The organism is Blastopirellula retiformator (genome assembly GCF_007859755.1).
Classification (GTDB): Bacteria; Planctomycetota; Planctomycetia; order Pirellulales; family Pirellulaceae; genus Blastopirellula; species Blastopirellula retiformator.
The window spans coordinates 288,358-519,043 of the sequence record NZ_SJPF01000002.1 but is presented as its reverse complement, the minus strand read 5'-3'; the positions used below and the strand labels follow the sequence as shown (position 1 = coordinate 519,043).

175 protein-coding genes, 14 tRNA genes, 1 pseudogene and 1 riboswitch (2 of these 191 running past the window's edge) are annotated in these 230,686 nt (G+C 59.3%); of the genes and pseudogenes, 97 read left to right on the top strand and 93 right to left on the bottom strand.

Features of this window, described 5'->3' with window-relative positions:
• Positions 1–341 carry the 5' end (the start) of a YdjY domain-containing protein gene (locus Enr8_RS09470; protein WP_146430798.1) on the bottom strand. 490 nt of this gene lie to the left of the window's left edge, so only the first 341 of its 831 coding nucleotides appear in the window; its start codon is at positions 339–341; the stop codon falls past the left edge of the window.
• 129 nt (positions 342–470) lie between these two features.
• Here Enr8_RS09470 and Enr8_RS09465 point away from each other — a divergent pair, with 129 nt between their 5' ends.
• From Enr8_RS09465 to Enr8_RS09455, 3 genes are read left to right on the top strand one after another with little or no spacing between them, the layout of a single operon-like run.
• The gene (locus tag Enr8_RS09465; RefSeq protein WP_146430796.1) at positions 471–2,291 is read left to right on the top strand and encodes a hypothetical protein; all 1,821 of its coding nucleotides are present in this window, start codon (positions 471–473) and stop codon (positions 2,289–2,291) included.
• A 13-nt stretch (positions 2,292–2,304) separates the two neighbouring features.
• Positions 2,305–3,003, top strand: a complete 699-nt coding sequence (locus Enr8_RS09460; RefSeq protein WP_146430793.1) for a YggS family pyridoxal phosphate-dependent enzyme — start codon at positions 2,305–2,307, stop codon at positions 3,001–3,003.
• A gap of 2 nt (positions 3,004–3,005) precedes the next feature.
• Positions 3,006–3,308, top strand: coding sequence for a DUF167 domain-containing protein (locus Enr8_RS09455; RefSeq protein ID WP_146430791.1), 303 nt, complete (start codon positions 3,006–3,008; stop codon positions 3,306–3,308).
• A gap of 63 nt (positions 3,309–3,371) precedes the next feature.
• Here Enr8_RS09455 and Enr8_RS09450 read toward each other — a convergent pair whose 3' ends face one another.
• From Enr8_RS09450 to dnaG, 5 genes are all read right to left on the bottom strand, one after another.
• Positions 3,372–4,034, bottom strand: a complete 663-nt coding sequence (locus Enr8_RS09450) for a hypothetical protein (RefSeq protein WP_146430789.1) — start codon at positions 4,032–4,034, stop codon at positions 3,372–3,374.
• A gap of 432 nt (positions 4,035–4,466) precedes the next feature.
• Positions 4,467–4,949 (bottom strand): transcription elongation factor GreA, encoded by a 483-nt coding sequence (gene greA / locus Enr8_RS09445; RefSeq protein WP_186767599.1) that lies wholly within the window; start codon positions 4,947–4,949, stop codon positions 4,467–4,469.
• Positions 4,950–5,122: 173 nt separating this feature from the next.
• Positions 5,123–5,833: a zinc ribbon domain-containing protein gene (locus tag Enr8_RS09440; protein ID WP_146430785.1), complete on the bottom strand. Its 711-nt coding sequence runs from the start codon at positions 5,831–5,833 to the stop codon at positions 5,123–5,125.
• Between the two features lie 304 nt (positions 5,834–6,137).
• Positions 6,138–7,811 carry a sigma-70 family RNA polymerase sigma factor gene (locus Enr8_RS09435; protein ID WP_146430783.1) on the bottom strand — a complete coding sequence of 558 codons (1,674 nt, stop codon included), beginning with the start codon at positions 7,809–7,811 and terminating at the stop codon, positions 6,138–6,140.
• 92 nt (positions 7,812–7,903) lie between these two features.
• Complete coding sequence (dnaG, locus tag Enr8_RS09430) at positions 7,904–9,745, bottom strand: DNA primase (RefSeq protein ID WP_186767539.1); 1,842 nt, start codon at positions 9,743–9,745, stop codon at positions 7,904–7,906.
• A gap of 288 nt (positions 9,746–10,033) precedes the next feature.
• Here dnaG and aat point away from each other — a divergent pair, with 288 nt between their 5' ends.
• Positions 10,034–10,744 carry a leucyl/phenylalanyl-tRNA--protein transferase gene (aat, locus tag Enr8_RS09425; RefSeq protein WP_146430780.1) on the top strand — a complete coding sequence of 237 codons (711 nt, stop codon included), beginning with the start codon at positions 10,034–10,036 and terminating at the stop codon, positions 10,742–10,744.
• A gap of 195 nt (positions 10,745–10,939) precedes the next feature.
• On the top strand, positions 10,940–11,605 hold the full coding sequence (locus Enr8_RS09420; RefSeq protein ID WP_146430779.1) for a PEP-CTERM sorting domain-containing protein: 666 nt from the start codon (positions 10,940–10,942) through the stop codon (positions 11,603–11,605).
• Here Enr8_RS09420 and Enr8_RS09415 read toward each other — a convergent pair.
• Complete coding sequence (locus Enr8_RS09415) at positions 11,602–12,804, bottom strand: CinA family nicotinamide mononucleotide deamidase-related protein (RefSeq protein WP_146430777.1); 1,203 nt, start codon at positions 12,802–12,804, stop codon at positions 11,602–11,604. The genes Enr8_RS09420 and Enr8_RS09415 overlap by 4 nt on opposite strands.
• A gap of 686 nt (positions 12,805–13,490) precedes the next feature.
• Here Enr8_RS09415 and Enr8_RS09410 point away from each other — a divergent pair.
• Positions 13,491–14,309, top strand: coding sequence for a YkgJ family cysteine cluster protein (locus Enr8_RS09410; protein WP_146430776.1), 819 nt, complete (start codon positions 13,491–13,493; stop codon positions 14,307–14,309).
• A 38-nt stretch (positions 14,310–14,347) separates the two neighbouring features.
• Here Enr8_RS09410 and Enr8_RS26120 read toward each other — a convergent pair whose 3' ends face one another.
• Both Enr8_RS26120 and Enr8_RS26115 read right to left on the bottom strand, forming a co-directional pair.
• Positions 14,348–14,791 (bottom strand): TIM barrel protein, encoded by a 444-nt coding sequence (locus tag Enr8_RS26120; protein WP_246120018.1) that lies wholly within the window; start codon positions 14,789–14,791, stop codon positions 14,348–14,350.
• Positions 14,776–15,270: a hypothetical protein gene (locus Enr8_RS26115; protein ID WP_246120017.1), complete on the bottom strand. Its 495-nt coding sequence runs from the start codon at positions 15,268–15,270 to the stop codon at positions 14,776–14,778. Before Enr8_RS26115 ends, Enr8_RS26120 begins: the two co-directional genes overlap by 16 nt.
• A 328-nt stretch (positions 15,271–15,598) precedes the next feature.
• Between Enr8_RS26115 and murB the strand changes: the two genes are divergently transcribed.
• Both murB and Enr8_RS09395 read left to right on the top strand, forming a co-directional pair.
• Complete coding sequence (gene murB / locus Enr8_RS09400) at positions 15,599–16,477, top strand: UDP-N-acetylmuramate dehydrogenase (RefSeq protein WP_146430774.1); 879 nt, start codon at positions 15,599–15,601, stop codon at positions 16,475–16,477.
• Positions 16,478–16,701: 224 nt separating this feature from the next.
• Complete coding sequence (locus Enr8_RS09395; RefSeq protein WP_146430773.1) at positions 16,702–17,601, top strand: cell division protein FtsQ/DivIB; 900 nt, start codon at positions 16,702–16,704, stop codon at positions 17,599–17,601.
• Between the two features lie 1,025 nt (positions 17,602–18,626).
• Here Enr8_RS09395 and Enr8_RS09390 read toward each other — a convergent pair.
• The 12 genes from Enr8_RS09390 to Enr8_RS09340 all read right to left on the bottom strand — a co-directional run bounded on the left by Enr8_RS09390 (position 18,627) and on the right by Enr8_RS09340 (position 35,332).
• Positions 18,627–19,109: a hypothetical protein gene (locus Enr8_RS09390; RefSeq protein ID WP_146430772.1), complete on the bottom strand. Its 483-nt coding sequence runs from the start codon at positions 19,107–19,109 to the stop codon at positions 18,627–18,629.
• 162 nt (positions 19,110–19,271) lie between these two features.
• Positions 19,272–19,574: a hypothetical protein gene (locus Enr8_RS09385; protein ID WP_146430770.1), complete on the bottom strand. Its 303-nt coding sequence runs from the start codon at positions 19,572–19,574 to the stop codon at positions 19,272–19,274.
• A gap of 136 nt (positions 19,575–19,710) precedes the next feature.
• Positions 19,711–20,763 (bottom strand): DUF1559 domain-containing protein, encoded by a 1,053-nt coding sequence (locus Enr8_RS09380; protein ID WP_146431641.1) that lies wholly within the window; start codon positions 20,761–20,763, stop codon positions 19,711–19,713.
• 318 nt (positions 20,764–21,081) lie between these two features.
• A complete protein-coding gene (locus Enr8_RS09375) occupies positions 21,082–22,014 on the bottom strand; it encodes a hypothetical protein (protein WP_146430769.1) in 933 nt (310 codons plus the stop codon).
• 22 nt (positions 22,015–22,036) lie between these two features.
• The gene (locus Enr8_RS09370) at positions 22,037–23,434 is read right to left on the bottom strand and encodes a serine hydrolase (RefSeq protein ID WP_186767538.1); all 1,398 of its coding nucleotides are present in this window, start codon (positions 23,432–23,434) and stop codon (positions 22,037–22,039) included.
• Between the two features lie 88 nt (positions 23,435–23,522).
• Positions 23,523–23,720 (bottom strand): hypothetical protein, encoded by a 198-nt coding sequence (locus Enr8_RS25350; RefSeq protein WP_186767537.1) that lies wholly within the window; start codon positions 23,718–23,720, stop codon positions 23,523–23,525.
• A gap of 230 nt (positions 23,721–23,950) precedes the next feature.
• A complete protein-coding gene (locus Enr8_RS09365; RefSeq protein WP_146430766.1) occupies positions 23,951–25,408 on the bottom strand; it encodes a DUF7133 domain-containing protein in 1,458 nt (485 codons plus the stop codon).
• A gap of 35 nt (positions 25,409–25,443) precedes the next feature.
• A complete protein-coding gene (locus Enr8_RS09360; RefSeq protein WP_146430764.1) occupies positions 25,444–28,170 on the bottom strand; it encodes a c-type cytochrome in 2,727 nt (908 codons plus the stop codon).
• A gap of 123 nt (positions 28,171–28,293) precedes the next feature.
• Positions 28,294–30,426 carry an ATP-binding protein gene (locus tag Enr8_RS09355; protein WP_186767536.1) on the bottom strand — a complete coding sequence of 711 codons (2,133 nt, stop codon included), beginning with the start codon at positions 30,424–30,426 and terminating at the stop codon, positions 28,294–28,296.
• A gap of 22 nt (positions 30,427–30,448) precedes the next feature.
• Positions 30,449–31,894, bottom strand: a complete 1,446-nt coding sequence (locus Enr8_RS09350; RefSeq protein WP_146430761.1) for a sigma-54-dependent transcriptional regulator — start codon at positions 31,892–31,894, stop codon at positions 30,449–30,451.
• Between the two features lie 593 nt (positions 31,895–32,487).
• Complete coding sequence (locus tag Enr8_RS09345; protein ID WP_146430760.1) at positions 32,488–33,762, bottom strand: hypothetical protein; 1,275 nt, start codon at positions 33,760–33,762, stop codon at positions 32,488–32,490.
• Positions 33,763–34,072: 310 nt separating this feature from the next.
• Positions 34,073–35,332: a DUF6666 family protein gene (locus Enr8_RS09340; RefSeq protein WP_146430758.1), complete on the bottom strand. Its 1,260-nt coding sequence runs from the start codon at positions 35,330–35,332 to the stop codon at positions 34,073–34,075.
• A gap of 306 nt (positions 35,333–35,638) precedes the next feature.
• Here Enr8_RS09340 and Enr8_RS09335 point away from each other — a divergent pair, with 306 nt between their 5' ends.
• Complete coding sequence (locus tag Enr8_RS09335) at positions 35,639–36,256, top strand: hypothetical protein (RefSeq protein ID WP_146430756.1); 618 nt, start codon at positions 35,639–35,641, stop codon at positions 36,254–36,256.
• Positions 36,257–36,482: 226 nt separating this feature from the next.
• Here the strand turns inward: Enr8_RS09335 and Enr8_RS09330 are convergent, their stop codons facing one another.
• Both Enr8_RS09330 and Enr8_RS09325 read right to left on the bottom strand, forming a co-directional pair.
• Positions 36,483–37,625, bottom strand: a complete 1,143-nt coding sequence (locus Enr8_RS09330) for a trans-sulfuration enzyme family protein (RefSeq protein WP_146430755.1) — start codon at positions 37,623–37,625, stop codon at positions 36,483–36,485.
• Positions 37,626–37,802: 177 nt separating this feature from the next.
• Entirely contained in the window at positions 37,803–39,011 is a 1,209-nt protein-coding gene (locus Enr8_RS09325; RefSeq protein WP_146430754.1) for a trans-sulfuration enzyme family protein, read from the bottom strand.
• 321 nt (positions 39,012–39,332) lie between these two features.
• On the opposite strand from Enr8_RS09325, the gene Enr8_RS09320 reads away from it, so the two are divergent.
• The 4 genes from Enr8_RS09320 (at position 39,333) to Enr8_RS09305 (ending at position 46,611) form a co-directional block, all read left to right on the top strand.
• Positions 39,333–40,481, top strand: coding sequence for a hypothetical protein (locus Enr8_RS09320; protein ID WP_146430752.1), 1,149 nt, complete (start codon positions 39,333–39,335; stop codon positions 40,479–40,481).
• Positions 40,482–40,884: 403 nt separating this feature from the next.
• The gene (locus Enr8_RS09315) at positions 40,885–41,535 is read left to right on the top strand and encodes a glycine zipper domain-containing protein (RefSeq protein ID WP_146430750.1); all 651 of its coding nucleotides are present in this window, start codon (positions 40,885–40,887) and stop codon (positions 41,533–41,535) included.
• 89 nt (positions 41,536–41,624) lie between these two features.
• Positions 41,625–44,888 (top strand): DUF7133 domain-containing protein, encoded by a 3,264-nt coding sequence (locus tag Enr8_RS09310; protein WP_146430748.1) that lies wholly within the window; start codon positions 41,625–41,627, stop codon positions 44,886–44,888.
• Positions 44,889–44,904: 16 nt separating this feature from the next.
• Positions 44,905–46,611, top strand: a complete 1,707-nt coding sequence (locus Enr8_RS09305; RefSeq protein ID WP_146430746.1) for an outer membrane protein assembly factor BamB family protein — start codon at positions 44,905–44,907, stop codon at positions 46,609–46,611.
• Between the two features lie 81 nt (positions 46,612–46,692).
• Here the strand turns inward: Enr8_RS09305 and Enr8_RS09300 are convergent, their stop codons facing one another.
• Together Enr8_RS09300 and Enr8_RS09295 are read right to left on the bottom strand one after the other, a co-directional pair.
• Entirely contained in the window at positions 46,693–47,364 is a 672-nt protein-coding gene (locus tag Enr8_RS09300) for a hypothetical protein (protein ID WP_146430744.1), read from the bottom strand.
• A gap of 60 nt (positions 47,365–47,424) precedes the next feature.
• A complete protein-coding gene (locus tag Enr8_RS09295; protein WP_146430742.1) occupies positions 47,425–48,561 on the bottom strand; it encodes an ACP S-malonyltransferase in 1,137 nt (378 codons plus the stop codon).
• A 139-nt stretch (positions 48,562–48,700) separates the two neighbouring features.
• On the opposite strand from Enr8_RS09295, the gene Enr8_RS09290 reads away from it, so the two are divergent.
• The 6 genes from Enr8_RS09290 to Enr8_RS09265 all read left to right on the top strand — a co-directional run bounded on the left by Enr8_RS09290 (position 48,701) and on the right by Enr8_RS09265 (position 54,819).
• Positions 48,701–49,486, top strand: a complete 786-nt coding sequence (locus Enr8_RS09290; protein ID WP_146430740.1) for an SDR family NAD(P)-dependent oxidoreductase — start codon at positions 48,701–48,703, stop codon at positions 49,484–49,486.
• Between the two features lie 5 nt (positions 49,487–49,491).
• Positions 49,492–50,895, top strand: a complete 1,404-nt coding sequence (locus tag Enr8_RS09285) for a DUF6513 domain-containing protein (RefSeq protein ID WP_146430738.1) — start codon at positions 49,492–49,494, stop codon at positions 50,893–50,895.
• Complete coding sequence (locus tag Enr8_RS09280) at positions 50,892–52,307, top strand: anthranilate synthase component I family protein (RefSeq protein WP_146430736.1); 1,416 nt, start codon at positions 50,892–50,894, stop codon at positions 52,305–52,307. The genes Enr8_RS09285 and Enr8_RS09280 overlap by 4 nt, the downstream gene beginning before the upstream one ends.
• Complete coding sequence (locus Enr8_RS09275; RefSeq protein WP_146430734.1) at positions 52,304–52,963, top strand: anthranilate synthase component II; 660 nt, start codon at positions 52,304–52,306, stop codon at positions 52,961–52,963. Before Enr8_RS09280 ends, Enr8_RS09275 begins: the two co-directional genes overlap by 4 nt.
• A gap of 9 nt (positions 52,964–52,972) precedes the next feature.
• Positions 52,973–53,554: a DUF447 domain-containing protein gene (locus Enr8_RS09270; RefSeq protein ID WP_186767535.1), complete on the top strand. Its 582-nt coding sequence runs from the start codon at positions 52,973–52,975 to the stop codon at positions 53,552–53,554.
• A gap of 266 nt (positions 53,555–53,820) precedes the next feature.
• Positions 53,821–54,819, top strand: a complete 999-nt coding sequence (locus Enr8_RS09265; RefSeq protein ID WP_146430732.1) for a hypothetical protein — start codon at positions 53,821–53,823, stop codon at positions 54,817–54,819.
• A 318-nt stretch (positions 54,820–55,137) separates the two neighbouring features.
• Here the strand turns inward: Enr8_RS09265 and Enr8_RS09260 are convergent, their stop codons facing one another.
• From Enr8_RS09260 to Enr8_RS09250, 3 genes are all read right to left on the bottom strand, one after another.
• Positions 55,138–56,229: a transporter gene (locus Enr8_RS09260; RefSeq protein ID WP_246120016.1), complete on the bottom strand. Its 1,092-nt coding sequence runs from the start codon at positions 56,227–56,229 to the stop codon at positions 55,138–55,140.
• A gap of 297 nt (positions 56,230–56,526) precedes the next feature.
• Positions 56,527–56,859 carry a TfoX/Sxy family protein gene (locus tag Enr8_RS09255; protein WP_146430730.1) on the bottom strand — a complete coding sequence of 111 codons (333 nt, stop codon included), beginning with the start codon at positions 56,857–56,859 and terminating at the stop codon, positions 56,527–56,529.
• Between the two features lie 10 nt (positions 56,860–56,869).
• On the bottom strand, positions 56,870–57,550 hold the full coding sequence (locus Enr8_RS09250) for a DUF2461 domain-containing protein (RefSeq protein ID WP_146430728.1): 681 nt from the start codon (positions 57,548–57,550) through the stop codon (positions 56,870–56,872).
• Between the two features lie 276 nt (positions 57,551–57,826).
• Between Enr8_RS09250 and Enr8_RS09245 the strand changes: the two genes are divergently transcribed.
• From Enr8_RS09245 to Enr8_RS09230, 4 genes are all read left to right on the top strand, one after another.
• Positions 57,827–58,552: a pyridoxine 5'-phosphate synthase gene (locus tag Enr8_RS09245; RefSeq protein WP_146430726.1), complete on the top strand. Its 726-nt coding sequence runs from the start codon at positions 57,827–57,829 to the stop codon at positions 58,550–58,552.
• Between the two features lie 298 nt (positions 58,553–58,850).
• On the top strand, positions 58,851–59,738 hold the full coding sequence (gene dapA / locus Enr8_RS09240) for a 4-hydroxy-tetrahydrodipicolinate synthase (RefSeq protein WP_146430724.1): 888 nt from the start codon (positions 58,851–58,853) through the stop codon (positions 59,736–59,738).
• Between the two features lie 305 nt (positions 59,739–60,043).
• Positions 60,044–61,147, top strand: a complete 1,104-nt coding sequence (locus tag Enr8_RS09235) for a glycosyltransferase family 4 protein (RefSeq protein ID WP_146430722.1) — start codon at positions 60,044–60,046, stop codon at positions 61,145–61,147.
• A gap of 128 nt (positions 61,148–61,275) precedes the next feature.
• Complete coding sequence (locus Enr8_RS09230) at positions 61,276–61,617, top strand: hypothetical protein (RefSeq protein WP_146430720.1); 342 nt, start codon at positions 61,276–61,278, stop codon at positions 61,615–61,617.
• Between the two features lie 251 nt (positions 61,618–61,868).
• Here the strand turns inward: Enr8_RS09230 and mgtE are convergent, their stop codons facing one another.
• Complete coding sequence (gene mgtE / locus Enr8_RS09225) at positions 61,869–63,221, bottom strand: magnesium transporter (RefSeq protein WP_146430718.1); 1,353 nt, start codon at positions 63,219–63,221, stop codon at positions 61,869–61,871.
• Positions 63,222–63,492: 271 nt separating this feature from the next.
• Here mgtE and rnc point away from each other — a divergent pair, with 271 nt between their 5' ends.
• The 3 genes from rnc to Enr8_RS09210 all read left to right on the top strand — a co-directional run bounded on the left by rnc (position 63,493) and on the right by Enr8_RS09210 (position 65,735).
• Positions 63,493–64,224: a ribonuclease III gene (gene rnc, locus Enr8_RS09220; RefSeq protein ID WP_146430716.1), complete on the top strand. Its 732-nt coding sequence runs from the start codon at positions 63,493–63,495 to the stop codon at positions 64,222–64,224.
• 8 nt (positions 64,225–64,232) lie between these two features.
• On the top strand, positions 64,233–65,201 hold the full coding sequence (locus Enr8_RS09215) for a hypothetical protein (RefSeq protein ID WP_186767534.1): 969 nt from the start codon (positions 64,233–64,235) through the stop codon (positions 65,199–65,201).
• 117 nt (positions 65,202–65,318) lie between these two features.
• Positions 65,319–65,735 (top strand): response regulator, encoded by a 417-nt coding sequence (locus tag Enr8_RS09210; RefSeq protein WP_186767533.1) that lies wholly within the window; start codon positions 65,319–65,321, stop codon positions 65,733–65,735.
• A gap of 68 nt (positions 65,736–65,803) precedes the next feature.
• On the opposite strand, the gene Enr8_RS09205 is transcribed toward Enr8_RS09210, so the two are convergent.
• Positions 65,804–66,547 carry a hypothetical protein gene (locus Enr8_RS09205; protein WP_146430710.1) on the bottom strand — a complete coding sequence of 248 codons (744 nt, stop codon included), beginning with the start codon at positions 66,545–66,547 and terminating at the stop codon, positions 65,804–65,806.
• 107 nt (positions 66,548–66,654) lie between these two features.
• Between Enr8_RS09205 and Enr8_RS09200 the strand changes: the two genes are divergently transcribed.
• From Enr8_RS09200 to Enr8_RS09190, 3 genes are all read left to right on the top strand, one after another.
• A complete protein-coding gene (locus Enr8_RS09200) occupies positions 66,655–67,191 on the top strand; it encodes a methylated-DNA--[protein]-cysteine S-methyltransferase (protein WP_146430708.1) in 537 nt (178 codons plus the stop codon).
• Between the two features lie 117 nt (positions 67,192–67,308).
• The gene (locus tag Enr8_RS09195; protein WP_146430706.1) at positions 67,309–67,854 is read left to right on the top strand and encodes an ABC transporter ATP-binding protein; all 546 of its coding nucleotides are present in this window, start codon (positions 67,309–67,311) and stop codon (positions 67,852–67,854) included.
• Positions 67,855–68,410: 556 nt separating this feature from the next.
• Positions 68,411–69,691, top strand: a complete 1,281-nt coding sequence (locus Enr8_RS09190) for an AAA family ATPase (RefSeq protein WP_246120015.1) — start codon at positions 68,411–68,413, stop codon at positions 69,689–69,691.
• Between the two features lie 455 nt (positions 69,692–70,146).
• Here the strand turns inward: Enr8_RS09190 and metE are convergent, their stop codons facing one another.
• Complete coding sequence (gene metE, locus Enr8_RS09185; protein ID WP_146430704.1) at positions 70,147–72,447, bottom strand: 5-methyltetrahydropteroyltriglutamate--homocysteine S-methyltransferase; 2,301 nt, start codon at positions 72,445–72,447, stop codon at positions 70,147–70,149.
• Positions 72,448–72,702: 255 nt separating this feature from the next.
• A riboswitch (cobalamin riboswitch) is annotated at positions 72,703–72,924 on the bottom strand.
• A 316-nt stretch (positions 72,925–73,240) separates the two neighbouring features.
• On the opposite strand from metE, the gene Enr8_RS09180 reads away from it, so the two are divergent.
• Positions 73,241–73,314, top strand: a tRNA-Arg gene (locus Enr8_RS09180).
• A gap of 139 nt (positions 73,315–73,453) precedes the next feature.
• Positions 73,454–73,669, top strand: coding sequence for a hypothetical protein (locus Enr8_RS09175; protein ID WP_146430702.1), 216 nt, complete (start codon positions 73,454–73,456; stop codon positions 73,667–73,669).
• 85 nt (positions 73,670–73,754) lie between these two features.
• On the opposite strand, the gene Enr8_RS09170 is transcribed toward Enr8_RS09175, so the two are convergent.
• From Enr8_RS09170 to Enr8_RS09155, 4 genes are all read right to left on the bottom strand, one after another.
• Positions 73,755–74,627: a DUF1559 domain-containing protein gene (locus Enr8_RS09170; RefSeq protein WP_146430700.1), complete on the bottom strand. Its 873-nt coding sequence runs from the start codon at positions 74,625–74,627 to the stop codon at positions 73,755–73,757.
• 124 nt (positions 74,628–74,751) lie between these two features.
• The gene (ggt, locus tag Enr8_RS09165; RefSeq protein WP_146430698.1) at positions 74,752–76,551 is read right to left on the bottom strand and encodes a gamma-glutamyltransferase; all 1,800 of its coding nucleotides are present in this window, start codon (positions 76,549–76,551) and stop codon (positions 74,752–74,754) included.
• A 33-nt stretch (positions 76,552–76,584) separates the two neighbouring features.
• Entirely contained in the window at positions 76,585–78,366 is a 1,782-nt protein-coding gene (locus Enr8_RS09160; protein WP_222434832.1) for a Na+/H+ antiporter NhaC family protein, read from the bottom strand.
• A 379-nt stretch (positions 78,367–78,745) separates the two neighbouring features.
• Complete coding sequence (locus Enr8_RS09155; RefSeq protein WP_146430696.1) at positions 78,746–80,116, bottom strand: sigma-54-dependent transcriptional regulator; 1,371 nt, start codon at positions 80,114–80,116, stop codon at positions 78,746–78,748.
• 115 nt (positions 80,117–80,231) lie between these two features.
• Between Enr8_RS09155 and Enr8_RS09150 the strand changes: the two genes are divergently transcribed.
• Genes Enr8_RS09150 through Enr8_RS09140 form a run of 3 tightly spaced genes read left to right on the top strand, consistent with a single transcriptional unit; the run spans position 80,232 to position 82,399 of the window.
• Positions 80,232–80,711, top strand: a complete 480-nt coding sequence (locus tag Enr8_RS09150; RefSeq protein WP_222434831.1) for a VOC family protein — start codon at positions 80,232–80,234, stop codon at positions 80,709–80,711.
• 60 nt (positions 80,712–80,771) lie between these two features.
• Entirely contained in the window at positions 80,772–81,233 is a 462-nt protein-coding gene (locus Enr8_RS09145) for a hypothetical protein (protein WP_146430694.1), read from the top strand.
• Positions 81,234–81,286: 53 nt separating this feature from the next.
• Positions 81,287–82,399, top strand: coding sequence for a DUF1611 domain-containing protein (locus tag Enr8_RS09140; protein ID WP_146430692.1), 1,113 nt, complete (start codon positions 81,287–81,289; stop codon positions 82,397–82,399).
• 107 nt (positions 82,400–82,506) lie between these two features.
• Here the strand turns inward: Enr8_RS09140 and Enr8_RS09135 are convergent, their stop codons facing one another.
• The 4 genes from Enr8_RS09135 to Enr8_RS09120 form a co-directional block, all read right to left on the bottom strand.
• Positions 82,507–83,568, bottom strand: a complete 1,062-nt coding sequence (locus tag Enr8_RS09135) for a sialate O-acetylesterase (protein ID WP_146430690.1) — start codon at positions 83,566–83,568, stop codon at positions 82,507–82,509.
• A gap of 43 nt (positions 83,569–83,611) precedes the next feature.
• Complete coding sequence (locus Enr8_RS09130) at positions 83,612–86,815, bottom strand: DUF6797 domain-containing protein (RefSeq protein ID WP_146430688.1); 3,204 nt, start codon at positions 86,813–86,815, stop codon at positions 83,612–83,614.
• A gap of 150 nt (positions 86,816–86,965) precedes the next feature.
• Positions 86,966–87,367, bottom strand: coding sequence for a carboxypeptidase-like regulatory domain-containing protein (locus tag Enr8_RS09125; protein ID WP_146430686.1), 402 nt, complete (start codon positions 87,365–87,367; stop codon positions 86,966–86,968).
• 379 nt (positions 87,368–87,746) lie between these two features.
• Positions 87,747–88,754, bottom strand: a complete 1,008-nt coding sequence (locus tag Enr8_RS09120; protein ID WP_146430684.1) for a DUF1559 family PulG-like putative transporter — start codon at positions 88,752–88,754, stop codon at positions 87,747–87,749.
• 479 nt (positions 88,755–89,233) lie between these two features.
• On the opposite strand from Enr8_RS09120, the gene Enr8_RS09115 reads away from it, so the two are divergent.
• Complete coding sequence (locus Enr8_RS09115; protein WP_146430682.1) at positions 89,234–90,430, top strand: substrate-binding domain-containing protein; 1,197 nt, start codon at positions 89,234–89,236, stop codon at positions 90,428–90,430.
• 20 nt (positions 90,431–90,450) lie between these two features.
• Here Enr8_RS09115 and Enr8_RS09110 read toward each other — a convergent pair whose 3' ends face one another.
• The 6 genes from Enr8_RS09110 to Enr8_RS09085 form a co-directional block, all read right to left on the bottom strand.
• Positions 90,451–91,806, bottom strand: coding sequence for a DUF1552 domain-containing protein (locus tag Enr8_RS09110; protein WP_146430680.1), 1,356 nt, complete (start codon positions 91,804–91,806; stop codon positions 90,451–90,453).
• Between the two features lie 20 nt (positions 91,807–91,826).
• The gene (locus tag Enr8_RS09105; protein ID WP_146430678.1) at positions 91,827–93,200 is read right to left on the bottom strand and encodes a leucine-rich repeat domain-containing protein; all 1,374 of its coding nucleotides are present in this window, start codon (positions 93,198–93,200) and stop codon (positions 91,827–91,829) included.
• A gap of 5 nt (positions 93,201–93,205) precedes the next feature.
• Positions 93,206–95,611 carry a DUF1588 domain-containing protein gene (locus Enr8_RS09100; RefSeq protein WP_146430675.1) on the bottom strand — a complete coding sequence of 802 codons (2,406 nt, stop codon included), beginning with the start codon at positions 95,609–95,611 and terminating at the stop codon, positions 93,206–93,208.
• A 171-nt stretch (positions 95,612–95,782) separates the two neighbouring features.
• Entirely contained in the window at positions 95,783–96,565 is a 783-nt protein-coding gene (locus Enr8_RS09095; RefSeq protein ID WP_146430673.1) for a M90 metallopeptidase family protein, read from the bottom strand.
• A 38-nt stretch (positions 96,566–96,603) separates the two neighbouring features.
• Positions 96,604–97,905, bottom strand: coding sequence for an aminopeptidase P N-terminal domain-containing protein (locus Enr8_RS09090; protein ID WP_146430670.1), 1,302 nt, complete (start codon positions 97,903–97,905; stop codon positions 96,604–96,606).
• A 132-nt stretch (positions 97,906–98,037) separates the two neighbouring features.
• On the bottom strand, positions 98,038–98,790 hold the full coding sequence (locus tag Enr8_RS09085; protein WP_246120014.1) for a helix-turn-helix domain-containing protein: 753 nt from the start codon (positions 98,788–98,790) through the stop codon (positions 98,038–98,040).
• A gap of 147 nt (positions 98,791–98,937) precedes the next feature.
• On the opposite strand from Enr8_RS09085, the gene Enr8_RS09080 reads away from it, so the two are divergent.
• The 4 genes from Enr8_RS09080 (at position 98,938) to Enr8_RS09065 (ending at position 103,002) form a co-directional block, all read left to right on the top strand.
• Complete coding sequence (locus Enr8_RS09080) at positions 98,938–100,047, top strand: cis-3-hydroxy-L-proline dehydratase (protein WP_146430668.1); 1,110 nt, start codon at positions 98,938–98,940, stop codon at positions 100,045–100,047.
• Positions 100,048–100,460: 413 nt separating this feature from the next.
• Positions 100,461–101,000 carry a sigma-70 family RNA polymerase sigma factor gene (locus Enr8_RS09075; protein WP_186767532.1) on the top strand — a complete coding sequence of 180 codons (540 nt, stop codon included), beginning with the start codon at positions 100,461–100,463 and terminating at the stop codon, positions 100,998–101,000.
• Positions 100,997–102,394, top strand: coding sequence for a FecR domain-containing protein (locus tag Enr8_RS09070; RefSeq protein ID WP_146430664.1), 1,398 nt, complete (start codon positions 100,997–100,999; stop codon positions 102,392–102,394). The genes Enr8_RS09075 and Enr8_RS09070 overlap by 4 nt, the downstream gene beginning before the upstream one ends.
• 101 nt (positions 102,395–102,495) lie before the next feature.
• Complete coding sequence (locus Enr8_RS09065; protein ID WP_146430662.1) at positions 102,496–103,002, top strand: hypothetical protein; 507 nt, start codon at positions 102,496–102,498, stop codon at positions 103,000–103,002.
• Between the two features lie 98 nt (positions 103,003–103,100).
• On the opposite strand, the gene Enr8_RS09060 is transcribed toward Enr8_RS09065, so the two are convergent.
• The 6 genes from Enr8_RS09060 to Enr8_RS09035 all read right to left on the bottom strand — a co-directional run bounded on the left by Enr8_RS09060 (position 103,101) and on the right by Enr8_RS09035 (position 111,129).
• Complete coding sequence (locus tag Enr8_RS09060) at positions 103,101–103,898, bottom strand: BPL-N domain-containing protein (RefSeq protein ID WP_146430660.1); 798 nt, start codon at positions 103,896–103,898, stop codon at positions 103,101–103,103.
• Between the two features lie 22 nt (positions 103,899–103,920).
• A complete protein-coding gene (locus tag Enr8_RS09055; RefSeq protein WP_146430657.1) occupies positions 103,921–106,368 on the bottom strand; it encodes a M14 family metallopeptidase in 2,448 nt (815 codons plus the stop codon).
• Positions 106,369–106,419: 51 nt separating this feature from the next.
• Positions 106,420–107,226 carry a BPL-N domain-containing protein gene (locus Enr8_RS09050; RefSeq protein ID WP_222434830.1) on the bottom strand — a complete coding sequence of 269 codons (807 nt, stop codon included), beginning with the start codon at positions 107,224–107,226 and terminating at the stop codon, positions 106,420–106,422.
• A 204-nt stretch (positions 107,227–107,430) separates the two neighbouring features.
• Positions 107,431–108,735, bottom strand: a complete 1,305-nt coding sequence (locus Enr8_RS09045; protein ID WP_146430654.1) for a carcinine hydrolase/isopenicillin-N N-acyltransferase family protein — start codon at positions 108,733–108,735, stop codon at positions 107,431–107,433.
• 52 nt (positions 108,736–108,787) lie between these two features.
• Positions 108,788–109,780, bottom strand: a complete 993-nt coding sequence (locus tag Enr8_RS09040) for an aldo/keto reductase (protein ID WP_146430652.1) — start codon at positions 109,778–109,780, stop codon at positions 108,788–108,790.
• A 41-nt stretch (positions 109,781–109,821) separates the two neighbouring features.
• Complete coding sequence (locus Enr8_RS09035; RefSeq protein ID WP_222434829.1) at positions 109,822–111,129, bottom strand: aminotransferase class III-fold pyridoxal phosphate-dependent enzyme; 1,308 nt, start codon at positions 111,127–111,129, stop codon at positions 109,822–109,824.
• 664 nt (positions 111,130–111,793) lie between these two features.
• Here Enr8_RS09035 and Enr8_RS09030 point away from each other — a divergent pair.
• The 7 genes from Enr8_RS09030 to Enr8_RS26110 all read left to right on the top strand — a co-directional run bounded on the left by Enr8_RS09030 (position 111,794) and on the right by Enr8_RS26110 (position 117,618).
• Entirely contained in the window at positions 111,794–112,663 is an 870-nt protein-coding gene (locus Enr8_RS09030) for an ABC transporter ATP-binding protein (RefSeq protein WP_222434828.1), read from the top strand.
• Positions 112,664–112,668: 5 nt separating this feature from the next.
• Positions 112,669–113,688, top strand: coding sequence for an aliphatic sulfonate ABC transporter substrate-binding protein (locus Enr8_RS09025; RefSeq protein WP_146430649.1), 1,020 nt, complete (start codon positions 112,669–112,671; stop codon positions 113,686–113,688).
• Positions 113,685–114,449, top strand: a complete 765-nt coding sequence (locus Enr8_RS09020) for an ABC transporter permease (protein ID WP_146430647.1) — start codon at positions 113,685–113,687, stop codon at positions 114,447–114,449. The genes Enr8_RS09025 and Enr8_RS09020 overlap by 4 nt, the downstream gene beginning before the upstream one ends.
• Positions 114,450–114,509: 60 nt before the next feature.
• Positions 114,510–115,538, top strand: a complete 1,029-nt coding sequence (locus tag Enr8_RS09015) for a GlxA family transcriptional regulator (RefSeq protein ID WP_146430645.1) — start codon at positions 114,510–114,512, stop codon at positions 115,536–115,538.
• A 250-nt stretch (positions 115,539–115,788) separates the two neighbouring features.
• Positions 115,789–116,775, top strand: coding sequence for a DUF1559 domain-containing protein (locus Enr8_RS09010; protein ID WP_146430643.1), 987 nt, complete (start codon positions 115,789–115,791; stop codon positions 116,773–116,775).
• A gap of 45 nt (positions 116,776–116,820) precedes the next feature.
• Complete coding sequence (locus Enr8_RS09005) at positions 116,821–117,321, top strand: carboxypeptidase-like regulatory domain-containing protein (protein ID WP_222434827.1); 501 nt, start codon at positions 116,821–116,823, stop codon at positions 117,319–117,321.
• Positions 117,322–117,396: 75 nt separating this feature from the next.
• Positions 117,397–117,618, top strand: coding sequence for a hypothetical protein (locus Enr8_RS26110; protein WP_246120013.1), 222 nt, complete (start codon positions 117,397–117,399; stop codon positions 117,616–117,618).
• A gap of 9 nt (positions 117,619–117,627) precedes the next feature.
• Here the strand turns inward: Enr8_RS26110 and Enr8_RS08995 are convergent, their stop codons facing one another.
• Positions 117,628–119,259: an efflux transporter outer membrane subunit gene (locus Enr8_RS08995; RefSeq protein ID WP_186767530.1), complete on the bottom strand. Its 1,632-nt coding sequence runs from the start codon at positions 119,257–119,259 to the stop codon at positions 117,628–117,630.
• A 336-nt stretch (positions 119,260–119,595) separates the two neighbouring features.
• Between Enr8_RS08995 and Enr8_RS08990 the strand changes: the two genes are divergently transcribed.
• The 4 genes and pseudogenes from Enr8_RS08990 to Enr8_RS26105 form a co-directional block, all read left to right on the top strand.
• On the top strand, positions 119,596–120,840 hold the full coding sequence (locus Enr8_RS08990; protein ID WP_146430635.1) for an efflux RND transporter periplasmic adaptor subunit: 1,245 nt from the start codon (positions 119,596–119,598) through the stop codon (positions 120,838–120,840).
• Between the two features lie 9 nt (positions 120,841–120,849).
• On the top strand, positions 120,850–124,041 hold the full coding sequence (locus Enr8_RS08985) for an efflux RND transporter permease subunit (protein WP_146430633.1): 3,192 nt from the start codon (positions 120,850–120,852) through the stop codon (positions 124,039–124,041).
• A 160-nt stretch (positions 124,042–124,201) separates the two neighbouring features.
• A complete protein-coding gene (locus tag Enr8_RS08980) occupies positions 124,202–124,426 on the top strand; it encodes an enolase-like domain-containing protein (protein ID WP_222434826.1) in 225 nt (74 codons plus the stop codon).
• Positions 124,427–124,478: 52 nt separating this feature from the next.
• Positions 124,479–124,955, top strand: a pseudogene (locus Enr8_RS26105) (enolase C-terminal domain-like protein); the annotation flags it as partial.
• Positions 124,956–125,031: 76 nt separating this feature from the next.
• Here the strand turns inward: Enr8_RS26105 and Enr8_RS26100 are convergent.
• Complete coding sequence (locus tag Enr8_RS26100) at positions 125,032–126,600, bottom strand: hypothetical protein (RefSeq protein ID WP_146430630.1); 1,569 nt, start codon at positions 126,598–126,600, stop codon at positions 125,032–125,034.
• A 474-nt stretch (positions 126,601–127,074) separates the two neighbouring features.
• On the opposite strand from Enr8_RS26100, the gene Enr8_RS08970 reads away from it, so the two are divergent.
• From Enr8_RS08970 to Enr8_RS08915, 12 genes are all read left to right on the top strand, one after another.
• Entirely contained in the window at positions 127,075–127,764 is a 690-nt protein-coding gene (locus tag Enr8_RS08970) for a hypothetical protein (RefSeq protein ID WP_146430628.1), read from the top strand.
• A gap of 220 nt (positions 127,765–127,984) precedes the next feature.
• The gene (locus Enr8_RS08965) at positions 127,985–129,793 is read left to right on the top strand and encodes a vWA domain-containing protein (protein ID WP_146430626.1); all 1,809 of its coding nucleotides are present in this window, start codon (positions 127,985–127,987) and stop codon (positions 129,791–129,793) included.
• Between the two features lie 267 nt (positions 129,794–130,060).
• Complete coding sequence (locus Enr8_RS08960; RefSeq protein WP_146430623.1) at positions 130,061–132,637, top strand: tetratricopeptide repeat protein; 2,577 nt, start codon at positions 130,061–130,063, stop codon at positions 132,635–132,637.
• A complete protein-coding gene (locus Enr8_RS08955; RefSeq protein WP_246120012.1) occupies positions 132,634–133,476 on the top strand; it encodes a DUF4159 domain-containing protein in 843 nt (280 codons plus the stop codon). The genes Enr8_RS08960 and Enr8_RS08955 overlap by 4 nt, the downstream gene beginning before the upstream one ends.
• Positions 133,477–133,540: 64 nt before the next feature.
• On the top strand, positions 133,541–134,554 hold the full coding sequence (locus tag Enr8_RS08950) for an AAA family ATPase (RefSeq protein ID WP_146430621.1): 1,014 nt from the start codon (positions 133,541–133,543) through the stop codon (positions 134,552–134,554).
• Positions 134,554–135,519: a DUF58 domain-containing protein gene (locus Enr8_RS08945; protein WP_146430619.1), complete on the top strand. Its 966-nt coding sequence runs from the start codon at positions 134,554–134,556 to the stop codon at positions 135,517–135,519. The genes Enr8_RS08950 and Enr8_RS08945 overlap by 1 nt, the downstream gene beginning before the upstream one ends.
• Entirely contained in the window at positions 135,516–137,615 is a 2,100-nt protein-coding gene (locus Enr8_RS08940) for a BatA domain-containing protein (RefSeq protein ID WP_146430617.1), read from the top strand. Before Enr8_RS08945 ends, Enr8_RS08940 begins: the two co-directional genes overlap by 4 nt.
• Positions 137,612–141,142, top strand: coding sequence for a DUF4175 family protein (locus Enr8_RS08935; RefSeq protein ID WP_146430615.1), 3,531 nt, complete (start codon positions 137,612–137,614; stop codon positions 141,140–141,142). The genes Enr8_RS08940 and Enr8_RS08935 overlap by 4 nt, the downstream gene beginning before the upstream one ends.
• Positions 141,139–143,517: a glutamine amidotransferase gene (locus Enr8_RS08930; protein WP_146430613.1), complete on the top strand. Its 2,379-nt coding sequence runs from the start codon at positions 141,139–141,141 to the stop codon at positions 143,515–143,517. Before Enr8_RS08935 ends, Enr8_RS08930 begins: the two co-directional genes overlap by 4 nt.
• A 1-nt stretch (position 143,518) precedes the next feature.
• Complete coding sequence (locus tag Enr8_RS08925; protein WP_246120011.1) at positions 143,519–144,514, top strand: hypothetical protein; 996 nt, start codon at positions 143,519–143,521, stop codon at positions 144,512–144,514.
• A gap of 72 nt (positions 144,515–144,586) precedes the next feature.
• Entirely contained in the window at positions 144,587–145,492 is a 906-nt protein-coding gene (locus Enr8_RS08920) for a ThuA domain-containing protein (RefSeq protein ID WP_146430611.1), read from the top strand.
• 307 nt (positions 145,493–145,799) lie between these two features.
• Entirely contained in the window at positions 145,800–148,172 is a 2,373-nt protein-coding gene (locus Enr8_RS08915; RefSeq protein ID WP_146430609.1) for a glycoside hydrolase family 15 protein, read from the top strand.
• A 149-nt stretch (positions 148,173–148,321) separates the two neighbouring features.
• On the opposite strand, the gene Enr8_RS25765 is transcribed toward Enr8_RS08915, so the two are convergent.
• The 3 genes from Enr8_RS25765 to Enr8_RS08900 form a co-directional block, all read right to left on the bottom strand.
• Positions 148,322–149,659, bottom strand: a complete 1,338-nt coding sequence (locus tag Enr8_RS25765; protein WP_222434824.1) for an HAD-IA family hydrolase — start codon at positions 149,657–149,659, stop codon at positions 148,322–148,324.
• Positions 149,660–149,781: 122 nt separating this feature from the next.
• Positions 149,782–150,408, bottom strand: coding sequence for a rhomboid family intramembrane serine protease (locus Enr8_RS08905; protein WP_146430607.1), 627 nt, complete (start codon positions 150,406–150,408; stop codon positions 149,782–149,784).
• The gene (locus Enr8_RS08900) at positions 150,396–151,169 is read right to left on the bottom strand and encodes a M90 family metallopeptidase (protein WP_146430604.1); all 774 of its coding nucleotides are present in this window, start codon (positions 151,167–151,169) and stop codon (positions 150,396–150,398) included. The genes Enr8_RS08905 and Enr8_RS08900 overlap by 13 nt, the downstream gene beginning before the upstream one ends.
• Before the next feature lie 289 nt (positions 151,170–151,458).
• Between Enr8_RS08900 and Enr8_RS08895 the strand changes: the two genes are divergently transcribed.
• The 3 genes from Enr8_RS08895 to Enr8_RS08885 all read left to right on the top strand — a co-directional run bounded on the left by Enr8_RS08895 (position 151,459) and on the right by Enr8_RS08885 (position 156,570).
• Complete coding sequence (locus Enr8_RS08895) at positions 151,459–152,922, top strand: sulfatase (RefSeq protein ID WP_146430602.1); 1,464 nt, start codon at positions 151,459–151,461, stop codon at positions 152,920–152,922.
• Between the two features lie 228 nt (positions 152,923–153,150).
• The gene (locus Enr8_RS08890; protein ID WP_146430599.1) at positions 153,151–155,106 is read left to right on the top strand and encodes an amylosucrase; all 1,956 of its coding nucleotides are present in this window, start codon (positions 153,151–153,153) and stop codon (positions 155,104–155,106) included.
• A 387-nt stretch (positions 155,107–155,493) separates the two neighbouring features.
• Positions 155,494–156,570: an alpha/beta hydrolase gene (locus tag Enr8_RS08885; RefSeq protein WP_246120010.1), complete on the top strand. Its 1,077-nt coding sequence runs from the start codon at positions 155,494–155,496 to the stop codon at positions 156,568–156,570.
• Positions 156,571–156,598: 28 nt separating this feature from the next.
• Here Enr8_RS08885 and Enr8_RS08880 read toward each other — a convergent pair whose 3' ends face one another.
• The 4 genes from Enr8_RS08880 to Enr8_RS08865 all read right to left on the bottom strand — a co-directional run bounded on the left by Enr8_RS08880 (position 156,599) and on the right by Enr8_RS08865 (position 163,662).
• Positions 156,599–160,000, bottom strand: a complete 3,402-nt coding sequence (locus tag Enr8_RS08880; RefSeq protein ID WP_146430593.1) for a peroxidase family protein — start codon at positions 159,998–160,000, stop codon at positions 156,599–156,601.
• 473 nt (positions 160,001–160,473) lie between these two features.
• Entirely contained in the window at positions 160,474–160,917 is a 444-nt protein-coding gene (locus Enr8_RS08875) for a hypothetical protein (RefSeq protein WP_146430590.1), read from the bottom strand.
• 161 nt (positions 160,918–161,078) lie between these two features.
• The gene (locus Enr8_RS08870; protein WP_146430587.1) at positions 161,079–162,083 is read right to left on the bottom strand and encodes a DUF1559 domain-containing protein; all 1,005 of its coding nucleotides are present in this window, start codon (positions 162,081–162,083) and stop codon (positions 161,079–161,081) included.
• Positions 162,084–162,462: 379 nt separating this feature from the next.
• Positions 162,463–163,662 (bottom strand): AraC family transcriptional regulator, encoded by a 1,200-nt coding sequence (locus tag Enr8_RS08865; protein WP_146430585.1) that lies wholly within the window; start codon positions 163,660–163,662, stop codon positions 162,463–162,465.
• Between the two features lie 382 nt (positions 163,663–164,044).
• On the opposite strand from Enr8_RS08865, the gene Enr8_RS08860 reads away from it, so the two are divergent.
• The 3 genes from Enr8_RS08860 (at position 164,045) to Enr8_RS08850 (ending at position 166,969) form a co-directional block, all read left to right on the top strand.
• Complete coding sequence (locus tag Enr8_RS08860) at positions 164,045–165,349, top strand: C45 family peptidase (RefSeq protein WP_186767529.1); 1,305 nt, start codon at positions 164,045–164,047, stop codon at positions 165,347–165,349.
• 59 nt (positions 165,350–165,408) lie between these two features.
• The gene (locus tag Enr8_RS08855) at positions 165,409–166,209 is read left to right on the top strand and encodes a BPL-N domain-containing protein (RefSeq protein ID WP_146430583.1); all 801 of its coding nucleotides are present in this window, start codon (positions 165,409–165,411) and stop codon (positions 166,207–166,209) included.
• 118 nt (positions 166,210–166,327) lie between these two features.
• Complete coding sequence (locus tag Enr8_RS08850) at positions 166,328–166,969, top strand: alpha/beta hydrolase family protein (protein WP_146430581.1); 642 nt, start codon at positions 166,328–166,330, stop codon at positions 166,967–166,969.
• Between the two features lie 41 nt (positions 166,970–167,010).
• Here the strand turns inward: Enr8_RS08850 and Enr8_RS08845 are convergent, their stop codons facing one another.
• Positions 167,011–167,409: a VOC family protein gene (locus Enr8_RS08845; protein ID WP_261342440.1), complete on the bottom strand. Its 399-nt coding sequence runs from the start codon at positions 167,407–167,409 to the stop codon at positions 167,011–167,013.
• Between the two features lie 568 nt (positions 167,410–167,977).
• On the opposite strand from Enr8_RS08845, the gene Enr8_RS08840 reads away from it, so the two are divergent.
• The 11 genes from Enr8_RS08840 to Enr8_RS08790 all read left to right on the top strand — a co-directional run bounded on the left by Enr8_RS08840 (position 167,978) and on the right by Enr8_RS08790 (position 187,355).
• Positions 167,978–168,916, top strand: coding sequence for a YybH family protein (locus Enr8_RS08840; protein WP_246120008.1), 939 nt, complete (start codon positions 167,978–167,980; stop codon positions 168,914–168,916).
• A gap of 42 nt (positions 168,917–168,958) precedes the next feature.
• The gene (locus tag Enr8_RS08835) at positions 168,959–170,530 is read left to right on the top strand and encodes a protocadherin (protein WP_246120007.1); all 1,572 of its coding nucleotides are present in this window, start codon (positions 168,959–168,961) and stop codon (positions 170,528–170,530) included.
• A gap of 102 nt (positions 170,531–170,632) precedes the next feature.
• Positions 170,633–171,286: a hypothetical protein gene (locus tag Enr8_RS08830; RefSeq protein ID WP_146430576.1), complete on the top strand. Its 654-nt coding sequence runs from the start codon at positions 170,633–170,635 to the stop codon at positions 171,284–171,286.
• Positions 171,287–171,322: 36 nt separating this feature from the next.
• Positions 171,323–172,972 (top strand): HEAT repeat domain-containing protein, encoded by a 1,650-nt coding sequence (locus Enr8_RS08825; RefSeq protein ID WP_146430575.1) that lies wholly within the window; start codon positions 171,323–171,325, stop codon positions 172,970–172,972.
• A 197-nt stretch (positions 172,973–173,169) separates the two neighbouring features.
• The gene (locus tag Enr8_RS08820) at positions 173,170–174,612 is read left to right on the top strand and encodes an SWIM zinc finger family protein (protein ID WP_146430573.1); all 1,443 of its coding nucleotides are present in this window, start codon (positions 173,170–173,172) and stop codon (positions 174,610–174,612) included.
• Positions 174,613–174,651: 39 nt separating this feature from the next.
• Positions 174,652–176,448: a HEAT repeat domain-containing protein gene (locus tag Enr8_RS08815; protein WP_146430572.1), complete on the top strand. Its 1,797-nt coding sequence runs from the start codon at positions 174,652–174,654 to the stop codon at positions 176,446–176,448.
• Positions 176,449–176,485: 37 nt separating this feature from the next.
• Positions 176,486–177,607 carry an ATP-binding protein gene (locus Enr8_RS08810; RefSeq protein ID WP_146430570.1) on the top strand — a complete coding sequence of 374 codons (1,122 nt, stop codon included), beginning with the start codon at positions 176,486–176,488 and terminating at the stop codon, positions 177,605–177,607.
• Entirely contained in the window at positions 177,604–179,949 is a 2,346-nt protein-coding gene (locus Enr8_RS08805) for a DUF5682 family protein (protein ID WP_146430569.1), read from the top strand. The genes Enr8_RS08810 and Enr8_RS08805 overlap by 4 nt, the downstream gene beginning before the upstream one ends.
• A 15-nt stretch (positions 179,950–179,964) precedes the next feature.
• Positions 179,965–181,170 carry a VWA domain-containing protein gene (locus Enr8_RS08800; RefSeq protein WP_146430567.1) on the top strand — a complete coding sequence of 402 codons (1,206 nt, stop codon included), beginning with the start codon at positions 179,965–179,967 and terminating at the stop codon, positions 181,168–181,170.
• A gap of 190 nt (positions 181,171–181,360) precedes the next feature.
• Positions 181,361–186,280 (top strand): PVC-type heme-binding CxxCH protein, encoded by a 4,920-nt coding sequence (locus Enr8_RS08795; protein ID WP_146430565.1) that lies wholly within the window; start codon positions 181,361–181,363, stop codon positions 186,278–186,280.
• A 55-nt stretch (positions 186,281–186,335) separates the two neighbouring features.
• Complete coding sequence (locus tag Enr8_RS08790; protein WP_146430564.1) at positions 186,336–187,355, top strand: ThuA domain-containing protein; 1,020 nt, start codon at positions 186,336–186,338, stop codon at positions 187,353–187,355.
• A 39-nt stretch (positions 187,356–187,394) separates the two neighbouring features.
• On the opposite strand, the gene Enr8_RS08785 is transcribed toward Enr8_RS08790, so the two are convergent.
• The 5 genes from Enr8_RS08785 to Enr8_RS08770 form a co-directional block, all read right to left on the bottom strand.
• The gene (locus Enr8_RS08785; RefSeq protein ID WP_146430562.1) at positions 187,395–188,786 is read right to left on the bottom strand and encodes an RtcB family protein; all 1,392 of its coding nucleotides are present in this window, start codon (positions 188,784–188,786) and stop codon (positions 187,395–187,397) included.
• A 342-nt stretch (positions 188,787–189,128) separates the two neighbouring features.
• Positions 189,129–190,739: a TROVE domain-containing protein gene (locus Enr8_RS08780; protein WP_146430559.1), complete on the bottom strand. Its 1,611-nt coding sequence runs from the start codon at positions 190,737–190,739 to the stop codon at positions 189,129–189,131.
• 357 nt (positions 190,740–191,096) lie between these two features.
• A tRNA-OTHER gene (locus Enr8_RS25335) sits at positions 191,097–191,242 on the bottom strand.
• A 636-nt stretch (positions 191,243–191,878) separates the two neighbouring features.
• Positions 191,879–192,661, bottom strand: coding sequence for an RNA ligase family protein (locus tag Enr8_RS08775; RefSeq protein ID WP_146430556.1), 783 nt, complete (start codon positions 192,659–192,661; stop codon positions 191,879–191,881).
• A 36-nt stretch (positions 192,662–192,697) separates the two neighbouring features.
• Positions 192,698–192,770: transfer RNA gene (locus Enr8_RS08770), tRNA-His, on the bottom strand.
• Positions 192,771–193,048: 278 nt separating this feature from the next.
• Here Enr8_RS08770 and Enr8_RS08765 point away from each other — a divergent pair.
• Complete coding sequence (locus tag Enr8_RS08765) at positions 193,049–194,347, top strand: GDSL-type esterase/lipase family protein (protein ID WP_246120006.1); 1,299 nt, start codon at positions 193,049–193,051, stop codon at positions 194,345–194,347.
• A 158-nt stretch (positions 194,348–194,505) separates the two neighbouring features.
• Here Enr8_RS08765 and Enr8_RS08760 read toward each other — a convergent pair whose 3' ends face one another.
• Together Enr8_RS08760 and Enr8_RS08755 are read right to left on the bottom strand one after the other, a co-directional pair.
• On the bottom strand, positions 194,506–194,715 hold the full coding sequence (locus Enr8_RS08760) for a hypothetical protein (protein ID WP_146430552.1): 210 nt from the start codon (positions 194,713–194,715) through the stop codon (positions 194,506–194,508).
• 297 nt (positions 194,716–195,012) lie between these two features.
• The gene (locus Enr8_RS08755) at positions 195,013–195,312 is read right to left on the bottom strand and encodes an RNA recognition motif domain-containing protein (protein WP_146430549.1); all 300 of its coding nucleotides are present in this window, start codon (positions 195,310–195,312) and stop codon (positions 195,013–195,015) included.
• Positions 195,313–195,762: 450 nt separating this feature from the next.
• Here Enr8_RS08755 and Enr8_RS08750 point away from each other — a divergent pair, with 450 nt between their 5' ends.
• From Enr8_RS08750 to Enr8_RS08740, 3 genes are read left to right on the top strand one after another with little or no spacing between them, the layout of a single operon-like run.
• Positions 195,763–196,308 carry a hypothetical protein gene (locus Enr8_RS08750; protein WP_146430547.1) on the top strand — a complete coding sequence of 182 codons (546 nt, stop codon included), beginning with the start codon at positions 195,763–195,765 and terminating at the stop codon, positions 196,306–196,308.
• Positions 196,305–196,640: a tetratricopeptide repeat protein gene (locus tag Enr8_RS08745; RefSeq protein WP_146430544.1), complete on the top strand. Its 336-nt coding sequence runs from the start codon at positions 196,305–196,307 to the stop codon at positions 196,638–196,640. Before Enr8_RS08750 ends, Enr8_RS08745 begins: the two co-directional genes overlap by 4 nt.
• Positions 196,641–196,643: 3 nt before the next feature.
• Positions 196,644–197,765 (top strand): flotillin-like FloA family protein, encoded by a 1,122-nt coding sequence (locus Enr8_RS08740; protein WP_146430542.1) that lies wholly within the window; start codon positions 196,644–196,646, stop codon positions 197,763–197,765.
• A 148-nt stretch (positions 197,766–197,913) separates the two neighbouring features.
• Here the strand turns inward: Enr8_RS08740 and Enr8_RS08730 are convergent.
• The 14 genes from Enr8_RS08730 to Enr8_RS08680 form a co-directional block, all read right to left on the bottom strand.
• Positions 197,914–197,987, bottom strand: a tRNA-Leu gene (locus tag Enr8_RS08730).
• A gap of 18 nt (positions 197,988–198,005) precedes the next feature.
• Positions 198,006–198,080, bottom strand: a tRNA-Leu gene (locus Enr8_RS08725).
• 30 nt (positions 198,081–198,110) lie between these two features.
• Positions 198,111–198,380: a hypothetical protein gene (locus Enr8_RS08720; protein ID WP_146430539.1), complete on the bottom strand. Its 270-nt coding sequence runs from the start codon at positions 198,378–198,380 to the stop codon at positions 198,111–198,113.
• A gap of 24 nt (positions 198,381–198,404) precedes the next feature.
• Positions 198,405–198,476 (bottom strand) — tRNA-Val (locus Enr8_RS08715).
• Positions 198,477–198,488: 12 nt separating this feature from the next.
• Positions 198,489–198,559, bottom strand: a tRNA-Ala gene (locus tag Enr8_RS25330).
• A 10-nt stretch (positions 198,560–198,569) separates the two neighbouring features.
• Positions 198,570–198,640 (bottom strand) — tRNA-Trp (locus tag Enr8_RS08710).
• A 179-nt stretch (positions 198,641–198,819) separates the two neighbouring features.
• Positions 198,820–198,894, bottom strand: a tRNA-Asn gene (locus Enr8_RS25325).
• Positions 198,895–198,903: 9 nt separating this feature from the next.
• A tRNA-Gly gene (locus Enr8_RS08705) sits at positions 198,904–198,974 on the bottom strand.
• Between the two features lie 22 nt (positions 198,975–198,996).
• A tRNA-Thr gene (locus Enr8_RS08700) sits at positions 198,997–199,068 on the bottom strand.
• A 12-nt stretch (positions 199,069–199,080) separates the two neighbouring features.
• Positions 199,081–199,152 (bottom strand) — tRNA-Lys (locus Enr8_RS08695).
• A gap of 156 nt (positions 199,153–199,308) precedes the next feature.
• A tRNA-Pro gene (locus tag Enr8_RS08690) sits at positions 199,309–199,381 on the bottom strand.
• Positions 199,382–199,392: 11 nt separating this feature from the next.
• Positions 199,393–199,465, bottom strand: a tRNA-Glu gene (locus Enr8_RS25320).
• A 310-nt stretch (positions 199,466–199,775) separates the two neighbouring features.
• Positions 199,776–201,326, bottom strand: coding sequence for a class I adenylate-forming enzyme family protein (locus tag Enr8_RS08685; RefSeq protein ID WP_146430537.1), 1,551 nt, complete (start codon positions 201,324–201,326; stop codon positions 199,776–199,778).
• 292 nt (positions 201,327–201,618) lie between these two features.
• A complete protein-coding gene (locus tag Enr8_RS08680) occupies positions 201,619–202,458 on the bottom strand; it encodes a formyl transferase (protein WP_186767528.1) in 840 nt (279 codons plus the stop codon).
• Positions 202,459–202,950: 492 nt separating this feature from the next.
• On the opposite strand from Enr8_RS08680, the gene Enr8_RS08675 reads away from it, so the two are divergent.
• Positions 202,951–203,991 (top strand): DUF1559 domain-containing protein, encoded by a 1,041-nt coding sequence (locus Enr8_RS08675; protein WP_146430531.1) that lies wholly within the window; start codon positions 202,951–202,953, stop codon positions 203,989–203,991.
• 299 nt (positions 203,992–204,290) lie between these two features.
• A complete protein-coding gene (locus Enr8_RS08670) occupies positions 204,291–204,548 on the top strand; it encodes a hypothetical protein (RefSeq protein WP_146430529.1) in 258 nt (85 codons plus the stop codon).
• Here Enr8_RS08670 and Enr8_RS08665 read toward each other — a convergent pair.
• Both Enr8_RS08665 and Enr8_RS25315 read right to left on the bottom strand, forming a co-directional pair.
• Positions 204,545–205,066, bottom strand: coding sequence for a DUF4886 domain-containing protein (locus Enr8_RS08665; protein ID WP_146430526.1), 522 nt, complete (start codon positions 205,064–205,066; stop codon positions 204,545–204,547). The genes Enr8_RS08670 and Enr8_RS08665 overlap by 4 nt on opposite strands.
• 171 nt (positions 205,067–205,237) lie before the next feature.
• Positions 205,238–205,414, bottom strand: a complete 177-nt coding sequence (locus Enr8_RS25315) for a hypothetical protein (protein ID WP_186767527.1) — start codon at positions 205,412–205,414, stop codon at positions 205,238–205,240.
• Positions 205,415–205,465: 51 nt separating this feature from the next.
• On the opposite strand from Enr8_RS25315, the gene Enr8_RS08660 reads away from it, so the two are divergent.
• The 3 genes from Enr8_RS08660 to Enr8_RS25310 all read left to right on the top strand — a co-directional run bounded on the left by Enr8_RS08660 (position 205,466) and on the right by Enr8_RS25310 (position 210,173).
• Positions 205,466–206,158, top strand: a complete 693-nt coding sequence (locus Enr8_RS08660; protein WP_186767526.1) for a Gfo/Idh/MocA family oxidoreductase — start codon at positions 205,466–205,468, stop codon at positions 206,156–206,158.
• Between the two features lie 258 nt (positions 206,159–206,416).
• Positions 206,417–209,317, top strand: a complete 2,901-nt coding sequence (locus tag Enr8_RS08655) for a PVC-type heme-binding CxxCH protein (RefSeq protein WP_186767525.1) — start codon at positions 206,417–206,419, stop codon at positions 209,315–209,317.
• 277 nt (positions 209,318–209,594) lie between these two features.
• Positions 209,595–210,173, top strand: coding sequence for a hypothetical protein (locus Enr8_RS25310; RefSeq protein WP_186767524.1), 579 nt, complete (start codon positions 209,595–209,597; stop codon positions 210,171–210,173).
• Between the two features lie 40 nt (positions 210,174–210,213).
• On the opposite strand, the gene Enr8_RS26410 is transcribed toward Enr8_RS25310, so the two are convergent.
• The 5 genes from Enr8_RS26410 to Enr8_RS08630 form a co-directional block, all read right to left on the bottom strand.
• Complete coding sequence (locus Enr8_RS26410; RefSeq protein WP_261342429.1) at positions 210,214–210,339, bottom strand: hypothetical protein; 126 nt, start codon at positions 210,337–210,339, stop codon at positions 210,214–210,216.
• Entirely contained in the window at positions 210,336–210,932 is a 597-nt protein-coding gene (locus tag Enr8_RS08645; protein ID WP_146430521.1) for a hypothetical protein, read from the bottom strand. The genes Enr8_RS26410 and Enr8_RS08645 overlap by 4 nt, the downstream gene beginning before the upstream one ends.
• A gap of 172 nt (positions 210,933–211,104) precedes the next feature.
• Entirely contained in the window at positions 211,105–211,923 is an 819-nt protein-coding gene (locus tag Enr8_RS08640; protein WP_146430518.1) for a hypothetical protein, read from the bottom strand.
• 123 nt (positions 211,924–212,046) lie between these two features.
• Positions 212,047–212,418, bottom strand: a complete 372-nt coding sequence (locus tag Enr8_RS08635) for a hypothetical protein (RefSeq protein ID WP_146430516.1) — start codon at positions 212,416–212,418, stop codon at positions 212,047–212,049.
• 388 nt (positions 212,419–212,806) lie between these two features.
• Positions 212,807–215,089, bottom strand: coding sequence for a serine/threonine-protein kinase (locus tag Enr8_RS08630; protein WP_146430514.1), 2,283 nt, complete (start codon positions 215,087–215,089; stop codon positions 212,807–212,809).
• A 316-nt stretch (positions 215,090–215,405) separates the two neighbouring features.
• On the opposite strand from Enr8_RS08630, the gene Enr8_RS08625 reads away from it, so the two are divergent.
• Positions 215,406–216,014 carry a sigma-70 family RNA polymerase sigma factor gene (locus Enr8_RS08625; RefSeq protein WP_146430511.1) on the top strand — a complete coding sequence of 203 codons (609 nt, stop codon included), beginning with the start codon at positions 215,406–215,408 and terminating at the stop codon, positions 216,012–216,014.
• A gap of 109 nt (positions 216,015–216,123) precedes the next feature.
• Here the strand turns inward: Enr8_RS08625 and Enr8_RS08620 are convergent, their stop codons facing one another.
• Positions 216,124–216,510, bottom strand: coding sequence for a hypothetical protein (locus tag Enr8_RS08620; protein WP_146430509.1), 387 nt, complete (start codon positions 216,508–216,510; stop codon positions 216,124–216,126).
• Positions 216,511–216,835: 325 nt separating this feature from the next.
• Between Enr8_RS08620 and Enr8_RS08615 the strand changes: the two genes are divergently transcribed.
• From Enr8_RS08615 to Enr8_RS08605, 3 genes are all read left to right on the top strand, one after another.
• The gene (locus Enr8_RS08615; RefSeq protein ID WP_146430507.1) at positions 216,836–217,723 is read left to right on the top strand and encodes a hypothetical protein; all 888 of its coding nucleotides are present in this window, start codon (positions 216,836–216,838) and stop codon (positions 217,721–217,723) included.
• Positions 217,724–218,392: 669 nt separating this feature from the next.
• Entirely contained in the window at positions 218,393–219,229 is an 837-nt protein-coding gene (locus tag Enr8_RS08610) for a hypothetical protein (protein WP_146430504.1), read from the top strand.
• Positions 219,230–219,457: 228 nt separating this feature from the next.
• Positions 219,458–219,688 carry a hypothetical protein gene (locus tag Enr8_RS08605; RefSeq protein WP_146430501.1) on the top strand — a complete coding sequence of 77 codons (231 nt, stop codon included), beginning with the start codon at positions 219,458–219,460 and terminating at the stop codon, positions 219,686–219,688.
• 146 nt (positions 219,689–219,834) lie between these two features.
• Here the strand turns inward: Enr8_RS08605 and Enr8_RS08600 are convergent, their stop codons facing one another.
• Positions 219,835–220,299 carry a hypothetical protein gene (locus Enr8_RS08600; protein WP_146430499.1) on the bottom strand — a complete coding sequence of 155 codons (465 nt, stop codon included), beginning with the start codon at positions 220,297–220,299 and terminating at the stop codon, positions 219,835–219,837.
• Between the two features lie 247 nt (positions 220,300–220,546).
• Here Enr8_RS08600 and Enr8_RS08595 point away from each other — a divergent pair, with 247 nt between their 5' ends.
• The 4 genes from Enr8_RS08595 (at position 220,547) to Enr8_RS08580 (ending at position 227,483) form a co-directional block, all read left to right on the top strand.
• Positions 220,547–221,134, top strand: a complete 588-nt coding sequence (locus tag Enr8_RS08595) for a recombinase family protein (protein WP_146430496.1) — start codon at positions 220,547–220,549, stop codon at positions 221,132–221,134.
• On the top strand, positions 221,131–223,323 hold the full coding sequence (locus tag Enr8_RS08590) for a recombinase family protein (protein WP_146430494.1): 2,193 nt from the start codon (positions 221,131–221,133) through the stop codon (positions 223,321–223,323). The genes Enr8_RS08595 and Enr8_RS08590 overlap by 4 nt, the downstream gene beginning before the upstream one ends.
• 134 nt (positions 223,324–223,457) lie before the next feature.
• Positions 223,458–225,365, top strand: a complete 1,908-nt coding sequence (locus Enr8_RS08585) for an FAD-dependent oxidoreductase (protein ID WP_146430491.1) — start codon at positions 223,458–223,460, stop codon at positions 225,363–225,365.
• Between the two features lie 36 nt (positions 225,366–225,401).
• Positions 225,402–227,483 carry an FAD-dependent oxidoreductase gene (locus Enr8_RS08580; protein ID WP_146430489.1) on the top strand — a complete coding sequence of 694 codons (2,082 nt, stop codon included), beginning with the start codon at positions 225,402–225,404 and terminating at the stop codon, positions 227,481–227,483.
• A 98-nt stretch (positions 227,484–227,581) separates the two neighbouring features.
• Here the strand turns inward: Enr8_RS08580 and Enr8_RS08575 are convergent, their stop codons facing one another.
• On the bottom strand, positions 227,582–227,956 hold the full coding sequence (locus tag Enr8_RS08575) for a carboxypeptidase-like regulatory domain-containing protein (RefSeq protein WP_146430485.1): 375 nt from the start codon (positions 227,954–227,956) through the stop codon (positions 227,582–227,584).
• A 24-nt stretch (positions 227,957–227,980) separates the two neighbouring features.
• The gene (locus tag Enr8_RS08570; protein ID WP_146430483.1) at positions 227,981–228,946 is read right to left on the bottom strand and encodes a DUF1559 family PulG-like putative transporter; all 966 of its coding nucleotides are present in this window, start codon (positions 228,944–228,946) and stop codon (positions 227,981–227,983) included.
• Between the two features lie 854 nt (positions 228,947–229,800).
• On the opposite strand from Enr8_RS08570, the gene Enr8_RS08565 reads away from it, so the two are divergent.
• Positions 229,801–230,686, top strand: partial view of a hypothetical protein gene (locus Enr8_RS08565; RefSeq protein ID WP_146430480.1) — the 5' portion only. The gene runs 461 nt beyond the window's last position; 886 of the gene's 1,347 nt are visible here — the first part of the coding sequence; the start codon lies at positions 229,801–229,803; its stop codon lies beyond the right edge, outside the window.

Below are 230,686 nucleotides of genomic sequence, written 5' to 3'. Positions count from 1 at the left end.
GGCGAGAACTTGACCGGCTTCCCTTCGACGGCACCGATCGCGTTGAGGCCGGCGTGCAGCATCATCGCTTTGATCGGCAGCGAAACGATCGACTCATGCTCTTTGGTTCCCTGCAGGCAGGCGAACATTTCGAGCGTCCCTTTCCGCAGGCAAATCTCCCCGTCCGCGATCACCATTTTGCGGCTGGGATCAAACCAGATCGGATGCTGGTCCGACAGTTTGCGGACTTCCGACTTGGCCGGGGGTTGATCTTTGGCGTCCGGCGCTTCTTTTTGGGCCGAAACGACGGAAACGACGCCCCAAAAAATGAGGCAGGTGGCGGCGATGTGGAAAGTACGCATGACGAAGCCCCAATTTCTGAGCGGAAGGGGGAAGGCAATCAAATGGCACACTGTTAAGATAATGCGGTTCCGCGTTTTGGTCTACGTCGACACTATTTCGTTTCCCAGTACGAAAGACGCAAAGAGAAAATGATCCAGTCAACCGCCTCGACCCACTCGATGGGCGTCGCCACGGAAGAATCGGTTGCCGAAGGCAAAAAGTGGGCTGTCTGCGCCGCGAAGTTTCGCCGCCGCTGCAAGCTCGACGACTGGAAAAGCTGGGCCAACTACCTGACCGAGCGAAAGCTGCCGCAGCCGCTGCAAGAGCTAGTCTCCGGCAAGAAAGAAACGCCGCTGGCCTGGGCCTATTTGCCCGACGAGTCGATCGACGGGCGAACCTTCGACTGGGTCGAAGTGTTAAGCAAAGTGGCTCGCGGCAAGTCGGTCAAACAAGATTGGCAAGCGACCGCCGACCTCTGGCTGGCCGAAGCCGGTAAGCGGGCCGACGAGCGGAACCTGGGAATCGAAATGCTCGCTTGGGCGCACGCGCTGCCGCAGTTGGCTGGCAAGCTGAGCGAAGCGACCTGGTGGAGCCTGCTGTCGCATCTGCAGCAAGCGGCTCAAGATGCGCTGGGCGCCAATTTTGAAGATCACGTGCCGGAGCAGTTTCTCGCCGGCGAATTGCCGCTGACGCTCGCCTATCAATTTCCGGAGATCAAAGCGTGTGCCGAGCTGGCCAAACCGTCGGCCGCGGTGATCAGCGACGGCATCGACAACTTGCTCGATGGGCAGGGGATGCCGTCGGTCGCCAACCTGCCCAACTTCCGCGGTTTGCTCGCCTGTTGGACGCGTTCGCTGGTCCTGGCCAAAGAGATCAAAGAAGCGAAGATCCACAAGGATGCGGCGCTGCAATTTTCGTGGGCCGTCCGTCAGGCGATTCGTCTGACTCAGGCCGACGGCAGTCAGATGCTGTCCGACGGCATCGCCAGCCGCTACTCGAAACATCTGTTCCAAACGGCGCTCGACGTGGCGCAAGACGAAGAAGACTTGCAGATCGCCGAGTTCGCGCTCCCCGGCAAGTCGACCAAAGAAGACGTTTCCGACTGGTCGCTGGGCGAATCGTCGTACGAATCGGAATGGTCGGAGTTGGCTGTGCTGCGGACCGACTGGTCGAAGCGTTGTCCTCGGATCGCGATCGACTATTCAGGAGACGACGTTCGGGTTGAATTGGCGTCGGAAGGAGAGATCTTGGCGGCCGGTTTGTGGAAGCCGCGGATTTCGCTCGACGGTCAAGAGCTGGCCTGCAAAGACGAGTGGCAACAGGTGGGGTGGCTGACCGACGACGATGGCGACTACCTGGAGCTGGAAGTTACCTTGAGCGGCGGACATCGTCTGCAGCGGGTTTTCTTTCTGGCGCGCGAAGATCAATTTTTGCTGGTTGCCGACGCCGTTTTGCTCAAAGACGCGTCGGGCAAGCTCGAATACGAACTGCCGTTGCCGTTGGCCGGCGAAGTTGAAACGACCACCGCCGATGAGACGTGCGAGATCGATCTGAAGAAAGGGAAGGGGTGGAGTCGCGTGCTGCCGCTGGCGCTGCCCGAGTGGCGAATTGACACCAGCCGCGGCCGCTTTGAGCGCGAAGAAGGTCAGCCGATCCTGCAGCTCAAGATCGACGGGAAAAACCTTCACGCCCCGCTGCTGTTCGATCTGAAGCGGAGCCGCCGACTGAAGCATTACACCTGGCGTCAGCTGACCATCGCTGAGAACCTGGAGATCCAATCGCGCGAAGTTGCGGTCGGATATCGGTTCCAGCTGAGCGAGACGAATTGGATGATGTATCGCTCCTTCACCGAGATCGCCAACCGCACCATCATGGGCGTGAACCTGACTGCGGAAAGCGTCCTTGTGCGGTACGATGGCGACGAAGGGCTGACCCGTTTGCTGGAAATCGAGCACGCCGAGTCGGAGTAAAGCGGGACCAGGCATGCAAGCGGCTCAGCAACAGCGACTGTTAGAAAACCTGACGCAAATTCGGCTGCGGATTTCGGACGCCGCAGCTCGAGCGGGCCGGGCTGCAGAAGAGGTTCGCTTGATTGCCGTGACCAAATACGCGGCGATCGAGACCGCCGCGGCGCTGGTCGAGCTCGGCTGTCACGATCTGGGCGAAAGCCGGCCGCAGCAACTGTGGCAGCGGGCGGAAGAGTTCGCCGATCGCGACGTCCGCTGGCACATGATCGGGCATCTGCAAACCAACAAGGCGAAACGAACCGCCCCGGTCACCTCGCTGCTCCACTCCGGCGACAGTCTGCGATTGCTGGAAGCGCTTAGCGCCGCCGCCGTTGACCGCCCGCTGCCGATCTTGCTGGAAATCAACATCTCGGGCGACGACGCGAAACACGGCATCGCCCCCGACGACGCGGCGAAAGTGCTGGATGCGGCGGCGAAACTACCCCAACTAGAGATTCAGGGACTGATGGGGATGGCCGCGCGGGAGGGTGGCGTCGATGTCGCCCGGCGGAACTTTGCGGCGCTGCGTGAGCTGCGCGATTCGTTGGCGAAAAACGCCCCGGATAAGGTTGCTTTGGACGAACTCTCAATGGGGATGAGCGGCGACTTTGAAGCGGCGATCGCCGAAGGGGCCACGATGGTTCGGGTCGGTTCATCGCTGTTCGAGGGAATCTAGCGGTGATTGATCTTCAGCCGCACGATCACGGCGTTCTGCTGCCGGTCCGCGCACTGCCAGGCGCGAAGAAGAACGAGTTGCGTGGAGAGCAGGAGGGGGCGCTCAAGGTCTCGGTCACCGCCGCCCCAGAAGATGGCAAGGCGAACAAAGCAATCGTCCAGTTGCTTTCCAAACAGCTGAAGCTTCGCAAGTCGCAGCTGGAGATCGTCTCGGGACTGACCAGTCGGCAGAAGAAGGTGCTGGTCGCGCGTATTGAAATGGACGAGCTGCGAGAAAAGATCGCCGCGGCGCTGCAAACCGGTTAAACAAAAAAAGGGGAGCCGACATGCGGCTCCCCTTCGATTGCTTCTTTGATCGATCGATTGCGGCTATTTGGCCAACGCGTCGTCGATCGCTTTCTTCAGTTCAGCGACGATGTCGACCTGAAAGTCTTCATCCGGAATGCCATGTTCGTCGCAAACTTTTTTGGTATCGGTGATGAACGCCTTCAGCTCTTCATCGGTGACGTTCTGTTTGATTTCCCAATCCCCTTCGGCGTCACGCGTGGCGACATTTTCCATGGCCGGGTCAAGCTCTTCCATGGTGATCGTCTTCTCAAACAAGCCATGAGCGGCGCGATCGAGCGTCTTCTTGGCGTCCGCTTTCTCTTCGTCGGTCAGGCCCGAGTTCTGGATGTAGCTCGATTGGATAACCATCACCGGAATGGCGGAGATGACGGGCGAATCTTGCAGGTTCTCGAAGATCCTGCCGAACTGTTCGTCGCTGATCTCGCCCGACTTGTAGCCGGTCGCGACGCGATCGATCTGTTCTTTCAAGCCGACCTTCTGGTCTTCGGGAAGTTGCGAATCGTCGATGGCTTGCGTCGCGACGCCAGCGACCAGGTCAACGCCCATCGACTTGAGGTTCGACAGCACGTAGTAGCCGACGCCGCAAGCGATGACAACCAGGACGATAATCGCTACCAAACATCCAAGCAGTACTTTCGGTACGGCGCTGCCGCCGCTCTTTTGTGGTGCTTCTCCTGTCGCCATGCGTCGCTTCTCCCTGAAGTCTTGATTTTGTGTGGGGCTCGTATCGGAACAAGGATCCATTCGCCACAAGGGACGATATCTTGCCGACAATTTTCAAATCATAGCACCTATTTAGGGCGCGCTTGAAGCGGACGGGCGCGTCATTTTGCGGAATTTGTCGGAATGAGCCGCCAACTGCCTCAGAATGCCGCTGTTCGCCGCGAGACCCAAGCGCATGCAAAAACGCCGCTGAAAAATTCCCAGCGGCGTTATGATTTGGTCAGGTGGACGAAGGCCCGCTTACCAGTCCGTTGATTTTCTCAACGGGCTGCTGGATCGCAGGGATGCGATCCCAAAATAGCGACGTAAGTCGTTATTTCGCGAGCCGCGAAGAGCTACGCTCTGAGCCTGGCGAGGTTGGAAAATGCCACGAGGGCATTTTTCAACAGGCAGTTAGTCGAAGTCGTAGACGATCTTCAAGATCTTCAGTTCGTAGGCGCCCTTGGGAGCCTGAATCTCGACGACGTCGCCCACCTTATGGCCGAGCAGACTTTGGGCCATCGGGCTGTCGATGAGGATCTTGTTATTCATGAAGTCCTCTTCGCCGTTGCCGACCAAGGTGTAGGTTTCTTCTTCATCCAGGTCGAGGTCTTCGACGGTGATGGTGGCGAAGAAGCCGACGGTCGATTGGTCGATCGACGCGGGATCGATGATGTAAGCGCGGGAGAGCTTGGACTTGATGGCGTTGATCTTCGCCTGAATCATGCCTTGCGATTCGCGTGCGCCGTGATACTCGGCGTTCTCCTTGAGGTCGCCTTCTTCACGCGCGGCGGCGACTTTTTCGGTGATGCGAGGCATCTCGACCGTTTCGAGATGTTCGAGATCCGCTTTGAGCTTATCAAAGCCTTTTCTCGACATCGGATTGCGATCTGCCATGCTCGACATTAGAACTCTCCCGCAGCTGAAAAAAAAATGCGACCCTCCCCAAAGGATGGTCGCCGCTTGGTTGCAGTTTTCCCCATTATTGGTAGTCCAGCGGGAAGTGTAAAGAGAGCTTCACGAATCCACGCTGTTTGGCAGGCCAGGGAGCGGCCCTTGCCAATTTCGCCCTATTCTCCAGGCTGAAGGTAGAGCATCGCTCCGCAAGAGGAGCAGTAAACGATCCGCCCCATCAGCAAGTCCTGGTACGCCTGGGGACGCATCGAGACGTAACACTGACCGCACTCTTCTCCGTCGACCATCGCCAAGGCGTCTTCGCCGCGTGCTTTGGAGAGCCGTTGATAATCGGTGCGAACTTCGGGCGGCAACTTTTGCTCGACCTCGGCCAGTTGCGCTTGGGCGACGGCGACTTCCCCTTCCAGCACTTCCCGTTCGGCGTCGGCGGCGTCCTGAACTTTTTTCAGCTCGGCTTCGCCGGCGGCGACGTTCAGCTTTTCGCTCTCGGCCTGCTCGGTCAGTTGGTCGATCTTCTCGAGCGCTTCGAGAACCTCGTCGGCCAAGACGCTGTTGGCCATTTCGGCCGCGGCGATCTGATCTTTGAGGATCTGGTATTCCTCGTTGGTTTTCGCCTCGTTCAACTTCCCTTGCGTGTTGACGATCTTCGCTTCGCTTTCTTTCAGCTGAAGCTGTTTGCGGTCGGCGGTCAGCTTGGTCTTCTGAATGGCGTCTTTGGTCGCGGCCAAATTGGCTTCGATCGCGGTCAGTTTTTGCCGGGTGACCGAGACCCTCGCTGGACCGCGCGCCAGACGGGAGCGGAGCTCAGACAGTTGCTGGTGGATGCGATGGAGTCGCGCCAGCGTTTCGCCAAATTCTTTCGCCACCATTGACGGAAACCTCGCACGGGAAATGAAACCACACGCTTAACTGCCTGTTGGAAAATGCCCTCGTGGCATTTTCCAACCTCGCCAGGCTCAGAGCATAGCTCTTCGCGGCTCGCAAAATAACGACTTACGTCGCTATTTTGGGATCGCATCCCTGCGATCACGCAGTCCGTCGAGAAAATCAACGGACTGTTAATGCTAACATTCCCCCCAAACCCCGAATACCAGAGCGCGTAAAAAAGCCGCCCGGCTTCACCAGGCGGCTTTGCGAAATTTCAAGTTCCAGCGGGGATTGGTGGCGCGACTATTCGGCCGCGGCGCCGGCCAAAAAGCCTTCCAGCTGTTGGCTGCGAACTGGATGTTGCAGCTTGCGAACCGCCTTGGCCTCGATTTGGCGGACGCGTTCGCGGGTCACCTTGAAGATCCGCCCCACTTCTTCCAGGGTGTACGTGTAGCCATCCCCCAGACCGTAGCGAAGCTTGATGATTTCCCGCTCGCGATAGGTCAGCGTCTTCAGCAGACCTTGAATCCGATCACGCAGGATCTGATTGGTGGCGCTGCGGATCGGCGTTTCTTCGTGGCTGTCTTCGATGAATTCGCCAAAGCTGCTGTCTTCGCTTTCGCCAATCGGGCGATCGAGACTGACCGGCTGACGGCCAATGTCCATCACGCGGCGAACTTCTTCGATGTCGATCTCCGAGCGACGGGCGATTTCGTCCATCGTCGGTTCGCGACGGAGTTCTTGCAGCAGACGCTTCTGCACGTTCCGCAGTTTCGACAGCACGTCGATCATGTGAACCGGAATGCGGATCGTGCGAGCCTGATCGGCGATCGCCCGGGTGATCGCCTGGCGAATCCACCACGTGGCGTAGGTCGAGAACTTGAAGCCGCGACGATATTCGTACTTGTCGACCGCCCGCATCAGGCCGGTGTTCCCTTCCTGAATCAGGTCGAGGAAGCTCAAGCCGCGATTGCGGTACTTCTTGGCGATCGAAACGACCAACCGCAGGTTGCCGCTCGACAGTTGACGCTTCACCCGTTCGTATTCGTCGAACTGCTTGCGATAACGTTCGCAACGCTGACGCAAACCGCGGGGGCTTTCCAGCGTTAGGATCATCAGGTCGCGAAGTTCTTGACGCAAGTTGGCGCGTTCGTCTTTGAAGGCCGATTGATCTTCGATCGCGTCCAGGCGGCGGCGGATTTGCTCCATCCGATCGGCGAAGTCCTCCAGTTGTTTCATCACCGGCAGCACGCGACGCGTACGCAGGCTCATCTCCTCGACCAACTGCAGGCACTTCTGGCGACGACGCATGAAGCGACGCTTGGCGGCGATGCGATCTTCGCGTGAGGTCGACTTGCGAAGCAGGATCTTGAAGTCGCGCTGGTTTTGCTCCAGCAGGTGATTCAGCGTCTTCAGGTTGTGCGGCATGCGGGCCTGAATCTGCTCTTTGGTCAGCTGTTCGGTCAGCGACACTTTGATCGTGCGATCAAACGGCAATTCGCCTTTGTGGACCTTGGTCAAAATTTCGACCGTCGTCCGCATCGCAAAATCGCAGGCCAACACCGAGCGGCGGAACTGCTTGCGAGTGATTTCGATCTTCTTGGCCAGGGCGATTTCCTCGTCACGCGACAACAGCGGGATCGAGGCCATCTGCGACAGATACATCCGAATCGGATCGTCATTCGCCTTGGAGATTTCTTCCGGGACGAAGGTTTCGGTCCCTTCTTCGTCTTCCAGCGCTTCGCGAAATTCCTGGGCCGACGGCGCGCGAGAGGTGGGGGCGTCGTCAAAGTCGTCTTCCGGAGCGGTCGTGACCAGCTCGATTCCCTTGTGCTCCAGCTCGGTCAGAAGCTTGTCGAGCTTCTCCGGAGTGGACGCCTCGTCGGGGAGGTAGTTGTTGACTTCGTCGTAGGTGAGATAACCCTGGGTCTTGCCGCGCTCCATGAGCGCAATCAATTCCTGATCACAGAATTCCACGTGAAAAGCCTCCTTGCCTTTCAAGTTCATCCGATTGTAAGCCGTCGAAAGAGCGTGCGGGCGCCGATTCAACAGGCAGTGCGTCGACAGTTCTACCCGTCCGTGGGAGAAACGATTCCCTGTCGACTTCGTTGACGTTCGATCATTTGTTGCAGGAGATCCATCTCGTCCTGCCCCTCGATCGTCTTGTCATCGAGAGCGGCAACTTTGTTGCGATGCTCTCGTTCTTCAAAGCGGCGCTGGTAGTCCGCAATGAATGATTTCAGCAGCGTTTCGGGATCGGTAATGTTCTTCGCCGCCGCTTGCTCGTCGAGTTCCACCAACAAGCCTTTCAGCGACTCCGATTCAATCCCGGTCAGCACTTGATTGAATTCGACCGACGCGCCGTCCTGGCAAGCGTCGATAAATGTCTGATATAGCCGTCGCGCCCCTTCACTGCTCATGTCGTCAACGCCGATCTCGTCGGCGGCCAACATGGTCAGATCGGGCTGCACGGCCAATACTTCCAGGAAGTTGCGATCGTACGGATTCAGGTCCCCGGTACGCAGCTTCAGGTTTTCTTCCTCGTGATCGATCGGCGAATGATCCGAGACGGCGTGCGTCGCGCGGCGGAGGGCCGATAGACGCTTGCGCAGCTCTGGCTCATCAACTTCAAACTTGCGAGCCAAGCGGCTGAGAAACTGGTGTTCTCGCAGACGAACTTCCGAACCGGCGCCATCCTGCAGGCGCGGGGCGCGAGCCATCGTCGAGAGCAAGCTCTCCAGCGCTTCGTTCGCTTTGTGTAAATCGCGGCGAACGTCGACGCCGGCAGTGGTGATCCGCAGTTTGTGCTCCAACGCGTCGACCGCCAGTTCCAAGGCGCCGTTGAACGCGTCGACGCCGCGCTGCTGCACGAAATCGCACGGGTCTAGCTGATCGGGCAGGGTGACGATTCGCAGGTCGGCTTGTTCCGAGACGAACAGTTCCAAAATGTCGTTGGTCCGTCGCTGGCCCGCTTCGTCGCCGTCGAGCAGCAGATAAATGCGGTCGGCATAGCGACGCAGCAGATGAATATGTCGTTGGCCCAGGGCCGTTCCCAGCACCGCCACCACGTTGCGGATGCCGGCTTGCTGCAGCGCGATCACGTCGGTGTACCCTTCGACGACGATCGCCGCTCGCGATTCGACAATCGCGTCGCGAGCCAGATCGAGGGCGTACAGATTATCGCTCTTCGAGAAGAGCTTCGTTTCGGGCGAATTGACGTATTTGGCCGCCCGCGGATCTTGGTTGCCCGGCAGGATACGACCGCCGAAGCCAATGGTGCGGCCTTGCACGTCATGAATCGGAAAGATCACCCGGCCCTTGAAGCGATCGTACGGCTTGCCCGAGTTGCTGCTTAGTCCGATCAGGCCGGTCTTTTCTAGCACGGCGGTCGAGAACTCGGTCGAGCGCGCCTGGTCGACCAGCCACTGCCATTGATCGGGGGCGTAGCCGACGTGGAAGCGATTGACCGAATCTTGCGAAATGCCGCGGTCGTGGCAGTACCGCCGGGCGGCGTCCGCCTCTGGAGCATTCGCGAGATACTTCATGAACAACCGTTCCGCCCACGCGGTCGCGGAGAACAGCGTCTTTTTGTCGTTGGGCGAGCCCGGCTGCGTGGGGCCCGCTTTGGTGAGCGAAATGTTGGCTCGTTCGGCCAGCAGCTCCAGCGCTTCCCGAAAATCGATCCCTTCGCGACGCATGACAAAGCTGAAGACGTCTCCGCCGATGCCGCAGACCCAACAACGCCACGATTGTCGGTCTGGGTTGACCTGCAAACTGGGGCGACTGTCGTTGTGCCAGGGGCAGAGAGCCAGATAGATGCGACCTTGGCGCGTCAGCGGCAAGTAACCGCCCAAGACATCCGAGATATCGGAGGCCTGGCGTACTTGCTCGCGTGAGTCGTCCAGTGTCACGTTGAATTCCCTTTCTTCTGCCGGAGGAAAAATTTCCTCACTCGTCAGCTACGGCGATTGGCGTCTTTTGAGTCGGCTCCTTGCCAGGCTCAAATGCGACGTAAGTTGGTCGCCGTATTCGCCTTCCATGGCGAGTGGGAGCAATTTATGCTTTTTGGCGATTCCGAGTCAAGTTGAGTAATTCAGCTGCCGACACGTTTTTTGCCAGCGATTGCCGATTGCTCTTAAGTCTATTGTCCAGCACAATTTGGAAAGAGCAAGTCCCATGCGGAAACCACGGACCAGCAGATGACGCCCAAGTTTTTTCCCCCCGCCGATTCGGCCGACGAGCAAGGTCTGGTCATGATCGGCGGCGATTTATCGGCCGAGCGGCTGCTAGATGCATACGCTCATGGGATCTTCCCGTGGCCGATGTGGGACGACTGGCTGCCGATGACCTGGTTTTCGCTCGATCCCCGGGCGATTATCGAGCTGGACGGGCTGCACATTTCGCGGCGGTTGGCCCGAACCCTCCGCAGCGGGCAGTTCACCGCGACCTGCGATCAGGCCTTTGCGGATGTGATGCGGGGGTGCTCGCGTCGCCGCAAGAGTGGCGATGGAACTTGGATCACCCCCCACATGTTCAAAGCGTTCTGCAATCTGCATGAAGAGGGGCACGCCCACAGTATCGAGGTCTGGCAGGGGGAAGAACTGGCGGGCGGCATCTATGGCGTCAGCGTCGGCGGGGCGTTCGCCGGCGAGTCGATGTTCCATGAGGTAACTGACGCGTCGAAGGTGGCGTTGGCGACGCTGATCGCCCATCTCAATGTCCGTGGCTATCAACTCTTCGATATTCAGCAATGGACTCCCCATACCGGGCGAATGGGAGCAAGCGAGATTTCTCGTCGCATCTATCTGCAGCGACTTGCCGAGGCGGTCCGTCTGCCAGTCCAGTTTGGCGGTGAACTCGAATTCGCGGCTGCCGACATTCCGCAAATCCTGGCTTCTTTGCCCGAGTAATACAGCTTGCCGGCGTGCTTCGGAATGCGAGCGGTTGTGCAGTTAAGCTCCCGAAAAGAGATCGGGAAAATAGTCGATGCAGCCAGTTTTTGGATGGAAACGGTCGACGATTCCTCTAAGTTGGGTCTTACGGGACTTTCCTCGAATGGTGCGGGCCGCCGATAACTGCACTGACGTATTTGGAGCAAATGGACAATGCGTTTGAAAATCGTCGCCACAACCTGCATCGCGATCGGCCTTCTGATGTCGACGGCCAGCTCTCATCTCTTTGCCGATGTGATTTTAGAGAACTCCGCCACCGGCGGCGACATTGGTCCTTTTGGTCTTTCCGGCAGCCAAACCTATGGTCAGGTCTTTACGGCGCCGATCACCGGCACGCTTGACTCGTTTACGATCTATTTGGTCAGCGGCGTTGGCGAATTGCATGGCGCTGTCGGCGAGTGGAACGGGCCAGCGACGTTTGATACCGGCTATGGCGAGTCATACAACCTTTACACGAGCGCCACCGATGACTCCATTGTTGGGGGAGCCTACACGTTCTCGCCGAACGTCAGCGTCGTGGCCGGCGAACAATACGTCGCCTACCTTAGCGTCTATGGCGATTCGCCGACGGGATCTACTGACGTAGCGTTGGGGACGAGCGAGCCAGGGATCGGGTACTTTGCTTGGAATCACTCAGGCGACCCTCAGAATGACTCGGCGTGGGACTACGGGGCGAATGTCGGAAACCTGCGTTTCTCGGCGTCATTCTCGCCAATCACCGTGCCGGAACCGTCGTCGTTGACGCTGTTGGGGATGGGTGCCGGCGTGCTGGGCTTGGTCGTCGTGCGGCGTCGACGCCGCGCCAAGCGAACCGCTTAGCCTGCAGACATCATTCGTTGGCGGAGCAGGTCAAGCGCCTGCTTCGCTGCGCGAGGTCGATGGATTTCGGGATGGCCGACCGTTTGCGACGCGTTGCTGATCACCCCTTGTTGATCGGCGACGGCAAAGTGGTAGTTGCCGCTGTCGTCGATGGGCCCGATCGCCACGCCATAATCGCTCGCCGATTCGGCTTTTATCTTTTGAGCCGCCTGCTCAGCCAGCGCCTGGCTGCTCTCGCCCCCCTTGTCGACGTACGCTTCCAACTGCGGGGCGATACGGCCGCCGCGAAATTGAGGAGCGGCGGTCGGCGATTCGCTCAGCAATAGTGCGATCAAGCCAGCAGTCGCCGACTCGCAGCAGGCAACCGTCTGATTGGCCGCCGCCAGCATCCGGCCAACCGCATCTTGCAGTTCGTCGCCGGTCTCGCCAAAGACCAGCGGGCCCAGGATCGTCCGGATCTCATCCAGCGTCGGCTGGGCTTGTGCCTGGCACTCGACGTCATCTTTGCCGTTGGTGGTCACCCGCAGCGTAATCGTCGCCTGATGCACGGTGATGCCGACCTGCGGCTCGCGACCGCGGCGGATCATGTCCGGCAGCATCTCTTCTAGCCGACTTTCGCCCACGCCAAAACATTTGAGTTCGTAGTGGCGGATTACCTTGGTCGGCGCGGTCGAAGTGCCGCCTATCGCGGCCGCGACCGTCTGCGCCCACATCTCCTTCAGTTCGATCGGCACGCCAGGCAGCGCGAACAGCCGCACCGTGCGGCCGCTGCGATCGAGCGTCAAATCGATGCCGGGCGCGGTGCCGTTGGGGTTGGGGATCACCTGGCAACCGGTTGGGAACATCGCCTGGACGCGATTGCGCTCGGGCATCGTCGTCCCTCGCGAGGCGAATCGCCGCTCGATCTGCGCCAGGCTTTCGGCGTCCAGCGCCAAAGGTCGTTCAAACGCCAGTGAGATCGCCTCGCGGGTCAAATCGTCGGCGGTTGGGCCCAGGCCGCCGCTGACCAGGATGATTTCGGCTCGATCCGCGGCGATTCGTAGACAATCGACCAGCGGCGCCAGATCATCGGCGGCGGTCGTATGAAATCCAACCGAGATGCCAAGATTTCCCAGCTGCTGGCTGAGCCACTGCGAGTTGGTATCGAGACGTTGACCGCTGGTAAGTTCGTCGCCGATCGCCACGATTTCTGCACGCATGCGAAAGATGTCCCAAGGGGCTACAAGAGAGGAAGTAGCTCAAGTTTCGGCCAGCGGCCAGAGTCTGACAAGTCGGCGTCGCCAGCGAAGCGACAAGAATTCGGCAGCCGAACGGGAACGTCTCATCCAGGGCTGGGCGTCTGCCCCGGCGCCCAACCTTGGAATAATACTGCGAGTCATTCGCCTCGAAACCCGTTATTGCTGGCGGCGAAGAGCCTTGGAGGTTTGCTCTTCGCTTTGTCGGCTGCGTAGCTGCACGATGACGTTTCGGGGGATGACTTGAGCGAGATTACGAATCAGCAAGGCCAAGTTTACGAAAGCCCAAGTGTTGGTGACTTCGCTCTTGCACTTCTGCAATCATCCCGATTTTTTGGGGGGAAACAGCGAGATGGGAATATTGCGGCCTGCCGAACGCCGACTGCGCGGTTCCGCCTTCTGGCCGCGCGATCGCGCAGGTTCCTGCCATGCCAAGCGGCGTCTACTAGCCGAAAGGCGAACTCGCCGTAAGCGAACCAGGCGAATCAACGCGGCAAAGGTCGCTAGCCGGCAAATCTTTGCGAGGCGCTATGACGATGCGTCATTAGGGCGAAAGCCGCCCCGGAGCGTCGATTCCTTCTCCTTGGCTCCGGCCTGCTGCCGAAAAATCCTTCTGCGCCCCCTCATGTGTCTCTCCGTGAGCGACCGAAATGAACTCTCTGATCGAAGAAATCCAAGCGGGCGGCGATGCGCGCCGAGCGTTCGAAGCGGCGGTTGCCCGCGTCAAACAAGATCTTCCGAGCGTCCTGCGCGAGCTGCACCAGGGCGAGTCGCTTGATGTGATCGATACCCTGCGCGGCTTGCAGCCTGATCCGCTGACCGAAAGTTTGACGGCGCCGATGCGGGCCTGCCGTCAAGGTTGCGCCGCCTGTTGCTTTACGGTGGCGATCGATGTGACGCCGCTCGAGGCGATCGCCGCCGCCGAGTACGTTGCGATGTGCCTGTCGCCTGAGCAAGTCGAATCGGTGCGCGACCGGCTCGAGAAGCTCGCCATTCGCCGCGCCATGATGACGCGCGAAGAGTCGCAAACCAAACGCCTCGGCTGCGGACTACTCGGCATGGATGGCGCTTGTATGATCTACCCGGCCCGGCCGCTGGTCTGCGCCGGCGTCCATTCGTTCGATCAGCAGGCCTGCGAGTCGGCGGCCGAACTGGTAGCGCTCGAACAAGCCGACGGCAAAGTGCCGATCGATCGCGCTGCGAAGGCGGCGACGATGGGCGTCTCCGGCGCCTTGCAGCGGGCCTTGGTCGCGGAAGGGCTCGACGGCAATCTGTACGAACTGAACTCGGCCGTGCTCTGCGCGTTAAACGCGCCCAACGCTTGGCGGCGGTACCTGGCCAAGGAAGACATCTTCGCCGCGGCCCAATGCACCGAGGCCCACTCGTGGCCGCGACTCGACGCCCCGCATACCAGCGTCAAGAAGCCGCACTTCCTGAAAAAAGCCCGCCGCCGCACCAACCGCCGCTAGGCCATCAATATGGCGCCATGCTCTTGTTACGCCATCACCTAAACGTCGCACAACTGCACCGCCGCTTCCAGCGACGCGACCATGTCTTTGTTCCGCGGGATGAACTCTTGGCCGACGTAACCTTGGTAGCCGGTCGCAACGATCGCTTTCATAATCGCCGGGTAGTTCAGCTCTTGGTTGTCGTCCAGCTCGTTGCGCCCCGGCACGCCGGCGGTGTGGTAGTGGGCGATGTAGTCTTTGAACTGATTGATCCGGACGATCACGTCCCCTTCCATGATCTGGGTGTGATAGATGTCGAAGAGGATCTTCAGCCGCGGCGAACCGACCGCGTCGCACACATCGGCCGCCCATTCAATCGTGTCGCATTGATAGCCGGGGTGTCCCTTCATCTCGACGTCGACCCGCGTGTTGAGCGGCTCGATGCAGACGTTCACGCCCCGCTTTTCGGCCAGGCCCATGATCGTCTTCAGCCCGGCGACCATTTCTTCTTTCCTTCTTCGTCGGTCAGCTCGTTTTGCATGCCGCTAAAGGTGATGATTGCGGGGAAGTTGGCGTCGGCCGTGGCGTTGATGTTCTTGGTCATGATCTCACGGCAGTAGTCGTGGTTGGCCGGGTCGTTCCAACCTTTGACGAAGCCGTGCGAGCTGGTCAGCGCACAGACCAGGCCATGCTTCTTAAGCGTCGGGAAATCCTTCGGCTGCAGTAGCTCGATCGACTTCATCCCCAGACGCGTGGCGTGCCCGCACAAATCTTCCAGCGACATCGGCTTGAAGCACCACGGCACGATCGATTGATTGATCCGGCCATTTTTGACGCCCGGCGCCACCTTCGCCTCCTCCGCCTTGGCGACCGAGTTGAGCGAAGTCGCACAGGCGCCGCCAACGGCGCCAGCCACACCGGCGGCCAGCATCGAGCGGCGAGAATAGCGAGCGTTCTGGTCGTCACGAGAGGGGGGATTCATAGCGGATATCCATTGGCGGGTGGGTGGGTCAGGAACCGTTCTAGCCTAAACCGCCACGACGTAAGGTGCAATTCCTCGGCTTGCATGGGGCTTAGCTGCCTGTTGAATAATGCCATCGTGGCATTATTCAACCTCGCCAGGCTCAGAGCGTAGCTCTTCGCGGCTCGCAAAATAGCGACGTAAGTCGTTATTTTGCGATCGCATCCGTGCGATCACGCAGTCCGTCGAGAAAATCAACGGACTGTTAGCGACATTGTCAACGCCGCCGCGCCCCGGTTTAATGAACCGACCGAAATCACCACTGACGGAGCCAAAGGAACGACCTCTCATGGATTTTTGCGAAGGATTTGAGCATTTTGTGCGGACGCAGGAACCGTTGGCCTCGTACGCGTGGCTACGGATCGGCGGCACGGCGGAGTATTTCGCCGAACCGAACAATACCGCGGAGCTTGCCGCGCTGCTCAAACGTTGCCGCGAGCAGGAGAAGTCGGTCCGCTTACTAGGGGGGGGATCCAATCTGCTGATCCGCGACGAGGGAATCAGCGGCGTTGTGGTCCGGCTGAGCCATCCTTCTTTCTCGAACATCGAAGTCGACGGCGCCAGCGTCCACTGCGGCGGCGGCGCTCGTCTGGCGAGCGTCGTTTCGACCACCGTCGGCCTCGGCCTGGCGGGGCTTGAGTCGCTGGTCGGCATCCCCGGTACCGTCGGCGGCGCCCTCCGCGGCAACGCCGGTAACAATGGCGAAGACGTCGGCCGCTGGGTTTCGAGCGTCGACGTCATGACCGCCGATGGAGAAGTCAAAAAGTGTGCCGGCGGCGAACTCCGCTTCTCGTATCGCGAAAGCAACCTCGACGAGTTCGCCATCCTCGCCACCCAGCTCAAGCTCGAAACGGGCGACGCCGCCGAACTGACCCGCCGCATGCAAAAGCAGTGGATCGTCAAACGAGCCGCCGAGCCGCTGCCCGAGCAAAACATCGCGATCCTCTTCCGTAATCCGGCCGACGTCAGCGCCGCTAGCTTGATCGAGCAAGCAGGCCTCCGCGACGCTTCGGTTGGCGCCGTCAAGCTATCGGATCGCAACGCCAACTTCGTCGTCGCCGGGCCGGGCGCCAAAGCGACCGATGTGCAGCAGCTGATGGAACTGGTTCGCAGCCGCGTGCACGAAGTCTTCGGCATCGAGCTGACGACCGGGCTTACCATCTGGTAAGCCCCGACGACCCGATGATCGAGGGGCGAATGCAGCGCCTCGTTCGTCTTTGGCAAAGCGAATCTAAGGGGAACGCAAGCTCCGTTAGATTCTGGTCTGGATGGTCTAATGTTCGAGATATCCCGCGGCCGATTTTATCGAATGAAGGTTTGTCGTTCGCTGCGATCGCGGTGACGGCGGCCTGATCGGCCAGCGGCATCTTCTCAAGTAGGGAGCAACCAGGGGTGAGTCGTCCGACGCGCAACGCCGCGCCAACGCGTTTCGGTTTGGCCGATCCGCTGGGGCGCCAGCTTTGGATCTGCGCCTTGATGGTCGTTCTCTTCATCGGCGGCGCGGTCGCGCTTTCGCGTTCGGTCAAGTCGAACGAAACAGAAGACCTGTATGTGGTCAACAAAGATCGCATCTCCTTTAGCTCGCCGCCTGACTGGATCGACCAGGGAGTGCTGCAGCAAGTCGCCGAAGTTCTGTTCGCCGACGAAAAAACGTACGATGTCCGTGATCGCGACGTCACCCAAACGATCGCCAAGGCGATCGAAGGGGCCGAAAACCCCTGGATCAAGTCGGTCGACCGGGTCGTCAAGTATTACCCGACCAAGGTTCTGGTCGACGTTCAGTATCGTCAACCAGTGGCGATGGTCGAAGTCAAAGGGGATTTTCGGGGAGGCGCCAAATGGGGCATGGTCCCGGTTGATATCGATGGCGTCATTCTGCCCGGTGACGGCAATGAGTTTCTGGTTGAGAACGCCAAGTATTACCCCAGGATCAACATCGGCGGCGCCGCTCCCGAAGCGACCAAAAAGCCCGGCCTGCCATGGGGCGACGATCGCGTCGCCGAATCGGCCCGCATCGCGGCGGCGCTGGGCGGAGTTTGGTCGCGACTCGGCTTTCACCGCATCGTCGCCGCCGGCAGCGACGAAGGCCGCAACATTTATGAACTGCACACGGTTGAAGGCGGCCATCTGATCTGGGGCAGCGCCCCCGGCGCCGAACGTCCCCACGAAAACAGCGCCGCCCAAAAAGTCGGCATGCTGGTCGCGATGCAACAAACCCAAATCGCCGCCGGCCAAATCGACCTGAGAACCCCGGCCGAACTAAGCGCCAACACCGCACCCGCCGCCCGGTAGCAATTCTCTACCTTTGCGCCATGCATTCTCCCTGGTGCCATGTTCTTATCGCGTCTTCGCGAGAAGAGCGTGTCTTAGCCCCGCCCAAACCGCCGCAAGCAACCCGACTGGACCGCCGGACTGGACCGCGGCGCACATTTTTCCTCAGCCCCAACGGGGCGAACTAAAGCAGCCCGGGGGTGAAGCCGCCCCCGGCGACGCAGCCCCGGGTCACCACGGCCAATCGAACCGAAGCCCTGAAAGGGCGATCTAACGACCCAACTCAGCAAAAGGACTGGACCACCGCGCGCACTTTTTTCACTCGGTAGTGGACTGGACCAAACTGTTTTTTCTCCAGAACCGGTAAATCAATTACCCAAACTGCCGCGATGGGCCCCTAAACACCCTGGTTGCCCCATTCTGTGAACCACCCCCGCGCACTTTTTCGCATCAATGAGCCGCCAGCACCCCAGATGCATCCAAGTCCGCCGATGAGTGGACTGGACCGCGAAGTTTTTTTCGCCACCCATTAGCGCGCCCCTACAGGGCTCCCGCGAATTTCTCGGAGCGCCCAACCCCGGGCTACTTTAGCGCCGCCCCTTCAGGGCTGAGGACTGGACCCGACCATTTCTTTTTTTCACGCGCCGAAGTGGACTGGACCGCCCCGTTTTTTTCCAGGCCCGCCGAGGCGGATCCCAAGGAGAGCGTAACGCCGCTTCCTTCGCCCCCAAATTTTCAAAGAGCAAACGAACCGATCACGGAGCAGATAGCGCAAAACACTGCGCAGAAAACCACTGCCGCTCCAGCCAATCCGCACCCCGAAATCGACCACAAATCCGTGCGCTTTGTCAAGCAATTTTAGGAACAACGGCATGACTTCGGGTCAACGTTCCGACGAGCCCCATCGCGCGAGTTTTTGAGTTGATTGAACTGCGTCGGAGTCGCTGCGTCGCGTTCGCTTGCGCGTTGGCTCTGCGGCGAGCATGAGCAGAAGGCTCGAAGATGACGGTGATTGGATAACTGCCGGCGTTATATCGCGGCCCGCACTACGCCGCCGACGTTCCTCCCTGAAAAACGGACCGCAAACGTCGCCAACCGGTAATTCCCAGATAAATCGCCGGCAGCCCACACGCCAATCCCACAAAGATTAGTAGGCTGGCGTCGACCGGATCTCTGGCGGTTAGCATTTCGGCGAAATTGGCAGCCAGTCCGAATAGAAAAAACAAGGCCCCGGCCAGGTTCATCGCGCCGAGCGGGGCCGACAGCCAATGCCTGCGACGATACCAGCAACACCATTCCAGGGCGGCGTACCCGACGGCCGGTAGGATCACAATGAGGCCTCCGAGAAAGGCGAATGGATTGCTGGCCACTACGACGGAGATGATGCAGGAGGCGAGAACCAGGATCGCGACCGAAAAGTTCACCACGAAGACAAGCGTGTCGAGGGTGCGCGACCGGGCGGAGACGGCGCTGGTCGCGACGACCTGCGCCGAGGCAAACGGGGACTCTTCTGGCGATGTCGAATTCATGCGTTCCGCTAGTTCAAACGGGGCAGGCCACCGGCGGCGGCGACGTTGACTTTGCGATTCCGAAGAAGTAGCGGCGCCTGGCGATTCGACGGTTCGAAAGGAGCGATCGCGGTGGGCGCGGGCTCCTTTTTGTCGCGAGCCGTCGCTTCGAACCAGCAAGCTTTACAGCTTGCTCATCATCTTCTTCGCTTTGGCCGCAGGCGAGCCGCCGGGGCTGTTTAGCTTGTCGTATTCTTTGCGGAGGGCTTCCGCTTTTTCGGGTTCGGTTTCGGCCAGCTTGGTGAGGTTCTCGTCGATCGTCACCATCTCGCTGCCGACCTGGTTCGTTTGCACGATCGTTTCCAAGTCTTGGCGGATCAGGTCGGGGATGGGAATGACGTCTTGGGGAACCGGCGTGCCGGCAGGTTGGCAACCGAGGACCAGGCCAATCAACAACAGGGCTGCAATGCGAATTGACGTCGCCATGGGCGAGATCCTTGTGTGAGATGCGGAAGCCGCCGCGATACGATCAGGGACTCGATCGGGCGAGACCGGTTCTGGCGGCATGCGGCGCAGAACCGGTTGCAGAAGAAAGTAGAACGATTAGCCGTGATTGGCGCGATTACGGCAGTTCAAAAACCTGGCCATCGTCGCGGCCGCCAAATCGCTGCCAGGCCGACAGATCGATCGTCTCGGTGATGAACTTCGTCGAGCCATCGCCAGCGACGCAGACGACGCCGCCAGGGTGGCGACTGCGGGGAGCGTAGACGCCGTCGCGATCTGACGCGATGCCGCTGCTGGCCATCTGGCAGTTGGGATACTTCCAGTTGGGCGGGGCGATCGTGTTGAGCGCGGTTTGCGTCGGCAGCGACATCACCCAGTGCTGGCCGTTGGTGCCGTTGTGGCCGGTGGCCGACTCGCAGGTGGCGCCAAACGCGTCGATTTCGGCCTGGGTCGGATATTGGTTCCAGCTGACGGTGCCGGCTTCGCGCGGTTCCGAGGTCTTGCCGGGCGCCAGGACGTTGTCGTTGTCGTCGCCGACCAGGTGCTCGGAGGCGAGCAGCGTGTTGCTGAGCCCGTCGGTCACAGAGTTGAAACCAAGCTCGGGCTTCTGTCCCGTTTCGACCATGTTGGTCGAGTCCCAGCCGATCGGCCCGCGGAACATGCCGTTCTGATTGTTGACCGACGTCCAGCTCTTGGTTGAGCCGAAACTGACGCCATAGTTACAGCCAGGTCCATCGTGCCAGCCGCCGGTGGTGGTGTTGCCGGGATAGTCTTGATCGGATGGGCACTTGAACGATTCGACGGCGATCCGGCGAATGGTGGTCACCGAACCGCTGGCCCACGTGTTGCCAAAGTTGTTGGACGCGGTCTGCAGTTGATCGTAGAGATTGCCTTCTTCAATGAAGGGCAAAATCCGGACCAGGGCGCCATAGCCGAGGTACGAGTTCTTGCTGGTCGGGCGATAGTTCATCGCCGGCAGCGTGTTGTAGGTGTCGTGGTAGTTGTGAAACGCCAGACCAAGCTGCTTCAGGTTGTTGGTGCACTGCATGCGGCGAGCGGCTTCACGGGCCTGCTGAACCGCGGGCAACAATAGCGCAATCAACACGCCGATAATGGCGATCACCACCAACAGCTCCACAAGCGTGAAGCCAGCACGATTTTTCTGGGGCATGATACGATCGGGGGTCAGATTTGGATGGAGCGCGCAGACGACACGTCTTACGTCGCAGAAAAATAGAAGGGCTAATTCCTTAGTATGGGTGGCGTTGGATGGGTCGTAAACGCCAAATGGAAGTGACGTTAAGCGAAAAGCGGAGGGGAGATTCTTTTTTGCGGACGAAAGACGTCCTTAGATGCCCCATTGCGGGTGTTTAGTGACGGAAAGCGCTGCAGGAAAACGAAAGAGATGTTTACAAAGAAAATTTACTCTATGGGTGTTCGCGTGAGTCCCTTTTCGCCATTCAGAGAAAGCAGGGGCGCCGTTGCCACGTCACCCGCCTTGCCATTTCGACTCACGCTCGACCCGCTCGCATTCAGGGCAATACCAGATGGCGGTCGACTGTTTTTGCATGGTGCGACCCTCGGTTGAGAAAAGAGGAAGCGGCGCGTTGGGGAAGAGCTTGCGTCGTTGCTCCCAATACTCGTGGGCATAGTCGACGCAGCCTTGAAAGACTTTAACCTGCTTCTGAACGAGTTCGGAGCCATGCAGTTGGCAAATGCGGAAGATGGCGACCAATTCGGGAAAGGTGAGCCGGATCGCAGGATAGTTGGTCTGAAACTGCTCCCAGGCTTCTTGTTGCCAATAGCGCAGTTTTTGTCCCGTTACGTCATGCGGCATTGCCACCAAGAATTTGTGAAACTGAGCGTCGCCTAACATCTCACGAAAGAGCTGGCGAATCTCTGCCGCGTCGTAGTCATGGTGGTGCTGGCATTGCGGCGGCTGGAGAACGGCCGGGTTCTGCGTCAATTCCGCCGCGAAGGATGGTGAAACTGTCAGCGGCGCGTTATGGCTACTACGATCCCAAAATTGGATCTCGCCTACCGCTTCGGAAAGCGGCTGACCATCGAGCCAGCGGAAGGCGAACTCGCAGATGTCCGCCTCTCCGATTACCACACAGGCGTAAGCCCCAATGCCGAAAAGTGGGCCGAGCCGGAAGTAGACGAGGTCGTCTTGGACAATCACCTCCCACAGCCGCTGGCGATCAGAAGTTGGTTGCCCCGGAACGATCCGACGTCCGCGCCCGCGTCGTATCAACTCCACCTTTCGCCCACCTTGCGCGATTTCGAAGAAACTCGCGTAGGGATCGAGCTGGACCATCGCGCCGGCTGAGGTTGCCTGATCGAACAGTTCGCTGAGCTCCACGTCAGCGCCTATATCTGAACTGCGGTCGACGTCGTGCGGCCATTGCAGAAGGAGTGACATGATCGAACGTCCGTTGGGCCCGCTACTTAATGCGATTCGCCGTTTGCCGAACGCCATTCTGCAGCAGCTCGACAGCGGTGCATTTGCCGGACTCGTCGAGCTGAAACGTAAGCGTGGCGTCGACTACCTTGTAGCGCCACTCGGTTTCGCTGTTGGGATAGACGGGGTGCGTGGTCTGTCCGGTGAGCCCGACCATCAGCTTGGTTCCTTCGGCGGTGACGGCAAAGACGAAGCCGGGGGCGAGTTGGTACTGGCCAGCCAGGCGTTTGACGTCGGCGGCGGAGACCTTGGCGTACTGAGGGAACTCGCGGGGCTCTTCTTCAGCGCCGGCGGCCAGGCGAACGAGTTGCTCGGCCAGAGCGTCGATCTCGGTGGTGGCGGTATTGGCCAGCACGACGACGGCGACGTTCAGTTGGCGGTTGATGAAGATCGCCGAGTGGTAACCGCCGGTCTGGCCGCTATGAAAGCGCGTCTGGCCGTCGTGGGCGATGTGCCAGCCGAGCCCCATGGCGAAGTCGCTCTTTTTGATCGGCTGCTGGCGCCGCTTCCAGGCGATTTCGATCGCTTCTCCCAGCTTGCCTTGCGGCGGATCGAGATAGGCCTGGGCGTACTTCAACAGGTCGCTGACGTCGCTGCGAATCGCCCCGGCGCCAGCCAGCGCGTCAAAGTCCCAGGCATGTCCCGGCGTCCCGTCGCCATAGAGGGGCGGCGCGAGACGCGACTGTTGCGAATCGGTCAATGCGATTCGCGTATCGTGCATGGCGAGCGGTTTGGCGATGCGGTTCTCGAGCAAGGTTGCGTATTTGGTCTGCAGCTGCGCGGCGAGCAGCGTCCCGAGCAAACCGGCGCCCAGGTTCGAGTAGGCGATCGCCTGGCCAGGCGACTTTTGCAGCCTGTGTTTCTGCAGGAAGTCGAGGAGCAACGCTTCGTCGTAGTCGGCGTACGGATTGTTGGGATCGGCGGGGTTGATGTTGTCGGGCATCCGGGGCAAGCCCGAGGTGTGCGTCGCCAGGTGAACCAGCCGGATCGGAGCCTCTTTTTCGAGCTGCGGAACGTCGATCGCGGAGGTAAAGGCGATCCGGATCGGCATGTCGAGCTCCACCTCTCCTTTCACGACGGCGTCGGCCAGCAGCAGCCCCGTGAAAGTCTTGGTGACTGAGCCAATCTCGTAGATCGTTTTTTCATCAGGCTTCCGAGGATCGTCAGCCGCCAGTTGGCCATAACCGCGGACGATCGTTTGATCCCCTTGAATGACGCCGATCGACATGCCGACGACCGTTTCGCTTTCGAGGTAGGGCTGCGCAAGGGCGTCAATCCGCTTGCCTTCCAGATCAGCGGCGCTGGCGGTGGTTGTCCAAAGCGCCGAGATCAGGCCGAGCAGAAGGAGCGTGAGAAGCCCTAGGGGCGTCGTGCCGATCATGTTTTCCGCCAGATTCGAATCATCAAAGAGAGTTGGCGCCTGATTGGCAGGGTAGATGATCCGCGTTCCGTAGTCAAATTTCGGGTGACTATCGGGCGAGAACCTCCCTTGCCTTCGCCTGTAAGTAGGAAACGACATCAATCGCCTCGACCATTTCCTTGTATTCAGCATCTTCGTCAGGAGAAAGCATTCCCTGATTGGATTTCGCTCGCAGGATCGTGATTCGCTGCTGGATTCCATCATCGGCCTGCAGATTGGCCAAGCGATGGGCAAAGTCGATTGGCATCGTTCGAGTGACTGGTTCCAGAATTCGAGCGAGATATTTGGTCGCATTCATATTTTGATCATAGTCCTATCCGCGAAGCCTGGCGAGCTACTTCTCGAGATCTACCGTCGGGGCGCGCATTTCCATTCGCAGCCGCTACCAAAAAGCCCGCTTGCTGAGATCGTCGACAAGCGGGCTTCTGTTTCTTCAAAATTGCAACCGCATTGCCATGCGGACGCGGCGGGCCAGTTCTACTTCGCCGGAATCTGGTTCAACGTGTAATACGCGACGTCGTGCCACAGCGGCTGGCCGTCGGCGCTGGTGACGCCTGGGGAGTGCAGCTCGTGGATGTGCCCCTTTTGCAGGCCATCGACATACAGGCGGACCGTCTTGTCGCTCACCTTTTCGACCTTGGTGATCGTCGGTTTGGTGTGGTCGACTTCGGGGCTGCCGTAGCTCGACTGGTAGATGTAGGTGTAGGTGGTCAGCTGGTACGAGTCGGCCGCGGTGGAGGTTTTGGCGTCGCACGGCTCGGTGAACTCCAACTCAAAGCCATCCGGCTTGGCCCGCATCTCTTTGATTTCAAACGGGGTCTTACCGGTCCAGTTGACGCGCTCGAGCGAGAACGGCTTGTTGCCGCGCGAGCCCCAGCCGCGGTTGGTGCCGCCGACAAACAGGTCGCCCGTTTCGCTCATCAGCAGCGGCAGCGTCCCCGAGGCGATTCCTTCCAGAAACGGGAAGCAGACCCCTTGGTAACGGCCGTTCACTTTTTCCATGAAGACCCGCATCACGGTGCTGTGCGACTGATCGCCGACCAGCATCTGATCAGAGAACGGCCCGAACTTGCCGCCAGAGCGATCGACCTCGACGCCGCTGGCCGATTTGCCCATCTTGTCGTAGGGGAACAGCACGGCGGCCGGCAGGTATTCCGGAATCTTTTCGGCTTCGATATGAAAGCGGCTGCCGCTTTCGGGATCTTGTGGACGGGGGCCCATGTTCGGAGCCAGCTTGTACCAATCGTTGCCGCCAGGGTGGCCGACAAACTTGCCGGGAACCAGATGCTTCAAGCCGCAGGTGCCGTTCCAGGGGCCTTGGTTATCGGTATAGAAGACGTCGCCGGCGGCGTTCATGCCGATGCCGCCGGGGCTACGCACGCCGCTCACCGTTGGCGTCGCTTTGCCATCGGCCGAAATCCGGAAACACCAACCGCGAAAGGGAACCTGGCTGGTGAACGAACCGGTCAGGCAGAGCGGCGCCCAGATGTAGCCCTCTTTGTCGAACTTCGAGCCGAAAGCGTATTCGTGATAGTCGCCGTTGATTTCCCACGGCACGCAAACCGTTTCGAACAGGTCGGCCTGGCCATCCCCATCTTCGTCCTTCAAACGCGAGATCTCGCACCGCTGCGTCACGTAGAGCCAGCCGTCGCGATAGGCCAGACCCAGCACTTCGTGCAGTCCGCCGGCGAAGAGTTTGAACTCCGACTCTTTGGCCGGATCGGCCGAGAAGGGATTGGTCACCATGTAGATGTCGCCGCGCCGCGACGAGACGGCCAGTTCGCCGCTCGGCATAAATTCGAGGGCGCCTGCTTCCAGAACGATATCTTCCGGAATCTCAAACGTGGTGATCTTGTAATAGTCGCTTTGCTCGGCGGCGGTCGCAAAACCGGCGGCCACGCAAACGGTCAGCATGGTCAGGATAATGGTTCGCATGAGTATCGCTCTTGGTATGGATAGATTGCTGGAGATTACCAGACGTACGTTTGCCGGATGGTCGCTTCGCCATCTTGGAAGCGTACGGGAATCAGCAAGTCCTTTTTGTTGGTCCGGACGATCGCCTCTTCGCTGGGCGAAAGCTGAATCGTCAGCTGGTTGTTGACTTTATAGCGGCCGTCTCCCAGGTCCTGGATATCGCCGGTCGCCGCCCGATAGTAGAGCGGTTTTTCTGGTTTGCCGACAAAGCGAATGGTACGCGTGATCGTCGGGAACGAGTCGGTCTTGGTCGCTTCGTAGTAGTCGTAAACGTCAACGCCGTCGTACTGGTAGTGGAACGTCGGACGGCGGATGTCGTCCAAGCGGTAACCCTTGAACTGCACACCCAGCGGTTTGGCGTCTCCCTTCGGCCAGTCGTCCGTTTCGGAGGCGAGCGCGAAGAAGTCAGGCCCGCTGGCGAACTTGTAAACGTTGTCGCCCAACGGCGGTTGGAAACCGGCGCCACGACCGGTCCAGTGGCGCGAAGCGTCCATAAACGCACCTTGCCAGATCATCGCCAGCCGCATTTCGTTGGCGTCGATCGCCAGGTTGCCATGTTCGGCATAGCCGACGCCAATCGCTCGCGGTCCCGCGCCTTCGATAAAGTTGCGGTACATGATGGCGTCGCCATACGAAGCGAGTTCAATCGCCTGGCCGCCAACGCCAAACGGTTTCGCCGCTTTGCGGCCGTCGCTTAAGAACGTCCAGATCGCTTCCAACTGTTGGTCGGTGTGGCCATCCAGGATGCTCTTCATCACCGACTTGCCGTTCGGCCAGGCGGTTGGCATCCGGGTGCCGGGGCGATAAGCGGGCGGATCGGTCACATAGCGATGGAACCAGGTGTGGTCGAGCCGCTGCGTCATCAGGGTCATGTCGATCCCTTGCACGCCAGAGGCTTTGACGCCGTCAAACGTGTGGCACTTGATGCAGCCGAAAACCTTGTCGCCGACCATGTTTCGCCCGATCGCTTTGATGTGGGCCGGCGTGTCGTCGATGACCACTTCCAGCTCTGGCAAAGAGTCGAGTTCTTCAAACGCATCTTTGAGCTGACCGACATTCTTGCCGCCAAATTTCGGCATCTGGGTCAGCATGTAGGGGCGATCTTTGGCGCCGTCATTCAAAATGTGGGCGAGCCACTCTGCTTTCAACTTGCCGCCGACGCCGTTGAGGTGCGGCGGAATGCGTCCTTCATCCCCCATCTCTTGCTGCGTCGTCTTAAAGAACGCGTTGCGGTCCGCTTCGATGCCGCCTAGCTCACCACGGACGTGGCAGGCGTAGCAGTTCATCCGGGTCATCGTCCGCGTGATCAGCAGTTCCGGCTCTGGCTTGGCGGCCGAGAAGTCTTGCAGCGCGGCGCGGATCGCGGCCGTTTGCTGGCTGGTCAAGTGATAATCGGCCGCTTGCGGCGACGGCGTGGCGGCCAGACAGCCTGCCGATAGATCCAAGTCGGTCAGCTTCTTGGCGGAGAAAGTCGCCGGCGGCAGCTCTTTTTGACCGGTGCTATGGCAGTTGGCGCAGCCCGCTTTGCCGAACCAGGCTTTGCCTTGGGCGGCGAGAGCTGGGTCGACTTGGAAGGGAGGAATCGGCTGCTCACGATCGTCGCTGTCGGGCAGCGACAACTCGGCGAAGACGTCGCGGCGCGAGATCTGCGGGCCGCGGTACTCGACGTTGAGCGCGATCTGACCGCCGCCATCAAAGTACTCGACCACGATCGGATGCTTGCCGGCGGCCAGGCGGACCTTGCCGCTTTTTGTCGAAGTGGGGTGAATGCCATCGTTGATGGCGACTTGCTTGCCATTGATCAGGATGCGGCTGCCGTCGTCGGAGCTAATAAAGAATTCGTACTCGCCGTCGCGAGCCGCTTCAAACAACCCTTCGTAGCGAATGGCGAAGTTCGTCTTGCGAGCCGCTACTTCCAGGCTAAATCCATCAACTTCGCCCGAGGCGACCGGCTTTAGCTTGGCGAAGTCGGGCAGCTCACGCGTATTCAGTTCGTAATAGTCGTACTTCAGGTTCGACGGGAACGCCGGATCGAGATCGGGGATCAGGAACTGCGCGATGGCCGTCGCATCTTGGCCGCTGAGATTGAGGCTCGGCATGCGTCCCGAAGCGCGAACATGCAACGGATCTTCCAGAAATTTGGCGAGCGAATCGACCGAGTATTTCTTCGTGAGATCGCCCAACGGTTTGCTGTGGGCCAGCGCGTCTCCCTTGCTGGGATCAGGACTGTGGCAGCCGACGCAGCCGACTTGCTGATACAGCCGCTTGCCTTGGTTGATTAACGCCGCGCGACGGCGGGTTTCGCGAAAGCTGCCGGTGTCGGCCAGAAAGTGAGCGATCGACTTGAACGCGGCTTGCTGCTCGGCGGCGGGTAGCTCTCGCATCAGCTGCGGCATCGTCGTGCCGGGCTTGCCGGCATGCACGTCGGCCAGGTACTCCGCATAGTAGCTGGGGCGAATGCGACTGCCTACCTGCGACAAGTCAGGCGCCGACTTGCTGTCAAGCGAAGCGAGCGTCTTGGCGTCGGCCGCATGGCAGGCGACGCAGTTCAGCTCGCCAATCAACAGGCGGCCTCCTTCGACATCGCCTTGCGGCGCCGCAGCATGAAACCGCTCGTAGCCAGGGATGAAAGGGGAGGAAGCTTCCTCGGCGGATAGCGAAGTGGCGAGAGAGCCGAAAAACAAACTGCAGACGAACAAACTGCGAGTGTAAGCGCGATGCATAGGTGTCACGAATCGTCGCGGAAGGAATTGAAGGAGAAGCAGATGGGGCAGTGGGGTAGGTCGTCGCCTATTTCAGCCCCCAACGGGCCGGTTGTCAACTGCTTTCGGGCGATTCGGAAAGCTCTAGGGGCTCTCTGGTATTTGTTCTCCCAGCTCTCGCTGCAACTGCGCGACAGAAATCTCTACCTCTTGGAGAATGGAATCGATCTCGTTTTTTTCCAACTGCAGATCGTCTTCATCCAACTTCGCCAGCAAACTCGACGATTTCGGGGCGTCGAAGTAGGCGATCATCCCGCGGAGGCGATGAGCGGCGAAAGCGAGCCGTTTGTTATCGCGAGAATTACCGGCTTCGCGAAGGTTTTCGAGGGCGCTTGGCGCCTGTTCGAGAAATAGCGAAATTAGTTTTTCCCGCAAAGCTGGTGAAATTTGAATGGGAGCTTCCATGGGCGTTGGCGCCTGGTTGAGGCAATCGCGGAGATCTTCCAGCGAGAGCGGTTTGGTGAGGAACTTATCGGCGCCGGCGGCCAGCGTCGACTGCTCGTAGTCGGCGATCGCGTGGGCGGTAACCGCGATGATAAACAGCCGCTTCTCGTTCGGCAGCTCGCGCAGCTTGCGGGCGACGTCCAGGCCTGACATATCGGGCAGTTCCAGATCGAGCAACACGACGTCAAACGTCGTCTCGGCAACGGCCGTAAACGCCGACTGTCCATCGCTGACAAAGCAAGCGGTCAGCCCCAGTCGCGAGAGAATCTCTTGCAGCACCAATTGGTTCGCTTCGAGATCTTCCACGACCAGGATCTTCAAATACGCATTGGGCGCGGCGGCGTCGCTCGGTTCTTCGCTTATGCTGGCGTCGCTCTTCTCGAGCGGTATCTCGAGCGCAAACTCGCTACCGACGCCGACTTCGCTGGTCACCTGCAGGCGGCCTCCCATTTCCTGGGCGAGCCGTTGCGAGATGTGCAGTCCCAAGCCGACGCCGCGAGTCGAACCGGTGGTCGTACCGAGCTGCGAAAACGCCTCGAAGATCCGCTCAAACTGCTCCGGCGGAATCCCGGGGCCAGAGTCCCGAACCAAGAACCGGGCGGTGAGCGATCGCTCGTCTTGCTTTAAGAGGGTCGCCTCGATTTCGACATAGCCGTTTTCGACAAACTTCAGCGCGTTCTGAATCAAGTTGACCAGAATCTGCCGCGTCCGCAGTTCGTCTCCGAGCACCAGCACGTCGAGTCCAGGATCGATGGTCAGGGGAAAGCGAATCTGCTTTTGCTGCGCTTGAAAAGCGAACATCTCGTGCGTGCGGCGCAGCAGCGACGCCAGCGGAAACGGTTTGAGCGAAAGGGGCTGCGTCGATTCGAGCTCCATCGTGCTGACGTCCAGCAGATCGTTGAGCAGCGACATCAGCGAGCGAGCCGAGTCGTTCACCACGGTCGCCTGGCGGCGCTGTCGCTCGTCGGGAACCGCTTCGCTGAGCGATTCGGAGAGGCCGAGAATGGCGTTCATCGGCGTGCGGATTTCGTGGCTCATCTTGGCTAGGAAGCGGGTCTTCACTCGGTTCGCTTCTTCGGCGTTTTCCTTTTCGGCCTGCAGTTGTTCGTTCATCTGGGCCTGGGTGTGCAGACTACGATGAATCTCACCAACGGCCGGGCGGAAGATGAAGAAGCCTTCGAGCAGCAGCACCATCAACGTTATCGTCATCAGCAGCGACTCGATATGTCGCAAGCGATTGACCCGCTCCAGCGCTTCAAGCTCGTACTGAAAGACGATCTTATCCATGCCGTCGAGAAAGGCCTGTTCGTGCTGCAAGATGACGTTGACGGCGGCTGCCACGTTTTCCGGATCGTCGGCAGCGTCGAGAATCGCGTGGGACGATGACTCGATCAGGCGAAAGTCGGGATTGATCGTCGCATACATCTGCTCGACGGCTGCGCTATTGGCGCCGGCGATGTTGGCGCTGGCGTCGCGCTCTAGCAGCGCTTGATGCGACTTTTCCCACAGCTGGAGACTCTCGCGAAGCCCGGCGATCGCCTCTTGATCATTGGCGTTGGGATCACGCAGGGCGAGGGCGTACTTGGCGATTCGCTGGCTCAGCATGCGCTGACGGCCGGCGACATTGACCAGCGTTGAGTCGCCTTGTTGCTGGTTGATCGACTGGCGAATCAAAAGCTGACCGACGATCGTCAGCAGGGCGACGATGCTCAGTGCGGTGATATAGAGGGTCGTCAAGCGGCGGGTACTGGCCGCGGCAGCAGGTCTAGACATGCATTCGACTGGGTTGGCCATCCTAGGCCGTCGCGAGGAATTGCTCGATCTCGAGGCCGAGGTAGTTGATCTTCTTCCGCAGGCTAGTGCGGGTAATGCCGAGCAACCGGGCGGCGTGCGCCTGATTGCCGCCGGTCTGGCGGAGGATCAGCGAGATCAGATGGCGTTCCATCTCGATGACCGCCTCGGAATAGATGTCATTCGACTTGCTAGAGATCCGTTCGTCAACAAATCGCTCCCAATTTGTATCGAGGGCCTCGCCGTGGCGGCGATCGGCGCCACTTTCTCGCAAAACCCGACGTAAGTACTCAGAGGCGATTACGGCGCCTTGGGATTCAATCATTGCTCTTCTCAATACGCTCCGCAGTTCGGAAACATTGCCAGGCCAGCTGTAGTCGGCGAGCAGGCGGAGCGAATCGTCCGAGGTGCGAACCGCCCCCATGTTCGAGATCCGCTCGACGCGGCTGAACTGACTAACGAAGTGATCAACCAACAGCCGCAAGTCGTCTTCCCGCTCTCGCAGCGGCGGCAGCTTGATCAAAAAGCCGCTCAGCAGATAGTAGAGGTCAGGACGCAATCGCCCTTCGGCGACCAGCTCTTCGGCGTCGTAGCTGGTCGTGAAGAAGAGGGTAACGTCGCTATGCAGCGTTTCGTCTCCGCCGAGGCGCTCAAAACGCTTTTCGGAAAGGTAGCGGAGCAACTTACTTTGTAAGGCGTGCGGAATCGCGGCGATCTCTTCGAGCAGGATCGTGCCGCCATTGCATTGCTCGAACTTGCCAATTCGCTGGGTCATCAGGCCCGGCATCGCACAAGGCTCATGCCCCAGCAGTTCGCTCTCAAGCCACTGGGCGGTGAAGTCGGTGCACGAGATCTTGTGGAACGGACGGTCGCCTCGTTGCCCATGTTGGTAGATTGCGCGGGCGACCAGCTCTTTGCCGGTGCCGTTCTCGCCTTGTAGCAAGACGGGAATGTCGTGCGCCGCGGCGCGGCCGATCGATTTGTAGACCGTTTGCATCGCCGGACAAGCGCCGACCAAGCGGTCGCCGACGTCGGACGGCTCGTTCTGGGAAGGTAGCTGCACCGGCATTAGCATCAGATGACGGCTCTCGATCGCTTCCAGCACTTTCTCGGCGATCGTCTCGGGGGCGAACGGCTTGGTGAGAAAGTCAAACGTGCCGAGCTTCATCGCTTCGATCGCCAGGTCGCTCGATTTGCGCGATGTGACGAACAGAATGGGGAGCCGCGAATCGATCGATTGAATCTTCTTGATCAGTTCGACCCCGGTGCAGTCGGGCAGCATCTGGTCAAGCAAGACTACGTCGGGACGACGCTTCTCTAACAGCTGCAAACCAGTCGCGCCGCAGTCGGCGGAGTGGAACTCCATCGCAAAGCTGCCAAGAGCTTCCTGAACGATAAGGGCGACGCCGGGATCATCATCGATCACCAGCATTCGCATTGGACGGCGCACGCGCTGCACTCCCCTAGATGTACCAATCGCCGCTCGGATCGGGTGCGGCGTTCTATTACAAACGCTTCTATTGCAAGTCGCGTGCCGATATGGTGGATGTTCCGGAATCACTCGATATCCCCAGAAATTTGGGAGTTGAAGCGAAATCTGGTCAGCCGATGGGCGAAAGAGACGCCGAGTTTTGCCCAAGATTCAGGCAATGCATGCGAGAAAATGAAGACGCCCCGGGATCTCGGAGAAGATCCTGGGGCGTCGATTTAGAGCGGTTTTCTTCAATCTTTAGCGTTTTGGCTGGTTGCGGCCGCCTTGACCAGCTTGCCTCACCAACGCCAGAAACGCTACAGCTATCAGAAAAACGCTCTAGCAGTCCGTTGATTTTCTCGACGGACTGCGTGATCGCATGGGTGCGATCCCAAAATAGCGACGTAAGTCGTTATTTTGCGAGCTGTGAAGAGCTACGCTCTGAGCCTGGCGAGGTTGAAAAATGCCACGAGGGCATTTTTCAACAGGCGGTTCAGCTGAGCGATCGAATCAGAATCGATCGCGCTTACTGCATCCACCCTACAAGGTCAGTGGCGCAGGTTTCAAGTCTGTTAGTCTTTGGCCGCTGGGCGACGTCCGCCACCGCGACGTCGGCGTCCGCCTCCGCCACCGCTGCGACGTTCGACGTGGGCCGGGGCGGTCTTGTGGCGTTCGATGTTCATATCGACGATCGAGGTCACCGCATCGAGCCACGACGGGATGTTGCGATGACGACGCATGTCGTGATCGTCATCGTCGTCGTAGACGTCGTCCAGCGAGGCGTCTTCATCGCCGGGGAAGTCGACGTCGGTCAGTTCGCGCTTCGGCGCCGATTCGCTCGACTTGGCTCGCGGTTCGCCATCATCCGCCTTGCGTGAACGACGACGGCGGCGACGGCGACGCGGGGCGCCGCTCGATTCCGATCCTTCTTCGTCGCCTGACTCGGACGAGCTCGCTTCTTTGGCGGCAGGCTCCAGTTCGGCGGCGACTTCGGTCGCTTCGCCCTGCGGCTCATCGCTACCATCTTCTTCGCTGGTCGTTTCCGAGCGTTCACGGCGACGTCCGCGGCGACGACGACGGCGGCGACGCGGGGCGCCCGATTCGTCTTCGTCCGACGCTTCTTTCCGCTTCCGGCTGCGCGGCGCCGGTTCGTCATCGTGGTCGTCGTCCTCGTCGACCGGTTCCGGCTCATCGGTCATATCTTCGATCAGGTCGTAGTCGCCGGTCTCGAAGAAGATCTCATCGCCGGGGATCAGGTTGCGCGTTTCCGGCGCCGGATCGCTCGACTTCTTCGAGCTCGAGTCGATCTGAATGAACAGGTTGGCGGCCCGCTTTTCCGACTCGGGCGATTCGTCCCGCTCGTCGAAGAGGCTGCGGGCGGTCGATTCGGCCGGGCTCGGCTCGGGCTTCTCGGTCAGCTCTTTCTCGATCGCGGCGGCCGGCTGCGGCTTGGGCGCCGGTTTCGGAGCCGGCTTCTTCGCGGCTGGCGGCTGCGGAGCGGGTTCCGAATTGCCGAAGAGACGTTCGACCGGCAGGCCGAGCGACTGAGCCAGGCCGGCCCAGTGTCGTTTGGTCGGGGGGGCGGGCTCTTCCGCCACTTCTTCTTCGACCGGAGCTTCTTCTTCCGCCGGTTCTTCCAAGACGGGCGCTTCGGCGACCGGCTCCGAGATTTCGACGGTTTCGGCCGCTTCGCCTTCATCTACGACTTCGGCCGTCGGCTGCTGGACTTCCTGCGTTTGCTCAGGGGCCGGAGCTTCGCTCGACGGTTCTTCGCTTTGATTTTCAGCAGGCGCGGCGCCAAGAGCGGCTGCCAGCGACGCCCAATGGCTCTTCTTGGGTTGATTCATAAACCTAGTGGCAACAGTAAGTTAGTGTCGTGTGCAGCTCGACGCGAGCGAACTTGGCGTCCGCGGAGCAGGGCCAATCCCTACGGTGAGATTCGGCTGTTCACCCCAGTTGACATGCAACTTAGTCTTGTAAACGCGCAAGTATATCGACCCCATCCAGTTTTGTGAAGTCATGCTACGAAAGCGGGTTACGTCGGGCGGGGGAAATCCCGAAAGAAAGTCACGCGAGGAAAAAATGGAGCGAGCCGCCGCAGATCTAGTCGCTCCTAGACCGGCGGCGGCTCGACTCCTCCCCTCGAAATGACTCGTTTTACTGGCGACGCAGGATGAAGTCGCCGTTGTTGGCCACGTTCATCAGCGGCCGATAGTAGCTGGTGCTGCCGCACTTCGACCCGGCGAACGGGTACCAGACCAGGTTGATGCCGATATTCCAGGCTTCTTCCTCGTTGCGGGTCCGGGTCTGTTGGCTGTCGGGCAACAGGAACGTGAAGCCCGAATCCAAGGCCAGTCGCTGCGTCAGCGGCACGTGAGCGTCGGCGCCCAAGATCCCTTGGCTGTCGCCGGTCCAACCGCCGAACAGGCGAACCGAGCGGCCGCAGTCGTCCAGCCGGCGACGCCAGAAGAAGGTATACAGGTTGGTCGCGGCGACCGTTTCGGTCAGGTTATTGGTCGCATCGGTGCCGGGGATGTCGATCGTGGCGGCGCCCGATCCTTCCGAATCGCTGGCCGAGAACTGGAAGCCGACTTCGTTACAGCCTTGGAAGACCCAGCTCAGCTGACCGCGAACCTGGCTCACTTCGACGTCATAGTACCACTGGTCCTTCAGGTGATCGAAGGCGATGCCGCCCTGCCAGCCCCAGTCGACCCGGCGGAACAAACCGACCGTGAAGAAGGTCTGATCGCGGCTCGATTCGGTGAAACTGGCGCCATACAGGTTGGCGTTAGAGCCTGACATGCCGATTTGGAAACCGAGGCCCGACTTCGGCAGAAAGCCGATCGGCATCCCCCAGTTGAATCCGTACATGTAGCCGAAGCTGCCGTCCATGCCGCGGTTCAGGCCATTCTTAAAGCCTTCGACGCCGGCGTTGACCGAGAAATCGTCCCAGTTCAGCTTAAAGCAGAGCGGGATGCAGGTCATGCAGCAAGTTTCGCACTGGCCGCAGCCGCCGCACGACGATCCGCAGCTGGGACCGCAATCGCCGGTTCCGCACGACTGACAGCCGCAGCCGTCGCCATGCATGGCGCCGTGATGGTGCGGGCCTTCTTCCATGATCACGCCTTCGTGTTCCATGAACTCGACGCCCGGTTCGACCATTTCGACGCTGGGCTGAGCGCTGAGGACCGAGTAGTCGACTTGCTCGACTTCGGCGGCGTTGGTTTCGATTTGAGTCGCGATGCGGCTCGCTTTGGCGGCACGCTGCCGCGCTTGATAGATTCGGTCCGACGAGCTGGTAGTGCTGGGAAACAAACGACCAACGCGCGGCTCTTGGGTCTGAGCGTAGCTGGTAGCGGTAAGCATGCTGGCCATGACAAGGACAGCAGCTAGCGCCATGCGGGTAGAGAACGACATTCCGAGATTTCCTTCATTCCGGGGGGACGGATGGAGCGGTGAAATCTTCCGCTTCCATCGATGTAATCGGTACGACCGCTACGCCGCCTAAAGGAAAAGTCGCGATAATCCGAAAAGTTTTTCCAGGTTAATGCGCGCGAATCTGGGTGGTTTGGCGTGCGGTGGTGGAGATTGGCGGTTGTTCGGGAAGTTCTGGTTTTTCGCGTCATGCTGGTTCGATGAATTATTCCGGCGAAGGAGGAAGTCGCCACAACCGAACATGATCGCCCTCGCCGGGCGGACGCATCACTGAAGGAAGAAAGAACAATGGTCAAAAACTTGGTTTGCGGAGCGATTGTCGCCTGTTTGCTAGCGGTCAATGTCGCCATGGCGGGGGATTGCGGATGTGCGACTCCGGCGCCGTCGTGTGGCTGCTCTTCGTGCCAGGCGCGGACCTGTTGCGACCCTTGTTGCAACCCGCTGGGAACCGCGCTGAAGAACATCGGCAGCGGCCTGAAAACGGGCTTCTGTCATTTGAAGGGGGGCGTTGAGCGTCTCTTCTGCCCGATTCGCTTTAACGGTAGCTGCGGCTGCGGCGGCTGCACCAGCAGCATCGGGTGCGGCGATTGCGTCGGCTGCGGCGCCGGCGTGCCTCCGGTGACCCACTACGGTTCGCCGATGATCGAAAACGCTCCGGTCTGGGATGGCCAGGGCGTCCCGACTCCGCCGACCCCGCCGATGGTCGAAGAACCGACCTCGATTGTCCCGGAACCGGCCCGGTTCCAACCTCCCGGCAGTTGGAAGTCGGCCCAGGTTAGCGACGTCAAACCAGCCGGCAAAGCCAACCTGTACTACAGCAAGGTGATTGCCGAGAAGAGCGGCGTATCGCGAGTCAGCCACTCGACCAAGTCGGGCGTCTACTTCGCGGCGCCCAAATCGAAGTAGTTCCCGAACTTCGAGATCCCCAGAAAAAACGCCTCGCCATGCGAGGCGTTTTTTTTGTGCGCGGACACACTAACCCGAGGCGCGAGCCGAGGGAATGGATACGGATGTTAGGATAAGGTCACCGGTCAAGTTCCGGCCACGGAGCGCAAGGTATCCTCTCCGTTGCTCCCGACCGCATTCCCTCGGCTCGCGCCTCGGGTTAGTGTCGGAAATTGGTCACCTGCTCTTACGCATTCAACGCCTGATCCAGGTCATCCCGCAGATCTTCAAACGCTTCTAGCCCGACCGACAGGCGGATCAGCTCATCTTTGATGCCATGCGCTAGTCGCGCTTCGCGGTCGTAACTGGCATGCGACATCGAGGCCGGTTGTTCGATCAGCGATTCGACCGCCCCTAGGCTAACGGCAAGTTGGAACAGATGCGTCGACTCGGCCACCTTTTTCGCTTTCGCATAGTCGCCAGCGACCTCAAAGCTGAGCATCGCCCCAAAACCGCCCTCCATTTGCTTGGCGGCGATGTCGTGTCCCGGATGGGAAGGCAGGCCAGGGTAGAGGACGCGGGAGATCCGCGGGTCGGCGTCCAGGTATTCGGCGATCTTCTGTGCGGTGCGGCATTGCTCGCGAACCCGTAGTTCGAGCGTCTTCAAGCCGCGGCTGACCAGGAACGATTCAAACGGCCCCATGACGGCGCCGGTGGCGTTTTGCACGAAGTAGAGCTTGTCGTACAGCTCTTTGTCTTTGACGACTAAGGCGCCGCCCAGCACGTCGCTGTGCCCGCCGAAGTACTTGGTGGCCGAGTGCATCACGATGTCGGCGCCCAGTTCCAGCGGCCGCGTCAGGACCGGCGTGGCGAAGGTGCTGTCGACGCCGAGCAGCAAGTTGTGCTTCTTGGCGATCTTGGCGCACGCCGCGATGTCGGTGATCGACATTTGCGGATTGCCGGGACTTTCGATCCACAGCATCTTGGTCTTGGGGGTGATCGCCGCTTCCAGGGCGGCTAGATCGCTGGAGTTGGCCAGCGTCGTGCTGATGCCTGAGCGATTGCAGATCTTGTGCAGCAGCCGATAGGCGCCGCCGTAAATGTCCGACCCGGCCAGGACATGGTCGCCGGTTTCCAGCAGCATCATAGCGCCATGGATCGCCGCCATGCCGGACGCGTAGGCGAGGGCGCCGGTTCCACTTTCGAGCGCGGCGAGGGTCGTCTCCAGGTTTTTGCGGGTCGGATTGCCGCTGCGAGAATAGTCGAACTCGCCCCAATCCCCAGCGCCAGGCTGCACGTACGTGCTGGCGACATGAATCGGCGGCACGACCGCACCGGTTTGCGGATCGCGAGCGTTGCCGACATGAATCGCCTTGGTACGGAACTGCATCAGTCTCTACTTTCTGCTAGATGGATTTGGGGGCAGGGCGGCAAGAATGGAACACGGATATCACGGATCGGATCACGGTAAGAAACGTGGTAATGAGAGGTCTTGTGCGCCACTGCTGGGCGAGCCAGCAGTGGCGTACGTTGTTGATTGTACCCGTGTCCTATTTCTCCTTCCGACTTAAATCGAGTCGAGCGCCTGCTTCAGGTCGGCGATCAGGTCTTCGGCGTCTTCGATGCCGCATGACATGCGGATCATGTTGTCGAAGATGCCAAACTTGGCCCGTTCTTCCGGCTTTAGCTGGAAGTAGCTCATCACCAAGGGTTGTTCGATCAGCGACTCGACGCCGCCGAGGCTCGGACCGATGCGGGGAATCTTCACCGCGTCGATCACGTCGGCCGTCTTCCGCCAGTCGGCGTCTTTGATCAAGAAGGTGATCAAGCCGCCGTAGCCGCTCATCGTTTTCTTGGCGACTTCGTAATACTTGTGCGACGGCAGGCCCGGGTAGTAAACCTTTTCGACCTTCGGGTGCGACTCGAGGAACTCGGCGATCGCCTGACCGTTGCGGTTGTGCCGCTCCATCCGCAGGCTGAAGGTCTTCAAACCGCGAAGCAGCAGATAGATGTTGTGCGGCGAGTTGATGCCCCCCATGATGCCACGCAGCTTGCGAACCGATTCGAGCTGGGTCTTCGAGCCGATGATCACGCCGGCTAATAGGTCATTGTGCCCAGCCAGGTACTTGGTCGCCGAGTGGAGTACGTAGTCGACGCCGTAGTCGATCGGTCGCACGTTGAACGGGGTTGCTAGCGTGGCGTCGATCAGCGTTTCGACGTTATGCTTTTTGCCGATCGCCGCGAACTTCTCAAGATCAACGACGCTCAAGTGCGGGTTGGTCGGCGATTCGCTGATCAGCATCTTGGTGTTTTCGTTGATCGCGGCTTCCATCGCGTCGTAGTCGCACGCTTTCACCTGGCGGGTGACGACGCCAAACCGCGACATGTGCTTCGAGCAGAACTCGCGGCTGCGGTGATAACATTCGTCGAAGAAGATCACTTCGTCGCCGGCGTTCAGCTTGGCCATCAGCAGGCCGACGATCGCCGCCATGCCGCTGGCGTACAAGACCGCGTCTTCGCCCCCTTCGAGAGCGGCCAATTTCTTTTCGGCCACTTTTTCGCCCGGGTTGCCGTAGCGGCCATATTCTTCCCGCTCTTGGCCTTCCTCGATGTAGCGGATGACTGACGCCGTATCGGGAAAGGTGTAGGTCGACGCGCAGAAGATCGGGTCGGTGATCGCGCTTTCGGGCTTTTGACGCGCTTCGCCCGCTTGGACGGCGGAAGTCGAAAAACCGAGATCGGAGACGTCGAGCGGAACGCGGTTGGGGTCGTTCATATTGGCGGCTTAAATAATGGGCCAACCTAAGGACGCCAGACGGAAATCCCGTGAGTGCGAAGAAGGCGGCTTTTGAAAAAAAACATCGGCCGCAGCAGAAACAACTGTTTCTGGTTGCTCGTCTGGTCGAACCGGGTCGACGACGAGGGCACTTTAGCAGTAAAGCTGCAAGCGGCCACAAATCCCTAGAAGACACCAATTTACTTGCCGATTGGGTTGGCGGCAAGCGGGGCCTTTTCTGGCTTTTTCGTGGACGATTCCCTCCCTGGGGGTCTAGAATGGAAATCGCTTCCCCCCACCTGTTCTTCTGGCGCTTATCGAATGACGTATCCTCGACACCTGGCACTCGCCCTGTTGTTGGCCTTGCCGGTCACCTCGATCGCACTGGCCCAAGAGTCGGCGACGGTTGACGCCCTGGTGGTCGATCTTGGCGCCGACGATTTTCAGACCCGCAAACGAGCCGCCGAAACGCTGCTCGATCGCGGCATGGCGGCTCATACGGCCCTGGTCGCCGCCAGCACGTCCCCCGACCCGACCGTCAAAATGCAGGCGATCAATCTGCTGGACGAGATTGTCTTGCAAGATCGTCGCGACCGGATCGACGCCTTTCGCGCCGCCGATAAACAGGTCTCCCTTCCTTGCTGGGACCAGTTTTGCGAAATCACCGGCGACGACGCCGTGGCGCGGCGGATCTTCGCTCGCATGATCGAAAGCGAATGGGAATTGTTTGAGCTGGCCAACAGCAAGCCGGAAGAAATTGACTATGCGATTTATCGCAGGGCGCTCGATATGCGGACGCGTCTCTACAACAACCAGTCCCCCCCGGCGATGGCGAGCGTCGCGGCGCTGCTGCTGTTGACCGGCAGCGAAACGTTTGAAGTGACCGCTCCGGCCTACGCCGAATTGCAATACTCGCTGTCGTCGCGGCCGATCACCCAGGCGCTCAACAATCCAGAAGAAGCCGAAATCGTACGCAAGTTGTTCAATCGCTGGATTACCCACAGCGTTCACAGTCCCTATCTGACGATGCAGCATCGCTTTTCGGTCTTGCTGCTAGCCATTCGAGAAGACTTGCGGGCCGGATCGTTGTTGGCTCGTTCGATGATCGAAGACCCGGCGCCCTCGACTCAGTCGATTCCCAACAACCTGCATCTCGCCTATTCGATTCTGGCGATCGCGAAGCTAGGGACGACCGACGACATCCCATTTCTCGAGCAACTGTTCGAGGACGACAGCGACGTCGTCCCCGTCAACCAACGCGAGCCGTTCGAGAGCCAGGTCCGCGACGTCGCCTTGGCGGCGGCAATCCACCTGGCCGGCCGCAGCCCCCGCGAGTTTGGCTTCGATCGGATCAACTCCGACGCCAACTATCTCTACAGCTACCGCACGATCGGTTTCGCCAGCGATGTCGAACGCTCGGCCGCATTCGACAAATGGCAAAAGATCTCGCCGGGGCTATCTGGCGGCTAACTGCCTGTTGAAAAATACCATCGTGGCATTTTCCAACCTCGCCAGGCTCAGAGCGTAGCTCTTCGCGGCTCGCAAAATAACGACTTACGTCGCTATTTTGGGATCGCATCCATGCGATCACGCAGTCCGTCGAGAAAATCAACGGACTGTTAAGAGACGCAGTCGTCCCCTCGCGTGTGCCACTGCTGGCTCGTCCAGCAGTCTGAATCGGTCGAACAAGTTGCCGCGCCTCGGGCTACGATGGCCTGGCTTGCTGCTAGCGGTCCCTCCCGCGACACTTGCCCCAAATTTCCACCGGCGCCCAAGCTTTCCCCGATTCAAAAGTCAGCTTGACCTGCATAACCGACGCTGCCATGATTCCGCATCGCTCGCATACGTTATCTGCCCCCGCTCGCCGATAACGATGAAAACGGATTTGCGTGCGCCGCTGGAGATGGAACGGATGACAAAGTACGGAATTGGCTTGGCGGTTGCGATGCTTTCGGTCGCGATGGTCGGGTGTCGCTCTCCTTACGCTCAAGATCGTTTGGCCGCCGCCGGCGGTTTGACTGGCGCCGTCGCGGGCGCCGCGATCGGCAGCGCGACCGGCAACGCCGGCGCGGGTGCACTGATTGGCGCCGGAGTTGGCGCGGTGGCCGGATCGGCGACCGGCGCGGCGATCGATGAACAGGAAGTCCGCAACCAGGCGATCATTCAGCAAAGCCTGGGTCGCCAATTGGCCGGCGCTACCACCTTCCAAGACGTCGTCTCGATGTCGCAGGCCGGGCTGGGCGATCAGGTCATCATCACGCACATCAACAAACATGGCGTGGCGACTTCGCCGACGCCCCAAGACTTGATCGGCCTGAAGAACGCCGGCGTCAGCGATCCGGTGTTGGCGACTCTGCAGAATCCGCCCCCCGTGGTGCAGCCGGTCCGATATGTCGACCGCCGCCCGGTGGTGGTCGAAGAAGTATACTACGATCCGTGGCGTCACCACCCTCCTTATCGTTATCGTCATCATCGCCATTGCCCTCCGCCCGGCGTTTCCTGGTCGATCGGGGTCCATCGCTAGCGGCGATTGGCATTTGAGCGAGCGGGCCGTGGCGTTTAGGATGAAAGCTAGCGTCCCACCTAACCGCCCCGTCTGAATGGTTCTGACGAATGCCTCGCTTCGCCCTGTTGCTGCTTACGCTCACGCTCCAGACTTCGCTTGCCGCTCCCAGTTTTGCCGTCGAGGAAGCGGCTGGAATCTCGGTCCCCGAAGGATTCCGCGCGACGTTGTACGCCGATGACGATCTGGCGCACGACATCTACTCGATGACGCTCGACGCCGAAGGTCGCGTCGTCGTCGCTGGCGCCGGCTATGTGAAGACGCTGCATGACGACGATGGAGATGGCGTCGCCGATCGCGCGACCCTCTTCTCCGACGTCCCCCGCAGCGGCGCCCATGGGATGGCGTTCCGCGGAACCGATCTTTATTGCACCGGCGATCTGGGCCTGCTCAAACTGAGCGACTCCGATGGAGATGGGAAAGCGGATGGCGATCCCGAAGTGCTCGCTCAGGCCCGGCATCCCGAACATGGCGCCAACGGCGTCGTCTTTGGCGCCGACGGTTGGATCTATGTGATCTGCGGCAACGACGCCAACATCTTTGAGCGGCACGTGACGACGCCTCACTCGCCGGTCAAACATCCGCAGCTGGGCGCGATCTTTCGCGTTCATCCGAAAACAAAGCAGTCGGAAGTGGTCGCCCATGGCTTTCGCAATCCGTACGACTTCGCCTTTGACGCCTCGGGGCGCATGTGGACGGTCGACGCCGATGGCGAGCGCGATCAGTACTTGCCCTGGTACGTGCCGAATCGGTTGTTTGACATCGGCGTCGCCCAGCATCATGGCTGGGTGCTGCACGGGTGGCAGCGCAGCTGGAATCGCCCACAGACCTTTTTCGACAGTCGGGCTCGCGCCGTCGAAGTCGGCCGCGGTTCGCCGACCGGGGTCGAGACCTATCGCCACTGGGCCTTTCCCAAAAAATACAACGAAGGGGTCTTCAGCCAATGCTGGACGCTCGGCCGCGTCTACTTCTTTCCGCTGACCCCCAATGGCGGCGGCAGTGACGCCAAGCAAGAAATCTTCCTCGAAACGACCGGTGCGGCTGGTCTGGCGCCGGTCGACATGGTGATCGGCAAAGAGGGAGAGATGTATGTGGCGATCGGCGGTCGCGGCACCCGCGGCAGCGTCTTCAAGATCGAATATGTCGGCGATCCGATCGAACCGCCGAAAGGGGCCAACCCGTTGGAAGAAGTGCTGACCGCCCCGCAACCGCAAATGGCCTGGTCGCATGCCAACTGGGCGCCGCAAGCGGAAGAGTTGGGCCGCGCAGCTTTCGCAGATGCGATGCTCGACGAAACTCGCGACAGCTTGCAAAGAGTCCGCGCGATCGAAATCATCACCGAGCTGTTTGGCGGTTTGCAGGATGGCGACGAGGTGAGCAAACTGCTGGGCGACAAAAACGAAGCGGTCGTTGCCCGGGCCGTTTGGAGCCTGGCCGCTCGCCGTGATGCCGTCTGTCCGCCGCTGCTTTACCGGATGACCTATCACCAGTCCCAAAGCGTCCGCCGCGCCGCGTGGGAAGCGATCGCTTCGGCCGCGCTGGTTGACGAAGCGGCCGAGCGCTGCAACTGGCAGGCGCTTGAGGATCCAGATCGCAGCGTCCGCAGCGCCGCCCTCTACGCGGCGAAGCGGCTGCTGGACCAGAATCCCCAGGCCGAGTTCAGCGTCGAGTCGTCGATTGCGGCCCTCTGGGAGAAGACCGCCGCCGGACAAACCAGCGAGGAGGTCATCGTCGCCGTGATTCATCAGGCAGCCGAACGGCTGCAAACGGCGACCACCGAACATGAACAAGCCGATGCGATCCGCGTCGTGCAAATTGCCCTGGGGGACGTTACCGCACAGAAGGTGGAGCCCGACGTGTACGCCGGCTATTCGCCGGGGCGTCCGATGACGGCGCCCCTGACGATGTGGGACAAGCTGGCGGCCAAGCTCGATCCGATCTTTCCGACCGGCAAGCCGGCGGTTGATCCAGAGATTGCCCGGACGTTGGCGATGATCGAGCAGCCGGCGCCGAAGTTTGTCGAAGAAGTGACCCAATCCTGGACCGACGATTCGACCGTCGAAGACGACTTGCACTACCTCTTCTGCCTTTCGCGAATTCCTGGCGATCGCTCTCGCGAAGAAGTCGCCGCCGAAGCCGAAGCCTGGCTTTCGCTCCATGAAAAAATGGCCGATCAAGGGATCACGATCAGCCGCAACTGGTCGCTCCGCACCGGCGAAGCGTTCGAAACCGCGCTCAGGCAAACGCCGCAGTTGGCCGACGCGATGCTGCAAAGCGACAGTTTTGGCCTGCTCGAGCATTCCCTCTTCGCGTCGTTCTTTACGCCACAGCAACAAGCGGCCGCCGCGCAAAGGATCGTGGAAGATAACGATATTGAAGACGTGACCGAAAGCTGGCCTGAGGCGATGATTCCGCTGGTCGACAGGCTGCCGGAAGAAGAACGCCTGGAGGTGCTTCGAATCCGCTGGGACGACTTCAACATGCGGCATGCGGTGCTCGAGCGACTGGGTCAGACGCGGCGGAAAGAAGATCGCCCGCTGTTTGTCGAGTCGCTACTTTCGGCCAGCCCACAGTCGGTGCTGTTGGCGGCCGAGATCTTGGCCCAGATGCCCAAAGAAGATGTGACCGAAGACGAACTGCTGGCCGCGATGAAGGCGCTCCGTTCGGCCTGCATGCCGGGGCAACCGCCCGAGCAAAGCACAGCAATCGCGCAGCTGCTTACCGAGTGGACCGATCGCGCCGTCATAAATCCGCCCATTCCGACCGGCGACCTCACCCAAGCGTATCAAGGGTGGTTCGACTGGTTCGCCGCCAAGTACCCGGCGCGGCACAAAGAGCTGTTCGCCTACGCCGCCGACGAGGCGAGCTGGAAAGCCCGCCTGGCCGAGGTCGATTGGGACGTCGGCAGCGCCAAACGAGGGGAAGCGGTCTTCTCGGCCCGCGGCTGCAAGCAATGTCACGCCTCGACCGGACGACTGGGACCGGGGCTCGAGAACATCACTGGCCGCTTCCGCCAGTTCGACCTGTTCATGGCGATCGTTGACCCAAATCGGGACGTCTCGCCGCTGTTCCACACCACGCAGTTTATGACTCGCTCTGGCAAGAGCTTTATCGGCACGGTCATCTACGAGTCCCCTGCCGGGACGTTGATTCAAACCGGCCCCGGCGTCACCGAGCGAATCATGGAAGACGAGATCACCATTCGTCGTCCCAGCCGCCGCTCGATGATGCCGGTGGGCCTGCTGAACGGCGTCGACGATCAGGGGTTGGCCGATTTGTACGCATACCTACAATCATTGCGTACGAACAAGTGATTCCTGGGAGACGCTGATGACCGAACCGGTCGAACCTAGTCCGAATGAAGATGCTGTGACCACCCAGGAGTCGAGCCCGCGGATTGTTCCGCCTGCTTACGTCTGGATCTTCAGCGGGCTGTTTCTGCTGCTGGCGATCTACGGCCAATGGGCGCCAGAGTTGGGAGACGGCGCGCTGGCCAGTTGGCACGACTCTGCGCCGATGCTGTTCGACGGGGCGGTTGGCAACGTGCTGACGTTGATTGGCGCCTTCTTTATGTTGGCCCTGCCAATCGCCTGGTTCGCGATCTTCAGCCGCTTCGACATCTACGTCCGGCTGATGCCGATCGTGGTTTGCCTTTCGGCGGTCGGCGTCTTCTTTATCTTCTTCAAGATCGTGCACAACGATGGCGAAATGAAGCCGAAGTTCGCCTATCGCTTTGGGCTCCGTCCCGACCAGCGGCTGGGCGAATTGGAAGGTGACGGCGCCGGCGAGAGCGTCAGCCTGCAAACGACCGAGCATGACTTTCCCCAGTTTCTGGGCCCGAACCGCAACCTGGTGGTCGCCGGACCGCAGTTGGCTGGCGATTGGAACGCTAAGGCGCCGCAGGAAGTTTGGCGTCGTCCGATTGGCGCTGGTTGGTCAGGGTTTGTCGTCGTGGGGGATCTCACTTACACCATGGAACAACGTGGCGAGAGCGAGTACGTCGCTTGCTATCGCGTGGCGGATGGTGAACCAATTTGGACCTTCAAGCATGAGGCTCGGCACGAGACAGGCCTGGGCTACGTCGGCCCGCGGTCGACCCCGCTCATTCACAACGGCAAAGTCTACGCGGTTGGCGCCACAGCCCAGTTCTTCTGTCTTGACGCTGCGACCGGCGACGTCTTGTGGCGCCACGATTTGCTGGCTGAATTTGGCGAAACGCTCGATCAGGCCAATCAGCTAACCGCCTGGGGCCGCGCCAGTTCGCCGCTGCTGTATCGGGCCCAAGATCGAGAGTTGATCATCCTGCCGGCCGGCGGACCCGATCACGACCATTCGACTTCGCTGGTCGCTTATGACGCTGACAGCGGCGAGCAGGTCTGGACCGGCGGCGAGCAGCCGATCAGCTACGCGTCGGCCAATCTGTTTCAGCTGGGGGAAGAAACCGAGGTCATCATCGTCAACGAAAGCACCGTCGCCGGGCACAACCCTGAAACCGGCGAGCAGCTCTGGATCACCGATTGGCCCGGCAACTCGTCCGGCGACGCCAGCTGCTCGCAGGCGGTCGACATCGGCGACAGTCAGATCTTGGTCAGCAAAGGGTATGGCGTTGGCGCCCGCGTGTTTGCAATCGAAAAGTCGGCCGACGGCAAGTACAACGTGAACGACATCTGGGAAGATACCCGCCTCTTGAAAACGAAGTTCACCAACGTCGCCCTGAAAGATGGCTACATCTACGGCCTCAACGATGGTTTGCTCGAATGCGTCGAAGCGAGTGAGGGAGATCGCCAGTGGCGGCAGCGCGGTTTCGGCCATGGGCAACTGCTGCTGGTCGGCGACAAGCTGCTGGTGATGACCGAAGATGGCGAACTGGTGATGGTCGACGCGACCCCCGACGAGTACCGCGAAGAAGGTCGCTTCCAGGCGCTGGAAAGCGAGATCTCGCCCAACTGGAACAACCTCTGCATCACCGGCGACCTGATGCTAGTCCGCAACGCCGAACAAGCCGCCTGTTATCGCCTAAAGACCAAGCAAGAGTAGGGCGATCAATCGTAGGGCAGGCCGTGCCTGCCGAATGCAAACGGTCTCAAGTCGGCAGGCACGGCCTGCCCTACGATATGCTCACTCGAAATCAAAGTAGCACAGATCCATCAGGTTGAAGAGTTGATCGATCTCACTGTGATAGCGGGAGGTTTTCCAATCCGATTCCCGCAGCCATTGCCAGACGCGCGGCCAATCTTGATTCCGGCGAATTCGTTCCGCGAGCTGGGCCAGCTGGTCGCACTCTTCCGGCGAAGCCTCCTCGAAAAAGCGGACCATTTGTAGTTCGCAGTTGTAACGCTCTCCGAAATGGAGCGCCGGGCCGATGAGGTAGCGGAGTTCTTCCGGAAGCGTCTCTTCCCGTTCGTCGGCGCTTTCGTCATCGGGCCAAACCGGCAGCGCATCGCAGAACGGCGAAACGTCCGCCTGGCCGAGTTGCTCTAGCACCGACATCAGCGACCGGAATCGGCGCGCCGCCCAGTGGCGACCATCGGTTCCGAGTCCCACGACCTTGCACCAAGCGTGGACATCCGCCACGTTGTCGTTTTCCAGCAGCTTTGCGTGCAGGGTCGCTAGTTCGTGAAGCTGCCGTTGCGTAGCTCGCTCCCAGAAGGGAACGTGCCGCTGCAACTTGTGGTCGAACGGGATGACCATCGTCTCGCCGCACGCTTCGATCGCCGGGCGAAAGAAATGAAAGCGTGTCGGGACCTCGTTCCAGTTGATGTCCATGCAGTGGGTCTCGTACGAAGACATAGCCCGAGCCGCAGCGGCACTCTGCTTGCGGCCGTTTGCATTCGGCAGGCACGGCCTGCCCTACAATTCTTGCGCCAGCAGCCACTCTTCGATCATTACATGCTTGATCATCGGCGCTCGCAACAGGGCGGCCCGTTCCGGTAGCAGATTTTTCAGCCACGGCCGATTCACAAAGGTTGAGAGCGTCCGCGAACCCAAGCTTCCCTTGGTTTGCAGTTGCACGTTGTCGGACAGGCGGTGGTATGTCGCGGGGATGATGTTCGGTCCGGGGCCGATGTGGATGATCGTTTCGGTCCCGCTGCGCAAGGTTTCGTAAACGACCGCCCACAGCAGCTGCGGCTGGTCGACCCAGCGGTAGATCGTGTCGCGCAGGTTCGTTTCGTCGTAGCTCAGCTTGCCGGTCACCATCGACAAGACCGGCGGTTTGGGCGCGACCAGGCCGCTTTGCATTTTGGCCATGAAGAGGGCTGCCCGGGTGTTGATGCTTTGCCGCCAGACGAGCGGCGTGTGCATCGGCGGCCAGCGGTGTTCATTCACTTTGAAAAAGACGCGGCAGGGGAGTTGATCGGCCAGTTTCTCGCGGCAGCGCTCCAGCGCCGTCCCTTCGCCGATCAGCAGCACCGAGTTGGGGGACAGCACCGCCGACACCCCGACCAGTTCGTCCCCTTCCTGGTTCGTCTCAATACAGCACTGCTGAACCAGCTTCAGCGGCAGCGCTTGTTTGCGGCAAAAGACGACCGCCAACTGACAGCCTTGCGCCAGACTGGCCGTATCATCGGCCATGGCGGTTGTAATGCCGACGGCATCTTCGACGGTCAGCGCGCCGGAAGCGCACAGCGCGACGATTTCGCCCAGGCTATATCCCAAAAAGTATTGCGACTTTTCGATCTCGACATGAAACAGCTCGCGCAAGATATCGAGCTGCGCCAGTTCCGCCCCGATGATCAGGGCGATGGCGTCGGCGTAAGCGTTCAGGCCTAACTCTTCGCGGGCTTCGACCCGGCGAATCAGGTCGATCTTCCGCCCCACATGCTCGCTGGCGATCTCGCTGCACTGAACTAGCCGGCGGCGCATGATCGGGCCGTAGGCCGGATGGGCGAGCAGCTGCGGCGTGCTGCCAAGGTTCTCAAAGTTGTAGCCGCGAAACGCGAAGCAGGTCTTGCTGAGGCGCTGAAAGGGTGGAGGGGAGTTCGGCATCGCGTCTAGTGCTGGTTGTCGAGGGAGCGGCGTCGTATCAAAATGAAAAGGGGCGAGCGAAGCTCAATTGCAAACATACTATACAGCCGACCTCGCAGTTGGCGCCCCCCAGCGACTTGGAAAGCTCCCTGATCCCGCTATGCCTGATTTGACCCACAAAATCGCCGTCGTAACCGGTTCTTCCAGCGGAATCGGCCGGGCCGCAGCGATGCGATTGGCGGCCCGCGGGGCCAGCATCGTCGTTCACGCGGCCAAAAACCGCGCCGGCGCCGAGGAAACCTGCGCCGAGATTTCCCGCTTGGGGGGGAAAGCCGCCACGGTTTTGTGCAACTTTGCCGACGCCGAGGCCCGGTCAAAATTTATCGATTCGGCCTGGAACGTTTGGGGCGGTGTTGACTATTGGGTCAACAATGCGGGCGTCGACGTCCTGACCGGCGCCAGCAAAGAACTCTCGTTTGCCGAAAAGCTGCAACTGTTGTGGCAGGTCGACGTCGAATCGACGATTCATCTCTCCCGAGAAGTCGGTCGCCGCTGGATCGCGGAAAAGCGGGAAGGCGCCGCGATCGTCAACATCGGCTGGGATCAGTCGGAGTGCGGCATGGAAGGGGACAGCGGCGAGATGTTCGCCACGATAAAATCGGCGATCACCGCCTTCAGCCGCAGCCTGGCCCGGTCACTGGCGCCGCAGGTGCGGGTCAACGTGGTCGCGCCCGGTTGGATCAAGACATCTTGGGGCGAAACGGCGAGCGATCTTTGGAGCCGCCGCGCTACCGCAGAGGCGCTGCTGCGGCGGTGGGGCACTCCCGAGGACATCGCCGCGGCGATCGAGTTTCTCGTTTCGCCAAACAGCGGGTTCATCACGGGGCACGTGCTGCCGGTCAACGGCGGCTTGGATCACTCGCACCTTCCCGAGCGGGACGAATAGCGAAAATGTCGTCGCCGCAATTTCATTTCGTCACCGGACGGTTAGCCGAACCGGCGCTGCGCGCGATTCTGGGCGATCTCGCCCCGCGAATCGGCTTCGGCTACACCATCCAGACGATGAACATCACCGTCGCCGCCCTGATGACGGCCGATTGGGTCGCGGCGCGGTTGGAGGTTCCGCCGGGCACGACGCAGGTGATGGTGACCGGTTATTGCTTGGGAGATCTCGCCGTGATCGCCGCCAAGGCGGGCGTACCGGTCGAGCGCGGGCCGAAAGACTTGCGGCTGCTGCCGACCCATTTTGGCGAAAACGCCCGGGGCGATGACTACGGCGGCTACGACATCCAGATCGTCGCCGAGATCAACCACGCCGCCAGCTTCTCGCTCGCCGATCTACAGGCCGAAGGCTTGCGACTTGCCCAGGATGGCGCTGACCTGATCGACGTTGGCTGCGACCCTGGCGCCACGTGGGAAGGAGTCGCCGATGCCGTCGCGGCGCTGCGTGACGTCGGCCTGCGGGTGTCCATCGACAGTCTCAACCCGGTCGAAATCGCCGCCGCGGTAATAGCAGGCGCCGAGCTGGTCCTGTCGGTCAATTCCAGCAATGTCGCCCGTGCCGCCGAGTGGAATTGCGAAGTGATCGTCATTCCCGACGATCCAAAAACGCTGGCCGGCCTCGATGCGACCATCGCGCGGCTCGAGCAGGACGGCGTTCGCTATCGTATCGATCCGATCCTCGAGCCGATCGCGTTTGGGTTTGCCGAGAGTTTGGCCCGGTATGTCGAAGTGCGGCGGCGATATTCCCAGGCCGAGCTTTTCATGGGGATCGGCAACCTGACCGAACTGACCGACGTCGACTCGGCCGGGGTCAACACGCTGCTGCTTGGGTTTTGTCAGGAACTGGGCGTGCGGGGCGTCTTGACGACGCAGGTGATCAACTGGGCCCGCACCAGCGTGAAAGAGTGCGACCTGGCCCGGCGGCTGATGCACTACGCGGTCGAGCAAAAAGTGTTGCCGAAGCGGATCGAGCCGAAGCTGGTCACGCTGCGTGATGACCGCGTCGTCTACGAGAAAAGCGAAGACCTAGAGCGGCTGGCGGCGACCATCCGCGACAATAACTATCGGCTGTTCGCCGACGGAGAAACATTGCATTTGGTCAGTCGCCAATTGCATCTCACTTCCAGCGATCCGTTCGAGCTGTTCAGCCAACTGATGGAAACGGCGCCCACCAACGTCGACCCGTCGCACGCCTTCTATCTTGGCTTTGAGCTTTGCAAGGCGCTGACCGCCAATCAGCTAAGCAAGCAGTATCGCCAGGACGAATCGCTCGACTGGGGTTATCTAACGCAGGCCGAAAAGCTGCATCGCCTGAAGCGGGGCAAGACTAAATCGCGGGAGAACGAGTCGTGAACGACCCCGCACCGGTCATCGTGCCGCTGGCCAACTTTGATATCGTCGCCGCGTGGGAGAAACTGCGCGAAGCGCCCCGCTGCTTGTTCCTCGACAGCGCGCTGCAGCATGTTCGGCTCGGTCGGTATAGCTTTCTAACGGCCGATCCTTGGCGGTGGATCGTGGCCCAGCCTGGCGATCGCGATTGTCTAGCGCGAATCGCCGAACTGCTGGCGCAATTTCAGACGCCGACGATCAGCGGCCTGCCGCCGTTTCAAGGTGGGGCGGCCGGCCTGTTTGGTTATGAGTTTGGCGCCGCGCTGGAAGGGGTGGAAGCGGCCAAGCAGGATGAGTTCAACGTGCCGCAGTTGGCGATCGGGTTTTATGACGTGGTGATTGGCGTCGATCATGCCAGCGGCGACGCCTGGTTGATCTCCCAAGGTTTCCCCGAGACGAACAAGAATAAGCGCATAGAGCGGGCCCAGCAGCGAGCCGATCAATTCTTGCGGTGGCTGCAGGTCGGCGTCTCGCCGGAAGAAGCGAAACCGCCGTCGCAGCGTCAGCCGCTCTCCGTCGAGCGCCTGACGCCGCAGTTCTCCACGCCGCATGCTGGCGTTACCAGCAGCTTTTCGGAAACAGCTTACTTGGCCGCGGTCGAGCGGTCAGTCGAGTACGTACGGGCTGGCGACATCTTTCAGGTCAACCTTTCGCAGCGTCTCTTGCATCCGGCGACCAGCGAACCGGCGACTTTGTATCGCAGCTTACGAACCTGCAACGCGGCGCCGTTTGCGGCTTACTTTGACATGGACGACGCCACGCTGCTGAGCGCCTCGCCGGAGCGATTTGTCCAGGTGAAAGGACGTCAGGTCGAAACCCGGCCGATCAAAGGAACGCGGCTCCGCAGCGGTCGGCCTGAGTGGGATATGTATGCCGGGGGCGATTTGCTGGCGAGCGAGAAGGATCGGGCCGAAAATATCATGATCGTCGATCTGATGCGGAACGACCTGTCGCGAGTCTGCGCCGACGAAAGCGTTTCGGTCACCGAACTGTGCGTGCTCGAGCAATATGCCACGGTGCAGCACCTAGTCTCAACGATTGTAGCCCGGCTGCGCGACGACGCCTGCCCGCTCGATCTGCTGCCGGCTGCATTCCCCGGCGGTTCGATCACCGGCGCTCCCAAAATCCGGGCGATGCAGATCATCGCCGAACTCGAACCGACGGTCCGCGGCCCGTATTGCGGTTCGCTGGGCTACATTGGGTTGGACGGTACGGTTGACCTGAACATCCTGATCCGCACCGTGACGGCGGCTGCTGGATGGTGGCAGTTTCCGGTGGGAGGAGGCTTGGTGGTGCAAAGCGAGCCGCGGCGCGAATACGAAGAAACCTGGCATAAGGCAGGCGGCATCCTGCAGGCGATCGCCGCAATTTCATGATCCTGGTCATCGACAACTACGATAGCTTCGTCAACAACCTGGCGCGGTACTTCCGCCTCTGGAGCCAGGAGACGCATGTCGTGCGCAACGATGTGATCACGCTGGAAGAAATCGAACGGTTGCAGCCGAGCGCGATCGTCCTGTCGCCAGGGCCATGCACGCCGGATGAAGCGGGCGTGTCGCTCGACGTGGTTCGCACGTTCGTTGACACGACGCCCATGCTGGGAGTCTGTCTCGGCCATCAAACCATCGCGCAGGCGCTCGGCGGAAAGGTGATTCGCGCGGCGGAGCCGATGCATGGCCGGTCGTCGGTCGTGCGGCATGATCACGATCCGCTGTTCGCAGGCATGCCCGATTCGATTCGCGTCGGCCGCTACCATTCGCTGACCGTCGAACTAAAGTCGCTGCCAACCTGTTTGCGGACGATCGCCGCGGCCGAAGATCGGCAGATCATGGCGGTCCGGCATGTGACGCGGCCGGTCTACGGCGTGCAGTTTCATCCTGAGTCGATCTTGACCGAGCAAGGTTTCGCGATGATCGGCAACTTTTTGCGCGGCGTCGGGATCGAAGCGCACATGCACAGCGAGATCGCCAGCGACGCGCCGCCGAGCGTGCCGCCTGACTTTGCTCCGCAAGACGTCCCTTTCTATTACTAAGCGAGATCGATGCCGCCGATGGTGCTGGAAAGCCTGGTCACGACGATTCGCCCCGACGGCACGGTCAACGTGGCGCCGATGGGCCCGCTGGTTGATCGTCAGTTGACGCAGTTCACGCTGCGCCCCTTCAAGACGTCGCAGACCTATCAGAACTTGAAGCAAGGTTCGCCGGTGGTAGTGCATGTGACCGACGATGTGCGGCTGCTAGCCGCGGCGGCGATTGGCGCAGCGACCGAAGAGCTAATCGGACCGCTGACCCGCTGCCCACAGACAGGCGGCGTCATTTTGCAGAACACCTGTCGTTGGTACGCGCTGCAGGTGGTGCAGCTGGACGATGCGCAAGACCGCGCGACGATCGAGTGCATGGTCGCGGCGCAAGGACGCCTGCGAGATTTCTTCGGCTTGAATCGCGCGCTGCACGCGGTGGTCGAAGGGGCGATCTTGGCGACTCGGGTCGACTTTTTGCCACTCGACGGCATTGAGCAAGACCTAGAGCGACTACGCCCCCTGATCGAAAAGACCGGCGGAGATCCTGAACGAGAAGCGTTCGCACAAATCTGCGACTTCGTCGCGACAAAAAGAGGAAGTTGAACTTGCTCCCATGGGCGCCACTGCTGGCTTGTCCAGCAGTGCCCGGTTTCCATGTTTTAAGACATGGAATCATCCAGTCGGTGAACGGGCAAATGGGCCATTCGGAACGGTTGGCAGGTTCTCACTGCTGGACAAGCCAGCAGTGGCACACGTAACGGAGTTATCCGACTCCCTTTTTCCTTGTCTAGCCCGTTTCTCCTTTGTAGGGGGAAACGTTACACTACGGGTAGTTTCCCCTGCCTGCAAAACCTGCCTGGTAACCGACGTTGCTTGAGATCGTCACGCCAAGTCGTCTCCATTTTGGACTGTTGTCGTTCGGCAATCGGTCGGCGCCCAAGTATGGCGGTTGCGGGGTGATGATTCAGCGGCCGGCGCTGCGTCTGACGCTTGATCCGGCCGAACAATTTTCCGCGGCCGGACCTACGGCGGGCCGCATTCGGGAATTCGCCCAGCGGTGGAGTCAGTACCATCGCCAAGATTTGCCGCCCGTTTCGATCCGCGCCATCCAAACCCCGCGGCAACATGTTGGGCTCGGTCTGGGCACGCAACTGGGACTGGGGGTCGCCACGCTGCTCAATTGCGCCAGCCAGATTCAGGCCGACTCGATCGCAGGGCTCGCCGCGTCGGTTGGCCGGGGCGCCCGATCAGCGGTTGGTTGTTACGGTTTTGATCAAGGCGGTTTCATCGCCGAGCGGGGGATGGAAACGCCCGGTCAACTGTCGCCGCTGGAAGCGCGGATGGAGTTTCCCGCCGGCTGGACCTTCCTGCTGGTCTTCCAAAGCAAACGCAGCGGCATCTCGGGCCCGGCCGAAGTATCGGCCTTTCGCAAGTTGCCGCCGGTGCCGCTGGAAGTGACCGCCCAGCTGAAGCGGTTCTTGTACGAAGAGCTGACGCCCGCTTTGCAGGACGCCGACTTTGATCGGTTTGCGGACGGTCTGTTCCGCTATGGCGAACTGGCGGGCAACTGCTTTGTGCAAGTGCAGGGGGGCGCTTACTTGAATCAGCTGAGCAAACGGACCGTCGACGCCCTGCAACACTTTGGCGTGCGCGGCGTCGGGCAAAGCTCGTGGGGCCCGACGATCTTCGCCCTCTGCAAGAGCAAAGAACAAGCCGCCGCGGCCCGCGACTATCTAAGCGAAACGCTGGCCGACGAAGCGCTTGAGATGGAAATCACCGCCGCCGACAACCAAGGCGCCCAGCTGATCGCCGACGCCGATTGCGAGTGGTCCACCGCCGCAGAAAACTTTGGCGTGACGTCGGGCTAAAATCGTAGGGCAGGCCGTGCCTGCCGCTCTTGCAGCGATGTCGCCGCCAACGCATTTCTAATGCAAATTACTTGCATCGCCGACTCGGTTTACTTCATCATAAGGGTTCGAGAATTCCGATTCCAAGTCCCGACGAAAAACCGCCCATGAAAACGCGCCTCTGCATGATCGCCGTCGCCATGGCGATCACCTACGCGTCGTGGTGCAACTGAGAACTCGATCTGGCTGGGTACATCCAATGGCATGAGAACCGGATCACCTACGCGCAGCGACGGGCCCGCGCCAGGTGCGTTTTTCGACCGCCATCGATAAGTTGGCCTACCAAGACTTCGACCAACTGGCGAACATCTGGAAATCAGTCTCCAACTGCACGCCCTCCAGATCTTGATAGACCGGGCGGACCAGTTCGACGCTTAGTCGGCTGCCATCGCAAAATTGGTAGATGCCGCCGACGCCCAGGTTCAGCCAGAAGCCTCCCCGCATGTCGGTGCGGGCGGTGCTGATCGTGTTGGGGTTCAGCTGCGGATCGCCAGGGCCGCCGTAGTTGTCGCGCCACAGCCCTTCCGTTCGGAAGCTGAGCGAACCGCGCTGACCGATGCGCTGGGCGAACCACCAGTTCAGCTGAAATTCGTCGCTGACGGAGTAGTCGCGGTAGTTCTCGCCGATCGGCAGGTTGGTCTGCAGTTGCACGCCGCTGCTGGCCCGCTCCCAATACTTCTTGTACGTGATGCCGGGGCGAAAATTGAACGTACCGCTACCCAACTGCATCGGGTAAGGCATCAACGTCTCGGCGCCCATTGGGTTGGCGGCGGTGGTCGTGCCATGAATGTTGCCGGTCGGCACGCTCATGCCCAGATTGAAGATCAAGTCCGAGTCGTCCGTTTCGTGCAACAGCATCAGGGCGCCAAAGCGAAGATCGGCGAACCCGCTATTGTACGTCGTGAAGGTCGAACCATTCCGCCGCAGGTGATCCATCGTCAGTTCCATCCACATCGGCATGAAGTAGAGCGTGACGTTGTCGGTGGCGCCATACATGAAGTGGAGCATGTGCATATTCATGTCCATGCGGGTCGGCGTCGCCATGAAGGGAATGCCGGTCACGTCGAGCGCTTCGGTATCGCTGACCGATTGCGAGCCATACCGATTGCCGTCCATGAACATCTTTTGGAACTTGTACTCGACCATCACCTCGCCCTGATGATGGACATGATCCCCCATCAAGCCCGCCGGAGCATGCGTGTCGGGACGACCATCCTTCAGGTCATGCCCATGACCGCCGGCGGCGAAGGGCGCCATCGGCGTATTGATCGGCGGCTGCGACAGGGCGCCATCTTCGGGATGCGCTGCCGCCAAGTCCGGCGTCAGTAGGAGCGTGGCAAGAATGAAGGTGCAGGCGAACAGCATACGCATCGTGGCAATCCTTGCCGGGGTGTGGGTTTCTGGACGATGAGGCGCCAGCGCCGGCGCGAAAAGAGGGTTCCGTTTCCCCAGAGCTCTCAGAGCAAATAGCGGTCGCTGGACACCTCTTGAAGATCGGCCCATTCCGCGTCTAGGCTAAAATTGAATCGAAGGCGTCACCAACATCCTCGCAAAGCTGTTGCACATGCGATTGATCTGTTCGGAAAGGTTTGCCCAACCAGAATGATTGGCCCCACGGACGTTCGCGAGCTGGACGCAGGTAAAGGCGAGTTCCGCCTGAAGCAACCGCTACTTCGCCGGCAACGTCCGGGCATACGCCACCGCCTGGTCGATCCACAATTTCAAATCTTCGTCGGCGGCGATGCCGGCCGGCTCCACCTTTACCCAGCCTTTCATCACTTTGCCGGTGATATCCATCGGCGTTGCGTGCGGGCGACGCTGGTTTTTCTCGTGGTCTTCTTTCGCCAGGCGGACGATCAGCGATCCCTTCCAGGGGCCGACCGTCATGTTGCCGTTGATAAAGAAGCAAAGACCGCCGAACATTTTCTTTTCAGCGTACCCCTTCCGCCGCCGCATGAAGGGGCGAATCCGCTCGACCAGCGCTTCGTCAACGTCGTCCATCGGCTTGGTCCTACCCGTGATTCATCAACCACTCATGCAGCGGCAGCATCTTCTTCCACCGCGCAATCGCCTGATCGACGACCTCCGGCGAGTAGGCTAACTCCAACGGCTCTTCCGCTACCACATATAGCGAGTTGTGGAGCAGGAACTCGGCCGCAGGGCCATCTTGGGGAAAGTCGCGGGGGAAGCGTTTGTAGTGCTTTCCCAGAATCTCGTGCCCTGACCTTCGCAGCTTCTTGGCGATGCCCGCCAACTCGGGGCCGAAGATCGAATGCGTGATCGCGGGACGCAGCTTCTTCAGCAGGTCCGGACAGGCATACGCCCCCGCGCCCAGGAACAGGCCATCGGGACTGACCCGCAAGAAGAGCGCCGACGGGCTCGACTTTTTGTCCTCTTCCCAAAAGAGAAAATCGAGGTGATCCTTGTACGGCGTCTTGTCTTTGCTGAAGCGGATGTCGCGGTTGATCCGATAGATCGAACCATTGATCCGCGGCTGGGCGACCAATCGCGGCGACAACCGCGGCAGCTTCTTACCGACCGCTTCGACAAACGCCTTGGCCGGGGTGACGAAGTATTGGTCGTAGTCGCCCCGATGCTCGTCGAACCACGCTTTGTTGTTGTTCTTCCGCAGCTGGCGGAGGAACGTGACCGTTTGCTTCGGGAAGCCGGGGAACTTGTCGTTGCGTTTCATAAGCGTATTTGTCGGTCAGGCCTCGGCCTGACGAACGGCCGTTGGGGGTGGAAAATCGATAGCGATTCGGCGTCAGGCCAAGGCCTGACCTACTTTTATTGGCCGTAGTTTAGACTACTTTCTTTCGGCAGGCACGCGGCCCGCCGAAAGACCGAGGTTTTTGCCTGAACCTGCCATGGGCACGCCATGTCCTGGTGGCGCGATGGGCGAAAGGCCGTAAAATTGCGGTTTCGATTCGTTCTTTGGTTTTCGGATTCACTGGAAGGGTGCTGTCCCATGCCCAATTTGGGAGTCAATATTGACCATGTCGCCACCGTGCGGCAGGCCCGTCGGACCAACGAGCCTGATCCGGTGTGGGCCGCGGCGCTAGCCGAGATCGGGGGCGCCGACTGCATCACGCTCCACCTGCGCGAAGATCGCCGCCATATTCAGGATCGCGACCTACGGATCATCCGCGAGACCGCCAAGGTAAAGGTCAATTTGGAGCTGGCGACCGCCGAGGATGTGTTGAAGCTCGCCTGCGAGGTGAAGCCGGACCAGGCGACCCTGGTTCCCGAGCGGCGCGAAGAAGTGACGACCGAAGGGGGGCTCGACCTGCTCCGCAGCCCCGAAAAGAACAAAGCGGCGATTCATCGGCTGCAAGACGCCGGAATCGCGGTCAGCCTGTTTCTCGATCCCGAACCGGCTCAGCTGGTGATGGCCCGCAAACTGGGGGCGACCTCGGTCGAACTGCACACCGGGCAATACGCGCTGACCCAAGGCGCCGCCCGGGAGAAAGAGCTGGAAAAACTGACCCACGCCGGGCAGCAGATCTGCGATCTGGGGATGGAACTGCTGGCTGGCCACGGCCTGACCTACAGCAACGTCCTGCCGGTCGCCGCGATCCCCAAAATGCGCGAGCTGAACATCGGCCATAGCATCATTGCTCGGGCGATGATGGTCGGCATGGAACAAGCCGTGCATGATATGAAACGGTTGATTACCGGTTTGATCACGACGTAGAGCAGTGATCCGACGTAGAGTGGGTGGAGCGCGCGCCAAATAGCGTCGCTCCGGGTGGTTTGGCGAAATCGCTTGCGTAACCCATCAAATGCGTGCAAGCCAAAGGTGGGTTACGCGATCGGTCGTAACAACGCGGCGAGGCCAGGCCTGGATTCGCTCGCTGCACCCACCCTACCAAGGTTTTGACCTGCGTTTCCTAGTTCCGCCGCTTACCCCGCCCCCCGGTTGTCGAAGCGGGCTGTGTGGGACATATTTGTATTACGTATTTCTGTTGTTTCCGTTCGACTCAGGTAGTGGTATGTCGCGAAAAGGTTCTGAATTTGCTGGCGTCTGGACTGCAATTGTCACTCCGTTCAAGGACGGCAATGTGGACTACGATCGCTTGAAAGAGCAAGTCGAATTTCAGATCGCGGCCGGCGTCACCGGTCTCTGCCCGGTCGGCACTACCGGCGAATCGCCGACGCTGTCGCACGAAGAGCACGAGCGAGTGATCAGCTCGGTGATCGAAACGGCCGCTGGTCGCGTCAAGATCATGCCGGGGACCGGATCCAACAGCACGGCCGAAGCGCTGCGGCTGACGATGTGGGCCGCCCAGGAAGGCGCCGACGCGGCGCTGATGGTCGCTCCGTACTACAACAAGCCGACTCAGAACGGCTTCTACGAACATTTCAAAGCGGTTGCCGAAGCGGTCGACGTGCCGATTTGCGTCTACAACATCCCGGGCCGCGCCGCCAAGAACATCGAGCCCTGCACGATCGCCAAGCTGGCCGAGCTGAAGAACATCGCCCTGGTCAAAGATGCGACTGGTTCGATGGATCAAACGTCGCAGGTGCTAGAGCGGACCGACTTGACGGTCCTTAGCGGCGACGACAGCATGACGATTCCGATGATGTCGGTCGGGGGCGAAGGGGTGATCTCGGTCGTCGGCAACATCGTGCCGCAAGATCTGGTTGCGATGGTCAAGGCGATGGCGGCTGGCAACCTGGCCGAAGCCCAAGAGCGACACTTCAAGCTCTTCGGGCTCTGCCGCGAACTGCTCGGCCTGTCGACCAACCCAATTCCGATCAAAGCGGCGATGAAGATGCTCGGCCGCGACACCGGCGAACTTCGCCTGCCGATGACCAACCTGGAAGCGAGCGAAGAAACGCAACTGCGGGCGACGCTGACCAAGTACGGGCAGCTGTAATGAGCGATCAAATTCATGGGCGTAGGGTCCGCTGTGCGGACCACGAACCTGCAAGTGGACGTCGATCTTGGTTAGCGCTTCCTTGGTCCGCATAGCGGACCCTATGAAGAAACGCCGAGTGATCAGGACGCTAGCCCGCAGCGCCAGCGAGGGAATGCGGTCGAGCCGTCCAACGAGCGTCGCATCCCTGCTTCCAAGTCCGAGTCGCTAATCCGACCGATCGTCTGACCCACGCACATTCCCTCGGCTTGCGCCTCGGGCTACGATCGAATTCGTCTCGATAAATACTTCCGACCGAGGCCAGCATGCGGTCGATTCTCTATCTGTGCGAATACGGGACGCTGAACGGGGGCGAGAACTCGCTGCTTTCGATTCTTCCCTACGTGATGTCGGTCGGGTGGCGACCGATCGTGTTGGGACCGTCCGCTGGAGACTTGGCGGCCCGCGTCAGGAAAACTGGCGCCGAGTATGACGCCTGGGACGTGGCCGATGGGGCAGGGCGGAAGCGTCCGCTGGAAGCGTTGCGTGCGGAACTGCCGCAACTAGTCGCGCGTCATCGCGCCGACATCGTGCACGCCAACAGCTTGTCGATGAGTCGCGTGCTGGGGCCGGTCGAAACGCCGGACGTGATCAAGGTCGGCCATCTGCGCGACATTCTCAAGCTCAACCGCCGCGTCATCACCGACCTGAACCAGCTGGACGGGCGAATCGCCGTTTCCCACGCGACCCTCGACTTTCACGTGTCGCAAGGATTGTTAGACGAGTCGACGCGGGTGATTTACAACGGCGTCGCCACGACCGTTTTCTTCCCCGGCGAGCCAACTGGTTATTTGCATCGCGAGCTGAACCTGCCGCGCGAGAAACAACTGTTCGCGATCATCGGCCAGATCGGGATGCGAAAAGGGATCGAGATCGCGCTGCAGGCGTTTACCAGTAACGGCCAGGCCCATCTGCTGGTGATCGGCGATCGCTTTTCGCAAAAGGACGAAGCGATCGAGTACGAAGCGTCGCTGCGGCAGATAGTCGCCGAGCGGAGACAGACTGCCGACGTGACGTTTTTGCCGTTTCGTCATGACCTGCCGCAGTTGCTGCGCGAGTTGACGGCGTTGGTGCACGCCGCCCGGCAAGAGCCGCTGGGGCGAGTGTTGCTGGAAGCGGCCGCGACAGGTTTGCCGGTTGTAGCGACCAGCGCGGGTGGAACGCGCGAGATCTTTGGGGACGACGCGGCCGAGATCGTGCCGATCGACGACGTCGACGCCATGGCGAGGGCGCTCGATCGGCTGATTTTTGACCCCGCCTATCGTGCGCAGCTTGGTAGAAAGGCGCAAGCGCGCTGCGGTCTCTTCACACCCGGCAAGTCGACCTCGCAGATTGCGCGCTTTTATAACGACCTGTTGGCGCGGTCGTAACGAATGTGCCGGGCCGCTTCCCTTCAGCCACGAATTTTGTCAGAACTGCACGGCAGACTGAGCTAAAGTTTGGTATGCCCGAACGCGGGCACGTTGCAATCTCTTCTGATCCGGCTGGACCCAAAGCCATGAACGTATCTTGTCAAGACCTTGCCGAACGTATCCAAACCCTGCAGCCTAGTGCGAACGTGAAAGACGTCGCCCGCTTGTGCCTGTTGTTGTCAAACTCGGTGAAAGATACCGAGCACCTGGCAGATGATCAGCTGCTGACGACGGTCTGGAAAGAAGTCGGGCTGAAGCTGCAGGCCGCCACTGACCAACACGCCGCCATGACGGCCGAGCTGGACGAACTGTCAACCTCCGACCCTCGTTCGTTTTCGCCGGACCAGATCTGGGTGCTGATCCGCGCGATCAAAGTGCAAAGCCAGATCCTGCAGCTGTATGTCGGGCAACCGGCGCTGAACGTCTAAGAGGCGAGAAATCGATCACCGGCGTAGGGTCCGCTATGCGGACCACGAACCTGCGCTCACAGAATTTTAGCCGCCATAGGCTGGGTCGAGACCCAGCAGAACTTCATCGCCGCGATGATCGCGCCTTCGCTTCTTGCCGCATCAAGCTGGGTCTCGACCCAGCCTACGAAGCGAAATGACGTTCGACGTAGTTAGCTTCCCGCCACTTTCGGCTCTCCGCTTTTCTTCGGGCTACTATTCTTGGCGATCGCTTACTCGCCCAGTAACAAAATCGTGACCGACATATAGATCAGAATCCCGACCAGGTCGATCACGCCGGCGACGAAGGGGTTGCTCATTAGCGCCGGGTCGAGGTTCAAGCTCTTGAATAGTAGCGGCAGCATTGAGCCGACGATCGTTCCGGCCAGTACCACGACGATCACCGTGATCGGCACCACCAGCGCCGCCCATAGCGAGGGCGCCTCGATCATGGCGATGCCGAAACCGAAGACGCAGAGCAAGCTGCCGAGGATCAGGCCCATTAGCATTTCGCGCCGCAGGACCGTCAGCCAATCGTAGATCGAGACGTCTCCCTTGTTCAGGGCCATGATGATCAGCGTCGCCGATTGATTGCCGGTGTTGCCGCCGGTCGAGATCACCAGCGGAATAAACGGCACCAGCCAGGCGTACTTGTTCAGCTCTTCTTCAAACTGGCTGAGCGTCATCACCGTCAGCAAGGCCCCGCCAAACAGGATCGTCAGCCAGACGCCACGTTTCCAGCTCAGGGTTAAGACCGGCGTTTGCAGGTACGACTCTTCGAGCGGTTCGACCGCCGCCGCGCGGTAGGCGTCTTCTTCGGCCTCTTCCAAGACGACGTCGAGAATATCGTCGTGCGTGATGATGCCGACCAGTTGCAGCGTGTCGTCGACCACCGGAATCGCCAACAAGTCGTAGTCGGCCATCTTCCGCAACACTTCTTCCTGGTCTTCGGTCACCTGGGCGTGAATCACCTCGGGCTCCATCAGCTCTGACAGCTTCCGGTCGGGCTTGCCCAGCGACGACACTAACTGCCGGGTCGAGACGACGCCGTGCAGCCGATCGTTGTCGTCGGTCACGTAGACGTAGTAGATCGTTTCCAGGTTTTCGGCCTGGCGCATGATCTCGTCCAAGGCCTGGCGGACGGTCAGAATCTCGGGCAGCCGGGCGACTTCGGTCGTCATGATCGCCCCGGCGACCCCTTCGGGATAGCGGGCCAGGCGATGAAAATCGCGGCGTTCTTCCAGCGAGAGGAGGGCCAAAATGGCGTTGACCGTCTCGTCCTCGACGCCTGAGAGGAGGTCGACCCGGTCGTCGGCCGACATGCAGGAGATCATCTCGGCGACCTCTGCGGGGTCCCGCGACTCGATGATCTCGACCTGAAACGGGTGTTCGAAATAGGCGAAGATCTCGCTGGCCAGCTGGGTATCGGCGTGGCGGAGAACGTTCCAAACCTCTTCTGCGGTAAGGGCTTCCATGAACTCGGCGGTCCGCGCAGGGTGCAGCGCGGTGCAGAATTCCAACAGACCTTCATGGTCGTTTTCGGCCAGCATTTCGCGGAGTTCCGGCAGGTAGAGCAGGTTCATCATGGCGCCGTTTCATCGTATAAGAGGTCAGGAGCTTCTAATCTACCTTGCCTGCTCCGATTCGTTCACCCCGGGGCAAATCCGAAAAAATCAGGGAGCGTCGACAATTTCTGGGGCGCAATCACAATTGACGCTATCATTTAGGACAATTAGACTTACAGATGCTCTGATAGCATCCATTTTTTGCGTTCTCTGCGTTCCGCCCACGGGTCACCCCATCGATATCGTGGTCGCAACGGAGGAAACGCCGCAACCGGCGAAAACTAGGTCCGCAATGAGCGAATCCTCCGAAACGCTAAGTCGATCGGACGACTCCATCGAAAGATGTGAGGAGAGGATCGGCTATTGGTTTCAAGAAAAATCACTGCTGAAGTCGGCCTTGACGCACGCCTCGGGGGCAAGTCATCGGCTGGAAAGCAACGAACGTCTGGAGTTCCTCGGCGACGCCATTCTCGGTAGCGTCGTGTGTGAAGCGTTGTTCCTACGCTACACCAACTTTCTAGAGGGAGACCTGACGCGGATCAAATCGGTCGTGGTCAGTCGCCTGACCTGCGCCAAGCTAAGTCGAGAGCTGGGACTGGAAGAGTTCCTGATTGTCGGCAAAGGGATGTCGTCGAGCCCGTCGGTTCCGCCGTCGCTGTTGGCGGACGTCTTCGAGGCGATCATCGCCGCCATCTATTTGGATGGCGGACCGAAGGCGGCCGAAGAGTTCGTCATGCGGAACCTGGAAGACGAGATCGAAGCGGCCGTCTCCGGCGAAGCCGGCGCCAACTTCAAATCGGCCCTACAGCAGTACGCTCAGCGCGAACATGGCGCGACGCCCAGCTACTTGCTGCTTGACGAAAAAGGGCCAGACCATAGCAAGTGCTTTCAGGTTGCCGCCCAAGTCGCCGGCGTCCGCTATGGCGCCGCATGGGGACGCAACAAGAAGGAAGCGGAGCAGCGGGCTGCCGAAAACGCCTTGTGCGAAATCGAGGGTGGCCCGGCCGAACATATCACCGAGTAGTTCGCCCGATGCCGCGCTGCGTCGCTTTAATCTCTGGGGATCTCGATGGCGCCGTCGCCGCCGCCCTGGTCAAGTCGCAAGGGATCGAGGTCGACGCCGTCGCCTACGCCACTCCCTTTTCGCCGATTGCCGCGGCGGCCCAGCTTTCAGCCGACCAGCTGCAAGTGCCGCTGCATCTCATTCAGCCGACGCCGACCGACTATCTGCAGCTGCTCGCACGCCCGCGGTTTGGCTATGGCAAAGGCGCCAACCCTTGCTGCGATTGCCGCCTGGCGATGTTGGCCGCGGCGGTCGCGCTAATGAAACAGCTGGACGCTGACTTTATCGTCACCGGCGAAGTCCTGGGACAAAAGGTGATGGGACAGAAGCGGGCTCATCTCGAAATGATGGAGCATCATGCCGGCATCCCGGGGCGGTTGGTTCGTCCGCTGTCGGCGCGGTTGCTCTCGCCCACCTTGCCCGAGACCAACGGTTTGCTCAATCGCGATCGGCTCTGCGCGATCCATGGCAGCGGCCGCCGGAAGATTCGCGAACTCGCCAAGCGGTTCGGCCTGACCGGCAGCGAGAAAGGCGCCGCGCGGTGCCGATTGGTCGATCCGGCGTATGGCGGACGCGTGCGACCGGCGCTCGTCTCACGTCTACCGCGCGAGTGGCTGTTGCCAGGGTTGTTCGAGTTTCCGCGGCAGCGCTGGATCGAAAATCGCGGCCTGGTGATCAGCGGGCGCAACCAAAGCGAAAACGAGAAGCTGGCCCGGCTGTTCGCCGACCTGCCCGGCGACCCCGTTTTGCTGCTGGCGACGCCTGACAATTTCTCGGGACCAACGGTGTTGTCCGTAGGATTAGAGCCGTCTGAAGCGGCCCGCGAAGTCGTTCTGGCTTTGCGCGAAAGAGGCATCGCCAATGCGGGCAACCGTTTGATCTGGACCGACAAATCGCGTACGTGGAACCGGTTATGCGACCATTCGATGTCGGTTTAGCGCAGATTGCTTCAATCGAGCTGCGGAATTGCGCAATCCAACGGAGATCTGAGATTTTGCGTACTAGATTTCAGCGACGGACATAGGGTATCGCAGTTCCTGTAAATGGTCACACAGATGCAAACGGAAATCACCCAAAGGACGATCTTGGCGGGCCTTCGCATTTTGGTTGCCGAAGATAACGAGCTCAATCGTCAACTGCTGGAGATTATCCTCTCAAGCGGCGGCGCCGACGTGACCCAGGTGTGCGACGGTGAAGAGGCGGTCGCCGTGTTCGATCCAGCCCAGTTCGACCTGGCGATTCTTGATATCTGCATGCCGAAACTTGATGGCCTGGCGACGCTCACCAAGATTCGCGATCGCGATCCTGATTTTCCGGCCGCCGCGCTGACCGCCTGCGCTCGCAGCGAAGACCGCGACGCCTGTATGGCGGCCGGCTTTCAACTCTTTTTGACCAAGCCGATCATGCCCGCCGATCTGCTGCGAGCGATCACGCTGTTGGCCGAAACGCGGGTTGTGTGTAGCGTCAATTAAGACGCTGCATTCAGGTGCGCTTCGTAGGCTGGGTCGAGACCCAGCTTTCGGCTTTCCGCTTTTCTTCCTTACCGCAGCGTGATCGCCTGGCGGAGAGGCTCCAGGATGTTGCCGATGACATGCTCGTCCATGATACGGGTCGCGGCGGCGTGCAGTTGGTCGAGCGTTTCGACATAGGTCTGCCCCGGATCGAGACTGCCGTAGTTGCGTAACGTCAAATAGACGCTAAGTTGCTCTTCCGGAAACTCACCGGTCCGGACGTGGTAGGCGCTGGTGCGGGTCTCGATGCTGATCCGGCATTGGGTGCGGCAGTCGTCATCCAGGGCGAACTGGATCGACGGTTCGCAACTGACCATCCGGTGATCGCTGCTGCGGGCCAAGCGTTCAAACGCCGGCGACAGACCGAGCGCCTCGGCCACCAGTTGATTGTGGTTGCCGCGATAGGTGAAATCGAAACCGTACATCAGGTTCAGCGATTCGCAATCAAGCGGGCTGACCGACAACAGGTACGGAACCAGCTCGAGCACAAACCGATGCTGATCGATCGCGTCGTCCCAGTTGTCGATGTTGACGCAGCCCGAGAGGACTCGCTTCGCTTCGACCGAGGCCCAGCGATAGTTGCCTTGATCCTTGTCTTCTTCCAACACAAATTCAGAACGTTCCCGCGCATAGAAGTTACGCATCAGCGGAAACTTCTTGCGGATTTGTTCAAAAAAGTGCAGCACCGTTTCGCGACTGCTAGGGAGATCCATCTCGGTATTGAGGTTCATGTTGACGTAGCAGTCGTCACTCAGCGATCGGTAACCGGCCATCCGTTTTTCCTTATCGAGCGCTCGAGGGTAGATAGTCGGATAGACTAGAAATTGGTTTATCCGCTGAACCTTAGTATAGCTTTTCGCCCCTTTGGGGAAAGTCCGTGATGCCGACTTCCACCCGACGCCAAGCCGCAAACAGTGCCCTTACGCCGACTATTTTCACGATAGCGACCGACCTGGGACCGCTTGAAATCGAATTGCGGGGAGACGTGGTCTATCGACTCTCGTTCGCGCCCGGCAAACGCCCCCGAAAAAGCGGTGCGGGGCTCTCGGCGCAGCAGCAAAAAATCGTCGCTCTCTTGCAGCAATACGCAGCCGGCGAACCGGTGGATCTGACGGAGATCGAAATCGACCTCTCCGGCTATCCGCCGTTCGCAACCCGGGTTTATCAGCAGTGCCGCAAGATCCGCCCCGGCACGACCCTGAGTTATGGAGAACTTGCCGCCAAAGCAGGTTCGCCCAATGCGGCCCGCGCCGTCGGCAGCGCGATGGCCAAGAACCGGATCACACTGGTGATCCCTTGTCACCGCGTCGTCGCCGCCGGCGGCAAGCTGGGCGGCTACTCGGCGCCAGAAGGGTTGCCGCTAAAGAAGCGGCTACTAAAGCTCGAGCAAGAAGCGACCAAAACCACCTCCACGTAGGCTGGGCCAAGACCTATCAGATCTCTTTTCTCACCCAAGAAAAGTGTGACAGCGCTTGGCTCGCTCGCTAGAATCGGACGCATCAACGCTTCCCGATCCTTCAATGGCCGAGCAGCTATGAGTTTAAAGAAGCCGCCCGAGGCGATTCGCGACGAGACGTTTCGGCAGTATGCCTGGGATTACTTCGCCCTCCATTCCGATCATCGGATGCGGGCGTTTCACTTCTACGTCATTCTCTCGACGGCGCTGCTGGGCGGGTTCGCGCTGCTGATGAGAACTGGTTCGCCGGGGCAATTGGGCGGCTATTTCGGCCTGATCCTCGGCTTCCTGTTAATCTATTTTTCGTTCGCCTTCTCGAAGCTCGACAAGCGAACGCGACGCCTGGTCAAAAACGGCGAAGACGCACTCGTCCATCTCGACCGGTTGCAGAAGCTGGATGACGTCAACAACATGCCGAACCCAGTGCGGCTCTTTTCGTTCGAGCGCGTCCAGTTCGAGAAACTGCGGGAAGGCAACCTGACGTTTGAAGGGATGTACTACAACTACGCCGAGTGCTTCCGCTTCGTCTTCTGGGCGTTCGCACTGGTCGGTTTGCTGGTGATGATCGTCAGCGGGTTTGTGATCGCCGGAAAGCTAGAACCGGGCGGCCCAGTCCTGCTGTAACCAAATTAGGGCAGGCCGCGGCGTAACGCCAAAAGCGGCCAGAAGCACCTCCCGCGTAGGGTCCGCTGTGCGGACCAACTTCCCACCGGGCGCCACTGGCCTTCAGCCAGTGCTCTTCATGATCGAAGTGACGCGGTCGAAGTACGGAGCTGGATATCGATTCACGGAAGACACTGGCTGAAGGCCAGTGGCACCCAGCGGCTCGACCCAGCCTACCCAGGGCCTACGAAGCGTCAAAAAAGGCTTGCAAAACTGCCTGGCATTTCGTACACTACACCCCTTAAAGTTGCGGGCATCTGATCAACCGCCCGCCGAGCCAAAATTCTTCGCGCCCTGCATGGCGGCAAGGCGAATTTTCCGAAGCACGCAGGTCGCTGATGGCTCTCCCTGCGCGCTGAGCGAACCAACTTCCCACCGGGCGCCACTGGCCTTCCGTCAGTGCTCTTCAGATCGAAGTGACGCGGTCGAAGTATGGAGTTGGATATCGATTCACGGAAGACACTGGCTGAAGGCCAGTGGCACCCAGATTTTGTTTTCACAAACCAAGGGAAATCTCATGCGCCGAGCCCGAATTCAGAAGTTCCAAGCCCGGATGCGTCAGCTGCGGAAAGACCGCCGGGAGCAGCAAGAGGTCGAACAGATCACCGCCGAAATCGCGAAAGTGCAAAAAGAGATTGACGCACGGAGGGGAGTCGATTTTTTCACCGCCGATCAAGGTATCGTTCGCCTCGACGTCGGCGGCGGTGATGAAGCGAAAGAGACGCATCGCACGCTCTCGACCGCCGAAATGCTCGCCGAGCGAAAGCCGCAAGAGTGGCTCTTCAACAACCTGCTAACCAAGAACGAGCCGGCAGTGATCGTTGGGCCGAGCAAGACATTAAAGTCGTCGCTGGCGGTCGATCTGTGCGCGGCGCTCGCGACCGGCGGCAAGTTTTTGGGAGAGTTCGCCGCCGAAAAAGTGTTCCGCGTCGGCTTTGTTGGCGCCGACAACAAGCAGTCGCAGCTCACCGACTTGGCGGTCCGGTGGAGCGCCGCCCGCGAGGAAAACCCAACGCTCGACAACCTGCAGTGGTTCATGTCGGTCGAGGAGCCGGCAGCTCCAGAGAACCTGGAGAGCCTGAGGGAGTGGATCGAGAAGTTTGAACTGGAAGTCGTCGTGATCGATCCACTGCGTCTTGGCTCCACCAACAAACGCAAGCAGGCCGAAGCAATTCAAACGCTGGTAAAGACCATTTCGAAAGCTGGCGCCACGCCGATTCTCTGCGTGCAAACTCGCAAAGAAATGAAACCGGGCAAGCTGGACGCGTCGATCTTGGCGGGCAGTCTCGACTTCGCCCAGCAATGGCTATTGGTGAATCGTCGCGAAGCGTTTCAAAGTGGCAGCGGAAAGCACAAACTCTGGCTGTCGATCGGCGGCTACGCCGGGCAAGGTGGCGAGTGGGGCGTTGATATCGACGAAGGTCGTCTTTCCGACCAGGGCGGCCGCCGCTGGAATGTTTCCTTGCGCGAGGCGACCGAGATCGAAGCCGCCGCGAAGCAAGCGAAAGAAGACGTGAAATTCGAAAAGCTCGAGTCCCAACTTCGCCGCGTCCTGCTCGACGCTGGTGAAAACGGCCTCTGCAAATACAACATCCGCAGCAACAGCGGCATGAGCGGCAGCAAGTTCGGCCCGACCTGGGACCGGATGATGACGGCCGGGAAGATTGTCGAGATGCCGAAAGAACCCCATTCGACGCTCAAGCGATATACGTTGCCGCCGGGCGAAGAAAAAAATGAAACGGGGCGATCCAGTCGTAGGGTCCGCTGTGCGGACCACGAACCTGCTCAACAAGCATGAGCAACGGGCGCCAAATAGCCGAGACAGCAGGCTCTTGGTCCGCACAGCGGACCCTACGCGGATGGGGGCTCGAAAAAAACGTGCGCTGCGGTCCAGTCCCGATCGACGTCGGCGAGCAAAAAAAATGCAAACCATCGGTCCAGTCCATCGCAGAATGCGAACCGACATTCCGCGCCATGGTTAGATCGCCCCGGTGGGGCTGATGAAGATGCGGGCGGTGTTTGGCAATTCGGAAATTTTGGAACGTGGCGGTCCGGTTGGGGTTGTTCGCCAAATAACCGAGCCAGCAGGCTCTTGGTCCGCACAGCGGACCCTACGGGGATGGGGGGATCAAAAAACGTGCGGGCTGTGGTCCGGTTTGTTGGCGTGCGCACTCGCACCGAGCGTCATACGCGCATAAAAATGCCCGGCCGCCGGTTGGGGAATTGGCGACCGGGCGGCTGCTAAGGCGTGCGTCAGGTAGCCAAACTTTGACGCGCCGCTTCGGCAGCTTTGACCATGTTGCTTAGCGCTGGTCGGACTTCCTCCCACTGGCGGGTTTTCAGGCCGCAGTCGGGATTGACCCAGATCTGCGACGGCTGCAAGACCTCGGCCGCTTTGGTCAGCAGCCGCAGCATCGACGCCGAGGTGGGCGCTTGCGGCGAATGAATGTCGAAGACGCCCGGCCCGATCTCGTTCGGGTAGCGAAAATCGACGAACGCGCCGAGCAGTTCCATGTCGCTGCGCGACGTTTCGATCGAAATGACGTCGGCGTCGAGTCCGGCGATCGCTTCGATAATGTCGTTGAACTCGCAGTAGCACATGTGCGTGTGGATCTGCGTCTGGTCCGCCACCACGCTGCTGGCCAGTCGGAAACAATCGCCGGCCCACGTCAGGTACGCGTCCCAATCGCGCTTTCGCAGCGGCAATCCTTCTCGCAACGCAGGCTCATCAATTTGAATCACCCGGACGCCAGCCTTTTCGAGATCCTCGACTTCGTCCCGAATCGCCAGGGCGATTTGGCGGGTCGTTTCGCTCCGCGGTTGATCATCGCGAACGAACGACCAGCACAAAATGGTTACCGGCCCGGTCAGCATCCCTTTGACCGGCTTGGTCGAACACGATTGGGCGTATTGAATCCACTCGACGGTCATCGCTTTGGGACGCGAAACGTCGCCGTAGATGATCGGCGGTTTGACGCAGCGGCTGCCGTAGCTTTGCACCCAGCCGTTGCGGGTGATTGCAAAACCATCGAGCGACTCGCCGAAGTACTCGACCATGTCGTTCCGCTCCGGCTCGCCATGGACCAGCAGATCCAAGCCGACTTCTTCCTGAAAGGCGATTACTTCGCGGATCTGAGCCTGCATCGTGGCAACGTAGTCGTCGTGCGAGATCGTCCCCTGGCGATGTTGGGCTCGGGCCTGGCGGATTTCGCTCGTCTGCGGAAACGAACCGATCGTGGTGGTCGGAAACGCCGGCAGGCCGAGCGCCGTCTGCTGAACCGGGCGCCGCTGTGGAAATGCACTGCGGCGACGCTGCATGTGCTCGTCGACGAATGCAACGCGACCTTGCACCGATGGCGAGACGACGCGTTCCGAGGTTTGCCGGCTGACATGGGGCAGACGATTGGCCCGCAACGCAGTGCGGGTCGCCTGGTCTTGGTCGCCTTGCAGCGCCGTGGCGAGCAGTTGGACCTCGGCCAACTTTTGCTTGCCGAACGCGAGCCAACTTTTCAGTTCGTCGTCCAGTTCAGTCTCGGCGTCGAGATCGACTGGAGCATGCAGCAGCGAACAGCTGGGGGCGATTTGCACGCGGTCGGCGCCTATTTTTTCGACCAGCGGCGTCGCCAGCGCGATTGCGGCGGCGGCGTCGACCTTCCAGACGTTGCGGCCTTCGACCAAGCCCAACGAAACGATCTTGTCGGCAGGCAAAGCGTCAACCAACAAGGGGGCGTCCTCTTGGCCGCGAACCAGGTCGACGTGCAGGCCGGCCGTCGGCAACTGAGCCGCCAGCGTCAGATTCTCGGCCAAGGGACCAAAGTAGGTCGCCAGCATCACCTGCAACTGCGGCAGTTGGGCGGCGATCGTGCGGTAGGTCGTCACCAGCGCCTCCCGCTGCCGGTCGCCCAGGTCGGTCGACAAGATCGGCTCATCGATCTGGACCCAGGTTGCTCCGGCTGCGACGATCTGCCGAAGCAGTTCGACATAGGCGGGGAGCAGCGCGTCGAGCAGATCGAAGCGATCGCCAGTCGCGCTGCGCAGTTTGCCGAGCGTCAAAAAGGTGACCGGGCCGATCACCACCGGCCGAGCCGCGATGCCCAGCTTGGCCGCTTCGGCCAGCTCGGCGCTCGGCTTGGCGGCGTCGGCGGCGAACGCTTGGTCGTGCTCAAACTCGGGCGCCAGGTAGTGATAGTTGGTGTCGAACCACTTGGTCATTTCGAGCGCCGGAACTTCGTGCGGCAGCTCTACGCCGGGCGCCTGACCGCGGGCCATCAAGAAGTAGCGTTCGAGCGGCGAAACGTCGAGCTGGGCGAATCGCGGCGGAATTACGCCGAGCGCGACCGCCATGTCGAGCATCTGGTCATACAGCGAAAAGTCGTTGCAGGGGATCGAGTCGATGCCGGCCGCTTGTTGCAGACGCCAATGCTCGGCCCGCAATTCGGCCGCGACCTGAAGCAGCTGTGGCGCGGGCAACTTGCCGGCCCAATACGACTCGACCGCCTTCTTGAGCTGACGATCTTTACCAATGCGAGGAAAACCTAAATTTGCAGATTGCATGTACGCTTACCTTATTAAATGCGCAGGTAGCGCGCAGCAGGAGCGGCGTCCGGATAGCAATGTCGGAACAGATCCTGCGCGCGAAACGAATAAGAAAACCGGCGGAAACTTGCTCAGTCGCTACAAAGCGTGGGAGCGACTAAACGGCGAGCGAGTTCGCCGCTGCGCAGCACAGGCGCGCACATCGAGAAACGATGTCATCGTAGGAATCTCCATGGCGCCTCCATCCCCGAAGGCGTATGACGAAACCGCATCAAGCGATGCAGGCGACTGGCAGGTCTTCGGACTTCCAGACTGGGCCGAGCCGTTGGGCTGGGCGGTTCCTACTGGCCGTTGCTTTCCAACCCGACGAGGATCAGTGCTTACCGACGGCGTTCGTTTCTGGTTACCGCAGCGGGGGCTGTCCCGGTTTCTCACCGGAGTTCCCTCTTTCGACGCTCCACAAAAAGGGAGCGAACCAATCACGTCGCCAAGCTATCCGATAGAGAAGGAAGTCGTCAACCTACATTGGCCCGTCGCCGGCACGTCGGAGACAAAAACGGACGGCTCACCGCCAAGCGACCAAAGCCGAGGGGAAATAATCGCTGCAAGCCGTAAACCGGGTCTCACCGCCGCCGGCGCAGAGGCCGCCAACGTAGAGGCCGCAAGTAACCCCAATGCCTGCAACCGTTTAGGCGAGAGCAATTTTTTCGCAAATGAACGCCAAGATCGCCCAGCGTCCCCTTTACGCATGCGCGGAGTGCGGCTAAACTTTGTGATCTGCCGTGGGACGCAAGTCATCACAGGTAAGCATGCGGATGTAGCTCAGCTGGATAGAGCGTCGGTCTACGAAACCGAAGGTCGCAGGTTCGAATCCTGCCATCCGTACTAAACTTACAACGACGATACGTGACATAGTCACTGATTTTGTCACGAAAAAAGGTCCTAGCCAGGTAGTGCTGACTAGGACCCGCAAAAGACCTCTCGGTCCTTTCTCTGTTTTCACAACAGGTCGGGAGGTGGTTCAATGCGTAAGTTTCCCAAACCCTGGTTCCGCCCGAAGCGGGGCCTCTGGTATGTCACTCTCAATGGTCGTCAGGTCAATCTCGGACCGGACAAAGAAGCTGCTTTCGAGCAATACAAGCAGCTCTTGGCGGAGCCTAACAATTATAATTCCGCGTCCGATTTCATCGCGGCGGATCGCATCAAAGAGCTCTATGGAATTGATCCGACTTCGTCCTAGTATTGGGACGACCAAACAAGAACGCAAAAAGCCGCCTGCCAATTCTGGCAGACGGCTTCCGGTACGCTGTTCTTCGCGAAAGAGATTAGTATTCCCCAATCACCTCGCCATCGTTCCGCTGGGCCAGGCGGATGAGGGTGTCGCCGTTGATCGTTTCGCCGATGAAGCGGGCGGAACCGTCGCCGAGCAGGAATTGGGCGCCGCCGGGGTGGTTGCTGGAGATCGCCCAGGTCGCTTCGCCGTTGATGCGGTAGTCGTCGTTGCCCCAGAGGCAACGCATCGTTCCGGCGTAGCCGGCGCCATAGGTAACGCCAACCCATTGAGCGCCCAGCCAGGGGCGTTCCGGCGCCTTGTCGACGTAGGCCCGCTCGCCGACCATCATCGAGTTGCTAAGGCCATCGGTGGCGTCGCGGAACTTCAGGGCGCTAAGCTGGAACATGAACCCGCCGTAGTCTCCCAGGTCTGCAGAGCTGGATCGATAACCGCCGGCGCTGTCGGCGCCTTGAATGCTGACGTAGTTGGACATCCCTTGGTCATTTCGATCGGGATTAAGATCGGGGCCGGTGTCCGAAGCGCAGCGAAACGCGGTCAGCGGCGTTTGGGTTCGTTCGTCAGGATCGCGGGGGATCGGCATCGTCGAAACCTCCAGCGCATCGTAAAGATTCGATTGCTCTAGCTGCGGCAAGATCATTACGCTCCAGCCCCAACCCCGATTGTAGTAGTCGGGGTCGCGATAGTAGGACGCTGGCAAGCGGCCGTACGTATCGTGATAGTTGTGCAGGGCCAAGCCGATCTGCTTCAGGTTGTTGGTGCACTTCATCCGCCGCGCCGCTTCGCGGGCTTGCTGCACCGCCGGCAACAAGAGCGCGATCAGCACGCCGATGATGGCGATCACCACCAATAGTTCCACCAGGGTGAACGCTCGCCGCGATTGGCGTCCTAAGAAATTGTGAGTCATCGCAATTTGCTCCAGCATGGTTCTTGGGAACGAGGAAAGAAAAAATTCTCTTCGCATGAATGGAGGGCTAGGACGAAATACAGCTTTTGGCGTCGCTAGGGGCGATAGCGAACGCGATTCTGGTTTATGGTTTACTTGCAACGGAACTGGCGCCGCCGCCACGTCGCCAATCGGCCACGCCGGTCGCTTCGCCCGACGGCAAGTCGACGACGATGCCATGAGCCGAGCCTTGTCGCCAGTCGGCTTCACGCTCCGCGATGCGATGGCCTTTCGCCGTCAGCTCCTCTTGCATGGCGGTGAAGACGCCTTGGTCATCGGTCTCAAAGCGGATTTCATCGGGGAACCATTGATGATGAAAACGGGGACCGCTAATGGCCGTTTCCAGCGGGCGATCCAGCAGCAAGGTTTGCGCCAGAATTTCGGTCACCGTGTTGATGATGGTGCGACCGCCGGGCGATCCGACCACGAGCTTTAGCTTGCCGTTTTCCCGAACAATGGTGGGGGACTGCGAACTGAGCATGCGTTTGCCGGGGGCCAGTTGATTGGGCGTCGTGCCGATCTTGCCGTTGCGATCGGTGTAGCCTGGGTACCAGTTGAAGTCCCCCATTTCGTTGTTCAGCACAAAACCGGCGCCCGGGACGACGATTCGGCAGCCGAACGTTCCTTCCAGCGTGTAGGTGTTGCTGACCGCCAGGCCGTTTGTGTCGACGACCGAGAAGTGGGTCGTTTCGGCGCTTTCATAGGGGCCTTCCGACAGAGGAATCGAGCCGGCGATTTCCTCGCTGGAAGTCGCCTTGTCGACGTCGATCGAGGACGCCAATCGCCGGGCGTGCTCTGGGGTGAGTAGATGCGGGGGAATCGCGACATAGTTAGGATCTCCCAGCCAGGCGGCTCGTTCGCGAAAGCCGCGACGCATCGCCTCGACCAGCAGATGGACTTGATCGCCTGTCCAATAGGGACCGTTCTTATCTGCCGAAAATCGGAGGGCCTCAATCATCCGCAGTTGCAGCAGCACGATCGTACCACCCGACGCCGGAGGCGGCGCGCCGTAGACCGTGTAAGGACCAACATCCCCGGCGACCGCCGGCAACAACTGCGGCTGATAACCCTGCAGGTCCTGAGCGGTGATCAAGCCATCACTGCGCTTCATTTCGGTGACGATTTTTTTGGCGATTTCCCCTTCGTAAAAAGCCGCCGGGCCTTGCAGTGCGATCGACGTCAACGTCTGGGCCAAGTCGGGCTGTAACAGGCGGTCGCCGGCCTGCCAAGGTCGCTGGTCGGGGTGTCCATAGACGCGGCGGAACTCGTCAAAGCGAGATTCCGTACGCACCGACTTTAGCCGCAGCACCGAGTTGAGTGAGAAGGCGAGATGCGGATCGACGACCAGCCCATCGCGAGCCAATGCGATGGAGGGCGCAATTACTTCCCGCCACGGCAAGCTCCCATACGTCTCATGCGCCAACGCTAAACCGCGTACTGTTCCAGGCACGCCGGCCATGCGGGCATGGCGGTGTTGTTTCCAATCGGCAAAGCTGAACGGATCGACTGCAGCGGGCGCCTTTTCGCGATAGTTGACGCAGACGACCTCTTCTTCGGGAGGAGCGATCATCATGAACCCGCCGCCGCCGATATTACCGGCTTCGGGCCAACTGACCTGCAGAGCGAACGCGACCCCAACCGCGGCGTCGACGGCATTTCCCCCTTTGGCCAGGATCTGGCAACCGATGTCGGAAGCGAGTTGCGTTTCGGCGACGACGACCCCGCGATTGCCGGTGACGACTTTGGCCGAATCTCGCGGCGGTCGAGTCGGAGCTGATTGAGCGTGAAGCGATTGCAGCGGCAAGAGCAGCAGCGTGCAAGCGATCAAGCCTACATAAAGGAGCGGTCGACAGTAGGGTCGGCGGATGGTAGCGGGCGATTTCATTGCGAAGGTGGAATGCGCTTAGGGATGAACGGTTCAACAGAAGAAATAGGTGACCGAGGTCCAGCCGATGACCGCCAAGACGGCGGCGAACGTGGCCGGGACCATTTGCGTCGTGACGTGATCCATCAGGTCGGCGCCGGTGGTCATGGCGCTCAGCACCGTCGTGTCGGAGATCGGCGAACATTGGTCGCCGAAGACGCTGCCGTTTAGCACGGCGGCGAAGCAAACCATTAAGTACAGCGTTTCGTTGGAAAGTCCTTGCGTTTGAGCGACCGACATCGCGAGCGGCATCGCCAGCGGAAAGGCGACGGCGAACGTGCCCCAACTGGTGCCGGTCGAGAACGAGATCGCGATCGTGATCAGGAACAGCAGCGTCGGCAGCCAAAGCGAAGGAACATAACTGCCGAGCAGATCGACAAGGTACGCTCCGCCCCCGATGTTTTGCGTCATATCGCCCAGGGTAACCGCAAGCATCAAAATGACCGAGGCGTAGACGACGCTCTGCAGGCCTTCGCCAATCCCTTCAACCAGATCTCTCAGCGGCATCCCGCGCAACAGCGCCGTCGCACTGGCGCATGCCAGCGCGGCGGCAAACCCCCAGCGGACTTGCGGAGCGCCGGTAACGAAAAAGCTGACGATGGCGATGCCGGTCAGCAACATCAAAGGAAGGCAGAAGTCGATCACATGCGGCTGGTAGCCGGGCGGCAGTTTGGGATGCGTTTGACCCGCCAGAGAAAGCGGGTGACTGCCGGGGCGATTGAGCTGGTTGTTCTCGCGAGCCCGGCGAATTGCGGCGCGAAACTTTTTGCCCAATACCGGCGCGCGGTCGATGGACAGCAGCAACGTCCCCAGCACCGCGAAGATCGCATAAAAACTGAAAGGAAGCGCCGAGAAGAAGAAGCGAATTCGTTCTTGTTCGGTCGCCAGAAAGGTGACGCCGGGGATGAAAATCAACGCTTGAACGTAGGAGGGCCAGGCATTGAACGCGACCAGGCAGGCGATCGGCGAAGCGGTGGAATCGACAATGTAAGAGAGCTCTTCATGGCTGATTCGCTGTTGATCGGCGATCGGGCGTACCGCGGCGCCAACCAGGACGGTGCTGACCGTGCCCCCTTGGAAGAAGAGGACGCCCAGTCCCCACGCAACCAGTTTGGCCGAACGGGGGCCGCGGACGAACCGCTTGGTAACCCAAACCGAGAACGCCTCGGCCGTGCCGGTTTTTCCCCAAACGCCCATTAAACCTCCCAACAGCCAGAGGTACAGGATCAAAATTCCGGCGGCTTGGGTCGAAGCGAGCGAAGGAAGCAAAACCTCCTCGGTAAAGTCGTACTGCCGCAGGATCAAAGCTCCACTGACCGTTCCCAACAACAAGGAGGTAAGCGGCTCGCGGAGAATCCAACACGAGGCGATCGCCACCGCCGCCGGAAAGAGCGACCAGATGCCGAAGTGCGAGGTCGCGGTGACCTGAAAGTAGCTGGGCGAGTCGGCGGCCGCGTCTTCCACGACAACCACGCTGGTTTCCGCCGGCGCGGTTCCCTGATCGGCGTGCTGCTGTAAGACGGTCGGCGTCAGGCCAGACTCGTCGAAGGTGATCACCTCGGTCGCGATCAATTCGTCGGTCGGCTCGATCGCCACCTTCTGAACGCTCCACGCCGGCTGCACGATGCGGCCAATGATAAGCGCCCAGACCAAGACAATCGCGATCAACGCAAAGAAGGCGTAACGGCTCCAGGGACTGGAAGCGGTAGGAGGGGACGTTTCGTCCACCGTAAGCGAACCGTGATCGCGGGATGTTTCGGGAGTGGGCTGATGCAAGGAACGTTCTGCTGGTCGAGGAGAGGATATCGCAAAAGGGAAACGTTCCGTCGAACGCTTCCTTCCCGCTCGTGGGAGTTGGCCAAGGTCATTAGCAACCGCGGCGCCGAAATAGCCTGCCGACGGTCAAAACTTGAGGATCGCGTTCAATTTCCCCCCTTCGGACCAGGAACCGATCGCTGCCATCGCCGGCCTTCGCCTATTGCGCAGCCGAAGGCGAATCCCCATTGCACGCCAAATAAGCGAACGCCGCAGAGGGGTGTTGATGAATCATCAACGTGTTGACATTCGCGATGACGAATCGTCAACAATCTAGCGGCAATCCGGTCTCCGAGTTGAGATCAAAGGGCAGGAGGGACAAGATTTTTCTGGGGCTGCGTCAGCTGTCCGTGTTGGTCGTTAAACCATGGCGTTTGGCTAGGCGATAGAACTGCCCCCGATCCATTTCGGCCAACCGGGCGGCTTCGGCGAGATTGCCGTTGGCCTGCTGAATAATCGTCAGCAGGTACTCCTTTTCAAACTGATCTTTCGCTTTGCGAAAGCCGAGTTGTACCTGACGCTGAGCGGTGGGTGAGATCGTCTCGACGGGGCGGGCCTGCAGAATACGAGACGGCAGATCGGTCGCTTCGATGCGGGGACCGCGATTGAGCACCGCCAGTTGCTCCGCGACGTTCTGCAGTTCCCGCACGTTGCCCGGCCAGGGATACCGCCGCAATACTTCGACCGTCGACGGTGTAAAGGTCGGCGGCTGGCTCCCCTTGGGAACAAACTGGTTGATGAAATGCTGGGCGAGTAAGCCAATGTCGCCGGGCCGCCGGCGCAGTGGCGGCAGCTCGATCGAGATCACGTTCAAACGGTAGTACAAGTCGGCGCGAAAGCGGCCTAGTTCGACTTCCTTCATCAGGTCGCGATTGGTTGCCGAGACGAGCCGGGCTGAGCTGCGGAGCTCCTTGTTGCCGCCGACTCGGGTGAATTTCCCGTTGTCGAGTACATGCAACAACTTCGACTGCAGATCGAAGCCCAATTCCCCAATTTCGTCCAGGAAAATCGTCCCTTGGCCCGCCGTCTCAAACCGGCCGACGCGCCGTTTGGTGGCGCCGGTAAATGAGCCTTCTTCGTGGCCGAACAGCTCGCTTTCCAGCAGATTTGCCGGGATCGCCGCGCAGTTGACTTCGACGTACGGCTCTTGCTTTCGCTGGCTTTGCTGGTGAATCGCATGAGCTAACAACTGCTTGCCGCAGCCCGTTTCGCCCAAGATCAAGACGCGGCTATCGGTGGGCGCAATCGTTTTGACCTTCTCGAAGATCTCGTTCATTTTCGGATCGCCCGAGATCATCCGCACCAGCGAACCAGGCTGCTCGGTCTGCGGCGTCGCGTACTGCTTTAAGACTCGTTTGACGCGGGCGATCAATTCCTTGCGCTCGATCGGCTTGGTCAGATAGTCAGCGACGCCCAGCCGCGCCGCTTCGATCGCCGATTGCTCGGTTCCAAAGCCGGTAATCATAATGATCGGCGTGCGGCATCCGGCGCCACGAATCCGGCGAATGATTTCGAAGCCGCCCAGTTCGGCGATGACCAACCCGGTGATCACCAGGTCGTATTTCCCCTGCACGATCTCGGGAATCGCCGCGAGTGGACTGAGATTGGAATCGGCGTCGAGTTGCTCGCCGCGCAGCGTTGTGACCATCTCTTCGCACAGTGCGGGGATGTCGTCAACGAACAAGATTTTGGGAGCGTGAGTGGTGGTCATCTCGCGGACCTGAGGCCATCTTCGCCTTCAACAATGGTGATTCGGTACGGATGTTGCATTACGAGTGGGAAGCGACACGCCACGTCACTTTCCCAGCCCTATTGGAGCCATCGCCATGATTTTCGCCAACTCCGACAACCCGCTTATGCAATCGAGCCCTAGCGATCAATTGCCGTCGCTGCCTCCGTTCCATCTCGCCGTTCAGGTTCATGATCTTGTCGCCGCGCGAGATTTCTATGGCGGACTGCTGGGATGCAGCGAAGGGCGAAGCGACTCGACTTGGGTCGACTTTAACTTCTTCGGACATCAGTTTGTATGTCACTTGAATCCAAAAAAGTCGGCGCACGCGATTCATTACAACGAAGTCGACGGCCATGGCGTGCCGGTGCCCCATTTCGGCGTCGTGCTCGATCTGGATCGTTGGTCGGAAATCGCCGAGCGTCTGAAGGAAAAAAATATCGAATTCGTCATTTCTCCCTATATCCGCTTCGCCGGCGAGCCAGGCGAACAGGGAACGATGTTCTTCTTCGACCCGTCGGGGAATCCGATCGAAATCAAAGGTTTCCGTGATCTGAATTCGCTGTTCGCCAAGTGACGTCTCAAACCAATTGGAACCACTACTACTTTGATTGAAATTCGCGGGGATTCCACAGAAATGAAACGCAAAACTTTTCAAACGCCATCACTGATCGCCTGGTTAGGGACGGCCGTCTGCCTGCTGGCGGTAGGCTGCAGTGGCGGCGGCTCGACCGACGACTTGCGACAGTCGGTTCACGGCGTGATCTATTGCGGCGCCCATCCGCTGAAGAGCGGCGGCGTCCGCTTTGAACCGGTCGATCAGGGGAGCGCAGCCGAGACCGTTTCTGCCCCAATTAACTCCAGCGGCGAATTTCAGCTCGAAACCGATGGAGGCATGGGGATCCTGCCGGGCCACTATCGCGTGATCGTGCTGGATGAGCAGGGTTCGGCCGAAGGGGAGGTCAAGAACCGGTTGGGACAGATCGGTCGATATGGCGATACCGGTCATCTCGCCCATGTCGTCGCCAACGCGAATAACGAGTTTCGTTTTCAAATGGCGGGGCCTGACGGAGCGCGCGATATGCCTGAAGGGGAGTAACGCGCGTCGGCTAACGTTGAAACTATCGATCCAATCTAAAGAACGGCGTCGCCATGACTATCAAGAGCCTATCGTTGAAGAGAAAGAAGACCGCCCCCCACGGACTCTCGGAGCCGACGGACCTCTCCGCCTATCGACGGATCGTGGTCCTAACCGAAGGTCACACCAATCCACAGAAGGCGAAGACCGCGATCGGATTGCTGCGATTTCGCGGAGGCGACGTCGTAGCGCTGCTCGATAGCCAGACGACGCACCAATCGGCCGCCGTAGCGCTGGCGCATGACGTCGATGTGCCGATCGTCACCTCGTTGGCCGACGTCTCGCAGCCAGATGCGCTGTTCGTCGGGATTTCGCCTGCGGGCGGAAGGTTGCCGCCAGCCATGCAGGGGGCAATCTACCAGGCGGCTCAGCAAGGACTCGATGTCGTCTCGGGGCTACATGACTTCTTAGTGGATGATCCAGCCCTGGTGGACATCGCCAGCCGCACCGGCGCCCGCTTGATTGACGTCCGCCGCAATGGATTCCGCGAGACGGCCAAACATGCGAGTTTCCGGGAAGGCTGCCTGCGTGTTTTGACCGTCGGGCATGATTGCTCGGTCGGTAAGATGTTCGCGGCGCTGGAAGTCGAACGCGAGCTACTCCGTCGCGGCGCCGACGCGAAGTTCCTGGCGACGGGGCAAACCGGGATCATGATCGCAGGAAACGGCGTTCCGATCGACTGCGTGGTCTCTGACTTTATCAACGGCGCGGTCGAAAACTGGACGCTCGCCAATCAACAGCACGACTACTTGCTAATCGAAGGGCAGGGGAGCGTCACCCACCCCGCCTACTCGGCCGTCACGGTCGGGCTGCTGCACGGCTGCGCTCCCGACGGATTGATCTTCTGCTACGAAGCGGGACGAACGACGACCAAGGGGTTGGATCATGTGCCGCTTAAGCCCCTGACCGACCTGAGGAACCTGTATGAGGCGCTGGCCCAAGCGCGCAACGAATGTGAAGTGATCGGCGTCGCCATTAACGGCCGTCGCTTGGGACCTGACGAGGCGGCCCAGGAGCAGCAACGCGTTAGCGCAGAGTTAGGCTTACCGGCCTGCGACGTTTATCGCGATGGCCCCGGCGTATTGGCCAACGCGGTGGTTGCGTTACGAGAACAGGTCGTCGACTAAGGACAGGCGATTTCGCCGCGCGATCTACCGTCAAATTTCTCTGACTCTTTGTTCCGCGGGGGCCGCTGGCGCGCGCCCCCGCGAGGCAGCTCTACAAAAGCAAGCGGCTAATTGCTTCCCTTCAGCTCCAGCATCGTCTTGGCCAACTCATCGCCAATGCGGGTGTACCAAATCGCGCTGCCGAGGTAATGGTAAGGTCGATCGGAACCGACGAGCTTCCACTCTTCAATGTTCTCTTTCCAAGTCGGGAACTTTTCCTCCGCAACTTTGTCGACCAACACGTCGGTACGAATCGTTTTTACGTTGCCGGCGAACTCGGGAACTTCGTTCATCGCCAGTTGGGCGTCTTGAATCGCCTTCATGTTTTCCTGCGCCGGGCTCGAGCCGTTTTGTCCCAAGGCGCCAATCACAACCGGCAAATCAGGACTGTTCCAGGCGGCGCGAATATCGTGAATCAGTAGCTTCATGTTCTGGGCGTACTCCTGCTTGGCGTAGTCGCCGAACATGTCGTTAAAGCCCTGAAACCAAACGAAACCGGCGATTTGCGGCTGTTTCCCGGCAAGTTGCGGAAAAAGCGTGTCGGCGTTCTGCAGCGTTTCTTTGACGTCCTGCATCATGTTTTGATACGAGATGCCATACTGCGCTTTGACCTCTGCCATCGTCGGCAGCGGATCGTTTCGATTTCGCTTTTCGTTGTTCTTCTTGGTTCGTTCCTGAAGATTCGCCAACTCTTCCGCCAAGACTTCCTCGCTGGGCAACCCGGCGCTGGGGGGCCGAAATTTTTGATAGAGCGAATGGCCGCCCCACGCAGTCTTGATCAACAGCACCGGCTCGTCGTAGTGTTCCCCCATCGCCGTGCCGAAGGCAAGCTCCAAACCGGTCTTGTCGCGCGATCCGTAGCCAAGCGTAAGCGGTCCGTGACGCTCCAGAAACTTGATCGAAACGTCGTCGCGTTCGATCCACTTGTCGCCATCCCGAAAGCGCGCGAACAAGGCGCTCGTGGCGGGATCGGTCGCTTGATGCTCGAGCAGTTGGTTGGATGCTTTGCCTTCCATGTTCGACTGCCCGGCCAGGATAAAGACCTGGTAGGTATCGGCCGCCTGGACCAAGGCAGGCGCTATCAGCGCGGCGATTAGAAGGAGCGGTAACCAAGCGACAGTTCGTGACATGCGAGTCTCCTCGTGGGAATGGTAATTAGAGGTGGGTTGCGTTTTAGGGAGCGGACGCGGTCGAGTCGCCCAGTTTGTAGATCGAGTTTTGAATCACTCCCTGAAACTCTTCGCCGGCGACGCTGGACAACTCGTAGGCGATTTCCATGCACCAGGTCGGCTTGAGATCGGGAATGGTCAAGGTGACCGACTTGCCGTCTGCCGAAAGTGCGGCCGATTTTACCGGCAAATCGTGTCGATCATATTGGTCGGAACCGTAGCGAGCGGATCGCTTCAAGCCCCAGGCTTCGATCAGATAGTTGGCGGGGTCTTCGGCCGCTTGCTTCTGAATCGGCTCCGTAAAGGTGATCGTGATTCCGTGCAAGTTGGCCTTCAGCCCCACCGGTAAATGCAGCGGTTCGCCGGTCGGCCGAACGCGATACAGCCCGCCGGGGCTATCTGACTGGTTGCTCGCCCAGGCGAATAGCCCGCACGTGTAAAGGTCGCCGGTCTGCGGATCGATCCTTGCTCGCATGATGCCGGTCGGAAAATCGGGAATCGGCAGGCGGCACATTCCCCCTTGCCAAACCCCATCGACATTCTCGTGAGGGACGACGAAGATTCGTCCATAACCGTATGAAAGCGAAACAAGCGATCCGGCAAGCGGTCCCCAGCGATCGTCGTCCAACCAAAGCAATTCCGCGGGTGAGCGATCGAACGAGCGGTTCGGCCAGCAGAGAGGCATCTCCATCGCATCGTCGCCCGAATCTTCCGGAGCGCCGTAGCCATACATGTTGCCATAAAACCCGCCAGAAACGACCCGATTGATACGGTTCATCGGGGTCCAGTGCCCCTCTTGATCGGTGACGAAGAAGGACCCGTCGGGGTTGATGCAGACGCCGTTGGCCGCACGAAATCCATGGGCGATGATCTTCGTTTCCTCGCCGTCAGCAGTCACTTTCAACAACGTACCATGGTGCGGAACCAGCGAATCGAGAGCATGGCGCGCACTCTTGGCGTAGTAGAAATTGCCCGCCTCGTCGACCTGCAATCCCATCGCGAACTCGTGGAAGTGCTCCGTAACCTGGTGATCGCTGTTAAAGTTCTCGTAGAAATCGACTTCGCCGTCGCCATTCAAATCGTGCAGCTGAACGATTTGGTCGCGGCACCCGACAAAGATCTTCTCGCCAACGGTCTTGATACCTAGCGGCTGAAACAGTCCGGAAGCGATTCGCCGCCATTTCGCGCTGCTTCCCTTGCGGAAGTCAGAAATGATCCAGACATCGCCCCCCCAACTGCAGACGACCATACGGCCATCAGGCAAGAAATCGAGCCCCGATAGCTGCAAACGGCAGTTCCAACTGCTGGAAGTCGGCCGGCGAAGCACGTCGACCGCCAGCGGACCGTCGCTGGAAAGCGGCTCGTTCTTCACCTCGAATTCTTCGTTCCACTTCGCTGGACCTCCCTTGGTCACCGACGTCAGGTCGGCCGTGGCGCCTGGTTTCCAAGCGCGCAGGATATCGGCGTCTTCTTTCGGCATCATCGCCACCTGAAAATCGACCGGCGTCGCGCTGGCCGCGATTTTCACCACTTGGTAGCTATCCAGTTCCTCGATTGAGAGCGCCCCGCCGCCGACTAGCCGGGCGACGATCTGCGCGGAAGGTGCGATCCGCATCGTCAGATCTCGCGATGAGCGTCCCACATTCAGCGTCCGGATCCACGCGACGCCGTCGTCCTCGGTCGTCGGGGTTGCGATTGAGTGTGACTCCAAGATGGGTGCATCTCCCACGGTGTAAGAGACGACAACTTGATCGCCATGGCGATAGAGACCCTCGTAGTGCATCCAACTACGGGGCAGAGGACCATACCGGCGGCCATCCTTGCCGACGATCCGGACATCCTCGAAGTCGCCTGTTTGCGGATTGGCCCACCCAGGTTCGTTCAGAGCCCCAAACTGCAAATCGCCAATGGTTCGCGGATGAACCCCATGCCGACCGTCAAACAAAATTCCGTGCCAGTCGATAAACCCGCGTCCGTGCCAGGCGCCGGCGACCCGCATCGTGTCATGGTCAAACGCCGTCCAATAGGACCCGCGCGAAACGCCGCCTTGGCCGGGATCCAGCCGAACGGCGATTCCCTTGTGCGCGATGTTCGGCAGAAAATCGCGTTTCGATCGAGTCGCCCGATCGTCCGACTTCATTTCGTAGGTGCTGATCAGGAAAGGGCCATAATCCATGTCGCTCCAGGGGACGCTGCGGCTGGGCGCCGGACCACGCTCGGTTCCTTGCGGAAGGCTGGCCAAATAGTCCGCGTCGACCGGAACAAACTGACTGGAATTGTGCGGCTTGAGGTAGGCTTCGCGAATGTAGTGAATCACGTCATATTTTTGCTGCGGCGTCAGCTGATGCTGCGGCAACATCATTCGATATCCATGCGTAATCGTGCGATACATCGAAAGTGGGTCGGCGCCATTTTTGAACTTGCCGCTGGCGAACGCCAACGCATTGGGAAGCGACCCCGGCTTGTCGTGCGTGCCGTGGCAGTTGACGCAGAGGCCGGCGTAGATTTGACCGCCGTGCTGCAGCGATTGTTTGTTCCATTGGGTTAGAAACGCGCGGTGATCGAGCTTGTTCTCATATTCAGGAAGCACAAAATCGACGAGCTTGGCGGCGTCGGTTAGGCGCTCTGCGGCCGATCCCGTCTCTCCTTCCGATCCTAGCTCGACGACAAACCGCACCAGGTCGAAGAATTGCTGCTCGTCTTCCAGCTGATTGACCAGGCCCTGCGGCATCAACGAGTCGCCTGTCGCCATCGCATCAATGTCGTCGCGAGCGATCGTTTTGGTCGCCGCCTGGCCCGGGATGGCCAGGACGACCTGCTCGGGCGTTTCTGCACGGAGAATACCGGTAAGACTGACTCCGTCGACCGTCAGCAGGCGAACGGTCTGGAAACCCGCTTCCATCGTGCGAGAAGGGTGCAGGATCGACTCGACGACATGCTGGTAAGCGGCACGCTCGCCAAGCGTCGACAGGTCGGGCCCCAGACGCAGTTCGGACTGCTGGGGAGCATGGCATTGGGTGCAACCCAGCCCCGCTTGCGCAAAGACACGAGCGCCCCTTTCCCAGTCTCCCACAATCCGGGCTCGCTTGGCGAGATACGAGGGAGGATGAATCGAGAGCTTCTCTTCCAGCGTCGATTGGGCGAACGCGGGGGTGACGATCGCAACAAACAGCAGAGGGAGTACCCAAGTGCTTCGCGAAAGCGGCATACGAATTGGCGTCTGGCTAAGGATGTCTTGTTGAAACGACGGAACGAGAACAATCGCCGAGCGACTCAAGCCGCCTCGGACGATGACTTTGGGGCGCCAGGTCCGAGACGCGTTGAGCCTGCAAGCGGCGAAATGTTGACGTTGGATCGACTACGATTTATCGTCCCAAGTATCGAGGTCTAAATCGAGCGAATTTTGACCTTGCTCGAGCTTGATGATCTTGGGTTGTCTGCTGAACTTGGCAGGCAGCACATTGCGGCTGAACTGCTCTCCTTCCGGAACCATGGTCTTCATCACCCGGACCTCGCACGAACCAGAAACGGGTCCGAACGAGTTGTCGACTTGATAGCGGCCCGTCTCGTCGGTTAACGAGCTGGAGTTTGGACCATGCTGCGGTCGGAACAACACCTCGGCTCCTTCCAGCGGCGCTCCTTCGTAGATGACGTGTCCCGAGATTCCTACCCGGTCGAGTCCATCATCGGCGCAACCGACCAGCAACGAAGCTGCGGTACACAATGTTATGGCGAAATATCGTTTGAAGGTTTCAATCATTTATTGTGATCTCTCTGATTTCTGTTTGCTGTGTGCAGCGGCGGCGTTGACGCGCGCCGCTGCGATGAAAAACGACAAAACGAAATCATGACGGTCCCCTAACGTCATCTCAACGGGCTGCTGGATCGCAGGGATGCGATCCCTAAATAGCGACGTACGTCGTTATTTTGCGAGCCGCGAAGAGCTATGCTCTGAGCCTGGCGAGGTTGGAAAATGCCACGAGGGCATTTTTCAACAGGCAGTTAGCGTTCTGGCTGGTTGCGGCCGCGCTGGTCGGCGTTGACCTGCATCGACGAATCTTGAGGATTCGCCTGCTTCGGTCGCCTTGACCAGCTTGCCTCACCAACGCCGGAAACGCTACAGCTATCAGAAAAACGCTCTAATAGGCGGCGAGGACTTCCCCATCGTTGCGGTCACCCAGGTTCAAGTAGGTGGTTCCATCAACCGTCTCGGCGATGAACCGCACCGAGCCGTCCGCCAGGCAAGCGTTCACTCCGCCCGGATGCAGGCTGGCGGCGCAAGTATCTTCCGGCAAACTGCCGATCGAGTTGGGAGTGACGAAGGTCGTAAACGCCACTTCCCGCGTTCGATTCTCGTGTCCACCAATCCAGGCCGAGCCGTTGCGACGTCCCGACGGCGTCGGTTCGCTGCTTCGTTCGGAGACCATCAGCGTGTTGGACGTGCCGTCAACGACGTCGGCCAGGCTGATTTCGACGCCGTTGTAGTCGGGATGCCCTTGGAACATCAGCCCACCGGTATCGCCATTGTGATAGTCGTAGATCGATCCGCTGTTGGCGCCGCTGATGTCGTCGCGGGCGCCTTGACCAAATTCGGCCGAGCCGGCGCAAGCGACGTAATTTGCGCGGGCGAAACGTTGTTCGTACGGCTTGGCGGGCTGCGGAATATCGAGACTAATTTTGTCGGTCGCCGCATCGGATGGGCAGATGAACGACTCAAGCGACGTTTGATACGCTTCCTGAGGCACGCGTCCTAAGATGCCGGCACTGCTCCAACCGTCGAAGCCCGACTGGTTGGGATACGTGGCGAAGATTTCATCGTAAAGCGCCTGCTGTTCCATGAACGGCAGGATCCGCGATCCCCATCCCACCGCTCCGGTGTGGGCGGTGGGGCCGTACCAAGATCCGGAGGTAGGTCCAGCCGAAGCGTGATAGTGGCCGGTCAGGCCGACCGGAAAATTGCGAAACGCATCATGAAAGGTGTGCAGCGCAATACCAAGTTGCTTTTGGTTATTGGTGCATTGCATCCGTCGGGCAGCCTCGCGGGCTTGCTGGACGGCCGGAAGGAGCAGGGCGATTAGAACCCCGATAATTGCGATTACCACAAGCAGTTCCACCAAGGTGAAACCGCGACGAGCGAGCTTTGTCACGGTAACTTCTCCATGAAAGTTATGAACGACGTACTGAAGATAGAATTTGATTATTCGCGCCTGATGGAGCGTGGTTTTCAGAGGTGCAAACTTGCCGCTCTGAAAAATCGATGTCAGTACCGCCTGGTGTTGAACGTTGGGGGACGTTCGTGTCGGCTGCCGTAACTTGCCTAGGTTCGGAAGTCGACGCTCGCTTCATCTCTGTTCCGGGAGATTTGAATGGGTCATGAACGTTGGCGGACCAAATGCCGCGGTTGGCTCATGAACAGTAGGTGAATGTCGTTTGGCTGGCGTCTCCTTCGGGTTGACCTTCGCGTCGCTTGCCCTTGTTACCTTTGGGCCGGCTATGAAGGCGTTGGGAAAATTTTGATTTCTTATTGCGAATCCGTTGATTCGTTGAGTACATCGTCCACAATAACGGAACTAGCTTGCCATTTCAGGCAAAAGAGTAGCGGCTTTGGGCAAACTGGATCTCTTGCATGAATAGTGAAAAACGGATCGGCGTGCAGATGGAAATCGACCAGCCGTACAAACGGCACGTCAGCATTTTCGCCGGCATTCACCGCTATGCCCGCCAACAAGAGAACTGGCGGTTGATCGTCGACGACTGGGCCTGGCGATCGCTGCCGATACGGAAGGGAAAACCTTCGCCCTACGACGGAATCATCGGTCGCATGTCGGCCGAAGGGATCGATCGCGCCAACCGTTTGAACGTGCCGGTGGTCAACGTCTTGTTCAAAACGGCCGACCATCCTGCTGCAGGCGTCTTTCCCGATTTCACCGCTTGCGGACGCCTACGCGCCGAGCATTTGCTGGCCCGCGGGTTTCGCAACTTCGGCACGCTATTCATGACCGAAGATCGCGCGTTAACGGTCGAAGCGAACGCATTTCACGATGCGATCGCAAACGCTGGCTTCGAGTGCAGGTCGCTGCAACTGGAAGGAAATCATAGCGTACTGGGAGACGGCGACGCCAACTACCGTCATTGGAAACGAGGAAAGCGGCGCATCGAAAAGTGGTTGGAAAGCTGGAATCTGCCCATTGGCCTGTTTGTCAGCGAAGTCGATATTACCCGCGTCTTGATCGAACTCTGCTTCAACCGCGGGTGGCGTATTCCGGAAGATGTAGCGATTGTCGCCGGCACGAACGAAGAAGAGTTGTGCACCCATCCCGAGCCGAGCATCACCAGTCTCGAGTATCCGAACGAACAGATCGGTTACGAAGCGGCGCGGCTGCTCGACCAAGCTCTCAACTCCTCGGCCGGAGCGGAGGAGTCTCAGCAAGAGAAGGTTTATCTGCCGCCGGTTGGCATCGTCGCCCGCCGGTCAACCGATTTTATCGCGGTCGACGACGAACTGATGCGGCGTGCGCTGCGCTATATTGACGAACACCTGGAGCAGCCGATCTCGATCGACGACGTCGCCGAAGCGCTGCTAATCTCTCGAAGGAAGTTGACCTCCGAGTTTCGCAAGAACTTCAAGCGAACCGTCGCCGGCGAGATCCAACGATTGCGGGTCGAACGGGTGAAGCGAGAACTGTACGGCACGCGACTCACCGTGCAGGAGATCGCCCGCCGAAGCGGCTTCGGCAGTTTGCGGACGCTCAACGAAGCGTTCGTGCGCGTCGTCGGATGTACGCCTCGCGAATATCGAAATTCGACCCATCATTTTGAATAGCGAATCGTTCAGCTGCGGCGCTACGCCAGTAGTTCCGCCAGCGGTCCCGACTGTATCTGCGGTTTGCCCAACGCGAAGTCAGGTTGACCAAAATGATCGACCGGAACGCCGGCGGCGTGCGTCAACGTGGTGAGCCAATTGCCGATCGTGTGATGATGCGACGACGCACCATACCGCGGGTACGAAAGATAACGTCCCCCCGTCTTTAGACCGCCGCCGAGATCGCCAAGTACGACCATCGGCCACTCGACCGCCGTCGAATGGTGCTTGTCGGAGTTGTCGCTGAGATAGACGATCACCGTGTTATCGAGCATCGTGCCGGCGCCTTCTGGAATCGCCGCCAGTTTCTGGGCGAAATCACCGATCAAATCAAAGTGAAACTTGCGGATTAGGTTGCGGCAATCTTGCGAACTGAGCGTGCCGCTGTCGGCGCCATGACCGACCGAATGCACGATCGGCGTGATGCCAATGCCAGCATAGCTTGAGCCTAGCTCATCACAGTGGAGCGTCGCGACGTTAGTGATGCCGGTGATCAGTGCGGCGGCCGCCATGTCAAAATGCGCTTCGAGATGGTGCGTCGTCACGCTGGAAGCGTACTTGTCGCTGATCTCCGGCGCATGATTGCGAAGCACCTCTTGCATCGACGCCAGCTTTAGGCGGCGGTCACGGAGCGACTCGAAGCCGCTCAGGTAGTAGCCTAGCTTCTCCCGCTCCCCGCTGCCGAGCGTTCGCTGCAAATTGCGGATATCGTCGGCCATGGCGTCCAGCACGTTGCCGGTCCGCTGATATTTCTGGCGAACGTCGCCCCCCGAGGCGATGCTGCCGAATAGGTTTTGATAGGCGAGTTCTGGGTTGCATTGGAACGGCAGCTGTTGGTTTTCGCCGGCGGCGCTGATCGACGGATAGGCGATCCCTTGGCTGCCATCGCCCATCTTCAGTCCAATGTGGCCAAAGACCGATGGAAACTTTTTCGCCAAAAAGCCGTCAATCGTTTCGGTGGATGGTTGTTCATGTTCCTGCGCACGATAGGCGCCCAGCGCGCCATAAAAGGCGTTGTGCCCTGTGGTGCACATCTTGCCGCTCAGCCCCTGCAAGATGGTTAGCTTGGCGCGAAATGGTTCTAGGCTCTCCATGCCCGCCGCCAGCCGGCGATCGGCTAGCGGCTCGTCGACGATTCTGTCTCCCCCATGCTGCAACCCGGCCGGATTGAGAAAATCGGCCTGCAGCCCACTTCCTTTCACCACAAAGACAAACCGCTTCGGAAACTGTGGAACGTCGCCGCCATGCAGCATCTCCAGGTGATTGAGAAAGGGGGAGAGAGCCAGACTGCCGGCTCCCAACGTCAGTCCTTTCAGCATCGTTCGACGACTAAGCATGCTCGGTTCCTTAGCGAAAATTAGCGAATGATTTGCGTGTTGGGCAGTTTCGACCGCAGCGACTCAACCGTCTGGTCGCTGATCTGCGGACAGTACTCCAGCGACAGATACTTCAGCGATTTCATGCGGGCCAACGGAACGATCACCTCGTCGTCTAGCCGTTCACAGCCAGCGAGCGTCAGTTCCTGCAGGTCGGGGAGATCGGTGAGATAGAGCAATCCGGCCGGGGTTAACTGGGGGCAGTAGTCGAGGTGAAGCTGGATGAGCGACTCGCGATCCTGCAAGCGTCGCAAGGCCGTGTCGTCGATCTGGCCGCAATTGGCCAGCGACAGTCGCTCTAGCTGGTTCATTCGCTTCAGCATGTCGAGTCCCGCAGAGTCAATTTTCTCGCAATGCCAGAGATCGAGGTCCCGCAGTTTCGTTAATCCCGAAAGTTGGGCGAGCCCCGCGCTCGTAAAGTTGTCGTTGTCGCTGAGATTCAAGTGCGTGAGTTCGGTGTTGGTGGCGATGCTGTGCAGGCTCTCGTCGGTCAATGCCCGAATTTGCCCTAGGTTTAGGCTTTCCAGCTGTGGCAAGTCACGCAAACTAGCGACCGCAGCGTCGGTTATGTCGAGACATTCAAATAGATTGAGCGTTCGTATTCGGCTCTTGTCCAGACCGATAATCGCCGCATCCTGCAATCGTTTCGACTCATTCAGGTCGACGTGAACCAGTCCCGCCGGAAGTTGAAGCTTCTCTCCGCGATGCCACCAGCAGAAGGCGATCGAGAGATCCTCCAACTTCGTCAGCTTCTCGAACAGCGCGTTGAAGCCACTGTCGGTGATGCGGTGGCAGCCATAAAGATCGAGAGTCCGCAACTGGGTGAGCCCGTGCAGATGAACCAGCCCTTTGTCGGTGATCTGATCGACGTCCCCAAGATTGAGCGTTTCGAGCTGGGGCAGCGGGGCTAGATACTTCAGGCCGGCGTCGCCTAACGACCCGCGACGACAAGCGAGATTGAGCGACTTCAGGTGTACGAAGTGTTGGAGACCAGCGCCCCGAAACGACTGATCTTGCGACAGGTCGAGATGGCGCAGCGACTTCGATTGGGCGATCTTCTCAAGCGCGCTTTCTGCAGTCAACCGAGTGCGGGTGAGCCGCAGCGACTGCAAGGCCGGCATTTGCGCGAGCGTCAGCGCAGATTTCGCCGTCAACCGCGAGTGCGCCGTTAGATCAAGCTCGGTCAATCCCGGGGCGGCGGCGACGCGGGCTAGATCGTCATCGGTTAAGTTCGTACCCTTCTGCGTCAGCAATTGCTCCGCTTCTGTCAGGGAGAGAGGAGCGGCGCGCAACGAACCGGCAACGACGAAGCCGAGCAGCCCGGCGATCCAGATTATCTCTAGTTTGCGAACCATCGGCCCTACTTGCGATAGAGAAAGGAATCGGAGGTAAGCAAGGCGACCAGCACTTCCTGGAAGCTGCCGTTGCTCTCGACATACGCATCGTCCATCGCGATCAGCGTCTGCGAATCGCGGAGCGTCTCGTTGCGTCCCATCCAATAGCGGAAGACGTGCCGCAGAAACGATTGTCGTACCCGCGGAGAATCGGCCAGCCGTTCCATCATCTCGCGGACGTTCGCAACGTCGCCGTCCAAGCGGTCGATGCCGGTATGGGTCACGCCGCCCGAGGTGTCGACCGGCTTTCCCTTTTCGAGTTCACGAAAGCGGCCGACATGATTGAACGCCTCGAATGGCATGCCGAGCGGGTTCATCTTCTTGTGGCAGCGCCAGCACTCGTTCTCGTGCACCACGCGAAACCGCTGCCGCAACGTTTGGGTCTCGTCATCCGGAATCTTCGCATCGACGGTGATCGGCACGTCCATCACGCTGCCAGCGAGCAGCTTCTCGCGAATCCATTTGCCGCGGCGGACTGGATCGTTATCAAAGTTGCCGCTGTGAGCGACCAGCCAACTTGGCTGGGTCAGTATGCCGCAGCGTTGGTCGGCTGGTAAGGTAAGCGGCGTCTTGCGGTCGTACTCCACTTCCAGCGGATTGACGTTGTAGCTTTGGGCGTCATGTTTGTTGACGTATTTGTCGCGCCCGCCTGCTTTGCTGATCGCCTGTGCGTCGTTCTCGCCGTCCCAATAGGTGACGAACGTCTTGTTGGTCGTCAGCAGCTCTTCCAGCACGTGCTGGTCCTGCTCCAAAATGTGCAACACGAGGGCGTCGGTATCGTAAGCCAGGCGAACCGCCGTTTGTTTGTGGAATTGCTGAAAGCCGTCCCGTTTTTCGAACTCTTCCAGGTCTTTGAATACGGTGGGCGATTTGTAGTAGCCGAAGTACTCGCGAAAGAATTGCAGCACTCGGGGCCGCGTCGTTTGGTCGACATCGTGATTGTGGTTGGGAAATGGGTTTCGCTCTCGATCGGCGAAAATGTGACGGACGGCCGCTTCGACATCGGCTTTGGTCGCAAGCTTGCCAGCTTCCATCTGCCCCACAATCCAGCTGTCTTTGGGGAGCGAGGGCTCGTGCCGCTCGGTCATTTCGCGACGAACGATCGGTTCGCTCCACTTTTGATAAATCGGCGACTTCTCAAAAGGCGTCACGCCGTATGGGGGCGAATCGTAAAAGGCGTAATGAATCGCGTAGACCAGCTCCTGCGGCGATAGCATGCGGCGGCCATGCTCGTCTTGCTGGCTCATGCCGCGCTCCTGGCGATAGACGAATTCAGGCGAGATGGCGATGTAAATCAACACGGCCTGTAGGGCCAAAGTTCGCCCCAACTCTTCGTTTTTCAGGTAGATGTCGTTCCAGTAGTGCTCGACATCCGCCTCACTTGGTGAGCGACGGAGGAGCAGACCAAACGCGACGTCCAGCGCCTCGGCAAAGTCTTCCCGATCGGTCGGGCCTTCTTTGCTCATCAACCGCTCAAAGGCGATTGGAATCGCTCCTCGGCGTTCTACGGTCGTCGTGACCACGCCGCCGACAAAACTGCCATGGTTGTTACCATGGCGGCTATCTTTGTTTTTCACCTCGGTCGTGATGCTGACCGGCGTGCCGATGGTTAGGATCTCGGCCATCGACTCGGCATTGGTCAGCATTGCATCGAGCGACGCCTGGTCGGCCGGTATCAGAGCATAGTCCGAGAATCCCGAGGCGTGATGGACAAACTCGTAGAACGGGTTGGCGAACTTCTCCCGATCGAAGTAGCGGGTAGAAATTCGGCGTCCGGCATGCGGCCCATGCTGGACCGCCTCACCTCCATCGGGGCGAACCGGATTGCCGATCTTGACCGACAGGTGATGTTTGCGGCCGTAAGGCTCGGACCAGAGTCCGCGAAAAATGTCAGGGCGAATTCGCCAGAGTCGAGCCGGCGTATAGGCAGGCTCAGTGATTTCGCCACTGAAGAGCATTTCGTGGTCGACGTAGTTGGCGTATTCGGGCAGCAGCATCTTTTCTTTTAGCTTCGCGCCGCGGCCAATATCGGAGAGTCGCTGGTCGAGCAGGGCGAGAAACTCGCGACGCTCCTGTTTCGTCGGTTGCGAGTCGGCATCGGATGGCGGCATTTCGCCAAACTGAACCTGGGCGAAAACCTTCTCCCAAACGTCGGCCGAAGTCGGATCCAGAGCGGCGAGCGACAGGGTATCGAGTTGAACGCCTCCCTCGGGAGCAAAGTCGCCGTGACATTCAACGCAGTGTCGCGTCACGAAACTGGCGGCGGTCGAGTCGGCCGCGGTCGAAGCGCCGCCTTCCGCTGCGAGGGCAGCAGGATACGCAAGGAAGAGGGTCGCCGCGATCCACATGGTTTGTCGCAAAGGGAGTTTCATGTCCGTCGAACCTGTTTTGGGTTAGCGCAGTCGCGCAGAAGGACGGTGGTAGTTGGGGCGTGATGTTCGGTGGGGCGAGTTCGATTGTAAACGCCCAATATAGCAGAATCGGGCAAAACTACCGCGAAATTGGGCAAAGAAGGCGCCGCGGCTTGGCAAAGCGGGGACGCGCTAGTCCCGCGGCGCTGGAGTTTCGTCGTTCGGGCGATCCGCCTTCGTTGCGAGACCGATTTCCCACATCTTCTTGATCGTCGCCAGACCATGGGGATCGTACTGCTGCAATTCGGCTCGGACGAATGGGAAATAGTCGTTCACGCCGAAGAAGGCTTCCGACGTCTCGGCGAAGTACTCCATCGGATTGGTCGCTGCATAATGATCCCGCATTCCGCCACGGATATGACGCACTTGACCATAGCGATCGTCGCCCGTCCCGTTCTCGAAAGCGTCGCGAACTTCAGCGTTCCGAAACCCGTTTTCTAAGAACTGGTGATGGTATCCGTGCGCCAGTTCGTGCAGTATCATCCAAGGTTGACCATGCGTCCAGTTAACGAAATTGCGGGCGTTGGCCAATTCGACGCAGCGCCGCTTATCGGGGTTGATGTCGTGTTCTTTCAGCCATTTGACATCGGGATGATACGCGGCGCACGGCGTATTTTTCTCGAACAACTCGACCCAGATGGTGATCGTTTTGACCTTTTCGAGCGCCGGCTTCGGCACGACGCGGGTCACCAGATAGAGTTGGTGATCGAGTTCGCGCATCACGTCATCACAGAGCTTTGGCTCGTCCCGAATCAAGCGGCGATTCAGCTTGATCGACCAGCCATTCACGACCCGGTCTTCGTAGGCCTCGGTCGGCTCGTAGGCGGGTAGATCGTTTGCTGTGACGCTATCCACGGCGAGCAACACCTGAGAGGCGACAAGAATCGCAAGAGTGGCGACGAAGGTCTTTTGCATGGTAGCTGTCCCTATTCAGAGGTCGGAAACGGGTAGCGCTAGACCGTCACGGCTGCGTCGGCTATGACCGATTCAATATGTTCGGCCTCGACTGGGATCTCTCGCATCAGATCGACTGGACCATCGGCGGTGATCAGGACATCGTTCTCCAGTCGGACGGCGAAACCTTCCTCCGGCAAATAGATGCCGGGCTCAACCGTAATCACCCAGCCGTCCGCAAATGGGGCGTCTTCCGGCGCGACGTCATGGACGTCGAGACCCAGCGGATGTCCCAGACCGTGCATGAAGTACTTCCTGCACGCGGGCTCGTCGCGGGTATGTTTTGCGACATCTTCCTTGGTCAGCAGACCTAGCGAAAGGAGCTCTTCGTTCATCATCAGCTGCGACTCGTGATTCCAATCGCGATAATGCTTGCCGACGACGGCGCCTTCGATCGACGCGTTCATGACCCGCAGCACAGCGTCGTAGACCTCGCGTTGCCTCGGCGTAAAGCGGCCATTAACCGGAATTGTGCGGGTCATGTCGGCATTGTAGTTGGCGTAATTGGAGCCAACATCGAGAAGCAACAACTCGCCATCGCGGCAGATCTGATCGTTGTCGGTGTAGTGCAGACCGCAGGCGTTGTCGCCGGCGGCGATGATCGGCGTGTACGCGAAAGCGCCGCGCTGCCGGATGAACTCGTGGGCAAGTTCCGCTTCAACTTCAAACTCGCTGACGCCTGGCTTGACGAATTCCAGAACTCGATCAAATCCAGCCTGGGTGATGCGGATCGCCTCTTGAATCAGCGTGAGCTCGGGCTTAGATTTGACCGTTCGCAGCTGATGTAACAGCGGGGCGAGTCGCCGAAACGATTGCAGCGGAAAATCTTCCCGACATTGCTTAACGAAGCGACTATCGCGCGTTTCGACCGTCGTATTGGCGAAGCGATGTTCATTTTGATTGAGATAGGCCTGGTCGGCGCTCAGCATGCAATCGCGCAGCGCCCGCGGAAATTCACTCAGCCAACGGACGTTCTGAATGCCCGATTTGGCGACGGCGGCTTCCTGGGTCAACTTCTTCCCTTCCCAGATCTGCAGTCGCTCGGTCGGTTCACGGAGGAAAAGGACTTCACGGTGTTTGGGCTCGTACGCGTCGGGGTAAAGCAGCAGGATCGATTCTTCTTGTTCAATGCCGGACAGATAAAAGAGGTCCGCGTTAGGAAAGATCTTGAGACTACCGTCGGCGTTGGTCGGCAAGACGTCGTTGGCGTGGACGATCGCCAGCGAATTGGGGAGCAACTGTGCGGTGAGACGAGCGCGATTGGCAACGAAGAGCTCGGACGAGATCGGCTGATGACGCATAGAATTCGGTTCCTGTTGTCTGGATAGGCGATGGCCATTCTATGGCGACTCGCCCCGAACTTCTTGGACGCTCAGCTGCGTTGCGGTGACAATATGCGCACAATCAACCGCTTCCTAAGAGCCTGACTGGCGCTACGGCAGGGCCTGGCGAAACCTGCTGGGGGTCGTACCAGTTGCGTTGCGGAAGGTGCGCGTAAAGGCGCTATGGTCGTAGAATCCGCAGCGATGGGCGATGTCGGCGACCGACATGTCGGTCGACTGCAGCAGCTTGGTCGCCGCGGCGATCCGGATCTTGGTGATCATTTGTCCCGGCGTTAGATCAAAAATCCGCTTAGTAAGCCGAGAGAGTCGGCCGGGCGACAGTTTCGACCGTTTGGCGAACCAAGCCGGGTTTACCTCCGCCGAGAGCGTTTGTTCAAACTCGTCGATCGCCTGAGCGAATTCGACCGGGATTTCGGCCGGTTCGACCAGGGTCCGCATATCGCGGGAGAAGCCGATCAGACCGATGATTTGTCCTTGAGAGTCGCGGATCGGCAACTTGGTGGTCAGACACCAGGTCGCGTGTTGCGGTCGATGCCATTGCATCTCTAGCTGGTCTATCAGCGGACGGCCGGTTCTCAGCACGAGGTCATCTTGGCGAGAGGGAACGGCGCCAAAGTCACCGGCGCAAATCTCTGACGATCGCTTGCCCAGAACGTCCCCTTTCTTTTTCCAGCCATGCCGAGTTACCAGCGAATCATTGACGGCCAGATAGCGTCCTTGAGCGTCTTTGACAAAGAAGGCGGTATCGTTCGCCTGATCGAAAAGTTGCGATAGCAATTCGATGTCGACGCTCATATTTTCGCCGCCAGCGGTCGAATTTGGCATGCCTGTGCGCGTATTCACGTTAACTCACTTTGAATCGCCAAGAGGTCCAAGAGCCTAGTCGTTAGGCTAATCTCTGTTCACGAAATCGGGAATCTCGCTTGGACTTTCCGACTTCCGCCATTTCGTTTCCAACATCACCTTGCGCCGCAACAAGAAATACCTCCTATGCAGATCGCTCGAATCTTCGCTCATCAAGTTGATCTTCCTCTGGTCGAATCGTCGTATCAATGGGCTTCAGGAAAATCAGTTTCGGTTTTCGACAGCACAATTGTCGGCGTTGAGACCAAGTGCGGCCTGGTCGGCTATGGCGAGGTCTGCCCGTTGGGTCCAGTTTATCTGCCCGCCTATGCCGCCGGCGTACGGACCGGTCTGCGAGAACTCGCCCCCTCGCTGATCGGACAAGATCCGCGCCAATTGGCGAAGATCAATGACCGGATGGATGTCGTGCTAAAAGGGCACCCGTACGTGAAGTCGGGTATCGACATCGCGTGCTGGGATCTACTGGGTAAGTCAACGAATATGCCGGTTTGCGAACTACTCGGAGGAAGGTTTGGCGAAAGCGTTCGTTTGTATCGGGCGATTTCTCAGTTGCCGCCCGATCAAATGGCGGCCAACGTCGCCAAGTATCGCGAAGAAGGTTATACGCGGTTTCAACTGAAGGTCGGCGGCGACCCCGATCTCGACATCGAGCGGATCCGGGCAGCTCGCGAAGTTCTGCCGGCCACAGATCGCCTGGTCGCTGACGCGAACACCGGTTGGACCCAACACGAGGCGATTCGCGTCGCCCGGGCTGTGCGTGATCTGGACGTTTACATCGAACAGCCATGTGCAACGTACGAAGAGTGCCTGACGGTGCGTCGTCAGATCGATCAACCTTTCATCTTGGACGAAAACATCGACAGCCTGCACGCCCTGTTGCGGGCGAAAGCGGACGGCGCGATGGATGTCGTCAATTTGAAGATCAGCAAACTGGGCGGACTTACTCGTACCAGACAACTGCGTGATCTGTGCGTTGCGTGCGGAATCGCGATGACGCTGGAAGATAGCTGGGGAGGCGATATCGCCACTGCGGCGATCGCTCACTTGGCGCATAGCACCCCGGAAGCGAACCGTTTCACGTCGACCGATTTCAACAGCTACGTGACCGTGAGCACCGCTGTCGGAGCACCGACGAGAGAGCAGGGGAGGATGAGCGCATCTCACGAACCGGGACTAGGAATCGAAGTTCGACCGGAAATGCTCAAATCGCCAGCGCTCGACATCTTCGGCGCCTAGGCGCCGGCGTTCGCGACGCTACGGGACCGTGGGACATATTTGTTTTGGGAAGAGGGAGTCCCACGGTCCTATTTTTTTCGCACTCGCGGCGTTTGAGCGACCAACCACGCCGATTGCGGATGTCATGCCGTCGTCTGTCCATTGGAGGGGCGAAACCTTCTGTCGTGGGGCTTCCCCCCGCATTTCGCCTTCTGCGATTCCCAATAATCTCAACCGCGTGGGCGGCGTCTTTCGCCGGTTTTTCCCTTCAAGGGAAGAGAAGCGAGCTTGAGCGGCAGCGAGGGGCGCCCAGCACGGCGCAAGTTGCAAATTCGGAAACTCGCGAATTTCGTTGAAAGGATTTCCCAGGTTCTTGATGATTTATGGGCGTAACAGGCGAGCTGCAGATGATGCCCTATCAAGGACCTCTCTTCATGAACCTAGACGACAGTCAGATCTCGGACGAAGATTTCATCCGCCTTTTGACCACCTATCACGGACGAATTCTTCATTACGTCTGTTCTTCGATTTCGAATCCTTCCCATGCGGAAGATGTGATGCAGGAGGTTTCTCTCGCGATGTGGGAGAAGCGGCGTCAATACAATCCCGATCTAAACTTCTTCGCCTGGATGCGGGCCTTCGCTCGGCTCGAGGTCTTTTCGTACTACCGCCAGCAGGCGAAGAAGCCGCGCCAGCTTTCCGAAATCGCATTGAACCGCGTATGGGAAAACGTTGACGCCCGCCAGCATCTTGTCGACGACCGCCTGACGGCGCTGCAGACTTGTTTCAGCCGGCTTTCTTCCGAGCATCAAGAGCTTGTCAGTCAGTTTTATGACGAGACCTTCGAGGTGGTGGCTACCGCTTCGCAGCTGAACATCCAGCCCAGCACCGTCTACGTCCGCATTCACCGCATCCGCAAAATTTTGTTGAGCTGCGTGCAGCGTCAACTCTCTTCCTTAAAGGTGCTCGCATGACGAGTTTCGCGTCTGAGGACTACGCCCACATCCCCGAGCACATCACCAACCTGGTTGGCCGCTGCGTTTCGGGCGTCGCCAGCGATTTGGAGTGGCAAGAGCTCAACTTGTTGCTCGAAACTGACGACGACGTCTTGGACTTTTTCGTCTCGTACAACGAATTGCATGCAGGGCTGGCGATGATGTCGCCCAAGTTGGCCAGCAGCGGCCTGCGGACATTTACGACCGATCGACCGGGGGCGCATTCGCGACGACTGCGTTGGAAGTCGGTAATCGCCTGGGCCGGCTTGGCGATCTGTTTAGCTGGCGTATTGATCGCCTTCCGCATTGGTATGCCTGAATCGGGCGACGTCGCACGTTGTCTCTTTTCGACCGCCAGCGACCTGCGAATCAACGGCGCCCCCCAATTTCAGCGGGAGATCGACGCCGGAGAAACGCTTGAGTTCTCAGACGGCACGGTCGGTATCGCCTTGGAAGCGGGTATCGACCTGGTTGTCGACGGCCCAGCGAAGCTAGAACTGGTCAACCGAAATCGCGTTCGGTTGGTTCGCGGTCGTTTGCTCGCCGATTCGCAAGTCGACGCCGAGCTGGTCTATCTCGAAACGCCCAATTGCGTCGTATCGGAGCTGGGGGGGCGATTTGGCGTCAGTTCGTTCGGCGGTCGGCCCGACCAGATCGCGGTCTTTCGCGGCCAGATGAACATCTCACAGGGCGCTCACTCGCACGCTCTAAGAAAGGGGGAGGCGGTTCGAGTCGCGTCGGACGGCGAGATCTCGCGACTTTCCTCCGTTGTGGCCGGCATCTTTCCCAACGAAGCCGACGTCAATCGCACCACTTTTGACAAACGAGTCATCGAGTCGATCGGCGACAACGTCCAAGACGAATCGGTCTACGCGTTCTATCACGTCGCTCCGAACGGCTTTGACGAAGATATGCCTGCTTACGCCGACCGCGATCACCAGTGGAACAGCATCGGCCCCGGCGGCATGCCGGAGTTCTTGCGCGGCGCCGAGTACATCATGACGCTCAATGACGACATCTATCACAAGCTGACTCGACATCTGCAAATCGACTTGAAGCTGCAGCGGCCGGCGATGGTTTACGTGCTGTATACGGAATGTATGTATGTGCCGGAGTGGCTGTCACGGGAATTTGTTGATACCGGGGTCCTGATCGGCCTTGACGAGGGAAACGGCTCGCGTCGTCCTCTAGGGATTGGCCCCAACTCGAGCGTCGACAGCAATTTCAAAGTCTGGGCTCGCAAGGTTGAACAACCGGGGGTTGTGATTTTGGGCGGCGTCGATCGTCGCACCTACGAACTGCCCACGCCAAAGTATGGCGGCCACAACGGCGGCAACATGTATGGCATCGTCGTAACGCCGCTCGAGAACTAATCGCCCAGCTCGGAAAACGCGTCCCATCCGCCTCCGGCAGGGCGTTTCGTTGATCCCTCCTGATTCCTAACAAAGGCTCTGGCGAATTCCCAGAGCCATCGTTGCCCCCGCATGTCGAAGCGATCGGATTCGTGCTGACAGGCGCCGGCCAGCCAATCGTCGTCTGTGCGGTCGACTGGACCGGCTTGCTCAACCAAGCTCACGTCGAGTGGCGCACCGCCATCGCCAAGGCCGCCAGGACGACGCCTGACCGCGTGGCGGTCCAATGCGTTCATCAGCATGACGCCCCGTTCATTTGTCTCGACGCGCAGTCGATCGTCAGCCAGCAGGCAGGTCTGGCGCACCTGGTTCAGCTCGATTTCTTTGAGCAATGCCTTCAAAACGCACAAGATGCCGTCAACGCCGCAATGCAAGACCTACAGCCGGTCACGCATATCGCCACCGGCCAGGCGAAGGTGGAAAAGGTTGCCAGCAATCGCCGCATCGTCAACGCCGAAGGAAAGCTAGTTGATTGGCGAGGGAGTTCCAGCCGAACGCCGCTGATGGCGATGGCGGCCCGTGGTACATTCCCAATGCCGAGGCCTATCCGCAAGGAGGATACGAGGTAAGCGTCGCGTTCAGCGCGCCGGCGGTCGATCGAATTATATGACCTCAGGCTCGAAGAAGTTGGTCCGCATGCCTGGTGACGCCAACTCCTAGAGCGGTCCTATTTGGTCGATGCCCAGCGAACTCCATGTTGAATCAGCACCTTGGGACCGCCGGGCTCTTCCGGATGCGGACTGAAGCAAATAACGCGACCTTCGCCATACTTGCTGCGAATGATCGCGTGCGTGCCAACCATCGCGTGTTGCGGCGCCCCCTTTTCGGCAATCTCGGTTTTGTAAGTTCCCAACACTTCGTAACCTGGCAGGGTCGAATCGCCACCAGGTACCAGTAATGGACCTTGCCCGTAGAAAACGTCGACTTCGGGGCCAACGCAGCCAAGCAGCTGACAGCCGGCCGCCGAGAGAGAAAGTTTCACGTCCCCCTGACCGCGCGCCCAATGAACCCGATCCCAAACACGCGCGTTGATGATTCCAAGGGACCACGAGTAGTGGGAAGAGGCCAGATAAGAGCCAGCGCAGACGCCGACATAACCCCCGCCTTTTCGCACGAACTCACGCACCTTGTCTCTGCCGACGTCTCCCAACTTTTCCGACTGCTTGCTTCCGGAACCGCCGGGCATGACCAAGACGTCAAAGTCATCGAGACCATTCGCCCTGATCTCCGCGGGAGTGATCTTCGAGCAGGAAAACCCGCTCTCTAGATCCAGCACGCGGCTGAGATTCTTCCTGCCGTTGGATATGTCGTTCGAATGGTCATAGATCGCAACCGTAACCAGGTTCGGCTGGCTCGGCGCCTCGCCACGTAGTTCGCTTTGAGCGACGCTCGTCCCCAAGACGCATAATAAGATCGAAAACCCGCTCGGCTTGTGAAGCGTTGTAGCAAGGAGGTTGCGTTTCATGGAAATCCGTCCTGGAAAAAAACTAGTCAACAAGGATCGCGCGCAATAGCAGGTGAAACGAAGCGTGCGTCCAACCACGATAGTAGGGTCGAAATCCAAACAGATGGATGGTCCCCTTTTCACGCTCTACTTTCGCCCAGGCGATGTGCCCCTGAATGGCCTCCGGCTGGGTTATCGCGCCCGACAGCAAGAGAGCGCGAGGAGCGTAATGCATGAACGATTCGACCTGACAATCGGCGTCCGTCCGGTCTCCTTTTTCTTTGTCGGTCGGCGACCGCCAGGCCTTCGAATGGGAGAACATCAGCGGAACCGCCTGGGGCATGTCGTCGGTCAGTTCCTGGTCTGCCAGGATTCCCCGAACGACGCTGCCGCTACAGGAGAACTTGGAATTTTTCGCCTCGGACGTAACGTCGATCAGAGGAAGACGAAACAGGTCAATCACCCATGGGCAAGCGCTTTCCATGACGATCAGCTTTCCCCCACCGTCGACAAATTCCTCGATGGCGACCATTCCTTCGGCGCCCAATCCGCCGCTCAAGGAAGATTCAATCGAGTACTCGCGACGCCCCGCTTTCAGCGTCGACGTTCGAACGTCAGGAATCAGCAGCACGTCAAAGTCATCGCGCAAGCTTCCCGCCTTCACCATCGAGTTGCGGACCCGCTGATAGGGAATCCCCAGATACTCGAGCGTCCAGCGCAACCAGCCCTCATCGATACTCGCCGACCAGGGTGCGTAGACGCCGACGCGCGGAAGCGCGCCGATCTCTTTCGCGGCCGCAGCGATCGCCGGGGAAGGGCCGCCGTCTTTGGCGACCTCCAGATTGCGATCATCGGCCAAATAGCGGGTCAATTCGATCCAGTTTCGCGTATCCCGCAGCGGCGAATCGCTGGGGCCTGCGAAACCTGCCGGCAACGACTCTTTTTGAAAGAGCGTAAACTCTCCCGACAGATCATGGACAACCTCCACAACGCGGACGCCAAATAGCGTCGGCAACGACCAACCCGAGACGTCATAGGCGCTTTCGTTCTTCGGGAATTTCTTCCACTCAAAGAGATCGTTCACCAATCGCGAATGGGGTTGATCGCAGCGGATTACGAGTGTGCCCGGTGCATATTGGCGACCATCCGCGGAAATGATCGTCTTGCTCTGGTGGATCTCGACCCCCGAACTCTTTAAGACCTGGGTAAGTCGTTCGACAGCGCCCAGGTCCTCGTTGTCGACGGTAACCAGCCACGCGATGCGGGCCGATTGATCGTCCAGGGTCGCAGCCCGCTTTGCCGCGGCGACCTTCTGCCGTAGCCAGAGTTTCGGCTCGCGACAGATCGAACCGCACAATGACTTGGCGAACTCAAGTTCATACCGAATGATGTCGGCCTGGCGCCACCAGCCGCCTGGCCAGGGAGCGATAAATTGGTTGGAGGGCCGATAGTCTCCACGCCCCAGGGGATCTTGCAACTGCGACGCTTTTAGAAAGACAGGCGACGCGTAGTTGACCGACGCCGCTTCGGTCAGAATGCCGACGATGTTCAGCCGGGCCGGTACCGAACGGTTTCCACCATTCCACCAATTGTCATAATTCACGCCGGTGGCGATTCCGGTGCAACCCTCGGTCGTCATATCGAGAACGGCCCGCGATCCGATCGCGTTCACGGCGGCGACCATCAAGGGATCAATGTTGACGTTCAACGGATCACAATAGGGCGGCACGAAGAACCGAACCCCTGTTTTGCCGTGCTGATGAACGTCCCAGAGGATTTGCGGATTCCACTGTTCGTACATCAGTTTCGAGAGGAGCTGCGATTCGACCTGCGTCAAAGCGAAAAAATCGCGGTTGTTGTCGTGCCCCACGTAGCGCTGGTACAGCTCCGGCAGAGACGCGTCTTCGTACGGCTTGCCCAAGTTCTTGGCGTACCATTGGGCGACATGATCCAAGCCGTCCGGATTAAGCGAAGGCAGGATAACGGTGACCGCCTCTTGTCGCATCGACCGCCAAGGCTCCTCCTCGGACGTGGCGAGCGTCCAAGAGAGTTGCATCGCCATCTCGGTTGCGGCTGGCTCGTCCGAATGCATGGTCGGCGTGATGACGAGCACCACCTTGCCCTGCGCAATCGCCTCTTCAATCTGCTCTGGCGTTTTGCCACGTGGATCGGCGATGGTGCGCGAGTACTCCTGAATCGTCGCGAGGTTCTCCAAATTGTCGGTCGACGAAATAACGACTGCCGAGAAGTCGCGGCCCTCGGTCGACTCGCCGACGCTCGACCAGGCGACCGTCGACGTCTTTTCGGCGAGTTGTCGATAGTACGCTTCGACCGTCGACCAATCGACCAGGCAATAGTCGGCGCCCACGGAACGTTCTAAGAATTGCTCTGGGGAAGAAGCGCCCGACTCTGCCATGGGTGGGGCGGCATGCGCCAGGCCGGTCGAAATCAGCACACCGAACCACAACAACGATCGAAAAACTTTCAGCATGCCGATAAATTCCTCTCTTAGTTCTTTCTTTACTGCGATCGTAGGATTCGCCTAACGATCTCCGCGACCCGCCCAGCGAACTCCAGCCGCCATTAGCGACTTGGGGCCCATCTTTTTTTCCGGATGAGGGCTATACGCCATCACGCGACCGTTTCCATACATCGTTCGAATGACGGCGTGCATGTCGGTCATGGCGCCGACCGGCGCTCCCTTCTTTGCAACCTCGGTTGCATAACTTGCCAGGATTTCGTACCCCGGCATATCGCGATTCTCTCCCGGTACCAGCATCGGGCCTTGACCATAGTATACTTCGACCTGGTCAGTCGAGGTTTGGAGAATGTTGCGACCAGAGTGGGTCAAATTGAGCTTGACCATTCCGGTACCGCGGGCCCAATGCTCTAGATCCCAAACTTTGGCGTTGACCAGTCCCAAAGACCATGGCTTGTAGGTCGTGCTAAGGTACGCCCCGGCGCAGATGCCGACGTAGCCCCCGCCATCGTGTACGTAGCGGCGAATCTTCTCTCGCCCCTCCTCACCAAGGTGTTCGGCTTGCCTGCCTGCCGATCCGCCAGGCATGATTAATACGTCAAATTCTGGCTTCAAATCGCCCGACTGGATATCTTCGGGCGTCAAGATCGTCGTCTCAAATCCGTTCTCCGGCGTCAGAAAGGTAACCAGATCGCGGGGTCCCGGCGCTTTGCCGTCCGAATGGTCATAGATGGCGACCTTCACGGTTGGCGACTTCGTCTCCGCGGGCGTTGGCGCTTCGCCGAAGGCGACATTGCCCACGACGGCCAAGACAATCGACGCCACGAGTGACTTCATGCCACGACGGTTGTTCATCAGAAGTTGGGTCATGGATTGGATCCTTTGTTGGGTGAGCGTCTTTAGCTGCCTGTTGAAAAATGCCCTCGTGGCACTTTCCAACCTCGCCAGGCTCAGAGCATAGCTCTTCGCGGCTCGCAAAATAACGACTTCCGTCGCTATTTTGGGATCGCATCCCTGCGATCCAGCAGCCCGTTGAGAAAATCAACGGAGTGTTAGGCGTTAGGCGGAAGCATTTCAATTGCCGACAGGGGCAGCGGAACGGGGTTGCGCGAAGTCAGGAAGCGGCGAACCAGGATTGGCCAACGCTATGGTCTTGGCGCGAAAAAAAGCTTTTTCCAGGACATCGTGCGCTTCCGACGCCGCTTGCTGATGAAGCATTGTGATCACCTCCTGATAGTCGGTCGTTTCGACGAGCGTATCGCGCTGCTGCAAGGTTTTCGCAATGATCGCCTCTTCGACGGGCCAGAGCTCGCTCCACAACCGCTGCAAAGCCTTGCTCCTCAGGACTTCCTGTTCCGGCAGATAGTTCCAGGTTCGCAGCGAGTTGGAGAGTTCGCCCACCGGTGCGCCGCGATCGCCGGCTAGGTGGTCGCTTACTTTCTCGGCCGCTACCCAGCATGGAACCGCAATCGTGAAGTTCGGTTCGCCCAGCATTGTCCACATGGTAGTCAAGCCAGGATCTTCTCCTGGTTTGACCCCATGAAAGACGCCTGCGGATACGGTAATCGCTCGACTGATCGTATCGGCGGTCGAGATTGTTGACGGCAACGACCGGGCCTTCGCGTTGATGCTGCCTGGAATCGGCTGAAGATCGGAGTCCATCAAATCGCGTGTGCAATGCCGAATGACGTATTCGACGCTGATCGGCGCGTCGTGTTTGCGGTCCAATAGTGTACATGCGCGGAGATAGCGCCCTCGCGAGTACGTTCCTTGCAATTGCTCCGCGGTTGGTTCGGCAGGAAAGTCGTGAACGGCCGTGGAGAAATTCGCCCGGACCAAAATGCCGTCAGGAGCAACTTCTGGATCGTTCGCGTCGAACATGACATACGACGCGGGCCCTGTCTCGAAAATTGCAGCTCCCCCTTGCGCATCGATGACGCCAAAATTGGCGACCGTACGCCGTCCGGTTTTATCGGTCTCGTCCAGCAGCTTTTTGAAGTCCTCGACCGTCTTGCACGTTTCCAGGGCCAACTTCATCAACCCGCCATTGCCGGGGCCCGACTTCTTTCCCTTCGTCGCCAGATCGCGAGCCAACGAGTTCTCGATGCAAAAACCGGCCTCGTTCACTCCCATCCATGCAGCGGACGTTGAGCCCGCATTGACGACCGCGATCGCTTTCAAGTCTCCGTCGGTTAGGCGAGCGACTTCATTTCGCCGCGCCGTTCGCGTGTCGCGGTTTTTCCAAAGTATCGGCCGACCATCCACCGTCGCGCGGCCGCTGATGACCGCCGTCGTACATGCCGAGGCAGCCTGCACCATCGCCAATGGCGAAAAACTAGTGGCAACCATCGCGATCGCCAGACGGATTCGAGTTTTCATGAAAGGCCTTTTTCGTAAATGGAGTAGCTTCGACGACGTCGGACGAACGGACTTATGCGTTGACGAGCTTCATCAGCTCTTGCGTATAGCGTGTGCCTGCAAATGCGCCCTCCGGCGCGACTTCCTCGATCTGCGCCATTTCTTCCGCAGTAAGCGTGAACTCCAAAGCCCGCAGGTTCTCTTGCAAGTACTTCACCTTTTTGGTGCCAAACAGAGGAACCATTAACGGCTCTTTGGTCATCACCCAGGCCAACGCAAACTGGGCCGGCGTCATGCCGCGCCCACTGGCGATTTCGCGAAGTCGGTCCAGCACTTCCAGATTCTTCTGGAAGTTCTCTCCCTGAAAACGGGGAGAGTGGCGGCGATAGTCATCTTCCGCCAGGTCCTCAAATTTCGTCACTTGGCCCGTAAGAAAACCGCGGCCCAGCGGACTGCACGAGACGAACAGAATACCGTTGGCTCGGCAGTAGTCGATCACGCCGGCATCTTCGGCGTCGCGGCTCCAAATCGAGTATTCCGTCTGGAGCGAGGCGATCGGATGGACCGCTTGCGACCGTTTGATCGTCTCCAGCGACGCTTCCGAAAGGCCAAGGAATCGCACCTTCCCCTCGGCGACTAGTTCTTTCATGGCGCCTACAGTCTCTTCCACCGGCACGTTCGGGTCGATTCGATGCTGGTAGTAGAGATCAATCGTTTCAATCCCCAACCGCTGAAGCGAACCTTCACACGACCACTTCACATAGTCGGGGCGTCCGCAAGTGCCGCGCTTCTGCGGATCGTCCGGATCGCGGACGATGCCAAACTTGGTGGCGACGAAGGCGTCTTCGCGACGAGAACTGATCGCATCCCCCACCAGAACTTCATTTGTGTGGGGACCATACATGTCCGAGGTATCCAGAAAATTGACGCCAGCGTCCAAGGCGGCGTGGATCGTCGCGATCGACTCTTTGTCGTTGCGGACGCCATAAAGATCGGTCATTCCCATGCAGCCAAGCGCCAATGCGGAAACCGGAACGCGCTCTTCGCCAATATGCTGAAATTTCATTGTTTCTCCATCTACGAGTAAGAACGGCGGAATGCTGCAGGCTAAAGTCTTGAGACGACCGAACGAACGATATCGACCATTTGCGCGACGTCCGACGCTTCCGCGACAAACGGCGGCGCCAGAATGATTGTGTCATTGGTGACGCGGACCATCAGCCCCGCCTCGAACAAGGCTTTGAGCGCGGCGAATCCTCGCCGTCCAAATTGTCCGTCAATGGCCAGATCGATCCCGGCCAGCAAGCCATAGGCGCGAATGTCGGTAACTAACGGAAGGGACGCGAGCTCGGCAACCGCGTCTTGAAATGGCGCGACCAGTGCGGCGGCGCGATCATAGAGCCCGTCTTTCTCAAAGATGTTTAACGTGGCGAGGGCGGCGGCGGCGACGACTGGATGCCCCGAATAGGTATACCCATGAAAGAACTCGATCGTTCCTTCTGGCGCGGCGCTGGTGATGGTATCGTAGATCGACGTGGAAGCGGCGACAGCGCCCATCGGCATCGAACCGTTGGTCAGCGCCTTGGCCATCGTCATAACATCGGGCCGGACGTCGAAAGCGTCTGCAGCGAACGGACAGCCGGTTCGCCCGAAGCCGGTAATAACTTCATCAAAGATCAGCAAGATGCCGTGCTGGTCGGCGATCTCTCTCAGCCGTTGCAAATATCCCTGCGGCGGAACCAGGATTCCCACCGATCCCACGATCGGCTCGACGATGACCGCAGCGATTGACTCCGCGCCATAGAGCTGGACGGCGCGCAGCAAGTCGTCGGCCAGATCGGCGCCTTCTTCCGCCTGCCCTTGGGTAAATGATCGCTGGACCGTCTGGGTATGACGCATATGAACGACGCCCGGCAAGAGCGTTCCGTAGCCTTGGCGATTCTTGACCATGCCGCCAACCGAAAGTCCTCCGAAATTGACGCCATGGTAGGCGAGTTCGCGAGAGACGATTCGCTGTCTTGAAGGCTCGCCCTTGGCGCGATGATAGGCCAACGCCATCTTGAGCGCCGTCTCCACCGACTCGGAACCGGAGTTGGCGAAGAAGATGCGGTCCAGACCGGCAGGCGTCAACGAGGCGATCTTGCGACTCAGTTCAAACCCACCCGGGTGCGAGAACTGAAATGGCGTTGTATAGTCCAGCTTCTGCAACTGCTCGCTGACCGCCGTGGCGATCTCGGGGCGACAATGACCGGCCGGAACGCAAAAGAGACCGGACGATCCATCTAAAATTGGCCGCCCCGAAGGTTCGAACAGGTGGATCCCCGCAGCGGAAGTAATCAGCCTCGGCGACTCCTTGAACGCCCGATTGGCCGTAAACGGCATCCAGTAGTTTTCCAAATCTGCGCCTGGCGACACGATTGATCCCCTTCAAAATGCTTCCGGTCCCTTCGTCGGACCCCCAATCGGTTTTGTTCCCGTCGACGATTCAGGTTAGTTTCCGCGGGGCGGGGTCTTTTGAACCAGATTGACAGTTTTAAGCCTATCGGCGACACGAGCGAAAAAGGCATCTTGCGGGCCCCTGAGGCAAGAGCCTCCGCCAGTCGAGAAATTTCGCCAGCGGGCGACCTTCGAACGATCGCTGTGCGGCGGAAAGCGGCGGCTTAGCAGTCCGTTGATTTTTTCAACGGACTGCGAGATCGCAGGCATGCGACCCCAAAATAGCGACGTAAGTCGTTATTTTGCGAGCCGCGAAGAGCTACGCTCTGAGCCTGGCGAGGTTGAAAAACGTAAGAAAATTGGCCAATCCAGCCTTCCCCCCAGAAGACGAGACGGTCAAATACCCGTCTCTATGGGGCAAGCAAACGTGGATCGCATCCGTTACTATGGTGCCATCCATCATGCCTTTGGCCAATAGGAGTGATCTAATTTTCCCCCTCGGTTCCTCTTTGCATTCGCCCCGTGCAGAGGAACTTGTGACAGCCAACCAGGTAGAACGATTGCTATTTCTTCGAGCCAGATCGTATCGTGGGTCACGGGTGCGTTCACCGGAAGCCGTCGTCCCAGCTCCAAGCGAGCCGAATTGCGAAACCGTCTGGACGACGACAATCGCGCCGACAACAACGGCGTAACGATCACCGGTTGCAGCAAGTCCTATCTTGTTGACCAACGAGAAGTGCCGGTTCTTCGCGACGTCACATTAAACATTGAGCCGGGAGAGTTCTTTTGTTTCGTCGGCGGTAGCGGCTGCGGGAAGAGCACGCTCTTAAAAATGATCGTTGGGCTAGAGCAGCCAACGACCGGAACGATCACTATGGGAGATCGCCAGATCTCAGGGCCCGGGCTCGATCGCGGGATGGTCTTCCAGGATCATCGCCTGTTACCCTGGCTGACCGTCCGTCAGAACATCGATTTCGGATTGCGTGAAGGGGTCGCCACGAACCGCGAGCAGAACATTGACGAGCATATTCAACTCGTCGGCCTTTGTGGGTTTGAAAACGCCTATCCCCGACAACTTTCCGGCGGCATGGCGCAGCGCGTCGGACTGGCCCGTGCATTGGTCAATCGTCCTCAGGTGCTGCTGCTGGACGAACCGCTTGGCGCTTTAGATGCGTTGACGCGGCAGCAGATGCAACACGAGATTCTGCGCATCTGGAAAGCCGAAAAAACCACGATGGTCTTGGTGACGCATGACATAGACGAAGCGATTTTTCTGGCGGACCGGATCGCTGTCATCGGCAATCGCCCTGGTGAAGTACGCGAAGTGGTCTCAGTCGACTTGCCGCGTCCTCGCGACCGGGGCGATCGCCGCTTTGACGCCTTACGAAAACAGCTGTGGGATTCGATCTTTCATCCGACCTCGACTACCGAATCGGAGGAACCGCCGAAGTCCAACCCATCCAACGTCTCTCAATCCGACGAAACCTCCGCTCATCCCTGTGAGATCCACTGAAGGCCATGCGCGAATTGCCCAACATCCAAAGTCGAAGCTATCGCTCCGCCACGTTCGTAGCAGCCTTGCTCTTGGTTGCCATTGGCTGTTCGCCGGCCGCACGACCAGCGCCGGAAAACGGGGTGGTACGAGTGAGTCTCCAACCCGTTCCCGCGTATGCGCCGCTGTGGATCGCGAAACGAAAAGGCTGGCTGGAAGCCACGCTGAAGGAGGCCAAATTGGGTGACGTCGAGTGGTCGACTTTACGCGATGGGCCGCTGCAGAACGAAGCGCTCGCCGCCGGGCTGATCGACGTGGCGCTAACGGCCGATACGCCGGCCATTATCGGGCGATCGGCCGGGTTGGACGTTAAAATCGTTTCCTTGGCGGCGGTCAGCCCCGAGAGCCTGGCGATCTTGCTGCCAGCCGACTCTCCGATTCGCTCAGTCTCTGACCTGGAATCGAAAAAGGTGGCGGCGACCAAGGGTTCGTTTTGCCACCATCTGTTGGCGCTCGCCTTGCAGCGAGAAGGACTTTCCCTCAGTAGCGTCCGCTTCATCAACATGTCAGGCCCAGAAATCAACACGAGTCTGCAAACTGGGCAGATCGATGCCGGCGCAACGTGGGAGCCCTACATCTCGCAGGTCGTTTCCAATGGTTCGGCCAAGATCTTGCTCGACGGCGCCAACCTGAAATCGGGCAACGAGGTGATCCTCGTCACGAGCGACTTGATTGAGCATTCGCCCGAAACGGTAACGAAGATCTTGGAAGTTTTTCGCCGCGGACGTGACTTCCTGCGTGAGCATCCGGAAGAGGCGGCGCAGCTGATTGCTGAGGACGTCAATCTCGAGCCCGAGCAATTGGTCGCGACGTTCCCCAAAATCGAATACATTCCGCCGCTCAGCGACGCGACGCTGGCCGAATTGGATGCGACGCAGAAATTTCTACTAGATCTGGGGGTGAATCGCCAATCCGTCGATATCAGCGAGTTTGTCGATCTGCAGTTCGACCGAGCGGCCTTCGTTAATAGCGAGTCTGGAACATGAAAAACCTTGCCTGGCGGATCTGGCTGCCGATTACCGTTATCGTGATATGGCAAGGGCTCTCGAGCGCCGGCGTTGTGACTCCCTTGTTGTTGCCCTCGCCATTGGCGGTCGCCGAAAGCGTCGTTAGCCTGGTGAAGAACGGCGAGATATTCCACCATGTCGCCGTCAGTCTGGTTCGCGTATTTGAGGGCTTTCTGTTGGCGGCGATCGTCGGTGTCGCGCTTGGCTCGGCCATTGGACTCTGGTCGACGTTCGATCGAACTTTCGACTGGTTGCTGCAAACGCTCAAGCCGATTCCGCCGATTGGCTGGTTTCCGTTGGCGGTCTTGTGGTTTGGGATAGGGGAAGTTTCGAAGGTCTTCATCATCTTTCTGGGAGCCTTTTTTCCCATACTGGTCAACGTCGTCGCTGGGATTCGGCAGACCGACAAGCAGTTCATCGAGTTGGCCCGCGTCTACGAAATTGGCTGGTGGAAGTTCTTTACGAAGGTGATTATGCCAGGCGCGCTGCCGTCAACCTTGACCGGGCTACGTATCGGTATTGGCTTTGCTTGGACGTGCGTCGTCGCGGCGGAACTGATTGCAGCCGAATCGGGCGTTGGATACCTGATTGTTGATGCCCGACAGACGTTCCACGCCGACGTGGTCATCGTCGGAATGTTGACGATCGGGCTTCTGGGAACTTTAATGGATCTGGCTTTGCGGCAGATCGAAGCGCGTCTCGTTCGCTGGAAACAGCCTTTTGAAGGGGCTACCGGCTGACATTCTTAACGCCGAGCTCGTCGCGGTAACCTCTCCCGGTATCACGTAGGGGAGCGATTTGTGCTCGGCTCTCGTAAATCTCAGGACGCCAGAACGGACTCGCCATTCACGCTCCGCAATCCGATCACGTTCTTGCTGCTTCCCGAATTCACTTCGATCGGATTTTTTTCGGTGGTCGAAGCGCTGCGGGTAGCGAATCGCTATGCTCCCCGCAAGTACGATTGGAACCTGACGTCGCTCGACGGCAAACCGACGAAAGACTGTAACGGCATCGAAGTCTGTGTCGCCGACAACTTCTTCGATCTGACCGAGCCTCCAGGAACGATCATGGTGATTGGGGGAACGACGCCCGATCGGTTTGGGACCAACGAATTGTTCTCGAAACTCCGCTGGCTATCGAGCCAAGGAAGCTTGCTCGGCGGCGTCGATACGGCTCAGCAGGTGTTGGCGCTTGGCGGCTTGCTCGACGGCTACCGGGTCACGGTTCACTGGGAAAACGCGTCTGCATTTCGCGAACGATTTCGAAAGTCGGAACTGACCCTCAACCTGTTTGAATTCGACCGGAATCGGGTGACTTGCGCTGGCGGAACCGCCGGCATCGACATGGTCTTGCATGCCGTCGAAGCGGAACATGGCCGGGATGTTGCGATTCGCGCCGCCGAGCATTTCATGCACGAGCGGATCCGGCGCGGCTCTGAGGGACAGCGTCTGAAGACGACCGACCGCTGGGACATTCACCACAACAAGCTGGTGAAGTCGATTGAAATGATGGAGGCCGAGATCGAAGAGCCGTTGAGCACCGCCGAACTCGCGGCCGCCGTCTCTCTCTCGTCGCGACAATTGTCGAGGCTCTTCAAAGAGCATCTGCAGATCAGTCCCGGCCAGTTCTATCTCGAACTGCGCCTCGATCGCGCCCACCAGATGATTTTGCACAGCGAGATGAGCGTGAATTCGATTGCGTTCGCCTGCGGCTTTCAATCGCAATCTCATTTTTCCCGCGTCTATCGAGAGAAGTTTGGCGTCTCTCCGAGTCAGACGCGCCGCCGAGAAGTCGAACGTCGCTATCCGGTCATGCGGGCGCCAAACTAGGCGACTCCCCGCTCGAGAATTCGGCGATTTTGTTCTGAAATGGCCGTTTTACGTCTCAATCAGGCATAAAAAGGTCTCCTTTGCACAAAAGGGGGAGAGCTCGCGCAAGTAACCTTGAATCTGTCGAATTCGGATCGAACTACGCGATCGACGCGTTTGGCGCTCCATCATTGCCGCCATAGATCTCAGGAGACGCCCCAATTTTCCTGGGAACCCATTTCGTCATCGAAAATCATAAGGGATCCGGAAGATGCGTTCATTGAAGTACTCTCGGGCGATGTCGTTCCGTCGGGCGTTTACCCTGGTCGAACTGCTTGTCGTCATCGCCATCATTGGCGTTCTTATCGCTTTGCTGCTACCCGCCGTGCAGCAAGCCCGCGAAGCGGCCCGTCGGTCGCAATGCCGCAACAACCTCAAGCAGATGGGCTTGGCGCTGCACAACTATCACGACGTTTATGGTTCGTTGCCGCCTGCAGCCGTGCGCGCTCCGTATACGACATCGGCCGGTTGGTTTGGCAAGCCTGGTTGGGGTTGGGGATCGCTGATCTTGCCGTTTGTCGAGCAAGACGCGATGCATGACGCGTTGGGCGTGACCCAAAACCGCCTGGAAAACTATGCGTCTATTCCCAATTTCGTCGAGCTGTCGCAGACCAAACTTCCGGTTTACCTCTGCCCGTCTTCCCCGGCGCCCGACATCAACGCGAGATTCAAGAAGAACGCCTTTGACGCGGCGGACGTTCCGGCCACCTCCAACTACAAGGGCGTCTTCGGCTCGTTCAACGAAGGAGCGACTTCCGGCGGGCCCAGCGATTGTCCCAGCGGTTGGTATCGCGGCTATTGTTTTCGTGCTGAAACGGGGCTATTCGGGGGCGGTAGTCATGTAAAATTTCGCGACATCACCGATGGCACTTCCAACACGTTGGCGATCGGAGAAGTCACCTACGGAGACTTGGGAGACGGCGTCGATCGAATGGCGGCCGTTTGGATCGGCATGTACAACGGCAGCGGGTATTCTGGCAATGACTCGGTCGTTCGCGTTCTCTCCGAATCGCTGGCCAACACCACCGCTCGGCGGATCAACGGCACGTTCCGCAACGCGTATAGTTCGCACCATCCTGGCGGCGCCCAGTTCCTATTCGGTGACGGATCGGTTCATTTCCTCGCCGAAACGACCGACGGAGCGACGACCGAGAATCTGGCGGATCGCGCGGATGGGAACGTCGTCGGAAGTTTCTAGCGTCTCCGCCGCACGTCATTCAAGCAAATGCCAATGCGACGTCGCATGACCTCGCATTCGTTTCCCTTCACGATCCACCGCATTGGAACAAGCGAGATGTATTTCAAACAGCAACGCAGCTCAAGCTGGCAGGTCCGCTCGACTCTGTTACTTTCCGCGCTCGTATTGGCCGTCGGCTGCAGTCGAGGGAGTGGCGAGAATCTCGGTTTCGTTTCCGGAACGGTGACCTTGGATGGTCAACCGCTGAGTCAGGTGATGGTCACCTTTAGCCCCGATGCCGGCGGACGCGAAAGCTACGGCGTCACCAACGCCGCGGGTCAGTATCAACTTCGCTATACCTCACAAGACAAAGGCGCCAAGCTTGGCCAACATCAGGTTCGCATTTCTCCTGTCGGAGTTGAACCGCGGGAGCCAATTGCGGTGGAAGCGACCTCGCCGGTACCGACTCAATATTACGGCGAAGACTTCCTCCTCTACGAAGTGAATCCTGGCGCCAATGAAATCGATCTGCAACTCACAAAAGCGCCGCTTACGACTTCCAGCTAGTTGGTTGGCCGCCGGCAATTGAGGAAGCCGAACGGTCGGTTTTCCGCGACGTTCTCGGCTGCGATGGGGTGATCGATGCGACTGGCGCATGGCGAAATCGGCAAGGGGCTGAACGACTACGACGCGATCTTTAGCGAACTTCGCCGCAGCGCCGACTTCCTGCAGCGGAAAATCGCCGAGCATTGGGGCTATGGCGGCGACGCATCACCGGCGGTCGATCGGTCTGGCGTAAAATCGCCGCTCCATCTCTCCACTCTGGGAGATTTCTTACAGAACGCCACCGGCGCGGCGCGGTAGGACGGCGGATTAGTCGTTCATCGGTTCCAGCATCAGCGGGTCGACTCGATTGTTGGGGATTTCGTCGACCGGGTTTTCGAGCACTTCGTCGATCGGAATTTCCTCCCCTGCGGGCGGTTCGATCTCTTCACCGGCCGGCTCCGGCGTCACGCCGAGCGGTTGGCCCAGGTAAGGCGAAGGCCAGCCGCCGCCGAGTGAGCGATAGATGGCGACCACACCTTGAGCGACGTTTCCTTTGGCGGTAGCGGCGGCGACTTCCTGCTGCGTCTTGGTGTTTTGGACGTTGAAGACGCGGTTGAAGTCGATTTCCTCCCCTTCGGCGTACTGCAGGGTGATCAACTCGTTCGTCTTGTCGGCCGCCTCGGCCGCTTCCAGTTGCAGACGGAGCAATTCTTGCGACTTCAAAAACTGCACAATCGCGTCTTCCGCTTCCTGATTGGCGACGAGCACCGACTGCTGGTAGACGACCAGCAGCTCCTGGAAGCGGGCCTCTTGGAACTCGATGTCACCCAAGATGCGGCCGTAGTTCAGGATATTCCAGTCAAGCGAGGGACCGACCGAACCAAACCCCGAACCGCTGCGGAACAGCTCTTTGAATTGATTCCCGCGGCGGCCGACCGTTCCCGACAGCGTAATGTGCGGGTAGAGATCGGACTCGGCGACGCCGATCAGCGCCGACTGGGCCGCGAGTTGACGTTCGGCGCGGCGAACGTCGGGCCGCTGCAGCAGCGACGCGGCCGGAATGCCGAGCGCGATTTCCGACTTGACGGTCGGGATCTTTCCGGGGCCCAGCAACTCCAGAATCTCTTCCGGCGGCATGCCGAGCAACACGCAAAGTTGGTTTTGCGATTGCCGCAGCGTCGTCTCAACCTGCGGAACGAGCGCTTCGGTCTGAACAAGGCTCGACTTGGCCTGCTGCACGTCGACTTCGCTCGACTCGCCGTTCTTGAAACGGATCTCCGTGATGTCGTAGGTCTGCCGTTGATTTTCGACGTTCAACTTGACCAGTTCCAACCGCGTCTGCAGCGTACGGATATCGATGTAGGTGGCGGCGACGTCGGCGACCAGCGTGACGACCACGTCTCCATACTCAAAGACGGCGGCGTCCAGATCGGCGTCGGCCGCTTCGACCGCGCGGCGATAACGCCCCCAGAAGTCGACTTCCCATGCCAGCCCGAACGATCCGCTCCAAGAGCTGAAGTGCCGATCGAATCCGGCCCCGGTCGTCAGGTTGTGCGAGTACGACGCTCCCAGGGCTTGCTGCTGCGGGAAGAGGCCGCCGATCGCGATCTGGCGCAGGGCGCGAGCCTGCATGATGCGAGCGCCAGCCTGCTGGACGGTCAGGTTTTGGTTGTAGGCTTCGGCGACCAGTTCGTTGAGGACCGGATCGTTGAACGACGTCGCCCACCAGTCGGCGCCTTGGACCGGGTCGTCGAGCACCCGTTTGTCGTCGGCGTCGATCCAGTCGTGCGTCACCGGGGCGCACGGCGTCTGGTAGTTCGGCCCTACCTTAAACCCGTTGGCAACCCATTGGCGGGGGCTGGTGCAACCGATGCAGAGCAACACGCCCCAAACGAGCCCCAGGCGAAGGCTGCGGAGGCCGAAAGCGATCGGTTTAGGCGGCTGGCTGACGCGTCGCATCCAGAATCTCGAAAAATCGGTAACATTCGTATCAAATCGCTTCGCTGTTACCATCGGAGAAACTGGCGCAATTCGTACAATAATTTGCATTTGGCCCGAAAAGCTCGACACCTTTACCACACCTGCGGCGTTAAAGTCTGCCTCACCGGTAAGCGAAACCACGCCGCGTCACGGCCGCCCGCACGTTTGCTGGGGCGCCCCCCCGAATTTCGGGCGGTTATTTTTTGGGGGCGAATAGAATGGAAAGAATCGGCCTCCGCCGCAGGTCTTCCTCTGGGCGTCCCCAACCCCAATCCTCGATAACAACCCGACCGACTAACCGGCTAATTTTCCTCAATGGCAAGCTCTTCCAATCGATTACTGCACTTTGCGGGCGTGATGGTTCGGCTGGCGATCCCGTGCGCGATTCTGGCCGCCGGCTGGTTCGGCTTTCAATGGTTGGCCGACAAGATAGAACGGCCGCCACAGCCAACCGCCCGCAAGGTGGCGCTTCGTTCGCGGGTCGAAGAAATGAAGACGGTCGACTACCCGGTGATCGTCAAAACGCATGCCGTCGTCCAGCCGCACAACCAGGTGACGCTCACGTCGCAGGTTTCCGGCGCCGTGGTGAAGGTCAGCCCTGCGTTTGAAGTCGGCGCCTATTTCAGCCAGGGAGACGTGCTGGTCGAAATTGATCCCCGCGATTACGAAACGGCGCTGGCGATCGCCAAGTCGGAACTCGACTCGCGGATCTCCGAACTGAAGCTCGCCAAGCTGGTCGAAGAACGCAAACTGCGGCTCGTGCAGTCGAACGCCGTTTCGCAAGGAGAAGTCGAATCGGCGTCGGCCAGCCGCGAACAAGCCGAAGCGAATGTCGCCCTGGCCGAAACGTCGGTCGAGCAGGCCGAGTTGAATCTGAGCCGCACCAAGATCGTCGCCCCATTTGACGGCCGCGTGATGACCAAACTGATCGGCCTGGGACAGATGGCAGGCTCGAACTCGCCGCTGGGGGACGTCTTTGCGATCGACTACGTCGAAGTGCGGCTCCCCATTTCTGGCGATCAGCGGAAGTATCTGCACTTGCCGGAGTTTACCGACGACGCGCCGCTTTCGGTCAAGTTGCGGGACGCCATTCACGCTTCCGGCGACACGATCTGGCAAGGGAAGATCGTCCGTACTGAGGGGGTCTTGGATCAAGACTCGCGCGATGTGTTTGCGATCGCCCGGGTCGACAATCCGTTTGGTCGTCGCACCGGCATGCCGCCGCTGCGGATCGGTCAGCCGGTGATTGCGGCTGTCGAGGGCAAAGTGCTGGAGAAGGTGATCGCGCTGCCTCGCGGGGCGGTTCGCGAGTTGGATCAGATTGTGCTGGTCAACCAGTCCGATCTGACGTTGCTGCCGATGAAGATCGAGGCGCTGTGGTCGGACGAGACGAACGTGATCGTTCCGGCGGCGGCGATTCCTGAATCGACCTGGCTGGCGACGACGCCGATGACCTTCACCCCGAAGGGCGCCAAGATCGAGATCATTCCTCCAGCCGATACGCCGATGACGGTCGCCGATTCCGCCGCGGCCGAAAACGACAAGAGCGCCGCTAACTAACGACTGCCCATGATCCGCTGGTTTGCTACAAACGGAATCGCCGCGAACTTCATGATGCTTGCGATCTTGGTCGCCGGCGGATACGTGGCGTACTATCAGATTCCGCTCGAGGTCTCGCCAGAGCGAAGCTTCGAGTCCGTCTTCATCAACATGTCGTATCGCGGCGGTACGGCCAAAGACGTTGAGCAAGCGATCCTGATTCCGATCGAAGAAGCCCTGGAAGGGGTCGAAGGGGTCCGCGACATCTTTTCGAGCGGATCGCAGGGTTCGGCCCGCATCTTTATCGACGCCGAACCAGGGACCGACCTGCGGGCCCTGCTCGACGACATCACAGCGCGGATCGACACGATCACCACCTTTCCGGATGAGACCGAGCGTCCGACGATCCAGATCCCCGACTCGTCGAACTGGTGGGAAGTGCTCAGCGTCGCGGTGACCGGGCATCTCAGTCCGCATGAACTGCGCGAGGTGGCCCGCCAGGTACAGGAAGACATTACCGCACTGCCCGGCGTCAGCCGCGCGCAGGTGCAAGGGGACAGCGAATACGAAATCGGCATCGAGGTCGACACCGAAAAGCTGCTGGCCTATGGTCTGAGCCTGCAAGATCTGACCAGCGCGATTCAGCAGTTCTCAATCGACTTGCCGGCCGGTTCAATAGAAAGCGACAGCGGCACTTTCATCGTCCGCACCCGCGGTCAGGCTTACTCGGAACAAGAGTTCTCGCAGGTGCCGATCCTTTCGACCAACGGCTCCGACATTCTGCTGGGAGAGGTGGCCCGCATCACCGACGGTTTTGAAGAAGGACAAAAAATCGTCGAGTTCAATGGGCGACCGTCGTTGTTCGTCGAAGTCCTGCGGACCGGCAAAGAGAGCGCGATCGACATCTCGGACAAGGTCCACCAGTATGTCGAAAACGCCCGCACCCGCTATCCGGAGGGGATTGAGCTATTCATCTGGGACGACGAGTCGATTGAGATCCGCGGCCGGCTTTCGACGCTGATCGAGTCGATGGTCCAAGGGGGCATCCTGGTGATGATCTTGCTGGGGCTGTTTTTGCGCCCGGGTCTCGCCTTTTGGATTGTCGCGGGCATTCCGGTTGGTTTTGCCGGCGGCGTGATGCTGATGCCCTGGTTTGGCGTGACGGCCAACGTGATGAGCCTGTTCGGTTTCATCATCGTGGTCGGGATCGTAGTCGACGACGCGATCGTGACCGGCGAAAACGTCTACTCGAAAATGAAAGAAGGGATGACCCCGCTCGAAGCCGCGGTGGAAGGAACGCACGAAGTGGCGACTCCGGTCACCTTTGGCGCGTTGACGACGATGGTCGCCTTCGTTCCGCTGATGTTCTTTGACGGCAGTTGGGGCGATTTTGCGTCGCAGGTTCCGCCGGTCGTCGCGCCGGTCCTGCTGTTCTCGCTGATCGAGTCGAAGTTGATCTTGCCGGCCCACTTAAAGCACCTCCGCCCCGTTCCGCACAACAACCCACTCACCCGCCTGCAGACGAAGATCGCCGACGGGCTCGAGTACTTTGTCGAACGCGTCTATCAGCCTTGCCTGGTCTTTGCCGTGCGACATCGCTTTTCGGTGCTGGCGACCTTCGTCGCGGGCATGTTGTTGATGGCGGGCTACTGCCTGAGCGGGCGGATGGAGTTTATCGCCTATCCGTCGGTCGAACAGCAGCGGATCTCGGCCCAGCTCGACATGCCCGACGACACGTCGCTGGAAATGACCGGCCGCTACATGACCCGGATCGAGAACGCCCTGCTGCAAGTGCAAAAGGAGTATGTCGATCCAGAAACGGGCGAGTCGCTGGTTCGGAATATCTCGAAGCTGGTCGGCGCGGCCCGCATCCATCGCGACTTCGACAAGTCGCGCGGCTCGATTTCGTTTGAGGTCTTGGCGCCATCGCTGCGTAGTGCGGACGGCCCCAAGAATAGCGACCTGGCGGCTCGCTGGAACGAACTGGTCGGCCCGATTCCGGAAGCGACCGAGTTTCGGATCCGCTCCGACTCGAGCATCAACCGCGACCGCAACGTCGACAATCAAAACCTGAACATTGAACTCCGCGGACCGATGTCGCCCGAGAAAGCGGAGGTCGCCCGGAAGATCAAAAGCCTGCTAGAGCAGTACAAAGATTTCAGCACGACCTGGGCCAACATTAACTACGGGCAAGATGAGCTGGAGCTGCGGCTCAAACCGCAGGCGGCGGAACTGGGACTGACGCAACAACTGCTGGCCCAGCAGATTCGCCAGTCGTTCTTCGGCGAAGAAGCGCAGCGGATGCAACGCGGCGTCGACAGCATCCGCGTCATGGTTCGTCTGCCGCTGGCGCAGCGAGAAACGCTGCACACGCTCGAGCGGATGCGGATTCGCACTCCGCGCGGAGCCGACGTGCCGTTGGCCACCGTCGCCGATATCGTCTTCACAAAGGCGCCCTCGTCGGTCGAACGAAAGAATGGCGCCGAGATCTTGCGTTGCGGCGCGGCGCCGGTCGACGAGTCGGTCGACATGCTTAGCATCGCCGCCGAACTTTCCCCCAAGATCACCGAGCTCTGCCAAGAGCACAACCTGACGTATCAATACGTCGGTTATGTCGCCGAGGCGGAAGACGCGCAGCGGAAGACGATCCTCGGCGCGTTGTTGCTCGCCTTTGTGCTGTACGGCCTGTTGGCGGTGGCGCTAAAGTCGCTTGGTCAGCCCTTCTTCGTGTTGCTGGCGGTTCCGTTTGCGATCATCGGCGCGTTGCTCGGGCACATCTTTATGGATATCACGCCGTCGTACCTCTCGATCTTCGGTATGTTGGCCCTGGCCGGCGTGGCGGTCAACGATACGCTGGTGATGGTCGACTACGTCAATCAAAAGCGGGCCGAAGGGTCGACTCTGCACGAGGCGGCGCTGCAAGCGGGCGCTCGTCGATTCCGCCCGATCATGCTGACCTCCATCACGACTTTCGTCGGACTGATTCCGCTGCTGACCGACAAGTCGCTGCAGGCCCAGTTCCTGATCCCGATGGCGGCGTCGCTCGCCTTTGGCGTGATGTTCGCGACGATTGTGACCCTGTTCTTGGTCCCTTGCGCCCAGATCGCGGCGCACGACACCGGCAAGGGCTTGGCGGCGCTGAAGCAGTGGTACTTCCGGCCATTTCTCGCCCAGAGGAAGCAGCCCGAGAGCGTTGGGCATGACCGCACCGAGCAGCACTAGCAGGGGCTTCCAACCATAGGAAACGTGAATTCTGGTGCTCGCGCATGCGGCACAATCTAGAGCGGTTTTCTTCAATCTTTAGCGTTCTGGCTGGTTGCGGCCCAACGGAAAACCGCTGAGCAGTAGCGACCGCTAATGAGGTCATATCGCCTGTAACGATTTGCTGGGTAAAGACCCGCTGGAGATCGAGAAACATTGGCGGTTCCTCTTCGAGCGAACGACCAACTTCGGCTCGCGCGGCGCCGAGTTGCGAGCGATCTCGGCGATTGACCTCGCGCTGTGGGACATCTTCGGCCAGTCGGTCAATCTACCGGTGTGGCAACTGCTGGGCGGCTGCGTTCAGGAGTCGATCAAGACGTACAACAGCTGCGGCGGTCCCTCGTAAGGGCGCCAAGGCCGAGTCGCAGGCAACGCATATCTGGCCGGGACATGGCCCAATGGGGAACCCAGGACCGCTGAATGACTATCTGCCTGTTGAAAAATGCCATCGTGGCATTTTTCAACCTCGCCAGGCTCAGAGCGTAGCTCTTCGCGGCTCCCAAAATAACGACTTACGTCGCTATTTTGGGATCGCATCCATGCGATCACGCAGTCCGTCGAGAAAATCAACGGACTGCTATTGGTCGATCGTCCATCGGCCGGTCGAGCTCGCGCAAGAGTTGCTAGGAGCCGGGTATAGCGGGCTGAAGACCTGGCCGCTCGATTTCGCCGCCCACAAACCGAACGGCCCGGTCTACGTCTCCGACGCCGATATCGAACAAGGCCTGGCGCCGTTTAAGGCGATTCGCGAATCGCTGGGCAATGCGATCGAGTTGATGATCGACGGCCACGGCTTTTTCCAACTGCCGGTGGCGCTGCGGATCGCGAAGAAATTGCAGCAATACGACATCCTGTGGGCCGAGGATCTGATTCGGGTCGATTCGATCGATACGGTCGCCGACTTCCGCCACAAAGCCGGCATTCCGCTCGCCGTCGCAATCGACGATGCCGCTATTGGCCCAGTTGCAGAATCAGGTCGTCGTCAAAGAGACGGCCGGCGTCGTTTTGCCGGTTGGTCCCCCAGCAGATCAGCTCAGCGTGTTGATCATCCTTGCGGACGTACTCGAACGGCTTTTGCGAGTGGGAATCGTTGGGGATCGACGCCAAAATCTCGGGCGACAGATCGGCGAGCGCCGCGGGATAGTAGCCGCGGCGACGGTGGAACTCTTCCAGCGCCAAGCCGACGCTGACAAAATCACGGCGGACGCGCCCGCGGCGGTCGGTGCAGAGACGCTGCCAGATGTTGGTTCGCAGCGCCAAGGCGACCGCCTCGCCGATCCAGCGGCTGCCGGCGGCGTGATCGGCCTGGAGCGCTTCGAGCAACGTCGTCTCGTCGGCGTCGGTTCGCTTCCGCCATTGATCCAGCTCTTCGTTGAGACGCTCGATCTCCTCGTTCTGCCGTTTGCTGTCGGACATCAATAAGGTAGAGACCGTTTCGTCCTGAACTTCGTTGGCTCGCTTCTGGGCCAGGTTCCAATCAATCTTGGCGTCGCGCAGCGCTTTCAACTGCTCGGCATGTTTAGCCGGCGTCCAGTCGAAGAAGGCATACAGCGCTTCATCATGTTGCGCCATCGCTTCAATCTCTTGCCGCACAATCAACCGTTCGCCAACATCGGCGGCAGTTTCCGCCGCGGCGATCGACGACAGGTCTTGAATCGCTTTCTGCAACTGCCTGGCTTGATCGGCGGTCAACTTGCCGCTCGCTAACATTGCCCATTCGGCCTGAAACGCATACGCGTCGGTCCAGTGCGCCTTGGCGAGCGAAACGTCCAGCGGCGACCCCTTGGCCAGCAAATTCGCCAACCGGTGACAGGCGATCAGGTCGCTGACCGCGCCGTCAAACTCTCCTTCCGCCATCCGGTGCGTCGCGCGAATCGCCAGGCATTGTCCCAGGTAAGGGATACGCCGTTCGATCGCGTACGACGCGCCAAGCAGCGTCGGCGGCTTCTCGATCGTCAGGATCGGGGCGTAGTACTCCGGCAATTTGGAAATGCGAACCAGTTCATCCAGCGCCGCTTCGTTGGCGGCCAGGTACTGAGCGAGTTCCGGAGAATCCTTACTTTGCCAATGCGCACCGTTCGCCGCCCGAAACTGCTTCGTCAGTCGCGTCAAAAGCGCTTGACGCTGTTGCCCATCTTGCGGCGCAGCCCTCGCAATAAAGCTTTCAAAATAAACGAACCGCGGCGGCGCCTGGCCGAGCGATTCGACCCCCAGCATCGCCAATGATTGCTCCTTCAGACCCGGGTCGAACACGCCGTCGCCCAACAATCGCACCAGATGGACGGCGGCGTTATCGACGGGGTCGACGCCAGCGCTCATTCGCTCGTTCAGATCACGCGCGGCGCCTTGCAGGTCGTCAGGCATCTGCGGCGTGGTCAACTGCAAGTCGCTGCTGGCCACCTGGTCGCTTTCGCCGGGCTCGGCGGCCCGACATTCGTAGACCGGCCCCAGGGCCAATCCCAGCAACATCACGGTCAGGAAAGCTGGCAAGGGGAAGCGGCGATTAGCGAAATGGCTCATGGCAGGACAGCAGCTAAAGAGGAATTGGCAAGTAAGGAAGACGAAGAGGTTTCCGTCGGGCTGTGTCAAATTTCGAACAGTGCTTTGGTAGGCGCAAATTCAGGTTTCATTGTAACCGACGGCGCCTATCGTAGGACCGGAAAAGGGAGCGACCGCGTGTCGAAATTTTCGTCGTCCGGCGCGTTTTTTCCGACATCGTGCGATAAAATCGCCGCTTCGACAATCGAAGCCGCAAGCAAGAAAAAGTACCTTTTTCACAAGGTCAAAACCGTAAAGAAACGGTGGAGAAGTCCCTGCAATGTGACGCGAAGTGCGATTCGGCATCGACTTTGCATCTACGATCCTCCTCCTTATGGAGGTGTCATGTACGCGATTCAAAACAATACTCAAGAGAGCCGAAGCAAGAGAGAAACGGCAACGCGGGAAAGATCGTGGTTGGCGGCAGGTCCTTATTGGTTGTGGCTAGTGAACGCAATGTCGCTGCTCGTCCTAGGCGGCTGGATCCTGCTCGAAGCCGATGGCGGCGCCAGCTGGAACGCGCTGGTCGCTTGGCGAATGGCTGATCCGGCAGGGGAGATGTCGCATGCCGGCGCCGCGAGAGCTTCGCCGAACGCTTGCTTCCTGATGGCCTGGCTGCTGTCTGTTGGTGGGCTGAGCCTGGCGATTGCCTGGGGAACCATCCTCGTTGGACCTCGCGGCTATCGAAATCTGCGCTGTTGGCTGGCGACGATCACTTTGACCGGTGCGTGGCTCGGCTTTTTCGTCAATGTGCAGGAGCTCGTTTGGAGCGGTTATCGGTATCGCCTGCAGACGGCGCTACCGCACTGCATGACGGCGACTGGCCGTCTTCAAGCCGACTGGCCTCGTCGCGATGGCGAGCGGGAACCGTGGGGCCCATACATGGCCTACCCCATCGCCCGGCCCACCATGCTAATGCTGATGACAACTCCGGAGATCTCGCCGGGCATTCGCGCCAGTTCAATCGAACGTTCGCACGCCGGAGGCGTTCGACTAGAGTTAGCCGGCGAAGAACAGGGGGTTTGGTTGGAATGGCATCCGCCGGGAGAATTGCCCGACTCCTTTCTCGGTGGACTCGAAGATCCGCATACGCTACGGCGCTGGTCAGCTCTAGGAGATGGCTGGTTTGTCGTCAAATACCAGTAGCTCAGCGGCAGATCCTGTTATCTGAACCAGCCAAGGGTCCGAAATTTATGGTTGCCCGGTTTGGTTGGGCGTCAGAAATTTCTCGTTCGATCTCGCAGATTCATGCCAGGCGCCGTTCCTCACAACATGTCGAAAAACGCGCATTTTGTCCCGTTCGCGGTTAAGCTGAATAGATGCGCTTGCCGCGCAAAATGCTGAATGTTTCCTCCGAAAGTGAAGAATGCGCCGACCCGCTGCTCTGTCTCCCGACCAGCCTGAAACCGCTTCTCCGCAGCGAAACGGTCGGCGAGCGCTACGTCAACATCGGCCGCTGCTGATTTCGGTCGTGATCCATGGTATGGCGATTCTCTTGCTCGCCCTGCTGGCGGTCCCAGCCGCTCGCGAGGTCGGCAACGTAGCGCTGCTGATGGAAGAACGGCAGATCTTGCCATTGGAGTCGTTTGACCCACCGGAGCAAAGCTGGGTGCTGGAGCTGCCCGCAGCCCAGGCCGAAGTCGAGGCGCTAGTCCCATCCGATTCGCCGCCGTCATCGCTGACGTCGCCTCAGTTGGAAAATCTGCTTGTAGAAACCACTGCTGCATCATCTGTTTCCGCTTCTCCCGTCACGGCAACCGCCGCCAGCGGAACGTCGCAGCAACTGGGGCGCGGTTCCGGCCATATTTCAGTCGGCAACTATGACGATGCGATGGATCAAATCACGCTCGAGCTGATTCGGCTGCTGCAGGGAGGCGAAGTCGTCGTTGTCTGGCTGTTTGATCAGTCGAGTAGCATGCAAGATGATCGGGCGATGATTGGCGCTCGGATTGGTCGCGTCTATCAAGAACTAGCCAAATCGGGTTTTGCCGAAAGAGACGCCCTGACGACCGGCATCGCCAGTTACAGCGGCGACTATGCCCAGCATACCGCCAACCCGACTAGCAAGCTGAGCAAGATCTACGGCGCCATCGAAGCGGTCCCGGTCGATTCGATCGGCAAAGAGCTGACCTGCCAGGCGGTTAACGAGGCGATCACGCGGCACCGGCGGTACGTCGAAAAGACCGAGCGGCAGTTCGCCCTGATTGTCGTTACCGACGAAAGCGGCGATCCGGAAGACAATCGCCGTTACCTGGAAGAGGCGATTGACTCGGCCAAAGCGCTCGACTGCCACGTCTATTTCTTGGGGCGAGAAGCGCTGTTCGGCTATCCTTTCGCGCACACCGTTTCTCGCGATCCCCAAACCGGCGGAACTCTCGTTTCCACCTACGACCGTGGTCCCGAAACGGCGTTTGTCGAACAGCTGCAGACCGATGGCTTCGCCGCGCGCAGTGAGACGCTGCTGAGCGGCTTTGGCCCGTACGAGCAAGTTCGCCTGACCCGCGAAACCGGCGGGCTCTTTTTCATGATGCCCGACGACAAGCGATACGGCGGCTATGATCCTGCGGAAATGGAGCGTTATCAACCCGACTGGCGATCGCGCGCCGAAATCGCCGAAAAGGTAGAGGGCGACCCGCTTCAGCTTTGCCTGTCGCAAGTGATCCAGGAACTAAATCCGTACCAGTCCGCTGCCGTCAATTCGACCGTGATCCGGCAAACGTTTTCCAGCGATCCGGCAACCTTGCCGAGCGAGATCCTGCAAGAGCAGGCCAAGATGCGGGCCTACATCAACTACTTCAACCAAGCGATTCAAACGCTCGAAGCGGCCAGGCCGCTCCGTAACGCTTCCCACAGCGTTCGCCAGCAAGCCAACTACGACCTGATTCTCGCCCAGCTGCGGACCTATCGAATTCGCGCCGCCGAGTTTCACGATCTTCTCGCGATAGCGCTGCAAATGGGACCTGCCGCAGCGCCAGCGGCGCCGATCCGCGGTTGGAAAATCGTGATGCAGCCGCAACTTGTCTCGGCCGAAAAACATGCGACCGAGATCGCGCTGGCTCGCAGCAGTTTAGAGCATATCGCCGCCGAGCGTCCCGGTACGCCGTGGGCCAGAAGTGCACAGGCGGAACTTGACCGTGGCTTTGGCGTCGGCCTTCAGCCGGTTCTTGGCCCGTAAGTTTCTCGAATCTCGGCCTCCCATCGATAGAGGTAGTTTCGGCCGTTCTGTGAACCAGTTCGCCGAACGGGCGCAGCAATGCCAACTATCTTCCGCAATGCCTCGAAGGTTATGGCGAAAATTCCTTGTCTATTGCCAATCTCGCCTTCTACAATGGCGAAATCTCGCGCGGGCGTGAAATGAATCGAGAAGGAGTCGGTTTTGGTTGCATTGCGGAATCGTCGCATACGGATACGCGCTTTTCTGGGTCAGTCGTCTTTCTGGACGATGGTGGTAGTCGGAGTCTTGTTTGCCGGTCGGACGGCTGCTGCAGAAACCCTTGCCGAAGCGCGAGAACTCTTCCGCACCGGGCAGTACGAAGAATGCGTCACCGCCGCGACGGCTGAAATCGAGGATGGAACCTACTCCGAAGAGTGGCGACTGCTTCGCTTGCACAGCCAACTAAGGCTGGGCCGTTACGCCGATGCTCTGACGGCGCTCGAAGAAGCGAAGAAGGTCAACACCTACAGCCTGCGTCTCCGGTGGTTGGAACGCGACGTTCGCCGCTTTAACGGCGAATCCGCCAAAGCGAAGGAAGTGTTGGCCGAGATCGCCGCCGAGGTAGAGCGCTTGAGCGCCCGCTATCGCTCGCCTGAAGACATGGTAGTGGTCGGCAAGTTCTTCCTGGAAATCGGCGCCGATCCCAAACAGATTCGGACCAATTTATTCAAGCAGATTCAGCAGCGTGCTCCTGGCTTCTCCGGCGGTTTCATAGTCGCTGGAGAACTTGCCCTCGCCAAAAACGACTATGCGCTGGCTGCCGAAGATTTCCAGGCGGCGATCAAAATCGATTCCGACAATCCTCAAGTACTCTACGGCTTGGCCCGCGCTTTTGAGTCGAGCGACTCGGAGAAAGCGGAAGGGTATTTGTCCAAGGCGCTCGAGATCAATCCGAACTACATTCCCGGCCTCTTGATGTTGGCCGAATCGCATCTGCACACCGAACGATTCGACGAGTGCGAGAAGCTGCTGCAGAAAATCTTGTCGATCAATCCAGCCGAACCGAAGGCCTGGGCGATTCGCGCCGTGATCGCTCATCTGCAAAGTGACGAAGCGGCGGAGAAAAAGGCCCGTAGCGAAGCGCTGAAACACTGGACCGACAACCCCGAAGTTGATTTCCTGATTGGGAAGTACCTGGCGCGGTCCTACCGGTTTGCCGAAGGCGCCGCGGCGCAGCGCCGGGCGCTGGACTTCGATTCGTCCTATCTTCCGGCCAAGATGGAGCTGGCCAACGACTTGCTCCGCCTAGGCAATGAAGAGGAAGGCTGGAAACTGGCCGAAGAGGTATTCGACGCCGATAACTACAACGTTGTCGCCCATAACCTGGCGACGCTGCACGATCACATGTCGAAATACCGCACGCTGACCAGCGCTGGTTTCGTGGTGCGAATGGACGCCCAAGAGGCGCAAATTTACGGGCCGCGCGTGCTGGAATTGTTGGCCGAAGCGAAGCAGGGCTTGTGCGAGAAGTACGACGTCGAACTGCCAGAGACGGTTGCCGTTGAGATCTTCCCTCGGCAACAAGACTTTGCGATTCGCACCTTTGGCCTGCCTGGCGGGGCTGGCTTTTTGGGGGTTTGCTTTGGCAGCGTCGTGACGATGAATTCGCCCGCATCGCAGGGAAGTACTCCTTCCAACTGGGAAGCGGTGTTGTGGCATGAGTTCTGCCATGTCGTCACGCTGACCAAGACCCACAACAAGATGCCCCGTTGGCTAAGCGAAGGGATCTCGGTCTACGAAGAACGGCTCCGTGATCCGGCCTGGGGACAATCGATGTCGGTTCGGTACCGCGAGATGATCCTGGGCGACGATCTGACCCCGGTTAGCGAATTAAGCGGCGCGTTCCTGCGTCCCAAGAGCCCACAGCACTTGATGTTCGCTTACTACGAGTCGTCGCTGGTTGTCGAATTTCTGGTCGACAAGTTTGGGGTCGAGACGCTCCGGGCGATTCTCGACGATCTCCGCAAAGGACTATTGATCAACGACGCGATCACCCGCCACGCCGGGCCGGTCGAAACGTTCGACGCCGAGTTCGAGAAATATATCCGCGCCCAGGCTAACTCGTTTGCCGATGGCGCTGATTTCGTCGAGGAAGAGCTGCCGTCGGGAGGCGACTTGGCCGCTTGGGAAAGATGGCTCGCTGATCATCCTGATAGCTTCTCTGGGCTAAGCGGCTATGCCCGGGCGCTGATCACTGAGGAGAAGTGGAAAGAAGCGCAAGCGCCGGTTGATCGCCTGATCGAACTTGCCCCCGATTACGTCGGCGAGGGGAGCGGGCTACCAATGAAAGTGAGAATTTCTCGCGAGTTGGGCGAAACCGAGCAGGAACTATCCGTGTTAGAGAAGTGGGCCAAGTTGAGCGCCGATGCGCTACCGGTCTATCGTCGCCTGGCCGATTTGCATGGCGAGCAGGAAAACTGGGATCAGGTCGCGATCAATGCCCGGCGAATGCTGGCCGTCAATCCGCTGCAGCCGGAGCCCCATCGGCTGTTGGCGACCGCCGGAGAAAAATCAGGAGATCGCGACGCTGCGATTGAAGGGCTGACGATCCTCACGCAAATGGATCCGTTCGACCCGGCCGACGTCCACTATCGGGCGGCGCGACTGCTGCACGAAGCGGGACGAGACGAAGAGGCCCGCAAGCAGGTGTTGCTCGCCCTCGCCGAAGCTCCCCGCTATCGCGACGCCCACCAGTTGCTGCTAACGCTGATCCAGCCGGCCGAAACGCTGCCCGAGGAAGAAGCGGCCGATAGCAAGGAAGAACCGATGCCCGCCAAGCCGCAACCGGAGGAGGCGCAAGAGTGAATTGGAATCGAACCACCATCCGCATCGTCGTCGCGATGGTCGTCTTTGCCGTCCTGGGCGGCATTGCGCTGGCGCAGTTTAGCGGCGGCAACGGCTTCTTCAATCGTCGCGGTCGCGGTTATCGTAGAGCGCCGGAACAAGGCGTCCGCAACGATTGGGAAATCGACGAACGCTTCCAGCACGACGCCTTCCGCTTTGCCCGGGTCAAATACAGTTCGTATGGCGGCTGGGGCAACAAGTGGGCGGTCGACTTTCCGGAAAGCGATCTAAATTTGCCGCATCGCCTGCGCGAGTTGACGTCGATAGAAGTTCATCCCGAGAGCGTAATCGTCGAGCTGACCGACGAAAATCTGTCGGACTATCCGTTCCTGTACATGGTCGAACCGGGCGACATGTATCTGTCCGACGAAGAAGTCGCTGGGCTGCGGCGATACCTTTTGAACGGCGGCTTCCTGATGGTCGACGACTTTTGGGGAGAGCAGGAGTACGCCAACTTTTACGAGAACATCAAGCGGGTCTTTCCCGATCGCGAACCGGAAGAGCTGCCGCTGGAGCATGAAATCTTTCATTTGGTTTACGACCTGCAGGAAAAGCCGATGATCGTCAGCATCGGCTCTTGGATGCGCGGCCGACTGAGCGAGCGTCCCGATGCGAAAGAGCCGCACTACAAGGGAATCTTCGACGATCAGGGCCGCATGATGGCGATCATCTGCCACAACACCGACCTGGGGGACGGCTGGGAGGAAGAAGGGGTCGATCCGACCTACTTCAAAGAGTACTCCGAGCGGTTCGCCTATCCTCTCGGAATCAACATTATCACCTACGCGATGACGCACTGAGCGAAACGTTCGTTTCCGAGCCTGCGTCCTCCTCGATTGACCTCAGCGAGAAAGTCCACGTATCGTGAGTACCGAAACCGACCAGTACGCCGCTGAAGAAGCTGCGGTGGAACAAATTCGCGCCGCGCGCGAGCAGATTTTCTCTGAACTCTCCAAAGCGGTCATCGGCCAGCAAGAGGTAATCGAGCAGTTGCTCCTTTGCCTGTTCGCCGGCGGGCATTGTTTGATCACCGGGGCGCCCGGGTTGGCGAAGACGCTGCTGGTCAACTCGATCTCGCAGATCTTCGACCTGGAGTTCCGTCGCATTCAGTTTACGCCTGACTTGATGCCGGCCGACATCACCGGCACCGAGATCCTGGAAGAGACGCACGACGGTAAACGGAAGCTGCAGTTCGCCAAAGGGCCGATCTTCGCCAACGTGATTCTCGCCGACGAAATCAACCGCACGCCTCCCAAGACGCAAGCCGCGCTCCTGGAAGCGATGCAAGAGCATCAAGTGACCGCCGCCGGCGTTCGCTATCCGCTCGAGAAGCCGTTCTTCGTGCTGGCGACGCAAAACCCGATTGAGATGGAAGGAACCTACCCGCTGCCGGAAGCGCAGCTCGACCGGTTCATGTTTAACATCTGGATGGACTATCTGCCGGAAGATGACGAGGTGGCGGTCGTTAGCCAAACCACCTCGCGCAGCAACCAGCCGATCCAATCACTCTTCTCCGGCGAAGACGTCCTCCGCTTTCATCAGGTGGTCAAAAAGGCGCCGATCGCCGAGAACCTGGTTCGCTACGCCGTCCGCCTGGCCGACGCATCACGTCCAGGACGTCCGTCGACGCCCGACTTCGTCAATCAGTGGGTCACCTGGGGCGCGGGTCTACGGGCGGCGCAGTACCTGGTGTTGGGCGCCAAAGCGCGGGCTCTGCTGCAGGGCCGCCCGCATGTGGTCGCCGACGACGTCAAGGCGCTGGCCCACGTCACGCTGCGGCATCGCATCTTGGTCGGCTATCGGGCCGAGGCGGAAGGAATCACCGTCGAAAAGGTAGTCGATCAGCTGTTGAAGACGATCGCGGTTCCGGGGGCGTAATGAGCAGTGCCGCCAACAGATCGACTGGCCATCCACGGCAAGGCGCCTCGCTGATCGACCCCGGTTCGCTGATGCGCATCAAGAACCTGGAACTGCGTGCCCGCGCGATCGTCGAGGGGTTCCTGTCGGGACTGCATCGCTCGCCATACCATGGTTTTTCGGTCGAATTCACCGAGTACCGGCAATACTCGCCCGGCGATGACCCGCGGTTCCTGGACTGGAAACTGTATGGTCGTTCGGATCGCTACTTTATCAAGTGCTTTGAGGACGAAACCAATCTTCGTTGTCATCTGCTGGTCGACCTGAGCCGCTCGATGAACTTTGGCACGGTCGGTTACAACAAAGCGGAATACGCCAAGACCGCCGCCGCCACGGTCGCTTACTTTTTGCAGCAACAACGCGACGCCGTCGGACTGCTGACGTTTGACGACGCGATTGTCGATGTGATCCCGCCCCGGTTTCGGACCGGTCATATCCATCACATCATGATGAGTCTCGAGCGAGCCCCAGCCGGCACAGGAACCGACATCGAAAAGCCGCTGGAGCAGATCGCCGCTACGGTCGCCAAGCGGGGCGTCGTCGTGTTGATCTCAGACCTGTTAACGCCGATTGGCGCACTGCAGAAGAACCTCAGCTACCTGCGAGCCCGCGGCCATGAGGTGGTTATCCTGCGGGTACTTGATCCGCGGGAAGTCGACTTTCGCTTTGATCAGGCGGCGATGTTCCACGACATCGAATCGGGACGCGACATCTACGTTGATCCGAGTGAAGCCCGCGAGCAATACCTCGCCTCGTTCGGGGAACATGCCGACAGCCTGCAAACGATCTGCAATCAATTGGGGATCGAACTGCACACGATTACGATCGAGCGGCCGCTGGAGTTGATGCTGTTTAACCTGTTGACCGAACGAATGAGTCGCGGCGCGAAAGTGCGGCAGCGCGGTTCGGCGGGAGGCGCAGTATGAGCTTTCTGACCGGCGCCTTCCTGTTTGGCGCTTTGGCGATTGCGGCTCCGCTGCTGTTTCATCTGATTCGGCGGACGCCGAAGGCTCGCTACGAATTCAGTTCGCTGATGTTTCTGAAGCCGTCGCCCCCCAAATTGACGCGGCGGAGCCGGCTTGATCAGTGGTTGCTGCTTCTCTTGCGTGCGTTGGCGATCTTGCTGCTGGCGTTCGCCTTCATGCGTCCCTATCTGCGTACCGAGGCGGAGTTGTCCCTCAACGACGCGCCCCAGCGGCACATCGCGATTCTGATCGATCGCAGCGCCAGCATGCGGCGCGGCGATCTGTGGGACAACGCGGTCGCCAAGGTCGAAGAGGCGCTCGATGGGCTGGAGTCGACCGACTTAGTTTCGCTGTTCGCCTACGATGAAAAACTGGAGATGCTGATTACCCCCGAAACGGCCGGCGGCGTCGATCGAGCTGAACGTCGCGAACTGGTTCGAGAGCAACTACAATCCCTGAAGCCGACCTGGGGCGCCAGCGACTTGGGCGGGGCGCTGTTGGGCGTCGCTGAACGACTGCAGTCAGCCGACGACATGCAACAAACCCATGCGGCGCTGCAAATCCTGCTGGTCAGCGACTTGCAGGCAGGCTCACAGCTCGACGCCTTGCAAATGAGCGAATGGCCTGAATCGGTTCGCGTTGACGTTCGCTCGGTGGCGCCCGAAGAGGTTGGTAACGCCCGCGTCCGGTTAGTCGCCGCGGCCGAGAGCGATGTCGATCAGGCGCCGCGAGTCCGCGTCCGCAACGCGGCCGGATCGAGCGTCGAGCAGTTTGAAGTCGTTTGGAGCGACGGCCAGACCGACCAGTCGCGCGCGGTCTCGTTCTATGTTCCCCCGGGCGAAAGCCTGGTGCTGGAGGTGCCTGTCGAACCGGGAGGTTTGGCCCCTGACCGCGTTCAGCTGCGCGGCGACAGTTCCGGCATGGACTTTGACGACACCTACTACCAGGTTCCCGCCATCCAAGAGCAGATTAAGCTCGCCTACTTTGGGGACGACGCCGCTAGCGATCCGGAGCAGATGCTCTTCTATTTGACTCGCGCCTTTGACGAGACCCCTGCCCGCAAGGTCGATATCGAATCGATCGCCGGCGACGAGATGCCCAACTGGGAATTTGACGCCAAGCCCCGCTTTGCCGTGATCGCCGATTCGCTCTCCGCCGCGCAGCAAACCGGTATCGACCGCTATTTGGAAGCAGGGGGCGACGCGCTCGTCGTGCTTCGCAATGACGAAATGGTAGGCCAGCTTGGCTCTTGGCTCGGCGGCGTCACCTCGGCCAGCGCCCAACCAAAGGCGAGCGGCCCGCAGTCGTACGCGTTGCTGGGTACGATCGACTTTCAACATCCGCTGTTGGCCCCGTTCGCTGGGGCCCGTTACAACGACTTCACCAAAATCCGCTTTTGGCGACATCGCCGGGTCGACCTCGACAAGGACGATGGCGCAGTCGTGATTGCCCGGTTTACCGACAACTCTCCGGCGCTCTGGTCGATCGCACGTGGCGAGGGGACGCTGTACGTGATAAGCTCTGGCTGGAATCGTGACGATAGCCAATTGGCGCTGTCGACCAAGTTCATCCCACTGCTGTCGCGCTGGCTGGAGCTAGCGACCCGCGATGGTCTGGCCGAGCAGTCGTACGTGGTGAATCAACCGGCGCCGCTTCCCGTCGCAAGCGAAGAGCGCATCGTCACAACGCCTGACGGTAAGCCAATCAAAGTGGCGGCCGAGGAAACGACCTTCACCGCCACGTCCGTTCCCGGCATCTACACCCTGACCGACGGGACCCAGGCGATGAAATTTGCGGTGAACGTCGCCGACGCCGAAAGCGAGGTCGAGCCGCTCGATCTTGGTCAACTTGAACAATTTCGCGTTCCCCTGGGCGTCGCTCCTTCGCAAGCGGCGCAGTTGGATCAAATGCGGCAGCTGCGCGATGCGGAGCTGGAAAGCCGCCAAAAAATCTGGAAGTGGTTGGTCGTCGCCGTGTTGGGTCTGTTAGGACTCGAAACGCTCTTGGGCGCCTTCCGCAGTCGTCAACCAGTTCAGGTCGCAGGAGACCTCGCATGATGGATCGCCAGCTCAGTCGACATCTTCAAATCGTCGCGGCCCGGGTGCGCAGCTATCGCATCTGGAGCGGCGTTGCGATCGCGCTGCTCGCGGTCGCCGCACTACTCGGCTTGACGTACCTGGTCAGCTCGTCGTACGGCGTCGCCGTTGAAGGCGCGGTTCCGTTCGCCTTGCTGCTGGCGCTGTTCGGGTCGCTGATCGCGTTTGCCGCCGGCGCGCGGTCGGGTCGCAACGTACGCCGTTTGGCGCACCAGATCGAGACTCGCTTTCCGCAGCTTGACTCGACCTTGCTGACCGCCATCGAGCAGAACCCAACGGCCAAGGTCGCCGGGCTCGGCTACTTGCAGCGGTCGGTTGTGAACCTGGCCCTGGACCATGCCCGCACCCATGATTGGCGGCAAGTCGTCTCGCCGGCCCAGATGGGACTGGCCCGGCTGCTGGCCTTTTGCGGCTTCGCCCTTTTGGCGACGGCGGCCCTGGCGCTCCATTTCCGCAACACCGACCTGCTTGCCAAGCGCCCCGACGCCGAGCTGCAGTTTGGCGACGTCGTTCTTAGCGGCGCCGCCTATCAGGCCGAGATCGAGCCTGGCGATGCTGAGGTCGAGCGCGGTTCGAGCCTGCTGGTGCTTGCCCGCTTCAAAGATCGTTTACCACCCGAGGCGACGCTGCTCTATTCCAACGAGAGCGGCGAAGAGCATACCGCCAAGATGTCGCAATCGCTCGACGATCCGCTCTTTGGCGGGCGGATCGCCGCGGTCAACGAATCGGTCAATTATCGGGTTGCGTTTGGCGACCAGATCTCCGACGAGTACCAGGTCACCGTTTTTGAGTATCCCGAACTGCTGCGGGCCGACGCCAAGCTCGTCTTCCCCAGTTACACCGGCCAGGAAGAAAAGCTGGTGCAAGATACCCGCCGCGTTTCGGCGGTCGAAGGGACGAAGCTCACGTTCTTCTGTCACGTTAATAAGCCGCTCGCCTCCGCCACGCTGGTCGAAACGACCCAAGAAGGAGAAGAGACGGTCGATCTGGTCGCCGACGACGATAATCCGCTTACCTACGTCGCCACAATCAAGATGGAGCGGTCGCGACAGCTGACGCTTCGCCTGACCGACGACGCTGGCCGGACCGACCAGCATCCGGCCGAGTTTCGTATCGTCATGATCGCCAACCAGCCGCCTGACATTAAACTAGCCCAGCCCACCCGCGACATCGAGGTTTCGCCGATCGAAGAGGTCGACCTGGTCGCTTCGGCGTGGGACGACTTTGGCTTGAAGCGAGTCGGCATCAGCTATTCGATCCCGGACGAGCTTGACCGCGAAGTTTCGCTGGGCGAAGAGTTCCCGACGAAAGAACGCATTCAGGCCGAACATCTGCTGGCGTTTGAAGAACTCGAAGCCGAGCCCGATCAGCTGCTCGCATGGCACTTCTGGGCGGAAGATATCGGTCCCGATGGTGAGATTCGCCGCACGTCGAGCGACCTCTTCTTCGCCGAGGTTCGTCCGTTTGAAGAGATCTTCCGTCAAGGCGAGCAGCCGGCCGACGGTTCGCAACAACAGCAACAGCAACAGCAGGGGGGGCAAAACGCCGAGCAGGCCGAAGAACTCGCCGAACTGCAAAAGCAGATTATCAACGCCACCTGGAAGCTGATTCGCCGCGAAACCCGCAGCCAGCCGACCTCGCAGTTCGCCCCCGACATCCAACTGTTGGTCGAATCGCAACAGGCGGCGCTCGCCCAGGCCGCAGAACTGGAACAAGATCTGCAGGATCCACAGTCGATCGAGCATCTACAGCGGGTCAAACAAGCGATGCAACAGGCGATCTCGACCCTGGAAGCTTCCGCCGCCGGACCATCCATCCCCGAATTTCAGCCCGCCCTTGGCTTTGAACAGGCCGCCTACCAAAACTTGCTCCGGCTGCGAGCCCGCGAGCACGAAGTGGTCGAGTCGAACCAATCCCAGCAGCAATCGAGCCAATCGTCGCAGTCGCAAAACAGCCGTTCGCAACAACAGCTGCAGCAGTTGCAACTTCGTGAAGATGAGAACCGCTATGCCGACGAGCAGCAGGCTCAGACCGAACAACAGCAGGAGGCTCGGGAAGATCGACAAGTGCTGAATCGCTTGCGTGAGCTGGCGCAGCGGCAGAACGATCTGAACGAGCGAATCAAGGAGCAGCAAGGCGCCCTCGAAGCGGCCGAGACCGAACAAGAGCGGGCCGAGGCCGAGCGCCAGCTGAAGCGACTGCGCGAAGAACAGGAAGAGATCCTCCGCGATACCGAGGAACTGCAGCAGCGGATGGAAGAGCCCGAGAACCAAGAGCGAATGGCCGAGCAACGCCAGCAACTGGAAGAGGCCCGGGAGAACATCCGCCAATCGGCCGAAGCGCTGCAGGAGCAAATGGTCACCCAGGCCGCCAGCGCCGGAACCCGGGCTCAAAGCGATCTGAACGATCTGCAGAACGAGTTCCAAGAGCGCTCGGCCAGCCAGTTTGAAGAGCAAGTTCGGCAGATGCGCAACGAAGCGCAAGAGCTAGTCCAAAAAGAGCAGGAACTGGCCGAACAGCTGCAGCGGTTGCAGAGCGGCGACGGCGGCGACGAGAACTCCCTGCGCGACGCCGGCGATCGCGAGCAGACCCAGGCCGAAATCGCCGAGCAGCGTCAGCGGCTCGAGCGGCTGATGGATCAAATGCGGGAAACGATCGAAGAGGCGGAGGCGTCGCAGCCGCTGCTGGCCGAGACGCTGTACGAATCGATTCGCAACACCCGCCGCGCCGATCCCGAGCAGGCGCTGGAGGCGGCCGAGTCGTCGCTGCGGCGCGGCTTCGTCGAAGACGCCGTTCGGCAAGAGTCGCAAGCCCGCCCGAGCGTCGATCAACTCGCCGAAGGAATCGAGCAAGCGGCCGACCAGATTCTGGGAAACGAAACGGAGACGCTCCGCCGCGCTCTGGGCGAATTACAGCAACTGAACGAAGATCTGGAAGGCGAACTCGCCCGCGCCGAAGGCCGAGATCCCAATCCGCAGCAGCAACCGGGTCAGCAACCGGGTCAGCAACCGGGTCAGCAACCGGGTCAGCAACCGGGGCAACAACCGGGGCAACAACCGGGGCAACAAGGTGGCCAGCATGGCGGTGGGCAAGCTGACATAGCCGGTGGACTGCAGCAGTTTCTGGAAGGGGGCGGGTTCCAGCCAACGTCGCCGTTTGGCGGCGATGACTTTGTCGATTGGTCAGACCGACTGCGCGATGTCGAGGAGATCGTCGATGATCCTGAGCTTCGTGCCGAGGCGGCCCGTATTCGCGAAGCTGCTCGTGAGATTCGCCGCGAGATCCGCGGTACCTCGGCCGAGCCGCAGTGGGACATCATTCAACGAAAGGTGGCCAAGCCGCTGTCGAATCTACAGAACCGCGTAGCCGAAGAGTTGCTGAAACGAACCTCGGACGACGCCCGCACGCCGATCGACAAAGATCCGGTCCCCGCCCAGTATGAGAATGCCGTTCGTCGCTATTACGAACGGCTGGGGAGCAGCGAATGAGCGACTGGCTCGGCGGACAATTTTGGTTCGAGTGGCCCAACGTCTGGGCCGATCGCGGCTGGATCGTGCCGGCCTGCGTGATTGGCGGTCTATTTTTGCTGCTGATCTTGTGGGCCTACAGCGCGGCGAAGGCGCCGTTTTGGCTGAAGGCGACTTGCGCACTGCTGAAGACAGCCGCGGTGTTGCTATTGGCGGCAATCCTGGTCGAGCCGATGCGAAGCGAGTCGAAACCGGTCCCCGGCGCCAACTTGTTTGCCGTCGTCGCCGATCGCTCGCAAAGCCTGCAGGTTGCCGACCGGGGCGAATCGACGACGCGCGCCGAGAAGCTGAAAGCGGAGCTGGACCGGAGCGCACCTTGGCAAATTCGACTCGGTCAAGAGTTCGACATCCGCCGTTACGAGTTCGATCGCCAACTGGCGCCGGTGGCCGACTTCGATCAGTTTGCCGCTGACGGCGAAGAATCGGCGCTGGTGACCTCGCTGACGAGCGTCGCCCAGCGGTACGAAGATCGTCCCCTGGCTGGCGTTCTCGTCTTTACCGACGGCAACGCGACCGACTTTTCCGACGCCAACATCGACTGGAGCCAATCCCCGCCGATTTTTCCGGTGATTGTCGGCAGCGATAGGACGGCGGCCGACATTGGCGTCCGCCGCGTCACCGCCAGCCAAACCAATTTTGAGGCCGCGCCAGTCACGTTGACCGCCGAGCTGGAAGGAACCGGATTCGCCGGCCAAGCGATTACCGTGCAATTGCTGGACCAGCAGGGAGAGGAGCTGCAAACGCAGACCGTGACCGACGTCCGCGACGGCCAGCTCTTTTCGGTTCGATTTCAAGTCAAACCGACCGAGCGAGGCGTTTTGTTCTATCAGGTTCGGGCGTTCGCCAAAGGCGCCGAGAAAACCCTCGACGACCCAGCCAGCAGCAGCGAAGCGACCTTGCTAAACAATCAGCGCTTTGCCGTCATCGATCGAGGGCAGGGGCCTTATAAGGTGCTGTACGTTTCAGGGCGACCGAACTGGGAATTCAAGTTCCTCCAGCGTTCGCTGGCCGGTGATGACGAAGTCGAGCTGGACGCCCTGGTCCGCATCGCCAAGCGGGAGCCGAAGTTTCAGTTTCGCGATAAAGACTCCAACGCCAATCGCATCTTCACCAATTCTGACGACGCGCAGAAAGAACAGGTCGAGCAATACGACGAGGCGGTCCTGCTGCGAATTGGTAAGCTGGAGCCCGGCGAACTGTCAGGCGGCTTCCCCAAGTCGGCCGACGAGCTTTTCGAATACCACGCCCTGATCCTGGACGACCTAGAGGCCGACTTCTTCACCCAAGACCAGAAATCGCTGATTCAAGATTTCGTCAGTCTCCGCGGCGGGGGCTTCCTGATGCTGGGCGGGATGGAGTCGTTCGCTGAAGGGGACTTTCATCGGACGCCAATCGGCGAACTCTTGCCGGTTTACCTCTCCAGCGTCCAACCCGCGCCGCAGCAGGAAGAGTTCGGCCTGCAGATGACGCGCGAAGGTCTGCTGGAACCATGGATCCGCGTCCGGGCGACCGAACAAGAGGAACAAGATCGTTTTGCCGAGATGCCCCGGCTACGGTCGCTCAACTCGGTCGGCGCCCTCAAACCAGGCGCAACGCAACTGTTGGCCGCGCCGCTGGACGATGGGCAGACCCGCCCAGTGCTGGTAACGCAGCGATTTGGCAAAGGGCGGGCTGGCGCGATGTTGCTGGGCGATTTGTGGCGGTGGAAACTGCACCAGCAGACGACCGACAACGAGGATCTCGAGAAGGCGTGGCGGCAGACCATTCGGTGGTTGGTCGGCGACGTCCCCCAGCGAGTCAAGGTGGAAGCGGTTCGCAAACGACAAAATGGCGCCCGACCGATCGAAATCACCGTCGCCGTGAACGATGAAAACTTCAAGCCGTTCGACAACGCCGACGTCACCATCGAAATCAGCACGCCGGAGGAAGAAACCTTGACCCTGACCGCGCAGCCCAAAGACGCCGTCTCGGGTCAATACGCGTCGACCTATGTCCCCCGCACTCCTGGCGCCTATCGCGCACAGGTCACCGCTTACAATCCCGACGGCAGCGAGATTCAACAAATCGAAACAGGCTGGGTCGCCGAACCGGCCGGCGAAGAGTTCGCCACGCTAAAGCCGAATCGCGATTTTCTGGAAATGATCGCCGCCAAGTCGGGCGGAGAGGTCGTTTCGCTCGATCGACTCGACGCGTTCGTCAGCACGCTTCCCGGCCGAGAGATTCCAATCGTTGAGCCGAAGATCCATTCGGTCTGGCACACGTGGGGCGTTTTCCTATTGGCGGTCGGGTTGCTCGTGGGCGAATGGGGCCTAAGACGCTGGAAAGGATTGGCCTGATATGAAGTCGCCGAAGATGCTTTGGATCGCCGCGTGCGTCGCCCTATTGTCGACCGCGAATGCGGACGCCGCCGAAACGCCAACCGACGTGGTAATCGTCGCCGTCGGCGAGCCGGGCGAACCGCAATACGAAAAGCTCTTTACCGCCTGGGCGGCCGACTGGCGAGCGGCGGCGGAAAAGTCGGGCAGCACGTATCTGGAAATCGGTCTGTCGGACCGTGAGAAAAAAGCGAAAGCGGATCGCGAGATCCTCCGCGAGTCGCTCGCGCGGCTCGAAAAGTCGCCGCCGCAGACGCTCTGGATTGTGCTGATTGGCCACGGCACGTTTGACGGCAAGAAGGCGAAATTTAATCTCCGCGGCGCCGACATCACCGCGTCCGAGTTAGCCGAACGCCTGGCGCCAATCGATTGCCGCATCGCCATCGTCAACTGCGCCTCGGCCAGCGGGCCGTTCGTTCAGCAGCTGGCCGCCCCCAACCGCGCAGTCGTCACGTCGACGCAGAGCGGCTACGAGTACAACTTCGCCCGGTTCGGCGGTTATCTCGCCCAGGCGATTGGCGACGCGTCGGGTGATCTCGACAAAGATGGTCAAACGTCGCTACTGGAAGCCTGGCTAGCCGCCGCCAAACGAACGCAAGAGTACTATGAGTCCGACTCGCGACTGGCCACGGAACACTCGCTGCTCGACGACAACGGTGATGGCAAAGGGACGCCGGCCGATTGGTTCCGCGGTCTTCATTTGATCAAGAAGTCGAAAGATGCAACGCTGCCTGACGGTACGCTCGCCAATCAGTTCGTCCTCAGTCCCGCCGGCGAGGCGATCACGCTCACCGCCGAGCAGCGACAACAACGCGATGAGCTGGAACGCAAGTTGGCTGAGCTGCGGCAGAACAAAGAGAATCTATCGGAAGAGGAGCATCTGGCGCAGCTGCAAGCGATCCTTGTTCCGATCGCCAAACTCTATCAGGCGGCGGAATCGCCAAGCGGCGAGCAGTAGCCCAGAATTGCTTAGCGGTTGGTTTCGCGGTAGGATGCCGAGCAGTTCCAGAATACCCCACTGGGAGCCATCATGCACAAAACGCTCTCTTACCTGCTGTTGTCGACCTTTCTCCTTTCCCTTCTTTTTACATCGACCGCCAGCGCCGTCGCCCCGCCGCGTCAGAAGATTGTGTTGATCGCCGGCAAGAAGAGCCACGGGCCGGAAGGGAATGGCATTCACGACTATCCCTGGTCGGTCAAGCTGTTGCAGGCAATGCTCGTTAACAGCAACATTTCCGGCAACATCACCGTCGAGCATCACCTGAACGGCTGGCCAGACAATCCGAGCACCCTCAACGACGCCGACGCGATCATGATCATCTCGGACGGTCGCGACGGCGACAAGTACGAAGAGGCGCCCCACTTTCAAAGCGAAGAGCACGTCGCCCAAATCCAAAAACAAATCGATCGCGGCTGCGGATTCCTGACATTTCACTTCTCGACGTTCGCCCCCGATAAGTACGCCGACAAGATCCTCGATTGGAGCGGCGGCTATTTTGACTGGGAGGAAAATGGCGAGCGGAAGTGGTATTCGGCGATCACCACGCAGACCGCCGCTCTGCAGCTCTCGGCGGCCGATCATCCGATTTCACGCGGCGTCGTACCGTTCACCTTGCGCGAAGAGTTTTATTACAACCTGCGGTTTGACCCCGATGATGTGAAGCGCCAATCGATCGTCAGCGTCCCGACGCTCCCTGGACGCGAGCCGGACGGGAAGGTGGTCGCCTGGGCCCGCGAGCGCGAGAATGGAGGCCGCGGTTTTGGCACGACCTGCGGCCATTACTATGACAATTGGAAAGAGCCGGAGTTTCGCAAGCTGATTCTCAACGCAATCGCCTGGGCGGCGCATGTGGAAGTTCCGGCGGGCGGCGTCTCGTCGAAATTCTACGAGCATGACGAGATCAATGAGGCGATGATTTATCTAATCCCTCGTTAACCGACGCATGCGCGATCGGCGTTAGTGAGGCAAGCTGGTCAAGGCGACCGAAGCAGGCGAGTCCTCAAGATTCGTCGATGCAGGTCAACGCCGACCAGCGCGGCCGCAACCAGCCAGAACGATACAGATTGAAGAAAACCGCTCTAATACCGGCCCCGCCTAATTATCGAAGTCGGATCGCTCTAAGCCGCACAATCGTTCGCATCGACTTAATCGATAGCCTTGTGCGGGGCTGGTCTCCGGAAGCCGAAGGAGTGTAAGAGTCGCATGATTGTGCGTTCCAAACTCCCGGCCTGGATTCTCCCCCATGACTGATCGCATTGCCCCTGGCGCCCCTGGAATCGAACCGCGGTGGACCTCCAGCGCCAAACATGGCATTGGAACCGCTTATCACAGCGCCTCGCACGTCTGGTTCACGTTGAGTCACGGCATCGTCAACGAGATCTACTATCCGCACGTCGATTCGCCGAACACCCGCGACCTGCAGTTGCTATTCACCGACGGCGAAACCTTCTTTCACGAAGAGAAGCGGCATCTGCGTCACCAGATCGAACGCCCCGAGCCGCACGCGCCCCTTTATCGCTTGACCAATACGGCGCCCGACGATCGGTATCGCGTCGTCAAAGAGATCATCTGCGAGCCCCACACCAACGTGGTGCTGATGAACGTCAAGGTCGAGATCCTCGATCCGGCGCTGGCTGACAAGCTGAAGGTCTTTGTGCTGCTCGCGCCTCACTTGAGCAACACCGGCGCGCACAATACCGCCAGTCAACTGAATCTGGCGGGGCGAAACCTACTGCACGCAAAGCGGGGCATCGTCGAACTGGTACTTGGCTGCGATACCGACTTCGTCCGTCGTTCGGTTGGGTTCGTCGGGGTCAGCGACGGCTGGCGCGACATCCGAGAAAACTTCCAGATGGATTGGGAGTACGACCTGGCCGAAGATGGCAACGTCGCCATGATGGGCGAGATCGACCTGTCGCGCGGCCTCGAGTTCAACATTGGCGTCGCTATGGGACACAACACGCAAGGCGCCGCGACGCAGTTGCTGCAAGCGTTCGTCTATCCTTTCGCCGATCAGAAGAGCCGCTACATCGAGCAATGGAAACGGACGATCTACGCCGACTCGATGCAACTCTACGATCCGGCGACTGCGTCGCTGGTCCGGCTCAGCCAATGCGTTCTGATGGCGCACGAAGACAAGATCTTCGCCGGCGCGACGGTCGCCTCGATGAGCATCCCCTGGGGCGAAACGAAAGACGATAGCGACTCGGGCGGCTATCACCTAGTTTGGGCCCGCGACATGGTGCAAACCACAACGGCGCTGTTGGCCTGCGGCGAAAAAGAATCGCCGCTGCGGGCGCTCAACTGGCTTTCCTGCGTGCAGCGCGACGATGGAGGAATGCCGCAGAACTGCCGCATCGACGGAACCGCCTATTGGAAAGGGGTCCAGCTGGACGAGATTGCGGCGCCGGTCATCTTGGCGTGGCGGCTGCAGCACGTCGGCGCCCTGGCGAAGTTCGATCCGTGGAACATGGTCCAACGTGCCGTTCGCTTTTTGATTTTGCATGGCCCGGTGACCGCGCAAGAGCGGTGGGAAGAAAACGAAGGGTATTCTCCCTCGACGCTGGCGGCGTTGATCTCCGCGATAATTTGCGCGGCCGACTTTGCCGACTTGCGGCAAGATCCCCAGCTGGCCACGTTCTTACGCGACTATGGCGACTGGGCGGCCGCTTCGCTCGAAAAATGGACCGTCACCGATTGCGGCGAACTGGTCGCAGGGAAACCGCGTCACTACATTCGCATCACGCCGGCCAGTCCTCGGCCGGGCTGCATCTCGCCCGATCCCAACAGCGAGTATGTGCAGATCGCCAATGGCGGCGGCGAGCATCTAGCCCGCGATATTGTTGACGGCGGCTTTTTGCAGTTGGTTCGTCTGGGCGTTCGCGCGGCGGACGACCCCGTCATCGTTGATACGGTCGCCGTCATCGACGAGGTACTGAAGCACGATCTGCCGCAGGGTCCCTGTTGGCGGCGGTACAATCACGATGGCTATGGCCAACGCGCCGACGGCAGCGCCTTTGGTGGCGCCGGCGAAGGACGTTGTTGGCCGCTGCTAACTGGCGAACGCGGGTTTTACGAACTGGCGGCTGGGCGCGATCCGTCACCCTACATCAAGGCGCTCGAAGGATTCGCGAATGACGGCGGCATGTTGACCGAGCAAGTCTGGGACGCCGAGGACATCCCGTCCCGCGAACTCTTCCTTGGCCAACCAACCGGCGCAGCAATGCCGCTCTGCTGGGCGCATGCCGAATATGTCACGCTGGTCCGTAGTTGGTGCGACGGCGCCGTGTTTGACCGGATCGAGTCGGTCTACCAGCGGTACGCGGTCGCCAAAACCGCGAGCCACGTCGAAATGTGGACGCTGGCCCATCAACCGGCCGAGATTCCCGCCGGCAAACCGCTCCGAATCATCTGCGATGCCCCGTTTGTCGCACACTGGAGCGACGATGCGTGGGAAACGCGGGCCGATGTTTCAGCGGTTGAGAACTCGCTGGGCCTCTACGTCGTCGACTTACCGGTCGAGCGGCAAGCGAGCGGCTCGACCGTCGTTTTCACGTTCCACTGGACCGCAGAAGATCGCTGGGAAGGCCAAGACTTCTCGGTGCAGATCGACTAACAGTCCGTTGATTTTCTCAACGGGCTGCTGGATCGCAGGGATGCGATCCCAAAATAGCGACGTAAGTCGTTATTTTGCGAGCCGCGAAGAGCTATGCTCTGAGCCTGGCGAGGTTGGAAAATGCCACGATGGCATTTTTCAACAGGCAGCTAAACGTCGACGTCCAGCCCCAACGCCAACAGCGCATGCTTCGTCTCGGTCAGCGAGCGATGGCAGATGCCGTTGATGCCCATCGCGCGGGCGATTTCGACAAACATCGGCCGGTCGTCGACATAGGCGATCTGCTTCGGCTGGGCGTGGGCGACGTCCATCGCCAGCTGATAAATTTCGGAGTCCGGCTTCCGCAGGTGGACGTAGCAGGACGAAATAAAGCAGTCGAACAGATTGCCGAGCTGGAACTCCTTAATCCGATACTCGTTCAACTCGCGACCTTCGTTGCTGGCCGCGATCACGTGCAGGCGGTTTTTCTTCTTGATGGCGGTCATGAACTCCAGCATCTCGGGCAGCTCCTGAGACTGATTCATCATGAACTCTTGGAAGTCGCGGCGACTGAACGATCGCTGCTGGAAGAAGACGACTCGATCGAGATATTCGTCCAGCGTCAGCCGCCCCGTTTCGTACTTGTCGAACGTCAGATGGTGGCGTTCGTCGAGCTGCGCGTAATCAAGCTGGAACTCTTTGGCCGCCTGGATGCGGGCATTGTGATCCCAGCCATTGGTGAGCAACACGCCGCCGATATCTAGAAACAGCGTCGTGATCTTATCGCTCGACTCGCCGGTGTGCCGGATGAAGCGCGGGGCCTCTCGCTCTTCTACCCGCACCGACGCGCCGCCGATCGTATGATCCCACATCCGGAACCCGCCGAGGAAGGCGTTGTTGTTGTTGCCCAGCGTCGTGTTCGGCGGCGGTTCGTCGACCAAACGAGCATTGCCGCCCCCCAGGGTCACGTACTCCGCTTCGAGCGCCGCCTTCAAGAGCTTGACGACTTCCAAAACGGTGTTGCGCCACTTCTTCTTGCCGAGCCGCTCTAGCCCCCGTTCGCCAATGTAGTCTTCAAACGTCTTGTTGTTCTTGAAGGGCAGGTGGGCCAGCTCCATCGGTTGCAAGATGCCGTCGACGATCATCGCCGAGCCCAGGCCGGTTCCCAGACCGAGAAACAGCATCCGCCCACCGTGATAGTCGCCCATCGCTTGCATGGCGGCGTCGTTGGTCAACTTGGTCGGTTTGCCTAGCGCCGCTTCAAAATCAAAGCCGACCCAACCATCGCCCAAATTGTGCGGTTCGCGGAAGATCTTGCCTTGCACCACCGGAGTCGGAACGCCGATCGAGATCACGTCGTACTCCAGGTCGGCGGTCGCTTCCTTGACGCCGGCGACCATCTGCTCGGGCGTCATATCGGGACCCGAAGGAAACTTCCGTTTCTCGTCGATCGCGGTGGTGAGCATTTTTACGTTCGTACCGCCGACGTCGATGGTCAAGATGATCATGGTGTTCCTTCAATGCGAATGACGACCGAGCTTTTCGATTCTACCGAAAACCTGTCGTGATACGCCATCACTAAACGCAAGGGAAGGGGAGACGCAAAGAAGAATAATCGACTGACGCGCGTTTACGCCGGCCAGACGTCTCCCAATGCGAGTCCCAGCGCAAATGCGACAAGATGTGCAGTATCTGCGGGCAAGTCGCCCGTGTCTTTGGCCGCAAAAAACAGGCTGAACAGCACGCGTAGCGACAAATAGAGCGCAACGATCCCAATTAGGGTCATAGAATCGCCGCTCATCGACAGCCAGCCGCCAAAGCAGCCGTAGTAACCGGCCGAAGGCCCGACATCATGCGTCCCATGCAGGGTTTCTCCCAGCGGATGCTGGAAATAGCGGAGCGGCGCGACGATCACGACCGCCTCGATCACCAGCGTCAGCGCATGAATCGCGAAAAATAGGACGACGGCGGGCCAGGTTCCGAAGTTCCACTCCAGTACCCCCACCAACAGCCCCGCCGCTAGCAGCGATGCGTATAATCGCCAGCCGCCGACGGTCAGAAAGATCGAAGTAAAGATCCGCCGCCAAGCGAGCCGCCACAAATGCCGCGGAGCGTATCCGTAGTCGCGCAGGTCCGCTTCGGGAAGCGCCGCACGATGCGTCTTGGTCCAAATCGCTGCGATGATCAGCGCCGTCACCAGCGTCAGCGTGAACGGGATCTTTGCCAGCGCCGCCACAAGTTCCATCAATGGGCCCATCGCAGCGGATCTTGCCGATAGTAAGTCCGCAGCACGTCGTACAGATCGGGATCGTGCGTCGACAGCGGTTTCGGCGTTTGAAAGAACGCTTCCGTCAGCACCGCGAAGAACTCGGCCTCGTTGGTGGCTCCGTAGCGATCGACCAGCGGCCGATGACCGGTTTGGCAGTCATGCACCTGCTGTTGGTAAGCGCGGCGAAAATTGGAGATCCAGGCTTCCGCCTGATCGCTCGACTCCATCGGCGGAATACCGTCGGCGACGCTGCTGTTGAGCATGTCAAGCTGGTGGGCGAACTCGTGAAACACCAGGTTGCGGGCATGGTTGGGGCCGCTGGCGCCTTCAAACACGTCTGGCAGCGACAGAATCACCGGCCCGCGATACCAGGCCTCGCCCAGTCGATCCGATTGAGTCGCCATGACGACGCCGCCGGTCGCGACTTGCGACTCGGCGCGGTAGGCGGAAGGGTAGATCAGGACCGACATGACGTTGTCGAAGTACTCTTCTCCCAAACCGAGCGTCAGCAACCCGACCTGGGCGGCGACGGCGACTTTGGAGAGGTCGTTCAGTTCTAGATCGTTACATCCTTCCCAATTTTTCTCCGCGAAAAGAATCGCGATCGAATTCTCCAATTTTTTTCGCTCGTCGCCGTTGAGCGCCCGATATTGCCACAGATGTTTCTCGACGAACTCCTTCCACTGGGGCGGAAAAGGGCGGCTCTTGAGCTTGTCGCGCCGTCGTCGTTTCAACCAGGAAAAAAACATCCGTTGATCCAGAAAAGGAGCATAGGGGATAGCTGTGAGACCGGACCTATGATCTCCGCCGGTTCGCCCCCGGTAAAGCGGTTCTAGTCGTTTATCGGCCTTCCCGCGGCCTCGTCATCAGGCTCAAACGGGGTAGGCGTCTGAACGTATTTGCCGCTCCCCCCGAGATCAAACCTCGCCGCTTTCCCCGCTGAAAGGGGCGCCGCTGCGCTAAAATGAGCGTCAGGATTGATTATGGTAGTAGGATTCCACCGGGTTCCTTCCCCCTCTCGTTTCGGAGAATCGACCGATGCGTCGTCTGATTGCACTCTCGATCTGCCTGCTGACTCTGTTGAACCTGAGTACCGCATTGGCGGCCAAAAAACCGAATATCGTCCTGATCTTCGCCGACGACCAAGGGTGGATGGATACAGGCTTTCAGGGACGCGGTTACATTGAGACGCCCAATCTAGACCGCTTGGCCAAGCAAGGGATGACCTTCACTTCCGCTTACGCATCGGCCGGCAACTGCGCGCCGAGCCGCGCATGTCTTCTCTCGGGCACGTACACGCCGCGGCATGACGTCTACGCCGTCTTCAGCACCATTCGCGGCAAGAAGAGCGAAATGCGGCTGGTTCCGATTCCCAACCGCAATGGACTGGCCGAGTCGAACGTCACCCTGGCCGAAGCGCTGAAGGAAGCAGGTTACGCCACCGGCCACTTTGGCAAATGGCATCTGGATGGCCCTGATGGCGCGCTGCCGAGCGAGCAAGGCTTTGACGTCACGCTCGATTCCTTTGGAGATGGGGTCTTGAAAGAAGGGACGGAGACCAACAAGAAGGGTCCGCCGGAAGATCCGAAGGGGGTCTTTACGCTGACCCGCAAAGCGTGCGAGTTCATGGAAGAGAACCAAGAACGTCCTTTCTTCTGCTACCTGGCGCATCACGCGATTCATGGTCCGCTGCAAGCCCAGCCAGAGACGCTGGCGAAGTTTGAGCAGAAGGAAAAGGGGAAACTCGATCCGAACGCGATGTACGCCGGCTGCACGTATGACATGGATATCAGCGTCGGAATGTTGCTCGAAAAATTGGACGAACTGAAGTTGACTGACAACACGCTGGTCGTCTTCACCAGCGACAACGGGGCGACGCAAGCGGCGGCGCAAGAGCCGCTCCGCGGCAACAAAGGGGGTTACTACGAGGGGGGAATTCGCGAACCGTTTCTCGTCCGCTGGCCCGGCGTCACCAAGCCTGGCAGCACATCGGACGTACCGGTGATCAACGTCGATCTCTACCCGACGTTTCTGGCCGCCGCTGGGGCGCAGGTTCCGGCCGGCAAGACGCTAGACGGCGAGTCGCTGTTGCCGCTCCTGTCAGGCGACGCTCCGCTGAAACGAGAGGCGATCTTCTGGCACTTTCCCGGCTATCTCAATACGCCGGTGATTCGCGGGCGCAAACTCGACGTGCAAACCGGATTTCGTTCGCGGCCGGTCACCGTGATCCGCAAGGGAGACTGGAAGCTCCATCTGTTCCATGAAGAGTGGCAGTTGGACGGGGGGCGAGAAAAGATCGCCACCAACAACGCGGTCGAGCTCTACAATCTGAAGGACGACATCGGCGAGCGGAACGATTTGGCGAATGCGGAGACCGCCAAACGTGACGAGTTGGTCGACGATCTGCTGGCCTGGTGGAAGGCGGTCGACGCCAAAGTTCCCACCGAAAAGAACCCGAGATATAATCCGGGACCACGAAAAGCAGGCCAAAAATCAAAGTAACGGCGTTCACCCTGGCCGGGAGCTACGATACGCTATTACCAATCGCTAAAAAGCCGAATATAGGCGAGTTACGGCCTATTATTGTGCTCAGCGGCGTTTTTCGCCGTTGGTAACGCGTTACTGACTCGTTCGGTTCCGCTAGGAACTTGCCCCCAGGGGCCGCGGACCGAAAAGAAGAGACTTGTCGCACTCGGCACGCGAGCTAGATTTGCTTCGATGGAGGATGCTATGCGCTCGACGCCACCAGCCAGGAACCTGACCCGAGAAGCGACTGCGCTGCGCCGGTTGATCCCGCGATTGAAAAAAAACTTTGAAGATCGCATTGAACCGACTGAGTGGGAAACCTACTCGCGCCGCATTGACGAACACTTTCCGAAATTGTTTCGCCAGCTCTTTGCGCTGTACGGCCACCAATACGACTTTTACTATCACCTTGAAGGCATTCTGACGTCGATCACAGAAATGTGGCTCAATCGATCGCCCGAACTCAAGGCGCTCGACGCGCTGCGCGAAGCCGATCCGCAATGGTACCAATCGCAGCGGATGATCGGCGCGATGTGCTACGTCGACCTCTTTGCCGAAAATCTGAAAGGGGTGCGCGACAACATCCCCTATCTGACCGAAATGGGGATCACGTATCTTCACCTGATGCCGGTCTTCCGTTCTCCCAAAGGAGACAACGACGGCGGCTATGCGGTCAGCAGCTATCGGGAAGTGAACCCTGATCTCGGCAACATGGAAGAACTGTCGGAGCTGGCCGGCGAACTGCGACATCGCGGCATCTCGCTCTGTCTTGACTTCGTGCTGAATCATACGTCGGACGAACATGAATGGGCCCGCAAGGCGCTGCTCGGCGACGAAGAGTGCCGCGACTACTACCGAATGTATCCTGATCGCACGATGCCCGACGCTTTTGAGAAAAGCATGGGGGCGATCTTCCCGGAAGAGCATCCGGGCGCGTTCACCTATCGCAGCCAACTGCGGAAGTGGATCTGGACCACGTTCCACAACTATCAATGGGACCTCAACTACGAAAATCCGGCCCTCTTCAACCGGATGATCGAAGAGGCGCTCTTTTTGGCCAACCAGGGAGTCGAGATCCTGCGGATGGACGCCGTGGCGTTTCTTTGGAAGCGGCTGGGCACGACCTGTCAAAACCTGCCGGAAGCGCACTGGGTGTTGCGGGCGATGAACGCCGCCGTCCGCATCGCGGCCCCGGCGATGGTCTTCAAGTCGGAAGCGATCGTGCATCCGGACGACGTCCGCTCTTACATCAGCGAAAAAGAGTGCCAGCTGTCGTACAACCCGCAGCTGATGGCGCTGCTATGGAACTCGCTGGCGACGCGCGAAACCCGCACCTTGCGCGACGCGCTGGAAAAGCGTTTCAAGATCGACGCCGACTGCGAATGGGTCAACTACGTTCGTTGCCATGACGACATCGGCTGGGCGTTCTCGAATGAAGATGTCGAAGGCGCTGGGTTCGACGCCGGATCGCATCGTCGCTTTCTGACCAACTTCTACTGCGGCAAGTTTGAAGGCACGTTTGCTCGCGGATTGCCTTTTCAGGAAGATCCGACGACCGGCGACGCCCGCGTTTCCGGCACCTGCGCATCGCTGGCCGGACTCGAGAAGGCGATCGAAGAGAACGATGAGAAGGAAATCGATCTGGCGATCCGCCGCATCCATTTGCTGCACGGCGTTATCATGACGATCGGCGGCATTCCGCTGCTCTACCTGGGTGACGGAATCGCCTCGCTGAACGATTACAGCTACGAGCAAGACGTCGACAAAATGGGAGACACGCGGTGGGTTCATCGCGGCAAGCTCGATTGGGATCGCGCCAAAGATCGCCACGATCCCGAAACGATCGTCGGCCGGGTCTTTGACGGCATCTTGCGTTTGGCTCACCTGCGGCATCAAACCCGCGCCTTCAATCGGGCTCAGACCGAATTTGTCCACACCGGCAACAATCACGTGCTCGGCTACTTCCGCAACGCCGAAGATTCTTCGGTGCTTGTGCTGGCGAACTTCTCCGAGCATCCGCAGCAAATCGAAGGACGCCATCTACGGATGCTGGGCCTGCGCAAGACGGTGATCGACATCCTGGCGGGCCAAACCGTCACCGCCATGCACGAGCTGAGCATCGCCCCGTACCAGATGTTGGTGCTGATGCGTCCCGGCTAACTGCCTGTTGAAAAATGCCATCGTGGCATTTTTCAACCTCGCCAGGCTCAGAGCGTAGCTCTTCGCGGCTCGCAAAATAACGACTTACGTCGCTATTTTGGGATCGCATCCGTGCGATCACGCAGTCCGTCGAGAAAATCAACGGACTGTTAAACGCGCATTATTTGAGCGGCCAAACCAGGAAAAAAAGGGGGGGCAAGTCGCCCCCCCTTTCGTCGTTCTTGCCCGTTTCGTTGGCGGCGTTGCAAGACTGCTCGGCGCAACGGAGAAAATCTTGGCCGATTGTCAGGAAATGACAATAAACCTGGCTTCTCAAACATCCCAGCAAGTGAGTCCCCCGCACGCTGGTTCTCCACTGGGCCATTTTCATCGAGGATGAGGTTTGTCATGACGAAGCGTCACTCTTTGCTTTCTTGCGCGGTATCTCTAGCGATCTTTTCACTCGCACTCGCGCAAGAGGACGGCGGCGTCCGGCGTTCTGACAAGGATCGCCTCCAACAGTTTCTACAGCGTTTCCCCGACGCCGACGCCAACAAGGATGGCGTGCTGACAATGCAAGAAGCGCGGGCCTATCGAGAAGAGCGCCGCGGCGCCGCTCCGGCAGGAAGAGGGCGAAAATCGACGGCGACGCATCCCGACGTCGCGTATGGCGACCATCAAAAACAGAAGTTCGATCTCTGGCTACTGACCGATTCCGATGCGCCAACGCCGCTGATCATCTTCATCCATGGGGGCGGATTCCGCGGTGGGGATAAGGCGAGCGTTAATCCGAAAGTGGCCGAGGACCTGAATAAAGAAGGGATCGCGTACGCGTCGCTCAACTATCGACTTTCGGACGCCGGTCCCTATCCGATCATGATGCACGACGCGGCTCGCGCACTGCAAACGATTCGGCATCGCGCGCAGGAGTGGAACATCGATCCCGAGCGGATCGTCTGTTACGGCGGATCGGCAGGCGCTGGGATCAGTCTCTGGCTGGCGTTTCACGACGACCTGGCCGACCCAGATAGCGATGATCCGATCGCGCGACAGTCGACCCGAATTTTGGCGGCCGCCACGACAAATGGTCAATCGTCGTACGATCTGTTCGTCATTCGCGACTGGTTCGGTTTGCCCGACTTGTACGCTCATGACGCGCTGCCGCAGTTCTACGGCTTTCAGGAGGAAGCCGAAGTCAAGTCGGATCGCGTCCGCAAGCTCATGAAGGATGCGTCCCCCATCAACCATCTGTCAAGCGACGATACGGCCAGCGTCTACATGACCTACGGACAAGGAAACTCCAAGGTTACCGCCAACACGCCGCAAAACGTCTGGGTCCATCATGTGACGTTTGGCCTGAAACTGAAAGAAGCGGTGGACCAGCAGGGACTGGAGTGCATCGTCACAGCGCCGGGCGTCGCCGAAGGTAAAGACGCTTACGGTTCGCCAATGACGTTTCTGATGAAGAAAGTCAAAGGGGAATAGTTACCTGAAGAATCGTTAAGCGGATCTGCTAACCAAGGGGCTCTTCCAGACCTTCTTGTTCAGCAAAAACTAGATCGACCTCGTCATCGCGAGCCGATTCCGCTTCGAGCGATTCGGACTCGATCAGTTCGATCAACGTCAGGACTTGGCTAGCAAACTCGCTGCTGAAGTAAACCGAACCCCCGATCTTCTGGAAATACTCGATGCCGGCCGCCAAGACCTGCGAATAGGCGTTGTCGCCGAAGACGACCGCCCGCCGAAACGAAAATCCGTAGGGAGTGAACGGATTGCCCGCTGGGTCGGTAAAGGCGCTCCCCAACAGTACCGAGAAACTGGTATCGGGGAGCGAACCGTCGAGATCGAAGCGGAAGGTCCGGGTAGCGTCGATCCACCGCGGATTGAGTGGGGTCACAACGCCAGAAATGTTCCCGATCACGGTGATCGCAGCCAAAATATCGGCCAGCGGCGCCGACTCGTTTAGCTGCACCTCAATGGTAAAGTCGCTGGTGTTGGCGCTAACCACCAATCCATTGGAAGTCGGTCCAGTGGCGACCACATGCGGCGCGATTCGATCTAGCGTCAGCGTCATCTGGCGCGTTAGCGACTGACCAAACTCGTCGGTCACGTTCACCCGCAGGCGATTTTCGCCCTCCATCAGTAGCGCGTCGTAATGATAGCTGGCCCCGTTTTCGTACTCGCCGGCGATCACCTGACCATCGATGATGCCGTCGCCGTTCACATCGAAGGCAACCATCGATCCAACCGGCGCCACGCCGCATAGATGGACCAGAGAGGTAGAGGTAATTCCGTCGCCGATCTCACCGGTGTCGGACTCTGGATCTAGCTGCAGCGACAGGAAGATCGGGTCGAGCGTCGTCGCGTTTCGAACATTGTCGACAAGCAAATCGACATCCGCTTGCGACAAGACGCCGTCACCATTGAGATCGGCCTCCGCGCGATAATAGTCGACTCCGTCGACATCATGTCGCTGGGCCGAGATCCGATCGAGAACGTTGATCAAGTCGAGCACGTCGACCGTTCCGTCGCCGCGATGGTCGCTGGGCAGATAGGCGTGCACGACGAACGAGCCGGTCGTCGAACCTTGGCCCGCAACCCGCACGTCATACTCGCCCGGCGCAAGCCACGCGAGCATGTAGCTGCTATTGTCGCCGGTCGGCGCGTCTTGCCAGACGACTTCCGCCGCTACCGGTTGCCCCTGGGAATCGAAAATCTGCACCGCCGCCGGATCAAACGAACCGCCACCGGTGGCCGTCACTTTCCAACCGAGCAAGATCGCCTCGGAGTGGAGCTGAAAGTCTTCTTCCGATACCGAGATCGCAAAGCTTTGCGTTTGCCCCAGCGTTTGAATCTCGCCAGAGAAGTGGGCGAACAGGTTGTGGGAGCCTGTCTCGTTCTTGGTCAGCTTGATCGGCTCCAGCATGACGTTCTTGGCGCCGGAATAGACCTCGTGCCCCAGCATCAGGCTGACCTTGTCTGACGCCAATTCGTACGTCGCTCCGGTCACCGCATCGACATAGTCCGTCCCGTCCATGTTCAGGTCATTCGTGACGCCGCCGGGAGTCAGGTCGAGGTCGTGATCGAGCAGTTGGCCCCAGAAGACGAAGAAACCGCTCGTCCCTGCGCTGTTGGGGACCGACGCCGATTGATCCATCACCGTGTTGCTGATCTCGCGGGTGCTCGGGCGATCGGCGCCCGCCGGCGAGAAATAGTCGTCGCCATACGACACCGTGAAGTTGTGCGCCAGGTTGTCATTGGCGGCGCCGGCGGTTGGATCGATTTGGTTGTTTCCCTGACCGTCGGTGGTGCGATAGTCGGACGACGTCTCGGTCGCCAGCGTGACGTTCGCCGCAGGCGCCGCTGCGCCGCCGTTCAGCAAAAAGGCGTTCTCATTCATGCCGGTGATCGACGTGTTTCGCTCGATCAGACGGGTGAGCGTGGTGCTTTGGATCAGCGCCATTTCGTCGGCGGTGAATTGACCATTCTCAAAATAGTAGCGATCGCCGTCGCGGGCTCGGGCGAATTGATCGGCGATGATCCTTTGAAACAGCGGACCAAGCTGGGCGCCGGCGACATGGTCTTCGGCGACGCCGCCGACCCAGATGTCGACCAAGTCAACGTCGCCATACGCCTGCTCTAGTTTCAAGGCGACGGCCGGATCGGACGATATCTCGCTGAACGACGTGGCCGCCGGCAGTCCAAAATCGATCCGCGCCTGGTTGTAGCTGGGCAGTCCCAGATCGCGCCCACGCTGGATGTTGATCGCCGCCAAATCCAATCCGCCGGCGCCAGGCGGGCCAAACAGAAAATTACGGACGTCGCTAATGACCAATTCGTCAATCTCTTCCGACTGACTCAGATAGAGCCCGCGTAGATACGGCTCGATCCCATCGGCGGCGACCGCCTGCGGATTGAAAAAGGCATAGCGCAATTCGAGCGATCCGCCAGGCAATGAGTTGAGCTGTTCGTCCAAACGCTGAATCTCAGAGAACAGCTGCGTGTGCCCAACGCGGTACGCGGCATTCGAGAAGAGGGAACTAATCGCGGGATCAACCGTCTCGTCGTAGCCTGCGTAGGTCGACAAGCCGGTTTCGCCAACCAGGATCGGCAGATACTCGTAGTAAGTGATCTGTTGCACGATCGCACCGACTAGGCGGCGGGCCTGCTGATAGATTTGTTCGTCGGTCAGCGCCGGATCGGCGGTCTTGATTTCGTCCGCCAAACGATTGTGCTCGCGGACCAGTAGCGTATGAAGCGAAGTCAGGGCGACGTTTTCATTCGATCGCACGTCCCCGGCGACAAACAGTTCGGCCGCGTCAAACGGCCCGGCATTGTCGTTCTCTTGTTGTCCTTCGGGAAACGTCGCCAGGTCATTCAGCGGCAGCAGATCGCCGGCGCTCGTCTTCAGCTTTCCCTCGACAAAGGTGCGCAGCGCCGCCGCGCGATGGTCATCGCTGCCGTAAACCATCCCCGCGTCGAGAAAACTGGTAATCAGATTTTGATGCGCAAGTGGATTGCTGGCGCTGTCGCCGGTCGTAGCGTCGTAGCGGGCCCGACGCATCGGGATCGTGGCGACGCCGGTATTGTAGGGATCAAAATAGGGGTCGCCAGCCGGAACAGGAATGTCCAACGAATCGGTCGGCAGGGCGGCCCACGGCAGTTCAATCTTGAATACGCCGTAAGCGTCGGTTACCGTCGTGACGCCTGCCAATTCGACCGGCACGCCGGCCAGCGGTTCGTTGTTGGGGCTGAGGATCTGACCGGTGATCACGGTCGTGGCGCCGGCGGGGCCCAACTCAGTCGCATCGTCGCCCAACGAAGCGGCGGCGAACATCGAACGCGTCTCAAGCTGCTCATAGCGAACTTCGGAAACCGGTTTGCACCTGCGGCGGTTTCTACGGGGACTTCGCATCGGACTCTAGTTCCAGTTCTGACTCGGGGAGGTCAATCAAGGTGTGCAATCGCGAGCGGCGTCCATGGACGCTATGGCGAAGCGGTCGGTTTTCGGCGAAGAGATGGGCTGCGGATCAGGGCTCGGAGAGACGTTTCCGAGCGAGATACGATCCGCTGATTGCCGCGGGAGGAAACTCCACCGCTTCCACGGCAAAAAGGGTCCTTTTGAGGGGCTCATCTAACCATCGATGTTACTAATCCCCTCTGCAGAATGCAATGGGAACGCCGTTAGGACCGGAAATCTTTACCTGAAACTCCTATTTCCACCACCAATGCCCCGCGGGGGGGTATTGAGTTTCAAGCGTCGTGCGGAAGAAGAGAGTGCATCCGCGAGAAGAGACCATGTTTGGGGCAGATTCAGAAAGCCCCGAAGCTAAATTGGCCGCGAGGAAGCGATCCTGGCCAGATCGCTCCCGGTTCAACGATCGACTCTTATTGTTCCCCTTCTTGCTCGTTCCAGTCCTTTGGCTTGCGAGGCGGTTTGCTGACGAGGTCAAAGTCAAATTGGCTGCCGCTGTCGGCGTCGACCGTAACCGCGGCGACCCCTTTTTCGCTGTAGACCTTCGGGATCCGCACTTTTCTTCCGGTCCCACCAATCGCTGTTTTGTCGGTCATATAGATCTTCGCCGTATAGTCTCCTGGCGACGCTCCTTTGCCATACCGCCGCGTCGCTAACTCGTATTTTCCTTCCGCATCGGTAATGCCAAACGCCATCGGCAAATCTTCCGAGAGAAATGCGACCTCGACGTTCTCGACCGGCTTACCTTCCATTTGAACGATACCCTGAACGGCGATCGTTTCGATTTGACTCGCGTACGAGCTGCAGCCGGTCAGTAGCAACAGCGTACTTAGGTAATATGGCAAGCTTCGTTTCATGCAATTAACTTTTTGGAGCAAGAGGTTGTCTGCCGTAAATTTGCGTTGGTCGTTCGCGAAACGCTTTCGCCTTAAGGCGCCGTGGGGGACTTCGATCTCAAATCGCCCAGAGCTGTGTGACGTAATCTGTCCTGATTACTACGTCGTAGTTGGACGAGCGACTAGAACTCGCCGACCACTTGACCGTCGTTGCGGGCCGAAATCCGATTCAACAAGGACGGTTCAACCGTCGAAGCGATGAAACGAGCGCTGGCGTCGGCCAAAACAAACTGCGCCCCGCCGGCATGATGCGAGCCAAACGAGTAGCTGTTGCTGCCGTTAATTTTGTACAACGTGCTAGTCGATCCGCTGCCGTTCAACCCGCGAAGCGTTTGAATCGTCGCGACGTTCGAGCGGACGCCGGCGGTCGAATTGCCATCGGCCGTGATCCCGATCCAGACCGAGCCGCGATAATCGATCAGGTCGCCCGAGCTATTGACCGAACCATTGGGGCCATAGGGGACTTCACCGATCATCACCGTATTGGTCGTGCCGTCGGTAATATCGCGGAAGCTCACCTTGCTGTTGGGCGAGAAGATCCCGTTGCCCCCTTCGTTGCAGCTGCCGGCGGTGTAAGGGCAGTCGGCCAAGTCGGAGTAGCTGGAGTACTGCGTATTGCGATCACCAAAAACTCCCTTGTAGGTCGAGAGACCATGCGCCGGCGCTGAAGTCGAGTTCGGAAACGCTTCATTCAGATCTCCGCCCGGAGCGCTGGGACAGCGAAAGGCGCTGATCGGCGGTTGCGAGTATTGCAGGATGTCGGCATCGTCCGACGCATGGCGGTTGCTGACGTTCAGCCCATCGAATCGATTGTTCTCTTCCAACTGCGGCAGAATCATCGTTCCCCAGCCCCAACCAGGTCCTTGGAAGACCGAAACGCTGCCATGGTCCCGGTGGCGATAGTAACCGGCCGGGAACGATCCATGCACGTCATGATAGTTGTGCAGGGCCAAGCCCATCTGCTTCAGATTGTTTCGGCATTGCATCCGACGAGCCGCTTCGCGAGCCTGTTGCACGGCCGGCAGCAGCAGGGCGATTAAGACGCCGATGATGGCGATCACGACCAGAAGTTCGACCAGCGTAAACCCACGACGGGCGCCTGGACGTGACAGAGTTTGCAAAGTCATATGGTCCTCTTCTTCTGCGTCTGAATTGGTATGAATGAATTCGTGATTTGCTTCAAGCGACAAATCCGCTTCGCTCGATTGCCTGAAATTAAGTTAAGTTCACATTCAGGCGGCTCCTAGGGACGTTCACGCAAAATGATTAACCAATTTTGCATGGCAGGACAAAATTATTGTTTCACCACGTTTGTCCGCATAATTTTTAGGCGCCTGCGCGCTACTTTTTAAGAAGCGGCGACCAGAGGTGGGGTAAATCGCCCAATTCTTGCAGGAAGACAACGGCCGCAATGTGCCCACGATCGAAGCAGACGACCGACTTATCGTGCTACGGCGTCAGCAGCCGCCGCGTACTTCAACTCGCAGCGCAGCGAGCCCACCCAACTTAAAGCTCAGAATGAGCGGCGGTGATCGGATCGTAATTGCGCCGGTATTCGCCCGGCGTCATTCCGGTCATTCGCTTAAAGAAGCGCAATGTGGCGTTCTCGCAGCTGAATCCCGATCGGGCGCTGATTTCGGCCAACGAGAGATTCGTTTGCCGCAGGTAGTCTTTCAGTACTAATAGTCGGGCATGGCGGATCTCTTCGGCCGGCGTCCGATTCAGCGCCTTGCGAAAGCGGTCTTCCAGCGAACGCCGCGAGACGTCGAGATGTCGCGTCAGATCCGAGACGTTGATCGCCGTGTCGGAATTCCGTTTGATAAACGCGACCGCATCTTGCACCATCTCGTCGGCGGCGAAAATCGTATCGGTCGACGGTTTTTCGATGATGCCTTCTGGTGCGATGCAAATCGGCTGTTCGCGCGGCTCGCCCCCAGAAATCAAGCGTTTCAGCTCGCGAGCCGCTTCATAACCGACCAGTTCCGGCCGCTGCTGAATGTACGAAATCGGCATCGGCGACAATTGAGAGATGAGCGGATCATGTTCGACCGCCAAGACCGCCACGTCGTTCGGAACGTTGATTCCCTCTGCCGAGCAGGTCAGCATCACCTCCCGAGCGACGACGGTCGAGAACGCGACGATGCCGATCGGTTTCGGCAAAGCACGGACCCATTCGACTAGGCGGGACCGCTGATAATCAAAGTCGGATGACGGGGAGGAGGGATCCGGATCGAACGTCGAGAGCGAAAAATTGGCCTCCTCGACCACTCGCTTGACCGCGGGCTGAACCGGATCGCGGTAATTGAAGCAGAGCGGGGGACCGATGTACCCAAAGTGCTGAAATCCGCGCTGGACGAAAAAGTTGCCCGCCAGCTCGCCACATCCGACCGGATCGGCGATCACTTTCGGAAACCGCTCGGAATGTTCGCTATGCCACGAGACATTGATGGTCGCGCAGTCATGACACTCCAGCGAATCTTGCACTCGCTGGTCTGAAATCCGCGCGATGATACCTTCTCCCTTCCAGTCGGACGGCATCAGCGCTTGCGTTTTCATGCCGCGCGGATTGAGCCAGAAATCCCAGCCGCCATGCTCGGCGGCAAAGCGGGAGACGCCTTCCAGGACCGATCGGCTCCAATGGCTTTCGTTCAAAACCAACAGCGCGATTCGAAGTCGATCGGGGTATACCGACAGTCGTTGTATCATGCGAAGTCGTGTTCTTTGGCGGTTGTAATGGAGGCTAGTGGGGAAGGTGTGCGAGGGAGGGTGAGTCTTCTCTGGCAGGCGGAATGCGGCTTGCCGACTCTCATTAAGTATAACTACGGCAGCAATTTCCGGGCCGAAGAGTGACTGCGGCTTTTACGATCTAATTTATTTCGCCAATGATGATATGTGCGCTTTCGGGGCTGCAGATGGAAGCCTGTCTCGGAAAAAACGAACATTATTCTGCGCAAAAAATCATTGTGACGAAATCTGGCGCAGCGATACTTCATAAAAAGCAGGCGGGACTGCGCAGAATCAGTGCAGTCGCTGCCCCGCCACTTCCCACCTGAGCGTTTCCCCCAAACGAACCCCCCTGAGAACAATCATGGATCGACATACTTCCGCCCATCCCGTTGCGATTCTTCTTGGCATGTTGGCGATGTCGACGAGCTTCTTCAGCGGCGTCGAAACTCGCGCCTGCACGACAGCGGTGATCAGCGGCAAGGCGACCGTCGACGGCCGACCAATCTTGTGGAAGAACCGCGATACGTCTTCGACGATGCACAACGAAGTCGCCTTGTTTGAGGATGGCAAGTACAAAGCGATCGGCGTCTTCAACGCCGGTAGCCGTGGCAGCGTCTGGATGGGAACCAACGAAGCCGGCTTTTGCATCGAAAACTCGGTCAGCCGCGATCTCGCCTTGGAAGGCAAGCAGTCGGGCCCCGGCAACGGCGGTCTGATGAAGAAGGCCCTGCAGACCTGCGCTACGGTCGCCGACTTCGAAAAACTGCTGGAAGAAACCAATCGAACCGGCCGCAAAACGGTCGCCAACTTTGGCGTGATCGACGCTTCCGGCGGCGCCGCGCTGTTTGAGACCGGTCCTAAATCATTCAAGAAATTTGACGCCAACGATCCCGTGGTCGCGCCCAACGGCTACGTGGTCCGCTCGAATTTTTCGACGACTGCTCATGATCTGGGCGCCAACCCGACCGCCGAAGAATTGGGCAAGATCTATTCGGCCGATCGCTACCTGCGAGCCTGCTCGCTGATGCAGGTCGAAGATGGCGGCAAACTATCGCTGGAGCATGTCGTTCGTCAGTGCACCCGCGACATGGCGAGCGGCGAAGCGGCGCTGCCCGGCACCGTCAACTCGCCCAGCGGTACCTTGCCCGAAACGATTTCGACCAAGAATACCATCAGCCGCACCACGACCGTTTCGGCCGCCGTGTTTCATGGCGTCTCGCCGGGCGAAGACCCGGCTTTGACCACGATGTGGACGATCCTGGGTGACCCCAAATTCTCGATCGCCGTCCCTTGTTGGGTCGCCGGCGGGGTCGCCGAAGAGTTGCAAGACGACCGCGGCGGAGAGCTCGGAGAAATTGCGATTTCGCTGCGTGAATGGAATCTGACGCCGGACAGAGATGGCGTTTACACACGCCTGTTGCCCAGCATCTGGGCCGATCTGTGGACCGCCGAAGACAAATTGCTGTCCGAAACCGCCATGGTGAAACAATCGTGGGCCAAGCGGAAGCTCGCCCCGGCGGTCGTCGCTCGCTATCACGCCAATGCTGCGAAATATGCAATGCAGGCGATGCAGCGGAAATTTATCGAAACCAAAGAAGCGGCGCTCGCGGTTCCGCAGCCGGCGGCGCCGATCTTCGCTCCGCAAGCGACTTCGACCAATCCGTAGTTCCCGAACTTCATCGCCAACTCGACTAACCTTGCTTCCTTACAGGACAGAACTTAGCAATGACCGACCGTTTTCTGCAACGCCTCTCGCTTCGACTGGTTGTGGGTTTGGCCCTGTTGATGGCGGCCGCGCCAGCGATCGCTCAGGCCGAAAAGAAGGGCGCCGCTTCAACCGACCTGATTCGCGTCGCACTCTACAGTCACGCCGACGTCGAGTCGAAGACCTCGGGACCGAGCAACTTGCAGCGTTTTCTGTCTCCCGAAAATGGCTTCGAAACGGCCATCGTCTCGCCAGAAGATATTCGCGGCGGCGTGCTCAAGAACTTCGACGTGCTGATCATGCCCGGCGGAATGGGCAGTAGCCAAGCCAAACACCTGGAAGAATCGGGCTGCGAGACGGTCAAGAACTTCGTTCGCGAAGGGGGCGGCTACGTCGGCATCTGCGCCGGATCGTATCTCGCCTCGTCGCACTACACTTGGTCTCTGGGCATAATCAACGCCAAGGTTTGGGATCGGGCCCACTGGGCTCGCGGAACGGGTAAAGTTTCGCTGGGCCTGACCTCGGCTGGCCAAGAAGTCCTGCAATCGGAAAAGGCGAAACTCGACTGCTACTACGGCCAAGGGCCGCTGCTCGTTCCGCACAACTCGCCCGATTTGCCCGGATACGAAGTCTTGGCGACCTACGAGACCGAAATCGCCAAGAAGGGCGCCCCGGAAGGCGCGATGGTTGGAACCCACGCGATTGTTCGTACCACGTATGGAGGAGGGCGCGTGATGTGCTTTAGCCCGCATCCCGAAAAACCGGGCGGACCGAACGCGATCATGATGGAAGGTATCCGTTGGGTCGGATCGAATCGGTAACGCCGCGTCGCAGGCCAAAGCGGAAATCTTGTTGTTGTAGTTATTTGTTGGGAATATCGTTTTGATCTTTCCTCGTCACGCTTCGATGCCTTTATTGGCGAGCCAGACGACCGCAAGCATGTCGTCGCTTTGTACCGCACGACATGCGGCCGAGCACCTCTATCCGTGGTCGGTCGACGATTTGTTCCCCACGCCCGATCATCGTCTGCCGTTGATCGGGTATGGCAGCTTGATGAATCTGGCGTCGGCTCGCCGCTCGCTAAGCGCCGAATGTTTGGCGTCGGCCAAACCGGTGATCGTCTTGGGCGCCCGCCGCATCTATGAGTACGTCATGAGCCCGCGGGGACGCGGCGTTTATGGAGAAGCGGTCGCTCATGACCAATTTGGCGTACTCAACGCCCAAGCGACCGGCGATCGCGCCGACTGGTTCAATGCGATGATGTTTCAGATGAGCGTCGACGACATTCCGGCGCTCCTCTCGCGGGAGTCAGCCTACGACCTCGTGCCGGCGTGGACGCTTTGCTGGAACGGCGAAGCGCCGCAGCCGTCAATCGGCTATTTCTTCTCGTGCCGGCGAGATTCCTACGACGGTCGGCAGTTGCTTGACTCGCAGATTCTGCCGCACCCTGGCTATCACGCGATCTGCGAAGAAGGGTGCGAGGCGATCTCGCCGGAGTTTCTCCACGCCTTCCGGACCACCACGTGGGCTCGTCAGGCTCGCTTGATCGACGCCGTCGATCCCCAGGCCGAGTCGACGTAAGCGTCAACTTTTTCTATTGCGTCGCGATCTCTCCCGATCGCCTACTTGGCGAACAGATTGTCCAAGTTGCGAAAACCTTTGATCTCGACGGCGTTGCCGGAGGGATCGAAGAAGAACATCGTCCCTTGTTCGCCCGGCTGTCCCTCGAAACGAATGTAAGGGGCGATGACGAATTCGATCTGCTGCGACTTCAACCGCTCGGCCAGTTTCGACCAGGTTTCTAAATCCAGCACGACGCCAAAGTGTGGCACCGGAACGCCATGTCCGTCGACTTCGTTAAACGCGGGCGCCGCTTGCTTCTCTTGATTCACATGGCACACGAACTGATGGCCAAAGAAATCGAAGTCGACCCAAGTGTCGGCGCTGCGACCTTCAGGACAACCTAATAGTTCGCCATAAAATTTTCGTGCCGCGATCAGATCGTGCACTTGGACCGCCAGATGAAAAGGTCGAAGAAGCGGAACGCCCGACGTCGTGGCTAATTTTTCAGCAGGTTGGGGAACTTCGTTTGCTGAAGAAGCAGGCATTGGCGGTAGTCTTTGCGTGGTCAGTGAGGGCTTTTGGCGACAACTGTAGTCGCTGTCGTAATAATGCAACCACTATACCCGGCGACAGGGCAGGTATCCCCGTCGACGGGACCGGCGTTGCCCAAAACACGCATTGGCGTCGCTTTATGTCAGTCGCCGAGCGTCGCCGCCAAGACGCATTCCAAGAATTGCAGTGCGTCGTCAAAAAGACGCTCGATCGCGTATTTTCAATGAAGATTTTTACGGATTTTCGCTTCATGCAGTCTCTCACGGACGGTCGCGAAAGCCCCTTGTTCGAGACTCGCACTCCGATACTGCCGCTTGGGACTGCTATTTTCTGGCAAAATTGGCCTGATTCCCCAAAATTGCCAGTCAGACGAAACTATGTTTTACTTTAGTCAATGTCCCCCATAGCCGGAGCAGGATGCCGGTTTGTCTGTCGCAGGGCTGCGTCGCTTCCCCCTAATTATGGATCGCACCCGTGACCACACATTCTCTGGCGACGCGAGCCGCGTTGCTTGTCGCTTTGGTGATGCCGGTATCCGTATTCGCCGCCGAAGACGACGTCAAAGAAAAGCAAGAGGTTCATTCCGATCAAAGCGAAAGCCTAACGGCGATTCGTGATCAATCGCAGGCCTTCGTCACCGCATTCAACCAAGGTGACGCCGCGGCGGTCGCCGCCCTGTGGACGCCCCACGGACAATTTGTCGACGACTCGGGGCGCAAGTTTACTGGTCAAAAAGAGATCGAAGCCGCTTACGCGGAACTCTTCAAGAAGAATCCCGAGACAAAGATCGAAGTCGTCGTCGACTCGATCCAACTGCTGAGCGACGAAGCGGCTCTGGAAGAAGGTCGCACCCTAGTCAGTGAAGTCGCCGATGGTGAGCCCGTTTACGGCGCTTACGCCGCCATCCAAGTCAAGCTGGACGGCAAGTGGCGGATGGCGTCGGTTCGCGATCGCCGGGTCGGCCTGCCTTCGGTGCATCAAAAGATCGCCGATCTGCAGTGGTTGATCGGCAAATGGTCGGCCGAAGAGTACGGCATGCGAATCGAATCGGAGTGTCGCTGGGTCGCCAACAAGAGCTTCGTCGAGCGAACCTACACGACGACCGGTCCCAAGGGAGCGAAAGTCTCTGGCGTGCAGTTGATTGGCTGGAATCCAATTAAGGGTCAGGTTCAGTCCTGGAACTTCAGCGCCGACGGCGGGCACGCGACCGGCCTCTGGACGCCGATCGAGAACGGATTTACCGCCACCATGCGTGGCGTGACCGGCGGCGGACTGCCGACCGAATCGGTCAACACGCTCACCAAGCTGGACGAGAACGCGTACGTCTGGCAATCGACTTCCCGCTCGATCGGAGGCCAACCGCTTCCCGATACCGACGAAGTCGTGATCAAGCGTCAGGCGTCGCAGCCGTAGTTCTCACTCCCCCAATCAAAAATCAAAGAACGGATGGTAGCCATGAAACGTCAACTTTCTTGGACAGTAACCTGCGGACTGATGCTCGCCATCGCCAGCACCCAATGTTGGGCTCGTGGTGGTTTTGGAGGAGGCGGTTTCCATGGCGGCATGGGTGGCGGCGGCTTCGGCGGCGGCATGCATGGCGGAATGGGCGGAGGCCTCGGCGGAGGCGGCTTCCACGGCGGCAACTTTGGCGGCGGCGGATTGGGCGGCGGGGGACTTCCTCGCGGCGGTGATCTCGGCGGCCTGGGAGGCGGAGGCCTCGGCGCTGGCGGTCTCGGTGGAGGCGGCGGCCTATCGCGCGGTGGAAATTTTGGCGGCCTGGGCGGCGGTAACCTGGGGGGTGGCGGTCTCGATCGCGGCGGCCTCGGCGGCAGCGGATTGGGTGGCGGCGCCTTGGATCGCGGCGGTCTGGGCGGTGGCGCTGGTCTGGGCGGCGGCGGTCTGGATCGGGGTGGTCTCGGCGCTGGCGCATTTGGCGGCGCGGCCCCAAGTCGCAGTCAGCTAAACAGTTTCCTCGGCCTGCCGTCCGACGGCGGACTCCATGGACTGGGAACCAGCGCTAGTCACTACAGCCACGACGGCAACTACTTTGACATCAACCATGGCTCGGTCGACGGTCCGCGCGGCGGCGCCGCCTCTGGCACGTCGATCACTGGCCCCCGCGACAACACGGTGGGCCGCGGCGGCGCCGTTGGCCCCAATGGCGGGGCGGTCGCTGGACGCGGTTTTGAAGGCGCTGATGGCGCCAAGGGTGGTCAGGCGATCGCTCGTGGTCCGCGCGGCGACATCGCCGCTGGCGGAGCGGTTCGCGGTCCCAACGGCGGTTTCGCGGCTCGCGGCGCCGTGGTTGGTCCGCATGGAGCGGCGGCGGGCTTCGTCCGCGTTTCTCCCACCGATCGTTATCACTGTGCCGTGGGCGTTCGCACCAATTTCAATCACTGGGGCGTCTATGGTCCTGGTTGGTATACCGATCATCCGGGCGCCTGGTTCGCCGCGGGTTGGGCCGCTGGCTATTGCTGGCGAGCGGCGACCTGGGGTTCGCTGGACGCCTGGATGGGCTATTCGGACGCTCCGGTCTATTACGACTATGGCAACACGGTCGTCTACCAAGACAACTCGGTCTATGTGAACGGCCAAAGCGTCGGCACGCCGGAAGAGTACTATGACTCGGCCAGCACGCTGGCTACCGACGGGGCCCAAGCTCAGGCGTCTTCCGATGGCGACTGGCTGCCGCTGGGCGTGTTCGCCCTGTCGAAATCGGGCGAAACGACCTCGGACGTGACGATCCAGCTGGCGATCAACAAGGACGGGATCATTCGCGGCAACTATACTGATACCAAGACCGGCAAGTCGGAAGTCATTCAGGGTTCGGCCGACAAGAAAACGCAACGCGTCGCATTTACGGTCGGCGACAACACCAACAACGTGGTCGAAACCGGGCTGTACAATCTGACCAAGGATGAAGCTCCGGTCCTGATCCACTTCGGCAAAGACAAGACCGAGCAATGGTTGCTGGTCCGGCTGAAGAAGCCCGATAGCGCGAGCTCGGACGATCCTTTGGGACAGTAGTCCCGTAGACTACCTACACCCTCAATTCGGCGATCTCTGATGAGAGCGCCGATTTGCTTTCCCCCTACACCTTCGCTTCTCCGACCCTTGAGAGAACTTACGATGAAATTGATGCTGTATTCGCTCCCTGTTCTCCTTCTCGCAGGCGTCGCCCTCGCACAACCGGCCGGCTATCCGCCGCCGGGTTATGGCTATGGGTATGGCGGTTACCATGCTTCGACCGCCGAAGAAGGCGCCCTGAACGGAATGGCGAATCTGACCAGCGCCCAAGGCTCGTACAACCTGCAAACGGCGCAAGCGGCCGTTTACGCGACGCAAGCGCAAAGCAACGAGATCTCCAACCATCAACAGTACGCCGACACCTACTTCCAGATGCGAGAGCGTCGCGACGCCTACGAAGCGACCAAACGAGTGCATCCGTCGGAAGAGCAAATGGCCTATCTCGCCAAAGAAGCGGCGCCCAAACCGCTCTCGCCGGATCAGGTGAACGCCGTCAGCGGACAAGTGGAATGGCCGCTGCTGCTCCAGTATCCGTCGTTCGAGTCGGAACGGGACGAATTGTCGAGCCTGCTGGAAAAGAAGGCGACCAACGGCGAACTCGGTTACCAGGATACCAACGCGTTTATCCAAACGGCCGACGAAATGAACGCCAAGCTGAAAAGCGGCATCAAAAAGGTTCCGCCGCAACAGTACGTCGAAGCCAGCTCGTTTCTCAAGAGCTTGCTCTACCAGACGTGCCAGGTTGGTTTGCAGTAATTCCTTCGACGCCTTACATCCATAGAGATAAAAATTATGCGTATTCACCTCCACGGTCTGGCGTCGCTGGCGCTGGCCGCCTCGCTTGGCTTCACCGGCGCCGCTTTCTCGGCCCCGGGCGACGTCGAGCAATCGATCGAAGCTCTCTCGTCGTCGAGCGAAGAGACCCAAATCACCGCCATCGATAAGCTGGGCGCCGCGGGCGTTGACGGCGCTGCGGCGGTCGCTCCGTTGACCAAACAACTGAAGTCGAGCTCGGCGATGGTTCGTGCTCATGCCGCCCATGCCCTGGGCGAAATCGGCCACGCCGCCGAACCGGCCGTCGACGCGCTCGTCGAACTGGTCGGCGACTCCGATCCGATGGTTCGCCGTCAGGCGATCGGCGCGCTGCAAGCGATTCATCCGGATCGCCAGAAAGTGGTCGGCCTGTTCGCCAAGTTGCTCAGCGACGCCGATCCCGCCGTTCGTCTGCGTGTGATGCACGCGATCGCCGACGCCGGCAAACCTGCCGTCCCCGGCTTGGCCATGGCCCTGAAGAACGAAAAATCGGCCTTCTGGGCGTGCCTGGTGCTGCGTGAAATTGGCCCCGATGCGGCTGAAGCGGCGCCCGCACTGACCGAACTATTGCCGGGAGCGCCGATCGAAACCCGTCGCGAAGCGATCCTGGCCTTGGCCAGCATGCCGGAAGCGGCCAAAGCGTCGGTTCCCGCCATCGCCAAGTGCCTGGACGAAGAACATCTGAAACTGGCGGCGACATTCGCCCTGGGCCGCATTGGCACAGTTCCAGCCGAAGCGCAAGAGCGGATCACCGCCAACGTCGACAGCAAAGATCCGATCCTCAGCCTATTGAGCCGCTGGGCCCTAGCGCGAGCCAATCCCAACGATGCGGCGCTGCAGACCGAAGTGGTCGAGCGCTTGGCGAAAGGGGTCGCCAGCGACAACGCTTGGATCCGTTCGGCGGCCGCTAAAGCGTTGATCTCGCTTCATGCCAAGCCCGAGCTGGTCATCGCCGAACTGCACAAGACGCTTCCCGGCGTCGATCCGGCCAACCTGGGCGACGCGATTCATGTCTTGGCCAGCTTGGGCCCAGAAGGAATCCCGCATCTGACCGCGGCGCTCAAGAATCCCCGGTTGCGACCGCAAATCGCTCAGATCTTGGGCGAAATGGGAGACAAGGCGGCCCCGGCCGTTCCGGCGTTAGTCAAGTTGATCGATGACGAGAACCCGCGAACCGAAGACGCCGCCGTGTTGGCGCTGGCCGCCATCGGTCCGGCCGCCGAAGCCGCCGCGCCGCGGTTGGCAAAAGAAGTCGAAGAAGGGACTGGCAAAGACCCTCACGACGCCGCTTTGGCGCTCGGCAAGATTGGCCCGGCCGCAAAGGACGCGGCGCCATCGCTCGAAAAAACGATGACCAGTAGCGAAGACGCGTCGCTACGCGTCTTGTCGGCCTGGGCGCTACTGCAGATCGAAGGGAAGTCGGCGACCGCCAAGATTTTGCCGGAGCTGACCAAGGCTCTGAAGGCGAAAGACCCGATCGCTCGCAAGGGCGCCTCGCAGTTGCTCGGCCAATTGGGCGCCCCCGCCAAATCGGCCGCTCCGGCGCTGAAGGGGCTGTTGCAAGACGAAGACCCGGCGGTTCGCGACGCCGCCGCGCAAGCGCTCGAGTTGATCGACAACGCGAAGTAACGCCGTCGTCGATTTCACTCTGCCAAATTTTCAAAGCCGCACGCTTGTTTCAAACGTGCGGCTTTTCTCTTGCGCTATGCGAAAGAAAAAATTCGGTCAATCTCCTCAGTGGCAACTTGAAAGTTGCTTCCCCCCCGGCCACAATGCGGCGGTCTCGCGTAGACGTTCGCTTCTCATCATGGCGGGGATGGAACCAGATGATTTCGATTGATGCGGAATTCGTTGCGGCGGCGGCGCCCAATGCGGCGGCGGCCAACAATGGTCGCGGGCTCGTTCTCAAAAACAAATTCGTCAACTTGCACCATTCCGACGACGAGACGTTGTTGTTCGGCGAATGTAAAGGAAGCGGCAAGACGCCGTATCTCTGCTCCGCCGACTTCACCAACCCCGAGACCGTCACCTACCGCTGCAGTTGTCCAAGTCGCCAGTTTCCCTGCAAGCACTCGCTGGGCCTGTTGTACGCGTATGTCGAAGGGAAACCGTTCACTACCGCCGAAGTTCCCCAATCGATCGCTGATAAACGGGAGAAAGCGGCCGTCCGCGCTGAGAAGAAAAAGACCGACGCCAACAAGCCGCGCAAGGTCAACAAGTCGGCGCTTGCCAAAAAGATCAAAGCCCAACTTGATGGCCTCGACCTGCTGGAGAAGCTGACGCACGATCTGGTCAAACTGGGCGTCGGCAATATGAACGCCAAGTCGGCCGCCGAAATTGAAAAACAAGCGAAGCAACTCGGCAACGCGTATCTCCCCGGCGCACAGGCGGCCCTGCACAACTACACCAAGCTCTTCTGGGACCACGATGAAGAAAAAACTTCGACGCAGCGGGAAGGCGTTTACAGCGAAGCGCTCGATCAATTAGGGCGCCTAAGCTCGCTGGTCAAGCAAGGCCGAGCCTATCTCGAGCGGCGACTTGCCGACCCCGAATTGGCGCCGGAGACCGAATCGAGCATCGCCGCATGGCTGGGCCACGCCTGGCAATTGCGGGAATTAAAAGAGGCGGGCCTGGTGCAGGACAACGCCGAGCTGGTGCAGCTTGCCTTCAACGCCTACGACGACGTCGCCCGTCGTGAGTTCGTCGATACCGGCATCTGGATGAACCTGGCGAGCGGCGCAATCCAGCTGACGCAAACCTATCGCCCCTACAAAGCGGCCAAACATATCAAAGCGGAAGACAGCTTCTTTCAACTCGCCTCGGTCAGCGAATTGTGCATCTATCCCGGCGACGTCAATCCTCGGATTCGCTGGGAAGGGAAGACCATGCGGCCGCTAGAAAAGAAAGACTTCAAGCAGGTTCGCGGGTTTGGGCATGCCAGCTTCGCCGAGGTGATCAAGCAGGTGAAGATGCAGCTGAAAAACCCTCTCGCCGACAAGCTGCCGATTTACGCCCTCAACTACGCCCAGATCGGTATGGTTGGCGATCAATATGTCGCCGAAGACGCCAAAGGGGAACGCCTGGTGCTGACCGAAATCGGTCTCGACGAGGAGCCGCGCACGTGCAACCTGCTAGAGCTGCTTCCTGCGGATCTGCTGAAGAAGCAAACGCTCATCGCCCGCTTCCGACACGATCTCGATTCCGGCAAGTTGCAAATTAAACCGCTGTCGATCGTCGCCGCCGATGCCATCCATCGGCTCACTTTCTAACTTCGTCTCTCTACTCGATTCGGCTGTAGGAGTCTTCCGATGAGCATCCCGGTCCTGACCCAGGTATATGACGAAGTGCGGCGGCTTTCCATTGCTGGCAGTAGCGTCGCGTGCGGCGATTTTCGTCTAAAGAAGTTGGTCGCGCCGCTACAGAAGGCAGGCAAAAAAGCGCCCGTCTTCGCCAAAGTCGCCGAAGCGGTCAATAGCGTCGTCGAGAGTAACGAGAAAACTGCGCCGGAAGCGCTACTTAGCCTCAGCACTCTGGTCAATGCGATTCTCTACACGCAGGGAGCGACGGGAGCCGAGGGAAAACGAAAGCCGATCAAGCAAGTCGGCGACGGACTCGTCCCGAAAAACTCGCCCGCCAGTTTGCTCAAAGCGGTCGCAACCGCCATGACCAGCACCGGTTCGGGCCGGCTCGAGGTGATTCGCGATTCGCTCGATCGCAATCCGTTTCCCGATCCGCGACTTCTGGGACCGGCGATCTCGGCGCTCGACGGTTCGTATCACGAAGTCTGCGACTTTGTCGAAGCGAACGTTCTGCCGCAGTACGGCAAGTCGATTGTGCCGATGATCGTCGAACGGTTCGATCAAAAGGGTGGAGCAGGGGACGCCCGGCGATTGTCGCTGTTGCACCGCGTGGATCCAGTCGCCGCCGACAAGCTGGTTCGCGAAGCCCTGCAAGCAGGCTCTAAGGAGGTCAAGGTCGTCGCCATTGCGAAATTACGCGAGCCAAGCGACGTTCCGTTTTTGATCGAACAAACGACCGCCAAGGCGGCCGACGTGCGCGAGGCAGCCTATCAAGCGCTGGCCGAGATCAACTCGAAAGAAGCCGCGACTGCGCTGGCCGCAGGAATTGAAAAACCACGCAATCCCCCGGCGCTGAATGCAGCCCGCGAAGCGCAACATCCGATCGTTTTGACGACGGTCCAGACCGAAACCCGCAAAGCGGCCGAGGAACTCCTAGCGAGCAAGCCGAAAGGCAAAAATCTGGATGCCCGCATTTTCCGTCTTACTTCGCTGCTACAGGCCCTGCGGAATCGGAGCGACAAGCAGACCGAAACGCTATTGCTGGAGCTCTTCGAGCAGCGCGAGGCGATTTCCAAAATAGAAGGCCGCAGTACCTATCATTCCAGTATGGCGGCGCTGCTGAACGCGATGGGCACATCGACAGGGAAAGTCCAAGACGTAGTCATCGACAATCACGATTCGCTAGACGAACTCGGGATCGACGTCGCGATTGAAGCGGCCATGAAGCGCGCCAAACCGGAGCGAGTCTACGAGCTCTTCCATGAATATCTGCTTGTGCCGCAAACCGGAAAGAAGGGGAAAGCCGCTACAAACGCTCGCGCCAAGGCGGAGGTCGTTTCCGGCACGCTCAACAAGTACACGCGGGGCGCCAACCTCCTCTACGACTATGAACCGGAGGAGACTCCCGCGATCAAGATTGATCCTCGCTGGCTTGACGTTGCCATTCGCGCAGACGATGTCGCTCTGGTCGGCCAACTGGCTCGCCCCGATCACCCGGGCGTCATCAAATACTTGGACGTCCACATGCAACGTTTGCTGAAGGCACGGTCTGAATCGTATGAGTTGCTGGAGGCGCTCGAAGCGATGGTCCGAATCAATCACCCGAAGACGGTCGATTACCTGACCCAGGCAATGGTCAAGAAGGTGAAATACGCCGCCGACTTTTATGCCACGATGTTTGGCCGCCTCATTGTGATGCTGCCGAAATCGGCCGTGCCGCAATTGGAAGCCTGTGTGGCGTCGATGGCCGAAGAGGACGCCGACCGATACATCGTGGCCGTCGCCGACCTGAAGAATCGCAAATAACCGCTCCTCTCTCTCCCACGCCAGCAAGGAATCGCCCATGGCGAAGAAAAAAAGTGCTACCCGCGCCAACAAGTCCAGCGGCGGCGATCTCCGCTCTCCGGCCGAAGAGCTGTACGCGCACGAGATCGAAGCGTTGATTGCGCAAGACAAGTTCGATAAGCCTCCGGGGTGGCGAATGTCGGCTCGCGCCGTCCATACCTACATCTGCGGCGGCAAAGCGGGCAAGTTGGACATCACGCCGAAGTACATCGGCTACAACCGCCTGGTCGAGATTGCGATCGCCACGCTGGTGACCGACCGGGCGCTGTTGCTGATCGGCGAACCGGGAACCGCCAAGAGCTGGCTCTCGGAACATCTTTCGGCGGCGATCAACGGCGATTCGACCAAAGTGGTGCAGGGAACTGCCGGCACAACCGAAGAGCAGATCCGCTACACCTGGAACTACGCGATGCTGATCGCCCATGGTCCCAGCCATGAAGCGCTGATCAAGAGCCCGGTCTTGCGCGCCATGGAATCAGGCTCGCTCGCCCGGTTCGAGGAAATCTCTCGCTGCGCCTCGGAGGTGCAGGATGCGATGATCTCGCTGCTGTCGGAAAAGCGGATCTCGATTCCTGAACTAGCGACTGAAGTTCCGGCCCAAAAAGGGTTCTCGGTGATCGCCACCGCCAACACCCGCGACCGGGGCGTCAACGACATGTCGGCCGCGCTGAAGCGCCGCTTTAACATCATTGTTTTGCCGACCCCCAACACGATCGAGACCGAAATCGAGATCGTCGGCAAACGCATCGCGGAACTCGCGTCGAACCTGGCGCTTCAAGCGGAGCTGCCGAGCGAAGACGCGATCGAGCAGGTCGTCACCATTTTCCGCGAGCTGCGCACCGGGCAAACGCTCGATGGCAAGAACAAGCTAAAGTCGCCGTCCGGCGTGCTGTCGACCGCCGAGGCGATTTCGGTCTTGGCCAACAGCATGGCCCTTTCGGCCAGCTTCGGTAGCGGCGCGATCTCGGCCGAGGATGTCGCCGCCGGGTTGCAGGGCGCCGTCGTCAAAGACGAAGAGAAGGACAAGGTCGCCTGGAAAGAATACCTGACCAACGTGCTGAAGAAACGGGGCTCCGACTGGCGTCCGCTCTATAACGCCTGTTCGGAGCACAACGGTTGAGGGGCAACATCCACGTATTCGGCGTCCGCCATCTCTCCCCCATGGGAGCCTGGCAACTGCGGGGCTATCTCGACGAGATTCAGCCCGACGTCGTGTTGATTGAAGGGATCGATGATGCGACCCCGTTGATCGCCGATATGACGCGGAAAGAAACCAAGCCGCCGATCGCAATCCTCGCCTACACCGACTCGCTGCCGGTGCGCACGATCGTCACTCCGCTGGCCCGCTACAGTCCCGAGTTTCAGGCGATCTCCTGGGCGAGCGAACGAAACGCCGTCGCCCAGTTTTTCGACCTGCCGTCGGAGTGCTTTCTCGGATTGCTCGACGCCGAGTACGAGTGGCGCGAGCAAATGCGCAAAGAATCGCTCGCCCGCCAGGCGGAAGAAACGGAAGCGAACGCCGACAACACGGCGGAAGTCGCCATTGGCTTAGAAGCGCCCAAGGCGTCTCTCTACGAGCAATTTGCGATGACCGCAGGCGAGAGCGACTTTGAAACCTACTGGGAACGCCAGTTTGAGCATAACGTCGCCCCCGGCAGCTATCGCGGCGGCGCGCTAGAGTTCGGTCAGGCGGTCCGCGAACTGGAGGAAGACCGTCCCCGCTGGCGGGCCGAAAACTTGATTCGTGAAGCGTACATGCGCCGTCGCATCGAAGAGACGATCGCCGCCGGTACGCCCCCCGAGAAGATCGTCGCCGTAGTCGGCGCTTTTCATGCGACCGCCTTGTCCGCCGACCTGCCGGCGATGACCGACGACGAGCTCGCATCGCTGCGCCGCCGCACCAGCAAGTTGACGCTGATGCCCTATTCCTATTTCAAACTCTCGTCACAGTCAGGCTATGGCGCCGGCAATCAGGCCCCGGCTTACTTCGAGCTGATGTGGCAAGCGCTCAACGAGGGGAACGTGCGCGGCCTTTCGCATCGCTATCTCTCCAGCGTCGCCCAACACTTGCGCAAAGCGGGCACCCATCGTTCGACCGCCGAGGTGATTGAGAGCGTCCGCCTGGCCGAGACCCTATCCGCCCTGAAAGACGGTCTGGCGCCAACGCTTTCGGACCTTCGCGATGCGGCGATCACGCTGCTTGGTCAAGGGGAAACGACCACCGTCAAAGAGGCGCTCGCCCACGTCGAGGTTGGGACCGAGATCGGCGAATTGCCCGACGGGGTCAGCCAAACGTCAATCCAGGCCGACTTCCAGCGAGAACTGAAACGTCTCAAGCTGGAGAAGTACAAAACGACGGTCGAACAACCGCTCGACCTGGACCTGCGGGAAAACCGTCAGGCGAAGACGGAAGAAGCGGCCTATCTTGATCTTCATCGCTCGTCCCTGTTCCACCGTCTGCGCGTCTTGCAAGTTCCGTTTGCCAAATTCACGCACGCTCGCCAAGAGTCAACGACCTGGGCCGAGCGGTGGATCATGCAGTGGACGCCCGAAAGTGAAATCGCCCTGGTCGAAGCGGTGCTGGAAGGAGAAACGATCGTCCTGGCGACGGCGTTTCGTTTCAACACGCAACTTGCCGATTGCGTCACGATCGCCGACGCGGCGCGGCTGGTGAACGACGCCTGCCAGTGCGGCATGATGGAAGCGATGGATCAGGCCCGCGACCGACTGCAGGAGCTAGCGGTCGCCACCTCCGACCTTGCCGCAATCGCCGACGCCGCCTTCGAGCTGATGCAGGTCGTGCGGTTTGGTAACGTCCGTAGGTTCGATCCCGAGCCGCTGCTGCCACTACTCGAGGAACTATTCGTCGAAGGGGCGCTCTCGCTGTATGCGGCCGCCGGTTGCGATGACAATGCCGCCAAGAAGCTGCTCGAGGCGATCGAGAAGCTCAACCGAGTCGGACTGGAGTTCGCCGAGTTGGTGGATGAAAGTCTGTGGACGTCGCGATTGCAGCAGTTGGCCGACTCCGACGATCGCAACCCGCTATTGTCCGGCTATGCCTGCGCAATTCTGCTAGAACGGGGCCTGATCGCCAACGAAGCGCTCGCCCGCGAGGTATCGCGGCGACTTTCTCCCGGCGTGCCGGCCGACTTGGGCGCCGGCTGGTTTGAGGGCCTCGCTCAGCGGAATCGCTACGCTCTGATCGCCCGGCAGACGCTCTGGGAACAGTTGGCCGATTACGTCGGTTCGCTCGACGACGACCAATTCGCCCGGGCGCTCGTCTTTTTGCGGCGGGCTTTCAGCACCTTTGTCCCGCGCGAGCGACGTCAGATTTGCGAAAACCTAGGTGAGCACTGGGGGCTGAACAAGGATCAAACCGCCGAGCTGCTGGAAGGCCCCTTGAGCGAAGAGGAAGAAGAAAAGCTGTCGGACCTGAATGACTTTGATTTTGGCGATTTCTAGGAAGCGACCACGAACATGGATGCGGAACAACTCGCACGTTGGCGACTGATTCTGGGCGCAAGTTCGCAGGAGACGCTCGGCAGCATGGGCCCTGGCTGCTCGCTTTCGACGCAGCAGATGGAAATGGACGCCGCGCTCGCCGAAATCTACGGCGGCGACGACGATTCGGAATTGTCGAAAGAGGACTGGGAGCGCGACAAGAAAATTGGTCACGGCCCTTCCAAAGGTCGCGCCGCGCCCAAGGTCGCCCGCTGGCTGGACCAGATTCGCAACTTCTTTCCGACTGACGTCGTCACGCTGATCCAGCATGACGCGATCGAGCGTCGCGGCATGAAAGAGCTGCTCTTTGAACCGGAGGTCTTATCGAAGGTCGAACCGTCGGTCGATTTGGCCAGTACCGTCTTGCAGCTGAAGAACCTAGTTCCCGACAAGGCGAAGGCGGCGGCCCGGGAACTGGTCAGCAAGGTGGTCGACGATATTCGCAAACGATTGGAGCAGCGTTTCGTACAAGCGGTGCGGGGCGCCCTCAACCGTAATCGACATTCCCCCTTCCGGAGTCTGCCGAATCTCGACTGGACCCGCACGATTCGTCAGAACATCAAGAACTACAATCCGTCGATCAAGACGATCATCCCCGAGCAGATGTCGTTCTTCAGCCGGCAACAGCGACAGAACGATTGGAACATCATCATCGCGATGGACCAGTCCGGTTCGATGCACTCTTCTCTGATTTTCGGCGGTATCATGGGAGCGATCCTCGCCAGCATGCCTGCGGTCGAAACGCATGTCGTCGCTTTCAATCATGTCGAAGTGGTCGACTTGACCGAGCATTGTCATGACCCGGTCGATCTCTTGTTTGGCGTGCAGTTGAGCGGGGCCGAAGACTACTGGATGGCGACCAGCTACTGCGAACGGTTCATGCATACGCCGGACAAGACGCTCTATATCGTGCTGGGTGATCTCTACGATACCAGCCCCAACGAAAATCGCTTCGTCCGCAAGATGGAGGCGCTGCTCGAAGGGGGACTGAAAGCGGTCGGACTGCTGGCGATCTCGGACCAGGGCCAGCCGTCGTTCAATGAAAATCTGGCGAACAAATTGGCGAAATTGGGCATGCCATGTTTCGCCTGCACGCCCAATCATCTCCCCGACATGCTGGAAGCGGTTCTCCGCGGCAATGACCTCAAAAAGTTCGCCGAAACCGCCGCGCAGAAGGATTAGGCACATACGAGCCGAGTTGCGATCAACAGCGGACAACTGACTGTGCAATGGTTTGCAACGCCTCCCAGAATCTTGCTCAAGTCTGGAAATCGCGCAGGATTGAGTTTAAGATTTGCAAAATCACCGCGCTGTCACACCTCAGCGGACTACGTCCGCTTCGCTTCCCGCCTCGACTTGAGAAACAAACCGTATGCGAACCGCCTTCCTTTCTCTGTTGGCGTGCCTGACGCTGCTGGTCGTCGCCGATGCCAACGCCCAGTCGCTGACTCTGAACCAGGGAGACCATGTCTCCATCATCGGCAACACCACCGCCGATCGAATGCAGCATCACGGGTGGTTGGAAACCTATGTCCACGCCCTGCATCCGGAACTTGATCTCACCTTCCGGAATCTCGCTTTCCCCGGCGACGAACTGAAGGTCCGCCCGCGCGAAGACAACTTCGGCAGCGCCGACCAGTGGCTCGGCAAGAACCAGACCGACGTCGTCTTCGCCTTCTTTGGTTACAACGAGGCGCTGCATGGCCCGGGCAACCTAGCCAAGTTCAAGAAGGACTTGGAAGAAACGATCGATGGAATGCGGAGCCAGAAGTACAACGGCGAGAGCGCCCCGCAGCTTGTCTTCTTCTCGCCGATCGCCCACGAAAATCTATACAACCGCCATCTGCCGGACGGTTCGGCCAACAACGTCAATCTCAAGGCCTACACCGAAGCGATGCAGCAGGTTTGCGCCGCCCAAGCGGTCACGTTTATTGATCTCTTCACGCCGACCCAAGCGATGTACGCCGCCGCCGACAAGCCGCTGACGATGAACGGCATTCACTTGCTCGATCATGGCAACAAGGCGATCGCCGAGGTGATTGTCAAAGACCTGTTCGGCAAACCGGCCCCGGCTGACTCCGACCTGATCGCCAAGCTGCGCGAAGCGGTGCTGGAAAAGAACTACTACTGGTTCAGCCGCTATCGGGTGGTCGACGGCTACAACGTCTTTGGCGGACGCTCGAAGCTCGCCTGGTTCGGTCAATCGAACGCCGACGTGATGCTGCGAGAAATGGAAATCTTTGACGTCATGACCGCCAACCGCGACAAAGTGGTCTGGGGCGCCGCGCAAGGCGAAGAAGTGGTCGTCAAAGATACCAATCTGCCCGAAGAGTTGGTCGTCAAACCGAACCGCACCGGCGATCAAGAGGACGGCAGCTTTTCGTATCGCACCGCCGAAGCCGGCCTGGAAAAATTGCAACTGGCCAAAGGGCTGGAAGCGAACGTCTTCGCCTCGGAAGAAATGTTCCCAGAACTGATCAACCCAGTGCAATTGGCGGTCGATCCCAATGGACGGATGTTTGCGTCGGTCTGGCCGAGCTATCCCCACTGGAATCCGGTCGAACCGCGTCATGATCGGATCGTCTGCCTTCCCGACGACGATGGCGATGGCGTCGCCGATCGCTGCGTCGTGTTCGCCGACGGCTTGAACAGCGTCACTGGCTTTGAATTCTGGGGCGGAGGCATGATCGTCGCCGCGCTGCCGGAGCTCTGGTTCCTGAAAGATACCGACGGCGACGACAAGGCCGACGTCAAGATTCGCATCCTGCAAGGTCTCTCCAGCGCCGACTCGCACCACTCGGCCAACGCAATGGCGCTTGGTCCCGATGGCTGGATCTATTGGTCGCGCGGCGTCTTTAACGTCGCCGCCATGGAAACGCCGACGCAAACCTATCACTCAACCACCACCGGCGTCCACCGCTTCAATCCGCGGACCTACGAGATGGAATTCCACTATCCGATCGGCCCGAATCCACATGGCGACGTTTTCGATACCTGGGGCTACCAGTTCGCCAATGACGGCACCAGCGGCACCGGTTCGTACGTCAACATCGGCAAAGGGCAGGGGAACAAGCAGTGGTTCAAGAAGCGGGTTCGCCCCGTCGCCGCCACCGGCATCCTCAACAGCAGCCACTTCCCCGAGGAAATGCAGAACAATTTTCTGATCTGTAACTGCATTGGTTTCCTCGGCGTGTTGCAGCATGAAGTGAAATACGACGGCGCGGACATTCGCGCTGAAGAAATCGAACCGATCCTCGTCTCGTCCGACCCCAATTTCCGTCCCTCCGACGTCGAAATTGGTTCCGACGGCGCCCTGTACGTCGCCGACTGGGCCAACGCGTTGATCGGTCACATGCAACACAATATGCGAGACCCCAATCGCGATCATCAGCATGGTCGTATCTTCCGGGTCACCGCCAAGGGGCGACCCCTGGTCCAACCGGTCAAGCTGAAGGACAAGCCGATCGCCGAAGTGCTGGCGGCGTTCTACGCCAAAGAAAACGCCACCCGCTATCGGGCTCGGATCGAACTGAGCGGACGCGACTCGGAAGAAGTCGCCGACGCGATCGCCAAGTTTGTCGCTGACAAAGACGTCGGCAACCCGGATGACGCCCAAGCGATGCTCGAATGCATCTGGGTGCACGAAGAACATCGCCTGCCTAATCGCGATCTCGTCGCTCGCGTCTTCGGCGCCGAAGAGCCGCGAGTTCGGGCCGCCGCGATTCGTTCGCTTGGTCATTGGGCCGGATCGGTCGATAACTGGGCCGAGTTGCTATTTGCCGCCGCACAAGATCCGCAGCCGCTGGTCCGCGCCGAAGCGATCAAGTCGGCCGTCAACTTTGAGGGCGCTGAAGCGGCCGAAGTGATCTTCCTTGCCGCATCGCAGCCGACCGATTCCGAAATTGACGCCGTCTTGGCTTACGCCCGCGGTCAGATTGATGTCGACGCGATGATCACCGAGGCGATCGCCTCCGGCAAATCGCTCTCGCCTGCAGCGACCTCCTACGCCTTGAAAAAGGCGAGCACCAACCTGTTGCTCAAGCTCGACAGGACCCCAAAAGTTTACCAGGCAATTCTCAGCCGCAGGGGCGTACCGGCTGAAGTACGGATGGAGGCGATCGCCGCCCTGGCTCAAGCGTCAGGCCGATCGTCGATCGCTGAACTGATCTTCTGGGTCGGCAAGGCCGAACAGCAGAAGCTGGCCAGCCTGAACGACCTGACCAACCTGCTGGCCAGCGCCTCGCCCGAAAAGCTGGCCGGCGCAGAAGAGCTGCTGGCAGAACTGGCTGACGCGGCCGCGACCTCGAAGGTCCGCACGGCCGCCTATCAGGCCTGGATCCAAACCGGCAAGATGGAGGACGCGTGGGACGACGCCATTGAGTCGCGCGACGGACTGGCCGATTTTCTAACCGCCGCCAAGCGTGTTAAAAAGTCGCCGCAAGCCGCTCCCCTCTACGCGTTGATTCGACCGCTAATGTATGAGCTGCCAAGCCATCTGCAGCCAATGGGAGCGAACGCCGCCCACGATGGACCGGCGGTTGCCTTTGAATACTACGAACCCCACCCAGCGCAGAACGTCGCCAACGAGACGCTCGACGCGGTCAAGCCGACCATGGTCGGCCGGATGGAGAACTTCGCGAAGTATGTCCCTAAGGGGCGTCAAAATCAGTTCGCCACGCGAATGACGACGTCGATCGATGTTCCGTCGGCGGGCGATTACACTTTTTCGATCGCCTCCGACGATGGGTCGCGGATCTATCTCGATAGCGCCTTGCTGGTCAATCATGATGGCCTGCATGGCATGACCGAAAAGAGCGGCAAGGTCAGCCTGACCGCCGGTCCGCACGAGTTGGTCGTCACTTACTTCGATAATGGTGGGGGCGATGGCTTGCGGGTTTCGTGGGAAGGCCCCGGCATCAAGAAGCAGCCGATCCCGACTTCGTACCTTCGTCCTGCCGGTCAAACCGATCTGCGTCTCGCCGCAATCGACACGATTTCGGCCTGGCCAGGACACGAAGCGGAAAGGATCGCCGACTTTGCGACGGTGAGCCTGGGAGAGGCGAACGTCGCCGCTGGTTTGGAGGCGCTGGCCGCCATGCCGTCGAAGCGAGTGATTGAGATGCTGACGCCCGAATCAAGCGCGAAGATTCTCGCCAAATTGATTGAGCAAGCCGATCAGGCGACGCCGGTTGAACGTCAGGCCGATCGCTACACCCAGCAATTGAACCTGGGCGAAGCGTTGGCTCGCAGCATGATGACCGACCAGGATAAGTACGCCAAGACGCTTCGCGACTTACGGAACAGCATCCCGGTCAAAGTTGATCCGAACATCCTCGCCCTCGGCAAGGAAGTCTACATGCGAGAAAGCCACTGCGCCACGTGTCACCAACCGCACGGCCAGGGGATGCCAAACCTTTATCCGCCGCTCGATGGCAGCATCTGGGCGACCGGCTCCGAAGATCGTTTGATCAGCATGGCGCTCGACGGCATGCATGGGACGATTGAAGTGAAGGGGAAGCGATATAGCTCGCCGCCGCTGCCGCCAATGACCGGCTTCCGTCAGTTGCTCAACGACGAGGAATTGGCCGCCGTGCTTACCTTCGTCCGCAACAACTGGACGAACCGAGCCAAGCCGATCACGCCGCAGCAGGTCGCCAAGATCCGGGCCATCGACCGAGGCGACGCCACTTTCTGGTTCGCCAATGACCTGATCGAGAAGTACCCGCTGGAAGATGGAACCCAGGCGATCGCCAGCGAGTCGACCGGCGACGGCTGGACGCCGAAGTTCGTCAAAGAATGGACCATCAATGATCTGACCGCCGACAAGGTGACCAGCGAAAAGCGAAACTTCGCCGTCGGCCAGGTCTACTTCGGTCGCCTGGGTTGTGCCCAGTGCCATCAGCTGAACGGCAAGGGGGGCAACTTCGGTCCGGACCTATCGAAGCTTGATCCGCGACGTCAAACGGCGGCGCATGTCTTGGAGTCGATCCTCGATCCGGCCCGGCAGATTGACATGCAGTATCGGATGCAATCGGTCCTGACGATCGACGGGAAGGCGATCTCCGGTATGGTCGTCAAAGAGACCGATGACGAACTTCACCTGCTGACCGATCCGCTGAATCCCGACAAGCCGACGATCATCCCGCAAGATGACATCGACGACGTCGCCAAGACCAACACCACCATCATGCCGAACGGCTTGACAAACTGGTTGACCGAAGAGGAGATTTACGACCTGGCCGCGTTCGTACTGGCCGCGGGAGACGAGAAGCACAAGATCTACGATAAATAGTCGCGTTGCTCATCGCGAGATCTCTCACCAACTTCGCCTTAGGGAAAAACCTGTCATGCGTCGAATCGTGTTGCTGCTGATCGCGTTGTGCGTCCCCTTCCCGCTGGCCGCTCACGCCGAGTCGCTGGTTTACGAGGGGGATGCCGGCGTCGGACATGGAAAGCATATCGTGTTTCTGGCCGGCGATCACGAGTACCGCTCGGAAGAAGCCTTGCCGGCGTTGGCCCGCATTTTGGCCAAGCGGCACGGCTTTAAATGCACGGTCCTGTTTTCGGTCGATCCCAACAGCGGTGAGATCACGCCCGGTTCCAGCTACATGCCTGGAACCGAGGCGCTCGACGACGCCGACCTGATGGTCGTCTTCCTCCGCTTTCAGAATTTCCCCGAAGCGCAAATGCAACCGATCGTCGACTATCTCGAGCGAGGCGGTCCCGTGATTGGAATGCGGACTGCGACTCACGCTTTCAAGATCCCCGGCAAGTCGAAGTTCGCCCGCTTTGACGCCAACTACAAGGGAGCAGAGTACGAGAAGGGGTTCGGTCGACAGGTCTTGGGCGAAACGTGGGCCGGTCACTATGGCACGAACCACAAGATGAGCACGCGGCTCGACATCCTGCCGCAGCAACAAAATCACCCCATCCTCCGCGGCGTCGAGAAGCCGTGGGCGCAGTCAGGCGGATACTGGGCCGAACCGATGCCCGATAGCGTCGTCTTGGCCAACGCCCAACCGCTGAGCGCGATGACGCCTGACTCGGCCCCGGCCGAAGGCAAGAAACCATGCCCCGGCGTTTGGGTTCGCACCTACGAAGGGAAAGATGGCGCAGTCGGCCGCGTTTTCACAACTACCAATGGCGCGTCCGAGGATCTACTCGACGACGACTTTCGCCGCATGCTGATCAACGCGACCTACTGGACGCTAGGCCTGGAAGATCAGATCACGCCCAAGCTAGCAATCGACTTTGTCGGTCCCTACCAGCCGGTGACGTTTAGCTTTGGCGGACACCGCAAAGGGGTGCAGCCGCTCCAGCTGAAGGGCTGGGAAGCGCCGATCCTGCCGGATCACTCCCAGCAATAGAAATCGCCGAGAGCCAGACGGACTCTCGGCGATTTTTTCTCAATCTTCGGCCTTGCTGCCGTCGTCGCACATTTTTACGATCCGCGGATCGAAGCGGGCGACGATGTCGACCAGGTCGGCCTGCTCGTTCATCACCTGGCGAATATCTTTGTACGCGCCCGGCACTTCGTCAGCGCCGGCGGAAAGGACGCGAACGCCTTTCTTTTCCAGGTCGTTCTTGACCGCTTTCCAGCTGTACTTTTCCTTCGCCTTGGTACGCGACATTTGGCGGCCCGCGCCATGCGACGCCGAGCCCAGCGAACCAGGGTTTCCCTTGCCGCGAACCACAAACGCCGGGTCAGCCATCGAGCCCGGGATCACGCCCAACTCACCTTCGGCGGCCGGCGTCGCTCCCTTGCGATGCACGATCACTTCCTTGCCGCCATGCGTTTCCTTCCAGGCGAAGTTGTGGTGGTTCTCGACCCCGGCGATGATGTGCGAACCCAACAGCTTGGACACCTGACGGTGAATCACGTCGTGGTTCGCCGCCGCGTAGTCCCCCATCAGGTTCATCGCCGCCCAGTATTCCTGACCCGCTTCCGAGTCGAGGTCAAGCCAGGCCAGCCGGCCGAGATCTTCGTACCGCTTTGGCAGCGCCGCCTGCGCGATCGAGCTGTATGTTGAGCAAACCGCCGCGCCCGCGCCACGGCTTCCGCTATGGCTTAGCAGCGCTACGTACTTACCCGCGTCCAGGCCCAGCTCTTCGTCCCGCTCGGCTAGCGTCAACTGACCGAACTCCGCAAAGTGGTTGCCCGAACCCGACGTACCCAGCTGCTTCCACGCGCGGTCCTTCTTCTCGCGCGTGATTCGCGTGATCGTCCAGTCGGCGTCCATCACGTCGTGCGACATCGGATTCTTGTATTCGCCGCCGACGCCAAACCGCGTACCGCCTTCCAGCGCTTCCTTGACGCGGTTGAACTCGCTATCCATCGCGTCAGGCGCAATATCCAAGACCGACATTTTCATGCGGCAAGCGATATCGACGCCGACCGCGTACGGAATGACCGCGTTCTCACACGCTAGCACCCCGCCGATCGGCAGACCGTACCCAACGTGCGCATCCGGCATCAGCGCGCCCGCGACCGCTACCGGCACGCCGCACGCTTGTTGCATTTGGTAATGCGATTGCTGGTCGATCCCGTCACGCCCCCACGTTTCGTACTTCACCGGCGCTGGCCGGACGAATTCACGTTCGTCGATCAGCGCTTGGGCAAACCGGCCGAAGTGTTCGTCCGCCAAATACGTTTCCGGCGTTTCCAGGATCTGCTTGATCGTCGTTTTAATCCGCTTGCTGTCGGTCGCCTTCGAAGAAATGGCGAACTGAATCGCCGTGATCGCCTCGCGGTGACACTCATCCGGTACGCCGAGCTTTTGCAGTTGCCGTCCGTTCATTGTTCTACGCTATCCCCAGGAGAAACGATCGCCATTCCGATTGGCGATCTCTAGTCTATCGCACTTTACGATTGAAATCTTGTAAGAAGGTAGGGACAGGCCGTATGGGGCAAAGGTTCGGAACCGCAAGATATAGTAGCCCGAAGCGCGAGCGAGGGAAATGCGTTTAGCGAAATGACGAATGTCTAAACCAGAATGACGATGAAGATGGGCTACGTCTCTTAAGATTCGACAATGGTCAGACGCTTGCGACCGAATTTCCCTCGCTCGCGCTTCGGGCTACTATTTCAAACGCGCACAAAAAACGCCCCTGGGCGCTTTCACGCGCCAGGGGCGTTCGACTTACAACTCGATCGCTTCGACCTCGCGCACCATCCGCGCTTGGTCGTCGCGCAGGAACCCAGCGACAACATTGAACACCGCGTCACTAAAGCCGCCGACGTTCAAGATGTCCTGCCGCTCTGGCGCTTGGGTCGTTTGGTACGGCTGGATGTCGATGCAAACCAACTTCGGCGAGGCTTGGCCTAACTTCCGTTGGTTGGCGACAAATTCGTTCCAAGCTGACATCACGCCGGTCGAACCGAAATGACCTTGGCCGATCCAGCTTTGGTTGTCGCTCACCAGGACGCAGCCTGCGAACTTCCGGTTCCGCAGCTTCTCGTTCGCAGCCCGTAGCGGCAGCGAACAATCGGTTCCACCGCCGCCATACTTCGCCAGTCGCTCCGAGACGCTCAGGATCGAGTCATCCGGGTCGATCCGGACGTCGTACGCCTGCGTATCGAACGGGATCACCACGCTGTCCGGGTTCCGCCGCATGATCGCCGCGGCGAACAGCGCCGCCACGTCGACGCACCGCATCTTGCTGGTCGCGCCAGCGCCCCGAGCGCCCGTTACCGGAAACGTCATCGAGCCCGACGTGTCGAGGCCAATGACGATCGGACCTGGCAACTGCGGAATGTTGCCGCAAGCGATCTCCGCCGCATCTTTCAGCGCCGAGCGGACCTCGTGCGGAATCTCACGATCCGCATTCAAGTACGCCGCCAGGTACTGGTACGGAAATTGCCGACCACGGCGAACCTCGCCGGCATCGCCCAACCGATCCGCCACGTAGCGAACTATCTCCGGATCACGCAGCACGCCATGTCGACGCAACGTGTTCAGGTTCATTCGCAGCGCCTGCGGACCCATTTGCCGCGCGATCTCCTTCCAAACGTCACCGTTGATCGCCGCGTCCGCTAGCAAGTCCCAGCGAATGTTCATCTCGCAGACGATCGCCGCTTGCTCGGCGCCGCGTTTGGCCGCGCGATAGGCGATCAGCTGCTGTACGATCCGCGGCAAGTCGGCCTCGGTCGCCGGCGCCCATTTGGCGACTTCCTTACCAGTCAGCCAACCAAACAGCGCCCGCCGCGCGTCATCCTTCGGCGTTGGTCGAGCCAAACGCAGCACATCGCGCAGCGACGGGTTGGCGCCGATCGACGCCGACAGCAGCTTGCCGTCCGTCGCTTCGTTCAGCCAGCGTTGGAACGCGCGTTGGAGCGAAGCCGATAGGCTCGTCCGGCCAAATTGACCCGACCGCAGCATTTGGAACAGCGTCCGCAACACGCGACCATTGTCGACCACCCGATCAAAGACCTGGTGCATGAGCTGCGTGTCGCGCGTCGATAGCGCCAATAGTAGCGCCGCCGGCATGTCCTTCATGAACGCCTTCTGCCGCGCATAGATCGCCAACTTCGCCAAGAAGCGGTCGTCATCGACCCGGGCGATCAAGCCCAGCAATTCATCGAGCTGCGTCTGCGCCGTGGCATAGTAGGCGCCATTGAAGCAACCGGTCGCGGCGATTTGCGCCAGCGCGTGCTTCGGCTCCAGGCGATAAGCGCGGCCGCCCGCTTTGTTGCGTGCGGTCGCCTTTGGCAAACGGTTGTTGCGACCCGAGAATAGCGTTTTGTTGGCCATCACGACCTCCTCAGCGAGAGCGTATCCGCCGCGAACCTGAAAGAACGCGAGCTAACGCTGCAGCCTTGAAAAAAAGAATCTGACGAAGATTGGACAGAGCTACCGCCCGAGACAAAAAAGCGGGCGGTGCGGGATTTGAACCCGCTCAACCTGACGGTTATCAACCATGTACTCTGCACCGGCAGTCAGATCGTTGTGCCGGTAAGAACAGGTGGGATGGAGCCACTGAAAGGTTCGAGTCTAGCGGCGAGATTCTTGTAGTCGCTACGACTCACCCACGAAACAAAAGGTTCCCGACGAGGGATTGAATCAGAGACGGCGCTCTGCCATTGAGCTACGGCGCCACATCATTAAAAATTGCGCCGGCGGGACTCGAACCCGCAACCTCCGGGGTCATAATCCATGGACTCCGATACGGCAGTCGGGAATGTGCGATAAAAGGGCTGACGAAGGGGTGAATCAGAGTTTTTTCTCGATGCTCTGCCTGATTGAGCTACGACGCGTACGAGAAACACGCCGATTGGAATCGAACCAATAACCTTCGAATTAACATGTACTCCAACTCGGCAGTCAGCCTCAGCTTCAACGCTTTCACAATAGGTAAAAAACTGACGAAATGATTGACTGAGAACGTCTCTGTCGCTCTCCAGTTCGCATCTACGAGTCTTTCAACGCGTAGGCGGGACTCGAACCCGCATAGCCTTGCGGCCACAAAGTTTCTTGGATTCTCAGTTGGCAGTCAGTTCGCGTTTTCAAATAGCGTCCGACGAAGGGTTACAGAGAGACGGGCTCTCACCCAAATCGGCCTTCCCATACCGGCACTCGCGCAAGACCGGCGGTTGACTGGCCCCTTTGTCTATCAAGAGACTCCGGCGCCGCTCACTAGTCGGTCGCCCGACATCGCTACCTTAGGACCGTCATGGACTCCCCGTGGGCAGTCGGACGTGTTTCGTTGCAATAAAGGCCCAACGAAGGGACGCCAAGAGATCGGCGCTTTCGCGCCACCTGGACAAGGTGGTGATGTACTCCTGGCAAACAGTTGGGTAATCAAACAGACGAGATTGCGAAAAGAAGGTTCAGACATTTTCCCGCGAAGGGAGGAAATGTCTGAACCGTTGATTTAACGACTGGCGAACGAATCAACTCGTTCGCTGCTTGGCGCGGCGCTTTGCCGTTCGCTCGTAGTCCTCGTAGCGAATCTTGACGATTTGACGACGGTCGTTGGTGCGTGCGACCACACCTTCCGGCGTTCCGCCGGCCGCATCGTCGAGCTTGACCAAACTGGTGGGCAGACTGGTCTTCAGCCAGTCATGCGTCTCGGCAATCGAACGAGGAATGCCGTCGACAACCGCCACCCGCGGCGTCAGCGGCAAATCCATCTGCGCGGCCATTGCCGCTAGCGTTCCTTCGTCGAGGAACTGCTGGCCGCCGTTTTCGCGCCAGATCGCAATCGCACTCGGCTCCTGATCGAGTTGACTCAGCGACACGCGGCTCACGTCGAAGACGCGATAACCGAATTCGCGGCGGCTGGTGTACTGCTTGGCCGCCGCCGTCGTCTTGCCGCCATAGATTTCGAGATAAGCCGTCGTGACGGTCTCTTCCGGCGTAGGGCAGCTAGCCACGATTCGGTCGGCGGTCGCACGCAGCGTTTCGACAATGCCGAGCGCCGGGTTGAAGACCAGGTCGTCCTTGGCGTGCAGCAGCTCTTCGCGACTACCAATCAGGTAACAGCCATCGGGCATCAAGATGATGCGACTGTTCGTGCCGTCGACCTTTTCGGTCACGATCAGCGAATCGCTCTCGAGCGTCACCGCGTCCTCCAACAGCACACCCCGCTCGCCGAGCGCGTGGTAGGTCGGAATCGACGGGTATTTGGTCGCGCTGTTGAGTCGGCGCAGATCGAGCTCGCGGGTTGTCATCATGGGCATCTCCTGGGCTAAGAATTGGACGGAAAGAAGGGCGTCCGAAGGGAGTTGACCCCTTACCTCCCGCTTCACATGCAGGCATGCATGCCGCATACACTACAGACGCCAGAATAGAAAAACTCGCCGAAGAACAGCACCACATTTCTTGGCTACCAAACTGGGCGCGCCGCCCGACTATTAGCAGCGCTGCCCATCTTCTGAGGAAAGAAGAGACGCCCCCACCGTACAGGGTTCGCGCATCTTGAGAGAAGAAACGTAAATCGGCGTGGTGCATCCCGAATTTACCCCAACTATAATGGGCCGCGAACAAACGCCCCTCGCTTCCAAAAAGCCATCACGGTATCAAGAATGACTTTCCCTCCATCTCTCCGCAGTCTCCTCGCCTTGACTCTGGTTTTGTCGATCTCCCTGGTCTCGCTCGCCCAAGATGCGACGACCGACGCCAAGTTTGAAATCCCGGCGACCGACGAAGGTCTGCCCGGCGAAGGGACGATTCGCCGCTACGACTGGTTCCGTAATCTGTGGAAGAACAAGCGGAGCAAGTGGGCCACGCAGGTCGACGCCGACCAAGGCGCCATCGTCTTTTTGGGTGACTCGATCACGCAAGGCTGGGGCGACAGCCTCGGGAACAGCTTTGGCGATCTGAAGGTCGCCAATCGCGGCATCAGCGGCGACACCACCCGCGGTATGCTCTTGCGGCTGGACGAGGATGTGCTGTCGCTCAACCCCAAGGCCGTCGTAATGTTAATGGGAACCAACGACCTGGAAGAGCAGGACGAGCCGGCGACGATCGCCGCCAATTTCAAGCGAATCATCGCCGCGCTGAAGAAGCACAACCCTCAGATGCCGATCATTGTTTGTGAAGTCTTCCCCAGCTCCGAAAACAAGAGCCGCCCGGCCGACAAAATCAAAGAAGTCAATCGGCTTTACAAAGAAGCGGTCCATGGCGATCCGCAGGTGACGGTGCTCGATACCTGGACGTTGTTCGCCGATAAGGAAGGTAACGCCAAAGCGGCCGAGTTCCCCGATCTGCTCCACCCCAACAAAGTTGGTTATGACATGTGGGCTGCCGCGCTTCGCCCAATCTTCGCGACGCTCGGCTATCTGGAAACCGAGCCTGACAACTTTGCAGTCGAGCCCGGCTTCGTCAGCCTGTTCAATGGCAAAGACCTGACCGGCTGGATGTTCAAGCAGACGCCGGAAGGGAAAAAGTTTCCGAAAGGGCTCGCCTGGCCGACCTATGCGGAAGACATCGTCTTCGATGGCAAGACCGCAAGCAGCGATGGCCGCTACCTCGCAATCAACGACCGTTTGGCGGTGACGACGCCGGCCGAAGGTCGCCGCATTCAGCAGCTTTGGACCACCAAAGAGTTCCCCAGCGACTTCATCCTGAAGCTCGAGTTCCGCGCCACGCCCAACGCCGACAGCGGCGTCTTCCTGCGAGTCCCACAGCTGCAATGCCGCGACTATCCGCTGGCCGGGCCCTACAAAGAACTGAAAAACTACAAGCCGCAAGAGTGGAACGAGATGGTCGTCACCGTCAAAGACAACGTCGCCCACTGCACCTGCAATGGCGAAGTGCTGGAAGAAGCGCTCCAGTTGCCCGAAACCGGACCGATTGGCCTGGAAGGAGACCGCGGGCAGATGGAATATCGGCGGATTCGGGTGAAGGAGCTGAAGTAGTCACGTCATCAATCAATCACGTCTCGACCGTGCACGGAGCGCGGGAGACGCGATTGGCGAATGATTCCGCTCTCTTTAAAGCTGGAAACGCTCTCAGGCCGCCTCAATATGCTGGCAGAGATGTCACAGCTATCGCTGTCGCGGTGAAGAGCAGCCGCTTAAGCGAACTGCTGCATCCGCCGGTATCCGCGACTCGTTAGCGAGTAGGCGCCGGCGAATTTTTCGCGCATTAGATATCGTTTGTCGACCAGGCTGTCGAAAGCGCTCTTCTTGGCGTCCAGTTCGACGCTGGTGAAGCAGAGCATCTTGCCGGGGCTCATGTAGAACTTGCGAAATGTCTTCAGGACCGATTGTTCTGATTGGGACAATGTACTTGAACCTCCGCTTGGCGTTCTCGGAACATCATCCTTGATGAAACCCAAAATCCTTGGTGAGCATCAGCGAGGCGAAACGCTCAAGCGTCCGCCGAATCCTTACGTACGCGCCGCTTCATCCGTTTCTCTTCCGCTTTTCTTCGTTTCTCGATCTCGCGACGATTCTTTTCCATCGTGTTGCGGTTTTTGCTCACGCGTCTCCGATCTAAAGCGAGAAAGAAGGCCTGCGCCTGCCACGAAAGCGCGGCGCAATGCCATCCAAATGATTCTGCGACGAATCGACCGCGTCGCTTAGTAGCGGCGCCCGCCACCGCTAAAGCTGCGGCTACCGCCACTGCGATTTTCGCGCGGCTTCGCTTCATTAACGATCAACGGGCGACCGTCTTGTACAAATTCATTCAGACCGGCGATGGCCGCATGCGCGTCTTCGTCCGACTCCATTTCGATGAAGCCAAAACCCTTGCTACGCCCGGTGTCCCGGTCGACGATGACTTGCGCTTCGCGCACGACGCCGTACTCGCCAAAGAGCCGCTCGAGATCGGCGTTGCACGTATTGTAAGTGAGATTGCCGCAATAAAGCTTTTTACCCAACGTATTTCTCCTGAACTGAGTAAACCGGGATGGCGTAAAGCCGCGCCCGAAAGATTAAGAAGGCGGTCGCAATACGACCTGCCAAGTGGGACGGGCGAAAGAGCGTCGGGACCAGCCCTTGGAGAAGGGTTGAAAGCGTAGTCACGATCGACAGACCTACTGTACATAGTATACGCGTTCCGCAGGTTTACCGATAGGGCGAAAGTGGGGCGATTCGTCAGTTCCTGCTTAATAACTCATCGGGACCTCTTCGTAACGGAGCGCAAACTGCGGCTAAATCAGCGCCTAACGTCCTGCGGCGCCAAGCGCCCCGGAACAGCCCGCCAACGTCGAAACTCGCAATTCCTCGGGTTTCTCCGTAGTCGCAGACCAAATTTAGACATACAATTTTTGTACTTGATAAATTGGTATCTTTTCGACAGCAGTAGTTTTTACAGGCCGCGAGGCGAAATGCCGACCATCCGAATTACCCGCAACGTTTACCTGGCGGATCGTCAGGGAACCAAGTTTGCCGACGTCGTGGATGATCCAAGCGAGACGTTTGACGCGGTGCTGGCGTTTTTCAATAGCGCCGATCGCCAACGCCGGATGGAAGAGTCGGAACTGCATCACGACCGAGCCGCGTTGGCGGGCGTCGTCCGCGAGTTGGAGTCGCAGCCTGCAATTGATCGCTTTCTTGGCCAAGGCGATTCAAGCCGCTCGATGCGTCTCCGGCAGGCGATTGGCGTGCTGGTCCGAATGATCATGGAGCGGCGTGGATGGAAGAAGACGGGCAAGAAGGGATCGCTCGGCGTGCGCGCTCCGCAAAGCGACGGCACTCCGAAACACAACTGCGGCGGTCTCGCGTTTTGGTTCGTCCGCGCCGAGCGATACGAACCGATTGACGGCGCACTCTTTAGAACAGTGCAGCAGCGGTGCGAACAATACCAAACGGCGCCCCGATCCAAGGGAACGTCGAAACCAAGAAAACGAGTGCGAGAAGGAGCTTCCCAATGAATGCGATCGCTTGGATCACCAACTGTTTTTCAAAACGCGACCGCGCTACCACGCTTTACAAACGGGGGATGGCGAAAGCGAAGCTGAAAAATCATCAAGGCGCCATCGACGATTACACGTCGGCCCTGAAGGCGCCAGACGGACCCGCCAGTTTGCGCGGAATGATTCTTTACAATCGCGGCATCGTCTACGTCGCCGCCGGAATGGCCAAGAATGGCGCCGATGATCTCAACGCCGTTCTATCCATGGACGAAATTCAAGCGGACGTCAAAGCGGCCGCCAAACGAAAGCTCGCCAAAATTCAGTCGCGAACGGGAAAACGCAATGCTTAAACGATGCGACGCCAGTTGTCTCCTTACCACGCACGCCGACTTTTCCATCGCCGGAAGTCATTCGGGTCTTCTCCCCACGGCATACGAAACGATTTCCAGTTGATTACATTCTGGAGTCTCATCGCAGTCACTCTCGTTCTGGTCGGACTGGTTTGGCTACTGGCGCAACCGCTTCGCTTGTGGCTTCAAGCCTACGCAACCGGAACCCGCATTGGTTTTCTCGACCTATTGTTTATGTCTCTACGACAGGTCAGCGCCCAAGAGGTGGTCGACTGCAAGATCATGGCGATTCAATCGGGATTACCGCCGCTCCCGACCAGCGACTTGGAAGCGCAGTACCTAGCCGGGGGTAACATCCGCCGCGTCACGTTGGCGGTGATCGCCGCCGATCGAGCTGGCATCTCTCTCGACTGGGAAACTGCCGCCGCCATCGACCTGGCCGGTCGCGACATTCTGGACGCCGTTCAGACCAGCGTTCGCCCAAAAGTCATCGTCTGTCCCGATCCCAATCAGTCGGGTAGCGAGGCGCTATACTGCGTGGCGCAAGACGGCATCCAGCTCAAGGTCTGCGTTCTGGTTACCGTGCGGACGAATCTGCTGCAATTGATTGGCGGAGCGACCGAGTCGACCGTGATCGCAAGGGTAGGGCAGGGAGTGATTTCGGCAATTGGCGGGTGCCAAAGCTACTCGGATCCGCTGCGCGATCCGGCGCTAATCAGCCGGATGGTCTTCTCCCAAGAGTTAGATGCGCAAACGGCATTCTCCATCGTTTCCATCGACATCGCCCAGATCGACGTCCAGCGCAACATTGGCGCCCAACTGCAGATCGATCGAGCCGACGCCGATTTTCGCGTCGCCGCCGCCTTGGCGGAACAAAGAAGAGCCGAGGCGATCGCCAATCAACAGGTGATGCAGGCCAAATGCACCAACAGCCGCGCAAACCTAATTTGCGCCGAGGCGGCCGTTCCGGCGGCGCTGGCTGACGCTATCCGGCGCGGTCAACTTCGCTTGCGACGCACAGCGCCCCCACCCAAAAAGCCGCGCGGCCAGTTCCCGCATCTCGCCCACCTAACGGCGCTAGCGCCCTCCAGCCCGATCGCGACTTCGGCGCCGCACGCCCGCTGACCCAGCGCACTAAATCGTCCTTACAAGACGCCGCAGCCTGGCGGCTGCTAGAGTGCCCCGTGCGGGAATCGAACCCGCAATCGATCACGAAGGTTTGAGCTTCGTCGCTTTGCCTGTTTGCGTACCGCACCGCAATTGCCTCTTGCAGTAGCTCGGGTGGGATTCGAACCCACAGCATAGCTGATTCTAAGTCAGCTTGGTCTGCCAGTTGCCTACCGAGCCATGATGTCTCTCGACAAGTGCCTAGAGCAGGAGTCGAACCTGCAAACATCTGGGTTTAGACCAGACCGCTCTGCCGCGTTGGCGTATCTAGGCGGGGGAGCGCGCTTGCTCGCAAGCGCGCTGTTAGTTTTTCGCCCGGCGCGAGCTGTCGCCGGTTTGTTGGCGATGGGCGCGGATCGCTTTGTGCGCGTCCGGGACCTCGGCCAGGCCGAGGATCGACTGGCCCACCTCTTCGACGATCCAGCCGTCGGTCCACTCGTTTTGCTCATCGCGCAATTTCACGACTCCGCCAGGCCGAGCAAATTGCTGCGGCAAATAGGACGTCGCGCATAGCGTGCCGTCGGCGACTTCGCGACGGAGACTGCATTGGATGTAGCGGGTGTTTTTCGTCATGATCGAAGCTCCTGGTTCGTGAAGTAGTCCCGGACGGAATCGAACCGCCGTTTTCTGTTTGTAAGACAGATGTCGTCGCCGCTGGACCACGGGACCATTCGTAAAAAGTGGACCTACCGGGAGTTGCACCCGGATCGCCGGTTTGCAAAACCGGCATCTTCCTGTTAGACGATAAGCCCGTTGTTGAAGCACGTCCCCAAGGATTTGAACCCTGACCAACTGGGTTGGAACCAGCCATGCTGCCGTTACACCAGAGACGTATTTTCTTGAGGAATTGAACACGGAGGCCACGGTGAAGAGCACGGTAAGAAAGAGAGAAAGTGTGGCGAGAGGCTACATCTCGACTTCATCTCCATCTTCCTACTTCATCGTCCTTGTTTTCTTACCGTGTCCTTCCGTGATTCATCCGTGGCGTCCGTGTTCTATTCTCCCAATCAAGCTGTGGCGGCAGGAATCGAACCTGCGACTGGGCGGTTAACAGCCGCCCTCCCGTACCAACACAGGACCCACCACAAAATCAAAGAGCGCCCAGTGGGAGTCGAACCCACACTTCCGCCATGGCAAGGCAGTAGGCTACCGCTACATCATGGGCGCGAAACGCATCGTCAAGTCAAAGAGCACCGGGCCGGAGTCGAACCGACGTCGCCGTAGTACGAGTACGGAGTCTTCGCCGCTAGACCACCAGTGCGACTGCGTAAAGTGAGGCTGGCAGGATTCGAACCTGCGCCAGACGGATTAAAAGTCCGTTATGCTGCCGTTACACCACAACCTCAAAAGGTGTTGCGGCGAACGTTTGAGTCGTTGCAAGCGAAACATCGTGACCTTCCTTTTCGTCAAACAAAACAGTGATAGCCCTGAGAATCGAACTCAGCGTCATCTGGATATCAGCCGGACGCGGGCGACCAGCCCTCGACTACCATGGCAATAGTCGGGTACCTCGGAGTCGAACCGAAAACCTCCGGTTCCCAAAACCGGCGTGCTACCAAGTGCACCTCTACCCGATAAAATGAAGCAGCCCGTGTGGGAGTCGAACCCAACCTGCGCGGCTTGAAAAACCGCTGGCCTCACCCGAAGCCGAACGGGCCATAAATGGCTCGCAAAGTCCACAAAAAAAGGCCTGATGCCGCTTGCGACATCAGGCCTTTGTAAGAAAGGCGGCAGGCATTGTGCCTGCGTCACAAGCGTAGCGGTAGCGCCGCCGGAATATTCGCTTCCGGTTCATTCAACCAACTGGGGCTGGCGCCGCTTTGGAGTAACGTATTGAGGTTTTTGAGCAACATCGGTCTATATTCGCTGTTTTAAAGGTTGCGTCTTGGTGGCTGAAAGTTAGACGACCAACTCGCGAGATGGTTCGCACTTTTTTCCATAAAAGCGAAGATGCGCCGCAGGCTGCAATTATTGTTCGCTTTTCTCACGCGTCCAATTTTTCAGCGCCGTGCGATCGACCTTGCCGCTGGCGGTCAGGGGCATTGCCGGGAGATAGACGATTTCTTCCGGCGCTTTATAACCGACTTGATCGCGGGCAAACTGAATCAGTTCGGCGCTGGTCGGACGCTCGGCGTTCTCCTTAAGCGTGACGAAGGCGCGGACATTTTCGCCATGAATCACATCGTGAACGCCGATCACGCCGACCTGGTCAATCGAAGGATGCGCGGCGACCGCTTCTTCCACCTCCTGCGGGCAGATATTCGAGCCGTCATGAATGATGATTTGCTTCTGTCGCCCGTAGAACCAGAGATACCCCTCGTCATCGATTCGCACCATGTCGCCGGTATCGATCCAACCGTGCTGAATCGTTTCGGCGGTCGCCTCGTCGTTTCGCCAATATCCAATCATATTGGTCGCCGAACGAATCCAGAGTCGCCCCTCGGCGCCAGCGTCAACTTCCGCTCCGTCGGCGTCACGCAATGACATCTCGTAGCCGGGACAGAGTTTGCCGAGCGACCCCAAGCGAATCTCGCCCGATGGGGGACAGATTGCCGCCAGGCCGATTTCGGTCATGCCGTACGACTCGTCAATCGGCATGCCGGCCAGTTGAATAAACTCTTGCTCCAGCACCGCCGAGACCCGATCGCCACCCGAAACGCACAGCCGGATCGACGCGAAATCATCTCCTCGCACGTCATGATCGCGGACCAGCGCGATTAGCGGCGCCGGCAACATCAACATGACCGTCGGACGAAACGTCTCGAGCAGCGGGACGACTTCTGGCGCTTCAGTTGTGCGGGGAACCAACAATCGGCCGCCGGCAGCGAGCGTCGCTAGCCCAAACAGCGAAGCGCCAATGTGCGAAAACGACGATGCCGGTAAAAATGTATCGTCCGCCGTCAACTCCATGCCGGCGATCGTCGCCGCCAGCATCGCGGCGTAGGTCCGCTGCGTATGAACAACGCCCTTCGGTTTGCCGGTGCTGCCAGAGGTGAAATAGATGAACGCCACATCATCTGGCTGCGGCGGCTTCAGCGATTGATCGGCGGCAGGCCGACCCATCAGCGCTTCCCACTGCAGGCCAAGCGAATCTGCGGCACGATACCGAATCGTGCCATGCGACAACTGCTGCGTCATCCGGCAAGCGGCGACGTCGGCGTCTCTTTCGGCATGGTGCAACAATACCGCGGCGCCGCTAAGCTCTAGAGCGTGATCAATCTCTGGCGGCATGTAGCGGTAGTTTAGCGGCGTCGCGACCAGGCCTGATTTCAGACAGGCCAGGTAATGAATCACCAGCGAGGTCCGGTTCGGCATGAGCGACGCGATCCGGTCACCCGGCTGCAAGCCGAGTTGCAGATATTGTCGCGCTAAATGCGTACTGACGTCGTCCAGTTGGCGCCAGGTCCATTGCATCTTGGTGGAAGCGAGCGCAACGCCTTCGGCCTGGCTGCGTAAACCTTGGCCTAACAGATCAGCAACAATCGCGGTTGGCGGAATTCGCGGTCCACTCCAGGGCATCGCATTGTCCTGATATCGGAAAGAAGGAAATTCACCGCTAGCTGCCTGTTGGAAAATGCCATCGTGGCATTTTCCAACCTCGCCAGACTCAGAGCATAGCTCTTCGCGGCTCGCAAAATAACGACTTACGTCGTTATTTTGGGATCGCATCCGTGCAATCACGCAGTCCGTCGAGAAAATCAACGGACTGCTAGAATTCTAACCTCCTTTCGATCGATCAGGATCGCAAGTTCGCCAGCGGCACAAGTATCCTTCGGCCGATGGCGACCCGCCGCGCCAGCCTTCTCTCGAACTAAGACGCCAAGCCGGACGCAGGCTTGTCGATATAGATCTCGTCGTGGGCCTCAATCGTCCGCCTGTCCGAAGCGCGTCGCCGCCGCCACCAATGCGTCAGATCGTGCCGCCAGGTGCGCTGCCGCCCCAGATAGAGCGTTCCCGCTTCAGTCGAGACTTGCCCCGTCGCTGATTGCGTCTCCTCGATCTTCGCCACAATGCCTGGCAACAGTCGCGCCGCCACCTGAGCCGCTTTGACGGTGACCGACGCTTCCCCATCTTCCGGCCCGCAGTCGACGAATCCATGCGCGAGAATTGGCCCGGTATCGATCCCCGCGTCGATCTTGTGAATCGTCACGCCGACGTTCGCTTCATCGTTGTGATAAAGGGGCCAGAAGAGCGTGTTCTCGCCGCGATAATCGGGGGCGATTCCCCAATGGATGTTGATCGTCGCCAGGCGAGCCAGCCCGAAGATTTCCGGTTTCAAAATAGGGCAACCGCTCGTCACGATGACGTCGGGCTGCAACTGACGAATCAGATCGACGTTCGCCGCACGGTTGAAGTCATCGATCGCAACTAGCGACTGCTCGACGTCCGAGAAACGCTCCGCAGCGGCAGGTTCAAGTCGCTCGGCCAGGGTCCGGTAGAGTCGATCGTCGCGCCAGTTGCGATAGCGCGACTGCAGCCGGCGATTGATCACCGAGAAGGGAGAATGCAGCAGTTTGCCGTATTGCCGCCAACTGGCGGGCTTGGCGGACCAAACCGGCTGAATCAGATGACGAAGCGGGCTGGCGTCGTGCAGCTTCGACAAAACGAAGCGATGCTGGGGAGCCAGCGTGCTAATCGCGACGATGTTCAAGCGCGTAACCTTTAGGAGGCCATCAAAGTCTCCGCCGCCGATCGGAGTCCCCGCGCATGGGCTCATGGAATTGGGCAGTCGGTCCGCTGACCAACGATTGATCAGGGAATGATTAACGATGGGATCGCCGACGCGAGAATCGTTGAAAACTCCCCAGCGTTCAACGGCCTCGATCTGTGACGATCACCGTAGCCTTTATGGTAATCTGGGCAATTAAGACAGCTCTGCAAAAATAGCCATTGATCGTAAATCGGCCCGACTCCCTGCCTTTGACTGTCAGCCGTAACAGCACTGGCAGGCCTAGATAAATTTCTTCATTTCTGCAAATTACCGGAATCAATTGGCAAATAATATGCAATTCACTTGATAACAAAACTGGTATTTCTTAGATTAGGTTGTATGATGCCCACCCAAAGCGGCATTTATGCACGCCACTTTTCCGCTCCGCTTGGGACCGTTCTTAATTCCAATCTCTTTTCCTCTGAGATTTCTATGCAAGCCCATCTGTGTCGTAAGAATCGGGGTTTCACCCTGGTAGAACTGCTAGTCGTGATCGCCATTATTGGGGTCTTAATCGCGCTCTTGCTTCCCGCCGTCCAACAAGCTCGCGAGGCGGCCCGTCGGATGCAGTGCAGCAATCAGCTAAAGCAGCTGGGGCTGGCGCTTCACAATCACCATGACACCTTCGGCGCCTTTCCTCCGCGCGGCGTCGCCAACACCAACGAACCGAACGGGTACGCCGAACGGGTTGGAGGGATGATCTTCCTGCTACCCTTCTTGGAGCAGAACGCCCTGGCAGATCAGATCAAGAATCATGGCCTTATGGCGCCGCCGCCCCCATGGGCCGATTTTGCCCCTTGGAAAGTCCGGCTGGACGCGCTGCTGTGCCCCTCCGATCCTGGCGTCTCGCATGCTGCGGTCGGGGGCGTGACGACAGCGCCGTGTAACTATCGCTTCTCGATCGGCGATTCGTTCACGTCGTTAACCTCGAGGGACCGCCGTCTGCGCGGCATGTTCAACTACGGCAACGAGGCCCGTACATCGTTCCGCGATGTGATCGACGGGACCAGCAACACCGTCATGATGGCGGAACGCTCGGTCGGCACGACTGGCAAGTTGGTGAAGCAGGGACACGCACCTTCGATTTCATTTGCAACCGATCCCTCGGCCTGCTTGGCGGCCGTTTCGACGACCAATCGCAATGAATACGCGTCAAGCGGCAGCAATCGCGGTAGCCAGCGCTGGAATGATGGTTTCGCAGCGTTTAACGCCTTCTCAACGGTGCTGCCTCCGAACGGTCCCTCCTGCTGGACCGGAACGAACGAGAACACGGTCGAATCGCTCACCTCGGCGACCAGCTATCACCCAGGCGGCGTGAACGTCGTCTTGGCCGATGCTTCGGTTCGCTTCATTCCGGAAACAATCGACACCGGTTCGACCACCAGCGCTCCATTGACCACCGGCGAAAGTCCTTATGGCGTTTGGGGCGCCCTGGGCACGATCGGCGGCGGCGAATCCAAGCAACTTCCGTAAGCCGAATCCCACCTTCCCGTTTACCCGCCTAACGAGAGCGCCCAATCCGCGGCGCTCTCTCTTGAAATGAAGAGGCCCTCATGCGTTTACGAACCCAGCGCTCTAGCTTTGCGCCGACACTACCCCTGGTTTTGCTGTGGTCTGCAATCGCCGTCCTGGCCGGCTGCGGCGGAACCGCGTCGCGAAACCCAGGCGTCGATGTCTTTCCGACCCGTGTCAGAGTGACCTACCAGGGAGGTCCGGTCGAAGGTGCTCGCGTGTCGTTTAATTCGACAGAATCACAGCGAAGCGCTTCTGGAGTGACCGACGCCGACGGTATCGCTGAACTGACGACGTTCGACTACGGCGACGGCGCGATTCTCGGCAACCATCAGGTGAAAATCTCGAAGGACGTCATGGAAACGATGCGAGAAGCCAATCCGGATGATCCGACGTCAGCCGCCGTCGTGCGCCCCAAACACTTTCTGCCCAAGCGATACGGGTCGTTCAAATCGTCCGGCCTGACCGCCAGCGTCGCTCAGGGAGAAAACCAATTGGATTTCGAACTGCAGGACTAGCGTCCGTTCTGCAGCTTCGTTTGCGGGGCCGCCGGTTGTTGGAAACTGGCGACCGTCTCGTGCGCCACTTCCTGCAAGACTTTCAGTTCGTCGGCCGGAATACGGGGGGGAACGAAGCTGTTCTGGCGGATGTCATTGCCGGTCAGCGCTTCGTACCCAACGGCGCCAATCAGATAAGCGCCGCGCTTGTTCATATGCTTCGGGTCGAGCTGCAGCTTTTTCTCCTTGTTGCGGTACCAGCCGGCGACCAACGAATTGTGTTGCTTGGGGGTTCCGGTCTCTGGCGGCGACTGCAAATAGAAGTCGGCGTCGACGTGGTATTGGCGATCGTCGCGGCGGCGATAGTTTTGAATCGCTGCGCCGGCCGGGATCATCGGCACGTCAAACTTCTTGGCGACGCGCGAATAGGCGTCGGTCAGCTTCTGGTACATCTCTTCCTGCGAAATCTTCCAGCGTTCCAGCAGCGGCGCATCGATTCGGTAGGCCCAGCTGCCTGTTGAAAAATGCCATCGTGGCATTTTCCAACCTCGCCAGGCTCAGAGCGTAGCTCTTCGCGGATCGCATCCGTGCGATCACGCAATCCGTCGAGAACTTCAACGGACTGCCAGGTCTGGTACAGCGTGATCTGCGTTTGCGGCGCCTTTTCGCCGACCAACGCGACCAGGTTTTCGATGTAGGGATGATAGATATCAGGCTGCCAACTGTTGCAGCGTGACGACGTCCCACGGCTCCGCCGCCAGCATCTCTTGCAGTGTCGCTGACGACTTTTTCTTGCCGCGAATCAGCGTATAGACCCTGCCACATTTACCGCTCTGATACCGCTCTGAGCGGCGGCGGCGTTGTTCCAATGGCGCTCTAGCGAGCATCCCCCGAGATCCGCTCTGCCGAGCACCAGTTCCTCTTCAGGATCGGCGGCGATGCGGCCCTACAACGCGCTGTATTGGAAAGGGGGCAACCTCAACTGGAATCGTCGCTGGGAACTTGGCAACGGCGTGCTCGGCGACATGGGAAGCCATCTGATCGATTTGCCCTTCTGGGCGCTCGGTTTGCATCGTCCGACCAGCGTGGTGTCGGAAGGCCCCGCCGCCGATGAGATCGCCTGTCCGCCGTGGCAGATGGCGACATGGGAGCATCCGGCCCGGTCAGGAAATCCCAACTGGGCCGAGCCGACCAAGCTGGTCTGGTACCACGGCGCCGAAGGAATGCGCCACCGCAGCGAATATCTGCAGCCGCTAGTCGGCGACGTGACCAAGATTGACGACTGGTCGATCGGCGTCGCGTTCATTGGCCCCCAAGGCGTGCTGGTCGCCGACTACGGCAAATGGGTTTTGGCGCCTCAAGAAAAGTTTGCCGACTTCGAGCCGCCCAAGCCCTTCATCGAGCCCAGTCTGGGGCATTATCAAGAATGGATTCACGCCGCCAAGACCGGCGGTGAGTCGCTTTGCAACTTCTCCTATTCCGGCGCCTTGATCGAGCACAACCTGCTTGGCAATGTCGCGCATCGTGCCGGCAAACAGCTACAGTGGGACGCCGCCGCCTTGGCCGCGAGCAACGCGCCGGAGGCCGCCTGGCTACTGACCAAGGAATATCGCGACGGCTGGGGCGTCTAGTTCTTTCGCGACCAAGAGGCTGGCGGGTTCTTGCAGTAAGTCGTTACGTGTGCACGATTTCTCGAATCTCGTCGAGAAGTCGTTTGGCTTTCGGGCGACGCTGTTTTCTCGATTTTGAAAAAATCGATGTAAGGTATCGACCACTTCTGCAGATAGTAGTGCGAGAACACCGCCAATTGGAGCTAGCTATCCCCAATGACCTCGCACGCATTCCTGGCACGACTGTTCAGTCTTCTTTGCCTCTTGTCGCTTCCGCTGATGAGCTCAGCCGAGGAGTTCGACTTCGCCGATCAGCTTCCTCGCGTCGCGCCGCTAGAGCCAACCGCCGCGTTGAAGACGATCAACGTGGCGCCCTGCTTTCGCATCGAACAGGCAGCCGCCGAGCCCAACGTCGTCGATCCGGTGGCGATGGCGTTTGACGCCGATGGGCGAATGTTCGTGATCGAGATGCGAGGCTACTCCGAGGACGATGGCCTGGTGCTGGGTCGCGTTCGTTTGCTCGAGGATACGGACGACGACGGCGTCTATGAAAAAAGCACGATCTATGCCGAAGGGTTATCGTGGCCGACGGCAATCGCTTGCACCCGCGGCGGCGTGTTGGTTGGGGCAGCGCCTGACATCTTCTTTCTCAAAGACGAGGATGGTGATGGAGTCGCCGACGTACGGCAAGTCGTCTTCACCGGCTTTGGCAAGTCGAACGTCCAGGGGCTACTGAATACGTTCCTGTGGGGACTCGACAATCGCATCCATGGCGCGACCAGCAGCAGCGGCGGCGTCGTGAAGCCGGTCGTCGACGGAACGCCGCAAGGGGACGGCGTCAATCTGCGGGGCCGCGACTTTGCGATCGATATGGCGTCGCTGACGTTGTCTCCCACCAGCGGCGGCGCTCAGCATGGGATGAGCTTCAATGATTGGGGAGACAAGTTCGTCTGCTCCAACAGTGATCACTTGCAGCAAGTGACGTACGAGGATCGCTACTTTGCTCGCAATCCTTACCTCGCTCCGCCGTCGTCGCGACGGAGCATCGCCGCCGATGGTCCTCAGGCCGACGTCTATCGGACCAGCCCGGTCGAAGCGTGGCGGGTGATTCGTACTCGCCTGCGAGCCGAAAAAATCGTCCCTGGCGTGGTTGAAGGGGGAGGGCGGCCAGCCGGTTATTTCACCGGCGCGACCGGCGTCACCATCTTTCGCGGCGACGCCTGGCCGGCCGAGTTTCAAGGCAACGCGATCGTCGGCGACGTCGGCAGCAACCTGGTCCATCGCAAACGGCTGATCCCGCAAGGCGTGCTGTACAGCGGCCAGCGGATCGACGAGAAAAGCGAGTTCGTCTCGTCGAGCGACATTTGGTTCCGCCCTGTCCAATTCTCCAACGCGCCAGACGGTTCGCTCTACATCGCTGACATGTATCGCGAAACGATCGAGCACCCCAAGTCGCTGCCGCCGATGATCAAGCGGCATCTCGATCTCACCAGTGGTCGCGATCGGGGACGCATCTATCGCGTGACCGGTGAAAACTTCGAGCGACCGGCCACGCCCAAACTGTCGAAGATGTCGGCGGTCGAACTGGCGGCATTGTTGGACGACTCGATCGCCTGGCGCCGAGAGAGCGCCGCCCGCTTGCTGCACGAGCGGGCCGATCTGTCGGCCGTGCCCGCTTTGCAAGAAATGGCGACCTCCGGCTCGACGCCGCAGGGACGAATCCACGCCCTCTACGCCCTCGCCGGATTGATGTCGCTAGAAGAAGCGACGCTGCGGGCCGCGCTATCCGACGCCCATCCGCGGGTGCGGCAGCATGCGATTCGCCTTAGCGAACCGCTCGCGCCGACCTCGCCGGCGCTCCGCCAAAACATGCTGCAGTTGCTTGGCGATGAGGATCCTCACGTGCGATATCAGCTGGCCTTCTCGCTGGGAGAGTTTCCCAACGCTGAGAAACAGGCGCCGCTGGCCTGCGTTGCGGCAGCTGCCGGCGACGATCCCTATGTCCTGGCCGCCATCCAAAGCAGCGTCGGCTCTGGCGCCGGCGCGCTGTGGAGCGAGTTGGCGAAAGCGCCGCAGCGTTCCGCCGGTCAACGAAATCTCCTGCTCGCGCTCACGCAGCAGATCGGCAAGCAACAGCGGAAGGCCGATATCGCCGCAGTAGTCGCCACCTTGCCGCAGCTCAGTCAGGCCGACGCCAAGCTCGCCCAGCAAGTCGTCAAGCAAGTGGCCGCTGGCGGCAACGCCGCGCTGACCAAGCAGATAGCCGCGGCCGTCGATGGTGATGGAGCGGCGATGCTGCAGAGAATTTACGATCAGGCGGTCGGCGTCGTGACCAACGAGTCGGCGCCGCTAAGCGCTCGAGTCGCGGCCGCCGCGACGCTCCGCTTTGGTCCTCTCGACGCCGAGCTGTTCGCCGAACTGTTGCAACCTTCGCAACCCCTGGCCTTGCAGCAAGCGGCGCTGCAAGCGCTCGCTCACTCCTCCGAGAACAAAGCGGCCGATCTAGTCCTGCAGCGTTGGTCTGGGATGAGCCCGACGCTACGTCAGGCGGCGTTTCAAGTTCTCGCCGCCAATCCGACCGGCATCGCAAGTCTGCTCTCGGCGGTCGACGCCGGTGAGATCCGCGCCGCCGACCTCGACTTAAACCTGCTGCAAACGCTGAAGTCGCTACAGTCGCCGGAAGTCCAATCTCGGATCGACGCCCTCGCCAAATCGGCCGGCAACTCCGACCGAGATGCCGTGGTCAAGTCGTATCGCGAAGCGCTAGAATTGTCAGGCGACGTGAAGCGCGGCGAAACGGTCTTCGTAAAGAACTGCTCCAGTTGTCACCAACTGAATGGGAAGGGACATCCGATCGGCCCCAATCTCGCCGCGATGAAGAACCGTGGCGCCGAGGCGATTTTGACCAACGTGCTGAATCCCAACCTGGAAGTCAATCCGCAGTACATGAGCTACGTCTGCCTGACGACGGACGGTCGCGCCTTGACCGGCGTCATCGCCAACGAGACGGCGACCAGCATCACGCTGCTGCAAGGCGAGAACAAGTCGGAGACGATCTTGCGAATCGACATCGACGAACTCCACAGCACTGGCCAATCACTGATGCCGCAAGACCTGGAGAAACAGATTGATCCGCAAGCGATGGCCGATTTGCTGAAATACCTGCTGGAGCAAGGTTGATAGCCGCCGGCTAACTGTCGCATGGATGCGATCCCAAAATAGCGACGTAAGTCGTTATTTTGCGAGCCGCGAAGAGCTACGCTCTGAGCCTGGCGAGGTTGGAAAATGCCACGATGGCATTTTTCAACAGGCAGTTAGCGCCGCGCGACGGTTGGTTAAGGGCGAATACCGACCGCCAGAATGCGTTTTTCCTGCCGTTTTTTCGACTTTCGCGTCGAAATCGCGTATGATGAGAAAGAATAGATGCAATTTGATTGGACGCCGACGGGAGAACATTTTGGGTTTTACGGTCTACTACCGCACGACGAAACCAATTTCTGACGAGCTTTCCAGCCAGCTGAACTGCGCCGCAGATGCGATCTGCCGCGAGCGCGAATGGCTCAGCTGCGAGCCGATCAGCTTCTTTGATCGGACCGACGGTCATCTTAAAGGGGGCAGCAAGCCGAACTTCTCGCCCCATCCAGACGATGTCGCCGCCTTCGAAAAGGTGGACCGTCCGGATGGCACGATGCTCGACGCCTTAGAGGTGCTGTGCGAACTCTCGCGCCGCCACGAGGTCGACTGGGAGTTCTCGCACGATCATGACGATGGGCCGGTCGGCTATATCGTCAGCGGCGAGTGTGACGAAAATCTGCTCGCCCAGATCGAAGCGCTCGACCAGCTGACGACGTTGATCTCCGGCGTGCAGACCGCGCCCGCCCCGGCGCCCAACATCTATGTCGAAGATGACCTGGTCGACGATCTGCCCGAGAACGTTGGCGACTTCAAAACGCTGGCCGAAGTGGAGGTCGAAGTCGCCGCCAATCAGGAAGAGAGCGACGAAGAGGATCCGGCGATCTTGAAGTTCCCCAGTTAGCTTCGCCGCTCCGTTTTTTCAATCTGTCGGCTGGCCGCCGCTACTGGTCTTCCTTTTCCGGCGGCTTGATTCTGGCTTGTTGAGCAGCATCGGCGTCGATCTTCCAGATCGCCTCGCCGATTTGCTCCTGTTTCCACTTGTCTTGCTCTTCGCCGTAAAGCGTCAATAGCTTCGGCAGCAAATACTGCCGGCGGCGCTAGCGCGGACGGTTAGATCGGGATCACGCAAGGCCGCTCGGGCGACCAGCAGCGCTTCGCTAGCCCACTCTTCGTCGATGTCATCCAATTTCTCGGCCGCTTTCGGGCGGACTTCCGCCTGCGGATAGGTGAGGACCAGCTTCATCACCGCATCGTTGTTCTCGTCGGAATACGAGTTGAGGACGCGTTGCACCTCTTCGGGAATCGGCGTGCCGGGCGCGGTTTCGTCTCCGGAGAAAGGCTCTGGCGGTTTCGGCGCCCCTTCGATGACCAAGGGAGGTAGATCTTGCTGCGCGGCGGGCTTTGCTGGCGGCGCCGTTTCCCGCTCCGCGGGCATCTCTGCTTTCGGCATCTCGCCCGGGTCGCTCGAGCCATCGCCCAGCGAGAACTTGCTGGGATCAAAGTTGTCGAGCGGATCGGTCGGCTCTTCCGCGACTGGCTCTTTCTTCTCGACCTTCGCGACGCGGACCGGCGTTGCGGCAGGCTTGGTATCAGCCGCGTCATTCGATCCCGAACAACCTGGCAAGAGCAGGGCGAGCAACAGCGCAAGGCGGCGATCCATCAGCGGACTCCTGGATTGGGGAGTAAGGCGAATTGATTGGTCGTGTGGAGGAGAGACGTCATTTTGGAGCATTCCCGCGCGCCGTGCAACAATTGGCGCAGCGAAGTTGAATGCTCAAGAAATTGAAAACGCCCATCCCACATGTAGGATGGGCGTTTTGCGAAAGGCTGGACTACGGCAGGCGAACGGCCGTTTGCTCCGCGTCTCCCAAATCGAGATCATCCAGATCGATCGAATCCATCGGCGACGTCGGAGCGGTCGGAGCGGTCGGAGCCGTCAGGCTGCTGTCGGTCGGCGGGGCCTTGTCGGCTTCGGCCGGAATCGTCGCGTCGATAGTCTCCTCGGTGACGGTCGCTTCTTCGATCACCAGCGGAGCGACTTCGGCCCGATTGAGGATCAAGATGTTGTTCAGCTCGTCGCATTCGACCAGTTCGTCAAAACTGTCGATCGCCACGATCAGCGTATCAAACGGAACGGCGGCGCCGGCCACGTTGTGCAGCGACTGGCACGACAGCGGCAGTTGGATCTGCAAGTCGAGGATGCCGCCCGCTTCGATCCGCGGTACGGTGATCACCGCGGTGGGCGAAAACGGATCAATCTGACCGCACGCGGCGACCGCGGAGATCCGGAAGTTGCCGACCGGGATCTCGCTGTTGTTCTGCAACTGGATCTGGTAGATCGGCCCGGCCGTATCGCAGGCGTCGGACACTAGGCAAACGCCCAACAGATGCAAATCGCCCGGCTTCTGCCAGCAACCGAGGTGCGGATTGTACATCTGTCCGCCGAAGCCAATTTGGCCCGACTGGCGGAGCATTCGCGAGTTCATCAGCAGGTGGATCACGTGACCGCAATCGTGCGAGCGAATTCCGAGTACCTGGTCGGTCCGAATGTTCTCGGCGTTGGTCGGCGCGATCGGTTCGGCGAAGGAGGCCGAAGCGGCTGAGCCTGCGAACAGGCTTATCGCCATTAATGCTTGTCGTAATCGAGACATGGTTTCTTCTCCGATATAGGTTGGGTAGGCGTTGTTTGGTTGGCGGCGGATCTAAAAAAAGAGCCCGACGGCCAACTGGCTCGTCGGGCTGCAAAGGCTGGTTTCGCGTCGTCTCGACTTCGCTTAGTAGCAACCCCAGTAGCTGGTGTAGCAGGGGTTGTAGCAGACCGGCGAGTAGTAAACCGGACGGTAGCAGCTGTAGTACGGACGGTAGCAGTAGTTGTAGCAACCGTAGCTGCGGTAACCGTAACCGTATCCGCGGTAGCCGTAGCTACGATAGCCGAAGCTGCGGAAACAGGCTTCAATCGCTTGGTCTTCCGACTCGGCGCCGGCGTCGGCGGCCAGCTTGTCGACGTCGACGTCAAACCCTTCGTCAACGATGGAGACATCCGCGTCTTGGATGTTGGCCAGGTCGATCCCCAAGGAATCGTCGGCACGCAGGGCGACAGTGAACAAAAAGACCGGGACGATCGCGAACATAACTTTCTTCAACATGGCATGGTTTCCTGGTACGGCGTGGTGTGTATGAAGTTCAACTGAGCTCGCCGCGTTTTTCAGTTGACTTGGCTTCCTCGATACACTGCAGAGCGGTAACCCGAACCATTTGTTACACGCCAAGTCAGAAAAATGTCGACAGAGCCGAAACCCCCGAGAAAAACCGAACATTCCGGTACCATGGCCACGGCCTTGCGTGGCCATGAATGCGTTTTCCAGGCCGTTTGAACTGGGCCTGTTCAGACGAGAAAGAATGCGGTCTTAGACCAGATTTCCGGCGTCGGTTTGTCCGGATTGTAAGACAAGGGGAGAGAAGCGACGGCCCCTCGTGACCGGTGGTCGCAATCATGGCCACGTAAGGCCGTGGCCATGGCGCCCCATAGATAATCTAATTTCGGTCGGAGTCGCGGGTGTCGTCAAACAGTTCGGCCGCTTTCAACAGCGCCGTGATGTCAGCATGGACCGAACGCGAAAGACTGAGTGCGAAGCCGAAACCGATGGCGCCGGCGGCGCTCAAAACCTTTAGCGCCAAACTGCTGTGTGGATCTTCCATGTGCCCCGCCACCAACAGCAACATCACGCCGGCCGCTGGAACGCCGCCTGCCAGATAGAGAAACCAATCCATGTGCCGCGACATCCAGCGAAGTTCGCGAACGTCGAGCTTGTTCATCGGTTCGGCCTCAAACATCGGCGGCACAAACGCCCGAATCGCGAGCGTCGATAGAAAGAAGAAGGGATAGGCGGCGGCGATCATGCCGCAGATCAACAGCGAACCGACAAAATGGAAGTACCACTGCCGCTCTAGCCCACCCAGCAAGATATGCAGCGCCACCGGAAACGCAATGCCGGCGATCGACCATTCGATGATCCCCAGATAGCTGACGAATCTTCCCAATCGAAACGCTCGTCGCCGCGCGAGCAACAAATCGGTGGGCGGCTGCCGATGGTTGACCTGCCGCAACCCTTTCACCATCGGCCAGAGATACCAGACGCCGACGATCGTCGCTAACGGAAATGCAGTTCCGTTGATGACGAACTGCACGTTCCAGAACGCATTGAAGGCGTTGGTTCCCTCTAACTGGCGAATGATCGCCTGATCGTTGTAAACGTAGTTGAAGAACCCGGCGATCGCGTTCGGCCCGATCCCGGCGATGATGCAGGCAATCACCGGATGTCGGGCGGCCAGCGCCATCAGACCCCGTTTCGAGCTTTGCTGCAGCTGGGCGACGCGCGGCTCAAGACACATTCCCAAATCGCGAGCCAGCAACTCGGCCGTCTGATAGCGATCGCGCGGCTCCGGCTTGATGCAGCGCTGCAAGATCGCCAGCAATCGCCGCCCGACGTCGTCAGTCGGCATCTGTTTCGGCTGCGGAATCTGTTCGCGTCGTAACTCGGCCATGCCTAATAGCGAGGTGCGCCAACTGCCGACCAGCTCTTCGTCGCCGAAAGGGCGCGTGCCGAACAACAGTTCCCACAACATCACGCCGAGCGAGAACACGTCGCTGCGACCATCCAGGTCGCTGGCCTGACGAGTATGCTCGGGATGGCACGCTTCCAACTGCTCAGGAGACATATAAGCCAAGCTGCCGCCGAAATAAGCGGCCGGGCTCGTCCCTTCCAACTGCGAACTGAAACTGATGTTGAAGTCGGCCAGTTTGGCGGTGCCGTTCGCTTCGAGCAACACGTTCGCCGGCTTCACGTCGCGGTGCAAGATGCCTTGCTCATGGGCGTAGTGCAGCGCGCTGGCGAGTTCCATGCCGATCCGACAGGTAACTTCCGACCAAGGACGATCGACTAGTTCACTTTTTAGCGGTACGTTTTGCGCGGTGACGACGCCGGTCTGGTCGAGCGTCTCAGCGATCGTCTCGGCCAGCATCTTGGCGTCGCGACATTGTCGGCGATTTCCTTCGCGGATGATCGACTGCAACGTTCCGCCGGCGACGAACTGCATGTAGAGCAGGCGCAGGTTCTGGCCTGGCATCCGCATTTGATCGTAAACGCGGACGATGTTTGGATGGTCAAGCTGGGCGAGGGTCTGGGCCTCGGTTCCCTTATCCATCGATATTTTTAGCGCTACCAATCGCTGCATCGCCTCTTGGCGGGCGAGAAAAACGCTGCCGAACGCCCCCGCGCCGAGACTCGACATCAGGTAAAAGTCGCCAACTCGTTCACCGGTCGAGAATTTGGAATGGGCCAGCCCGTCCGACAGCGACGTCGTCACGGTGTTCGCATCCAGCTTGAACAGCCGCACGATCGCGTCGGCCTGGCTGGGGAATCGCTGCCCATATTCCTGCAGATCGACCTCTTCGCCCGAGGTCTTGCGGACATGATATTCCTCGAAGATCAGGTCAGTCGGCATGCCGTCAGGGCGGGCCAGTTCCGGAAAACGCTCGTGATAGTCTTCGAGCCGCAAGAAATCGCAATTCCGCTGACGGCGGTACTCCATGTCGATCTTGATCAGTTCGATCAAGACCATTCGCCGGAAGACGCCAGGCTCGTCCGGCAGAAAATCGATCACCCGCGGCGGCAACGCCTCCGACTCCCACTGTTCGAGAAACCGCTCCATAAAGCTGGCCAGTACGTCCCAGCTGGCGCTGGCATCGTCCAGTTTCAGCGGGGTGGTCGGTTGATCGTCGATATTGATGTTCAGCGGTTTGCCATGCAGTCCCATACGTCATCCCTGCGCAAGCGCCCTAGTGTCCGAGGCGATACGATTTTCGCCCCCTCTACAGCCCGTGACAAGACAACTTCGAAAAGGGGGCACGTTTTACGCCTAACAGTCTGTTGATTTTCTCAACAGGCTGCTGGATCGCAGGGATGCGATCCCAAAATAGCGACGTAAGTCGTTATTTTGCGAGCCGCGAAGAGCTATGCTCTGTGCCTGGCGAGGTTGGAAAATGCCACGAGGGCATTTTTCAACAGGCAGCTAATTGTGGTAATATCAGTCGCGGAAAAATTGCCTGCCTGGACAATGGAGCGATAGACACGTGAGCGACGAAGCGGCCCTGCTGGCGAAGATTAGTGCTGGTGAAGTTGATGCGCTGGCGAAGTTTATCGAAGCCCGCAAGCCGCAATTGATGGCGTATATCCATCGTCGGCTCGGAGCGGCGCTAAAATCGAAGGTGGAAGCGGAAGATATCTTCCAAGAATCGAGCGTCGAAGCGATCCGCGCGATTACGCCCGAGTTTCCCGGCGACAAAGATCCGTTTTCGTGGCTCTGTCAGATCGCCGAACGCAAAATCATCGACGCCCACCGCCATCACTTCGGCGCCCAAAAACGAGACGCAGGCCGCGAGAGATCACTCGATCGGCGACCCGCCAGCGGGGGCGACGGCGAAGTTGGCCTGGTCAATCTGTTGGTCAAGAGCATGACCACCCCCAGCAAGGCGTTCAGCCGCAATGCCCGCGAACTGCGGCTGCAGGCGGCCCTGTCAGGCTTGCGTGACGATCAGCGCGAAGCGATCCGCCTGAAATACATCGAAGGCTGGGCCTCCAAAGATATCGCCAACAAGCTCGGCAAGACCGACGCCGCCATCCGCGTCATGCTGACGCGAACGCTAAAGCAGCTGCAAACGGTGTTGGCCTCGCAAGAGTAATCCAACACTAGCCCTTGCGCTGCGGGCTAGTGTTGGCGCATAAAAAAAGCCCGGCGACCTAGTTGGTCGCCGGGCTTCGTTCGTTTACTTCACGTCTCGGAGTCGCTTCTTAGTGGCAACCCCAGTAGCTGGTGTAGCACGGGGTGTGATAAACCGGAGCGTAGTAAACCGGGCGGTGGCAGTAGTACGGACGGTAGCAGCCGTAGTTGTGGTAGTTCCGGTAGCAGCCGTGGCCATAGCTGCGGTAACCGTAACCGCGATAACCATAGCCGCGATGACCGCGATAGCCCCGGAAGCAGGCTTCGATCGCTTCGTCTTCGCTAACGCTGCCAGCGTCGGCGACCAGCTGATCGACATCCAGGTCCAAACCTTCTTCAACGATCGACACGTCAGCGTCCTTGATGCTGTCCAAGTTCAGGCTAAAGGCGTCATCGGCTCGCACGGCGACGGTGAACAGGAACATGGGGACGATCGCGAACAGGACTTTCTTCAACATCTCAAATTTCCTCAAACTGGCGATTTTGGTGGGTTAGAAGGCAACTGACTCGCCGGTGTTTCAGTTGACCGCTGTGGTGCGTTGATACCCTGCAAAGCGACGGCCCCGGCGATTTGTTACGCCCTTTTCTGAAAACTTCTGTCGGCCTTTCTGGCTGAGACCTTATTTACTAGGGGCGTGGCGCAGCGGCCCGAAATCCGCCTCCCGCAGGCCATCCCCCCCGAGCTGAAAGATTTCGTGTAACAAACCGTGCCCAGGCACGCTTTGCAGGTTAGAGCCCTTAAAAACTCGCAAACACACACACGTTTCCACTACAGGTAGAGCCATGTTCAAAACGATCACCCCCCTGGTTTGCGGCCTGATCGCGTGCTTCGCGACGGTCGGCTTGGCGGACGAAAACGACCTGTTCTCCGGCGTCCAGTCTGGTTCGGTCTTTGTCGACGGTTCGGCCAAGCCGACCACGACCGCCACTCCGATCACCCGGGTCACTTCGATCGAAAGTCTCAACGAGATGCTGACTGCGGCCGGCTTCGAGAGCAAAGTGGTGAGCCCGCGGGTGATTTTGACAAAAAAGACCTTGGACGACTGGGCCTTCAGCGTGCTGGTCACCATCTCGGAAGACGAGCTGACGCTGGGAGTGACCATCCCGCTAAGCACACTGAAAGACGAATCCAAGCTCAGCTCGAAGCAACTGCTGAAGTTGCTCGAAGCGAATCAGAAACATGCTCCGTCGGTCTTCACCTTCAGCACCGAGCGGAAGCGAACCGAGCTGTACCACATCGTGCCGAACGAATCGATGACCGGGCAGAAGCTGCGGGATCAGATCAACCGCCTGGCGGTGCTCGCAAAGGATACGTCGGACCTGTGGCAGTTGCCCGGCGGCAATCCGAAAACGACGCCGACCTCGACCGCAGCACCAAAGCTAACGACCAGCTCGCTGATCGGCTCGTGGAGCGCCGCGAAGTCAAAGACCGAAGCGATCGCCATCCGCTTTGACGCCGGCGACAAGTTCCAGCTCGTCTACATTAAGTCGGGCAAACAAACCAAGTCGAGCGGCAAGTTCTCGATCAACGGCGACCAACTGCAACTGGTCGCGGGCGAAGGGGTCCGCCTAGAAGGAAAGTTGGAAATCGCCTCGGCGACGAAATTCACCTTCACCCCGTCGGCCGCGATCGGCACGCTCCAGTTCAGCAAAGCGACCGTCGCCAAGTAGACGATCGCCCAGTACCGTATTCCGTGTGTGTCCGGGCCATAGACGTTCTCTAGTCCTGCCTCCTAGAAGCGTTTGCGGCCCGGCTTTTTTTCGAATAGTAGCCCGACGCGCAAGTTTTGAAGTTGCGCTTTTTCGTGCTTCGTGAAGAATGGAACACGGAGGCCACGGATAAATGACGGGAGAACACGGTAAGAAAGGAAAGAACTCAATGATGTTCGGCACGAAATTTGCGCCATGCCAAACAGGCGTTTTGATACGTTTGTGGGTGCCGAACATCATTGGGATGGAGTTCCGAAAGTCATGATCGGGTTCGGTGGGTCTTGGCTCATCCCCGGTTGTTTGTGCGTGGGATGTTCAACATGACCATCACCAGAGCCGCCGCATGAGGTTCCCATCGCCACGGACGGCCCCCCAATTCCCGGCCCCGGTCATTCAAGCCCACAGGGAGCCAGCCAGCAGCCTTCTTGGGGCTTTCTGCCCGGTTTCGCCGTCTTGGTTCGGGACAGGGGTGGCTACCACAATAGTATAAGGGAACAACACGACAACGGGACGAGCGAAAATCAACAGAGGGAGACTATCATAGGGGAGCGATGGAAGCAAAAAGACCATGCCGCTTCGGGGCGGCATGGTCTTGAAAATCGCCTACCTTGAAGCAGTCAGCAGACGACGGTGAACCTTGTGCAGTATAGTAGTAATCAACAACCCAAAATCTACCAAACAGACCCGGTTTACAGCAAGCCGAGTCAGTACAAACCGAAGGGATGGACAGACTCCACCCTCGGATACATCAACGAAGCCAAGCAATGGGCGATGTGCATTCTGAAAAACCGCCAGATGATGAAGCGGCCCTACACTTGGGCAGTTCACATCAATCTGAATGAAGAACTGCCAGCCAAAGACATCGGCCCCATGTGGGACAAAGCCAAACGGAAGTTGAAAGAGCGGGGAATCGTCTGCTTGTGGGTGCGTGAACCGAACAGCTTGAACAAGGTTCATTACCACATCATCGTCAAAAACCACATCAGCGAAAAAGAACTGAAAAAGGCCATCGACGAAGCCATGCCATCAAGGAAGTTGGTGAAGTGGCGAAAGCGGGTGGAACCAATCATCAACGAATGGCGGTTGGCCTATTACATCGTCAAAGCCAAAGTGAAGGGCCGCACCAAGAAGGGCAAATTGGTGAATGACCTGTACCGCCACAAGCGGCTGTTGTTCAAGCCCAATCTACCATTCCGCAAGATCGGCACGATTGGCGACTTTTGGGAGCAGGGCAAGAGCAAGACGAAGCTTTGGGACGACATCAAGGCCACAGAACAGCGGATTGCCAAAGGACTTGAAGACCCGAACGTGGGACGCCTTGCCGAGTACGTCCATGAATGGATCGGCGGCTACTATCCTTTGGTGAAAATCAGACGCTCATTCGGTTATTGGTCGGACACGCCCGCCATTCAGGACTGGATTGACTCACTAATAGCGACAGACTGGACGGGAGAATGGCGTTATTAGCAGTGTTTGCTGTTCCCACTGGAACTTCAAGCCATGAGCCGACTTGGAAGCCGTTGTAGGAGTGTTGTATGTAGTTCCCAACGGGGCTGGCCTGACCCGCTTGTGTTGCAGAATAAACAATGGAAGAACTCTCTGCAAAAAACTCTCAAAGCGGTTCCATGCCCCCGGCCTCTCCATCGGCTACGGTCGGGTTTCTTTTTATTCGTGGTCACCGCCCTAAATACTCGCATGAAGTTCAAGACGTTCAGCGAGTATGTTCAATGGAGAGAAGGTCTGTTGGTTCCCGACAAGCTCCGGTGGGTAGGAATGCCCCGCATCAATACCACCGGCATGACCAACCAGCAGCGACGGAACCTGATGCTGAAGAAACCGCCAACGCCGTTTAGACCAACCATCCCAAAGGTTTCGCAGATTGTTCCAAACATGACCGTCAACAGGATCAAGCCACACGCCCTGTAATCAATGTGCGTTCGTGCCAAACAAGAAAGGCCAATGACTTCTGCCATTGGCCTAATGCAAAACCGTCTCATCTAGGTTTTTTTCCTTTTGTCCTCGTCGTCTCATACGGCGAGAGATTCTTGTTCATTCTTGTTCGCACCAAGCTACTACTTCGAGCCGAATTTGTGCGTACCAAAGTTGATCTCGTGACGACGACGACTGGCTTTAGTTCGGAAGGCACATTGCTTCTCGACCTTGATTTCACGCCCTTCAGAAGTCCGAATTGTGACCGTGATAGTGCAGTTCCAATGGTTCGATCGTCCGTAATCCCCATCTTGTAAAGCACAGATGATTTCGATGTTTTGACCATTCACGTCAACATCGAGTTTCTCATTGAATTCTTGTTTGTCACCATTGTTCCAGTCTTCTCCAGCCCCACGCTTGAGATGGAGAATTTCGGTTTGACCTTGTTTGACGACAACTTCAAATTGAGAATCTTCTTTGTCGTCCGTGGTTGTGTGGGCTTTCACTTGGACAGTCGTGATCTTCTCCGCAGCGGAAACCATGCCAGCAGAAAGCAGCAACAAAAGCATCGCCACTGTGGCAAGACCAGCGTTCATCATGCGTTGCATCTCGAACCTCCGAAAAGTTGGGAGCAAGTGCGAATGAAGGAACTCCCCTCACACGATCTTGCTCAGACTTGGTGTACAGGATACCCCCCGCCCGGCCTGACAACAAGGGTCTGCCCAAAAAACGGTTAAAAAATCCCGCCGAAACCCGTCTCCGAGAGCCATTGGAAATCAGACACTTGGCCTTTACCCTACTTGACAGGTTCTCCCATCCCGGTAGAATACTCCGAACGAAAGGAGAACCGTAGACATGACCATCGCTTGTTACGTTCGGGTTTCCAGCCGCCGCCAGAAGGACGACAGCCAGCGGGCCGAAATCCAGAAGTGGCTGGACGCCAACGGCATCGACCCCAAGCAGGTCGAGTGGTACTCCGACAAGGAAAGCGGCAGAACCACAAAACGGCCAGAGTTCGACCGGCTCCAAGCCGACATTTTCCACGGCAAGGTAAAAACCGTGGTATTGTGGAAGCTGGATCGGTTGTCCCGGCGTCTACGGGATGGTGTGACCATCCTTGCGGATTGGGCCGAACGTGGTCTGAAAATCGTCGTTGTGACCCAGCAGATTGAGTTCAATGGAGCCATCGGGCGAACGCTCGCCGCCCTACTCTTGGGGCTGGCCGAAATCGAGTGGGAATACCGCAAGGAACGGCAAGCGGCAGGCATCGAAGTGGCCAAGAAAAAGGGCATCTACAAGGGCCGCAAACCCGGCACGACAAAGAAGACACCTGACCGTGCTAAGGAACTTAGAGACAAGGGATTGACCGCCGCCGAAATCGCCACGGCTCTTGGCGTGAGTGAGCGGACGGTGTTCCGATATTTGGGCAAGGAAGCAGCATGACCACCAAGACGAAAGATAATACAAGCACTCCGACCGCCACCATCAAACTGACGGCCTTCATCTACATTCGAGTTTCAACCCCAAGTCAAGAAGTCGATGAACAGGTCAGGATGATCCACCAGTACGCCGCTGACCACGGCATCGAAATCATCGCTCAATACGGCGACTATCAGAAGCGGCACAAGTCCGACCAGCGACGTTCATTTCAGGCGATGTTGAACGACATCGAAACCCTGAAACCGAACATGATCCTTGTTCAACGTCTCGACCGATTTGGAACCGCCGACAGTGATGAACTTGGGTACTTCATCACCGTCTTGAAACGGGATGGGGTTCGGCTCATCACGGTCATTGATGGCAAAGACCGCAGCAAGGGCGACATGGAAACCGCCATCTTGAACGCCGTCGCCGCCTGCCAATCTCGCCAAGAGCAAATTGACAAAGCCGAGCGAGTTCTGTTCGGGAAACGTCGCCGGGCTGTCTTGGGTGAGTATGTTGGCTCCAAGTATCTGGTTTACGGGTTCGATGTGGTTTGCATCGGCAAAGATGGCCAAGAGAAGTGGCGAATGGTCGAAGATAGTTGGGACTGCCGCATTAAGTACACCCTGAATGATGCCGGGGAATATGTTGAAGTCGAGCGGTATGGCAACGAGATTGAGAAAGACCCCAACGGCATCATGCCCGACAACGAAGTTCGCCACCGACCGTCAAAGGACTCATCCGACCGGCTGTTTTACTCACCGTCCATCAGGCAAGAGAGAGTGGACACGCTACGCCGCATCTGCGAATGGTTCGATGTTGGTTGGAAGACCTACCAAATTGCCAAGCAGTTGAACGCCGAAGGCATCAAGCCGGTTCATTCCGACCATTGGTATTCGGCGTTCATTGACGGCCTCTTGGCCAACACGGTTCTTGTCGGACGCCCTGCATGGAACCGAACCAGCCAATCCACGTTCCGTCATCTGGAAAGTGGTCTGATTGTCGAAACCGAAGAAGACACGAAGGGTGCATATCGCCAACACGACCGGGAAGAATGGTTCCAACCTGACGATGAGGTTTTCGAGCCATTCATTGATCCTGAATTGTTCGACCGCATTCAAACCAAGCTGGAAGACCGAAAGCAAGCGACCCCGAAGCGGTCGCCCCGAAGTGAACAACTCTGGTTGGGCGGCTTGTGGTGGGATGAGGAAAGCGGCCTCAAATTGGCGGGAAATAGTCAAGGCAAACACTTCAAGGTCAAACATCCTGACCATACCGACAAGAAGCTGACGTTCAAGGAAGCGGAGTGGTTCATTGGCCAATATCTTGATGCCATTGGCCAGCGGATCGACACATTGGGCAAAGCTGTTGAAAGCAAGAAGTTGTTGGAAAAGTTGGCTACCGAAGAATGGCTGAAAGAGCTTCGGTTCGAGTACATCGTGTTGGAAATCGAAAGCTACTTTGAGAGCCAGTTGAACGAAGGGATGAACCGGGTAGGTGATGTGGAAGTTATCGTAGACTACGACGACGAACGCAATCTCATCATCACAACGGACGGCGACTATCTGGAACTCTACTGCCAGATGGTCAAGGAGGACATGGAGCAAAATCAGTCGGCAGTTCAGGACAAGATGGATGAACGAAAGCGGCTGACTTTGGAACTGATGGCCATGAAAGACAAAGACCAATTTATCATCGACACCTACAACGACCGCATTGCCCAACTGAGCCGGGAAATCGAAGCGGCAACGTCGGCCCCTGATTTTATGGCATGGTGGAGTGAAGTTCACGCCGAAGTGAACTTGTTGCGGGAGAAGCAGGCCCAAGTCAAGGAGTCCATCGAAAAGGGCAGCTACATCCAAAAAGCCGAAGCCATCCGCAGCCTGATTGACCGCATCACCTGCCATTGGGAAACCGTCCCGACCACGGACGGCAGGTACAAGAGCGGCCAAAAAACCATCTGCCGGGCCGTGACCATCGAAAGCAATGCCACGGCGAAGGACATGGACGGCCAGCCGATTGAAACCATGACTATCGAAACTCCATCGGGAAAGAACTTGTCAAAATGGAGTTCGTTGGAGGTCGCCACCGCAAGCAAGATTGAAGAATCCCCGATTCCCGCACCTTTGTTTCCTACCGTGCTATTCCGCGATTCATCCGAGGCCTCCGTGTTCCATTCTTCTGGAGTCGCCAAATCGCCTAGATTTTAGGCTCGCACCTTTTGGGCTACTATTCCATAGTCGAATCTCCCTCGATTTGAGAGTAGGATAGTCATTCCTACCTAATTGCCGACTTGCGGACGCATTTCCCTCACTTGCGTTTCGGCCTATACCTGGGAGCCCCCATGAAACTCACCACTGGTTCGCTGCTGTTTCTCTTGACCTTCGCTTCGTTCGCTTCCGCCGCGGCGCGAGACGTCAAAACCGACGTCTGCGTCTATGCTGCGACTCCGTCTGGGATCTTGGCGGCAATTGCCGTGAAGAAGGCGGGACGCGAGGTCGTGATCGTCGAACCAAGTCGCTGGATCGGCGGCGTGCTGGGCGCCGGGCTGAAGCCGATGCAGGACTGTCCCAACTATGCGGCGACCGGCGGAATGACGAAGCCGCTGCTGAAAAGCCTGGGTCAACCCAAGGAGGGTCGGCGACTTTCGACCGCCGAGCTTAGCCCGAAACAAATTCGCGCGGATTTTCAGGTGCTGCTCGATCAGTACGAAATCCCGGTGATCTTTGAACATCGGATCGGCGCCTGCCAAACGAAAGACGCCGCGATCCAGACCGCCAGCTTTGATCTCGCCCCGTTCGACGAAACCGGCTGCCCGCCCGCCGAACCTACCCAACGCGACGATCTGCGCATCACGGCCAAAGTCTTCATCGACGCTGGTTACGAAGGGGATCTATTGGCCGCCGCGGGTTGCGAATATCGCGTGGGACGCGAATCGGCCGAAGAGTTTGACGAGCAGGCAGCCGGCGTTCGCCCCGTGGTGCAGAAAACGCCGATCGATCCCTATCGCATCGCGGGCGATCCCGCAAGCGGTTTGCTATCGATGGTCAAAGCCGATCATGGGTTGCCGATTGGCGCTGGGGATCAACATACCCAGGCCTACAACTATCGCTACTACACGACCAACGATCCGCAGCATCGCCTGCCAATTCCGGTTCCTGCCGACTATGCGGCGGAAGATTACGAGCTGGTCGGTCGCTACGTCGCCTATTTGGCCGAACAAGAAAGCGATCCGGAGAAACTGCGGAAGCGGCTAATCGGCATCTGGCCGGGCTGGCGGAATTCGCGGGAATGGAACTATCAGCGCGATTCGTTAATCTCGATGGCGCCGCTGGGGATCAGCCAAGAGTACGCCGCCGGCGACTATGCCGACAAGGCCGGCGTCTGGAAGGCGCATCGCGACTATTTGGCTGGCCTGCGTCATTTCATGGCGACCGATGCTCGCGTGCCGCAGTCGTATCGTGACGAGGTCGCTCAGCTCGGATTCGATGGCCGGTATCATCCCGACACCGCCGGCTGGCCGCATCAGCTTTACATTCGCATCGCCCGCCGCTTGAAGGGACGCTATACGATTACCGAGCATGACGTCTACAACCGCCGCCAGGTGGAAGACCCGGTCGCACTCGCCCAGTATGGCATCGATACCTATCCGTCCCGCCGTATCATCGTGAAAGAAGGAGACAAGACCTTCGTCGCCAACGAAGGAAACATGTTTGTCGGCGGAAGTAAGGGGCCGACCAATGTGCCGTATCCTGTTTCGTATCGAGCGATCACGCCCCAGGCCGACCAATGTACGAATCTGCTGGTTCCGATTTGTTTCTCGGCGACGCACCTGGGATATGCGTCTGCCCGAATGGAGCCGGTCTTCATGATCGCCGGCGAATCGGCAGGCATCGCCGCCGCCCAGGCAATCGCAGAAGCGAAGCCGGTCCAAGAGATCGACATGCAAAAGTTCGCCGGCTCGCTGGCTGCCGCCGGACAGAAGCTGCAATGGGATCCGGCCGTCGACCAGAACGGAGGTTCCGGCGGCGCTCGGCTCGACTTTGCTACCTTGTTGAAAGAATGCGACCAGGATGACGACTCGTTGGTCTGCGCCGCCGAGTGGAGCGTCGGCAAGCCGGGCTACGATTGGCTGTTCGCCTTCATCGACGCCGACAACAGCGGCCACATCGACGGCAAGGAGTACGCATCCTTCCAGGATTACAAAGCGAACAATCCAAAATGGCGCGAACTTCTGCAGGCCAAGCAATAACGCCCCGCATCCATTCGTCTCCAGGAGAAGGCCCTCGTGAAATCGCCGCTTACTTCGCTGATCGCTACGCTGCTGCTGACTGGTTCCGTTTTCGCCGCTCCGCCGGCTTCGCCTGATCGCACGTTTGATGTGGTCGTGTTTGGCGCTACGCCTGGCGGGGTTGCGGCCGCGGTCGCCGCTGCCCGCGAAAAAGAGGTCTCGGTCGCCCTGGTCGAGCCGCTCGACATCGTCGGCGGTGTGATGAGCAGCGGACTGAGCTTTAGCGACTCGAACCAAACCGACCGACGCGTGTTGCTGGGCCTGTTCGAGGAGATCCATCAGCGCATCGAAAAGAAGTATGTCGCGCGCGGCGTCAAATTGCCGTATCAGGTCAAGGTGAAAGACCATTCGTCCTGGACCTACGAACCGCATGTCGCTGAGAACGTCTTTCACGAGATGCTGCAAGAGGCGGGCGTCCAGGTTTTCCTTAGCGAAAAACTGGTCGATGTCGAAAAGCGGACTAGTAAGATCGTCCGCATCACCACCAACCAAGGCGCCTTTCGCGCCCAGACCTTCGTCGACGCCACCTACGAAGGGGACTTGATGGCGAAGGCTGGCGTCCCCTGGACGATCGGTCGCGAAAGCCGGGACAAGTATGGCGAGTCGCTTGCCGGCCGGCAGTTCCCCAAGTCGGTGGTGACCAACGTCAATCCGTATGACGACAATGGCGATCTGCTCCCGCTGATGACCGCCAAGAGCGCCGGAGATGTCGAAGCGGGCGACCAGCGGGTGATGACCTACAGCTTTCGCTTGTGTCTGACCAAAGATCCGGCCAATCGCGTGGCGATTGAAAAACCCGCCAATTATGATCCGGCGCGATACGAGTTGGTCCGGCGGTACGTGACCGCGCATCCGCCGCGGCGGCTCTTGTTCGATTTGTATCCGCTACCGGGGAACAAGCTAGACGGCAACAACAGTATTGGCGGGCAAGTCTCGATTGGCTTAGTCGGTGGACCGAACGAGTGGTGCGAAGCCTCTTACGCCGAGCGCCGCCAGATTCAACAAGATCATCGCGACTACACCGAAGGGCTATTCTGGTTCATGGCGAATGATCCCAGCATGCCTGAGAACCTGCAGGCCGAAATGCAGCAGATGGGCTATTGCCGTGACGAGTTCGCCAAGTGGGGCCATTTTCCGCCGGTGTTGTACGTGCGGGAAGGGCGTCGCATGCTGGGGCGTTATGTCCTGACGCAGCGCGACGTGCTAGAGCAGTTGCCGCATGAAGATTCGATCGGGGTCAGTTCGTTTCCGATCGACTCGCATGACGTGCAGCGCGTGCCAAGCGACGATGGCAAAGGCTATGTCAACGAAGGGACGATCTTCCCGGTTCGCATCCCTGGCCGCCGCGTCGGTTACGCCTATCAAGTGCCGTATCGTGCGATCACGCCGCAGGAGCTGGACTGCGACAATCTGTTAGTGCCGGTCGCCCTGTCAGCGTCGCATGTCGCCCTCAGTTCGGTGCGGGTTGAGCCGACCTGGATCATGCTCGGCCAAAGCGCCGGGATCGCCGCCGCGATGGCGGCCAAGCGGCAGGTCGCCGTTCAAAAGCTACCCTATTCCGAACTGAAAGAACATCTGCAAGCGGCCGGGCAAGCGCTCGACCTGTTGCCGTTGCCCCCCATGCCGAAACCGAAGCCGCTCGCCCAGGCGATTCCCCTTAACAAGCTGAATGGGATCGTGCTGGACGATGATCAGGCCGAAAAGATCGGCGTCTGGTCGCACTCGACCAATTTCCGGCCCTTTGTCCATCAAGGTTACGTCCATGACGGCGATGAAGGGAAGGGGACTCGCAAGTTGGTCTTTCGGCCTGAGATCCCCAAGGCGGGCAAGTACGGGCTGCGTCTCGCCTACTCGCCCCATCCGACGCGCGCCGCAAATGTGCCGATTACCATCGAAACCGACGGCAAACGTCAGGTCGTGTTGGCGGACGAAACGCTAGACCTGGACGCCGGTGAGCGGTTCCGCACGGTGGCGACGATCGATTTGCCAGCCGGCAAAGAGACCACGATCACCATCAGCAACGAAGGTACCGAAGGCTTTGTGATTTGCGACGCGCTGCAGCTGTTGCCAGTGAAGTAGGGGAGAAGGGGGGCGGAATCGAAGTTGCGACGTGCGCACGATCCCGCGCCCCCAGGTCTCCTCATCCAACGGTCTGGATTCTAATAGTCGAGCTTGGCCTACATGCCGAGCTGGAACTCAAACGTCGTTTGTTCCTCCGACACGACCGCCTGTAACGGGCTTTCATTGCCGGCGTAGGCTTCAAACTCGGCGGCGATTCCCTGGCCATCCATCGACATCCGCAGCACGCTGACGGTGTACTCGCCCGGCATCAGTTCAACGACCGTGAACTCTCCTTTTCCGTTGGTCACGCCGCGGCCCATCGTTCGCGTGTGGGGCGACTTGAAGGTGACCTCCGCTCCCCGGCAAGGCTTGCCGTTCATCGTGATCGAGCCAGAGACGTTAACCAGTTTCTCGACCACCGCCCGTTGGCTACAGGCGCCGGCTATCACCGATACCAGCGCCATCGTCAGGCAGATGCTTTTCCAATTCATGACCAATCTCCTGAAAATGGCTCACTACGGAAACTGAATCACTTCTCCGCCATTGGGCGTTCCCATGGCAAACCACATTTGGCCGTCGACTGTGTCGGGGATGAAGCGGACGCTGCCGTCCATGAAACCCCCATTCACTCCGCCCGGGTGAAAACTGCCGACGGTCGACAGATTGCGGGCCCAAGTGCTGGAGCCCCACGTCGCCTTCGGGCTATTCGGGGTTCCATTCGCGTTGATCGTATAGCCGATGCTCGAAACGCTTTGCCCGTTGAACCAACTGCGGGCAAACTGCCATTTGCTGACGCCGTTCTCCAGCACGTAGTCGCGGCCCGGCGCAAATTCGCCGATCACCATCGTGTTACTTAGCCCGTCGGTGATCCGCGTCATTCGCATTTCGGGCGCGACCAGCTTCGCCTGGTCCAGCGGCAACGGGGTTGAGCCATCGAAGGTATGTTTTAGCCCCCAAAAGATCGCAAAGACGCCGCCGTTGGGCGGGCTATATCGTCCACACTGGCCGTAACCATGGCTCGACATCGAGACCGGATAGTTGTTCGGACCATCGGTCGCCAGGTAAGGCCCGATCTCGGCGCTGGGACACTCGTAGGCCGATACTCGCGTCCGGCGTACCCCGGCGTTCTGCGACGCCTTCATGCCATACAAAAAGTCGACCTGATCAAACAGGTTCTGCTGTTCCAGGAAGGGAAGCAGGAAGGTGTGAATCGTATGGGCGTACGGATTGTTGTCGTCGCCGCCGCAGGTCGACGCGGTGGTGGTGTGATCGACCGTCACGCCGCGGGGAATATTGCCGCCGGTCATATCCATATAGTTGTGCATCGCCAACAACATCTGCTTTTGGTTGTTGGTGCAGTGGGCGCGGCGAACCGACTCGCGGGCCATCATCACTGCGGGGAGAAGAAGTGCGATCAAAACGCCGATGATGGCGATGACCACCAACAGCTCGACCAACGTAAATGCTTTGCGCTTCGTCATGGAACGATCCCCAGAAAAAAGATAGGTGGGAGAATTAGTACGCTCGCAAGAAGTCACCTCGATAGGAGGTTAGAGCGGTTTTCCTCCATCTGTATCGTTCTGGCTGGTTGCGGCCGCGCTGGTCGGCGTTGACCTGCATCGACGAATCTTGAGGATTCGCCTGCTTCGGTCGCCTTGACCAGCTGGCCTCACTAGCGCCAGAAACGCTACAGCTATCAGAAAAACGCTCTAGAAGGGCAACGCCGGTTTCGGCGCCGTGCAATGAAAGCGGTGCGACGAACGTACAGGGACGTTTCGCCGGGGAGTCAGACAGGATTCGCCAACTGCCAAAAGCGAATCGAATCCGCCAGGGAGGTCGTTTGCAGGGCTTGTCGAACAGGAGGGGGAAGCGAGCGATTCTTACGTGAAACGAATTTTTATATACTCGCGTAATATTTTGTCTTTCGCCCTGAGGTTAAACTTTCTCCCCCCCTCCGGTAAAGAAAAATCCAAGTGCCGGCGCAAAGTTTTTGAGAAGTTTTCCGGCGTTTCGCCAGCTAATATTTACTATGACGTAGGTAGATACGTCATAGTCGCCCAAATCGGCTACATAAGCCATCGCTTAACGGCTGCCTGCTGAACAGCTGGCAATTTGGCTAACAGTCCGTTGATTTTCTCAACAGGCTGCGTGATCGCAGGGATGCGATCCCAAAATAGCGACGTAAGTCGTTATTTTGCGAGCCGCGAAGAGCTATGCTCTGAGCCTGGCGAGGTTGGAAAATGCCACGAGGGCATTTTTCAACAGGCAGCTAAGCGATGACGTTTCGCCTCGTGCCCCACCACCATTTTCACTTCCACCTCAACATTGGCTTACCATGCTCCATTTCCACCGCCCACTGATTGCAGCAGCGCTGCTGTTGGTTTCGACCGCGACGTTGTTTGCTCAAAACCCGCCTTATGACAATCCGCCCGAAGTCGCGCCCCCATACTATCGGGTTCGCTACGAAGCTTCGGACAAACCAGGCGAGCTGATCTATCCGGTCGCCTACACCGTGTGGGTTTCGCCCCACATCAAGACGCTTCGCGGCGTGATCGTGCATCAGCATGGTTGCGGCGAAGGGTCATGCAAGTCGGGACAAACCGGCGCCTTTGACCTGCACTGGCAAGCGCTGGCCGCCAAGTACGACTGCGCGCTGCTGGCCGCCTCGTACGAACAGCCGGAAGGAACCGATTGCCAGATGTGGTGCGATCCCCGCAACGGCTCGGACGCTGCGTTCCGAAAGTCGCTGGTCGATCTTGGCGCGCAAGCCGGCCATCCCGAACTGGCGACCGTCCCCTGGGCCCTGTGGGGACATAGCGGCGGCGGACATTGGTGCGGCGGTATGGTGATGCTCCATCCAGAACGTATCGCCGCCGCTTGGCTGCGCTCGGGCGTGCCATTGTTTGAAGCGATTGAAGGCCGCAACATCAAGCCGCACGAATTGCCGCAGGAAGCCCTCGCCGTGCCGCTGATGTGCAACCTCGGAACCAAAGAAGGGGTCACCGTCATCAACGGCCGTTTCTCGGGCGCTTGGAAAAGCAACAAGACGTTCTTCGCCGCGATGCGTGGCCAAGGCGCCCTGTTGGGCGTTTCGATCGATCCGCTGACCAGTCACGAGTGCGGCAATCAACGTTACCTGGCGATGCCCTGGTTTGACGCTTGCCTGGCCGCTCGCTTGCCCGAAAAGGGGGGCCAGCCGCTTCGCCCGTACCCAGTCTCGC

What these genes read in the sequence shown, in the direction of transcription:
- Enr8_RS09465 (WP_146430796.1), top strand. Translation starts at nt 471, where the DNA reads ATGATCCAGTCAACCGCCTCGACCCACTCGATGGGCGTCGCCACGGAA.
- Enr8_RS09460 (WP_146430793.1), top strand. Translation starts at nt 2,305, where the DNA reads ATGCAAGCGGCTCAGCAACAGCGACTGTTAGAAAACCTGACGCAAATT.
- Enr8_RS09450 (WP_146430789.1), bottom strand. Translation starts at nt 4,034, where the DNA reads ATGGCGACAGGAGAAGCACCACAAAAGAGCGGCGGCAGCGCCGTACCG.
- greA (WP_186767599.1), bottom strand. Translation starts at nt 4,949, where the DNA reads ATGGCAGATCGCAATCCGATGTCGAGAAAAGGCTTTGATAAGCTCAAA.
- aat (WP_146430780.1), top strand. Translation starts at nt 10,034, where the DNA reads ATGACGCCCAAGTTTTTTCCCCCCGCCGATTCGGCCGACGAGCAAGGT.
- Enr8_RS09420 (WP_146430779.1), top strand. Translation starts at nt 10,940, where the DNA reads ATGCGTTTGAAAATCGTCGCCACAACCTGCATCGCGATCGGCCTTCTG.
- Enr8_RS09415 (WP_146430777.1), bottom strand. Translation starts at nt 12,804, where the DNA reads ATGCGTGCAGAAATCGTGGCGATCGGCGACGAACTTACCAGCGGTCAA.
- Enr8_RS09410 (WP_146430776.1), top strand. Translation starts at nt 13,491, where the DNA reads ATGAACTCTCTGATCGAAGAAATCCAAGCGGGCGGCGATGCGCGCCGA.
- Enr8_RS26120 (WP_246120018.1), bottom strand. Translation starts at nt 14,791, where the DNA reads ATGGTCGCCGGGCTGAAGACGATCATGGGCCTGGCCGAAAAGCGGGGC.
- Enr8_RS26115 (WP_246120017.1), bottom strand. Translation starts at nt 15,270, where the DNA reads ATGAATCCCCCCTCTCGTGACGACCAGAACGCTCGCTATTCTCGCCGC.
- murB (WP_146430774.1), top strand. Translation starts at nt 15,599, where the DNA reads ATGGATTTTTGCGAAGGATTTGAGCATTTTGTGCGGACGCAGGAACCG.
- Enr8_RS09390 (WP_146430772.1), bottom strand. Translation starts at nt 19,109, where the DNA reads ATGAATTCGACATCGCCAGAAGAGTCCCCGTTTGCCTCGGCGCAGGTC.
- Enr8_RS09385 (WP_146430770.1), bottom strand. Translation starts at nt 19,574, where the DNA reads ATGGCGACGTCAATTCGCATTGCAGCCCTGTTGTTGATTGGCCTGGTC.
- Enr8_RS09380 (WP_146431641.1), bottom strand. Translation starts at nt 20,763, where the DNA reads ATGCCCCAGAAAAATCGTGCTGGCTTCACGCTTGTGGAGCTGTTGGTG.
- Enr8_RS09375 (WP_146430769.1), bottom strand. Translation starts at nt 22,014, where the DNA reads ATGTCACTCCTTCTGCAATGGCCGCACGACGTCGACCGCAGTTCAGAT.
- Enr8_RS09370 (WP_186767538.1), bottom strand. Translation starts at nt 23,434, where the DNA reads ATGATCGGCACGACGCCCCTAGGGCTTCTCACGCTCCTTCTGCTCGGC.
- Enr8_RS25350 (WP_186767537.1), bottom strand. Translation starts at nt 23,720, where the DNA reads ATGCCAATCGACTTTGCCCATCGCTTGGCCAATCTGCAGGCCGATGAT.
- Enr8_RS09365 (WP_146430766.1), bottom strand. Translation starts at nt 25,408, where the DNA reads ATGCGAACCATTATCCTGACCATGCTGACCGTTTGCGTGGCCGCCGGT.
- Enr8_RS09360 (WP_146430764.1), bottom strand. Translation starts at nt 28,170, where the DNA reads ATGCATCGCGCTTACACTCGCAGTTTGTTCGTCTGCAGTTTGTTTTTC.
- Enr8_RS09355 (WP_186767536.1), bottom strand. Translation starts at nt 30,426, where the DNA reads ATGTCTAGACCTGCTGCCGCGGCCAGTACCCGCCGCTTGACGACCCTC.
- Enr8_RS09345 (WP_146430760.1), bottom strand. Translation starts at nt 33,762, where the DNA reads ATGAATCAACCCAAGAAGAGCCATTGGGCGTCGCTGGCAGCCGCTCTT.
- Enr8_RS09340 (WP_146430758.1), bottom strand. Translation starts at nt 35,332, where the DNA reads ATGTCGTTCTCTACCCGCATGGCGCTAGCTGCTGTCCTTGTCATGGCC.
- Enr8_RS09335 (WP_146430756.1), top strand. Translation starts at nt 35,639, where the DNA reads ATGGTCAAAAACTTGGTTTGCGGAGCGATTGTCGCCTGTTTGCTAGCG.
- Enr8_RS09330 (WP_146430755.1), bottom strand. Translation starts at nt 37,625, where the DNA reads ATGCAGTTCCGTACCAAGGCGATTCATGTCGGCAACGCTCGCGATCCG.
- Enr8_RS09325 (WP_146430754.1), bottom strand. Translation starts at nt 39,011, where the DNA reads ATGAACGACCCCAACCGCGTTCCGCTCGACGTCTCCGATCTCGGTTTT.
- Enr8_RS09320 (WP_146430752.1), top strand. Translation starts at nt 39,333, where the DNA reads ATGACGTATCCTCGACACCTGGCACTCGCCCTGTTGTTGGCCTTGCCG.
- Enr8_RS09315 (WP_146430750.1), top strand. Translation starts at nt 40,885, where the DNA reads ATGAAAACGGATTTGCGTGCGCCGCTGGAGATGGAACGGATGACAAAG.
- Enr8_RS09310 (WP_146430748.1), top strand. Translation starts at nt 41,625, where the DNA reads ATGCCTCGCTTCGCCCTGTTGCTGCTTACGCTCACGCTCCAGACTTCG.
- Enr8_RS09305 (WP_146430746.1), top strand. Translation starts at nt 44,905, where the DNA reads ATGACCGAACCGGTCGAACCTAGTCCGAATGAAGATGCTGTGACCACC.
- Enr8_RS09300 (WP_146430744.1), bottom strand. Translation starts at nt 47,364, where the DNA reads ATGTCTTCGTACGAGACCCACTGCATGGACATCAACTGGAACGAGGTC.
- Enr8_RS09295 (WP_146430742.1), bottom strand. Translation starts at nt 48,561, where the DNA reads ATGCCGAACTCCCCTCCACCCTTTCAGCGCCTCAGCAAGACCTGCTTC.
- Enr8_RS09290 (WP_146430740.1), top strand. Translation starts at nt 48,701, where the DNA reads ATGCCTGATTTGACCCACAAAATCGCCGTCGTAACCGGTTCTTCCAGC.
- Enr8_RS09285 (WP_146430738.1), top strand. Translation starts at nt 49,492, where the DNA reads ATGTCGTCGCCGCAATTTCATTTCGTCACCGGACGGTTAGCCGAACCG.
- Enr8_RS09275 (WP_146430734.1), top strand. Translation starts at nt 52,304, where the DNA reads ATGATCCTGGTCATCGACAACTACGATAGCTTCGTCAACAACCTGGCG.
- Enr8_RS09270 (WP_186767535.1), top strand. Translation starts at nt 52,973, where the DNA reads ATGCCGCCGATGGTGCTGGAAAGCCTGGTCACGACGATTCGCCCCGAC.
- Enr8_RS09260 (WP_246120016.1), bottom strand. Translation starts at nt 56,229, where the DNA reads ATGCGTATGCTGTTCGCCTGCACCTTCATTCTTGCCACGCTCCTACTG.
- Enr8_RS09255 (WP_146430730.1), bottom strand. Translation starts at nt 56,859, where the DNA reads ATGGACGACGTTGACGAAGCGCTGGTCGAGCGGATTCGCCCCTTCATG.
- Enr8_RS09250 (WP_146430728.1), bottom strand. Translation starts at nt 57,550, where the DNA reads ATGAAACGCAACGACAAGTTCCCCGGCTTCCCGAAGCAAACGGTCACG.
- Enr8_RS09245 (WP_146430726.1), top strand. Translation starts at nt 57,827, where the DNA reads ATGCCCAATTTGGGAGTCAATATTGACCATGTCGCCACCGTGCGGCAG.
- dapA (WP_146430724.1), top strand. Translation starts at nt 58,851, where the DNA reads ATGTCGCGAAAAGGTTCTGAATTTGCTGGCGTCTGGACTGCAATTGTC.
- Enr8_RS09235 (WP_146430722.1), top strand. Translation starts at nt 60,044, where the DNA reads ATGCGGTCGATTCTCTATCTGTGCGAATACGGGACGCTGAACGGGGGC.
- Enr8_RS09230 (WP_146430720.1), top strand. Translation starts at nt 61,276, where the DNA reads ATGAACGTATCTTGTCAAGACCTTGCCGAACGTATCCAAACCCTGCAG.
- mgtE (WP_146430718.1), bottom strand. Translation starts at nt 63,221, where the DNA reads ATGATGAACCTGCTCTACCTGCCGGAACTCCGCGAAATGCTGGCCGAA.
- rnc (WP_146430716.1), top strand. Translation starts at nt 63,493, where the DNA reads ATGAGCGAATCCTCCGAAACGCTAAGTCGATCGGACGACTCCATCGAA.
- Enr8_RS09215 (WP_186767534.1), top strand. Translation starts at nt 64,233, where the DNA reads ATGCCGCGCTGCGTCGCTTTAATCTCTGGGGATCTCGATGGCGCCGTC.
- Enr8_RS09210 (WP_186767533.1), top strand. Translation starts at nt 65,319, where the DNA reads ATGCAAACGGAAATCACCCAAAGGACGATCTTGGCGGGCCTTCGCATT.
- Enr8_RS09205 (WP_146430710.1), bottom strand. Translation starts at nt 66,547, where the DNA reads ATGGCCGGTTACCGATCGCTGAGTGACGACTGCTACGTCAACATGAAC.
- Enr8_RS09200 (WP_146430708.1), top strand. Translation starts at nt 66,655, where the DNA reads ATGCCGACTTCCACCCGACGCCAAGCCGCAAACAGTGCCCTTACGCCG.
- Enr8_RS09195 (WP_146430706.1), top strand. Translation starts at nt 67,309, where the DNA reads ATGAGTTTAAAGAAGCCGCCCGAGGCGATTCGCGACGAGACGTTTCGG.
- Enr8_RS09190 (WP_246120015.1), top strand. Translation starts at nt 68,411, where the DNA reads ATGCGCCGAGCCCGAATTCAGAAGTTCCAAGCCCGGATGCGTCAGCTG.
- metE (WP_146430704.1), bottom strand. Translation starts at nt 72,447, where the DNA reads ATGCAATCTGCAAATTTAGGTTTTCCTCGCATTGGTAAAGATCGTCAG.
- Enr8_RS09175 (WP_146430702.1), top strand. Translation starts at nt 73,454, where the DNA reads ATGCGTAAGTTTCCCAAACCCTGGTTCCGCCCGAAGCGGGGCCTCTGG.
- Enr8_RS09170 (WP_146430700.1), bottom strand. Translation starts at nt 74,627, where the DNA reads ATGACTCACAATTTCTTAGGACGCCAATCGCGGCGAGCGTTCACCCTG.
- ggt (WP_146430698.1), bottom strand. Translation starts at nt 76,551, where the DNA reads ATGAAATCGCCCGCTACCATCCGCCGACCCTACTGTCGACCGCTCCTT.
- Enr8_RS09155 (WP_146430696.1), bottom strand. Translation starts at nt 80,116, where the DNA reads ATGACCACCACTCACGCTCCCAAAATCTTGTTCGTTGACGACATCCCC.
- Enr8_RS09150 (WP_222434831.1), top strand. Translation starts at nt 80,232, where the DNA reads ATGATTTTCGCCAACTCCGACAACCCGCTTATGCAATCGAGCCCTAGC.
- Enr8_RS09145 (WP_146430694.1), top strand. Translation starts at nt 80,772, where the DNA reads ATGAAACGCAAAACTTTTCAAACGCCATCACTGATCGCCTGGTTAGGG.
- Enr8_RS09140 (WP_146430692.1), top strand. Translation starts at nt 81,287, where the DNA reads ATGACTATCAAGAGCCTATCGTTGAAGAGAAAGAAGACCGCCCCCCAC.
- Enr8_RS09135 (WP_146430690.1), bottom strand. Translation starts at nt 83,568, where the DNA reads ATGTCACGAACTGTCGCTTGGTTACCGCTCCTTCTAATCGCCGCGCTG.
- Enr8_RS09130 (WP_146430688.1), bottom strand. Translation starts at nt 86,815, where the DNA reads ATGCCGCTTTCGCGAAGCACTTGGGTACTCCCTCTGCTGTTTGTTGCG.
- Enr8_RS09125 (WP_146430686.1), bottom strand. Translation starts at nt 87,367, where the DNA reads ATGATTGAAACCTTCAAACGATATTTCGCCATAACATTGTGTACCGCA.
- Enr8_RS09115 (WP_146430682.1), top strand. Translation starts at nt 89,234, where the DNA reads ATGAATAGTGAAAAACGGATCGGCGTGCAGATGGAAATCGACCAGCCG.
- Enr8_RS09110 (WP_146430680.1), bottom strand. Translation starts at nt 91,806, where the DNA reads ATGCTTAGTCGTCGAACGATGCTGAAAGGACTGACGTTGGGAGCCGGC.
- Enr8_RS09105 (WP_146430678.1), bottom strand. Translation starts at nt 93,200, where the DNA reads ATGGTTCGCAAACTAGAGATAATCTGGATCGCCGGGCTGCTCGGCTTC.
- Enr8_RS09100 (WP_146430675.1), bottom strand. Translation starts at nt 95,611, where the DNA reads ATGAAACTCCCTTTGCGACAAACCATGTGGATCGCGGCGACCCTCTTC.
- Enr8_RS09095 (WP_146430673.1), bottom strand. Translation starts at nt 96,565, where the DNA reads ATGCAAAAGACCTTCGTCGCCACTCTTGCGATTCTTGTCGCCTCTCAG.
- Enr8_RS09090 (WP_146430670.1), bottom strand. Translation starts at nt 97,905, where the DNA reads ATGCGTCATCAGCCGATCTCGTCCGAGCTCTTCGTTGCCAATCGCGCT.
- Enr8_RS09080 (WP_146430668.1), top strand. Translation starts at nt 98,938, where the DNA reads ATGCAGATCGCTCGAATCTTCGCTCATCAAGTTGATCTTCCTCTGGTC.
- Enr8_RS09075 (WP_186767532.1), top strand. Translation starts at nt 100,461, where the DNA reads ATGAACCTAGACGACAGTCAGATCTCGGACGAAGATTTCATCCGCCTT.
- Enr8_RS09070 (WP_146430664.1), top strand. Translation starts at nt 100,997, where the DNA reads ATGACGAGTTTCGCGTCTGAGGACTACGCCCACATCCCCGAGCACATC.
- Enr8_RS09060 (WP_146430660.1), bottom strand. Translation starts at nt 103,898, where the DNA reads ATGAAACGCAACCTCCTTGCTACAACGCTTCACAAGCCGAGCGGGTTT.
- Enr8_RS09055 (WP_146430657.1), bottom strand. Translation starts at nt 106,368, where the DNA reads ATGCTGAAAGTTTTTCGATCGTTGTTGTGGTTCGGTGTGCTGATTTCG.
- Enr8_RS09050 (WP_222434830.1), bottom strand. Translation starts at nt 107,226, where the DNA reads ATGACCCAACTTCTGATGAACAACCGTCGTGGCATGAAGTCACTCGTG.
- Enr8_RS09045 (WP_146430654.1), bottom strand. Translation starts at nt 108,735, where the DNA reads ATGAAAACTCGAATCCGTCTGGCGATCGCGATGGTTGCCACTAGTTTT.
- Enr8_RS09040 (WP_146430652.1), bottom strand. Translation starts at nt 109,780, where the DNA reads ATGAAATTTCAGCATATTGGCGAAGAGCGCGTTCCGGTTTCCGCATTG.
- Enr8_RS09025 (WP_146430649.1), top strand. Translation starts at nt 112,669, where the DNA reads ATGCGCGAATTGCCCAACATCCAAAGTCGAAGCTATCGCTCCGCCACG.
- Enr8_RS09020 (WP_146430647.1), top strand. Translation starts at nt 113,685, where the DNA reads ATGAAAAACCTTGCCTGGCGGATCTGGCTGCCGATTACCGTTATCGTG.
- Enr8_RS09010 (WP_146430643.1), top strand. Translation starts at nt 115,789, where the DNA reads ATGCGTTCATTGAAGTACTCTCGGGCGATGTCGTTCCGTCGGGCGTTT.
- Enr8_RS09005 (WP_222434827.1), top strand. Translation starts at nt 116,821, where the DNA reads ATGACCTCGCATTCGTTTCCCTTCACGATCCACCGCATTGGAACAAGC.
- Enr8_RS26110 (WP_246120013.1), top strand. Translation starts at nt 117,397, where the DNA reads ATGCGACTGGCGCATGGCGAAATCGGCAAGGGGCTGAACGACTACGAC.
- Enr8_RS08995 (WP_186767530.1), bottom strand. Translation starts at nt 119,259, where the DNA reads ATGCGACGCGTCAGCCAGCCGCCTAAACCGATCGCTTTCGGCCTCCGC.
- Enr8_RS08990 (WP_146430635.1), top strand. Translation starts at nt 119,596, where the DNA reads ATGGCAAGCTCTTCCAATCGATTACTGCACTTTGCGGGCGTGATGGTT.
- Enr8_RS08985 (WP_146430633.1), top strand. Translation starts at nt 120,850, where the DNA reads ATGATCCGCTGGTTTGCTACAAACGGAATCGCCGCGAACTTCATGATG.
- Enr8_RS26100 (WP_146430630.1), bottom strand. Translation starts at nt 126,600, where the DNA reads ATGAGCCATTTCGCTAATCGCCGCTTCCCCTTGCCAGCTTTCCTGACC.
- Enr8_RS08970 (WP_146430628.1), top strand. Translation starts at nt 127,075, where the DNA reads ATGTCGCTGCTCGTCCTAGGCGGCTGGATCCTGCTCGAAGCCGATGGC.
- Enr8_RS08965 (WP_146430626.1), top strand. Translation starts at nt 127,985, where the DNA reads ATGCGCCGACCCGCTGCTCTGTCTCCCGACCAGCCTGAAACCGCTTCT.
- Enr8_RS08960 (WP_146430623.1), top strand. Translation starts at nt 130,061, where the DNA reads ATGGTGGTAGTCGGAGTCTTGTTTGCCGGTCGGACGGCTGCTGCAGAA.
- Enr8_RS08945 (WP_146430619.1), top strand. Translation starts at nt 134,554, where the DNA reads ATGAGCAGTGCCGCCAACAGATCGACTGGCCATCCACGGCAAGGCGCC.
- Enr8_RS08940 (WP_146430617.1), top strand. Translation starts at nt 135,516, where the DNA reads ATGAGCTTTCTGACCGGCGCCTTCCTGTTTGGCGCTTTGGCGATTGCG.
- Enr8_RS08935 (WP_146430615.1), top strand. Translation starts at nt 137,612, where the DNA reads ATGATGGATCGCCAGCTCAGTCGACATCTTCAAATCGTCGCGGCCCGG.
- Enr8_RS08930 (WP_146430613.1), top strand. Translation starts at nt 141,139, where the DNA reads ATGAGCGACTGGCTCGGCGGACAATTTTGGTTCGAGTGGCCCAACGTC.
- Enr8_RS08925 (WP_246120011.1), top strand. Translation starts at nt 143,519, where the DNA reads ATGAAGTCGCCGAAGATGCTTTGGATCGCCGCGTGCGTCGCCCTATTG.
- Enr8_RS08920 (WP_146430611.1), top strand. Translation starts at nt 144,587, where the DNA reads ATGCACAAAACGCTCTCTTACCTGCTGTTGTCGACCTTTCTCCTTTCC.
- Enr8_RS08915 (WP_146430609.1), top strand. Translation starts at nt 145,800, where the DNA reads ATGACTGATCGCATTGCCCCTGGCGCCCCTGGAATCGAACCGCGGTGG.
- Enr8_RS25765 (WP_222434824.1), bottom strand. Translation starts at nt 149,659, where the DNA reads ATGATCATCTTGACCATCGACGTCGGCGGTACGAACGTAAAAATGCTC.
- Enr8_RS08905 (WP_146430607.1), bottom strand. Translation starts at nt 150,408, where the DNA reads ATGGGCCCATTGATGGAACTTGTGGCGGCGCTGGCAAAGATCCCGTTC.
- Enr8_RS08900 (WP_146430604.1), bottom strand. Translation starts at nt 151,169, where the DNA reads ATGTTTTTTTCCTGGTTGAAACGACGACGGCGCGACAAGCTCAAGAGC.
- Enr8_RS08895 (WP_146430602.1), top strand. Translation starts at nt 151,459, where the DNA reads ATGCGTCGTCTGATTGCACTCTCGATCTGCCTGCTGACTCTGTTGAAC.
- Enr8_RS08890 (WP_146430599.1), top strand. Translation starts at nt 153,151, where the DNA reads ATGCGCTCGACGCCACCAGCCAGGAACCTGACCCGAGAAGCGACTGCG.
- Enr8_RS08885 (WP_246120010.1), top strand. Translation starts at nt 155,494, where the DNA reads ATGACGAAGCGTCACTCTTTGCTTTCTTGCGCGGTATCTCTAGCGATC.
- Enr8_RS08880 (WP_146430593.1), bottom strand. Translation starts at nt 160,000, where the DNA reads ATGCGAAGTCCCCGTAGAAACCGCCGCAGGTGCAAACCGGTTTCCGAA.
- Enr8_RS08875 (WP_146430590.1), bottom strand. Translation starts at nt 160,917, where the DNA reads ATGAAACGAAGCTTGCCATATTACCTAAGTACGCTGTTGCTACTGACC.
- Enr8_RS08870 (WP_146430587.1), bottom strand. Translation starts at nt 162,083, where the DNA reads ATGACTTTGCAAACTCTGTCACGTCCAGGCGCCCGTCGTGGGTTTACG.
- Enr8_RS08865 (WP_146430585.1), bottom strand. Translation starts at nt 163,662, where the DNA reads ATGATACAACGACTGTCGGTATACCCCGATCGACTTCGAATCGCGCTG.
- Enr8_RS08860 (WP_186767529.1), top strand. Translation starts at nt 164,045, where the DNA reads ATGGATCGACATACTTCCGCCCATCCCGTTGCGATTCTTCTTGGCATG.
- Enr8_RS08855 (WP_146430583.1), top strand. Translation starts at nt 165,409, where the DNA reads ATGACCGACCGTTTTCTGCAACGCCTCTCGCTTCGACTGGTTGTGGGT.
- Enr8_RS08850 (WP_146430581.1), top strand. Translation starts at nt 166,328, where the DNA reads ATGTCGTCGCTTTGTACCGCACGACATGCGGCCGAGCACCTCTATCCG.
- Enr8_RS08835 (WP_246120007.1), top strand. Translation starts at nt 168,959, where the DNA reads ATGAAACGTCAACTTTCTTGGACAGTAACCTGCGGACTGATGCTCGCC.
- Enr8_RS08830 (WP_146430576.1), top strand. Translation starts at nt 170,633, where the DNA reads ATGAAATTGATGCTGTATTCGCTCCCTGTTCTCCTTCTCGCAGGCGTC.
- Enr8_RS08825 (WP_146430575.1), top strand. Translation starts at nt 171,323, where the DNA reads ATGCGTATTCACCTCCACGGTCTGGCGTCGCTGGCGCTGGCCGCCTCG.
- Enr8_RS08820 (WP_146430573.1), top strand. Translation starts at nt 173,170, where the DNA reads ATGATTTCGATTGATGCGGAATTCGTTGCGGCGGCGGCGCCCAATGCG.
- Enr8_RS08815 (WP_146430572.1), top strand. Translation starts at nt 174,652, where the DNA reads ATGAGCATCCCGGTCCTGACCCAGGTATATGACGAAGTGCGGCGGCTT.
- Enr8_RS08810 (WP_146430570.1), top strand. Translation starts at nt 176,486, where the DNA reads ATGGCGAAGAAAAAAAGTGCTACCCGCGCCAACAAGTCCAGCGGCGGC.
- Enr8_RS08800 (WP_146430567.1), top strand. Translation starts at nt 179,965, where the DNA reads ATGGATGCGGAACAACTCGCACGTTGGCGACTGATTCTGGGCGCAAGT.
- Enr8_RS08795 (WP_146430565.1), top strand. Translation starts at nt 181,361, where the DNA reads ATGCGAACCGCCTTCCTTTCTCTGTTGGCGTGCCTGACGCTGCTGGTC.
- Enr8_RS08790 (WP_146430564.1), top strand. Translation starts at nt 186,336, where the DNA reads ATGCGTCGAATCGTGTTGCTGCTGATCGCGTTGTGCGTCCCCTTCCCG.
- Enr8_RS08785 (WP_146430562.1), bottom strand. Translation starts at nt 188,786, where the DNA reads ATGAACGGACGGCAACTGCAAAAGCTCGGCGTACCGGATGAGTGTCAC.
- Enr8_RS08780 (WP_146430559.1), bottom strand. Translation starts at nt 190,739, where the DNA reads ATGGCCAACAAAACGCTATTCTCGGGTCGCAACAACCGTTTGCCAAAG.
- Enr8_RS08775 (WP_146430556.1), bottom strand. Translation starts at nt 192,661, where the DNA reads ATGATGACAACCCGCGAGCTCGATCTGCGCCGACTCAACAGCGCGACC.
- Enr8_RS08750 (WP_146430547.1), top strand. Translation starts at nt 195,763, where the DNA reads ATGCCGACCATCCGAATTACCCGCAACGTTTACCTGGCGGATCGTCAG.
- Enr8_RS08745 (WP_146430544.1), top strand. Translation starts at nt 196,305, where the DNA reads ATGAATGCGATCGCTTGGATCACCAACTGTTTTTCAAAACGCGACCGC.
- Enr8_RS08740 (WP_146430542.1), top strand. Translation starts at nt 196,644, where the DNA reads ATGCGACGCCAGTTGTCTCCTTACCACGCACGCCGACTTTTCCATCGC.
- Enr8_RS08720 (WP_146430539.1), bottom strand. Translation starts at nt 198,380, where the DNA reads ATGACGAAAAACACCCGCTACATCCAATGCAGTCTCCGTCGCGAAGTC.
- Enr8_RS08685 (WP_146430537.1), bottom strand. Translation starts at nt 201,326, where the DNA reads ATGCCCTGGAGTGGACCGCGAATTCCGCCAACCGCGATTGTTGCTGAT.
- Enr8_RS08675 (WP_146430531.1), top strand. Translation starts at nt 202,951, where the DNA reads ATGCAAGCCCATCTGTGTCGTAAGAATCGGGGTTTCACCCTGGTAGAA.
- Enr8_RS08665 (WP_146430526.1), bottom strand. Translation starts at nt 205,066, where the DNA reads ATGCCACGATGGCATTTTTCAACAGGCAGCTGGGCCTACCGAATCGAT.
- Enr8_RS25315 (WP_186767527.1), bottom strand. Translation starts at nt 205,414, where the DNA reads ATGCTCGCTAGAGCGCCATTGGAACAACGCCGCCGCCGCTCAGAGCGG.
- Enr8_RS08660 (WP_186767526.1), top strand. Translation starts at nt 205,466, where the DNA reads ATGCGGCCCTACAACGCGCTGTATTGGAAAGGGGGCAACCTCAACTGG.
- Enr8_RS08655 (WP_186767525.1), top strand. Translation starts at nt 206,417, where the DNA reads ATGAGCTCAGCCGAGGAGTTCGACTTCGCCGATCAGCTTCCTCGCGTC.
- Enr8_RS08645 (WP_146430521.1), bottom strand. Translation starts at nt 210,932, where the DNA reads ATGGATCGCCGCCTTGCGCTGTTGCTCGCCCTGCTCTTGCCAGGTTGT.
- Enr8_RS08640 (WP_146430518.1), bottom strand. Translation starts at nt 211,923, where the DNA reads ATGTCTCGATTACGACAAGCATTAATGGCGATAAGCCTGTTCGCAGGC.
- Enr8_RS08635 (WP_146430516.1), bottom strand. Translation starts at nt 212,418, where the DNA reads ATGTTGAAGAAAGTTATGTTCGCGATCGTCCCGGTCTTTTTGTTCACT.
- Enr8_RS08630 (WP_146430514.1), bottom strand. Translation starts at nt 215,089, where the DNA reads ATGGGACTGCATGGCAAACCGCTGAACATCAATATCGACGATCAACCG.
- Enr8_RS08620 (WP_146430509.1), bottom strand. Translation starts at nt 216,510, where the DNA reads ATGTTGAAGAAAGTCCTGTTCGCGATCGTCCCCATGTTCCTGTTCACC.
- Enr8_RS08615 (WP_146430507.1), top strand. Translation starts at nt 216,836, where the DNA reads ATGTTCAAAACGATCACCCCCCTGGTTTGCGGCCTGATCGCGTGCTTC.
- Enr8_RS08605 (WP_146430501.1), top strand. Translation starts at nt 219,458, where the DNA reads ATGAAGTTCAAGACGTTCAGCGAGTATGTTCAATGGAGAGAAGGTCTG.
- Enr8_RS08600 (WP_146430499.1), bottom strand. Translation starts at nt 220,299, where the DNA reads ATGCAACGCATGATGAACGCTGGTCTTGCCACAGTGGCGATGCTTTTG.
- Enr8_RS08595 (WP_146430496.1), top strand. Translation starts at nt 220,547, where the DNA reads ATGACCATCGCTTGTTACGTTCGGGTTTCCAGCCGCCGCCAGAAGGAC.
- Enr8_RS08590 (WP_146430494.1), top strand. Translation starts at nt 221,131, where the DNA reads ATGACCACCAAGACGAAAGATAATACAAGCACTCCGACCGCCACCATC.
- Enr8_RS08585 (WP_146430491.1), top strand. Translation starts at nt 223,458, where the DNA reads ATGAAACTCACCACTGGTTCGCTGCTGTTTCTCTTGACCTTCGCTTCG.
- Enr8_RS08575 (WP_146430485.1), bottom strand. Translation starts at nt 227,956, where the DNA reads ATGAATTGGAAAAGCATCTGCCTGACGATGGCGCTGGTATCGGTGATA.
- Enr8_RS08570 (WP_146430483.1), bottom strand. Translation starts at nt 228,946, where the DNA reads ATGACGAAGCGCAAAGCATTTACGTTGGTCGAGCTGTTGGTGGTCATC.